Origin of the sequence: Candidatus Avelusimicrobium luingense (assembly GCF_902757105.1) — a bacterium.
Classification (GTDB): Bacteria; Elusimicrobiota; Elusimicrobia; order Elusimicrobiales; family Elusimicrobiaceae; genus Avelusimicrobium; species Avelusimicrobium luingense.
In genome coordinates this window covers 56,064-286,749 of the sequence record NZ_CACVTK010000001.1, presented here as the reverse complement: position 1 = coordinate 286,749, position 230,686 = coordinate 56,064, and the positions used below count along the sequence as shown (strand labels likewise).

The following is a 230,686-nucleotide window of genomic DNA, read 5'->3' as shown; positions in this document are numbered from 1 at the left end:
AAAGGCATCTTTTAAGGCAAGTTTGCGGATGTTCATCAGCCGGATAATCAGCATTTCGGCTACTACATAAAATATCCATAAAAACGCCGTATCTGACGCATACCACGCTAGCAATATCCACGATACTGCCATCGTTACTACATTGGCTACGGCTACACTCCACAAAATCGTAAAACTTTTTTGCGTGTACATCAAATACGCCGCCGCGGCGATGAGTTCTAACAGTAAAACTAAAAATAAAGAGAATAAGGCATCGGCTCTGGCCCAAGCGCCTAAATCGGGTGTAACATTGGAAGGTTCTACCGTCAGTTTATCTTTATCTACATATACGTTATAACGTGCGCGTAATTTGTGCGCGGCGGGGAAGATATTACTTTCCCGTTTTGTTCCGTCGGTAAATGCGATGACTAATTTTTGGAAATCACTATATTCGTACGCTACTGAAAAACAATTCCCTGCTTTGCAATATAATTTTTGCAAGCCATAATGTCCCAGCGGTTTGCTCTCTAAACATTGGTTATCCGTACATTGAATTTGTTCACTGAGTAACGGATCGATAAGTGGTTTATTTTGCGTATTGTAAATAAACGAAAATTCCATTTCCGGTTTGGGTGATACATCCGCCCAGGCGATTAACGGAAGAAACAGCAGAAGGGATAAAAATAATTTTTTCATTGTAAAGCGTCCTTTTTTTGTATTATAACATTATAAGAGAAAAGGGGGAAACAAAATGTTACTGACAAAAACTCAACTTGAAAAATATGCCCAAGTAATGATTTGGGCCTTAAAGACCGCGCGTCGCAACGGAAAATATAAACCTTACGACGTAGTTTTGCTCCGCACCGATATCGCCGCGATGCCGCTTGCCCAAGAAATTTATAACCAACTATTGGCGCAACGCCTGCAGCCGGTGTTGCGTTTTAATACGCCTGAAAATATGGCGAAAAATTTTTATATGACGGCTGATAAAAAACAACTGTCATTTATTGCTCCCGGTGAAAAAGAATTTCAAAGCGGTATTAACGGACTCATTTCATTGCGTGCACCGGAAGATTTGACGTATTTGAAACAAGTAGAACCTTCCCGCATTGCGCAAACAGCCGTAGCGCATAAACCCTTGCGCGAAATTTTAGACGTGCGCGAACAAAAGGGGCAATTTTCGTGGACGTTGTGCAATTACCCGACGGAAGAACTCGCCAAACGCGCCGGACTTTCCGCCAAAGAATATGCTAACCAAGTGGCGCGCGCGTGTTTCTTAAATGAAAAAGATCCGGTCAAAAAATGGGCGGAAGTAACGAAACAAATTACCGAAATCGGATTGTGGCTTTCGTCTCTTCCGATAGAAACACTGCACATTGAATCGGCCCACATGGACTTTGAAGTGTTAGTGGGCGAAAAACGTAAATTTATTGCCGGTGGCGGGTGCAACGTGCCGTCGTTTGAAATTTTCACCTCACCCGATTGGCGCGGTACAAAAGGTGTATATTTTGCCGATTTGTCGTCGTATCGCAGCGGTAATTACGTGAAAGGCGTACGGTTGGAATTTAAGAAAGGGCGCGTTATTAAAGCCGATGCCGAAAAAGGCGGCGACTTTGTGCGCAAGATGCTAGCCATGGACCGCGGCGCCAGCCAAATCGGCGAGTTTTCGCTTACTGATCGTCGTTTCTCTAAAATCACTAAATTTATGGCGGATATCTTGTACGATGAAAACTTCGGCGGGAAATACGGTAACTGCCACGTGGCCGTCGGCGCCAGTTACGCCGATACTTACACCGGGCCGCAAAGCGATATGACTAAAGAATTCAAAAAGAAACTCGGCTTTAACGATTCGTCATTACATTGGGATTTAATCAATACCGAAGACAAACGCGTTACCGCTAAACTCAAAAACGGTACCACGGTAACCGTGTACGAAAAAGGCGAGTTTAGTTATTGATAGTCATTTCGGATAAATAAAAATCCCCGCTCCAACGAGCGGGGATTTTTTCTTCAAACCAAATACTTAAATCTCTTTATGCAGAACTTTTAACGTGGCTTTTTCTTTAGCCACCGGCAAACACTCTTGCACGCGGTAGTGTTGATTGCGCGTTAATTGTTTCAAATCTTCAATATCTTTTTCAGAAAGGACTTCAGTGTCGTAGGTGGTGCGGAACTCATATTCAAGCCCGCTTTGGCGGATAAGTTCCATGGATTGCAAGATAATTTCCGGATTGGTCATGATACCGGTGATTTGGCTGTATTTTTCTAGCGGGGCTTTTAAGTCCATGGCGATATAATCAACCAGCCCGCCGTCAATTAACTGATGAATCATAGCCGGGCGCGAGCCGTTGGTATCTAACTTGATTTTATAGCCCAGTTTTTTAACTTCGGCCATAAACTCGGGCAAGTCGTCAAATAGGGTAGGTTCCCCGCCGGAAACAACAACGCCCTCCAAGGTTCCTTGGCGGCGTTGTAAAAAGGACATAATTTCTTCGTGGGGGACGGTTTCGGTAAATAAATGCGGATATACTAATTCCGGATTGTGGCAATAGCGGCAACGAAAATTACATCCTTGTGTAAATACTACTGCCGCCGGCCGGCCCGGAAAATCAATCAGCGTAAATTTGATAAGTCCGCCAAATTTCACCTTGCCGTGCCCCCTGAAAAAACTTATTTATCGCTGGCGCAATCGCAACCGCAAGAGCAGTTGCAGTTGTTGACGTTCATGTTTTTGCGCATACCGAATTCTTCTTTTTTACCTTTGTTCCAGTTTTGTACCGGGCGCAGGTAGCCTACTACGCGGGAGTACACTTCACATTTGGAACCGTGAACGTCGTTCATTTCTTTTTTAAGTTCGGAAATCTTGTTTTCTACTGCTTGTTTTTCTTGTGCGGTCATACTAATTCTCCTTATTGTATTTATCCGGTCTTGCCGGGTGAAACGGGCCCGTGATTACCCGTTTCATTATTATGTATTTTTAGAGTTGCGGGTGCAACTGCTTTTTTAGATTACAACTAACCCAAAAAAGGTATGTTATTTGCTGTAAAGTTGTTCTTCCAGCATTTTCACCTTACGGTCTAACTCCTGCATACGTTCGGCTTTACACTTGGGGCATTCAAAATGTTCGCCTTCAATGTAGCCGCACTTGGGGCAGACGCTAAACGTAGGTGTGATGGAGAAGTACGGCAACGTATATTTTTCACATACGGTGCGGATGAACTTCTTCATTGCTTCCAAATCTTTGATGCGCTCACCGGTAAAGATATGTTGTACCGTTCCGCCGGTGTATTTGGATTGGATGGTGCTTTGCAAGTCCAACATTTCAAATACGTCGTCGGTATAGTTAACCGGCAGTTGCGAAGAGTTGGTATAGAAAGGTTGGTGACCTTGTTTATACATTTCTTCGTTAGCGCAGATGATATCCGGGTAACGTTCCTTATCTAATTTAGCCAAGCGGTACGAAGTCCCTTCGGCCGGGGTGGCTTCCAGGTTGTAGTTGTTACCGGTTTCTTCTTGAAATTTAACTAATGTCTCACGCATAAACGTAAGCACTTTTTCGGCAAATTTGCGGCCTTTTTCCGAGCCGATATCTTCGCCGATTAAATTGAGGGATGCTTCGTTTAAGCCCACCAGACCGATCGTGGAGAAGTGGTTTTTCCAATACTCGTTAAAGCGTTGGCGTACCGAGCGCAAATAGAAACTCATATACGGATATAAGTTTCCGCGCGTGAAGCGTTCAATGACTTTGCGTTTGATTTCCAAACTCGTCTTGGCCACTTCCATGCGGTCTTTTAAGTTGGCAAAAAATTCTTCTTCGTTTTTGGATAAATATCCTAAGCGCGGTAAGTTAATAGTTACTACGCCGATAGAACCCGTTAACGGAGCCGAGCCGAAAAGTCCGCCGCCGCGTTTTCTCAATTCGCGGTTGTCAATGCGCAAACGGCAGCACATGGAACGTGCATCTTCGGGGTTCATATCCGAATTGATGAAGTTGGCGAAGTACGGGATACCGTATTTTGCAGTCATTTCCCACAGCGGAGAAAGTTTGGGGTTATCCCAATCAAAATCACGCGTAATATTATAAGTAGGAATCGGGAACGTGAACACGCGGCCTTTGGCATCGCCCGCGAGCATTACTTCGCAGAAGGCGCGGTTGAGCATGTCCATTTCGTTTTGGAATTCGCCGTAGGTTTTGTCTTGCAATTTTCCGCCGATGATAACCGGTTGGTCCTTATAATAAGAAGGAACGGTTAAATCTAACGTCAAGTTGGTAAACGGCGTTTGGAAACCGACGCGGGTCGGCACGTTGACGTTAAATAAAAATTCTTGAAGGGCTTGTTTTACTTCGTCATACGTAAGTTTATCGTAATAGATAAACGGAGCCAATAAGGTGTCAAAGTTGCTAAATGCTTGCGCACCGGCCGATTCACCTTGCAACGTGTAGAAGAAATTGACTACTTGGCCTAACGCAGTGCGTAAGTGTTTGGCGGGTTTGCTTTCGGCTTTTCCGACGACACCGGTAAAACCGCTTAACAATAAATCTTGCAAATCCCAACCGACGCAGTAAGCACCGAGAAGTCCCAAATCGTGCAAGTGGAAATCCCCTTCCGAGTGCATCCGTTTTACATTGGCCGGATAAATTTTATTTAACCAATATACTTTGCTGATTTCCGAAGAAATGTAGTTGTTTAAGCCTTGGAGCGAATAGCCCATGTTGCTGTTTTCGTTGACTTGCCAGTCAATTTGTTGCAAGTATTGGTCCACTAAATCTACGTTAAATTTGGACGAAATTTCACGCATGCGGGCGTGTTGGTCGCGGTACAAGATGTAAGCCTTGGCTGTTTTGTGGTGGTTAGAAGTAAGTAACACATCTTCAACGATATCTTGTACGTTTTCTACGTTGGGGATCTTATCCGAATAAAGTTGTTGGATAATGTTAATGACGCGAATCGTTAACTTTTTAGCAGTTTCTTCATCAAATTCGCCGGTTGCTTCTGCTGCTTTGGCGATAGCTTTTGTAATTTTGCGCGAATCAAAGGGCTGAACAGAACCGTCACGCTTGACGATTTGAGTAATAACTTCCGAGTTTTCCATAAATGTCTTCCTAGGTAAAAATGTCCGCGGATAAGTCGCGGCTCTTAAGATTTTGACAAAAACAAACAAAAAATGCAAATTACGACGATAGAATAATTTGTGACAACTGTATAAAAAAGTTATTTCCGTCGGGAAAAAATTATTTTTTATGTGCCAACTCTTTTTTTTGCTGTTTTTTGCTTATTAGTAATTATTACTAATAAAGAAATGTTTGTCAATATAATTTAGTATTTTAGCGAAAAAATAGGCAAAATAAGGGCTTGACGTTCCCAGCGCAAACTGATTAAATGTAAGAAACTTATTATATAAGGGGGAAAACTTATGGATTTATACCAAGGTTGTGTACTCGTGGCCGTAGTGGCTTTTGTGGTACTCGTCATTTTTGCGATTCGCACGCTGATTCAAATTTTACATACGGCACAAGCCGTAGAGTATTTGGCCATTTCCACGGCGGAAAAAGTGGATAAAACGCAAAGCACGTTTGTGCTTTTGGACAATGTGTCCTCGTTTTTAGATTCGGGAATATTTAAGGTTGCTAAAACGGGAATGGAGATATTTCGGCATTTCCACAAAGAGAAATAAATTACCTAATTATTCACTACTTGTAACAGAGCCCCCGGTTAATCCGGGGGGTTCTTTTTTTGTATTTCTTCGTCGGAAAAAGTTTTACTTGACATCGTTTTTTTTTTTGTTAAGATTTTGTTTGTCGGAATATTTTGACAAATAAGGAGCAAAAGTATGAAAAAACAAATGTCGGGCCGTTTAGGCGGTTTTACGTTAATAGAATTATTGGTAGTAGTTTTGATTATCGGTATTTTAGCGGCGGTGGCTTTACCACAATATCAAAAAGCGGTGGAAAAAGCGCGTATGACGGAAGCGGTTACTATGGTGCGGACGATTGCTAACGCCAATCAGGCTTTTTATATGGCCAACGGACGATATGCTACGCAAGATGAAATGGAATTATTGGATATAGAGGTGCCCGGCTCTCTTACTACGAGCTTGGGTGGCAAACGTATCCAAACGAAATATTTTATTTATTCGCCTTCAGGTGACGGAGGAGCACAACTGGCAGTTGCCCAACATGTCGCTCAAAATGGAAGTGGGGATGTGTATTATATTTTTGTGATGCCCAACTCCCCAAATCGCGTGGATTGCTCTGCCTATCCTAATGGAACGGCTACGGCTATCCAACGCAAATTGTGTCAGCAATTATCGGCTACGGGTTCGTTATAGGTTAATTCATCCACCAAGTAGCGGCGGTTAAATAAGTAGCAAAAGCAAGCCATAATCCATACGGTACAAGTAGCCAGGCGGCTACGCGGCTAATGGGCCACAAGGCGCGAAACAAAAAAACCAGCGCAATCAGCATGGCAACAATCAACACAAGGGCCCCCAACAAACTATGCGCGCCGAAAAACACCGGCGTCCAACACGCGTTTAAGGCCAGTTGCAACACAAACAGCATCATTGCCCGGCCGTGTAATTTTTCGCGAAATGTTAAAAACGCACTGATTCCCAACAGAATATATAATACACTCCACATAACGCCGAACACCGCTTCGGGCGGGGAGAACGTTGGGTGCATCAAAGAACGGTACCACGTCATATTGTTAAAGACATAGGATACTCCTACTATGCCGGGTAATTGGCAAATCGCTAACCAAACTACTAATTTAATCAAAGAAAGTATGTTCATAGGGGTATGGTAAATTTTTCACTAACTTTCGTAAAGGGGAAAAAAGTATTAGTTTCGGCCCGAAACGGTAAAAAAATGGTAAAATAATCATAAGTATTTTTTATAGATGTACTAAGGAAACCATATGGATACTAAACTAATTAGAGAAGTAACCGACTGGCTTAAAACTACCGATTTAGCCGAATTTTGTTATGAAAACAATGGCGATTCTATTGAAATTAAAACGCAAGAAGCATTACCCGAACCGGCGCAATTTGCTTGCTCGCTTAGCGCGGTAACGTCGCCGGCGGTTGGCATTTATCACGCCGCCGAAAAAGGCCAAAATCTTACACTTACCGAAGGCCAAATCATTGAGAAAGGTGCTCCGTTAGGTATTGTGGAAACTTTTTCTAAAAAACATAAAATCACGGCGCCCGTTACCGGTAAATTACGTGTAGTAGCCGCGCAGGAAGGCAATGTGGTAGAGTTTGGGTTGCCGCTATTTTTTATTGAGCCGCAGGAGAAATAAATGGCGAGCGATTTGAAAATTACTCCGTTTCAAAAAGTGCTTATCGCTAACCGCGGCGAGATTGCCCTTCGTATTATCCGCACCTTAAAAGAAATGAATATCCAATCGGTGGCTGTTTATTCACAAGCCGACCGCAATAGTTTGCATGTGCGTTTGGCCGACGAAGCCGTTTGCATTGGGGCCGCCCCGTCGTTGCAAAGTTACTTAAATATAGATGCTATTTTAACGGCCGCGAAACTTACCGGCGCCGATGCAATTCACCCGGGGTATGGGTTTTTATCGGAAAATGCCGAATTTGCCAACGCTGTTGCTGTTGCGGGGCTTACCTTTATCGGGCCGGATGCTACATCTATTGCCCACTTGGGCGAAAAAGCCACCGCGCGAGCCATGGCGGTAAAAGCCGGCGTGCCGGTAACACCCGGATCTGATGGCGTCGTCGGTAAAAATTACAAAGAAGTAGCGCGCAAAATCGGTTTTCCGCTGATGATTAAAGCCGCGCTCGGCGGCGGCGGAAAAGGTATGCGCGCGTGTTATAAAGAAGAAGATTTAGACCGTATGCTTAAAACCGCGCAGGCCGAAGCGCGTGCTAACTTTGGCGACGATCGGATGTATTTTGAAAAACTCGTTTTGAATCCGCGCCATATTGAAGTGCAAGTGGCTGCCGATAATTATGGAAACGTCGTTGCCTTTGCCGAACGTGATTGCAGTTTGCAACGCCGCCACCAAAAACTCGTGGAAGAATCGCCCTCACCGTTCGTAGATGAACAAACACGCGTGAGATTGCAAGAAGCCGCATGCAAACTCGTCAAAGCCGCCTCGTACCGCGGCGTGGGAACAGTGGAATTTTTAATGGCACCCACGAAAGAATTTTATTTTATGGAAGTTAATACGCGTTTGCAAGTGGAGCACCCGGTAACGGAAGAAGTATGTGGGCAAGACCTTGTCAAATTACAAATTCAACTGGCACAAGGTGAAAAGTTGCCGCTTACCCAAAAAGAAGCCAGCGTTATTAACTGCCACGCCATCGAACACCGCATTAATGCCGAAGACAGCGAACACAATTTCGCTCCTTGTCCCGGTACGATTAGCCAATGGACATTACCCGGCGGATTAGGCGTTCGTTTGGATAGCCACGTTTATACAGGCTACGCAATCCCGACGTATTACGACAGTTTGATTGCCAAACTGATTGTTACCGCGCCCGACCGCGCCCGCGCGTTAGCGCGCAGCCGCCGGTGTTTGAAAGAATTTACGGTTAGCGGTATAAAAACGACGATCCCCTTTCATCAGAAAATTTTAAATAACCCCGATTTTATTACCGGAAATACCGATACGGGATTTATTGAACGGATGCTTAAAGAAGATGAAAGCAAAAAGTAAAATTTTAGGGCCGCGTCAGTTAAAAACGTGGGTAGAAAATGCCCGTAAAAAAGGGCAAAAAATCGTTTTTACTAACGGTTGTTTTGATATTTTACATGCCGGACATGTCAGCGTATTAGAGTTTGCGCGCAGCAAAGGCGACGCGCTGATTGTGGGGCTTAACAGTGATGCATCCGTGCGCCGCTTGAAAGGCCCGACTCGTCCCGTCAATACGCAAAGTGACCGAGCCTTGGTGTTAGCCGCCTTGGAAAGCGTGAGTGCGGTATGTATTTTTGACGAAGATACGCCGTATAATTTAATTAAAAATGTCTGCCCGGACGTGCTCGTCAAGGGCGGAGATTACAAGCCGAGTGAAATTGTCGGCCGTGAATTTGCAAAAAAAGTAGTGCGTTTTGCCTTGTTAAAAGGACGTTCTACTACAAACATTATTAAAAAAGTAAGCAAGTAGCATAGTTTATGCGTTGTGAGAGGATAACCAGTATGGCTGATATTTTTGAGAAGTGCAGAAATTACAAAGACGCCAAAATTGCGATGCGTATGGGCATTTACGGCTATTTCCAACCGATTGAATCGGCCCAAGGACCGGAAGTAATTTTAGACGGCAAAACCTATATCATGGCAGGTTCTAACAACTATTTGGGTTTAGCCAATGACCCCGAGATGAAAAAAGCCGCTGTGGAAGCGGTGCAGAAATACGGTACCGGTGTGGCCGGATCTCGCTTACTCAACGGAAACACAAAACTCGCCGATAATTTAGAGAAAAAATTAGCCCAATTCAAACGCAAACAAGCCGGACTTTTATTCGCCACAGGTTATCAAATGAATTTAGGTGTCGTGTCGTGCTTAATGAAAAAAGGTGACTATGCTATTGTGGATAAATTAGACCATGCCAGCATTTTGGACGGTGTTAAAATGTCCGAAGGCGAAATGGTTCGCTTTAAGCACAACGATATGGCCGATTTGGAACGTGTGTTGGCTAAAATCCCCGCCGATGCCGGAAAACTGATTATTATAGATGGCGTGTTTAGTATGGAAGGGGATATTTGCCCGCTACCCGATATTGTTAAAATCGGTAAAAAATACGGTGCGCGTATTATGGTAGATGACGCGCATGCTACGGGTATTATCGGTAAAACGGGGCGCGGTACGTGCGAGTATTTCGGTTTGGAAAACGGTGAAGTAGATTTAATCGTCGGTACCTGCTCTAAAACGTTTGCTACGGTCGGCGGATTTGTGGTGGGCGATGAAGATGTTATCCACTATATGCGTCACAACGCACGCAGTCAGATTTTCTCGGCTTCTATGCCGCCGTCTTGTATTGCTTCTATTACAAAAGCGTTGGAACTGATTGAAAACGATACGTCACGGCGCGATAATCTGTTCCGTTTGACGGCGAAACTCAAAAAAGGCCTGGAAGATTTGGGCTACGATTTGGGCACCAGCACTACGCCGATTTTGCCCGTCCACGTCGGTAGTAATGAAAACTGCTTTAAGATGTGGCGTGCGTTGCATGAACTGGGCATTTTCGCTAACCCGGTCATTAGTCCCGCGGTGCCGCCCGGACACGCACTGATGCGTTTGACCTTGATGGCGACACATACGGATGAACATGTCCAAAAAATCGTGGACGCTTTTGCACAAGCGGGCCGCGCGATTGGTATTATTAAATAATATAGATTGTCAAAACCCCGCCTTGTGCGGGGTTTTTCTTTACGAAAATTATGCAGATTAAAGAAATTTCTTCCCCGGCAGAATTAAACGCCTTTATTGAGTTCCCCTTTACCTTATATAAAGATAATCCGTATTGGGTGGGGGAATTAAAAGCCGATACCCGGCATTTATTGGATGAAAAAAACCCATTTTGGGCGTCTGCTTCGCGCGCGCTTTTTATGGCGTATGAGGGGGAAAAACCCGTCGGGCGCATTATGGCGCTTGTCAATCGTGCGCACAACGAATATCATAAAGAAAATATCGGATTCTTCGGATTTTTTGACTCAATTAACGATGAGAAAGTTTCTTCTGCTTTATTTCAAGCCGCACAAGGTTGGCTCAAAAAACAAGGCGTAGAAAAAATGCGCGGCCCGGCTAATCCGTCCAGCAATCACGTCTACGGACTGCTCGTAGATAGTTTTGACAGTATGCCCGCCATTATGATGCCGTACAATTTTGCCTATTACGCGGGTTTAATAGAAAAGGCCGGTTTAACAAAAGTAAAAGATTTGTTGGCGTTTTACCGCACCAAAGACGATGTCTTTTCCGAGCGGTTTTTGAAAGTGTGTGCCCGGTGTGAACGCGCCAAAGGCATTACGCTGCGCCGTTTGAATTTGAAAAACATTGACGAAGAAGCCGAAATCATCCGCAAGATTTACAATGCCGCATGGGCCGAAAATTGGGGATTTGTGCCGTTAACCAAACAAGGGATGGCCGATATCGTCAAAGAATTAAAACCCATTATCCGCATAGAAGGCACTTGCGTTATTGAAGAAAACGGTGTTCCGGCCGGCTTTTATATTTGTATTCCCAATATGAATCACGTGCTTAAAATTTTGCGCGGAAGTTTGAAAAATCCGTGGCGCGTGTTAAAAGCCTTGTGGGCGTGGAAACATATTAAGGATGCGCGGCTGATTATGCTGGGTGTGATGCCGGAATTTAGAAAACGCGGTCTTGATTTAATTTTAATTAAGCATATCGTTACCCACGGGGTAGCCGTATGGAACGCGGCCGAACTTTCGTGGGTGTTAGAAGATAACGCCGGGATGATTCGCGGCATAGAAGAATGCGGTTGCCACCTGTATAAACGCTACCGTGTGTATCAAAAAGACTTATAAGTCATACTTCTTACAATAAAAACCCCCGGCTTGCGGCCGGGGGTTTTTTAAAGTGAATTTGAATTAACTTATTTGGCTAATTCTTTCCACGCTTTTTGTTCGTCTTTGAACGCTTGTTTAGCATCTTTGGCGGTTTGTTTGACTTCCGCTTTTTTGGCTTTTACATCGGCTTTAGCGTTTTTGACGTTGTTTTTTACTTCGGCCTTTTTGGCTTTAGCGTCGGCTTTGGCTTGTTCGGCTTGAGCCTTAGCGGCTGCTTTTTGTGCTTTGGCTTGGGCTTTGGCTTGTTCTTTTTGGGCTTTAGCTTCAGCCTTGGCTTGTTCGGCTTTGGCTTTAGCATCGGCCTTGGCTTGTTTGGCTTGGGCTTTAGCGTCGGCTTTGGCTTGTTCGGCTTGGGCTTTTCTGGCCGCGGCTTGTTGTTTGGCCTCTTCTTTGCGGGCTTGAGCGTTGGCTTTTAATTCTTCTTTTTTAGCCTTGGCTTGGGCTTTAACGTCTTCTACCGCAGAATTGTTTTGAGCGGCTTGTTGTTGGGCTTTAACGGCTTTTACTTTTTTGGCTGCGGCCGCTTTTTGTGCTTGAACATTTTTGCGCAAGTTGCTAATTTTAGACAACGTGCAGTTGTTTACACAGGTAACGTCCATCGAGGCGCATCCGCAATCATCGGCATACGCGGCAACAGCGGCTAAACCACATACCGCAAATAAAGCAATAATTTTTTTCATGCTGATTTTTCTCCTTTGTAATTTGCAATAGATTTTTTCTACCTTTTTATTGTACTAAATTTATGTGTTTTTCTGCGTTATTTCCGTCAATTTAGTAAAATATATCTATGGAAACTGTAGTTGCACAAACCCCATTGTGGGTAAATATATTGTTAGGAATTATCGTCATAAATTTGCTCGTTTGGCCGCTTACGTCAAGATGGGTAGAAAGCCACTTGGAAATTTTTTTACTTAGCGTAGGGGCAACGGCCGTTACCGTCAGTGGGGGGTGGAGTGTTGATTTTCTCTACGAAACCTTAAAATATCCGGTCAATGTAGCCTTTATTGTATTAGTTGTCAGTGTGATTTTTAATAATTACTCACGCTATATTTTTCGCGTATTATTTACCTTTTTTAAGGCCTTGGAGCCGCGCTATAGTTTTGCATTACTGATTTTTGTGTTGGGTTTGTCGTCGTCTTTAGTAAGCGTGACGGTGTCGGCGCTCGTGTTGGCCGAAGTGTTAAAAGTGGTTAATTTGGAGCACCGCCAAACGGTTTTTATTACGGTTTTTGCCTGCTATGCCATTGGGTTAGGCGCCGTACTCACCCCACTGGCCGAACCGATGGGCCTTGTGATGAAACAGGCGCTTTCCGAACCACCTTATAATGCCGATTTCTTTTTTGCCTTACGCCATTTTGCCGGTTGGATATTACCCGGGGTGGCCGTATTGGCGATAGCCGCCGGATATACTGCGCGTCATGCCGGCACGGGGTTGCAAATGTATATCCGGGAAGATAAAGAAACATACAGTTCCGTTTTACGTCGTACTTGGCATATTTATATGTTCGTGGCGGCGTTGCATTTAATTAGCACGGGCTTGCGGCCGCTGGCCCAAAGTACGATAGCCCATCTCGGCGGGAAAATACTGTTTTTTGCCAATGCGGTGTCGGTTATCATTGATAACGCTACGCTTGCCGCAATTGAAATTGTGCCTACCATTTCCCCGACCGATTTAACGTATATGGTTATCGGATTGGCGGCCTTTGGCAGTATGCTCGTGCAGGGTAATTTGCCCAACATTGTAGCGGCTGAAAAACTGGGTATCAAAAGCCGTGAATGGGCGCGTGTAGCCGTACCGACCGGATTACTGCTTATGGGGGGCTATTTTATTGCCCTGTGTATTTTGCTATAATAAGAAAAGACGGTTTTTCCGTCTTAATGAACTAACGATTTGTTTTTGTAGTAAACTTCTATAGGAGAACTTATGTCAGATAGATTCGCACCCGCGGCGCAAATCTTAAAAGAAAATAATTACGATAGCGCCAAGTTAATTCCCATCTTGCAAAAAGTGCAAGATGCCTACCACTTCCTTCCGGAAGATATCATGCGTTATATTGCTAACGAACTCAAAATTTCGCCCGCTAAAGTATTTGGCGTGGCGACGTTTTTTGCCCATTTCGCTATTACCCCCAAAGGCAAACACATTATCCGCGTTTGCAACGGGACGGCTTGCCACGTAAAAGGTTCGGCCGGCATTATTGACGCTGTCAAAAAGAAACTTAAACTTAAAGACGGACAAGAAACGACCGAAGATTTACTTTTTACATTGGAATGCGTTTCCTGTTTAGGGGCGTGCGGGTTGGCCCCGGTAATGGTGGTGGACGAAGTTGTCCACGGTCAAGTGACTCCGGCCAAAGCCGAAGAACTCATTGACGAAGTCCTCAAAGCGGAGGCCAAATAAGTATGGCAACGAAAGATATTGAAAAAATCGCAAAAGATTTTAATGATGCCTATAAAAATATTAAAAACCGTATCGTCATTTGCGGCGGTACCGGTTGTATTGCCGGCGGTTCGCTGGATGTATATAAGGCGTTCCAAACGGAAATGGAAAAACGCGGTATCGCGTGCAGTGTAGAAGTTTCCAAAGGTTGCCGTGAAAACTATTTAAGTTTAAGCGGTTGCCGCGGTTTCTGTGCACAAGGGCCGCTCGTGAGCGTGGGCGATATTTTCTACACCAAAGTAAAAGCAGCCGACGTTCCGGAAATTATTGAAAAAACCTTGCTCAAAGGCGAAGTCATTGACCGCTTGTTATATCACAATCCGGCCAATAACCAAAAGTCCAAAACCGTAGCCGAAATTCCGTTTTATGCTAAACAACAACGCATTTTGCTCGCCGATTGCGGACGCATCAACCCCGAAGATATCAATGAATATATCGCTCACGGCGGTTATGCTCAAGCCAAACGCGTCTATTTGGAAATGACCCCCGAACAAGTCTGCCAAGAAATGATTAAATCGGGTCTTCGCGGACGCGGCGGCGGTGGTTTCCCTACCGGTAAAAAATGGGAATTTGCCCGCATTGAACCGGAAGGCAAAAAATACGTTATCTGCAACGCTGACGAAGGGGACCCGGGTGCCTTTATGGACCGCTCCGTTATGGAAGGTAACCCCAACGCCGTTTTGGAAGGTATGATGATTGCCGCGCGCGCTATCGGGGCGGATGAAGGATACATCTATGTTCGTATGGAATATCCGCTCGCCATTAAACGGGTGCGCAAAGCCATTGAAGAAGCCGAAGCATTGGGTATTTTAGGTGAAAACATCTTCGGTTCCGGCAAGAATTTCAAAATTAACGTCATGGAAGGCGCGGGAGCGTTTGTCTGTGGGGAAGAAACCGCTTTAATCGCTTCTGTAGAAGGGAAACGCGGTATGCCTAAAGTTAAACCGCCGTTCCCGGCCCACAGTGGTCTTTTCGGTAAACCCACCGTTATTAACAACGTAGAAACGTTGGCTACCGTAGCCAAAGTGTTTGAAATGGGTGCCGAAAAATTTGCCAAGATCGGTACGCCGACCAGCCCGGGTACCAAAACGTTTGCTGTAACGGGACACATCGCCAATACGGGGCTCGTGGAAGTGCCTATGGGTACGACCTTGCGCCAAGTAATTAACGACGTGGCCGGCGGTACGACCAACAGCGACGGTACCGTCAATCCCGAAGCATTCAAAGCCGCCCAAATCGGCGGTCCTTCTGGCGGATGCTTGACCAAAGAACATTATGATGTACCGCTTGATTTTGATTCGTTAAAATCAGCCGGTGCGATGATCGGTTCGGGCGGACTCGTGGTTATGAACGAAAAAACCTGTATGGTCAACGTGGCCCGCTTCTTCTTGGAATTTACCAAACGCGAATCGTGCGGAAAATGCGTGCCTTGCCGCGAAGGAACCGACCAAATGTTATCCTTACTTACCGACATTTGCGAAGGCCGCGGTACGATGAAAACCTTGGAAACGTTGGAAGATTTAGCCAAAGCCGTACAAAAATCTTCGCTGTGCGCTTTAGGTAAAACGGCCCCCAACCCGGTGCTCTCTACCTTGAAATACTTTAAGGATGAATATCTCGCCCACGTGGTAGAAAAACGCTGCCCCGCCGGCGTATGTAAAGCGCTTGCCAAGTACGAAATTGACCCCGCCAAATGTAAAGGTTGCGGCATGTGCAAACGCGCCTGCCCGGTACAAGCCATTTCCGGGGCAGTAGGCAAACCGCATGTGGTTGATCCGAAAAAATGTATCAAATGCGGTAGTTGCAAATCTACATGTAAATTCGGCGCAGTAAAAATCGGCGCGTAAGGAATTAAATTATGGAAAAAGAAAACTTTGTTACTATTGAAGGAAAAAATGTAGCCATTGAAGGCGAACGGAATTTATTGGAACTAATCCGCAAAGCGGGTTTCAATATTACCACGTTCTGCTATCAGCCGGAATTGGAAATTTACGGTGCATGCCGCTTGTGCTTGGTAGAAGTAGAAGGTATGGGCGTTGTGGCCTCGTGTTGTGTAGCACCGCGTGCGGGGATGAAAGTACACATCAATACCGATGAAATCCGCCGCTTGCGCCGCATCAACTTGGAACTCTTATTGGCGTCCGGTAATCACAACTGCACGCTCTGCTCCAAATCGGGCCGCTGCAAACTCCAAAGTTTAGCCCAAGAAATGGGTATTACGGAAATCCGCTTCAAAGCCAAACAAAAAGAAACGGTGCGTGATACTTCCTCTGCTGCCTTGGTACGCGATAACAGCAAATGTATTTTGTGCGGTAACTGCGTACGCATCTGCAACGAAGTACAAGGTATCGGTGCCATTGATTTTGCGTTCCGCGGATACCGTGCTAAAATTACCCCTGCTTTTGATAAAGGCATGGGTGAAAGCCACGAATGTGTGTCCTGCGGTCAATGTGCGCGCGTTTGCCCGGTAGGTGCTTTAACGCCGAACAACAGCGAAATTGAACAAGTATTTAAAGAAATCAATAACCCGGCTAAAAAAGTAGCCGTACACATCGCTCCTGCGGTGCGTGTAGGTTTGGGCGAAATTTTCGGCTTGCCGCAAGGCAAAAGCATTGACGGAAAAATCGCCGCGGCTTTACGCTTGTTAGGGTTTGATTACGTGTACGATACGGCCTTCGCCGCTGACTTAACAATCGTGGAAGAAGCCACCGAATTTTTACATCGTTTCACCGAAGGTAAAAATATGCCGCAACTTACCAGTTGCTGCCCGGCGTGGGTAAATTATGTAGAAAAATTTACGCCGGAATTTATCCCCAATCTTTCTACGGCCCGCTCGCCGATGCAGATGATGGGCCCGGTTATCAAAGCCGATTTCGTGGAAAAAGGCGGCAAACGCGAAGATCTCGTGGTCGTAGCGATTATGCCGTGCTCGGCCAAAAAAGGCGAAGTCAAACGCGAAGAATTCTATGTCAACGGCAACCCGGATACGGACCATGTGGTCACGACCGTCGGTTTGGCGCGCATGATTAAAGAAGCCGGCATTGATTTTGCGAACCTCCAAGACGAAGAATTTGATCATCCGTTCGGTACCAAAACCGGTGCGGGTGTTATCTTTGGTGCGTCGGGTGGTGTTATGGAAGCGGCCTTACGCTTTGCCGCGGCCGAACTTGACCCCAAAGGCGCTGGCAAATTAGATTTAAGTGTCTTGCGTGCTAACAGCACTGTCAAAGAAGCCGAACTCACCATCGCGGGCAAAACGGTGCGCGTGGCGGTAGTAAGCGGACTCAAAAACGCGCGCAAACTCTTGGACGACATTAAAGCCGGAAAGAATAAATACGACTTTATTGAAGTCATGTCTTGCCAAGGCGGTTGTGTGGCAGGTGCCGGACAACCCCAATTTGAAGGTTGGCAAGCCCGCAAGAACCGCGCGGCCGGATTGTATGAAGACGATGCAAAGATGGCGTATAAGTCCCAAGATAACAAAGATGTGATGGCGTTGTATGGCACCATCTTTGATAAAATCGGCGGACATAAAGCGCATGAACTGTTGCATACGCACTACTTTGACCGCAAAGACCGCACCGGCCAAAAGAAATAAGAATAACGACGGGTGTTAAGTTTAGTATAACAAAACGTCCGTAAAAGTGTTCACTTTTACGGACGTTTGCTATGTTCCGGTCAACTTGTATATTTTACACGATTAGGGCAAACGATAGGAGCGTCCCCATTGGCTTTCATCAGACAAGGTTCCTTTCATAATTTGTGTGCAATAGGCTCCGGGTGTTAATGAAGAATCAAAAGTTTTGGTGGAGGCCGTTTTCCGTTCAAAACAACCGGGGACGGAACCGCCCACATGCCCGTCAGGCCCGCGTATCCCGATTTGGAAACCGGCACCTTGATATTTGCCTTGCAAACGTGTCATAAACAGGACCGTCCAACCGGAAGAACTGGAATCTTCAATTTCTAAGGCCCATTCCCCGTTTGATTTGGTATCTTGCGAGCCGCCGATAACGCGTGTGCCCGCGGGCCATGGGATATCTAACGACAATTCGTCAAACGACCTAAATTCCGTTCCGTTCGCCATAAAATACGCTTCGGCTGCTTGCGAAACCGATTTAAGAAGGGTTAATGCTTGAGCCGCGCGTGATTTTTCCACCGCTTTTTGGTATTGCGGCAAGGCCACGGCGGCTAAAATACCAATGATTAAAACGACTACTAATAATTCTATTAACGTAAATGCTTTTGTATTTGCCATATTTTTGCTCCTTGTTATTTGTTCTGATACTCTATTATCGTTTTTTTTTTTGACTTGTCAAGGGTGGGCTTTTCGGCCCGACGATGTTGGAGTATATTTTACTATATTAAAATAAGTCGTTGTTTAGCATTATTTATCTTGTGCATGAGAAAAGAGTTTGTTATCATATACAATATGAAAAAAATAATTGTTAGAGTTATATTCGTAATTGGCTTATTGGTAGCAGCCAATAGCCAAAGTGCGGCGGTGTCTTCTTTCGTGGCGGTGCCGCAAGAAGATAAGCAAGCCGTTAAAGCGTATTTGTTTTTATCGGACGGATGTCCGTGGTGCCGCAAATTAAAGCAAGAAGGTTTCTCCGCCAAATTTAGCAAGAAATATGCGGGACAAGTGGTATTAGAAGAATATGAAGTGCACACGCCGCAAGGCCGCCAGCAATTTGCCCGCATGCGCAAAAAACATAATTTGGACGGCGGTGTTCCGGTGCTTATCGTGGGGGAACAGGTTTTTGTGGGATACTCGGAAAATTTACTTTCGCGTGCCGGGAAAGCCTTGCAAAAAGAACGCCAAAAAGCGCCTGCTGTTAAAAAAGTTTCCAAGAAAAAAGAACAAGAATTACCGTCGGTGGTTGGTATTATTGTAATGGATGATTTGAAAGGAATTGCGCCCGCTAAAGACATTGAACAAATGAAACAGTATTTAGAAAAAGTGCAAGATGAAAACGGCGAAACATTGGCCTCCGTAAACAGTATCTTTAGTGCGAAAGTGGGAAATCAAGCCATGGCTATTATCAATACAAATGAGCAGAAATTAAAAGATATTGCGGCTAAAAGCCCTACGTATGAAGATTTTGTTACATCGGCTAAAGATATCATGCTCAAACAACAAACCCAATTAAACGCGTTAATGAGTAAAAACGCCAAAGCCGTGCGCTAACGGTTAGGAATATATAAAAATCTTCCCTGTTTATTCAAACGGGGAAGATTTTTTTGTTTATATAAGAGAATTTATTATTTCCCGGTTACACGTTCCCATGCGGCTAAAAAGTCGGGGGGGACGGGGGCTTCAAATTTTAATTTTTTCCCCGTTAGCGGATGGGTAAATTCAATGCGCCGGGCATGGAGCATGAGCCGATCTGCCGTGGCCCCTTCGTACAGCCAATCGCCCAGCACCGGGTAACCCAGCCAATTTAAGTGTACACGCAACTGGTTGGTGCGGCCGGTACGCGGATACAGTTCAATATAGGTAAAACCGTTTTTGCGCTCTAATACTTTGTAATCGGTTACGGCTTCGCGCCCTACGTCGGATGCTTTAATTTTTCCGCCGGCTACGCGCCCTATCGGCACATCAATCGTGCCTTCATCGTCTGGCACGGTTCCACACGCAATCGCGTGATATGTCTTGTGTACGTCGCGCGCGGCAAACTGTGCAATCATTTCCGCTTGAAATTCTTGCGTTTTGGCTACAATCATCACACCGCTTGTTTCGCGGTCTAACCGGTGGACAAGTCCGGCGCGCGGCATGTTGGTATCAAACCCTTTGGGGGGATTGGCCAAAATAACAGATACCAGCGTTTCTTCCGACGAGAAAACCGTTTCGGGGTGTTCTTCCCAAATGGGGCTTTGCGGGTGGACCAGCATGCCTGCGGGCTTTATCAACGCAAAGAAATCTTTTCCGTCATGAATAATTAAATCTTTTAGTTTGGTTTGGCTGTGTGCATCCGGTAATTCAATCGTTACTGTTTCACCTGCTGTGAGCGGCCAGGACGGTTTTACTTGTTTACCGTTGACGGTAACGTGCCCGTCTTTGATTAACTTTTGCACGAGCGAGCGCGACAAATTTTCCAACTCGTCCGCCACAAATACGTCCAAGCGTTTAGAATATCCGTCGAAAATAATCGTTTTTTTATCAGCCATGAGATTGTCCTTTTTTAGTAATACGCCACCAAATTACGCCGGCACTTAACGCAAGTAACAAGGTAATAATCTGCGCCGGGGAAAGCCCGAATAAATACGCTCCGCGAAAATCTCCGCGGAAAAATTCTAATGCAAAACGTAACGTACCGTAACAAAAAATATACGCTAAAAGTACGGTGCCGTTTTTATGCGGGTGGTTGTAAAGTTTATGCAGAATAAAGAAAATCAGCAAATTGCCGACGGCTTCGTAAAGTTGTACGGGGTGTACGGGTACACCGAGTAAATCGGGCGCAACCATAGCGTGCGGATCGGTGAATGTAACTCCCCAAGGCATAGTGGTAGGTTTGCCGTGGCAACAGCCCGCTAAGAAACAGCCCACGCGCCCGAATGCATGTCCGAGCGGTAAGGCGGTAATAATAAAATCGGATGTAGCAAGTAACGGTAATTTTTTCTTTTTCATGTAAGTAATTACCGCGGCTACCGCTACGATAAGTCCACCGTAAAACACAAACCCATACCGAAAATTTTGCACGAAATACGAGATTTTTTCCCAAGTGCTTCCGTTTAACTGCGGCCACGTCAACGCAATAAATAATAATTTTGCCCCGACGAGTGCCCCCATAAATAAAATAAAAATTAAATTCCAAAAAGTATCTTTGTCCAAATTTTTAGGCAGCCGCCGTACCAGATAATACGACGCTATCCCATAGCCTAGCGCAGTCATCACGCCGTAACTGGCAAGTTCAAACGAACCGATGGTAAGTAGTGTGGGATGCATTAAATTTCTCCACCGCGAAGGGCATTTCGCATAAACGGATTATTCACGCGTTCGTAGCCAATAGTAGAACTGCATTTCCCGCCGTAACTGTGGCCGGCAAAAATTTGGGTATCTTCCGGCAAGCGGGATAGTTCTACCAAACTTTGGCGCATGGCGCGCGGATCGGACGTAGGTAAATCGGTTCGTCCGCACGCCCCGGGGAAAAGCGTATCGCCCGTAAAAAGAGCGTTACCGATTTGGATACATACACTCCCTGCGGTATGCCCGGGAGTGGGGGTAATTTTTATATCAAACGGGCCGATTTTGAACTGTTGTGCGCCCGAATAAGTATGTAAAAATTGGGGATCTATGCCGGCTAACGAAATATCTTTTTCTTCTAAATATCCTTTCAGGCCGGTTTGTTGTAAGAGTTGTTGGGCAAATTTAACGTGGTCAAAATGTCCGTGCGTGAAAAGTACGCCGCGCAAAGTTAAATTTTTTTGCGTGAGTGTATGCGAAATAAAATTCATATCCCACGCCGGATCAATTAACAGCGCGTCATTTTTTTCGCTGATTAAATACGTACAGTTGGCCATCGGGCCGAGTTCTAATACATCAATTTGCATATTATTTCGTAGAAAACCGGAATTCCACTTCCCCCGGTTTGGCCAGTCCGTATTCGGTACGGGCAATTTTTTCTATAAGTGCCGGATCTTGTGCTTCTAATAAGGCCCGGGTTTTTAACAGTTGTTCGTACTCTGCATCTAACTGCGCACTTTGATGCGTCAATTTTTGCATTTCGGCTTTGTTATGTATTAAATTGCGTACGGTATTTCCTAACCAAAGCACGACAATAAGAATCAGCCCCGCCAAGACAAGTAGCGGCTTTTTGTGGGCTTGTATTTTTTCTAACCATGTTTGCATAATTTAGTGAAAAATCATCTCCTTTGCGTAAATGGCTTTTGGGCCGAGTTCCTGTTCGATTTGTAATAATCGGTTATATTTGGCGGTACGTTCGGCACGAGCGGGCGCGCCGGTTTTGATAGCCCCTGCATTGGTAGCCACGGCTAAATCGGCGATAAAGGTGTCTTCCGTTTCTCCCGAGCGGTGCGATACAATGCACGCATAACCGTTTTGTTTGGCCAGTTGCATAACGTCTATCGTTTCCGATACCGTGCCGATTTGGTTTAACTTAATCAAAATCGCATTGGCGGCTTTATGCTCAATGCCCCGTTGCAAGCGTTTATAGTTGGTAACAAATAAATCATCGCCTACTAATTTAACCCGGTCGCCCAGTTGAGCCGTAAGCATTTGCCAGTTGGAGAAATCATCTTCCTGCAGCGGATCTTCTAAGGATAAAAGCGGATAATTAGCACACCAGTTTTGATAGATAGTACTTAATTTGTCGGCGGATAAATCTTGCCCTTCAAAATGATATTTTCCGTCATGAAAAAACTCGCTGGCGGCCGCATCTAATGCCAGCGCCATGTGGGGGTGGCCGGCTTTTTGGGCGGCTTGTAAGATAGTTTTTAGTACATCTTCGTGTTTCGCAATTTTCGGGGCGAAGCCGCCTTCATCGCCAACGGCGATTACTTGCCCTTGTTCTTTTAATAACGCGCGCAACGTGTGATATGTTTCAACGGCACTTTGTAACGCGTGTGAAAAAGTATCTGCAAAATTGGGCAAAATCATAAACTCTTGCACATCTAACCCCGAGTCGGCATGTTTGCCGCCGTTAATAATATTAAGCATGGGAACGGGCAAGAGATAATCGGTTTGCGTAAGGTTGTATGCTTGGCGTAAGTATTGATAGAGTGGCAGGCGGGCATGAGCGGCTCCGGCGCGAAGTAGGGCCATCGATACGGCAAGTGTTGCGTTTGCTCCTAAACGCGACTTGTTTTCGGTGCCGTCTAATTCGCCTATTTTTTTATCTAATGCGCGAATATCAAGCGCGTTTTCTCCGGTTAATGCAGTAGCCATTTGACCGACGTTTTCTACGGCTTTTAATACGCCTTTCCCACCGTAACGTATGCCACCGTCACGTAGTTCAACGGCTTCGTGCGAGCCGGTAGATGCCCCGCTGGGAACGGCAGAACAACCGCGTGCGCCGCTGTCTAACACAACTTCGGCGGCAATCGTCGGATATCCTCGCGAATCTAAAATTTCGCGTGCTGCGATTTTTGCAATGCGAACCATACAACCCCCTCGGCCGCATTAGGCGGCCTTATAGCATACTGTCTATAATTTTTTTACCTTCTTTAATTAACGCCGCGGGGGTTTTTTCATCTTGGGCTTCGGCATACATACGAATCAGCCGTTCGGTGCCGGAAGGACGAATCGCCAACCAACTACCGCCTTTTAAGAGGAACTTAAACCCATCGGTGTTATCAATACGCCACACAGAGGTTTTGTTGATAGATAACGGCGGACGGATATCCAACCGTTCCATAATGCGGTTAATTTCCGTTTCCGTTTTGGGGATACTTACTTTTTGATCAAAAAGTTGTTTATACTTTTTGTAAAAATCTTTGCGCAGTTGTTTGAGCGTTTTGCCTTCGGTAGCAAGCATATCTACTACAAGCAGGCAGGCCAAAAGGCCGTCTTTGTCCGGAATGTGATTGGCAATAGCCAGTCCGCCCGATTCTTCCATACCCATAATATATTGGCCGGAAGTCATCAGTTCGGTAATATACTTAAAACCGACGGGGGTTTCACGAAGCATCAGCCCGCTTACTTTGGCGACTTGGTCAATAAGATTAGAAGTAATAACGCTTCTGCATACGCGGCCTTTTTGTTTTTTGTTGCGTACCAAATGGTCTAAAAGCATGGGGGCAATTTCGTTAGGAGAAACCCATTCACCGTCGGAATCAATCACGCCGAATTTGTCGCAATCCGAGTTGCAAGCAATCCCCAAATGCATTTTTTTACGTACTACCAAATGGGTGAGTTCTTGCAAACTGACCGGCCCGGCGTTAGGGGTAACTCCGCCGAAAAGTGCATCATCGTTTTCGTGGATTCCTTCTACCGTTACTCCGTATTTTTCTAAAAAGGGACGGAAATAATGTATGGCAGAACCGAATAACGGATCTACCGCAATTTTGAGTTTGGCTTTTTTGAGCGCACGCACATTGATAAGTTTTTCCAAATGCGCCAGATAGTTTTTGCGTAAATCTTTCGTTACGACTACGGCTGCATTAAGTACGCCAAATTCGATGGAAGATGCTTTCAAAATTTGAGCATTGGGGGCCGGAATATTCTTTTCAATATCAGCGGTAATTTCGTTGTTGGCAATACCGCCGTAATACGAAATCCATTTAAGTCCGTTGATATAATAAGGAGATTCGCTCCCGGTAATTACAATGGCACCTACCGCACATTGGCTCCGTACAGCCCATTCGGCTACCGGAGTAGGTAACGGTTCTTCAGCCATGTGTACCGTAATACCGTTCTGCACGAGTGCATTGGCGGCTACATAGGCCAGTTGCTTGGATAAAAACCGGGTATCATACCCGACAAATACAAGCGGATTTTTGAATTTTTTGCCTTGCTCTTTGCAAAAATTCTGGTAACCTGTTCCTTTGAAACCATAAAAAGGATGTTCCAAAACGTGTTCGGAAATTCCGTACGCTAGACGTTGCACCGCTTGGGCGGTAAGTCCGCCCGCGGTTGTGGCCCGAAAGCCGGCTGTGCTAAATTTGATGTCTTCCATAGTGCAGACATTATAGCAAAAATAAGTGGAAAATTACTAAATAACCTACATTATGGCATGCGGAAAAAGTCCCAAGATGAACCGGTAGGAATAAAAGTTCCCTTCATGATCTTTCGGCAATAGTCGCCTCTGGTTTTGGCAAAGGGGGTTGCGGCATCTGTGGCGTTTTTTATTTCAACACATAACAGTTCATCGGCTGAATATTGGGTATGCTCCGGTTTGCTATTTATTACAAAGGCGGCTCCGGTGTAAGGCCCGGAAATACGAGTGACGATAATGGTATCGCCTCCATGACGCATTTGTATAGACCAATCATTATTGGATTTGCCTTGCTTGGCCCAACCTAAATTTAAGCCGTTTCTCGTTCCTGTCCATGGAATGTCTACTGCGAGTTCGTCAAATGTAGAAGGCCATTCTCCATTGGCCAATTTATAAGCATTGGCCGCATCATAAACGGTTTTTAATATAGTAAGGGCTTGCGTTGCACGGCTTTTTTCTACCGCTTTATTGTATTGCGGTAAGGCCACGGCGGCTAAAATACCGATAATCAAAACAACTACTAATAATTCTATTAGCGTAAATGCGTGTTGGTTTTGCATAAAAGATTCTCCTTTTGTTTTTTTGTCCAATACTTTATTATCATTTTTTTTTTTGATTTGTCAAGAATAATTTAGTAACTTGTCCAAATTATGAGGTTGTTTAATGTATGAAAAAGGGGAAAACAAGATAAAAATTATACCCATATATGGTAAAATAAAACTATGAATTTTGAACGTGTTAAACAATATATTAAAGACGCCGGCCTTCCTAACTTCCGTATCGCGCAAGTGCAAGAGGCTGTTTTTAAGCGTGGTATTTCGTCGTGGAATGAAGCGTCTAACTTGCCGGCCGAATTGCGTGCTAAACTGGCCCAAGAACAACCGATTTTATCATTTAAGGTCAGTAAAATAGTTGTTTCCCGGCAAGACCGTACGGCCAAAGCCTTGCTTACGCTTAACGACGGACTTCAAATTGAAACGGTTTTATTAAAGCCGCAAGACACGTGGAGCGTGTGCGTATCGAGTCAAGTAGGATGTGCGCTGCATTGTTCTTTTTGCAGTACCGGTAAAATGGGTTTCAAGCGCGATTTGACCGAAGAAGAAATTACCGATCAGGTGTTGATGTGGTATCAGTATATTCACAAAGAAAAACTGGGAGAGCGCATTTCCAGTGTGGTATTTATGGGAATGGGCGAGCCGCTATTAAATTATCTGAATGTTGTCAAAGCGGCACACGATTTGTCTAACCCCGATTACTTAAATATCGGGGCACGCCATATTTCTATTTCTACGTCGGGTATTGCGGATAAATTGCATAAATTGGCGCTTGATTTGCCGCAAGCCAATTTGGCGGTTTCCTTGCACAATGCGGACAATGCCGAGCGCAGTAAACTCATGCCCGTTAATCGCAAATACGATTTGGATGACTTAAAAAAAGCCTTAGAAGAATATATCGCTATGACGGGCCGTCAAGTATTTTTGGAATATTCGGTATTAGAAAATATCAACAGCCGCCCGGAACATATCCGTAAATTAGCCGATTGGATATATTCCATTAAGGACAATTACTTATTGCACGTCAATTTGATTGCGTGTAATTTGGGCCGTGGCGAAAAAACCGACGAGCGCGTAGTTAAAAATTTTGCCGCCGGGTTAAAGGCTATGGGTATTGGTGTTACTATCCGTAAAAGTATGGGTAACGATATTTTAGCCGCTTGCGGGCAATTAGCCGCCCAGCACCGATAAGGAGAAAATATGAAACACATCAAGTTTTTACTGATTGCCGCTGTATTTTTAACCGGTTGTGCCGCTTTGCAACAGACCAATATGGATTGGATCCCGATAGGGCCGGAATTCCCGCCGACCAAAGCGAAAGATATTGAGATTGTAGAAGGGCGAGATGATGTGAAACGCCCGTACGGTAACTTGGGATTACTTCGTATTAAAAATTTACAGCCTAACCGCGAATCATTGTTAATGGCTATTGAAAAAGGGAAAAAATTTGCTGCATCTAAAGGCGCGGATGCTATCCAAATCGGTCAATATAACAGTGCCGCAGAAGGTGTCACCGAGCCGCAAGTCACGTTGTTTATCTATGCTATTAAATACGTAGATAATCTAACCGAAGCCGATCAAAAGGCCATTGAAGACTTTAAGGTCTTGGGGGCAATCCAATGAACGTACTAATTGCTAAAAACACCGCCGAATGTGCGAAATGGAAAGATACCGCCGTCGTTATTGACGTGCTACGCAGTGCAACTACCGTGTGTGCCTTGTTGGTTAAAAACAGTTCCCGTACGGTAGTGGTATGCCCGGATGAGCAAAATGCCCAAACCGTTATTGGAAAACAAAAAGGATTTGTCGTATTGTCAGAGAATGCTCTTTCGTTAAAACATGAAGATGATTCCCCTTATATCGCCAGCCGTTTGGCTGACAGCACTCCGGTTTGTTTAGTATCTAATGATGCCGGGCTTGCTTTGCAATACTTACGTAATGCCTCCACGGTTCTTTTGGGAGGATTTTGTAACTTCCGTGCGGTGGTGCAAGCGGCCTTAGCGCCAAAGAAAGATATTCTGCTTGTTCCCGCGGCGATTTTTCAGGGCAAACAAGATGAAGAAGATTTTTTATTTGCCCAAGCCTTTAAGGAATTTGTTGAACATATTAGCACCCCGGAAAAATTTTTGGAAGAATTTAATACCACCGTGCGCTTTGTGGAATTTCGCCGCAATGGTTCTCCTACGGCATTGCAAGATTTAGAAATAGCATTGACTTTAGATAATTTTTCTCTAGCGCCGCGTGCCGTTTGTTCGGCAGAAGGCCATTGGGCGGTTTGTTTTCCGTATGGTGCCCAGCCTAATCCGGCTTGGGCCTCGTTGCCGGACTTGGAAAGCACCGTTACAGAAGTCCCGCAGTTTACTACTATGCTCAAAATGGACTTGCGGCCTATGGTAGATAAAACTTTGTTGGCTACCCATTTGTTGGATGAACAATTCCCTCAACAAAAGAAGGGGGAAAAATCACCGAAAACCAATACGCAAGGGCCTTCTGCTACCCAATTGCGTAATGTTTCTATCTTAGGGGAAGAAAAAACTCCTACACAAGAAAAACCGCAAGAACCCAAGAAAGGGTTAAAAGGCTTTTTCTCTAATTTGGTCAATTCCGGTAAAACAGACACACCGGCCGAAACATCTTCAACGCCTGAGCCGATGTCATTATCAAAACCGACGACAGAGCCGGAGCAATTATCTGCAAAAGATGCTCCGAAGCGAGAAGAAACTCCGGAAGAAATTGCCGCCGAAAACGCTAAAACGCATATTGACCTTTCTGACGGAAAAACGGTGTGGAATATCAGTAAACCGCGCCCGGGTATGTTTACGCAAGTACCGGAAGACGAAACCATGCACGTTAAATGGGAACAAATTTCACATGAAGATATCCCGCAAGATGCCCCCATTACCCAAGCCCCTAACCCGAACCGCCCGCAAGAGCGTGTGTTAGAGTTGAGTGTTTTTGAACATGGGGATACTAAATTGCCGCTTAGAAAGACGCAACCGCATCTTAAGCCCCAGCCGCAAGAAAATCAAACGACAGAGCCGGTGGCGCAAGAGCCGCAACCCGTTCAACAAAAATCGCATGCGGAAACGCTGCCGCAAACGTCTGAACCGGTTGTCCGAAAAACGGCACAACCGCATGTATCGCCTGCCGCTTCCGTTAAACAAACTAAACACAAAAAAGCGATTGTGTTATTTTCGGGCGGATTAGATTCCACCACGTGCTTATATTGGGCGCGTTCGCAAGGCTATGAATGCGAAGCGTTGACGGTTTCCTATGGACAACGCCACCGCCGCGAAATCGCTTTTGCGCAAGCCATTACGCGCCATTTGGGTATTAAACATCATTTGATTGATTTAAAATTGCCTTGGCTCGCTACCAGTTCGTTGGTAGATAAAGAACAACCCTTGCCGGACAACGCCGTAGAGCAAATTTCCCATTCCGGGGTGCCTTCTACGTATGTGCCGGGGCGCAACTTGATGTTTTTAGCCATTGCCGGCTCGCTATTAGATGCTATCGGTGCGGATGCAATTATCGCCGGGCCCAATGCCGTAGATTTTTCGGGCTACCCCGATTGCACCCCGGGCTTTTTTAAGGCCGCCGGCGAAGCCTTAAACCGCGGTACTACCCGCGGTGTGCGCGAAGGAATTGAGGTACTCGCCCCGCTGATGGACATGAACAAAGCTGATATTGTCCGCTTGGCGGTGAAGTTGAAAGTACCGCTTAAATATACGTGGAGTTGTTACGCCGGTGGCGATAAACCCTGCGGCAAGTGTGATTCGTGCAAATTGCGCGCCAAGGGGTTCAAAGAAGCGGGTTACAAAGATCCTGCGTTATAAATGATTGTAGTTTTTGCAAAAAATACCCCGGCTGAAAACCGGGGTGTTTTTTTATTAAATTAAGCGTTATTTAATTAAATAAGTTAGAGGCTTCTAACGCATTTAATGCTTTAGTAATATTGTTGACAATGGCTATCCAACGGCTTTGCCCGTCCGATGTAACTGCTCCGTAAATGGCCGCGATGTTGATGTTTTGTTTTGTCAGTACGGAACTGATATCCAAAATAAGGCCCGGGCGGTCTTTCGTTTCAATGCAGATGGCTTCCGTCTTGACGCTGGTAAATCCGGCACGTGTTAAAATATGGCTGATTTCTTGGTCGTGGGTAATGGCCAGGCGGAACGTGGCGGCGTCATAATGTACCCCTTGAGACAGGGCGATAATATTGACTTTTTCGCGCATCAAAATTTCGGCTACGTTTTTAAGCGTACCCGGCTCGTTAACTAAAAACACACTATACTGTTTTACAACGCTTAGCGGCATAAAAACCTCATGTATCTTTTAAGTTTCAAATTATTTTACCGTCAGTAGAAATCCGCAATACTTCTGCCGATTTCAGTTTATCTTCCAAATCTAACATGGCTTTACAATCGTCTTCGTTATACATTAGCACTTTTTGGAGCAGTTCGTCATTACCTGTTTTAAGCCAATTGGTAAAATAGACCATACTATCCATAGCCCCACAATCGTCTTGCCGCCAGTTAAACCCGAACGCGGGCGCGGCGGCTTTGAGTGAAAAACTCGGCGCGGGTAAATAAAATGCTTTGCTGACGGCCACTTTCAAATCATAACAAATCCCGCACAGGGCATTTAAGTGGGCCGCGCTTGACGGATTGGCGGCGGCTAATTTTTTCATCTTTTTAACTTCATATTCCGTCCAATGATAAAGGGCCGTATGGGCGAAATCTTTTACATAATTATAAAACTGTTCAAAAATCTGTAATTCTTCTTGCGGTGTTTTGGCTACAAAACTGACGTATTTATTTTCTTCTTTATCCCAAATGCCGATTAAATACACAAACGATACATTATCTTTAGTAAACGTTTCCGTGGCTTCAAAATCAAAATACAAATTATATTTTTTTTCAGGCGGGGGAAAGTGTCCTGCTTCACGCAATACCGGTTTATTATGTAAGTATGCTTGTGCGTTGTAAAAAGAATTGGTGGCGTGCGGTTCTTCTAAAATTCCTTGCAGTTTGGCAAGTCCCGCATGGGCGACATCGTCGGTATTAAACATACCGTTGATTTTTAGACATTGACGCATTTCGGTATTAAGACCGGGTAACATCAGCAAATCTTTGCTTTGCGCAACAATTTTATTTGCATACACGCGCCACGGCGCGCTGGCGGCTTTGGGCGGTTTGTGCGCTTCGGGTTTGGCTTTGCCGTCGCGTATGGTTTGCCAAAATGTCAGTTCGCGCTCTAAGCGTTCGCGGTGTTTCTCGTAGGGAACTTCTATAAAATGTCCTTTTAAATGTACACGCGTATGAACAGGGGTAACTTGTTGAATTTGCCCCAAAATGCGATTTAATAAACAGACTTGTAAAGCATAATGTTCTTTTAAGTCATGAGCGCGTTTGAACTGATAAATTTCGTAATAAAACGGACCGAAACGGCCGGATAAATCGGTTTTTTTGACGAGTAAATTTACATTGCCGTACACCGACTCCGGTAAATTCCATAAGGCGGCGTTGGCGATGGCATCTTTGCCGGCAGCCATAGCGGTTAATGTGTTTTTGAAACGGTCGGTTTCCGTTTCGCCCGATATAAAAACAACCGTAGGAAATTCTTGTTTGATCCATTCATCGCGGCTGCGGCGGTCGGTACGGACTTTGAGTGTTTCGTAGCGGTTAAATTCGGCAACGGCTTCTTCTTGCGGGGCGTGAAAGGAACACCAAATACTGAAAGGATCTTCTAACAGCGAGAACATCCGCGAAGCATTAAAATCGGACTTGCCGGGCTCTCGCCCGCCGGAAAATTCTGCCAATAGTTGTTGCAAATCGGTGTCGGTCATTTATATGTATTTTATCTTTTTTCTGCACGGAAAGAAAAGATTTTTTGGTGTCATGAAAATTTTATATCATAATAGCATCTTATTTAAGGAGAAAATAATGAAAAAACTATTCGTGATGATTTTACTGGTTGCTTTGGGCGTAGCGTGTTCATCGGATAATGCACCGCAAACACAGTCCTCGGAACAAGGGGTAACGGCTTATGTGCAAGCGGCGGCCGTCAAAGAAGACCAAGAGGATTTTCAAGGGGCGATAGCCGACTATACCAAAGCCCTTGAGTTATGTCATGCTTCGGACGTTTCCATGCGAAGTTTTATTTATAACAAGCGCGGGTGGTGTAAAAATTTTCTGAAAGATTTCAAAGGGGCTGTGAAAGACCATGCCCGGGCCGTTGAAATTGATCCGAATAATGACGATGCTTACTTTGGTTTGGCCTCGGTAAGCATGAAAGAGAAAAAATATAAAGAAGCAATAGCGTATCTTACCAATGCTATTGATAAAGCCCCGTCAACGAGCCAGTATTATTTTTTCAGAGGTTTTTCCAACAGTAAATTGCAAAATTACCAAAATGCCGTTGCCGATTATACGAAATCGCTTGAGTTGACGCAGCGAGATGGTAATAAAATTCAAGGGTATCAACTTCGTGCCGAAGCCAAACGGGCATTAGGGGACGAAAAAGGGGCACTGGCCGATGAACGCAAAGCCCAACAGTTATCTGCCCGTTAAATGATATAATTAAATATATGGCTATTTTACGCATTACAAAATATGGCGAGCCGGTATTGCGCCAAAAGTTAAAACCCGTTAATTATGACGAAATTGCTCCGCAACTTCCGCAACTCTTAAAAGACATGGAAGAAACGTGTCTTTCCGTGCGCGGTGTTGGGTTGGCTGCCAACCAAATTGGGTTGCCGCTACGTTTGGCCGTGATTTTATTACCCGGCGAAAAAGAAGATGACCCGCCGACAAGATATGTAATCATTAACCCGCAAATTATTTCCAAACGCGGTGAAAAAATAGAAGAAGAAGGTTGCCTTTCTTTGCCCGGTTTGTGGGCCGATGTGCCGCGTGCTACCGACGTTACCGTTACGTATTTGGACGAAAACGGACAAGAACACACCAAACGTGCGCGCGGGTTGCTCGCCAAAGCGTTTCAGCACGAAGTCGATCATTTAGACGGTAAATTATTTATTGATTTAATAGATCCGAAAAATAAACCCGAAGTAAAAAAAATTATCAAAAAACTACGGAATCAATGGGATTGATAACGGGAGAACAATTTCAATGAATAGGTTGTTTCAATGGACCGTTAATACTCCGCACAGTTGGTGGGTGTATATATTGTTGATGGGGGGTATATTTGTTGCCTTTCAGTTGATTTTTATGGTGCTGGGCATTTTAATTTGTTCTTCCGGATTGATTCCCATGGAAAAATCCGGTGGCGGAATTCCGAATGAGTTTGGTTTGTGGGCGTTTTTCATTCCTACGGTAAGTGCGTTGGCAGTATCATTACTTGTTAACGGTTTTATTGCTTGGAAAGCCCATGCATGGATTCCGTTCGGAGTTGTCTGTGGAATCTTATTGGGCCCTGTTATCATTGGATGGGTTATAAACTTATTTAACTAATATGAAAATCTGTGTGATGAAATTCGGCGGCAATACGCTGGCCAATAAACAAAAATTACTTTTAGCGGCTGACTTAATCAAAAGCCGTTATGATGACGGTTTTATTCCGGTGGTAGTTGCATCTGCCAACGGTAATTTGACGGATGTGCTCTTGGATCATGCTTACAGTATTGCCCGGGAACCCGATAAACGCGAATTGGATATGCTTATTACCACCGGCGAGCGCGTCAGCGTGGCACTTTTATCCATTGCGTTGCGGGCCAAAGGCGTGCCGTCGGTATCGTTGACCGGGTCCCAAATCGGGCTGATTACAACATCTTCGCATACGGGCGCCGATATTTTAACACTCAAAGGCGACCGCTTGGTGCATGAAATTAACGAAGGGCACGTGCCGATAGTGGCGGGTTTTCAGGGAATTGGCGAGAATAAAGAAATCACCACCTTAAAACGCGGCGGATCGGATGTGTCGGCGGTGTTTTTGGCGGCACAATTGGGCGCCAATCACGTGGAAATGATTAAAGATGTGGACGGTGTTTATTCGGCTGATCCCAACAAAAACCAACAAGCCCAAAAATACGAAGTATTAGATTTTGACGAAATGTATAAACTGGCTCTTAACGGGGCTAGTGTACTCCATCCGGATGCGGTACGCCTTGCCAAAGAAAAAGGGGTAGAAATCCGCATTGTATATTATCAAACGGGTAAAACGGGGACGGTAATTAAATAATGTACTTGAAATGGAATCTGACGGGCTTTATTGCCTTTGTCATTTTAGGAAGTATTGTGTATGCTTTCGGCCCGGGGTTTGGGTCTTTAGTGCGGACGTTGATTTCCTGCGCTCTTTATGCTTTTGTGTTTTTTGCGTGCTTTGTAGTTGTTCGGCGCAGATAACTTAAAATATGGTATGATTAAACTATGTTAGATACAACACTTATTTTACAGATTTGCGGATTTGTTGTTTGTTTCATCTTATTATTTGTCTTTACAGCCAAATACCGCGCTACGATAGCGCACGAAACGGAATTTGAACCGGCCGTGGAAGAATTAACGGTGGCGGCTTCCAGCCAGCCTTCTTATAAACCGCGCTCGGCGGTGTTAAATTCGTTACAAGGGACGGCTTCATTGGAAGTGGCCGATTTGAAAGAAAAAATCAAATCGCTCCAATATCAATTGGAAGAAATGAAAGTCGGTCACGAGAAAAATAACGCCGAACTTGCCAAACAACTTGCCCGGTTGGAAACGCGTGTGAGCACGTTTGAACAAGAGTTTATGACCAAATTGCAACCGACGTTGTTGGGGTTAATTAAAGATTTGGAAAATATGAAAGTAGCCGAAGAAAAAGGAAAATAAATTCGGCTTGAACGTTTTGAAAATGGGCGACTCTTATTTGAGCCGCCCATTGTTTTATAATGTGCCGTTAGTATCTGCTTGGGCACGTCTTTTCATGCGTGCGGGTTGCTATAAAGTGTATATGCGGCACGAACCGCCGTAACACGCTGCCGACGGGTTGTATAACTGGCCGAAAGCGGCACAGACTCGGTCAAAGCGTGATTTGGCTTGCGTTGTAAGAGCATAACAAACTCTACGTCCGGCGGCAGAGTCAGATATATTGGAATGATAAATAATATATCCGTTTTTAAGGGTGGTATCATTCAAACACGTAATTGCCGCCGCGTCAACATAACAATACCCCCATGGGAAAGTGGCAGTGCCTCCGCTGACAGATGTGGCCGGTACGTCCACGTCCAACACGTCAAATCGGGTAGGATATGCCCCGTTGGCTAAATAATATACTTCGGCGGCTTGGGATAGCGTGGTTGTAATGCCCATTAAATTACTGAAACGGCTTTTGTCCACTGCCTTTTGATATTGCGGCAAGGCCACACTGGCTAAAATACCGATAATCAGTATGACAACTAATAATTCAATTAGCGTAAATGCATGGTTGTTTTTCATAAAATTTCTCCTTTCGTTTTTTACTGCTACAACTATTATCGTTTTTTTTTTTGATTTGTCAAGTCCTATTTTTCAAGTCTGTTAAAATTACAAGTTTTTTTTGATATGCCAAATGCCCGTTTCTTATTGGAAACGGGTGCTTTTTACCGACGGAAATAAAAGGCGGCCTTGACATCGTTTTTTTTTTGCTAGATTTTATAAAATAAAACAAGGAAATAAAAAAGGAGCAAGAGAATGAAAAACAACATATCGGGCCGTTTCGGTGGATTTACATTGATAGAATTATTGGTGGTAGTTTTAATTATCGGTATATTAGCAGCGGTGGCCTTGCCAAAATATCAATTAGCGGTGGATAAGGCGCGTTACTCGGCTTTAATGCCGATTACCAAAGCAATCGCCGATGCGCAAGTGCGTGCTAATTTGGCGGGAAATACGGAACAGGCTTTTGATATATTAGATGTGGAATTACCCGCCGGTTGTACGGGACATAATCAGGCGCTTTCCTGTAATGGGGCCCAATGGGGATGTGCTTTACATTCTACAGTATCTTATCCGCGCTGTTCCGATTACCGAATCAATGCAACATATTATTATTTAATTCAAGCAAGCGGAACAACCCGTATTTGTTACGCCCATACTACTGATACAAGTGACAGGGCTAACCGTTTGTGCCAGGCCATGACCGGTAAAAAGACTCCCTTTGTCACGGAGCCCATAACTACTTTTAAGGAAACCAGATCTATGAACGGTTACCGTTTTGATTAAATGCAAAATTGATTATTATTTTAAAATCAGCATGCTCCGCAATTTTGCGGGGCATTTTGCTTTTAATCATAAATTTCAAAAATTTTACTGTTTTTTTGCTGCTTTACGAGTGAAAATTAACAAAAATTAAGTTTTTTTCCGCAAAATTCTTTTTCAAAAGCATTAAAAACCTAATAAGACAAATTAGGTTTTGTCAAGTCCTAACCTGAAAAAATGTGGTAAAAATTGTTTTGTCCTTGCTAAATTTAATAAAATATATCTAACTGGAATTTTGAGAAACAGGGAGAAAAAATGACAAATAAAAACCTTGAACCGATTGCCATTATTGGTATTGGCGCCGTAATGCCGGAGGCACTTAACAAAGATGAGTTTTGGAATAATATTCAAACCGGGAAATATTGTATTACCGAAATTCCCGCGTCCTATTGGGATTGGCGGCTCTATTACAGTCCCGATCACAAAGCCGAAGACAAACTCTATTCCAAAATCGGTGGCTTTATCCCTGCTTCCTTCAAATTTAATCCCTTAAAATACCGCATTCCGCCGCAAATTGCCAAACAAATGGACACCGTCCAACATTTGGCTATTGAAACCGCTAACATGGCCTTGGAAGATGCGGGATATACCCAAAAAGAATTTGACCGCAACCGTACCGCTGTGATTATCGGTAACTCTATGGGCGGTATGAAAAATGACCGTTCCAACTTGCGCTTAAACCGCCCGGTCTATTATGAAATTTTGAAAAATACGCCCACCTACCGCGCTTTGCCGCCGGAAACCGGAAAGAAATTATTAGATGAAATGGAAGATGGCGTTCATGCTAATTTTATGCCGGTAACCGAAGACTCTATGCCCGGCGAACTCGCTAACGTCATTGCGGGGCGCGTGGCTAACGTGTTTGATTTACACGGCACCAACTTTACGGTAGATGCCGCGTGCGCTACTTCTTTAGCGGCGGTAGATCAGGCCGTTAACGGGCTGCGTATGGGCAATTTTGATATGGCCCTTGTCGGTGGGGTAGATCAAATGATGGCTCCGGCGTCCTATATCAAATTTTGTAAAATCGGGGCGCTGTCCGAAAACGGTTCTTGCCCGTTTGATGCCAAGGCCGACGGATTTGTGATGGCCGAAGGCGCGGGTATGGTCATCTTGAAACGCTTGTCCGACGCTGTTAAAGACGGCGACCGCGTATATGCGGTGATCCGCGCCGTAGGGGCTTCTTCCGACGGTAAAGGCAAAGGCATTACCGCGCCTAACCCCAAAGGGCAAAAAATTGCCGTAGAAAAAACTTTTGAACAATTAGATTACACCCCCGGTGATGTGGGTTTATTAGAAGCCCATGGTACCAGCACGCGCGTAGGCGACGCGGTAGAACTTACCGCGCTTAACGAACTGTTTGCGCCGTATGCTAAACCGGGCACGATTGGTCTGGGCAGTGTAAAAAGCCAAATCGGTCACGCCAAAGCGGCGGCCGGTATTGCGTCTTTAATTAAAACCGCACTCGCCTTACACCACAAAGTATTGCCGCCGTCTGTCAATTTTGTAACCCCCAATCCGGCGGTAGATTGGGCCACCAGTCCGTTCCGCGTTATTACGCAAGCACAAGCATGGCCGGATGGAAAAATCCGCCGCGCTAACGTATCCGCCTTTGGTTTTGGCGGCACGAACTTCCACGTAGCCTTGGAAGAAATGAACGATAATTTACTTCATAAAGAACCGGTCGCTGTTCAAGCGGCGGTAACCCCCAAACAGGAGTCTGTAAAAATGAATAATTCGTATATCTTGCATGTCCCCGGAGAAAAAATCCAAAGTGATGTACTTACTTTTTCCGCACCGACAAAACAAGAATTATTTAGCGTTTTAGACCGCGCCTTGTTGGCGGTCCAAAGCGATCCGACGTATTTACCCAGCATTTCCTACAAAAATCATATCGCCAAACCCCAAAAATTTGCGGTAACGATTAACGTAGAAAACCCGGATAAACTCAAAGAAAAAATTGAATTTTTTAAGAAAACCGCTTCTTCGCAAGATGTGTGGACGCAAGAATCCTTATACTTGCGCATGAAAGGTATTTATCCGTTTACTCCGACGGAAATTAAACCCAAAGTCTGCTTTATGTTCCCCGGACAGGGCTCGCAATATGTGGACATGATGAAAGATTTGGCGTCTAAATACAAAATTGTCCAAGATACCTTTGATGAAGCCGACAAACTTTTAACCGAAATCATTGGGCAAACCTTGACCGAAACTTTGTGGAGCAAACCCGGTGAAACGAAAGAACAAATTGCCGAGCGCGAAGCCGCTATCAAACGGACCGAAATGACGCAACCGGCTGTGCTTACGGCCGACATCGCTATGATGCGCTTGCTTTCTTCGTTTGGTATCCGCCCCGATGTAGTCATGGGGCACAGTTTAGGCGAATATGCCGCCGCAATTGCCGCGGGAATTTTTGATTTTGAAAACGGCTTAAAGGCTGTTTGCACACGCGGAAAAGTGATGAGCGAAATTCGCGTAGAAGATAACGGCAAAATGGCTTCTATCGCCGCTCCTGTGGAACGGGTAGAGCCGGAACTTTCGCGCGTAAGCGGATATGTGGCAGTAGCCAACAAAAACTGCCCGACGCAAACGGTAATTGCCGGTGCATCTAAATCTATTGATGACGCCATTAAGATGTTTACCGATATGGGTATCCAAGCTGTGCAAATTCCTGTTTCGCACGCGTTCCACTCGGATATTATTAAACCGGCTATGCCGCAATATCGCGCCTTCTTAAACACGCTGAAATTTAACTCGCCCAAAATGCCGATTACCACGAACGTAACGGCTGAGTTCTACCCCAGCGATCCCGAAAAAATCAAAGATTTAATGGTCACGCAAATTTCGCACTCGGTGGAGTGGATTAAACAACTTAAAACCACTTACGATTCCGGCGTACGTTTATTTGTGGAATGTGGCCCCAAACGGGTGCTTTCCGCACTTGCTTCCAATACGCTGGCGGATAAAAAAGATATTAAAGTGCTCGCTTCCAACCATCCCAAAAAAGGCGGTATTGTGGAATTTAATGACTTGTTTGCCAACTTGATTTCTTCCGGTATCCACATCGATTGGACGGGAACCGATATCTTTGGGCAAAACACCACCTACAATCCGGCGTTTGTCGGTTGGGTGACCGGCAATGCTACACCGGTAGAAAAGAGTTTAGGGGAAATGCCCGTTTCCTTTGCCGTAACGCCTGCTAAACCGGCTGCAGAAATTCCGGCCGAAAAACCGCAAGCAGCCCATACAAATGATCGTGCCGATTTACACAAATCGGTTGTTATCAGCGGTATTGCCGCAGGCGGCCCCGGCAGTTGGGATAAGATTTTCCGCGAAGGTATTTTGGATGAAATTTTATCCGGTCGCAATATGATTGAGCCCGTTTCGTCCGAGACGCAACAAAAACAAATTGATAAACATGTAGAATTTGTCATCAAATCGCCGGACGGAAATCACCGCATTGAACGCCTTACTTCCGCTTCTCAAGCCATTAAATTATCGGCCAAAGGCGGAGCGTTTGATTTGGAAAAAGAATTTGGTTTGCCCGCTAAATGGGTACGCTCTATGGACCGCAGTTTCCAACTTGCTATTGCGGCGGGAATGTTAGCCTTAAAAGACGCCGGCATTCCGTTAGTTTTATATTATAAACCTACTTCTACGGGCGGTTATTTACCGGATCGCTGGGGCTTACCGGCGGATATGATTGATGAAACCGGTGTTATCTTTACCTCGGCTTTCCCGGTAGCCAACAGCATGATGGGGGACTTAACTAAACGCGTTACCGGACTCCTTAATAATAAGACGGCTAAAGAAGTTCGCGCATTCTGTGACAAATTTATCTCCCAAATTGCCGACCCGGCTCTAAAAGCGGAAATTGAAGAATGGTATCAAACCACTTTTAAGGATAAAGAAATTGAACCGCAAGCGTTCACCTCTGAATTTATCTTAAAGACCATTATTATTGCCCATTGTCACTTCTGTCAATGGATTCGTGCCCGCGGCCCGGCGACGGCCATGAGCGCGGCGTGCGCTTCTACCGCACAAGCCGTATCCGTGGCGCAAGATTGGATTAGACTGGGCCGTTGTAAACGTGTCATTGTCATTAGCGCAGATGATATCACGAACGACAATGTGTCCGAATGGATTTTAACCGCGTTCTTGGCTTCCGGTGCCGCCACGACCGAAGGTGACGTGACAAAAGCGGCCTTGCCGTTTGATCGCCGCCGCAACGGTATGATTGTCGGCATGGGGGCTGTTTCTTTGGTGGTAGAAGAAGAAAGCGAAGTTATCAAACGCGGTATGAAACCGTTAGCCAAATTACTCGCTACCGAAATTGCCAACAGCGGTTTCCATGTAACGCGTATTGATGTCAATCACGTGGCTAAAGTGATGAACCGTTTAGTGGCGACTGCGGAAAAAGAATATAACTTAAACCGCGCCGATATTGCTAAACAACTCGTTTTCATTTCGCACGAAACTTATACGCCCGCACGCGGTGGTTCCGCCAGTGCCGAAGCATATGCCTTGAAATCTACATTTGGCGAAAACGTCAGCAAAGTGATCGTCAGCAATACAAAAGGTTTTACCGGTCACTCTATGGGTGCCGGACTTGAAGATGTTATTGCCGTGCGTTGCTTAAGTACCGGACTTGTTCCGCCGATTGCCAACTTTAAAGAAGCCGATCCGGAACTCACCGGTATTACCTTAAGTAAAGGCGGTCATTACGATTTTAAATATGCGCTTCGTTTAGCGGCAGGTTTTGGCTCGCAATTAGGTATGACTTTGTTAGAAAAAGCATGGCAAGAAGGCGAGCCGCGCATTTGCGATGAGGCCAAACATGCTGCTTGGCTCAAACAAATTTCAGGTCAAGAAAGCCCGGTGTTAGAAGTGGTGCAAAACACCTTGCGCGTCAAAGACAATTACCGCCATGGCGTAAAACCGTCCTTAGTAATGGAAGGTTCGCAAGCCTTTGTGGATAAAGTTAACACAGTTCACACCGCGCCTGTAACTCCCGCGCAAGTAGCCCCGGTGACTCCGGTACAAACTCCGGTCACTGCGACGCCTGTTACTGCGGCGGTAACGCCTGTGGTTGCTCCCGCGCCCGTTGCGCCGAAATCATTAGATGAAGCGACCGTTACCAAAGAAGTGGTTAATATGGTAGCGGAAAAGACAGGCTATCCGGAAGACATGTTAGACCTTGATTTGGATATGGAAGCCGACTTAGGTATTGATACGGTTAAACAAGCCGAATTGTTTGCCGCAATGCGCGAACACTACGGCATGACGGCTACGCAAGAAGGTATCCAACTCAAAGATTATCCGACGATTAGACACTGTATTAAATATGTAATTGCCAATGCGGGTACTCCGCAAGCAACGGCAACTGCGCCTGTTTCCGCTCCGGTACAAACCGCAGTAGAAACGCCGGTGCAGGCGGCCCCTGTCACGCCGACTCCCGCTCCGTCTGCAACACCTGTTTCCGTTCCTAAAGTATTAGATGAAGCCACGGTCACTAAAGAAGTGGTTAATATGGTAGCGGAAAAGACGGGCTATCCGGAAGATATGTTAGACCTTGATTTGGATATGGAAGCCGACTTGGGTATTGATACGGTTAAACAAGCCGAATTGTTTGCCGCGATGCGCGAACACTACGGCATGACGGCTACGCAAGAAGGTATCCAACTCAAAGATTACCCGACGATTAGACACTGTATTAAATATGTAATTGCCAATGCGGGTACTCCGCAAGCGGCGGCAACTGCGCCTGTAACTCCCGCGCAAGTAACCCCGGTGATTCCGGTACAAACTCCGGTGACTCCGGTCGTAACGCCGGCAACTACATCCGCGCCCGTTGCGCCGAAATCCTTAGATGAAGCGACCGTTACCAAAGAAGTGGTTAATATGGTAGCGGAAAAGACAGGATATCCGGAAGATATGTTAGACCTTGATTTGGATATGGAAGCCGACTTGGGTATTGATACGGTTAAACAAGCCGAATTGTTTGCCGCAATGCGCGAATATTACGGTATTGTTGCGCAAGACGGTATCCAACTCAAAGATTATCCGACCATTAGACATTGTATCCAATTCGTATTAACGCATGCGATGGGGGCTGCCTCTTCCGCGCAATCTGCCCCGACCGTTTCTACTTCTGTAACACTTACACCTGTGGTAACTCCGGTTGCGGAACAACCTGTTCAAACTCCGGTTGAAACCGTCGCTGAAACACCCGTGCAAGCAACGCCCGCTCCGGTGCAAGTAGCCCCGGCTGTTTCTCCGTTAGCGGTTGCTCCGGTTGCTACCTCGGCGTTAGATGAAAATACGGTTACCAAAGAAATCGTCCAAATGGTAGCGGAAAAGACGGGCTATCCGGAAGATATGTTAGATCTTGATTTGGATATGGAGGCCGACTTGGGTATTGATACCGTTAAACAAGCCGAATTGTTTGCCGCGATGCGCGAGCATTACGGTATTGTTGCGCAAGAAGGTATCCAACTCAAAGATTACCCGACGATTAGACACTGTATCAATTTTGCCTTGTCGCATACCGCTGCCGCGCCTACGGCACAAACGGCTGCGCCTGTCGAGCAAGCGCAAACCCCGGTTGAAACTCCGGCTACTCCGGTAGTTACCCCGGTACAAACGGCAACGGTAGAGCCGACTCCCGTGACACAAACCCCTGTTTCGCAAGGATCGGCGCTCCCGGAAATTCATGTGGAAAAAGTGGAAGAAGCCGTTCCGTCTGCCGGAGAAATCGGTAAACCGACGGAAGAAATGTTGACCACTAATCCCACCGCTCCGGTGCAAGTACGCGAATCATTAGCCGAACGGCCCGAGCGCGAAGGATACGCCGGAGAACACTGCCACGAAAAGAAACTGCGTCATGTAACGGTAGTGGCTCCTGCGCCTTTGTCCGTGCGTGAAAACCGCCGGTTGTCCAAAGACCGCACGGTTCTTATCTTTGCCGATAATGCCCAACTTATTAAAGCATATCAGGAAGAATGTAAAGAACTCGGTGTGAAATATCATATTTTCACTACTCTTAAAACGCGCAGCAAAAATACGACTATTGTAAATTGGGAATCGTATGAAGAAACAGAAGCCGCACTCAAAGAGTACGCACAGGAAGATCCCAACGTGCAAGGTATTGTGTATTTGCTCGGCGCGAACGTCAAAAAGTTTGACAAAAAAGTCAGCCCGCATAACGAATTAACTAAATACGTAATGCCGCTGTTTATTGCCTTGCGTGTGTTTGAAAAAGGACTCGCCAACCGCACGGATGCCGATACATTCTTTGCCGTAAATACCAAGATTGACGGTACGTTCGGTTACACGACCAAAGATGAGTTTAACCCCATTACGGGTGCCTTGTGTGGCGGCACAACCTGTTTCCGCCGCGACGTGTACGAACACACCGGAGCGATTGCTAAATTGTTAGACTTTGAACCGACTGTCACCCCCGATGAAATGGCTCAAAAAACCATGGATGAAGTCTTGCATGGCGATATGCGCCTGATGATCGGTACGCGCGGTGGCGAACGGACGACGATTTTATCCGTTCCTGTTCGTTTGGACAGAAGTGTCAAACGGTGTGATTTAACCGGAAAAACGATTATATTTACCGGTTCGGGCCGCGGTATCGGAGCAATGCTGGCTCAAAAAATCGCTGCCCAATATCACAGCAAAATTATCGTATTAGATATTATTGAACTGCAAGAAAAAACACCGTTATGGGCCAAAATGAACGAAGCCGAACTGGCGATGCTCAAAAAGCAGTTATGGGAAGAAATGAAAGCCGATACCACTAAGCGTGCTACCCCGGTGATGTTAGAACGGGCGTTTGGGCGCGTGAAAGATTCGGTGACTCTCTATAACAACTTGCAAAAACTGCGCGATTTGGGCGCGGAAGTGGAGTATTACCATTGTGACGTAACCAACAGTTCCATGGTCAAAGAAGTCTGCACGAAAATCAAAGCCAAAAACAGCCGTGTGGACGGACTTATCCACTTTGCGGGGTTGGAACGCTCTAAACTTATTTACGATAAAGATCCGGCGGAATATTACCGTATCTTTGACGTAAAAGCCACCAGTTTTGCTCTGTTCCTTGCTAATAATATCGTGCGTGACGGTGGGTTCTTCGCATTTGCCTCATCTATTGCGGGTAAATACGGTAACCTCGGTCAAAGCGATTATGCAAGTGCCAACGACTATTTAGCCAAATCAGCCTTCTCGCTGACCAACCAAGGCTACCGCGCCATTGCGATTGCCATGAGCGCTTACAAAAATGTCGGTATGGGGGTGCGCGCCGGTGTAGAACAATTCTTACGCGCTAACGGCGTGGACTTTGTGGACCCCGAAGACGGTATGCAGATTTTCTTAGACGAAATCGTTTATGGAACGGTACCGGAAATCGTACTGACGGGCGCTCTCGGTAACTTGGATTGGGACCACCAACTCCGTACGGAAATGGATGAAATCGTGCCGTCCGGTGCCGGCAACACGCTTGCGCCTACGCCGACGACTTCCACTCCGTCCGCAACTACTCCGGTCAACAATACGCCGGCCCCGTCGGTGGCTCCTACCGCGTCTGCTAAACCCGATGTTTCCAAAGCCACACATTTTTTGGGAACGGTAACTGCGGTCACTCCGGGGGCGGAAATCCATACGGAAAAGGAATTTAATTTAGAGTCCGACCCGTATTTAGCCGACCACGCTATTGAAGGCACCCCTTATGTGCCAGGTGTCATGGGCATTGAAACCTTTGTCCAAACCGCTACGGCATTAACGGGCCATGTCCCGCACGGGTTGAAAGACGTCCATTTCTACTTGCCTATTAAACTCTTGCGCCGTCGCCCACAAGCGGTGCGCGTCATTGGTAAAGTGCAAGGGGCAGACGTAAATATGGAAATTGAGTCTGACTTTATCAATAGCAAAGGAATTAAAATGGGTAACACCCGCCGCCATTTTACAGCCCATACGTTAGCAAACTTTGTTTCTACGTGGGATAATGTAAAAGCCGCCGCGTTGGCGAACATACACGATCCAGTCAGTGTAAGTAAAGAAGAAATCTATAAAAAGTATTTCCATGGGCCGTCGTTTCAAGTGTTGGGCGGTATATTGCGGGTAGATACAACGGGTTCTTTGGCGTTGTATAATACCACACCGCGCCCCCAATGGCTTGACGGGCCGCGCACGCTACTGGCTAACCCAATGTTGATTGAAGCCGCGTTCCAATGCTGTGGTTTCCAAGATATGACGGTAGAAAACAAAATGACGCTTCCCGATGCAATTGATGAAGTGGCTATTTTGAAAAATGAACTTCCGCCTGCGCAGTTGTATTTGTATGGCGTCAGCCGCGGTTATACGGCAGACGGCAAAACATCCCACGATGCGTACGTCTTTGACGAAAAAGGCGACGTGTGGGTGGAAATCCACGGGTACAAGGCTATCGGCCAGTAAACATGGCGTACCAATTAGAAGTAGTTGATTTAACACACCTGCCCCCGGCAGACGCTATATTAAGCCCGCAAGAGCAAACGTATTTTGAAACGTTACGTTTCCCCAAGCGGCGTAGCGAATGGCTCGGGGGCCGGTTTGCGTTAAAACAACTGGTGTCGCGTGCGTTAGATAAGGCCGATTTGCATACCATAGAAGTATTACCGCAAGAGAGCGGCAAACCTACTTTAACAGTGGGGGAAAAAACGGTTTCTTTGGCATATAGCATTACGCACAGTAACGGATTTGCGGTGGCGGCTGTCAGCGCGGATGAAAAACTGATCGGTATTGATTTGGAAAAAATAGAACACCGTATTGCCGCATGGGCGACCGATTTTTTCCATCCGGACGAACTGACCGAAAATAGCGACGAATTTTTAACTGCGTTATGGACACAAAAAGAAGCCCTTGTTAAATTACTGGGCACCGGGCTTTCTTTGCGTAGTAACGAAGTGTGTATGGTCGCCGGAAAGCCGCGCTTTGCGGGGCGTGCGTTGGAAATTTATAAATCTCTCGGCGAGCCGGAAATTACCGTTAAAACCGATAAATGGCCTACCGGGTTTATGTTTTCCGTGGCGGTGGGAAAATAGACGGTTTGTTGATGTTTTTTAGTATTATATTTTTATAGAGGTAAATATATGAAACAAATATCAAGCCGTTTAGGCGGATTTACACTCATTGAACTTTTAGTGGTAGTTTTAATTATCGGCATTTTGGCGGCGGTGGCATTTCCACAGTATCAAAAAGCCATAGAAAAATCTCATTTGGTGCAAGCCGTTACCATGGTCAGATCCATCGTTCAGGCCGAAGAAGTTTATCATTTGGCCAACGGACAATATACCGGCCAGGTAGATGAGTTAGATCTGTCCGTCCCTTCCAATCCGGATTTTGCCGTAGCCATTCATAGTACTAATACTTCTGTCATGCATATTCAGGCAGAACGACGCAAACTCGGAAATTCCGGACGTTGGTACATTATTTATTATATGGCACGCGGAACATATGATTGTGTGGCTGCGGCGAGCGATACCAAAGCCAATGACTTTTGCAAAACCGTAGGCATCGACAAGGTCACTTGTCCGGAAAGCGGTTATAACTGCTACGCCTTGCGCTAATCAGATCAGAACTTATACCAGTATTGCCCGGTTTGGCTTTGCCGGGGAGCGTTATTGCTGGCGTGTTTGCACAGCGTGATACCTAATTCGCTGTTTTGGGGAGTAAAGCAAAGTCTGGCTCCGGCATGTGCATGGGCGTTATCAAAAGAAAAAGTCAAATACAGATGTTTGGAAGCCGCCGCCCCGTCATAGGCTAAACGTGTGTCCCAGGCCGATACCGATTCCCAATTTGATCCTTCTATATATGAATTTAAATTCAAGCCCCATCCGGCGGCATTTGTAATGGTTGTATTATTTACAGTTCCTTCCAAATCAATATCCAGTTCTGACCAATTGGCTGTATATTGTCCGTTGGCCATATAGTATCTTTCTTCGGCTTGTTTTACTGCGTTAGCCAGCGTGACTAGTTGCGTCATCCGTGCTTTGGCTACCGCCACCTTATATTGCGGCAAGGCTACACTGGCCAAAATGCCGATAATTAAAACGACTACTAATAACTCAATAAGCGTAAAGGCTTGGTTATTCATAAAATGCTCCTTACTGTTTTTACTATTATATCAATATTCTTATTTATCCGGATAAAATAGAAAGCGTTTTTGGTTGTATTCCCTTTTTATTTAGTAAAATATAAATATAGTAACGGAGGGAATATGATAGAACTTTTTGAAGACCCGCGGCTAGATAAACCGTCTAATGATCCGGCTCCGGAAAGCCTTATAAAATTCAGACAAATTTCCCAAGATGCGCTTAAAGGCGCGGGCGAAGCACGCATCAAAGCCCAAAAAGATAAGGGCAAAATGACCGCGCGCGAACGTATTTCTTATCTATTAGATAAAGACAGTTTTTTTGAAATTCAAAGTTTGTTAGAAACTTCTTGTACCGACTTTGGTGTTAAAGATAAACACATCAAAGGGGATGGCGTCGTCACCGGGTTTGGTCGTATTAACGGGCGCGAAGTGGCTTTGTTCGCGCAAGATTTTACGCAACTGGGCGGCTCACTCGGTTTAGCACACGCGCGCAAAATTGCCGATATTATGGACAAAGCCATTGAAGCCAAAATCCCGATAATCGGACTTTTTGACTCCGGCGGTGCGCGTATCCAAGAAGGGGTGGACAGCCTTAACGGATTCGGCGAAATCTTTTATCGCAACGTAAAAGCGTCTGGTGTGATTCCGCAGATTTCTGTAATTTTAGGGCCTTGTGCGGGTGGCGCGGCTTATTCGCCGGCGCTTACCGACTTTATCTTTATGGTGGACGGTATCAGCCATATGTTTATTACCGGGCCCAGTGCCGTCAAAGCCGCTACCGGTGAAGAAGTAGATTTTGATTCTTTAGGCGGCAGCAAACCGCATAGCGAAAAAAGCGGGGTGTGCCAATTTGTCGCCAAATCAGAACAAGATTGTTTCCGCCAAGTGCGCGAACTTTTATCGTTCTTACCGCAAAACTGCGAAGAAAGTTCGCCGTTGCAAACTACCAGCGATGTCACCGACCGCAGTGTGCCGGTGTTAGAGCGGATTTGCGAAATGGACCCGAAAAAAGCATTTCGTATCCACCACGTTATTTGGCGCTTGGCTGACGATTTCGGCTTCTTTGAAATTCACCAAAATTTCGCTAAAAACATTGTAACGGGTTTTATTCGGTTGGCGGGCCACGTCGTCGGTGTGGTGGCTAACAACCCGGCGCATTTGGGCGGCGCGTTAGATTGCGACGCCAGCGATAAAGCGGCTCGCTTTATCCGGTTCTTAAATGCATTTAATATCCCGCTTTTGACGTTAGTGGATACAGGGGGATATTTGCCCGGTGTCGCCCAAGAACATGGGGGAATTATCCGCCATGGTGCAAAACTTTTGTATGCCTATTCCGAAGCCACTATCCCGAAAATTACGCTCGTGTTGCGTAAAGCCTACGGCGGTGCGTATATTGCGATGGGTTCTAAAATCTTAAAAGGCGATTTTAACTTCGCTTTCCCGAGTGCCGAAATTGCCGTGATGGGGCCGCGCGGCGCGGTGGAAATTTTATATTCCCGCGCTCTCAAAGCGGAAAAAGACCCCGCCAAACAAGAAGAACTCAAAATCAAAATGACGCAGGAATATTCGGACAAGTTCGCCTCGCCTTACCAAGCGGCGACGAACGGTTCTATTGACGAAATTATTGAGCCGGCCGAGGCGCGCAGTAAAATTATCCGCGCGTTTGCGGTCTTGCGTACGAAACGCGATCCGAAAAATCATCCCAAACGTGGGAATATCCCGTTGTAACATCCGGCGGGTTTAACTTGCAAATATAGGGGCGCCACTTAATAAGCCGGCGCCCTTTTTTTGTCCTTTGTGCTTTGTGGGTGTTTAAGGTAAGGTGGCACAGCGGAAAAAATTTGATATGATATGAATATGGAACAAGCAGATTCTTTAGACAGTGCCAACGAATATTTTAAGCAACTTGGTAAAATTACCCGCGAAATTGACCGCGCGGAAACTTCTCGCCTTTGGACGTTAGCCAAAAAAGGCGATAGCGCCGCCAAACAACAAATTTTGGAAAGTAATTTACGGCTCGTCGTGCCGACCGCCAAACGCTTTTTGCGTCCGGGCATGGAGTTAATGGATTTAATTGAAGAAGGAAACTTAGGGTTGTTGCAAGCGATAGAAAAATTTGATCCGTCTAAAGGATACCGTTTTTCCACCTATGCCGTGTATTGGATAGAACAATATATCCGCAAATATATTGAAGAACAGTCGGGTTCTATTAAAATTCCGTCACATGCGTGGGGAAATTTGAAAAGGTGGTTCCGCGCGTGGAATGAATTAAAAGAAGCCAACGGACGGGATCCGTCCTTGCAAGAAATGGCGAAAGAATTAGATTTATCCGCCCGGCAAGTCAAATCTATCATGGATACGTTGCAGGCGGCCAAAGGGATTGATTCTTTGGCAACCGTAGTGTATGAAGAAGATGAAATGACGCTGGAAGACGTGCTTAGTGACGACGGCAAGGGCAACCCGCATGATGTGTTTGTTAAACAGGAAGATCATAACCGTATTAAAAAAAGTATGGCGGACTTAAATGACCGCGACCGCCAAATTATCATTATGCGTTATGGGCTTGATGATAACGAACCAAAGACATTAGGCGAAGTGGCAGACGTGCTTGGATTATCGCGTGAGCGTGTGCGCCAAATTGAAGAGCGTGCCGTCGGTATTTTACGCCGCGAAGCGATAAAGGCCGGTATTTTAGAAGTTTCAACGTCGGACTTTCGCACCCGTAAACTTCATGCGGCTATGAAACCTCATATCAAAACAAATATCTTAGGTGAAGAACGCCCGCAAGGGGCTCTGGCCAAATTGCTAAAGAAAGCCAAAACGACGATGGCCAAAAAAACAAAATCTGCTTCCAAAAAGACTTCTAAAAAGGTTGTTAAAAAAGTAAAGCCGAATAAAAAAACTGCCAAAAAGGCAGTAAAAAAAGTGGCTAAAAAAGCAACCCGCAAGCCAACTAAAAAAGTGGTTAAAAAAACCGCTCGTAAAACGGGACGTCGCCGTACTTCTAACAAATAATTTCACGCCCCCGTAGCTCAATTGGATAGAGCGATTCCGTCCTAAGGAAGAGGTTGCGAGTTCAACTCCCGCCGGGGGTAAAAATAAAAAGCCCGCCTAGGCGGGTTTTTATTTTTTGTCCCGGAGCACACCAACTGCTTGGTGTGTGTCGGGAGTTGAAAGGCGCAGCGATGTTTTTGTTTGAGCGTGCGGTAGCCGCGAAAGGCAAAAACCGCGAGCCCGGCCTGCAGGCATTTTGTGTTAGCAAAATGACCGGAAGGCAACCTCCGCCGGGGGTATTTCTGCGGTTTGTCGCTTCTGGCATTAGGGCATTTTATAGATTCGGGATGTGTTAGTTTGTACCAAGGTTGCCCCAAATAATTTTTTGCAATATCCCCCGGCCGGCCCATTGTAGGCAATGGTTTCGCCAGAGAGAACTTCTCCACAAAAAATGTCATTTTCCGTTCGCTCGTTTGCTATACTTGTAGCATTTAATGCAAGAGACAGGTAAAATCCTGCACCGGCATACCGTCCTTTTAAGCGGCCCACAAAAAGTTGAGTTTCTGTGTTTGATTGATAAATTTGTACGGACCACTCGCCATTGGAGCGGGTGTCTGTTATCCAATTCGTAAACCATTTTTCATTTCCCGTCCATGGAATTTCTATGTCTAGTTCAGAAAAAGAGGTGGCATAATGTCCGTTACTTAAAAAATAAACTGTTTGCGCTTGTGCCAATGATTTGAGTAGTGTAAGCGCTTGTGTCGCCCTACTTTTTTCAACAGCCTTTTGATATTGTGGCAAGGCGACACTGGCCAAAATACCGATAATTAAAACAACTACTAATAATTCAATGAGTGTAAAGGCTTTCCGATTCATAAAAATTCTCCTTGTTGCTTTTACTATTATGTAAATATTATTATTTTTTTTTTTTGATTTGTCAAGAAGGGCTTTTTAGTTTGGCAAATTGATAAGGCTTTCGAGTCCTAGTCGAAGGCCACGCAGGTGCTGCTTACGGACTCGGCCACAAGTCACCTTACTGACGTGCGGCGCTCGCGGCCCCGCCTCGCCATACTCGCCTTGTGCTTACGCACAAACTCGTATAAGGCTCCGGCTTTCGAGTCCTAACGCAACACCAAGCAGTTGGTGTTGCTGTCCGAGACCATAAAAAAAGAAACCCCTTGCGGAGTTTCTTTTTTTATGGTTTCCGGACTAGGACTCGAACCTAGAATGACTGGACCAAAACCAGTAGTGATACCATTTCACCATCCGGAAGTAAATCTTCCTTACCTATTTATTATACATCAATTTAGCGTGTCGTGTAAAGAAATTTTACTTGCCCGACGTGTAAAACGGGGTGCAAAATACCGTGCGCCCGTAGGCACAGACTTCACGCGACAGTTGTTGCGCTTCGTCTTCCGTCTCCGTTAACGCAAAAACCGTAGAGCCGGAACCGGACATTAGTACCGCTTTTGCTCCCGCCGAGCGTAAATCGTTTAGGGCTTGTTTTACCGGGGCAGAAATGGATGATACGCCACTTTCTAACCGGTTAAACAAAAGCGGTGTCCAGGCGTCCAATTTATTTCCTTCTTTAATACACGAAAGCAATTGCTCCAAGCGGGTGGTGTTCGCTTGAATTTCTGTCGGATTGGGTAACTGAAAATTACCAAATACCATTTTAGTGGAAATAAAAGCGTTGGGATAAATCAGCACGAGCCACGGCAATTGGCCGTTAAATGAAATGGGGGTTAATTTTTCGCCAATGCCTTCACCCAGCAAAAATGTATCATCATACATAAATAACGGCACATCGGCACCCAATTGGGTGGCTAACGGTAATAATTCGGAAATATCTTTGTGAAAAATATCGCAAAGCACGCGCAACGTATTCGCCGCATCCGAGGAACCGCCCCCCAGGCCGGCTCCGGTCGGTACGCGCTTTTGGAGTTTAAAATTTAACCGGGCGGTTAAACCGAAATGTTCTAAAAAACCGCGTGCGGCCCGACATACTAAATTTGTTTCATCGGCACGTAAACGTTTACCTACCGGCCCTGCAAGTGTAAGTGAAATTTCTGTTTTGTCAGCCGGTTGAACCGCAACGGTTAATGTATCGCCCAATTTGATTTTGGCAAACAAAGTGGCCAATTCGTGATATCCGTTAGGCCGTTTACCGGTAACTTCTAAAAATAAATTAACCTTGGCGGGACAAAAGCGGGTATATATCATTTTTTCCTCGATTCATCCGTAGCATAGGCCAAAGCGCCCCAATGATATTCATCGTGGCTGATGAGATTTCCTTCTTCATCATACAAGTTGCGTTTGCCTTCTAATAAGCCATCACTATAAAATTCTTCTAATTCCAATTTTCCGTCGGGGAAGAATTTTTTGCGTTCACCGTCTAACCGTCCGTTGGTATAATTTTCATAAAACCATACTTCACCGTTTTGGAAAAAGCATTGTCGTTGACCGTCCAGTTTTCCGTCTAAATAATTTTCCACATACCACAAGGCTCCGTCGGGAAAGAAAAGTTCCCGTTTTCCATGGCGGCGCCCTTCGGTATAATTTTCTTCACTTTTTTTGCGCCCGCTCGGATAATAAGTAATACGCGGGCCGTTTAATTGCCCGTCGGAATAACTTTCCAAACAACGCAAAGTGCCGTCTTGCTGGGTCAACGTGCGTTCCCCATGCAATCGGGAGTTGCGATACGTACATTTGGCGGTTAACTGTTCTTTGTTGGTTTGTGTAATATAGGTGGCTTCACCTTGCAATAAACCGTCAATAAAGTGTTCGCGGGAGAGTTCTTGTCCGTTATCAGTGTAATGGATCAATTCGCCATTTAATTTATTGTTCTTATAATGCGCCAAGGTAATAATTTGGTCTTTTTCGTTAAATTCTTTTACTTCGCCGTCGGGAATATTGCCCAATAATTCCAACGATGCCCCGTTTGAAGAAACCGTTTCTTCGGCTACTTCTTTCCCGTTACAATAAAACGAGTGCGTGCCTTTAGAAGTTTTCAGGGTTGTCCCTTCGTGGCGCGGGGCGGCTCCAATGGGGGCAACAGGGGTGGCCTTTTCGTGAATTTGTTGCAAAATGCCTTTGGTATATTCTTCACTGAAAGATACCGAGCCGTCTGTTAGGTTGATGACTTGTAACTTTCCATCCAATTTGCCGTTGCGGAAATGTTTTACTGTGGCCGACGAAACCGTAAATTCGTACACTTCTCCGTCGGGCAATGTACCGGTTGTGTTGACGATATTTTGTTCGCGGTCTATAAATTCTTTAGCCACCACGGTGGCGCGGTAATACGTACGATCAGTCGGTGAAGCAATACAAATAAGTTTCTTTTTTTGCGTAGTAGGCATAAATTCTCCCTTGGTTAAAATTGTAGCACATTTGAACGCTATACAAATAATACTTGACAATTCCCTATTCACTTGATAGCCTTTATGTATATAAGCAACTAGCCTAAAATGGGGGAAATATGAGTGAAGTAATTATCAATGACAGCAATTTTGAAGAAGAAGTTCTTAAAGCACAAGGTCCGGTTATGGTGGATTTTTGGGCTACTTGGTGCGGCCCTTGCCGCATGCTAGCCCCGGTAGTGGAAGAATTAGCCGGTGAATATGCGGGAAAAGTTAAAGTATGCAAATTGGATACCGACCAAGGTCCGGAAACAAGCGCCAAATACCGCATTTCTTCCGTTCCGACGATTTTGTTTTTCAAGAATGGGGAAGTAGTGGCTCAAGCCGTTGGTTTGCAATCTAAATCTGCCTTGCAAGAAAAATTAGATGCTTTATTATAGGAGATCACCTTATGAAAAAAATATTGGGAATTGTAATAGGGATACTGATTGTTACGGCAGGTTTCCTATGGGTTAACGCACAGATTACTGGAGGAGTATGTGATGACAAAGGAAACTGTTCTCTTCCATCAAAACGTAATAATCCTTTTTCGAATTTCGGCAAGAAACAAGAACCAGAAAATATACCGGAACTGGAATTCCCAAAATTTACTCATAGTATGTATGAAGAAGATGTGAAAAACGGAAAGAAGAAAATTTACATCATTGCCTTTGTGAAAAACGATAAGAGTTGCGAACACTGTAAAGCTGCCAAGGGTGAGGGGGAACTGTTGGATCAATTAACCCAATATTACAAAAATGATTCGTTGGTTGGGGTATATGTTGCCTATTACAAGGATACTCCCATGACAAACGGGAGATATGTGTATAGCGAATATGCTAGAAAACATCCGGAATCATGTGTGGCCGGCGGGGATGCTCCCGTTTTTGCTTGGTTAACAGCCAATGGTAACAAACAAGTGACACAATTTAGCGAAATCGCCTGCGGATACGACCGAACAAAAGTTGCCCAGTCCATGGCGGATGTTATAGAAGTAATTGAAGCCGTTAAAAAGGCTGCATTTCCGTCAGGTAATTCCAATAACACACGCGCCATACGCTAATCTTCTTTAAGCACCTCGGTTTTGTGCCGGGGTGCTTTCTTTTTCATTCAATTTTATGACCGAATTTTCACCCCAATTTTTTTTGATAGATGCCCATAATTTTCTGCACCGCAATTATCATGCGTTGCCGAAATTGACGACTTCGTCGGGCCAAGAAGTGGGGGCATTGTATGGTTTTGTGCGGTGGTTGCTTAAAATGCTCAAAGAACATCACCCGGCGTATGTGGCGGTCTGTTTTGATTCGCCCGGCGGGTGTGCGCGGCGAAAAGCCTTGTTGCCATCCTATAAAGGCACGCGCAAAAAGCCGGATGATGCGCTTATTAGTCAGTTAAATATCGCGCGTGATTTAGTGTCGCGGTTGGGGCTGGCCGTAGTAGCCAAACCCGGCATTGAAGCCGACGATTTGATGGCTTTTTTGGCGCGCGAAGCCGCCAAGCAACAAGTTCCCAGCGTATTGGCTACCACCGATAAAGACGTCTACCAATTTTTAAACGATTATATTCACATTTGGCCCGCGGGCGGCAAGGACGGCTTTAAGGGACCGGAAGCCGCTAAAGAAAAATTCGGCGTAGAGGTAAATTTTCTGCCGGATTATTTTGCTATTGTGGGCGATGCGGCAGATAATATCCCCGGGGTGCATGGCGTAGGGCCGAAAAGTGCCGTGGAACTTATAGAGAAATTCGGACATTTGGCCGATATTTTGCGCGCCGCCCATAACGATAACCCCGATATCAAGCCCGCGTTAGCCAAAAAATTACTGGCCGGCGAAGGCGAAGCATTACTTTCCAAGCAACTCGTTGTATTTGATTCTAATTTAGATATGCCCTTTTCGTTGGAAGATTACCGCGTGCATATGCCCCAACGGCAAGTATTAGACGATTTATTTGCACAGTACGAGTTCAAAAATTTGTGGGAGTATTTAGATGTGCCTCCTGCTGTTTCGCCCGTTAAAATGCCGGATGGACCGGAACAACAACTTACGTTGTCGCAAGCGTTGGAAAAAGCCACCGCGTTGCCACGGGTGTTTTTACATGCGCAAGAAGAACTCGTTTTGCTCGGCTTATCGGCGCATGAATTTTCTTTGACGCCTATGGCTCAAGTGCAACCGTGGGAATTGGATGCGCTCAAAAAATTGGTCCAAAATGATGCGGTGGAAAAATCGGGGTATGATTTGAAATTGACCTTGCGTGAATTAGATATCAATGCACAGGGGCAAAAGTTGAATTGTTTTGACAGCCGTTTGGCCCGTTATTTATTAAATCCGTCGGGCGATTTGAGTTTTTCGGGGGCTTGCGCGGAGTATTTTTCCGCTCAATTACAGGAAGAAAACCCGCAAGAACTTTTACGCGCGTATAACCGCTATGGGTTTGCCTTACAAGAGATTTTGACGCAAAAACTTAAAGAAAGCGCCCAATACGATTTGTTCCGAAATTTAGAATTGCCGCTGATGTCGGTATTATCGGCTATGGAATACAACGGGCTACGTGTTGACCCGGGTTTTTTGGAAAGTTTCCAAGTGGTTTTGGAAAAAGAAATTGCCCAACTGCAACAGTCTATTGATACCCGTGCGGGATATGCTGTCAATGTCAATTCCCCAAAACAACTCGGCATTTTGTTATTTGAGCAGATGAAAATTCCACCTGTGAAACGTACGAAAACAGGTTATTCTACGGATGAAGAAGTATTGGCCCAACTGGCGCCCAGTTATCCGATTGCCCAAGAAATTTTGGACTACCGCGCCGATGCAAAACTGAAATCTACCTATGTGGATAATCTCTTGCTGTTAGCCGATGAAGAACATAAAGTTCACTCGTATTTGGATCAAACCGGTACGGTAACGGGGCGGTTATCCAGTTCCAGCCCGAACTTGCAGAATATTCCGGTTCGTACGGAAAAAGGCCGCTATTTACGCAAAGCCTTTTGTGCTGCTCCCGGTAATGTGATGCTCAGCGTGGACTATTCGCAAATTGATTTACGCGTACTGGCGCACGAAAGCCAAGACCCCGTCTTGGTGCAGGCATTTTTAGACGGGGGGGACATCCACACGCAAACAGCCGCCCAAGTTTTTGGAGTCATGCCGCTAATGGTAACGGACGAAATGCGCTCTAGTGCAAAGGCCATCAATTTTGGTATCATTTATGGGCAGGGTCCCATGGGGCTTTCCCAAGCGTTAGGCATTTCTTTACGGGAAGCCAAAGAATACATAGATAATTATTTTAAGAACTTCCGGGTAGTGCGTGAGTGGATTGATGACAATATCGCCAAAGCGCGCCAAAACGGATATGTAAAAACTATGTTGGGACATATCCGGTATCTGCCGGAGTTTAATATGGGTATCGGTTCCATGGCATCGTTTGCCCAACGTGCCGCTATTAACACAATTGTACAAGGCGGTTCGGCTGACATTATTAAGAAAGCCATGTTAGATGTGTTTGATGCTTACCGTAATTCGGCCGTAAAAATGACGATGCAAGTGCACGACGAATTGTTATTTGAAGTCCCCGCGGACACGCTTATGCAAACCGCCGGACATATTAAACAGTTGATGCAAAATACCGTTAAGTTGCGCGTTCCGCTGTTAGCGGCCGCCAAGGCGGGTGCCAACTGGTACGAGATGAAAAAAATTCCCTTATGAAAAAACGGCTTGTTGGGCTAACCGGCAGTATGGCCAGTGGCAAAAGTACGGCTTTGCACTGTTTGGCCTCTTGCGGGGCTTATACATTAAGTGCCGATGAATTGGTGCGTGAATTGTATAAGACCGCTCCGGTACGGTGCCGGTTGGAAAAATGGTTTGCTACCACCGATACGGAAAAGATTGCCCGGGAAGTGTTTTCTTCACCTAAAAAGCGCAAACAGTTAGAAGATTTTTTACATCCGCTTGTATGGCAGTTGGCGCAAAAAAAATTAACCGCCGCGCCTGTTTCGTGGGCCGTATTTGAAATACCGCTCTTATTTGAAGCCAAATGGGATGAGCGGGTAGATGTAACCGTTTTAATAACGGCCAGTGCCAAAACTATTACTTCGCGGTTAAAAGCGCGGGGAATTTCATTGCAACAATATCGGGAACGCCGTCAAACGCAACTAAGCGAAGCGGAAAAAATCAGCCGTGCCGATATGGTGGTGTATAACGATGGCACAAAAACCGATTTGGAAATAAAAATGAAACGCTTGTATCAGGCGCTATCAACTTTGTACGCATAAATTAAGGAGTTACTATGGAAGAAACAACCGCTCCGGCCAAGGCCGAGCAAGCCACTAAAGAAGTCAAACCGCAACCGACGGCCAAAGCCGAACGTTCCGGTCGGTCTCAAACGGATAAACGCTCGTATGGGCGATCCAATAATATGACGCGGCAAAACCCGCCCCGCCAACCTAACGGCGCTAAACCGATGGACGCGCGCGAACTTAATAAATTAAGCGTGCCGGAACTGACGAAATTAGCCGTTAATTATAACATTGAAGATATTTCGGGCCTACGCAAACAAGAGTTAATTGGGCGTATTGTGGCTGTTCAAGCCAAACAAAACGGCTCGGTATATGGCGGGGGCGTATTGGAAATCTTACCCGATGGGTTCGGTTTCTTGCGCTCGGAAGAAAATAACTATTTAGCCGGCGGCGAAGATATTTATGTGTCACCTTCGCAAATTAAACGCTTTGGCCTACGCAAAGGGGACGCTATTGAAGGCCTTATCCGTCCGCCCAAAGATAATGAACGGTATTTCGCTATGCTCCAAGTGCAAAAGGTGAACGGAGTAGAATCGGATAAAATCTACAACCGTCCGTTATTTGAAAACTTAACGCCGCTGCACCCCAACGAACGCTTTACGTTGGAATTAGATAAAAACTCCTTGACCCAACGGGTGATTGATATTGTGGCCCCTATCGGCAAAGGTCAACGTGCGTTGATTGTGGCTCCGCCCAAAAGCGGTAAGACGATGATTTTACAAGCGATTGCCCACTCCATTGCGGAGAATTATAAAGATGCTGTTTTAATGGTGCTGTTGATTGACGAACGCCCCGAAGAAGTAACCGACATGAGCCGCAGTGTTAAAGGTGAAGTAGTGGCCTCCACCTTTGATGAGCCGGCCGATCGTCACGTTCAAGTGGCTGAAATGGTGATTGAACGGGCCAAACGTTTAGCCGAACAAGGTAAAGATGTGGTTATTTTGCTGGACTCTTTAACCCGTTTGGCACGTGCGTACAATACGGTTGCTCCGTCGTCCGGACGTGTGCTAACCGGTGGGTTGGAAGCCACTTCTCTGCAAAAGCCCAAACGCTTCTTGGGCGCGGCACGCAACATTGAAGAAGGCGGCTCGCTGACCATTATCGCTACGGCCATGATTGAAACGGGTAGCCGTATGGACGAAGTGATTTTTGAAGAATTTAAGGGAACAGGCAACAGCGAACTTTGTTTGGAACGCAAACTTTCCGAACGTCGCATTTTCCCGGCGGTAGATATTAACCGCAGTTCCACCCGTAAGGAAAACTTGCTCTTAAGCGAGGACGAACTTAATAAAGTGTGGATTATGCGTAAAGTGCTCGCCCCGCTCGGCCCGGTGGACGCAATGACGATGTTGTTAGATAAATTATCATCCACCAAGTCCAATAAGGACTTCTTCAAACAAATGGAATTAGGTACGTTCTGATAAACGGCCTGGATATGTTAAAAAGCCGCCCTGTTTTTGACGGGGCGGTTTTTAAGTGAGAAATAAGAAAAAAACTTTCTTTTTATTTTCCGTTACAATTTGCTATAATAATCAAGAAGCCTTTTTAGGCTGAACCATTTTTTAGAGGAAAAATATATGAAAGAAAAAATTCATCCGACGTACGACTTCGTAGAAGCCGTGTGCGCGTGCGGGAATAAATTTATGACCCGTTCCACCGCCAAAACCTTAAAATTGGACATTTGCTCCGCTTGCCACCCGTTCTTTACCGGCAAACAAAAATTGTTGGATACGGAAGGTATGGTAGATAAATTTAACAAACGCTATGCTAAAACCGAAGGTAAAACTTTGGTACGCAAGCCGAAAACGGAAGTAAAAGCCAAAGCCAAATTGGCTCGCAAACCGGTAGCCGCTGTTAAGAAAGCAGCCGCTAAAAAACCGGCTAAAAAAGCCGCGGCCAAAAAAGAAACCAAGGCTGAAGCAGCCAAATAGCGTTTCCGATTCAAAAGAGCAGACACTTTCGGTGTCTGCTCTTTTTTCTATGTAACACATTGGGGTCAATATGGATACATCAAAATACGTAGCAGAATTTAAGGAACTGGAAAGTGCTCTTTCCAGCGGCAATTTATCGGCGGCTGATTTGGCGGCCAAAGCCAAACGTCACGCTTTTCTCAAACCGATTATTGAAAAAGAACAAGAAATCACCGCAATCGAAAAATCTATCGCTGATGACCGCGCCATGATTGAAGCGGGGGAAGATAAAGAACTTGTTAAAATGGCGGCGGAAGAATTGGCCGAATTAGAAGAAAAATTGCCCGCTTTACAAAAAGAACTGCGTATTTTAGTGATTCCGCCCGATCCCAATGATTCCAAAAATATTTATTTGGAAATTCGTCCCGGAGCCGGGGGGGAAGAATCTGCCTTGTTTGCGGCTGAACTGTTGCGTGTGTACCAACACTTTGCCCAAACCAAAGGCTGGGGAACGGAAATTTTAGAATATACCCCTACCGGACTTAAAGGGTGTAAATACGTCAGTATGTTTATCAAAGGAGACGGGGCATACTCGTGGCTGCGTATGGAAGCGGGTACCCACCGCGTGCAACGTGTGCCGGATACGGAAACGTCCGGTCGCGTTCATACGTCCACCGTGACGGTAGCCATCATGCCGGAAGCCGAAGAAATTGATATTGAAATCCGCCCCGAAGATTTGGAAATGGAAACGTGCCGCTCCGGCGGTGCTGGCGGGCAAAACGTCAATAAAGTGGAAACCGCTGTCCGTATTTTGCACAAACCGACCGGTATTGTCGTTTCCTGCCGTGAAGAACGCCACCAAGGCGCTAACCGCGAAAAAGCGATGGCCATGCTTCGCGCGAAACTCTATCAAATAGAAGAAGAAAAGCGCAACAAAGAAATTTATGACGAGCGCAAAAGCCAAGTAGGAACGGGCGACCGCTCGGAAAAAATCCGCACGTACAACTTCCCGCAAAGCCGCGTAACCGATCACCGCACCGATATTTCCTATCATAACATTATGGAAATTATGGCGGGAAACATTGAGCCGATATTAGACGATTTGCGCGCGTGGCGTGTGGAACAAAAACTCAAAAACTTGCAAATCTGATGACCGTATCCGAATTAGTAACAAAAGCCGCTTTGCGTTTAACTGCGTCCGGCTCCGACGAGCCGCAACCTAACGCCGAGTGGCTTTTGGCCTGTATTTTGGGCGTTACGCGCACGTGGCTTTTGGCCCATCCCGATTATACCCCCACGGAAAAAGAACTCGCCTTGTACGAAAAGTATATCTCCCGCAAAGCAAACGGCGAGCCGTTATCGCACATTGTAGGCTACCAACCGTTTGACGGACTTGATATTATCGTTACGCCCGACGTGTTAACCCCGCGTCCGGAAACGGAAGAACTGGTGGAACTTGTCAGCAAGTTATACGACAAAAAGCAACCACTTACGTTTTTGGATATGTGCACAGGTAGCGGGTGTATTGCGTGTGCATTGGCCAAACGTTTTCCGCGCGCACAAGTGTTAGCCGTAGATATCAGCGAAAAAGCACTCGCGGTAGCCGCGCAAAATGTCAAAAAATTCCGCCTTAATGAACAAGTGCACTTGTTACAGAGTGATTTATGGGAAAGCGTAACAGGAACGTTTGATTTAATTATTTCCAACCCGCCGTATATTCCGTCGCAAATTGTAGATACACTCACGCAAGAAGTACTAAAAGAGCCACGCCTAGCGTTAGACGGCGGACAGGACGGACTTGATATCGTGCGTCCGCTTTGCTCGGTAGCGGCCGATTATTTGAACCCCGGCGGGTGGCTTGCTTTGGAACTTTGTAAAGGTCAGGCCGAAGCAGTGGCGCGGGGACTAAACGAAATTGGTTGGCAGACGGACGTCAAAAAAGATATAGTGGGGATAGCGCGTTTTGTACTGGCGCAGAAAATTTAGATTTTTTTAAGGAGTTTTTATGGACAGGTTTTTAATTAAAGGCGGAAAAAAATTACAAGGTACCGTACACATCAGCGGCAGTAAAAATGCGGCCCTTCCTATTTTGGTAGCCACGTTGCTTACCGACGAAAAATGTGTTTTACACCGCGTGCCGAATTTGCGTGATGTGCGCACGACACTTAAAATTTTGCAGTATTTAGGCAAACAAGTAACGTATCAAAATAACGTCGTTACGGTGGAAGCGAATGGCCAACTTAAAAATGATTTGCCGTATGAACTTGTCAAACAAATGCGCGCGAGTTTTTGGGTAGCCGGGCCGCTTTTAGCGCGTTTCAAACAGGCGGATATTCCGCTGCCGGGCGGGTGTGCTATCGGTGTGCGCCCGGTAGATATCCACTTAAAAGGATTTGAAAAGTTAGGCGCACAGTGTGAAGTAAAAGCCGGAAACGTACTTATTCATGCCGACAAACTTTCACCTGCTAAAATTGTACTCCGGTTTCCCAGTGTGGGCGCCACGCAAAATTTGCTCATGTGTGCGTGTTTAATTGGCGGCGAAACGATTTTGGAAAATGTAGCCAAAGAGCCGGAAATTGATGATGTTATCGCTTTCTTAAATAAAATGGGCGCGGATATCCATACCGACGATAAAGGCCGCCTGATTATTCGCGGTGTGAAAGCCTTGCACGGAGCCGAACATACCGTAGTGGCGGACCGTATTGAAACGGGCTCGTATGCGCTAGCGGCCGCCGCCACCCGTGGGGATGTAACCGTGGCCGGTTGTGTGCCGGAACATAACGCAATTTTATGGGAAGATTTGCAAGAAGCCGGTTTTTCATTAGACATCGGTACCGATTTTGTGCACGTACACGCTTACGACGGAGAAATTAAACCGTTAGGTGTCCGCACGGCGCCGTATCCCGGTTTCGCTACCGATTTGCAAGCCCCTTGGATGACGCTGATGACCTTGTGCAACGGAACAGCGGAAGTAGATGAATCCGTTTTTGAAAACCGTTTTATGCACGCGCCGGAACTTGTGCGTATGGGGGCGCGCATTTCTACCGAAAAAAGTGTTGCGCGTATTACGGGCGTGGAAAAGTTATCGGCCGCCCATGTGCAATCGTCTGATTTGCGCGGCGGGTTTGCCCTCGTGATGGCCGGGTTGTGTGCCGATGGAGAAACGGAAGTGGAACGCGTGTATCACATTGATCGCGGCTATGAAAAATTGGAAGAAAAACTTACCGCGCTCGGGGCGACTATCCGCCGCTATAACCCCGATAAAGATGAATTTTAACGATTGGTTTTCCGCTTTGCAAACCCGCACCGCGTCACATAGCGGAGCGGGTTTGGCGGCTTTTAAGGAACTGCTTGCGCGTCTAAAAAATCCGCAACAAAATTACAAAATTATCCACGTGGCCGGCACAAACGGCAAAGGAACGGTGTGCATGCTGCTTGCGCACACGCTTACCGGCGCGGGGGAAAAAACCGGACTATTTATTTCGCCGCATTTGACTAGTCCGACGGAGCGTTTGCAAATTGACAGTATTGAAATTGCACCGAAAGATTTTATAAATGCAGTGGAAAAAGTGCTTGTTTGCGAACAAGAGCCGCTTAATTTGTTTGAGATTTTGACGGCGGCTGCTTTTGTTTATTTTGCCGAACAAAAGGTTACGTATGTTGTGTTGGAAACAGGCCTTGGCGGTCGTAAAGATCCGACGAATAGTTGCTTGCCTGTTTTGTCTATTATTACTTCCGTTGGGTTAGACCATACACAAATTTTAGGCGACACACTTTCGAAAATTGCCGCCGAAAAAGCGGGTATTATTAAACCCGGTGTACCCGTTTTGTGCGGAGATTTATCGTCTGGTGTTAAGCGCGTAGTAGAAGAAATTGCGCGCGAAAGAAAGGCACCGCTAGAAATACTGCATGCGGAAAATTCACTTGGAAATGCCCAAGCGCAAAACAGAGAGTTAGCGTGCCGCGCGGCAAAATTTTTGAAAGTTCCGGATGAAGTAATCGCGCACGCCGTTGAAACGGTTAAAGTGCCGGGACGGTTTGAGATTTTTTCTTGCGGCAAAAAAACAATCATTTTAGACGGTGCGCACAACCCACAGGCAATAGAAAATTTACTCGCATTTTGGCAAACAACGCCGTTTGCCCAAAAGCACGCAACGGTGCTTTGCGCGTTTATGCAAGATAAAGATTATCCAAAGATGCTCTCTATGCTTTCGGCCTGTTTTAAGACGGGGACAGTAACCGCGGTATCTTCGCCTCGGGCGGCGGGGAAAAATCTTATCACCCCTTTATTACCGCCCGGTTGGCAATTTATCCCTGATATTTCCGCCGCTTTTATCCGTGCACAAGCCGAAGTGGTGCTGGTAACGGGTTCTTTTTATCTCGCGGGCGAAATCAGAAAACGAATTATCAATAATACGTTGTGTCAAAATTCCGTTAGAAATTCCGTCTTAAAAAAACATTGACAGCAGCCTGCCTATTGTGGTTTAATAAACTATATACGCGCATACGCGTGCATACGGGAGCATTATGGCAACAGAGAACAATTCGTCCAACGGACAAGGCGATATCGCCCAATTTTTAGAGAAGTTTCAAGACCCCAACTTAAATACATTTAATTTCACGCCTACTGCCGCGCGAGAGGACGTTGCGTCCGAAGACGTATCTAACCAGTACGCGCATAGTTTTGAGAAATTAGAACAAAAAGTACAAGAGTTGGAAGAAAAATTTGACGTTTCCGAACGGCAAAACGAAAAGATCATGGCTGAACTGGCCCATACGCGCGAACATTTGGAACGTCAAAAAGACCGCGATGCTTTCATCCAACATCTTTCCTTCTCTATTGCTAATTTACGTGCCAGTGTAGAAAATCTATCCCGTGCCCAACAGGAACGTCCGTTCTCGTGGCGCGAGCCCGATGTGCAACGCAGTTTTGATACGGTGTCCCGTCCGGTCAATCATGCTCCTATTTATCAATACGAGCCGGATGCTTACCGTGAAGTGCAAGAACGTCGCCGACAGGAAGAACAAGCCGAAAAAGAACGTATTATTTCCAGTTTGCACCAAAAGGCTTCCCAATTAAAAGCCGTCAATAGCGCGCTTGATCGCGAAATCAAAAAAGTGCAACAGGAAAAAATGGAAGCCCTTAAAAAATCGGCCGAGCAAGCCAAAGAAATTTTATCCTTGCGTGACCAGTTGAATAAGGCCGAAGAAAAATTCAAATCGTTTGATTTTGAAGGACGTATTGTTTCTATCCGTCAGGAATATGAGCAACGTGTAAACAGTTTGGAAACACAACTTAAAGAAATTTCCGATACTTGTATGAAACAAGTAGAGGAAATTGAGACGTTGCGCACCGAAAATATCAAACTGCACGAAGCCGCTGCGGAAAAAGAACAACTGCTTATTCAATTAGAAGAAAAAGAAAAAGAATTGCAATCGTTACGTGAAGAAATAGCCTCTTTGCAAGAGAACAGTTCGTTACAAAGCCAAAACCAACAGGCTATTTATGCAGAAACGGTCCGCTCGTTGGAAACCCAACGCGATGAACTCACCGTCCAACTGCAAGCCACGCAAAACGAATTGGATGCGGTACGCAGTGAAAAAGACCAATTGGAACAAAACTTCAAAGCCTTGGTGGAAAAAATCAACGGTAATGATGCTGTCATTGAACAGTTGAAACAAAAGATTGAAGTGCTTGGTACGCAAAATGAGCAACTGGCACAACAAAATACACAACTTAATGATAAGCAAACCCAACTGTTTGAGAAAAACGAACAACTGGCTTTCCAAAATACTCAATTGACGGAAAAACAAGCGCAATTGTTCGCCCAAAATGAACAACTGGCGCAACAAAGTTCTCAATTGACGAAAAAACAAGCCGAATTGTTTGAGAAGAACGAACAACTTGCTTTCCAAAATACACAACTGACGCAAAAACAAGCGTTGCTGTTTGAGCAAAACGAACAATTGGCGCGCCAAAATGACGATCTCACACATCGGCAAGAAAAATTATTTGAGAAAAATGAACAACTTTCCCAACAAAACCGCCAACTGTCCACCCGTCAAGCCCAATTGGAACAACAATTGTTAGACGCGCATCAGACGCCCTCGGTTATTCCGGTAGTCATGCCTGTTAAACAAGCGCAAAATACGCAAGCGTCCAATGTGCAACCGGAAAAACCGGTAGCGAAACCGGCCCCGGCAGCGCCTCAAAATACATCTGCTAAATCGGTTCCTCCCGCTCCGTCTGCTCAAATACCTACTGTAAAAGAGCATGAAGAAAGCCCTATGGAAATTACCCAGACGGCTACCCCTAAAGTGCAAACTTCGGCTGACTTGCCCGAAATTAAAGTAGCAGATCCTGTTCAAACGGATCCGGATTTGTCGGAAGGGGAAGACTTTTTAGAGAAAACCGATAATTTTATCGGGCGTATCAAATGGTCTATTTTCAACGAGGATCGCTAATATGGCACCTTTACAAGTAGCTGTTTTATACGGCGGAAAATCTACCGAACACGAAGTTTCCATTCATAGTGCGCAAACTGTTTGCCGGGTACTTGCCGAAAAACCGCAGGCATATACTGTCTATCCTATTTTTATTGATAAACAGGGCTTTTGGTTTTTGCAAAAAGCCTGTGGCCCGCACCAAGCGAGCGATAAACCTATCACGCCCGTTATTGCACAGGCGGCTAATTTGCTGGCGTTTGACGGTTCGTGGAAAACCAAAATAGATGTGTTTTTTCCGGTGGTTCACGGTACTAATTGCGAGGACGGCACCTTGCAAGGATTTTTGGAAACGTTGGACGTTCCCTATGTGGGATGTGGGGTGCTTCCTTCGGCAATCGGCATGGATAAAGTGGTTACGAAACTGTTGGCCCAATGCGCCGGAGTGCCCGTTTTGCCGTTTTTCCCCATACATAAAAATATACCTTACAACACCTATTTTTTGAAAACATGGGTGGAAAAACAAGGCTTGCCGGTATTTGTTAAACCGGTGCGGCTTGGCTCGTCGGTGGGGGTGCGTAAAGTAAAAACGTTGGATGAATTAAAACCCGCCATAGATTTTGCCTTGTCGTTTGACACGGATGTCATGGTAGAAAAAGGCGTTGACCATGCGCGTGAAATTTTCTGTGCGCTTTACGGACAAGGGGAAAATGTTAAATCTTCTGCTTGCGGTGAGTTGCGTATGCTAGCCGGAGAATTTTTTGATTACAACGCCAAATATCTGGTAGAAGGCGGATGTGAGACGAAAGTACCGGCGGATATTCCTGCCGATATTGCCTCTAAAATGCGGGCCGATAGTGTGGCTGTATTTCACGCATTAAACGGAAGCGGCCTTGCCCGGGTTGATTTTTTGATGGATAAAAACGGAGCGTATTATTTTTCCGAAATCAATACAATCCCCGGTATGAGCGAAACGAGTTTATATCCGCAATTGTTTGAAGCGTGCGGTGAAAAATACCCGCAAATTTTAGATGGACTTATTGAGCAAGCGCAAGAAATTTATAAATGCAAAAAAACCTTATCGTTAAACCGTTAATATGTTAAAACTATTGCAGCGTTTTTGGGACTTGAACATTTGGGTAAAAATAGTATTTTTCTTTTGCCTGATTGGGTTATTGTCTAACACGATACTGGTGTGGCGGGATATTTCGCACAGTGGTATATTGTTGCGGTTGCATGTTGGATTTTTGGTGTTATATGCGGGACAAGTGGCTTTTATCTTGCTAGGTGAACGGCAAGTGTGGGCCTTGGCGGTGTTGCAAGGTGTGATGGCTTTGCTTACCAATGCTGATTTTACGTTATTCCCACTCGTGCGTTTTTTGGGAAATGTAGTTTATTCTTTATGGCCGGACCCGTCTTTGCAATTTTTGAAAGTTTATCAGTATGTTTCTATATCGCTGGCCTTTACGTTACAAATGTTCAGTGCGTTTATTTTGTTTAGTTTGCTTCCGCGCACGTCTAAACCAAAACCTGTATCTGATTCAACAGCCAATTAGACTTATATAAAAAACTCTCCGCGCGAGAGTTTTTTTATGTTATTCTTATGCGTTTATTTTGCTAAATATTGGCGGATAACTTCTTCTTTGAAAGATAAGAACGTGCCGTTTGTAATGGCTTCTCGGGCGCGTTCCATTAAGCGGATTAAAAAGCGGATATTGTGGATACTCATTAAGCGGTGGCTGGTGAGTTCTGCCGAGCGGTACAAATGGCACAAATACGCGCGTGAGAAACGGCGGCAAGTGTAACAATCGCACTGCGGGTCCAGCGGAATTTCTTGCGTGCGGTACTCGGCATTTTTGATGTTCACACGTCCGGTGCTGGTCATGGCCATTCCGTTGCGCCCTACGCGTGTGGGCCATACGCAATCAAACATGTCCACACCGCGTTCAATGGCGTTTAGCATTTCTACGGGAGTACCAAGCCCCATAAAATAGCGCGGTTTTTGCTCGGGCAGATTTTCGGTAACGGCTAAAACAGAGTCATTCATTTGGTCTAATGTTTCACCCAACGAAAGCCCGCCTAAACAATAGCCGTGCGTCGGAAGGGAGGCCATGTGCAGGGCTGCTTCTTTGCGTAAATCGGGAAAGATAGAGCCTTGAATAATGCCGAATAATAATGAATTCCCGACGGAAAAAGAACCGTCTGTTTGCTGGGAAATTTGCTGTTCGGCAACGGTTTTAGCGTAGGCTTTGGCGGCACGTTCGGCCCAACGTTTGGTGATATTTAACGCTTCGCGCGCATCGTGCTTGGACGGATCTTTGGCGTGGATACATACATCTAACATCGTCCAAATATCCGAACCGATTTCGCTTTCAAATTGAATCACATTTTCCGGCGTAAAAAGATGTTTGCTTCCGTCGTGGTGAGATTGAAAAGTAACGCCTTCTTCGTTAATTTTACGGAATTTGGAAAGACTATACACCTGGAACCCGCCCGAATCGGTCAGTATGCTGCCGCCCCAATGCATAAACTTATGGATACCGCCCATCGTTTGTAAAATTTTTGTCGTCGGGCGCAAATATAAGTGATAGGTATTAGAAAGCAAACATTCGGCTCCGGCGTTTTCCAAATCTTCGTCGGTAAGCGCTTTGACGCACGCTTGTGTGGCTACCGGCATAAATACAGGCGTATGAACGGCGCCATGCCGGGTATAAAGGATGCCGGTACGGGCTTTGCAAGACGAATCTTTGGCGAGAATTTTGAAAGGCGAAACCATAACATCATTTTATCATTTTTGATAGTGGTCTGTTGATGGGCCTCTTTGTCCATTATAAAACCCCCGCTTGATAAACGGGGGTTTAGGAAAACTAATTTTTATTTAATCACTTCTTTAACAATCTTATACGCGGCCGGTTTTTTAGCACCGATTTTGACGGCCGTTTTGAACAGGGCTACGCCCGCCTCTAAACGCTTTTTGTCAGACGCGTAAATAGTGGCAATCACGTCGCCTTTTTTGACGGGCTCTCCACCTTTTTTATTTAGCCAAATACCCGCGCCGTAATCAATGGCGTCTTCCATGGTGTTGCGGCCGGCTCCCAAAAGTACAGCCGCGCAACCGGCGGTTTTGGCATCAATATGTTCCACGTAACCGTTTTTGTCGGCTTTGAGTTCGTAGTTGAGTTTAGCATCTTTGAAATAAACGGCGGGTTTATCCACCACGGCCGGATTACCGCCTTGCCACTTAATCATTTCGCGCAGTTTGGCGGCGGCTTGGCCGTTGGCAATTTTTTCTTCTACTAATTTACGTGCTTTTTTAGCGTCTTTTTGTGCGCCGCTGATAAGCAACATTTGGGTGGCTTCTTCTACTAATAATGCGTAGAAGTCGGGCGCGAGATTTTTATTACCTTTCAAAATTTCAATGGTTTGGCGCATTTCGCTCGCGTTACCGATAGCGTGGCCCAACGGTTGGTCCATATAAGTAATCAGGGCGCGGCATTTAATACCCAAGAGTTTGGCGGTTGTAACAAGCGCACGGGCCAGTTTGCGGCTATCTTCCAGTTTTTGCATAAACGCACCGGAACCGTATTTGACGTCCATTAAAAGGCTATCCACGCCTTCGGCATATTTTTTAGACAAAATACTTGCCACAATCAGCGGGCGGCTTTCTACCGAGCCGGAAGCATCGCGCAAGGAATATAATTTCCGGTCGGCGGGGGCCAGATCGCTTGTTTGCCCAAACATACATACATTGAGTTTTTGAATTTGCTTGTAAATATCTTTCACAGGGACACGCACATTAAAATTTTTCATAGATTCTAATTTGTCTAATGTGCCGCCGGTATGACCGAGCCCGCGGCCGGACATCATCGGCACGGCCGCTCCCGCGCAGGCTACGAGCGGGGCCAGTGCGAGCGAAATTCCGTCGCCCACGCCGCCGGTGGAGTGTTTATCTACTTTGGGAAGTTTGGTGATTTTTTTGAAATCTAATCGTCCGCCGGAGTGCGCCATGGCTTTAGTGAACATAGCGGTTTCTTTATCGGATAATGGGTTCAAAAAGCAGGCCATTAAAAAAGATGAGAGTTGATAATCCGGCACGGTTGCTTTAGCCGCCCCTTGCGCTACAAAATTAAATTCTTCTTGCGTAAGCGGTTTGTTACTGCGTTTTTTAATAATAATATCAATCATGCGCATAATTTTTAATCTCCTTATTGATACGACTTGAAAACATTAGCATACCATTTTGGGTATAAAAAGAGAAGTCTCTTTTACGGCTATAAAAATAAAAAACTCCGGCGGTGAAACCGGAGTTTATAATAAAACTGTTTTTAATTAACAGCAGTTGTATTTTTGATGCGGCGCAAACTGCTCTTGTTTTGTTGCATGAGTTGTTTGATGGCCTTGTCTTGTTCGGCCAAAATTTGTGTTTGACGCGCTACATAAGCCTTATAATTTAAGGCAGCGGCCGCTTCTTTTTTAAGTTTACGTTCGGTGTCTAAAGTAATATAGAATGCCGAATTTTTTACTTCTTCACCGAAGGTAGATTGTAAATCTTTTAAGATGGCTTGATTGTTTTCTTGCACGTGTCCCAAGGCGCTGGTCATGCGCACCCGTTCTGCATAAGGGGCTTTGCCCGGCAAGATATCTTCTTCCGTTGTGACGTCTAATACTTGAACTTGTGGCGTTTTAGATGCATTTTGAGTGGTCACATTCCCATGGGTGTTCACCGTGGATATATTGCCCGTCATATGATTGGTTTTGTCGGACATGACGTGTTGCGGGCGTACCGAAGCCGATTGAACTACTGAAAGCGGCATGTTTTTTTGTAACATGGCCGGGTTTTTAGCGGAGGCTTTCATCATGACATCAAAAAGTTGATTGCCCCAAAAAACTTTGATTTTTTCGTCCTGTTCTTTAGATGTACAACCAGCCAAAACTAAGCCGGTGCATAATATAAAAAGATAAGTTTTTTTCATACATTCCCTCGTATAAGCAATATAACAAATTTACGGTAATCCATACAACTGTTTTGTATGTTGCGTAGTTAGTTCGGCTAATTTTTCCAACGGTACATCCAAGTAATCGGCTACGTATTGTGCAATTAAAGGGATATTGGACGGATCGTTTCTGGTGCCGCGTTTGCCTTGGGGGGACAAGTACGGACAATCGGTTTCTAAAATAATTTTATCGGCCCCGGCCTTTTTGACGGCTTCGCGGATATACTCATTTTTTTTGTAGGTAAAACAACCGTTAATACCGAGCAAAAATCCGTAATCCAGTGCCTTTTTGGCTTCTTCGTAGCGTGCACAAAAACAATGCAGCACGCCGGGATAAATGGTTTGACAATTACCGGCCCAATGGTGTTTTAGTGCGGTAAATGTATCGTCGTACGCGCTGTAATCTTCGCCTGCGCGCCGCACATGCAGTACGAGCGGTTTTCGGGTGTGGTTGGCTAGGTCTATCATTTGTAAAAAAGTGCGGTGTTGGATATCTTTGTTTGCTTTATCCAAACACGTATAATCTAGCCCCGTTTCACCTACCGCAAGCGCGCGTTTATCTTGTAAAAGTGCGGAAAGTCGGGCTTCTTCTTGAGCGTTATATTTCGGCGCATATTCCGGATGAACGCCTAGCACCGCGCCAATAAAACCGGGATATTTAGCAGATAAGTCTAACGTTTCTTGCCACTCGTCGGTAGAACAACCGATTTCAATGCTGGCGCACAAGCCGGCCTGCGGTAAGCACGTAGTAATTAACTCGTCGCGGTCAGCGTTAAAGGCGGGATCGTTTAAGTGGGCATGAGAATCAATAAATTGCATATATATATTTTACATTATTTATTATTTTACCGTCGGCATAAACAGAAACTTGACATTGTTTTTTTTGTTAAAATATATTAAAGGATGTTGAATATCAAATAAGGAGAACTTTGATGAAAAATGACCAAGCATTTACGCTTATAGAATTATTGGTAGTGGTTTTGATTATCGGAATTTTAGCGGCGGTGGCGCTCCCGCAATATAATTTAGCCGTTGCCAAAGCACGTGTAAATCGGATGTTACCTGTAATAAAAAGCATTGAAAACGCACAAGAAGTATTTAGATTGGCAAACGGAGATTACACTACAGATTTCAGTTTGTTGGCCGTTGAAACTCCGCTTACCGTCAATGATTTTTCGTGCTACGCGAGTGGTGGACTTGGTAATAATTCGTTTGCCTGTTATTCAAGTAAGTACGCTATAACTTTAGAAAAGTATTATGGCGGTGAGATGTATTGTTGGCCGGGAACTTCCGCCATGTCAGAAAAACTATGCAAGTATTTGTGTCAAACGAACACATTTGGAAGTCCTCATAGAAATTGTGCGGTACGCTTTTAACGTTTCTTTTTAATTTGTTGTTCGCGGGCGGCTTTTAGTTTTTCTAAAAACGCCGCTTTCAAATTGATTTGACTGGCTAACGGAGCCGTTTTTAAGTGGCATATTCCAATGGCTACCGCATCAGCCGTATCGTCGGGCGATGGGGCTTTATCCAAGTTCAGCGTGAGTTGTACCATGCGCTGGACTTGTTTTTTATCGGCGGTGCCCGTACCGCAAATCATCATTTTAACGCGGCGGGGGGGATAAAACGTAATTTCTTTGCCCGCTTGTTCGCACGCCAAAATAATTACACCGCGCGTCATAACGGTATTTGCCATGGTGGTGGCGCGCTTTAAGAAAAAGTTTTGTTCCATGGCTACTTGGTCGGGGGCGTAGGTCTTTAAAATTTGCTGAAGTTGGCGAAAGATATAATCCAGCCGTTTAGGTAATTCCTGTCCGGCGTCGGTATGAATTAAACCGCACGCACGCAAAGAAAGAACGGAACGGGCGTTTCGTGTTACAATCGCCCATCCCGTTCTGTCTAAACCGGGGTCAATCCCTAATACGGTAACGGTTTTATCCGCGCCGTTAGGCATTGAGTTTTGCCGCGACGGCTTCGTCAATGTTGGAGTTGTCATAGACGTTCTTTGTATCGTCGTGATCATCTAACGCTTCCAACATTTTCATCAGCGTTTCGGCGGTATGTTCGTCCGTAATGCTGACGTCGGTATCCGGCAACATGGTCAAATCGGCCGATTCGGGGGTAATGCCTTTGGCTTCAATGGCTTTTTTGACGGCTTCCAATTCGTTCATATCCGGGTTGGTAATTACTTCATACACATCACCGGAAGTACGCACGTCTTCCGCGCCGGCTTCCAAGGCCAAGTTCATTAAATCGTCTTCGGAAATATCTTCTTTCTTTACCACGATCATGCCTTTGCTTTTAAACATGTACGACACACAACCCGCCGTGCCGATAGAGCCGCCGTGGCTGGTGAAAATTTTGCGGATTTCCGCGAACGTGCGGTTTTTGTTATCCGTGGTGCATTCTACGATAATCGCCACCGAACCCGGGCCGTATCCTTCGTACGTGATTTCTTCGTACGATACACCGGGCAGTTGGCCCGTACCTTTCATGATAGCGCGTTTAACGTTATCGGACGGCATGTTAGCGGCGCGTGCATCATCTACGGCTTTGCGCAAGCGCGGGTTTTGGTCGGGGTTGCCGCCGCTCATTTTAGCGGCGATCGTGATTTCCCGTAAAATTTTTGTAAATACTTTGCCTTTTTTGGCGTCTACGAGGGCCTTTTTGTGTTTAATACCGGCCCAGTGTGAATGTCCACCCATGGGTTTACTCCTTACTGCATAAGATACTTTATTGTAGCAAATTTTAGTTGATGCGAATAGCCTAACGTAAAAATTTTTTGGCCTGTTTGATAAAAAACTTGACATTGTTTTTTTTTTTGTTAAATTATCGCTGTGGATTATGTTAAACACAAGGAGCCTTTTTATGACACATAAAATATCCGGTCGTTTAGGCGGTTTTACGCTGATAGAATTATTGGTGGTGGTTTTAATTATCGGCATTTTGGCGTCGGTAGCACTTCCACAATATAAACAAGCCGTTAATAAAGCCAAAATGACGCAGGCTATGGCCGTATTGGAATCCATGGGAAAAGCGGAAGAAGCCTATTACTTGGCTAACGGTGAATATACGACGGATATGGATGCGTTAGACATGGGGGTTGGCGCGAGCGTTTTCAGCCCCAATTGGACGGCTATTATATTGGACACCAACGGAACGGCTCCCCATTTAGAAACAAGAGCGAAATTTCTGCCCAATTACGTGTATTTGATTTATCAACTTAATAAAGGGAAAATGTATTGTTCGTTAACGGGAACGGCTAAAACCCAACAGGTTTGTAAAAAGATGTATGGGGATACGGAAGTAATGGTGGATCCGAGCAACTCCAGTTATGATATGTATTTAATTTCCCGGTAGAAAGTGTTATTTTGTTCAATACCGCTTATCGCCTATTTCGGTGATAAGCGGTATAATTTGCTACAATACCTATAATGCCCCGTTAGTTCAACTGGATAGAGCGTTGGTCTTCGGAACCAAAGATACGAGTTCGAATCTTGTACGGGGCGTTTTTTTCGGCCTAAAATATTGTTATCCAATGAGTGTTCCCCGATAGGATAACCTTTTTGCAAAGCCAAGGCGAAATCGGCTACAATATAAGTATAAGACGTGAAATTTCAAAATCTAATATAAAATAAGGGCTTGCGTTTGGTAGAAAAGCACCTTGTTTGGGATATAATATACCTATGAAATCTATTAAAAACGAAGCGGCGGTATGCTGCCCGAACGGTTGTGAAGAATTTGATGTGGAATATTGGTCGCTCATCAGCGCAGACCAAGACCCCGATTTGAAAAATGCGGCGTTGGGAGGCGAATTAAATTTAGTCCAATGCCCGGCCTGCGGCGCTTTTTTCCACCACGACGGAGACCTTATTTATTTTGATGCTCCGGCCGAACTGCTTGTTTTTATCTTTTCCGAAAAAAACCGTTCTCAAGAAAAAGAACTTCGTGCTCGTATGCAACATGATTACGAGATTATCCGCCAAACGTTAGCAAAACAATTTCACATTGATTATCCCCCGGTGTGCGTGTTTGGGTTGGATGCACTCAAGCACTTGTTGGAACAAGAAGAAAAAAACTCATTTGAGTCGGAAGCGGTGGCGGCTTCGGCTGCGGCTGCCGGGTTTAATGTGGCGCGCTTAAAACCGTCTTACGCCCGGGAACATCATTTCCCGTATTATGTGCCGGCTCCGTCCTCCGGTCAAACCGCCAACGATTATGCCGTGGCGGCCAGTAAAGTGCTTAAGAGCGGCTTGAAAAGTTCCCTGTTACTCCACTTCAAAGACCGAATGAGTCAGGAGGGGGCAACCATACCTTTATTGTTATGATGATACCGGAAAAATATAGAGAACCTTTATATAAAGTCGGTGCCTATGCCGGCAAGTTGGGCTTAAAAGCCTGGGTTGTGGGCGGGGCCGTACGTGATTTTTACTTAAAACGTGATACGCAAGATATTGATTTGGCCTTTAGCGGTAATCAAGAATCCGTGGCCGGATTTTGTATCAAACAATGGGGGGGAAATAAACATAAATTTTCGCGGTTTTTTACGTACCGCGTAGATTTGGATAGCGGCGTTAAGTTGGATATGGTGCGTACCCGCAAAGAAACCTATCCCTACCCGGGTTCCTTGCCGCAAGTGGAGCCCAGCCCTTATATTAAAGACGATTTATTCCGTCGTGATTTTACCACAAACGCTTGGTGTTTTTCTATCCTTCCGAATACGTTTGGGCAATTGTATGATCCGTTTGGTGCCAAAAAAGATATTGAGCGCGGCCTCGTGCGTATTTTGCACGAAAAAAGTTTTTTAGATGATCCTACCCGTTTATATCGGGCGGTACGTTTTGCCGGACGTTTCGGGTGGAAACTGGCTCCCAAAACCGAGCGGTTGTTGCGTGAGGCCGTCAAGGGGGAATATCCGCTTTTGGTATCTCGCGATCGGTTTAGCCATGAGTTTTTGAAAATTTTAGAAGAACCGCGCGTAAAAGATATTTTTCAACTGATGGACAAATACGATTTGCTTAAATTTGCCTGGCCCGGTATCACGTGGAGCCCGGCTTTGTTGCGTACGGATTCTGTGGTGGAACGTTTGGGTATTTTGGCGTGCCAATTGCAAGATAGCGGCGAAGAATTTATCCGCAGTTTACGTGTGCCGGCGGATTTTACCCATGAAATTTTAGGCGCTTGGAAAGTAAATCAGGAAAAACAAAGTCCGCTCGGGCCGCTTTCTCTGACTAAAAAGAGAATTTTACAAGCCGTATCCACCCACCTGCCTCCGGAGGCTTTAGAGCCTTGCGTGCTGACGGGCCGGGAACTGAAAGATATTGGACTGGCCGGCCGGCATATTTCTTCTGCTTTGACGCGTGTGCGTCAAGCCCAATGGGAAGGGCGCGTTAAAAACAAGTCGGATGCATTGAAATTAGTTAAAAAATGAATATGAAAAACCTCTTTTAAAAAAGGGGTTTTTTGAAATGTGATTTTTTGGTAATATAATAATATATTTCAAAAGAATGTGTTTGATGTAAGGACTAAAAATGAAATCAAACAAAACGGGTTTCACGCTGATTGAATTATTAGTGGTGGTGCTTATTATCGGTATTTTGGCCGCGCTTGCCATGCCGCAATATATGAAAGCGGTAGAACGCGCTCGTATGACAGAAGCCGTTATGTTGTTAGATGCTATTGCGAAAGCCCAACAACGCAATTGGATGGGAAACAATAAGTTTACAACGAATTTTGCCACGTTAGATGTGGCCCCCCAAGGAGCGACCGGGGCGACTTATTATACCCAAGGAGATCCAGTTACCGGCGTCAATAGTAATGGTTTTGCCGTCACCATTTACGATGGAGAGCCGGATGAGGGATATGCGGAAGCCATCCGTTATAATTACAATAAAGAAATGACATATAATTATACGCTCGTACGGTTTTATTTAAGCGAATATGTGACTTGTGAAAGTCCGGAACCAAACGGCCAAAGTTTGTGTGCCGATTTTTGCGGGATTGAAAATCCGGTTTCTGCATGCTGTTCAGACGGCACAGAATCGGCCTGTTATGAAGACGGGGAAGAATAAGAGATGGGCCTTTGTATCGTTTTTGGCGGGAGCAACAAAAGTTGCTCCTGTTTTTTTATGGTTTTTTAAGAAAAACGATATAGTCTTTTTATATTAAAAAATTCTTCCGGTGTATAGTGCATAATCGCGTATAAAATAGTAAAATATATACTGTATGGAATTTATACTTTTTATACCAGTTTTGTTTTTTTCTATTATTGTACACGAAGTTGCCCATGGCTATGTGGCTTATTCTCTTGGGGATGATACGGCCTATCTTTCCGGGCGCTTAACCTTTAATCCGCTGGCTCATATTGATAAATACGGTACTATTCTCGTGCCGCTATTTTGTTATTTTACCGGATTGCCGCTATTCGGTTGGGCTAAACCCGTTCCGGTAAATGTCTTGCGTTTGCCATCTCCGCGCCGTGATATGGGTAAAGTAGCCATAGCTGGCCCGGCCGTCAATTTAGTATTGGCCGTAGTGTTTGCTATGGTGTTAAAAATTGTATTGCTTGCACAAGGATCCCTTTCTGCTTCAACGGTAAAAAATGCTTTTTCTTTGTTACAATACGGTATTTTAATTAACGTGATGTTGGCTGTGTTTAACTTAATGCCTATTACCCCGCTTGACGGCGGCCGCATTGTAACGGCGTTGCTCCCCGTTAAAGCGGCTATTGCCTACGATAATTTTTTCAGCCGTTTTGGTATGTGGCTGGTGCTTATACTTATTTTGACGGGAGCGGTAAAATATTTAATTTGGCCGCCTGCCGCGTTTGTATTAAATGTTATTCTTCGCATTATAAATTTTTAAGAGGGTTGTTATGACAGATAAAAAAATCGTACTTTCCGGAATGCGCCCGACGGGCAAATTGCATTTAGGCAATTTCCACGGGGCACTTAAGAACTGGGTATCTTTGCAAAATAATTACAACTGCTTTTTCTTTGTGGCCGATTTGCACTCGCTGACGACGGCTTACCAACAAACGGAAAATTTAGCCGCTAACTCGCACGATATGCTTATCGATTGGCTTACCGCCGGACTTGATCCCCAAAAATGCACCATTTTTATCCAGTCGGACGTGCCGGAAGTCAGCGAATTAAATACGTTACTTGGTATGATTACCCCGTTAGGATGGCTGCTTAGAAACCCGACGTACAAAGAACAATTACAAGAACTTTTTAAGCAAAAATATGCCGGACAATTAGACGAAAAATCCTTAGGTGAAAAACTCGCTTCTATTGCGGGAGACGAAGAAATTTCCTGCTTTGGATTTTTAGGGTATCCGGTGCTCATGGCGACGGATATTCTTATTCAACAAGCGTCGTTTGTCCCGGTAGGAAAAGACCAAACCGCTCATTTGGAAATTGCCCGCGATTTGATGCGCCGTTTTGAACAAATTTACGGCCAACAGGTTTTTACCGAACCGAAACCCCTATACACCGCGGTAGCACGTGTGCCGGGTATCGACGGACGCAAGATGTCTAAATCGTATAACAATGCTATTTCGTTAGGGGAAGATTTGGATAGTGTGCGTAAAAAAGTGATGACCATGTTCACGGACCCGAATAAGAAAAAAGCCACCGATCCGGCTAACCCCGAAGGGTGCGTGGTGTATGCATTCCATAAAATTTATAATCCCCAAGCCGCCAAACGCTGCGAAGAATGTAAGGCCGGAGCCTTGGGGTGTGTGGCATGTAAAAAAGAATTGTTTGCACTTATGGAGCCGGAGTTGACGTCGTTTGCGGCGCGACGTAAAGAAATTGAAAACGATAGCGCGCAACTTACGCAAATTGTTAAAGCGGGCAAAGAACGCGCCCGTGCCAATGCAGCGGATACGTTGAGTAAAGTAAAAAAAGTAATGCGGATAACAAAATGATAAACGCGCCGGAAGCAATTAATGTACACATTAACGTCTTTGAAGGTCCGATGGACCTGCTCTTGCATCTTATCAAAAAAGACAATTTAGACGTATGTGATATTACAATTGCCGAAATTACGAAACAGTATTTAGATTACTTAAACGTAATGAAGGAACTGAATTTGGAAGTGGCGGGCGATTTTTTAGTCATGGCCAGTACGCTGATGCAAATTAAGGCCAAAACATTATTGCCCAGCCAAGCCCCGACGTCGGAAAACGAAGGGCCCGATCCGGCTAAAGAGTTAATTGCTAAACTGGTAGAATATCAAAAATACAAAGAAGCAAGTGTGTACTTAAACCAAAAGTTGGAAGAAAATAAAGATAAATTTTATCGCACCGCGCCTATTTTTGATAACGGCGAAAAAGTAATTAACGTACAGATGTTTGATTTACTGGCCGCCGTCAAACGGGCTTTTGACCGCTTGGAAGAACGTAAGCGGATTGAGATGTTAAAAATTGAGGAGTTCCCCATCGAAGTCAAAATGCAAAAAGTGGTGGATATGCTCGCGCATCGCAAGTGGGTATTGTTGGATGAAATTTTTGTGGGCGAAACGAAAAAGCGCGGTATTATTACGTGTTTTATGGCGCTGTTGGAGTTAATTAAGATTAAAAAATTACTCGCCCGGCAAGATGAAAAAGAGGGGCAAATTCGTATTTACTTGAACCCCGAAAACGAAGATAAAGATTTTCAAACCTTAATGCATGGAGAGGCAACTGCCTAACGTGAGAGTATGAGTCAAGAAGAAAATAATTCCCCAATGGAAACCGTCCCATCGCAAGAACCTGCACAGGAATCTGTGCAAGAACCTATGGCGGAACTGGTACAAACCGACGATTTGAAAAAAATCATAGAAACCCTTTTGTTTATTACTGACCGCCCGGTTAAACCGAGCCGGTTGGCCGATGTCATTGATAATACAAATGCTAAACAAGTGCGCGAAATTATTACCGCGTTGCAAGACGAATATACCAAGCAAGGCCGTGCGGTGCAAATTGTGGAAATCGGCGGTGGTTTCCAAATGGCTACCAAACCCGAATATGGTCGTTGGGTGCGTAAGTTGTATAACGAGAAAATGACAACTAAACTCTCTAACGCCGCTTTGGAAACACTGGCGATTATCGCCTATAAACAGCCCATCACCCGTGCCGAAATGGAAGCCATTCGCGGCGTAGATGTCGCCGGGCCGCTTGAACGTTTGTTGGAACGCTCGCTCGTGCGGGTGGTAGGAAAAAAGGATACCATCGGGCGCCCTATGGTGTATGGAACGACTGACGAATTTTTGCGTATGTTTGGCTTAAATAAATTGTCCGAACTGCCTGATTTGCAAGTATTTGCCGCAAAGAATTTACATGAAAAGCAAGAAGATTTGCCGTTTGGCGAGCCGTTGCCACCGTTGGGCGAACCGGCGATTATCCCGTTGGAAGAATTAGATCCCGAGGAACGTTTGCAAGCGTTAGGTACACAAGTGGATCCGTTCTTCAAACGCAACAGTTACAATCGCGGTGATTTTTTTGCAGACAATTTAACGCAACAACCGGGTGATTTGCCCGAATCGGACGAATCCGCTGTGTTGCCTACAGAGCCCGCCGCAGAAGTCCCCGCGGCGGACAAACCCACCCCGGTAACCGGGGAAGAAAACCCTGAGGAGAAGAAATAAGATGAATATTGTAATAGCCGCCAGTGAAGCGTTCCCGTTTTGTAAAACGGGCGGACTTGCCGACGTTGTCGGTGCATTATGCCAACAATTTGCCTCGCGCAAAGGTAATAAAGTCCTTTTATTTTTACCGCACTACCGCAATATTGTGCGCGTATCGTCTCTTAAAGTCGTTCCCGGGGTGTATTTAATTCCCATAGGTGATAAAATTGAACAAGTATCGCTTTCGTACATCAACTGGGGCAACGTGCTCGTATTTTTTGTGGGCAATCGTAAATATTTTGACCGCCCCGAACTGTATCGTACGCCTACCGGGGAATATCCGGATAATGACGAGCGGTTTATTTTGTTTAGCCGTGCTGTGTTGGAAGGTTGTAAATTTATCGGTTTCCGGCCCGATTTAATTCATTGCCACGATTGGCAAACCGGTTTAATTCCCGCCTACTTAAAAACCGTCTATAAGTTAGATGCGTTCTACACGCGCACACGCAGTTTGCTGACGATTCATAATATTGCTTATCAAGGGCATTATTCCTATGCCTCTTTCCGCAAAGCGGGTTTCCATCCGGTAGATTATACGCCGGAAAAATTTGAATATTATGGCGGTATGAGTTTTTTAAAGAGCGGTATTGTTTTTGCAGATAATATCAATACCGTCAGCCCCAACTATGCACTTGAAGTCCAACAAGATAACTCCATGGGCTTTGGCTTAGAAGGATTGCTACGTAGCCGCAGCGATCGTTTCTGCGGTATTGTCAACGGTATTGATACCGAAATATGGGATCCGGAGTTAGACCCGGTGTTGCCTATCGGATATGACGCTGCTGAAGTGGAGCAAGGGAAGGCAGCCGCCAAACAGGCTTTGCGCCAGCAATGTAAATTAGCCGATGAACCGGGTAAGCCGCTTATCGGTATTGTTTCGCGGTTAGATTACCAAAAAGGGCTTGATTTAGTGGCGAATTTAGTAGAAAAATATAGCAATCGTGCGCAATTTGTCATTTTAGGCACCGGCGATCCGATGTTGGCAAAAGCCTTTCAAAGTTTGGCGCGTACGCACGCCGGACAAGTCAGTTTCTATGGTGCCTTAAATGAAGAATTGGCTCACCGTATTTACGCGGGAGCGGATATATTTTTGATGCCTTCTCGCTTTGAGCCGTGCGGTTTATCGCAGTTAATTGCAATGAAATACGGTACGGTACCGGTGGTTTCTCATGTGGGCGGACTGGTAGATACGGTGCGTGGCTATAACGGGCGGAATGAAGATACGGCTACCGGATTTTTTATTCATCCGTTTACCGAAAAAGGACTGGCCCAAACCTTGGATAATGTCTTGAAGATTTTTGCGGATAAAAAAGTCTGGTTGCATTTGGTGCGTAATGCCATGCGGCAAGATTTATCGTGGGACAAATCGGCACGCGCCTATTTGGAATTGTACCGCAAAACTTTAGCATAACGTAACGGGAGAAAGTATGGCACGCGATTTATTTGAGGATAATCAGCCTAAAACTGCTCCGGCGGAAAAATCAAAATTACGTTTGCACCGGCGCTTATTTTTATTAGTATTTGCCGTTGCCTTATTGTGGCAAACGTTGCTGATGGTGCAAACCCGTTTGGAACAGTATTATAGCGATATGAACCGTGCTTTCAAAGTTATTTTGACGGTAGATATGCCGGCAGATAATGCTACTTTGGCCCAAATGGGAGAGACGCTTAACCAAAAGGCAGATATTGCCTCTGTTAAATTGTTCTCCTCGCAAGATGCACTTAAAGTCGTCCAGCAACAAAACCCGCAACTGGCCCAATCGTTATTGTTAATGGGCCGTAATAAAATGCCGGCTTATTTTGAACTGCGGTTGGTGCCGACGGCCGTGCGTAATGTGGAACCGTTGATTGCCAATCTGACGGCGGAGTATAAGGGATTGACGGCCCACTATAATAATGAGCATGCCCAGTTGTTATTTACGACGGGGCTTTGCCTTAAATTATTGCGCTTATCCATGGGGCTGACGTTATTAGTATTTTTAGTATTTATGTTCTTTGTAGAGGCATATCCCAGCAAACAAACCCGCACGCATTTTATGGGGGGGATGATTTCGGGGATATTAGCCGCTTTGATAGCCTGGGGATGTTTTATACTGCTTATTTATCCCACCGGATTTTTGAATGATTCGTTGTGGACGCTTACTACGCCGGCACAACAAATTTTGTTGACGGTGTTTTGTGCAATTTTTGGATGGACGTTATCTAAATGGCAAAAATTTTAATCGTACTGTTCGCGTTAGTGATGAGCGGCTCGTCTGTTTATGCAGATGAGGCCGCCGACCATAAACGCGAAATAGAACGTATTAAAAAAGAAACCGCGCAAAAGGAAAACGAACTCAAAAAATACCGCGAACAGGAACAACGCATTTCCAAAGAAATGACCGCGTTGGAAAACCAAAAAGTTCGTACGCAACAACTTAAAAATAAAGTAGAGTCGGATATTTCCGCGTTGGAGCAAAATTTACTTTCCGTAGAAGATAAACGGGCCGCTTTAGAGCGTAGTATCCCGTTGTGGGAAGGCGTATTTTCCGGAGAGTTGGAAAATTATTATTTTACGCCGGATTGTTCGTTTTGTCCCGGCGGATACAGTTTAGAGCAAGATATTTTTTTAGACCGTATGCTGACGCACAAGGCCGCTTTTACAGTTACGTTGGAGCACGCCAAACAAGAGGCTAAAGCACGTATCCATACGTTTGAAGAACGCAACAAAAAATTATTGGCGCAAAGTTCACGTATTGAAGAAGAACGGCAAGTTATTTCCAAATCGTTTAATAAGAAAAAACAAGATTTGGACAGTACCAAACGCAAAGTTGCTGCGGTGCGTAAAGAGATTAACGAACTCAATAAATCGGCAGCCGCCTTAAATGATTTGCTTGCTTCGTTTGAGAAAAAACGTAAAGCCGCCGCCAAAAAGAATAATACGTCGTCGGCTAAACAAAATAACACCGGGCCGCAAATTAGCGTGCCTGTGCACAGTTTGCCTTGGCCGGTGAAGGGCCAAGTCATTAGTAAGTTCGGTAAAGAATATCGGGCCGATCTTAATACATGGATTTTCCGCGATGGTATTAAAATCGCCGCCCGTTCCGGTGAGCCGGTGCGTGCGGTAGCGGCCGGAAGTGTTATTTATGCAGGCCCCTTTAGATCGTATGGAAATGTAGTGATTTTAGACCACACCAAAGGATTTTTCACCATTTATGGTTTCCTGCGGGAAATTCAAGTGGCGGTAGGTGATAAATTAGGTGTGCAAGGTGTAATCGGTACGGCCGGGCGGGATACGCAATCCTCCTCCGGCACGGGCCAAAGTGCTGTGTATTTTGAAATTCGCCAAGGTACAGCGGCGGTAGATCCGCAACGTTGGCTACAGGAGTAAAATTATGAAGGATAAAAAATTAAATCGTTATGCTATTTTAGCCGCATCTGTATTTTTTATAGGAACCTTATTCCCCTATGCCTATGGGACAGCGGAGCGCAGTTTGCAAAAATTCCGTATGCTGGTGGATGTGATTGAATTTGTCAAAGAGAATTATGTGGAAAAAACCGATACCGATAAACTCATTACCGGGGCGATTCGCGGCGTAGTGGGGGAATTAGATGATTTCTCCCAGTATTTAGATCCGAAAGATTATAAAAATCTTAAAAACGATACACGTGGTGAATTTGGCGGAATTGGAGCGCGTTTGCAGAAAAAAGACGATTTTGTTACGATCGTCACGCCTGTGCCGGGAACTCCGGCTTACCGCGCTAACATCATGCCCGGTGATCGTGTTTTGTTTGTAGATGATAAAGATATTTCTAACATGACACTGGATGATGCCGTAGAACTTATGCGCGGACCGTTGGGCAGTAAAGTCAAATTGACAATTAGCCGTAAAGATGAAAAAACAGGCGGATATAAGGTAATTGATTTTAAGTTGAAACGCGAACGAATTATTCCGGAAGTGGTGTATTTCCGTATGTTACCGCAAAAAGTAGGTTACTTATATATGGTAGATTTTTCGGGACATAGTTTGGAAGAAGTCAAAAAAGCGTTAACCGCCTTGCAAAAACAAGGGATGACTTCCCTGATTTTAGATTTACGCTTTAACCCCGGAGGGCTTCTTTCCGGCGCCGTTGATATTTCCAAACTCTTTTTGGCCACTGATAAAATGATTGTTTACACGCAAGGGCGCAAAAAAGAATATTACCAGGAATTTAAAACTTCGTCTGATGGTGAATATATAAATATTCCCATGGCGGTCTTGGTCAACCAAGGATCGGCCAGTGCCAGTGAAATTGTGTCCGGCGCCTTGCAAGACCATGAGCGTGCCTTTGTGGTGGGACAACGCACTTTCGGTAAGGCTAGCGTACAACAAGTAATGCCGCTTCCCGGTGGGGCTGGGCTACGCTTGACGATTGCCCGGTATTATACACCGCTTGGTCGGCTGATCCAACGCGACTACCGCGATAAAGAAAAATCGGAGGAAGGCGGCATTTTCCCGGATGTGGAAGTGATTGTTAAAGCCGATGACGAAATTAAAGTTTTTGATCCTTATCGGGAAGTTGTCTATACTCCCGGGCAAAAAGACCCGGTTTTGGAATTTAAGGCAAAAGACCCGGTATTAGACAAAGCCGTGGCTATTTTGACGGGGAAAGAAAAATTAGAAGAGGCTAAGGCTAAAACCCAAGAAGAAGTAGCCAAGCGCAAGGCGGAAAAAGCCAAAAAATCGGGTAAAGATACCGATACTAAATCTGATAAGACCGATAAATAACTATGAAAAAAGAGTTGGCTATTTTAGGGATTGAATCTACGTGTGATGAGACTTCCGCCGCGCTGCTTATAGGCGGGCGGGAACTTGTCAGTAACGTGATTTACTCTCAAATAGAAGAACATAAAAAATACCATGGCGTTGTGCCGGAACTGGCCAGCCGCGCCCATGCCGCCAAGATTGCTACGGTTATTAACGAGGCTCTTGGCAACCACCCGTTAGATTATGTGGCGTTTGCCAGCGGCCCCGGGTTGCCCGGCGGGCTGATGGTGGGACGTGTGGCGGCACAAACGTTGGCTGAATTTAAGCAAGTGCCGCTTATCGGTGTGAACCATTTGGAAGGCCATTTGTTTGCGTGTGATTTTGAAGGAACTACCGCTCAAGAACGGTTACAATTTCCGCTCATTGCGTTAGTTGTTTCCGGTGGGCATACCGAATTGTGGTATGTAAAAGGCTATGGTAATTATAAGGTATTGGGTCGCACACGTGATGATGCGGCGGGCGAAGCCTTTGATAAAGTCGCCAAATTATTAGGGCTTGCGTATCCCGGTGGGCCGCAAGTATCTAAACAAGCCCTGTCCGGGCGGCGCGATGCCATTGCGTTTCCGCGCCCATTATTACCCGGTACTTGGGAATTTTCCTTTAGTGGTTTGAAAACGGCCGTCAGTTATTACTTGCGCGATCACCAAACTCCTAATATTCCCGATGTATGCGCCAGTTTTGAACAAGCCGTTGTAGATACACTGGTTACAAAAACCTTGTTAGCGGTTACGAAATATAAGGTAAAATCTATTGCAGTAGGCGGGGGGGTGGCTGCCAATACGCTCTTGCGTGAAACCATGCAAGCGCGCGCCGGAGCCAAAGGGATAAACGTACGGTTTGTAGAGCGTAAGTTATCCTCAGACAATGCCGCGATGATTGCATTAGCCGCGTATAAAAAGATACAATACGCTCAAGCGAGTGGAAAACCGCTTAAGGACAATATTAACATTGATCCAAACATGAAAGTTCGTAGTTGGGGGAAGTAAGGAGTACAGTATGTTGTTATGGGTAATGCCTGATTCGGGCGCGAGAACGATGGAAGATTATGCGACGTTGGTTTCTTTATTTAAGAAAGAGAACCCATCGGTTGATGTGACCGTTCGTGTATTTACGCGCAACGTTTTATGGCGGCGTGTATTTACGCTCAAAGATCCTTCCCATGAAGAAAAACCCGATTTGATACAAATTCCCCATTATTGGACAGCCTTGTTATTACGTGCGGGGGTTATGGAAAATCTCTCGCAGTTAGACCCGGGATTGTCGCTGACCGATTGTTTATTACCGCTTAAAGAAAATTGTTATCAACCCGGTACGAAAGATATTTATTCGTATCCGTGGTGGTTTGATTTAAGTGCTCTTCACTACCGCGCGGACCATTTGAAATTGGTTTCCGCCCATCCGGAAGAAGACTTAAAAACATGGAGCGGTTTATTATCTATTTGTGCCGCCTTACGTGAAACTTTCGGCGATGTGCCCGGTTATTATCCTATGCAAAATAGCGATTGGCGCGGTTCGCTTTCTATGCGTAGTGCTTTGCCTTGTGTGTGGAGCCGGGGCCTCAACTTTTTTACCGAAGATTATGCGGCTACGCTGGTGGGTTCCAAAGAATTTAAGGATGCCCTGCGCGATTATATTACGCTAGCATTAAAAGAGTATATGCCCATTCTGCGCGAGCGCGGCTCGTTAGGGACGATTGTTTCCGGCAAAGCCAGTATGATGATTTCACGCAAACAAGGTATCGGTTCGTTTAGTGCGCGCCGCGGCGTGCGGGTGCAGACGCTTCCTGTTCCGGCGGCGGGGGAGAAAACGGCCTCGTATTTATCGGGGATGAACTGGTTTATCAGTACGTTCTCCCAACATAAAAAAGATTCCCTTAAATTTATTAAATTCTGCGCGCGGCCCGATATCCAACTGCGCTACGCTAAAATGATTGAAGTTTTCCCGGCGTTTGAAGAAGCGTTTGAGCCGTTAATTTCTTCCACACCCCGGTTGCAGATTTACAAAGAAATTTTACCTACCGCTCACATTTTACCCAATATGGTCATTATGGGAACGGTAATGGAAATTCTCAAACGGGTGCTTGCCATGTGCGCCACGCAAATTGTGGAAAACCGTTTTACGCCGGCCTTGTTAGACCGTGAGTTAGATTTAACCGCTAAAGAAATAGAATTTCTGCTTTCCATTTATAAGGGGTAAGGTATGTTTGATAAGAAATCATATACACTTTATAAATTTCATAAAGAGTTAAACCAATCGTTCCAAGACAAACGCGAACTGTTGGAATGTGCCTTGCCTGCCTTGCGTGATTTATTCAAATTAGACCGGGTGTATTTTTTTGATTGGCAACAGGAACGGGCCATTTTATCACTTAAGATGATGTGCAAAAAAGAGTACTGCATGGATATGCAGGAAGATATTTCCGTAGCCAACGAGCCTTCCTTTTTACGTCAGTTGTTACAAGAAGGGGTAGCGGAAACGACGGATTTAAGTTACCCGGCCTTGTATGTGCTCATCCGGTGGTTACGCCCGACGATGGAATTAAAATCGGGCGAAGTCCGCTCTATTATGCGCGAAAAAGTAGGGGTGCTTCGTTTAGAGCGCTTCCGCAAAAAACGCGTTTTCACATCGCAAGAAATTGATTTAATTAAAGATTTGGGGCAAGAGATTTCCCATAATTTACATAATACCGAAATTGACCAAGCCAAAAACCAACGTCTTAATATCTCTACGGCACTCAATGATTTGTCCACCATTTTTGCTTCGTCATTACGCTTAAACGACGGTTTGGAACTTATTTTGAAAGGGGTACAACGCTATTTCCATTTTGACCGAGTACACTTATATTTGACCAATTCCGAAGGTTCGCGTATTAAATCGGTACTTGGGGTAGATATTTCGGGCAATGTTACGCATGAATCGGGCGATAGTTTGCGCGACGAAGAAAAACAAATTTTAAAAGAAGTATTTGATTCGCCCGCCACGTACCGCGCGATACGCAGTGTTATTTATCTGCCGCTTAAAGTGCAGCGTACAAAAGTGGGTTTCTTGACGTTTGATAATATTTTATCCCGTCGGAAAATAGGATATTTGGACTTTATTTCTTTACAACAGTTTGCTACGCAACTGGCGTTAACTATTGATAATGCCCGTCTGTTTGAGCGCGTGCAGGAACTTTCCAATTATGATGAACTGACTAAACTGCCGGTACGCCGTTATTTTAACGAAAAATTTGCCGAAGAAATTTACCGGGCCAAACGGTTTGGGTTGTCGCTCTCGCTGATTATCATGGATATTGACTGGTTCAAACAAATTAACGATAAACACGGGCACCAAATCGGCGACTGGGCATTAAAAGCGGTCAGTAAAATTATTCGCTCATCTTTACGGCAGACGGATGTGCCTTGCCGTTTCGGTGGGGACGAAATGATCATTATGCTCCCGCGTACCAATAGTGAAGAAGCCAAAGTAATCGCTCGCCGTTTGCAATCGCGCATTTGCGATATTACCTTGCCGGACCGGGATGCTATTGAACCGGAACATTTAAGTATCAGCCAAGGGATATCTTCTTATCCGTCCGATGCTACCACCACGCAAGATTTGTTGGAAAAGGCCGACCAAGCGTTGTACGTGGTTAAGCAACACGGGCGGGGCAGTTTTGCGGTGTACCGCGAAGTTGCCGACCAAGTGCAACAAAACGAACCTACCGACGAAAAAACCGATAAATAAGAAGATCTGTTTATAAGAAAAAATCTCACTCTCTTGGGTGAGATTTTTTTAATTATATATATATATATTTCGGTTATATGGTTTTCGCTTTTCTTTTTTTCGTCAAATTTTCCGTCAAAAAAAACTTGACAAGCCTTTCAAAAGTTGTAAAAATGTAATAGTACTATGTCGGCGTGTTTTTGAGAAATCTAAACGCGCCGCCTTGCGCGTACTATTATTTTTACGTCGCAAACGCTGTGATAAAATTTGAAAAAGGATACCCAATTAAAAGGGAAATATACACATGAAAAATAACAGAAATTTAATTCGTATTATCGTCGGCAAAGCGGCCTTGTTGGCGGCCTTGCTGTTTGTTTTGGTGGCGGCGGAAATACCGTCGTTTGCCCAATCGGCCGAAGTCCGTTACGCCGGTGTGTTCTACCAAAATAATCCGGGTAGCGAAAAGGCCATGTATTGCGATTATACTACCGGTAGCACGGGTACGCGCAATGCGGGTTCGGAAACGAATGAAGATTTGCTGACGCGTTTAAGTTACAGTCAGACTCTTAACGTTTATCACGATGGAACCGCCCACTATATTACGACAACTGAAAATCTAGCGACAAGATGGTTTTGTGGCGTAGATTGGGTGGCAAATCATAGTTACAGCGTAGGTAATTGTTTTAGACGTGGTCCGGTGGGAAATTACACGTATTACACGGTAGTAAAAGCCGGAACAAGCGGCAGTACATGGGCCCCGACGATGACAAGTGAAACAGTCGTTACTTCTGTAGCGGAATCGGTTAATGACGGTGAGTTGACTCTTTCAAAAGTCTCGTGTAGTACGACTATTTCCGCGGCACCGCGTACATCGGGTGGCGCCTATCGATCGGACACATATTACTATCTTGAATTTGACAACACTGTTTACACCACGCAAAAAAAATATTGCTTTAAGGTGAACTCGTTTGGGCCCAATGCGTACACGATATCGGTTGCGGACGGAAGTGTGTCTAACCGTAGTTTTATTTTTGAACCGCAACCTGCCAGTGCGTCGCATGGGAATGACCCGTGGGTCAGTTCCGCGTTGATTGAGTACGACCAACCCTTCCCGACGTCGGAAACGCCCGGAACAAATGAGTATCCGAACCATTGTTTGGCGCTTTGTATGAATGTGTATTGCAACAATAAACCGATTGGCGGCAGTACCTATTCTATTGCGTTCCCGTTACAGAATATTAAATTTGACGTTGTAAAATATTACAACAATAAAAATGTGGAAAATCCCGAAGAAACCCCGGCCATTCGCACCATTGACTTATACCCGAACCAAGAATCGGCCAAGTGCGGTTCATATAAATGCCCGGGCGGTGTGGAAAGCGGTAACACTTGCGGCGGAGCATTGTATTATGTAGAGACGGATGGTATGGGTACTTGCTCTGAGAGTAGCGGAGTATACACTTGTACTCGTTCAGATTGTAAAAGTTTTGCAGATAATTCTGCCCACTCTTGTACCTGTACAGGGGGAACTAAACCTGCAGGGGCGACTACTTCGGGTGGGTACAGTTGTGACTATGCTGTTTGGAACAACGACGGTACGTCGTCCAACGGTAATGCCGCCATTCCGTTCTGCGCCGCATGGGACGGCTCGTACGAAATCAACGGGGAATTCGGTAAAACCAATGGTAATTTTGCTTTCCGTGCGACCGTCAAAACGGACGTGCCCGGCGATAACGTTATCGTAGATAAAATTACTTTTGACTCCACGATTGCTTACCCCGGTATGAACCAAATACCGATACAGGTAGATGTAACCAATTTACATACCGTACGCAGCACGCCCAGCGTAGTAGGTAACATTACTAAGGTAGATGCACAACCTTATACATATGCATACCGCTTAAGTAAAGATGCGGATGTGCGCATTGCTATTTTTGATGCATCCAACGGGGATGATATCGCCTACACGGACGGTACCAATACGGCTATTGGTAGTTCTACGACGACGGCATCCGGTTTAATCGTTCGCAATTTAGTAGATTGGCAACCGCGGTTAGGCGAAGGAATGAAAGGCGTAGAAAAAGACGTCAACATCCAAGCGTTTGACTCGTGGGACGGCCGCAACGACCAGGGGTTATTCCTCCCCGCGGGCAACTATATTGTTGCGTTGCAAGCCAAATCGGCCGATGAGTGGAGCGGCGTAGATTTCTCCCGCGCGGTAACGCGTCAATTATCGTTAGATCCGTTGAAATTAACGGATATTGTATCGTCGGGCTTGACCAAAAAGTCCACGGCGTATGCGTCTATTGCCTACACGCCGACGGAATCTTCTAAAGTCTATTGGTACATTTACACGCCCGGCACGACGTTTGACGGCAGTGGCTCTACCGCCGGTGTGTTGACCAACTCGGCCACCCCGGTCGGAACGGCTCCGAAAGTAACCATGGATGGTGGCACGCCTTCCAAACCTACCGGATATTTAGTCAATATATTAGAAGAAGACCGCGTGGGCCGCATGAACTTTAACAGCCGTTGGGACGGTACGTGCGGTATTAACAGCCTGATAGAACGTCACGTGGCGCATAACCAAATTTTCCCGCCCGGAGCCAATTCAAACAGCACTTTTACGGGCACAGATTTAAGCGGACAAGTTTGTACGACCGCCGGCGGTTGCTCGTATTACTTACGTTGTCAACGCCGCTATGCACAAGGTGAAAAATTATCCACCGGTGCGGTTTGTACCGATGCGGCAGGATGTGAAGAAACCTTCGCTTACGGTGCCCCGATGAACGACGGTAACTACGTCTATGCATTATGGGCGGAAATCCCGTACAACGGTAAATACGTCAATGCGGTAGGCGGCAACGGAACGCCCGCTTTCACCGCCGGAGCAGAGTGCGCCAACCCGACCAATGTCACGGGTACCGCCAACGATGCCGAAATCAACCGTCAGTGCTTTACGGGTGTAAAGACGTTAAAATATAACACGGGAGAAATAGCCATAGAACGCGGGGTGGTAGATGTAACGATACAACCGGTCAGTTACGCAACGGTTGGCTCCAGCCCGACGGCGTATGGATTAGATCCGTTCATTTTCAAATATTCTATTGCGCGTGATGCTACGGCAATCGCCAAAGTAACCAACACGGCCGGCGTAGATGTGAAATACTTAACGCCCGAAGAAGGCGTAACGCAAGTAGCGCAACAAATGAACACGCTGTCTTGGGACGGACGTGATGATGCGGGCCGCATGGTAACGCCCGGCACCTATATGTTTGTTGTGGAAACGAAAGACGCTATGTTCCCGGCGGTAACCAACCGTGCGAGTGCGGTGTTCCCGGTGGACATGTACCGCGTAGTAGATTTGTCAACCACGGATGTGTACGGCGATAGCGAAGCAAGAGCCACGTTATCGTACTCATTGTCCAAAGCGATGAGCGTACAACTCAATATATATAATAAGGATGTCGTCATCCCGGATTACACGAGTGGCGCGGGCGAATATACCAACGTAACCGGTACGGCTACGGGGGTAACGTATGCGGCCAACACGGGTGTAGCGGTAACGGCTACGTTAAGTGACGCTTCCACCTTTAACGGAACGGCAACAGCCGATGTGGTATTGGATACAGCGAACCCGCCGACTTACCGCGATACGATTACGGTCAGTCCGAACCCGTTATATGACGGTACGTCTACGGTCTGCACGGTAACCAACCCGTCGAGTTGTGCGTATCGTGTCAACATTTTACGCGAATATATTACAGTGCCGACGACAACCGCCGTGTGGCCGCCGCGAATCTGCGACCAAAACACAGATGGTGGGGCCAATACGGTATTTTATGTAGCAACGGATCCGGAAGTAACAGCGGGTACGGCGACAGTAGGTGCTGTGGCGCCGCGCAAACAACCGAAATGTATCTATGTAAAAGATGCCTTCTTCACGAACTACCCGGCCAATGCTAACATAGCGGCCTCTGGGGTAGTAGATGTGCGCTTACAACCGATCAAAACGTTTGAACGCAGTTCGTTAAAACCTGGCGACGGTTTGCAAATCACGGAAGAATGGGATGCGTTATATTTCCGCAACCCGGTCAGTGCGGCTTGTGCGGGTGCTACCGACTTGCGCCAATGCTCGTATGAGATGGTGCCGGACGGACAATATCCGTTCTTCGTGTCGGCTCGCTCCAACGAACCGTTTGACAGATATTATTCCGATGGTACAGAACCCATCCCGGGTACGACCCCGGTGCAGAAATATTTACCGGGCGCTCCGTTTAAGAACAGTTCTGAAACGATCACCCAATCGTATCTGTATGCCACCGATAAGAATGTGGGCAAAGTGAACGTAACGCGCGGAGCGGTGTACTTCTTGGACGGCTCAACGGTAGTATATCCGAATGCGCCGCAACTCTTTAACGTATCGTCCGGCCCGGTGTTTGTACCGCCGTACGAAATCAACTTCTCGGTCAGCCGTGCGGCGACGGTAGAAATTGCTATCGTGGCCTTACAGGCGGGTGTCTGTAACCCGGACCCGGCTATCCATCAGGACTTGAAGAACAACGCGCCGGGAGATGTCTGTAAGTTCTTGTCCACGATGACCATTGCCAATACGGGACACTTTGACCCGAACATTGTGCGCAAAGCGTATTGGGACGGTACCGATAATAACGGTTTCTATGTCAAACCGGGTATTTATGAAGTACGTTTAACCGCGCGCAACTATCCGAATCCGGATTTGTATGAACCGACAGTCAAACAAATCACGCTCAATGCGGACTTGTTAAAAGTGTTTGACTTGTTAGAGGCAGATGGTTATTCCATTTCGCAACGCGGTACTACCATGCGCATAGGATATCAGATATCCGTGCCGATGAAAGTGGCGTTGCAAATCTTCAAACCGGGAACGACCATTTACGATTATGAAAAGGGTACCTTACGTAACCCGACCACGGGGACGGAAGTAAAAGATATCCGCGAAGTATTAGTTAAATCGATCGTGGGTATCCGCCCGGCAACGACCTTGATAGAAGAAATCTGGGATGGTACAGACTACGCCGGTCAAGAAGTACCCGACGGGACCTATCCGTTCCGCTTCGTAACGGCCTTGAACTCGGCCGATATAGATTCTGTAACGGGCGAGATGTTAGCTGGAGACGATTCCAGCGCAACCCCGACGGATTGGAAGATTCAACGCGTAGCCGATACGTATGAGTATCAAAACTTACACAAAGCCACCATTGCTATCGGTGACGGACGGTTCGTTTGCGCGGATTGGGAGAAAACAGTGTTCTTCTATCCGAACCCGTTAACCGATGCCAGCAAAGGTACGCTTGAAATTACCAAGATGCCGGTGCCCGGAGAAGTATCTATCAAGTTCTTCAACTTGGCAGGCGATTTGGTGCGCGAAGGGAACTACGAGTGTGTGGACGCGAACAATTATATGGTAACGATGGGCAATAGTTTAGCGTTCAACCCGGATAACACGCCGGAAGGATCCAGTGTGATGACTCCGCAACAGTTGGACGATTATCCCAACGTACGCAACGCCGCATTACGTTGCCGCTGGGACAGAACGAACCAACACGGAAAGAAAGTGGCACGCGGAGTGTACTTCGGGCTGGTAGATTTCAAGGCCCGCATGGGACGCGAACACTGCCAAAAGGTAGTGAAAGTATTAATCCCGTAAGGAGAATAGATTTTCATTTAACAAAAGGAAAAAACATTTATGAATATCAAAACTAAAGTTTTAACCGTATGTTTAGCCGTTGGCTTGTGTGGAGTAAATGCATTTGCCAGTATTAACGAAAAAGCCGGTACAAGTGCGGCCTCGTTCTTGAAAATCGGCGCTGGGGCTCCTGCCGCTACGGCATTAGGTAATGCCTATGTGTCCATCGCAGACGGCCCGCAAGCCTTGTATTGGAACCCCGCCGGGGCGGCCAGTGCCACCACGCGCGAAATCGGTTTTACTTACATGGACTATTTGCAAGGATATAAAGCACGTACGCTTTCTTACTTGCAACCTATCGGTAGAACTATTATCGGCGTATCCTTGAATTATATGGATATGGATAATTTCGATTTCCGCGATAAATGGGGGCAACAACTCCCGGAGGTCGGCGTGCCGGTGCAAAACTTTGTGGGGGGTATTTCTATCGCCCGCGGGTTTATTAACCAAAAACTTCAAATCGGCGGTACGGCTAAGTATATTACGGAACGTTTGTATAACGGTTCGGGCCATAACCATTATGATAATATCGGGTTTGATGTGGGCGCTAAACTCCGCTTAGTCAATTGGCTCGGCTTGGGTGGTGCATTAGTCAACATCGGCGATAAAGACGAAATGCCTAACGGTCTTCGTTTAGGGGCTGATTTAGATACCCGCTATTTCACCATTTCCGGTGAATATATGAAATACAAAGACGACAATGCCCGCTATGGTGTAGGGTTAGCCGTCCATATTCCGGAAGATTTATTGCAAGTAGCACGGTTTGATTTGCGCGTCGGATATTATACGCGTGAAAATACAGGTATCAATACGGAAGATTCTTGGGTGAAAGATGTAGGTTTGCAAGAAACATCCCGTGTATCGTTCGGTTTTGGCATTTACAGTTCCGAACTGTTTGGTTACGGTGCGTCTATTGACTACGCAGTAACTCCGTTTGGGGCATTAGGTACGTCGCAACAGATTGCCGTGTCTGTGCAATTTTAGGTATGTTTAACGTAAGAGGGTTAAGAAAGAATAAAAAAGGACAAACCGCCATTGAATATATTATCGTAGCGGGTGGACTTTTTACCGCGTTTCTTTCCTTTTACGTGTTATACTCTAATTTAGTGCCTAAACAATTTGAACAAGGGGCACAATTGATTTTGAAGGAATATAAAACGGAAGATTAGTTTTATAAAATATTAGGAGGATGAACTATGAAGTTTATCGTCGCGTTGCAAAACAAAATGAACAGCATTCAAGCCAAAGCGTTGGAATGCGTAAAAAGAAAAGAAGGGCAAAACACGATTGAATACGTGCTGATGCTCGTAGTCGTCGTCGGCGTAGCTGGCTTGGCCGGTGCGGCTATTAAAAAATTCTTCCCGCAATTATGGGAGCAAGTCCAAGCCAAGATTTTCGGTGGTTTGGGCGCCGGGATGGATTAAGGTCGTTTTATGTTCAAATTCGGTAAGAAGCGTGGGGGACAGGTTACTGCGGAACTCATGCTGATTATGCCGGTGTTCGTACTAATGATTTTCTTTGTACTGGAATACGGCAATTTGGCTTACCATACGGTAATTGTCAATCACGCTTCTTACGAATTTGCACGTATCGGCGCGCTGGTGGCAGTAAAGAAACCTAGCGGACGGTCGGACAGAACGATTATTACACAAAAGATTGAACGAGCCAAACAATCTGTGTTTGGTAGTAAGGCGGGGAGTATAAGTGTCAATGTAAAGGTGGAAAATACCGGTGTTGACCCGATGTACCCCAAACATCGCCACGAAGATGTAGTTGTTACGGTTACTTACCCGGTGCATTTGTTATTTCCGGGGACAAGTTTTGTACTTGCCGATGAACCGCGCAAGAAAGGTATCCGTAAAATAAAAGTAGTTACCCGCATGCCGGTAGAAAAGGCATATTTGAGTGCGGATAAAAAATAGATTTGAAAAATTAGTAAAGTTGTTTTTAAGGAGATCAAATGAAAAAAGGAGTTTTTTTGCCGTTGATGGTGGCCATTTTTGCGGCTATTATCTATGCAATGATTGTAAATAGCGCCGAAAAGAAATTAAATGCGGCTAAAAATATCAAGCAGGTCTTGGTGCCTATACGTGATATTAAAGAGCGCGAAGTAATTAAGCGTGATATTATCCGTCCTGTACCGGTGCCGGCAGCCTACTTGCAGAAAGACGCATTTGTTTATTCCACAGATTCAGATCTAAAAGCTATTGAAAATGCTGTGGCGCGTATTCAAATTCCTAAAGGCAACCAGATTTCTAAATATGCGGTGACGTCGCTTTCACCGGAGGCTGGTCTTTCCAGTAAAATTCCGGTGCAGATGCGCGGATATATTATTTCCGTCCCGGTAGCGACAGCCAGTATGATTAAGCCGGATGATAACGTGGACGTGCTTCTCACGTTTGAAGCCACTATGAAAACCGGTACCCGCCAAACCGTAGCCGTTACGCTTTTGCAGAACGTAAAGGTGTTGGGTGTCGGTGCTGACTTAGGGCAAGGCTTGGATGCTCGTACGGCAAATGCTATGAAGAACAAAGACGAAGAAGCCGCCGCTTATTCGGATAACTCCACGCTCTCGCTCGCGTTATCTCCGCGCGATGCGCAGTACTTGGCGTTAGCCCAAAAAGAAGGCGAAGTTTCCGTCATCTTACGTTCTCATGGTGATGTGAACAATTACTTAATGGAAATTGCCACCTTTGAAAAATTATTTAACTAAACAGGATAATTTATGAACATAAAATTCAGTGCAAAAATATCTTTGGCAGTTTTACTCGCAGCAGTGCTTGGCGTGGTGCCGGCACATGCTAAAAAGACGCGGCTCGTGGCCGTTAGTGCTGATGTTGTGGAAATCAGCGGTACGATGCAAAGCGTTAAAGGTTTTGCGTGGAACCAATTGTTCGACTTTGAAGAAGCGGAAATCCCCGGCATTTTATCGTTAGGGGAATTCCAACGCAAAACGGCAGTTACTACGCGCCTTCGCTTAATGGAAACGGAAGGACGCGCACAAGTACTTTCTAACCCGAAGATTGTAACCGCTTCCGGCAATCCGGCTAAAATTTCCGTCGGCGGTAAAGTGCCGATACCGGTGGTCAATAACCAAGGGGTAGGTTCGCAGATGGAAGATTACGGTATTTTACTGAACGTACTTCCTACGATTATCCCCGAACGCAATGATATTATTGACTTGCAAGTTCAATTAGCCGTTTCTACGGTGGACTATTCCCGTACCGTAGTAATTGGTACTGCCACGGCGCCGTCTTTTACCAACCGTGATGTGGAAACCCATGTGGAACTTAACAGCGGTGAAACGTTAGTGATCGGTGGTTTAAAAAGCAGTGCCCGCAACGTGTCTGAAGACCGCGTACCGTTCTTAGGCCGCTTGCCGCTTATTGGTTTATTATTCAAGAGCAAAGACGTAACCGAAGAACAACGTTCGCTCTTCTTATTCATTACGGTAGAAATCGTAGAGTAATTTATGGCAGAACAGGACTCCCAAAAAACGGATGCAAAAATAATTGCTTTCGCCGGGCCTAAAGAAGGCGCGGGGAAAACCACGCTCGTGCTGAATTTGGCGCTGGGCTGGGCGGGCATACAGAAACGTCCGGTACTTATTGTGCCGCTTGATCCGTTGGCGCGGCAAGAACACAGTTTCTATTTAGATATTGAAAAACCCGTTAGCGTATCCGATTTGCTTAAAGTATTAGGCAATACCTCTATTGCGGTAGTGGGGGGGCTGTTACGCGGTAAAATTTCTATGTCCCAATGGGGCGTAGGCTTATTACCGTTGGGTAATACGCGCGCACAAGTAGCGGCGATTAGCCCGAAGATTTTAATTCCGATTTTATCTCGTTTGTCACAAACGTTTGATATCTTTTTGGATGTAGATTCCAGTTTCCCGATGCAAGCGTTTGCCTTTGATATTGCCGACAAAGTATTTTGGGTATCTAATGCTACCCGTACACATATCAATTCTACGGTACAACTTTTCAACGATTATAAAGAACAACATTATCCGTTGGACCGCGTAAGCGTGATTTGTAACGGATATGATATGCCCGGTTCTATTCCTTACGAAGAAATGGAACGGTTCTATTCCCAACTTGGGCGCGAAGTGGATGTGTTTTTACCGTGGGATGCCGATGTAATGGCCACCTCCAACCGTCGCGAAGTGGAAATTATTACCAATCCGCAATCGGAATGGGTAAAAGGGCTGCGTTTGGTGCTTGCCAAAATTCGTGATTTACAACCGGCCCCCAAAGATTGGGTGGCGTCGGTTAGCGACGAAGAATTTGCCCAAGCGTCTAAAGAAATTTGGTCGCCGGTGTTGTTTAATGATGGCAAAGATACTGTTTCCGTCAGCCATATTGCCGATGATGACCCCGGGGCTAAGACTCAACTGTCATTTTGGGACGATTTGAAACAGAAAATTCACAAAGACGTGGTGCGCACCTTGGAAATTGAACATATCGCTATTAGCGACGAAAGTGCCGCCAGCGCGCAAACCCGTAAACGGGTGGCCGCCATTGTGGATGATATCTTGCAAAAACAACCTAACTTACAGTTTTCGCGCGAACAGCGGGAACGTTTTTCTTCGGAATTGCTAGATGAAATTTTAGGGTTAGGGCCGCTGGAAGTCTTAATGCGCGACCCGGCTGTTACCGAAATCATGGTCAACGCCTTTGATAAGATTTTTATCGAACAAAAAGGTAAGTTGACCTTAACCAAATACAAATTTAGAAATAACGAACAGGTGGTACAGGTTATTAAACGTATCGTGGCTCCTTTAGGTCGCCGTATTGACGAATCTGTGCCGCTCGTGGACGCCCGTTTGAAAGACGGCTCCCGTGTTAACGCCATTATTGCGCCGCTCGCTGTTTCCGGCCCGACGCTTACTATTCGTCGTTTCTCCACTAAACCGTTCGGCCCGGAAGATTACTACCGTTTCGGTACGATTAGTCCGGAATGTATGGAATTTATTAAGAAATGCGTTAAAATCCGCAAAAACATTATTGTTTGCGGTGGTACCGGTACCGGTAAAACCACTTTCTTAAATGCTATTTCCGGTTATATTGCCGATGATGAACGTATCATTACGGTAGAAGATACCGCGGAACTTCGGTTGCAACAACCGCACTGGGTATCGCTGGAAAGCCGTCCGCCAAACGTAGAAGGAAAAGGGGCGGTAACGATTCAAGATTTAGTTAAAAACTGTTTGCGTATGCGTCCTGACCGTATTGTAGTCGGGGAGTGCCGCGGTGGCGAAGCGTTAGACATGTTACAAGCCATGAACACCGGTCACGAAGGGTCACTTACGACTATTCACGCCAACACGCCGCGCGACGGATTATCCCGTTTGGAAGCGATGTGCATGCAGACAGGGGCCGATTTGCCGATTTTTGCTATCCGCGAAATGATTTCATCGGCGGTCAATATGATCGTTCAATTGTCGCGTTTCTCGGATGGTTCGCGTAAAGTCACCTACATTACCGAGATGCATGGACAAAAAGACGGACAAATCCAATCTACCGATTTGTTCCGCTATGTGCAGACCGGGGTAGATGAAAACGGGAAAGTACAAGGGGTATTTGCCCCGACGGGTAACCTCCCGACTTTCTATGAAGAATTTGCAGCCAAAGGACAACCGATAGACGAAGCCGTATTTAAGCATGGCGCCGTTCCGTTAGATGAAAACGGCGAGCCTGATTTACATGCGGTGCAACAATTACAACAGGCAAAAGCAAGTAAGGAGACTGCTCCTGAACCGCCCGCCGTGCCGCCTGCTCCGCCGGCTGCTCCACAGGCTTAATGATTATGATAAAGAAATTTCACTTTTTTATCTTATGTGTACTCGTGGCAGTTACTCTTGTAGGAACTGCCGGACAGGGGTATGGTAAAGCCTTGTCTACTAAAGATCGCGATCGCATTCAATGCGCTCGGGAAAAAATGAGTATTTTGGCTGAAATTTTTGATGTGCATTTGGCCAATGATAAAAAAGTATATCCCATGCCGCCCATTGCAAAATGCGGGCCGTTGCCTGCCGGTTGCAGAAACGGACAATGCAAAATTCCCAAATGGTTTGAAGAAGAATTAACTCGTATGGATTCCAACAAAGTAGTCTATACACCCGGGGAAGGAACGTCTAGTGAAGTGGATTTGTGGCGGCAAGCATTTTCTAACGTCTATTTATTTTTAGACCGGGCCGATAAATCATTAGATCCCAGCCAACCGGTCGTGTTAGATCAACTTTCCCGCGGGTATGTGGGGAACCGCCTGAATTTAGTGCGTGCATTAGACTTTTTAAATAAAGATTTACTGCGCGGTACGCAACTGCTTGTTATGAAAGACAGCATGGACGGACGGGCTCGTTCCATGTTAGCCACTTTTGAGTTAATCAATAGCGAATTTTTCAGTACAATTGAATCGTTTTCCAGCCCGATTTCGCAACGTGAAGACAAATATCGTAAATCGGTCATGGCCGTAGTCACATTAGCCAACCATTTATTTAGTCAATTCTTTAATACGGCTATTCCTACCTATCCGCCGGATCCTAAAATTTACAACTCTAATGCCAGGGAACGTTCGGCCAGACTCTTGATGACATTGTTTGGGGCGGTGTTAGCCGGGTTTGCGGTATTTTTATTACTGGAAAATAAACGCGATAACATTTTAGCCGTTTGGGCAGAATATAAGCAGAAAAGTACGGTCTGGGCCGAAGATTTTAACCGCCAATTTGTAACTATTGATATTAAATATATTGTTTTTGGTACGATTGCCTTATTTGCTATCGGTGGGTTGTTTATGGGCTTAATCGTGGGCGGATTTTTGGGTGTATTTGTCTTTTTACTCGTGGTATTTATGGGTGGGGTTGTCAGTATCCGTATGCCGATGGCAGTATTGGACGCTTTGAAAAAGAGCCGCGGGCGCAAAATCAATGCCCAACTGATGGATTCTTTAATTTTGCTGTCTAACTCGCTTCGTTCGGGTATGGATATTGTGCAAGGGTTTGAACTGGTCAGCCGCGATATGCAACCGCCGATTGCCGACGAATTCGGATTAGTAGTTAAAAACTACCAATTAGGTACTCCTTTTGAAAAAGCATTAGACGGATTAACTGAACGGGTAGAAAGCCGTATGCTTTCTTATATTGTTAAAGCCATTATTATTCAACGGCAAGTGGGGGGAAACTTAACCGTTATTTTCTCTCGCTTGGTTGAAAATATTCGCGAAGAAAGTAAATTGGAAGAAAAATTACAGGCCATGACGGCCCAACAGAAAATCCAATCTATTGTGGTCAGTGTAATGCCGTTTGTGATGATGCTGGTAATGTTCATTTTCAACCCGACACAGATGATTTCATTCTATGCAAGTCCGGTTGGAATTTTCGTATTTTTATTCTGTATCATCTGGATTGGCATTGGTATGCAAGTGCTTAAGAAAATGGGCGAGGTACGGGTGTAATTATGAATACATTTCTTTTTACAGTAGGGCTAAAACTGCTTTTAGCAATCGGTATATTCGCCACCTTTATGACGGTTTTTGGCTTGCTGGCGCCTCGTGAGAAAAAAGACGAAGTGGTGGATATTGCGGTCAAACGCTTTAAGTCCACATCCAGTTTTGCCCGCTTACAGCCGGAAGATAAATTCTGGGATAGAATCGCCGTATTTTGCTTGCGCAATTTCAACATAGAAGACAGCTTGGAAGAAATGCACATGCAATTAGGCGGCCCGGATAAACCGCAACCGGTAGATATTTTGTATAGTAAAATTTTGTATGCGTTACTGGTGCCGGCGGCATTGATGTTATTATTTCAAGCCTTTTGGCCGGTTATTTTAGTACCGCTTTGTTTCTATTTGCCGGACGTATTTATTAAAAGTAAAATTGAGAAACGCCAAGCCGAAATTTTAGGCAACTTCTCTACGACGGTAGATTTGGCAGCACTTATTATTGAATCCGGTTTGGATTATTTGACTGCTTTTGAGCGTATTATCAAAGTAGCCAAAGAAAAAACGATTTTGGAAGAAGAATTGGAAAAAACCATCAACGAAATTAAACTCGGTTATTCCCGCCGTGAAGCGTTGGAACACTTTGCTGCGCGTACCGGGGTGCAGGAAGTACGTTCCTTGGTGGGGTTAATTATCCAATCGGACGAGTTGGGTACAAGTTTAGTAGATTTATTGCGTAACTTCTCTACCGACTTACGCGCACGCCGCTTAAGCCGGGCGGAAAAGTTAGCCGCGCAAGCATCTACCAAGATGTTGTTCCCGCTGTTCTTTTTTATCTTCCCGACGATTTTTATTTTAATTTTAGCGCCGATGATTATGGGCCTTGTCAGCGGCGGATTAGGATTTTAGAGGTTACTTATGAAAAAATATATACTTTTTACAGTTGCTTTTACCTGCGCCGCCACCGCGTTGTGGGCGGCCAATACGTTTAACCGGGAAGTCCCGGTGCGCCAACATGGTAAAGAAGCGGGTATGCTTTTAGATTTAGGCAAAATTTCCATGGGAACGCTCAATGACGTAGAAGAACGCAAACAGTATTTATCTACGGTACAGTTGGAAAAACAACGTATCCAAAATTATACGCTCCGTATGGTATATGATAATGCCTATCAACTGTACAAACAGGGCGACTATCAACGCGCCCAAGAGATGGCACAAACCATTTTAAGTATTGACCCCAATTTCACGCAAGCACAAACGTTGGCCCGTCAAGCCCAAAATATGGGGACTTACGGTACGACTTCCGAAGCGCAAGTGATTGAAGCCAAATTTCAAGAAGCATCCCGCTTGTATGATAGCGGCAGATTGGTAGAAGCCAACGATAAATTAAACGAAATTTTAACGATTCAACCCGGTAATGCCAAAGCGCAATCGTGGAAACGTAAAATTGATTACGATATTGCCAAAGAATATTCCCGCCGTGGGGAAGTAGCGGAAAAAAGCGGGGACTATCAAAAAGCATTAGATTCGTGGTATAACGCTTTATTGATGCGCAAAAATGATCCGCAATTAGTGGCTAAAATTGCCGATGCCGAAAACAAATTACGTAAACAACAAGTAGAAGAATCTATGAAACAAGCGTTAGATTTCTACAACAAGGGGCAATACGTAGAATCGTATGCCGTATTTGAACGCATTACCAAAATTCAACCCGGTGACCCGCGCGTACAAAAATATATGTCTCAACTTAAAAATGAAATTGCTGCCGGGTATTATACAGCGGGGAACCGTTCGTATAATTCGGGAAAATTTGACCAAGCCGTTTCTTATTGGACGAATGCCAAAAAGTGGGGGGCAGATACCGCCACAATGGACAATTTGATTAAGCAAGCACGTAATGCCAAAGAAGAAGGTATCCGTTATGTGCAACAACAACGTCTTATTCAAGCGCAACGCGCTGCGCAAGCCGCTGAGCAAGCAGCCGAAGTAGCCGAACAACAAGCTGCCCAAGAAGAGAAACCCGAAGAAATCGAAACGGTGACCATTGATAGTCCGGTGCCTGGGGCTCAAACGATTATTCCGGGTGCCACCGGTTTGACGCCGATTAGCAGCACATCCACGACGACGACTACTACCACTACAACGACGACGACATCTTCTTCGTCTAGCAGTAGCGGAATCAATGAAACCTTACCGACGATGGGCGGAACGGTGGCGCGTGTATCGGCGGAAGCCAGTGCTGCTTCCCGTGCTAAATATATTGAAGGGCTGGATGCCTTCAACCAAGACGATTACGAACGTGCCCGCCAAGCATGGATTGTGGCTAAACAGTTGGATCCGGGCAATAGCGATGCTGATTTGGGACTTCGTAAAGTAGAAGAATTACTTAAATAAAAACTATGAAAGCGATTATTCTGACTGGGACATTTGTTGCATTTATTATAATTTATTCGTGGGTATTAGTTTTTTCGGTAGTACATCATACCCAAAATCGGATAGATCGGGCCGTGGCGGAGGAAAGAGCAAGTTGTGATGCGCGTATTGCTGCGGTAAAAGCCCAATTGTCTCCTGCGGTAATTGTAGAACAAACGGAAACCGTAGAGGAACAACGTGTAAATGACTCTGTTCCGGCGCAAGAAGGGATGCCTAATACGGTTGCCGAAAATCAAACGCAAGTCCAACCGACAGAACCGTTGGGACAAGAAAAAACACAGGTTCCTTTTGAGGCGCAAGCGGCCGCTCGTGCCAAATATGTAGAAGGGCTTAACTATTTTAATCAAGATGATTATGTTACCGCCCGTCAACTATGGCTTGTTGCGGTGCGATTGGATCCTAACAATGTGGAAGCCCAAATGGGTTTAACTAAAGTGGAAGAACTTTTGAAAGAATAGGAGTGTTGTATGAAATTAACTTCAAAATGGCTTTTATGGTTTGTGTTAGTTGCCGTTTATGCATCAGTAATCGGCGGATTATTTTATTATAATTTGTTCAAATTTGTATTTGATAAAAAATTACAAAATGAAATGGTAGAAATGGTGCGTTATCGTGCCCCTGCTTTGGTACAAATGTTATCGGCTCGCCCGAAAGAAGCGACGTTCCGCGAAGCCGAAATGATGAAAGGGTTGGCGCGTAACGACGACCGTATCAAAAGTTTAATTTACTTGAACTATGATGCTTCGATCCGTTGGCATGAAAACACGAAGTTTTTAGGTATGTCTTATTCTGATTATAACACGTCTGTCGGGTTTGAAACCAATGCGGTCGTGCAAGCCATACGGGACCGTTTGCCTCGGGCATTGCTGGCAGGTAAAGGGGATTATTATGATATGGCTATTCCGTTACTTGCCAAAGATAATGTGGTAGCGGGCGTAGTCAACGTAACCGTTTCGCGTGAAAATGCGAAAAAACTAATCGGGGCCTCTATGGTGCGTTATACGGTAGGCGCATTTATTATGATGCTGCTGATTGGATTTGTACTTTATTTGTTCTTACTCTTAAAAATTATTCGTCCTTTAGGTACGTTGAAAGATAATGTAGATGCGGTATCTATGAATAATTTAGTGCTAGAGCCGTCGCAACGTCGTGATGAAATCGGCGATTTGGGTCGTTCCATATCGGTCATGTTAGATAAGATCCGCGCCGAAATAAAAGGCCTTGAGGATGGGGAAATTATGTCCCTGGAAAAAGAACAACGCTGGTGGAAAACAATTTTGGCAGTTACCGTGCCGAAAGGTTCCCGTGCGATGGTTGTGGATGAGAATAATAACATCCTTTATTCTAACTTTGAACTTAATATTCCGGGGAAACAACGGGTACACTTATTAGATTTGTTTGATAGCCGCCAACAGGAAATTATCCAAGTGGTGGGGGAAGCCATGGAAAACCCGACGAAAGTTTTGCGTGGCTCTGTGGTCAATAAAGATGTACAATGTGTAGTGAAAGCGGTTCAGTTGCCTGATGATGCGGGTAAAAACCGTATTGTAATAGTTTTAGAGCCGGAAAAATAAATTTTAGGAGAAGATTATGAAAGTAGAAATTAAAAAAATTCCTGTCTTGCCGGTGTTGTTTTCGGTATTTCCGTTGGCCGTTTTTGTGGTCATGCTCATTAGCGCGCTGTTGGAAATATTCAATCCCGATGTCGTGTTTAATACGGCGTATGTGATTAGCCTTATTTTGCGTGCGATACAAGGTACGATTTTGTTCTTGGTTTCCGCGGTATTTTTCTTACTTACTTATAATGCGCTTTGTACGCTTGGTATCCGTGGTGTCCAAGTGGAATTGGAAGATAAATAAATTAGGAGTGTTTAGACTGTATGAAAAAAATATATGTTTTACTAGCCGCATTAGTAATTGCGGGCGTAGCTGTTGCGGCTACCGCTCAAAAAAATACTCCTGCTAAAACGCAGGCTAAACCGAAAGCGGAAATGATCGTTGTAGAATCTGACGATTATGCTGCCGGGAAAGAAGACGAATTGCTTACGCAAGGGTTAGGGCAATTCTTAGAAGCAGAACCGGAAGTCAAGCGTATTTCCGTTTCTCAAGTGACAAACGACCCGAAACTTAAGGGATTAGATTATAGTTTCTTACCGCTTTATTTAATTAAAAAAACGAAAGCCATTCGTGCCAAAATGGAGCAACCGCTTCAATATGGTGCGGCTCAAGAAACAGATGATTTTATTGTTTTAGCCCATCAAACCCGTCAAGGGGTATATAATAATAAACCGGCCAAACCGGGCGTTATGGAATTGTTTGTAATGTCCCAATGCCCTTATGGTGTGCGTGCTGAAGATTTTATTATCCAAGCCAAAAAGAACGGGACGTTCCCCAAAGACAAAACTGTCCGTGTGCGCTATATTGTAAACTATACCGCTGACCGCGGATTTGACAGTTTGCATGGTTCGGGTGAATGGGAAGAAAACGTTCGCCAATTGTTAATTGCCAAATACTATCCGGAACAATTCTGGAAATATTTGGAAATCCGTAATAAAGATTACCGCTCCAGCCGTTGGGACAAAGCCATGGAAGAAGCGGGTATCAATGTCAAAAAAATCATGAAAAAGTTTGACAGCGAAGGCTTGGAACTTCTTAAAGAAGAAGCCAAATATGCTAAAGAATTTGGCGTCAGTGCGTCTCCGACGTTGCTTTGGGAAGGTAAAGTTCAAGTAGGATTAGATACGGCTTCGCAAATCCCGGGTTTTGAATTTTTCAACCCGAATGCAGCCTCCGGTGTACCGGCCGCTCCGTCCGGCAGTTGCTAACCGGTAGTTTTAATAAGTAAATGGCGGGGGCTGGGATTTTTGTCCGGCCCCCGTTTTCCCCAAAATACTATATGCGTAAAAAACGGTTTCGCGGTTTATTTTTTAATGCGGTGTTGGCACTAAGTCTGATTTCGTTGGTGCCGTTCGTTTTTGTGGGCATTCACCTGACTCGGGTGAATAGCCGTCTTTTACAGCATGAAATTTTCCAAAAACAACAAACGGTGGCCCGCCGTTTGGTATCTGTCGTGCAATCTTATATTTCTCATACGTCGGAATTTTTTACCGTTTTTATTGATTTGCATACTGACTTTGGCGGGCATGCTTTTTTAAATGAACAAGATTTAGATTATTTACGCCAAAAAGAACCGACGGTATCTTCCCTTAGTTTATTAAATGTTCAAGGGCAGGAAGTCTTATCTTCCGGGGAATCCGATGATGTTTTCTCGTATAACAGTTTATGGCCGCAGATTGTGCAAACTTGTATCGTGCAGCGGGTTAATTATATTGGGCCGGTTGCGTTTTCGCCTACACGCGGTTGGTTGGTATTTATGGCTTTCCCGGTATATGAAAATTTAGATGAAAAAAGAGTTTCGGGGGTGTTATCTGTTCAACTGCAGTTAGAGAGTTTGGGCCAGTTACTGATGCAATCGTTTCCGTTAGAAATGGAAGCGTTTGTAGTGAACGCCCAACAAGGTGTGATTGCTTATAATGGGGTATCTTCCGGGTTAATGGCGAAGCCGAATCCGCAATTACAAAACGAAATGCGTGAAATCCATGAGCAACTGGCCGGAGAAAATACAGGAGAAATCCATTTGAGTAATGGCCGTCATTGGTTGGTGGCTTCTGCCGATATCAATATGTTGTCTTGGCAAGTGTATGTCGCTCAACCGGCTAATACGGCTTCTAAACTGATTTTTGAAAGCACCATTCATTCGTTAGGTGGGGTGTTGCGGTTATTACTCATCATGGTGCTATTTATTTTAGGAGTCAGTTATTGGGTGATTATTCCGATTACCCGTCCGTTAGAGCGTTTACGTAAAGCCGCTTTACGTTTGCGGGAAGGAGATGATGTTATTCACCGTCAAGATGTGGATATTCCGCACAATGAAATCGGTGATTTGGCGGAAGTATTTTTGGAAATGTCCGAAGTTTTACATGCGCGTCGGGCCGAGTTATTGGCGGCACAAAATGAGTTGGCAGCCTCCAACCAAGAGTTAGAAGAACGTGTGGAAGAACGTACCCGCGAATTGCAAGCCGCTACCTCCCAATTAGTTCGTAACGAACGATTGGCTACTATGGGGCAAATGGCTTCTATTATCAGCCACGAAATTCGCAATCCGCTGGCCGTAATCAGTAATGCTACACGGTTAATTAAAATGTTAGTTAAAAATCCGGATATTAAGATCTCTCGCCAAATCGGTATTATTGAAGCGGAAATTAAACAGGCCAATGGTATTATCAGCGAAGTGTTGGGCTATGTCCGTTCCCGTGAACCGATTTTGAATAAAGTAGATGTAAACCGGTATATACATGATATTCTTATTTCTTATCCGATTCCACCTAACATTACGTTGGTGGAAAAGTTGGAAGCCCAAGGAATCGCCGTTAAAATTGATATGGAAGAAATGAAACAAGCCGTTTGTAACTTGTTCTCTAACGCGGTGGAAGCCATGCAAAACGGCGGGACGCTTACCGTCGGCACGAAAGCCGGGCGAAATGTCGTATGTATTTATGTGGCGGATACAGGCAGCGGCGTACCGGAAAAAATACGGGAGCAAATTTTTGCCCCATTCTTTACCACCAAAGCGCGCGGAACCGGACTCGGTTTAGCCGTAGTCGGCAAAGCCGTCGGCCGCCACGAAGGGAAAATATTTATTTCCAGCCAAGAAGGGGTTGGCTCTTGCTTTCAAATTTATCTTAAAATTTATCGTAATATAGGAGATACTCGTTATGGAAAAACCCGTTAAAATTCTTGTTGTAGATGATGATAATAACCTGCGCGAAACGCTGGTTGATTTGCTGGAGATGGACGGCTATAAAGTGTATCAGGCGGCTACGGCGGCGGAATGTTTGGACCTGTGCGCGAGCGAATTTTTTAACATTATTTTGATGGATTATAACTTGCCTGATGAAAATGGCATGGAACTAATCCGTAAGATTCGTGCGTTTAACAAAGAATCGCAAATTATTATGATTACGGCGTATGCATCGCTTAATGCTATTATGGAAGCCATGCAAGAGTCTGTATATGATTTCTTGATTAAACCCGTTGATTTTGACTACTTAAAACGTACTATTAACCGTGCGTTGGATAAGTATTTCTTGGAAGAAAGCAACCGGGAATTACTTTCCCAATTAAAAACCCGCAACGAAGATTTGGACCGGTTAAACAATATGAAATCAAAATTTTTCTCTATTGTGTCACACGACTTGTCCAATTCGCTTATGACACTGAAGATGAGTTTTGATATGTTGCGTAAAAAAATGACGCCCGATGAAGATCAGCGCAAAAAAATGATGTTTATGGAAGAATCTATCAGTCAAATTGAGCATCTGATTAAAGATTTGGTAGATTGGGCGGCTATTGAAAAAGGGAAACTGCGTATTGAAAAAACCCGTTTTGAACTGACGGAAAGTCTTAAGAAAACAGCGGAAATTTTTAAGGCCAAAGCCGCTAAACGCGGTATTAGCGTTACGTTTGAAAGTTGTGGTTTATTGCCCGTAATTGCCGACGAAAAACGTATCCGCCAAGTTATTTCCAATTTGTTGGAAAACGCCGTACGGCACACCCCGGATGGTGGTACTATTGAAATTGTAGTTAGCAAAATAGATGAAAAAAATGCTAAAGTGTCGGTAACGGACTCCGGGGATGGTATTGAACCGGAACAGGCTCCTCATTTGTTTACCAGTTTTATTCAAGTAGGGGCCAAAGACCGCGTCGGCCGGTTGGGGCTTGGCTTGTCTATCGCCAAGGATATTATTACCAACCATGGCGGTCGTATTTGGGCACATAGTGAAGGACTTGGCAAAGGCGCTTCGTTTAATTTTACGTTGCCGATTGCCAATAGTTGATTTTGAAAAATAAGGGAGTTTAATCATGGCGAAGAAAAAAATAACCGTACTTATTGCAGATGACCAAACACTGTTCCGCGAAGGCATTAAAGATGTCTTGTCGGGAGAAAGATGGATGGAAGTAGTCGGCGAAGCGGCTGACGGCATTGAAGCCGTAGCCAAGGCAAAAAAATTAAAACCCGACGTGGTACTTATGGATATCCGTTTGCCGAAGTTGGACGGCATTAACGCCACGCGTCAAATTCGGGAAAGTTGCCCGCAAGTCAATGTGCTCATGCTTTCCAGTTTCGAAGATGAAGCCCATGTATTAGATGCTATCCAAGCTGGGGCAAATGGTTATTTGTCTAAAATGTTACCGGCGGCGGAACTCGTTAATTCTATTAAAACATTTACAAGCGAAGGATTGATGATTCCCCAACAACTGATGGGTAAACTGTTGCATGGTATCCGCAAGATGGGCGATAGCAGCCTTCCCACTCAGGCCACCTTAACTAAAACGGAAATCAAAGTATTAGATTATTTGGGTAAAGGGTTAAGCAATAAAGAACTTGCCAAAGAATTAGATTGCAGTGTTAAAACGATTAAAAATCATTTGAACAGTGCTTTCCACAAATTGGGAGTTAGCAGCCGTACGGAAGCGGTGGTTAAGGCCATTGAAAAAGGATTGATTTCTTCGGAAGGAACGATCGTACCCGAAGAAGACGGAGAATAACTTGTTTCGTATCTTACAACGTGAAAAGGGCTCGGCCGCTAAAAAAGGGCAAGCCACGATAGAGTACGTGTTGATGCTGGCCAGTATTGTAGTGGTCATCTCGGCGTTCTTTACGGCTTTTCATACCGATGTGGTACGGTGGTTATTTATTTTTGTGGGCAAATTGCTGACATCATAAAAACTATGAATATATACTATCTGAATCGGAAATGGCGGGAGCGTAAGGCACAGGTATTGTTACCTGCAGTGCTTTTGGCCCCTATTTTTGCTTTAGTAGTATATTTATTGTTTGAAACGGCAAAAGTGTCCATGGCCAAAATACGTAACCAGTTTGCGTTGGATAATGCGGCGTATTCGCAGGTATCTTCCGTCAGCACTTACTTAAATTCCGTGGCTATGGTCAACGGGCCGTTACCTTACCGTGTTATGCAATATATGGCAGATGATGCCCATAAAATTAGGCCGAAAGATTCCAAAAGAAGTGTTTTGCCCGATATTACGGTATTTGATTTGTTTTATAAAGGTGGGGGGGTGCCTGCTATCGGCCCTAATTATGATGACAAGGCCGGGACCAACAAGCCACCGGCAGCCGAATCTACAAACTGGGGATTAAAGTATTTTGAAAAAGTAGGGGAGCACACCGACCCTAAATTTTCCCGTGCGGCGTGGGAAAAGGAAAATCCAAAACCTTTGGACGAACCGCTGCCGCTGATTAGCAAAAAATTAGCAGAAGATTATCTCTTTTATGCTGATGAAAACGATATGGATAACTCTCCTGCTTTGCCAGCCATGTCCTTTTATTTGGAGACGTATGTGCGTGTAGGTTCTATTTATAAATCACAAGATTATGCTTATAAAGAACTGAGTAAGAATGAAGTTACATTTCGGGAAGGATATTCTTTTAATGTGTCCTCTTGTAAGCCTAGTGAATGTGGGCGGCAGAGTGCTGCGCAACTTCGCAAGTATTTAGGTATTCAAACAAAACCCATGACTATAAAAGATGTAATGTTTTATATTTCCCAATATAGTGTCAAGTACGGATGGCATAACGGTGCGCAGGGTATTGTTTTCCATGCAGAGGCGGATTTGAAAGAACCCTTGTTTCAATTTGCTTATTTAGACCAAGCAAGCCGTAGTAAACTTAAAACGTTGGGACGGGGTGTTTTACTTAAACAATCATTTAGTTTGCCGCGTAATATTTTTAATATCAATTTAGAACAAAAATATAAGCCGTTTGTTAGAAATCGGGTTAAATTAACTTGTCCGCGCGGGAATAATAACTGCGTGTGGCCTAATCCGTTACCCAAATATAATGTGCGGTTGGAGCCGTAACTATGAGGTTAATATCTTCATTACGTTCACGTAAAGGGCAAGCCACGACGGAAGTGGTGTTGCTGTTTCCGTTTTTTATTATATTTATTTTATTTATTATCAAAATTTTCGGTCTTTTAGTTTTGAGTCAAAAAATGGAAGTAGCGGGTTTTTATGCGGCGCGTCGTTTTCAACTGCAATCCCATGAAACCGATTATTACCAACGTACGTGGGATAAACGGTTTTTAGAAAAAGATATCCAAAAAAAGATAGAAAATTATTTAGGGTTTGATAATCCGGGTATGCGTAAATTTTTAAGTTTAAATAAACTTAAGATGGAGATCATACGTACCGGTACATGGACACAAATTACGCTTACGGCTAATACGAAACCGCCACATGTTCGTTTTCTGTGCAATTATAATAAAGATCGCGTATGTGAAACAGACAATATGTGTTTGAAAGGATATGCTTTCTTGTGTGAAACAGGTGGGCAGATTGAAGTGAAAAAATATGTCGGGCATAATGAACGGCCTGCCCCGTATATGCGTCCGGAAGGAAAATAAAACGTTTGGGCCTCTTTTCCAAGTGTTTCTGCGTTGTTGTTATTCTTCTCAATATGCTCTGTAAAGGGTCTTGACAAAACCCTATTATCTCTTTATACTTTAGATAAGAAGTATTGTGTTTAACTCTGTGCGTGAGTGCCTTGTGAAAGGCGGGTCAGCAAGAGTAATTTTTATTATTGTGTAATGGGATAAATTATGTTTAAGTTAAAACCGGGCAATGTATTTCAAAAAGCCAATTCTATGAGCCATAAGCAAGCCTATACGTGGGGCGCCGTAGCCGTCGTATTGATTGTGGCTTTTTTTACGTTGTCTTCGCTGATGGGTGATGCGCAAGACCAATCTTTTAGCGGGTTAGAATCTCGTGGATACGATTTGGCCCAAATGCCCTTTGTGAACGACGAAGCCGAACAATATTTACTGGCCTCTAAATATCCCGATATGCAAGGAAACAATTCTACTTTATTATATTCTTCCCAACAAAAAGAAGAACGCCAAGCCCAAGATGCCGAGGAAGAAATTGAACAGGAAGAAACGGCCCAATCATTTCGGGAAAGTTCGTCTCCTGCTCCTACTTCGCATAGTTATCGTCCCCGCAGTTACGGCAAATCTTCCCCGGCCACTCCCACTCAAGTAAATAAATTGAGTTCAAGCAGTGTTGGACGGGCCAGTGGCGGTGGAATAAATGGTTCTTGGGGTTCCCCTCGTGGGGATTTTTCGCCGTATAGAAGCCAAGATAAAGGCTCGGAACGCCCCGTTCAATTTAAGAACCAAGATGCACGCAAAGCGTTATACCAGTTCGCGCGCGGAAGTCAGGCCGCTGCCGGGCTGAAAGACGGTAAAGGTGGAAATACCAAACGGGCACTGATGGGGGGCGATATCGCAGGCAGTGAAGCCTTTGAAGATGGGGCAATTGATTTAAGTAAAGCCCAAGGCCTTGCTATTGATACCGAAGCCCCTGTTACTCCTGATTTGAGTAATTTAGAACAAGATTTAAAAGATGCCACTCAAAAAGCCCAAAAAGAAAAAGAGGAAGAGGATAAACGCAATGAAAAAACATGGCCGGAAAAAATGAGAGAAGAATTATTGTTAGCGGCGATTGATGTCGGTAAGACCATCTTAACCAATACGGCTAACAGAGCCATAGATAAGGCTTTCGGTGTCACGCCCAGTAGTTCCGGCGCCAGTGATAAGTCAAGTAGTGGCGGTGATAAATCAAGCGGCGGTGGTAATAAGTCATCCACCCCAACGACTACTCCGTCCACTACTCCGAGTCATACCACGCCTCCTTCTGATCCCGTCCCGGATGATCCAACCCCTCCTGGCGGAGATAGTAGAGATGATGATACGATCCCCGATGATTTGCATGGAGATGACATGAATAATTTGGCTTAATGAAAAGAATCGAAAAGAAGTGCCAGCGTTTTTAATAAGTAAGTAGTAACAAGCAGCAAGGAGGACTTTATGAATATCTTAAAAAAATTAGCAAGCCGTAGCGGTAAAATAGCCCTGTCTGCCTTACAGGCAGTAGGGTTAACGGCCGTTGTCGGTGCGGGAGCAGTAGCCGCCTATCAGTTTTTAGGCTCTTCTTCCGATGATAATACGGCGTTTAACCCGGCGGGACAATATAACCCGGGGGAAGTCGTCTATGTGTCCGGTGCAAATACCGGTAGTTATGCCGGAAATGCATATCGGGGAAAATTGGATCGCTCTACGGGTGAACCGGGTTCTTCTATGCGCGTCTCTGCTAAAACGCTTAAATTGTTAGAAAATCAAGAATTAGCCGAACGTGCCGCTCAAGAAATGGCCGAAAATGAAGCCGAAATGGCTATGGCTGCGCCTATTGATGGCTCGGCTTACCAATTAGGCCAAACCGAAGGATTAGGTATGGGGGCTAATGCGGTTGACCAACAACTTTTGACAGGCGGTTCTATGGGTGCCATGACGTCACAGATGGCCAATATTAAAGGTGCAATCGCCAATGCCCAACAACAAGCCCAAGCACAAGCCAAAGATAAAGAAGGCAAAGGCGCAACCAAAAAAGAGGCGCCTACATTAGCCAGTGCTACCCCCGGTTGGCGGTCGGGTAGTAGTTCCGGCGGCGGTTCCGGTGGTGGCGGTTCCTCTTTCGTCTTGCAAAATAGCGGTAAAAATGGCCAAGCAAATATGAATGCTTCTGACGTGCAAGGCATATTATCCCACGCTCAAAATATGATGAATGGGGCGATGGAAGGCACCCAAATCAAAGCCAAGGCCTCTTTTGGTAAAAATGAAGGATTAGGTAAAAGCAGAGATGCTACTGTTATGCGTGGCCGTAATGCTCAAAAAGGTAAAGATGATTTGGAATTTTTTACCAAGCGTTCTATTGACGTGGCCGCAAATAAAAACCGTCACAATACGGAAGGGAACGTCTTTTTGGCCAGCACGCAAATTTCGGGCGGTTTAATGATTGGGGCCGAACATATTAATACAAGCGAAGGGAAAGGATCTAAAGATTTCTCCTCAAGCACCAACGCTCAAATACAAGCGGCTCGGGACTTCGTCGCCGATCCGACGATCATAGATCCGTTAGATGAATTAAATACTGATATGAATAATTTAATTCTGTTATGGCTTGGTACCGTGGCGGGTGTGTATGCTTTATGTAAAGTTATTTTCTGGTTGTCCAATGCTGCCAAAGCGGCTCCGTACCCGTGGAATATTGTGCTTTGGGTAGCGGTAGGAATCGCCGTGGCGGCCGGTTTAGCGTTGTGTGCTAAACTGATTTATGAGTCTGCGCAATATGCCAACAATCATGGCGGCGGTTGGTTAAGTACGCTGGCCGGGTTAACAGGTTGTATCGGTGGAGCGGCCTTGATACTCTCCTTACTGTATAACGTAAGTGAGGGTGTACAAAAAGCCATTGATGCGCTGACTAAAATTTTCGCTGGGGTTGAAAACGGTGCCCAAACGGCCGGACTTGCTGAAGCGGCAGGGACGGAAGGTGCTGCCGGTGGAAGTTCCAGCGGTATGTTTGATATCTTTATGCAAAAGTTTTTCCCGTAGAGGTAAGATATGCGTATTGGAAAATGGAATATTTTACCTTGGAATAAATACAATGTTATCCCGCGTATAATAATTATTATACTGGTGTTGGGATGGTTCTTCGGTAGTATTTTTGCAATATATAACGAATATCGTATCTTGCGGGAATTAAGGCAAGAGCGAGAGCAGCAGATTTATTTGCAACAAGAACGTATCCGTCGTCAAGCCGCTTATGAACGGCAGATATTGGAAGAACAATCGGCGCGGGAAGGCGTCCAAAATGCAGTGGACAGTTTTAGAAGACAAGGAGAGTAACTATGAATTGGTTTAATCTGCTTAAAAACAAGGCCGGAAAATTGGCCATGAGTACGCAAAAAGCGCTCTTGATATCTGCCGGTGTGGGTATTATCGGGGCAACCGTAATGCAAAACTTGGTAGAGCCCGGTGATTCCCAAAACATGGCGGTACGGTCTTTATCATCTGTTTCCAATAATTTTGATTACGGAAGTATGCACTATACGGACAACGGTACAGGGCTTACTTCTATCAATGTGTCCGATGAGACAGGCACCATACAAACCTCGCAAAGAAATTCATCCGAAGTGGGTGATTTCGGTTTGTCGGCGGCGGATAATATGGATGCTAAGGTCGCTTCTTCTTTTGTGGGAAGAGGGTCCTCTTTGGGTGAAACAGAAGGGTTAGGTAAAAGCCCTGATGTGGATTTGTCCGGATATTCGTCAGGAAATTCAACAGAAGGTGGACAAAACAGTGTCAGCAGCCATTCATATTCTCCGCGTGCAAACGGATCGGGTGATGCAAATTATTCTACGTCAAGAGGAAGTGGAAGCCATTCTTCCGAGCCAACTCAAATTGCCTCGTTAGGAACAGCCTCTATGACGCGTGCCTCCGGTAGTGGTATTAATGCATCTTACGGCAATTTTTCCGGTAGTTCGTCCGGCGGTTCCCGTAACGGATCTTCGCGCTCGTCCGGCGGAAAATCAAGTGGTTCTTCTTATAATTTCTCCGGGGCTATGCCCAGCGGTACCAATCCTGTTTCATTAAGCGGTGCAGACGGACGCAGTTCGTCACACTTTATGGCGGGGACTACACGCGCAACCGTAGCGAAGGGCAGCCAGTCCGGTGCCGTCAAAGGCGAATTAGCCGATATCTCCAAGCGTTCTGCGGATGCCGCCCGTTTGGCCGGACAAGGCAATGCCTCTAATACCGAAGCCGGGCGCGCCTTTTTAGCCTCGGCACAAAATTCGGGTGGAATCAGCATGGATAGCGGAATGGCTGATGCCGAAAGAGTCGGTTCTGCTGATTTCAAATCTACAGAAGCACCCCAACTTAGAGGTCTAAAGAGAGGACTTTCGGATATTAATAATTCCTTAAAGACACGGAATGATGCCATGTCTGAAGTTATCAAATGGATGCTCCTGACCTTAGGAGTGGCAATTGCGGGTGTGATAGCCATTGCTTATTTACAAAAAATACCGAACCCGTATGTTAAATGGATTGGTTCCGGGCTTGTGGCCGGTGTAATGGTATGGTTTGCAAGTGCTATGATGACAAAAGCCGTGAGATTCCATAATAACTTTCCGGACGATTCATCTTGGTCTGTATGGGTGGGTTCTATCCTGAGCGGACTTACCGCTGCCGGCATTGCATTTGCCATGTTAAAACCGGAAAGCATCCAAGCCTTTATTAAAGAAAATATCGGTGGCGCGCTTAAAACGGTGGCAGGAAAAGGAATTGATATGGGCGCCAATGCTCTTAAGATGGTTGTTAAATCCAATTCCTCTACAACCGATACAAGCAATCAGAATAATTCTAATAATAACGGAAAATAATAATGAGTATTTGGGAAGTGCGCCTAAAGGCGCATTTCCCTGTCTTTTTAATTTATGAATACATCCTCTCCAACTCCAACATCTTCGCAAACGCAAGAAACGCGTGCGTGGTTGCGCTCCAAAAAATTATGGAGCGTGTTGGTTGTTTTGTTACTTTTATTGGGGGTGGGGGGACTTGTCCCGGTAGGAAAAATTCCCTTGTTGCGTGATTTAGTGTACGCTATGGGATACAGCCCGGATGAAGCCCATCGGATTTCTTTTCTAAAAGCCTTATTCTCTTGGAATGAACACAGCAAAATGATGCGCGGAGAAATACCGGATCCCGATGAGGTGAATGTGTTTGGTTCTCTCGGGGGGGCTTTTAATTCTACGCAAGATCTCGCAAAGAATAAATTGATAGATATTCGTGCCGTTAATGCTGCCCTTGCCAAACGTGGACAAAAAGGGGATCATTTAGTAGGTGTGTATGAAGATTTAGCGGCCGAAATAGACGGACGTCGTAATAGTTCCGGTCAGAATAAAACTGTCGTTCGTTTGACAAAAGATAATCCTACCGCACAAACTCAAGCCAACGAGGCGGCCATGCATGGTGATGTGTTCTTCGGAGAAGATGCATCCGGTATCAGACGGGATAAAAATGATGCGTTTAATTCTGTCAATACGTTAAAAAAAGCCACGAAATTACCGATTGCCGGGGTATCTAAAGGAACCGATTGGTTTGATCGGGAGGTGGATCGGGCTATTCGTAGTGACGTGGATTTATCGGAATTTATTAAAAAAGATGACCGCACTAGTACGGCACTAGCCCAAATTGGAGCAATAAACCGCGTAGGCGATTCGCGTGCCCAACGTGATATGTATTGGGCATGGATGATGGGGCGTGCGGCCCGGCGCACTCCGCAATTATTACTTAAAAAAACTTTAGCATCTGCCAGTTTTGACGGGGCGGAATTGCCTCGTACGGTATTTACCGCTTCGGGCTTTGGCGGGGTAGCAATTAAAGCAGACGAAATGAATGCCGATATATCCGGTGTACAAGATTATTTAGACCAAGATAAAAATTGCCAACAAGCACTGACACATGCCGGACAGCAAATGAATACGAGTGCATTAGCCGATAGAATTAATCATTTGGCAGAAAAATTTCCGCAAACCTGCGGTGCCCGTCCCGGCGAATATATGAGCCAATTGCAAAGTATTATAAACGGTTGCCAACAAATGAAAAGTGCCTATGAATCAGCCCAACGGGTATGCGGTACGCTTTCGCTGGTGTTGGACAACGGACAATGTCGTTTTGAGCAATTAGCGGCTTATTATACGGTATTTGATGCCTATTGTCAGGCCAAATTAGCCGAGTGTGATGGATTGGAAGGAGATGAGGCCCAGGCCTGTATTAATGCGGTAAACGGGTTGTTTTCTACGGATGATTATTCGGAATGTGAAGAAGGTTGCCCTACCTACAATAGTAGCGAATTAGATGGGGATGACGGCCAAATCAAAGGACGGTTATATACCGAAACGGGTGGTTTGAATACCGAATATTTCCCCGGTGTAAATTGGGGACGCAGTATCCGTGTGAACAGAGGCGCCTTGTTGTGGTAACCTGCCACAAAATTACCCCTTGAAAAAATGAAAAATATTTGTATAATAAAAGTAAGAAGTATCAAAAGGGTAAGTTGTTACAGAGTGGGTAGCCATCTCTGAACAGCGAACTTTTTATTATGGTAGTGGACGTAAAAACAGGGAAGCGGATGAAGTTGAAAAAACCGTTTTCCACGGGGAGAAACCCCTAAACACGCAGTTTTTAATTTACTAGGAGGCACTTATGCCAGAGGAAAAAAAGAAGGAGAGTTTCACCTTTAGCGATAAGATTAAGCAGAGCAAACAAGCTGCTTCTAAATCTTTCGGTAATCGTATTACCTCCAAAATCGGTAGCGATGGCAAGCCCCACCAAACGCTCTTTGAGCGCACCAAACGTGATGCGCCGTTCTTTATTGCAGCGTTAGTGGCGTTGTTATTACTGCCGTTTTTGTATAAGTACAGCGGACAAGTGGAAGACGAACCGACTATGGTTACTCCGTCTTACGATGATGCCATCTTGAACCCCGATCGCTCCGGTTTTGATTTTACAGGAACGGATCCGGAAGGTCAAATTGCACAATTGTCCGGCCGCGATTCTATGGATTTAATCGTGGGGTTTGGTAAACGCCGCAGCAACGAAGAAGAAGGGACGGATTCGTTAGATGAAATTTATCGTAGCGGTCTGTCTGATTCGTCGGCTAATTCTTCATATGCCCGTAATGATATGGACGAAGAAACCAACATCAAGAACATTTACAAACTTCGTAAGAAAGCCCCAGCCGCTACGCGTGCTGCTTTTAAACGTGCGGCTACCAAAATCAATAAATTAGGTACAGCCGGTATGGCTCGTGGTAACGGGGGCAGACTGGGCGAAAGATACGGCGGCAATATGAAAAATGCGGCGAATAAAGTTCGCAATGCCGGCCCGCAAAACAGCCCTAAACCGGTATCTTTACAACCGTTGCAAGCGGCGGGGAAACCGTCGCGCTCATACTTTGGTGGTACTCAATGGGCCAAAGAAGCGCAACGCTCCAAAGATGCCATGTCTAAAGGTAATGCCATGCAAGCCCTTATGGACGCTCAAATGAGACAACCCGAACCCGGTCAAATCGGTGGTATTATGGGTGGCGATTTCGGCGGCCCGGGCGGCGGCAACGGTAACTTACATCGTGAGTTCAACTACAGCGGTGAAAAACCGTGGTGGTGGGACTTGATGAAAACCCGTTCCCAAATGCAATGGGAAAGACATTTCAACCGTATGTGGAAGTATATTGACACGTTAGATGAAATCTTGCTGACGGTTGGTAAAGGTCTTGCTTTCTGTCTGTTGACCGGTGATTCCGGTGGAGATGTTGATGCCTTCTTAGGAAGTGGTGCCGGGGCAACAATTAAGGAAGCTACTTGCTGCGGACAAAAAGAAGCGAGATGGGCTGGTTTTATCGGTTCCGATTCTATTCCTTTCTCAGAAGATGCTTGTAAAGGATTTGCTGCTAGCCACCCGGAGGTATGTGCCGGAGGTTGGCAAGGACCAAAAGGCAATGCCAGTGATGTCCGTCTTGGATTCTTTGGTCAACGTTTCTCTTGTTTAGGTGGAAACGGTGCGTGGTTGTCGCAAAAATTACGCAATATGTTTACTGCGGAAAAAGGCGATTTGGATGCGGCTACTTCTTGTGAATCGTTCAAGATGGATGGCTTGTATCGCCCGCAATTGACAAGTACCGAAGGTAAAGAAGATAAATGGACGACGTGGGTATATGTGGTCGGTATTCCGCATAATAAAGTAGATAAGTATTACGGCACAACCGAACCTACAGAACAGGCTGCCTTGTGGACGATTCTGTATTTGCGTGAAACGCCGCTTTATAACGCGAAAGCCAGTGATGTAAATATCAAAGGCATTCCGTTGTTTATTGAAAGCGCGGCGATTTATCAAAGCAAAATCAAAGACGCCTCTGCGCCATCTAAAAAATCTTCTGGCGATAGTAGTGCTACGCAAGAGGAAAAACAATTACGTAGTGATTTGAGCATGTGGGAAAATAAATTGATACATGCTACTACGGAAACAGAACGACAACAATGTCGTCAAATGATTACTAATATTCAAACCCGTTTAGCGCAAATTAGTAGAGATCAACATCAACAAAAAGGGACTTCCGGCCAGGGTGATGACGATGCACCGCAACTCAATCCTGCCACAGATGAAGGAATGCTCTATGTTGATTTTATGGAAAAATTGCGTAACGGCGGAATTGTCGTGTCGCGTGATGCTGCCGCGAATACGCCGGAGAGAGCTCGTGAATTATCCGGTGGCAAAGCGGGTAAACATTGGGTAACCGGAGGTCGCTGTCCTTATCCGTTAGCGCGTATTAGTTGTGACTTAGTAGGAAAGACGGATGAAGGTTCCCAAGACGGGCTGGGTCGTCCTCTCGCTTACTTAAAGTCATATGGCGATATGACGGACCAACATGCCTATGACCAAATGAAAGATCGTTTCGTGGTATCTTATACTATTCAAGGGCAAAACAATGCCCCCGGCAATGAGACAGAGTCTACCATCACGAGCGAAAAGACACAATGGTACCCGTTAGGTACCCAAGAGTTCTCTAAAGATAATCCGGCAACTGTGGCGGCTAGACATACCGTTGAAAAGTTGCACGCGCAAGGATACGATCGGGTCATCGTTTCTTGGCAAGTACGCCAATGCGGTGATTTGCTCTTTAGTGGTAACGGCGTAAGCAAAGGCGGTTGTAACGTCGGCAAACTTGTTAAAACGGATAAAGATGGTAATTTTGTAGGATATTCCGGTCAAAGTTTACCCGGTAACGTGGTCAGTGAAGCCACTTGTTACTATGGCGATGCCGAAGTTGTTACGAAAAACCCCGGTACAAACGATTGCACGGACGGGGATATCGTAAAATTGCCAAAACAAGGTGACCAGGTCTGTGAATGGGCCAAAAAATGCGAAAGAGGCAAGTGGTCTGCACCCTATAAGGTGGATCCGAATTGTCAGGAACCGAATCCGGACGATGATTCGAATCCGGACGATAATCCGAATCCGAAGGGCAACCCACCGGTAACGAAATCGGCCTACTTTATTAACTCGTTTAAGGCGTTGTCGAATCGTCCGTTGGATCCCAATGAGCGTCCCGACACCGAAGACCCGAATCGTGTGGCGTCTAACAAAAAGTGGGATAATTGCAAAATTACCGACGGTACGCCTTTGTTGAAATTAGATAGTGAAACAATAGCGTATTTTAAAGCAGCCAAGGAAAAGTTTGATAGAGAAAACAGACCGAATGGAATTGCTTTATCCTATAATGACGTCGGTTTGACTGTACCTAACTTGGTAGATGCTATCTTGATGGATCCTAATAACGGTACAGTACCGAAAAATACGGTCTGCTTATTAGGTAAAACCATTGGTGGTTACGCTAAGGCTCCGGCTAATGGAGAGAAAGGGTTTGATAACTTGTTCGGTGCGTTTATGGCATTCATTACGTATGATGCTGCGTCGCGCCCGACCCAAAAAACCTATGACAAGAGCGGAACTCGTATTTGGGATCTGCGTTTCAGTATTAGAACACCGTATTGGTGGGGCGGTTATACGGAAGTAGGAAATCGTTCTTACTATGTGCAGCAAATTGACGATCCTTCTAGTCCGTGGCACGGTTTGCCGCTTAATGAGTTGGAGCGTGAAAAATTGTTAGCAACCAGTAAAACTCAATTGACAGAAAGCGACAACAAAAACCGTCTGGAATTCCAGCGTATTTATGACGACTTAACAAATTACGAGCCGTGTAAGTATGCAGTCGGAGAAACGGTGACGCATGCCAAGGTGTTGGAATATATTACCCGCTTGTGCGATCACGGTGATAATGTGATGCCTAAAGCCGATCCGAGACTTATAAGTAAATACAAAGGTAATCCGGCTGCGGATCAAGCGGTAGCCACTACTGGTAATGTCACCCCGAACATTGCTCCAAACGGGCCAGGTTCGGCAAGTTCCAGTAGACATTAGAAAATAAGTTGTAATTTATTATCCACCCCCGGGTTAAACCCGGGGGTGGTTGTTTATAAATAATAAGTTTTGTATTTGCTCACTTTCGCGCTTTTTTCTATCATATATCTATGACGGTCAGACAAATTTTTCATATCACTTTTGTTGCGGTGTGCTTTTGCACGCTCTCGTTACCGGGGTGGGCGCGGTTTCCGTTTTCCTTTAGCAAACCCACCATTAAAACCGATTATTCCCAAACCGTGTGGGATAAAATCATGCACGACCAAGCCATCGGCGATATCCGCCGCGGTATGGGCGAAATGAGCCAAGCCCGCTATCAAGAGGCGTCAAACAGTTTTGCTAAAGCCGTCATCAAAAATGCCAAAGATCCTATGGGCTATTTGTTATTGGGGGCGTCTTTATACTGGGCCGGGAAAGTGGACGATGCTATTAGCGAATATAATGAGGCGTTGCGCCTAGACCCTAACAATGCGATGGCTTACCAACTTTTGGGAATTGCCGCCGGGTGGAAAGGGGATATTTCTACCGCCCAAGAGCACTTCTTAACCGCGAATAAATTAGACCCTAACAAAGCCGATACGAATATGAATTTAGGCTCTACCTATGCGGTGCAAAACAAGTTGGAAAAAGCATTGGAACACTTCCGCCGCGCCAGTGAACTCGCCCCGCGCGAGCCGTTGTATCATTACCAGTTAGGCACCTTGTATGAAGCACTCGGGCGCGACACGCAAGCCGAAGCATCATTCAAGCAAGCCCTTCACTATTTTTCCGCCTACGAAGATGCTCAACTTAGTTTAGCCGCGTTGTATGAAAATATGGGTAGATACCAAGACGCTCTCAAGTTTTACAAAAAAGCCGTCAAAACAAAACCGGGCGATTACGTCGCACGATTACGTTATGCGCTACTTTTGGTGCGGCAAAATAACGAAAAAGCCGCGCGCGACGTGTTAGACGAAGCCTTTTCTATTGCTAAATTTAATCAAGAGGGGCTGGCCTTAAACGTGGCCTACCGCGCAAGCGGCTCGTCGGCTCAAGCGTTTGAAAAACAAATTGAACAATTTACACAAAGTTTATCTAAAGTATCTGCGTCAAAGCCGGTGCAAATTGAGGTGGGCTTGGAATATGAGCCACCGCAAGAAAATACGTTACCTAAAGGCCATGCCTCTACTAGTTTTGAGCGTGAATATCAAAAAATGCGTATGTCGTCGGGAAATACGCTCAAAGAAGATGCTCCGGCCGCGCGTGCGTTTAAGCGCACGTTTACGTTGCCCGCCGTTTCGGCGGATGTGCGCGCTAAACAAGTAGAAAATTTCGCGGCGGCTGTGCGCCAAGTAGTTAGCGAAGCCCCACAAGGTTATCAAGTGAATTTATCTTTGCAAGGCCGCACAGCCGATTATGCCGCTCCGAATGCCCTTACACAAAACCGTCCTACCGCGCCCAAGGCCGTTTATGATCCGCGTATCGTCGGCAACGATATGGGGTTATGGGTGATGGGTCGTACGTGGCTTAAATTTGTAAGTGAGGCCGAAGAAGAATTGCAGGAAATGACGTGCGGGGGAAATATGTGTTCGCTTCTTACCGGGTTAGCCGCACTTGCCAAAGGAAATGCAGAGGCGGCGCGGAAATCGTTTGAACAAGCCGCTACACAAGCCCCGACGGATGCTCTGGCACAATTAGGGTTAGGCACGGCTGCCGTTATTGCCGATGACGACGAATCTGCCAAAAATTATTACCACCGCGCACTGGAGATCGCCCCGAATAATAAAACGGCTAAACGCAATTTGAAAATTTTAACGGATAACTAGACATGCAAAAATACGGGCAACATTTTTTAATAGATAAAAACGTAATCACACAAATCGTGGATGCGGCTTTTTTGTTGCGCGCACAAAATATCGTGGAAATCGGCCCCGGCAAAGGGGCGCTGACTCGTGCGCTTATCGCGCGCAGTATGAAAGATTTTACCGTCGTGGAAATTGACCCGGAAATGGTGGCGTATTTGCAGGCTAATTTACCCGGCGAAGCAGGCGTGCAAATCGTACAAGAAAATTTTTTGAAGTTTGATTTATCCCAACTGCCTCCTGTGCCGACCTCATTTATCAGTAATTTGCCCTATATTGATGCGGCGGAAATTTTAGATAAAGTGCTATCGTGGCCGCACTTTCAAACCGCTGTTTTTATGTTTCAAAAAGAACATACGCAAAAAATACGTGCTAAAGTAGGGGACGATTTTTACGGCCCGTTAAGTATTTTCAGCCAACTACGCGCGCGGATAAGCCTTATTTGCAAGGCCGGGCGCAGTTCATTTGCGCCGCCGCCCAAAGTGGAAAGCGCCGTTTTATCGTTTGAGAAAATTACACCGCCCAATATCTCGTGGGAAAAACTACACCGCGTGGTAGCGAATGCCTTTTTGCACCGCCGCAAAACGCTACTTAATGCGCTTATATTAGCGGGATATGAGAAGGAAAAAATTTCCGCCGCGTTAGACCAATTAGGTTTGCCCCCAACTATCCGCCCCGAGCAAATCTCGCCGGCCGGATATGTTCAAATCGGTTCATTGTTGTAGCCTTTGGGGCTTTATAAATTTTACTTGACACTGTTTTTTTTGTTAAATTTTAATAAAGAATATAATTTATAAAAGGAGTATTTCTATGAAGAAACAAGTATCGGGCCGTCTGAAAGGGTTTACGTTAATAGAATTATTGGTGGTTGTACTGATTATAGGGATATTGGCTTCTGTGGCGTTGCCGCAGTACAAATTGGCGGTAGCCAAAAGCAGGTTGGCCGCTGTCTTTCCGGCGTTATCGGCCCTTCAAAAAGCGGAAGAAGAATATTATTTGAAGGAAGGGTCTTATACATACGATATGGACGTGTTAACGATCAATATGGATACTTGTAAGCAAATCTATATAGATGTCGTTCAATGCGGTTCCTATTTTATGATAGACCCGCTTCACAATACCGACCCGACGTTGCGGGCATATTATTGCCCGGAAAAAATCAGAGCCAACGGAAATACGGTGGGCGGGAGTGCATGGGCTGCTTGCCGGGATAATTCGGATTTTATTTATACGGTTTGGTTGGAACATTCAGATACGCCTAATGAACGCACTTGTGTGGGAAACACATCTTTTGGTCAAAAAGTGTGTAAGACGTTAAATTTCTAACACTTGTTCCAGCACACGCTCTTGCGTGTTGAACGGGCGCAACTTGTTAAGAAGTAAATTTTCTACTGCCGCGTTTAACAGCGCGGCGGTATTTTTTTCGTTTGGGGCATAAAATTTTCCCGCCTGTAATAACGCATCTTGCGGTACAAGGCCGATCAGTTCTCCGGCGGTAATTTTTAGGCCGTGCGCGGCGGCTAATTTTTTACACGTTTCAAAAACTTCGGCTAGACCGGTTTGTGTAAAGTCTGTTAAGTTGCAGGATACTTGCGCACAACGATACGCGGGCATATCCCATCCGATTGCTTTGACGCATTTTAATCCGCCGTCTTTTTCACGTAGTTGCGCGGCCATTTTGCGCGCAGTTGCCACGTCTTGCGTGTTAAGTGACATATTAAACGCAATTAAAAATTTACGTGCCCCGATAACCGTTGCCCCGGTTTTGGCTATGCTTTCATTCCATGTTTGCGGGCCGTAGTCGGGGGAGAGTGTACGCAATTTTTCAGGCAAACTTTCATACTCGCCCCGACGAATAAATGCTAAATTTCGGCGTGTTTTTTCTCGTGCGTTTTCTTCATATAAATAAACGGGGATGTTTAATTTGTTCGCTACGCGCCGGGCCAGTTCGTCGGCCAATTTGGCGGTTTCTTGTATGGAAATATCCCGTACCGGCACGAGCGGGCATACGTCCGTCGCGCCCAAACGCGGGTGCACTCCTTTTTGTGTGCGCATATCAATCAGTTCCGCCGCTTTTTGTATCAGGGCAAATGCACTTTGTACTACCTTTTGCGGTTCGCCCGCTAACGTAATAACCGTGCGGTTGGCATCGGCGTTACTGTCTACGTTAAGCACACATGCGCCCGCTGTTTGTGCGGCGAAAACAATATGCGAAATAATATTTTGATCAGTCCCTTCGCTGATGTTGGGTACGGCTTCTATAAGTGGCATATTTCTATTATAACCTTTTTCTGTTTCAAAAAAGACTTGCATTATTTATAAGAATTTATAGTATAATAATAACAGGTACTTGAGTACCTAATTTCATTAAGTAAGGAAGTATTAGTAATGCCTAAAGGAAAAGTGAAGTGGTTTAACGATCAAAAAGGTTACGGTTTCGTAACCCCCGAAGATGGTTCTAAAGATCTCTTTGTACACTATCAAGAAATTCAGGGCGACGGTTTCAAAACCTTGGCCGAAGGTCAAGAAGTGGAATTTGAAGTCGTAGAATCTGAAAAAGGCCCGAAAGCCGTAAAAGTTGTAAAACTATAAGGCTGACAGACTTTTGAAAGGGCCCCGCAAGGGGCTCTTTTTTTGTGAGCGAAATGAATAAGAAACAAACTGCCAAACACGCTTCATTAAAAGAATTATGGGGTTTATCTTACCCGTTAATTGTGCTGATGGGCGCGCAAATGGTGATGCAATTTGTAGACCGTATGTTTTTGGCGTGGCACTCGCCGGAAGCATTGTCGGCGTGTGTTCCGGCGGGCCTGCTTGCGTTTACGTTTGCCAGTTTGTTTATGGGACTGGCCGGCTATACCAGTGTGTTTATTTCCCAATTTCATGCAAAGAAAAAAAATGCCTCGGTAACGATTTCTTTGTGGCAGGGTGTTTTATTGTCGCTTCTGTCTGCGGCCTTACTAGCCTTGTTAACACCGTTGGGGAGATGGTTGATTACGTCTTTCGGGCATGAACTTGCCGTGCAGAAATTGGAACTTGCTTATTTTACTATCTTAAATATCTTTGGCGGGTTTGCGGTAACTAACAACGCACTAGGAAGTTTCTTCAGCGGGCGCGGAAATACTAAAATTCCGATGTATATTTCTTTGGCGGGAATTTGCCTTAATATGGTGTTGGACTATATTTTTATCTTTGGTAAATTAGGCCTGCCCCGCATGGGAATTCAGGGGGCGGCGTGGGCTACGGTTATTAGTTGTGCGTGTTCTACGTTGCTTTTTTGTGCACTTATAAACACACGGCAAAACCGTTATACGTTCAAAATATCGCGGTTAGCCGGGTTTTATAAACCGATTTTTATGCAGATGGTACGCTTCGGTGTGCCCAACGGTTTCGGGTTCTTGATGGATGTGCTTTCGTTTACATTATTTACTTTTATGATTGGAAATATAGATACCCTTTCCTTGCAAGCAAGTAATATTGTGATGTCCATGCAACCGGTCGTGTTTATGGTCATTGTGGGGCTGGGCGGCGGTATCCAAATTTTAGTGAGTAAATACCAAGGGCTCAAACGGCCCGATTTGAGTATGCAGGTGGTCAAAAGTGCGTGTAAGTTGGGGTATGGTTACGCAATAGCCATATCGGTTTTGTTCTTTTTTGGTGCCCCGTTATTTTTGCATTTGTTTATTCCGGCCGGAACGGCACACGCCGCGGAAGTAGTGGCGCTGACAAAGCCGCTTATCAAATTGGTAAGTTGTTTTGTGCTTATGGATGCGACGTATTTAATTTTCGGCGATGCTATCCGCGGGGCGGGGGATACTAAATTTTATATGTATGTTATGTTGTTTTGTGCGTGGGGGTTATTGATTCCCGGTACATGGCTGATTGTGTACAAGTGGCATTTGTCCGTTTTTTGGGTATGGAGTTGGCTAACCTTTTATGCGGGGCTGACGGCTCTTTTAATGCTGGGACGTTTTTTACAAGGCAAGTGGAAAACAATTGAAGTAACAAAATAGAAAACCCGGGTTGTTGCCCGGGTTTTATTTTTATAAAGTTCCGTTAGCATCCAGTTGTTCGCACAGTTGGCGCTGGATATCGGTGGCATCTCTATCGGAATAACAGGTACAACGGATCCGTCCCGGCTCGTTTTGCGGAACATAAATATAGTACACTCTGGCAAAGGGTTTATGATGCGCTAATGCCATCACTTCTACGCCATGTCCGCCGGAAGAATATATGAAGTCCTTTGTTTCAATACGTCCGGTATAAGTTGCGTGTGAAAAAGAAGTTCCCGGTATTTCAATATCTAATAGGCTTAACTCGGTCATGTCGGCATAGCGTCCGTTGGCCATATAAAATACTTGGTTGGCATTTGCAATGTTGCGTACAAGTGTAACGGCCTCTGCCATGCGGGATTTTTCCACTACTTTTTGATATTGCGGAAGTGCCACCGCCGCTAAAACCCCAATAATAAGTACAACGACTAATAATTCTATAAGAGTGAAAGCTTGTTGGTTTTTCATAAACTTATTCCTTTATATACATATTACATTTTTTTTTGATTCGTTGGGGGTGTTTTTATGCGCCGATTGCATTTTCCCTGATAACATGATGCGTAAAACGATATACGTTTACTTTTCCGAAAAAATTGCTACAATACTACTAATTTAGGGAAGGAGGTAGTTTATGGAAATTTTGCATCAGGCAGATATTGGTGTATTTGGCGGATCTGGTTTTTATAAATTTTTAAGTGACGTGGAAGAAGTTAAAATTTACACACCTTACGGCGAGACGAGTGACAGTTTGTTTGTGGGAACTATCGGTAAACACCGAGTAGCCTTTATGCCGCGCCACCGCCGCGACCACTCTATTCCGCCGCACCAAGTCAATTTCCGCGCCAACGTATGGGCCATGAAGCGCTTGGGCTGTACGCGCGTAATTTCTCCTTGCGCGGCGGGTAGTTTGCAAAAAAATATCAAGCCCGGTGATTTTGTCATTTGCGACCAATTTGTGGATTGGACCGACGGCCGCAAAAGTACGTTTTTTGAAAATGTTTCCGTGTTTGAAGGAAAATCTGTTCAGCATCCGTCTCCGGCGGAAACATACTGCCCGCAACTACGTGCCTTGACGATAGAAACGGCTAAAGAACTGAAAATTCCGGTACACGATAAAGGAACGGTAGTAGTCATTAACGGGCCGCGGTTTTCCACGAAGGCGGAATCGGCCTTTTTTACTAGTCAAGGTTGGCATGTAATTAACATGACGGCATTCCCTGAAGCGTATTTGGTCAAAGAGTTAAATATGTGCCCCTTGAACATTTCGCTCATTACCGACTATGATGCCGGCCTCGTTGGCGATGTTCCGCCCGTATCGCACGAAGAAGTATTAAAGGTATTTAACAGTAATATTGAAAACTTGAAGGCATTACTGTTCGCGGTGATTGAAAAAATACCGGTTGATACGCGGACGTGCCAGTGCGAAAAATCAACGCAGTTAAATTTTTAATCGTGTTTGAAGGTAAAAAAAGGCGCTCGCTACGAGCGCCTTTTTTGTAACACAACAACAGATTTATTGTAATAATTCTTTCAAAATATCTTCGTGGATGCGGAAAAGGGCTTCATCTGTTTTGGCTAAATTGTTGGCCATAAACACAAACGAGATGAGCCGTCCGTCTTTGTCTTTTACATATCCGGCGGCGGCTTTTACGCTGTCAATCGTGCCGCCTTTTACACGAACATCTCCTGCGCGTTTTTGCCCTTTTAAGTACCGTCGCAAGACGAGTAAATCACCGCGGTCATCCGGCGTAGCGAGTGATTTATAATAATAGTCAAAGTGCGGGCTTTTCGTCATGTAATTAAGCGTGGCGGCAAGCACACGTGGGGTAACTAAATTATCGCGCGCCAATCCGCTTCCGTCGTACAAAACGATATCGTTGCGCCCGGCTAAATGTTTTTGCGTCAAAAACTTTTTCAGTTGTATTAGTCCGTTTTCTATACTGCCTTTTTGCCCGGCGTGAACAGCCAATGCCCGCAAAAGCATATCGGCATACAAGTTGAAACTGCGTTTATTGATAATTAACACAATATCTTTTAACTCGGGCGATAGATATTTATCTACCCGTTGCATGGTGGTATAATCGGGTGCTTGTGTTGTGCTTTTTAACTCGCCCGTCACCGTAATTCCTTGTTCTTCTAACGCGTGGCGAAATGCTTGCAACGCAAATAAGGCCGGATCGGGCAACGCGGCTTTTATTGTAAAACCTTTTGAATTGGTAGGAATCGTGCCGAAAATTTTTAATTCATATTGTCCGGGGGCGCCATACACATACGCATTATCTTTTTTTGATTTTCCGTCGGTAGTAACAAACGATTGTAATTTTACTTCGGGTAATTGCGGAACGATATATTCTACCGAAACGGGGGCATTGGCGCGGGGTTGGGCGGCAAAATGAATTTCAAATAAATTATCGTTAAAACTGAGCGGACTGGCCGGCGCGGCAAAATAATTTCCCATATTTTCCCAATTAACTTTGGGGGCTATGGTAGGGCCTTCAAATAAGGAAACGTCGGCAATGAGATCTCCGTCAATTCGGGTAATGCCCGCTTGTTTGATTTTACCGGCCCAACGGTTTGCTACCGTTTGCCAGGTTTCACCGCCTACCACGCGGGTAGAGCCTAAGGTCATATCGCCGCCGCCTTGCACATATATATGGCCGTTTAACGTGCCGTTCTCATTGGGAGTGCCTTGTTGGTAGACATTTGTTTCAAAGCGGTAATGTGGCCCTAACGTTTCTAATGCGGCGGCAGTTGTGAGCAATTTTAAGGTGCTGGCTGGCGTTAAGCGGGTGTTTTCGTGTACGGCAAAAAGGAGCGGGTTATCATTGCCGTTATAAATGGCCATACCACCCCATAAGCCCCCCTGAAAAACAGAATGTTGAAGTTTTCCTTCCACATAATTTTGCAGCGGTTGGGCAGACAATACAGACGGCCAAAAAAGTAAGTACAAAGCCAGTAGTCGCTTCATATTAGTTAAACCAAGGGTACCATTTATCGCGGTCGCGAATATTGATTAGTAACGATAAAACGAGTAAATCACGTGCATTGATGGCTTGCGGTTTATCCAAGCGGCAGATAAATCGGTTAAATGCCGTATGTGCATTGGAAATAGTTCCGGTGCTGTCCATTTGTCCGGCAATATCGTAGTCGGCACGTAAAAAACCCCACCAATGTCCGCAAATTTTGCGTAGCACCGCACGCCATGTGCTATGCTCGGTAATTTGGGCCAATATGTTCCCGTCTTGCCCTACTAATTGCCAATTACGCCGCAAGGAAAAACGCTTGCGTACGGCAACGCGTACTTCTTTGGAACGGGCAAAATAGATTTCATATTTTTCTGTGGTAAGGCCAAATCCTTTTTGGAGTACGATAGCGGCTTTTTTTCCGGTGCGGTCAAATAAACCGATTTCGCGCAGTACCAGTTGCGACCACACCAGCCCACAGAAAAATATAATTGCGCCTAACGGAATCAGTAACGAACAGATAGAATAAATGGAATCATAGGCAAAAGCAGATAACGGTAATAGTTGCCCGCGTTCGCAAATGCCTGTGGTGGCTAATACTAAACAGGTAAAGACAATAAGCAAAATTCCGCCAAGCAAGAATAAACTGTCCCACCGCCCGGAAAGTGATAATAAAGTATTGCCTTGATTGTCTTTGGCGCGGAAAATGAGAGACGGCGTGCCATATAACCGTTCAAATCGGATCGGATAAAGCGAATTGGGGTTGGCGGCTTCTGTCGGCAGTTGGGTGCGTTTGCATAGCCGGATAATTAACCCGACAGCAAGCAACAGAAGATAGCACGTGCCTAATATCATCAGCGCATCAAACCCGCGTCCCAGTTGACGTACATAAGGTGGCATGCGTTGCGAAATTAAAGTGTTGATATGATGGTTGGCCAGTTTCTCTTTGAAGGCTTGCCAACGGTTGTTTTTTGTTTTTTTGACAGCAGGAGTGCTCGGCGCGGGAGCGGTCGTTTCGGTCGGAGCGGAAACGGTTTCTTCGACTACTTCGGGTACGGCGGCAATATCATAGGCCCGCGGATCTTTAACGTCCATTTCTAAGGCTTGCGGTTCTTCTGCGGGCGTTGGCGTGCGGGGGGAAATAAAAGAAAAAATCAAATCGGTTTCTGCGTACGTTAGATTTTTGGCTAAAATAGAATAGGCTTGATTGCTGATTAAAAAATATCCGGCGCCAAAATCATTTTTCGGCGTATAAAAACTGATGTAAAAGAAAGGTTCTCCGGTAGAAAATTCAATGCGTTTGATATCTTCCCCTGTGTAAGAATTGCCGACAACTTGCATTTTTTTGCGTTTGATTTCGGCTAAATCGTTATTGATGCGGGTTTCTATACACGTTTCGGTAGGGCAATCAATTGTTTTGATTTCCAGCGAAGATACCCCTTTTTCTACGGCAAGGACACTTGTTTTATCGGTTTTGGCGGTGGCTTTCCAGCCCGACGGTAAATCTAGCGTAAATGCCCCATCTTTGGACGTAAACGAAGCCGCCCGTCCCCAAGAAGTAGCCGTTACCAGCGCTGCCAAAAATACGAGTAAAAATAAAAATTTACGCGCCATATTTTATTATTATAGTAAATTCTAACCCGGTTGGAACGCTTTGTTTTTAGATGAAAAAATGGAAGGAAATTGTATTGTCGCAAGAGGGGAAAAAGTGTTATGATATATAAAGAGTGTTTTTTACTGATAGCAGGAATAAGACAATGACATTAGAACAAACCCGCAAATATCGCTTAAAAGCCGTATGCAATTTACTTCGTAAGTATCATGTTAATGCCATGGTATTAACTCATAATATAGACCAGTTTTATATCTCGGGATTCTTTTTTTATCCGGAAGAAGCCGTTTTTGTATTGTCGCCGAAAGGGATAGCCTGTTTTACCCGTCAATTATATATGGGGCCGTTTGGAAAATTTGCGCCGGATATCAAAACTTTCGGGCACGATACGGACCAACTGGATGCCGCCTTGGCCTATGTGAAAGAAAAGAAACTCGGCCCGGCCGGGTTTGATGCCGCCAAAGAAATGTATGAAGCCGGTAAAAAAATGCGTGCGGCGGGACTTGTGGAACTGCCCAGTTTAATTTCAAAACTTCGCGAAATCAAAGACGATGATGAATTGAAAAAAATTCGTGTGGCTTGCCGTATAGCGTACGAAGCCTACGAGTATATTCGCCCGCGCGTTAAAACCGGAATGATGGAGTGCGAAGTGGCTGCCATGTTGGAAAGTTTTATGCGCTTAAAAGGGGCCACGGGAACTCCTTTCCAAACGATTGTGGCTTTCGGCGAAGGGGCATCTAACCCGCACTATAAAACCGGAACACGTAAGTTACAAAAAGAAGATGCTATTTTGTTAGATTACGGATGTATTTATAAAGGATATACGTCGGATATCTCCCGTTGTTGGTGGCATGGCAAAAATGAACCTGCCGAATATACTAAAATTTGGAACATTGTGAATAAAGCCCGTCAAACCGGTATCAAAGCGGCACAAGTTAAAACGCCGACTAAACAAGTGGACGCCGCGGCGCGCGGTGTTATTGAAAAAGCCGGATACGGTGTTTATTTTACGCACCGCACCGGACACGGTATCGGCATTGAAAATCACGAAGAACCTTGCAATAGCCAAACGTCCACGGCCGTCCTTACGGCTGGGAATGTATTTTCGGTAGAGCCGGGAATTTATTTACCGGGAAAATTTGGGGTACGGTTGGAAGACACCGTCGTGGCTACCGTCAAAGGGCCGAAAATTTATACAAGGAAATAATATGACGTTACAAAATTTACCTGCTAAACGTATGCAATTATTGCGCCGCACCTTAAAAGACGCGCATTTGGATGGTTATTTAACTGTTTCTACGGTAGAACAACGGTATTTGTCGGGCATTGATTTGTCTGACGGAGAAGCCGTGTTTTTAATTACGCCCGCTAAAGCCTATTGCGTAACAAAAAAATTGATTGTCAGCAAAATGACTCCGGCGCGTGCCTTTTTGAAAACGGAAGATGCTCCGTTTGGCACCATGTTAGCCGGAGCGTTGGAAAAAATTAAAAAATTAGGATTAAAACGCGTTGCTTTTGACCCGAATTTAGTTGATTTTATGACGGGCGAAACGCTCACTAAAGCCGGGCTTGTACGTGCCGACGGTTTAGTAAACGAAATGCGTAAAGCCAAATATCCCGACGAAATTGCCCGCCTTCGTAAAGCATGCAAAATTGCGTGGGAATCATTTGCCGAAGTGCAGCCCAAAATCAAAACAGGTATGACGGAAGAAGACGTGCGCGTTTTGATGGCGGTAGCCATGCATAAACGCGGGGCGGACAGTATCCCGTTTAACATTGTGTGCTTTGGCGAAAATACGGCGGATGCACACCATACCCCTTCCAAAACACGCAAACTCAAAAAAGGCGAAGCGGTGCTGATGGATTTTGGTTGTTTTTATGAAGGTTACACGTCGGACATGACGCGCAGTTGGTGGCATGGTACGCCTGCTCCGGCTGAATATACACAGATTTGGAACATAGTAGATAAAGCCCGCCGCGCCGGCGTAAAAGCATTGCGCCCGGGTGTTACTGCAGGAGCCATAGATAAAGCCGCCCGTGATGTGATTGAAGCGGCCGGATATGGTAAGGAATTTATCCACACGACCGGACACGGTATCGGGCTTATTGTGCACGATGCTCCGATTTTACGCTCCGGTTCGGCGGCAGAAATTCCAGAAAATGCCGTTGTAACGGTAGAGCCGGGTATCTACTTTGCCGGTAAATGGGGAATCCGTTTGGAAGACAGTTTCCTTGTTACTAAAACCGGCGCCAAAAAATTGACACAAAAATAAATAAGGAGTTAGTTTATGTTAAGTACGACCGAATTTAGAGAAGGACTCATCTTTGAAGATGAAAACGGCCAATTGGTGGAAATTATTGAATTCCAACACCACCGCAAAAGCCAAGCCCGCGCGGTAGTGCGTGTAAAATTACGCAACATCAATACGGGTTCTGTCATTGAAACGGCTTACCGCCCCGAAGACAAATTCAAAGAAGTGGAAGTGGAAAAACGTCCGTTCACTTATTTGTATATGTCCGGCGATATGGCTACATTTATGAATGCCGAAACGTATGATCAAATTGAAGTACCGGTTTCCAAACTGGGCGATTTGACCAAATACTTAAAAGATAATATGGACGCTACCGGTATCTATATTAACGATAAACTTTTCAATGTGGAATTGCCGATTAAAGTACCGCTTAAAATCGCGTCCACCGTTCCCGGTGTCAAAGGCGATACGGTAGCCAATACGACTAAAGAAGCCACGCTTGAGACAGGAGCCGTTATTAAAGTACCGCTCTTTATCAACGAAGGCGATACGGTACTCGTAGATACCCGTACGGGCAACTATGTGGAACGTGTAGCCGCCTAAGGTTTTAGATGAAACGCGTAGCCATTTTGGCGTTGTTGCTTTTGAGTGCCGTTTGGCTACGCGCATTTGATTTGCAATATGGGGAGTTGTTTTGCGTTACGAATTTAACGCAAAAGAAAGGAAAAGTAATACTTCCCGTTACGCGCGGAAAATATACCAATGTGCGCGTAGTAGATAAAGCCACTTACCGCTTATTAAAAACGTGTGGTAACTTGTGCAAACAAGAAAGTCTGGGTGGGGAAATTTCCGTTACACAGATGCGCCATGCCCAAACGCGGGATAATATGTGGATAGCGGATGTAACGGTTGATAGTAGATGGTTGTTAACGTTTTTAGTATTTCGTAACAAAGACGGGTTTGATTTTATTGTTCCGCAAAATATGCGCGTAATTGATAAAAACTGGCTTCAACAAATTAAGCAATCTATTCAAACACGTATTATGCAGGATGAATTAAAATGATGAAATGCATGCACCGCCCCGGCGGAGAAATTTTAGCCAAAGAAGTAGAAACTGCCGATACATTTTTTACACGGTTGTGGGGGCTGATGATGCGTCCGTCTTTGGCAGAGGAATGTGGGTTATTATTGTCGCCCTGCCCGCAAATTCACACGTGTTTTATGCGCTTTTCCATTGATGCGGTGTTTTGCGATAGAACAGGGCGTGTGTTGTATGTAAAAGAAAATATGAAACCGTGGCGTTTTGGAAAATATGTGCGCGGCGGATATTATACGTTAGAATTGCCCGGCGGCAGTCTAAAAGGGCGCGTGCGCCCGGGAGATGAATTGGTCTTTGCCGATCATTTCAATATACAGGGAGAAAAGAAATGAATATCAAACAGATTTTAGGTGTTTTAGTATGCAGTATGCTGGCTGTTCCGGCTATGGCGCATGGACATTGGGACGATTTCGGTACCTATGTTACCGCTAATAATGTGCGTTCGTTTACGCAAGATTTAGGCGGGTTGATTGGTTCCGGTACCTACACCACGGGACGTATTTTAGGTTGGGGGGGCTTTCAAATCGGGCCGCGTGCCGGTATGTTATTTAAGATGAGTAAAGGTAACGGCTCAACGGAAGCCGAGCGTAATCAAATCGCTTTGGGCGATCGCGATGAAGTGGGCGGTATGTTTAGCCCATGGATACAGGCTGATATCGGTATGCCGTTTCGCATTGACGGATTTATCCGCGCGAGCAGTTATCAAGGGTTAACGGTGGCCGGCGGCGGACTGCGCTGGGGTATTACCCGCCCGAGTGAAGTGTTGGGCGCATTTCAACCGATGATTGTACTTTCCGCTCACAGCGCAACTGCACAAGATTTTGCGGCAACGCATTATAACGCCAGTTTGGTGCTTTCCATGAAATTTAAGTATTTTGTGCCGTACGTAGGCGGTGGGGTAGATTATACCACGTTGACTGTCGGAAACGGAGTAGGCGCGCAAGCCGCCGATATTCGCGGCGGGCATGAATATGCCGCCACCGCACGCGCTACGGCCGGGTTTAACTTCAAATTGCCGTCGTATTTAGATTTGAGTTTAGCCGCCAACTACGCCCATTATGGACTGGGCGCGGAAGCATCCTTGTCCTTGCGGTTTTAATAAATTAAAGAAATAAAAGGAGATCATGCATGAAATATAATGTGTCCGGTAAAGTAGGTTTTACACTTATTGAGTTATTAGTTGTTGTCCTTATTATTGGTATATTGGCCAGCGTGGCGTTGCCGCAATATCAAAAAGCAGTACTTAAAAGTCATTTGGCCACTCTTAAACCGATGGTCAAAGCATTGGCAGAAGCCGAAGAGCGATATTATTTAGCCACAAATTCTTATACAGCGGATATAGACGATTTGGATCTTGATTGGTCGGAAACACCTTCACGCATTGTAAGCACAGGCAACGGACACAGTAAAGGGTATTATTTCAGTTGGGGTTATGTTCAACTTATAGATCATTTGGCGGATAGTAATGAGCCGCGGATGTTTGGTTCTTTTCGGGGAACTAATGGACAAGATGGAGATATCTTGTATGGATATCACATGTTACATTCTTCAAAGACACAGGCTGGCAAATACGTTTGTGCTGCGGGCAATAATTTAGCGCACAAAATTTGTCAGCAAGAAACAAATACTTCTACTCCTGTTGCGGGAAGCACCAGAGAATATGTTTATTAGGGGATAAGAAATACTTTTTCTTACTTATAATAAATGCTTTGTTTGACTTGCTCGGCTTTTTCTTGGCCGAGCAATTTTTCAATAATGGCCAGTCCAAAATCTACGGTAGCAGCCGCACTTTGCCCGGTAATGATATTGCCGTCCACGGTTACATAGTCACCGGTGAACGTGCCGCCAAAATCTTCATTCATGGATGTAAAACAAGTATATTTCTTTCCTTTCAAATAGCCTTGGCGGCCTAAAATAGTGGGGCTGGCGCATATGGCCGCTACTACTTTATTTCCGTCTAAAAATTGTTTAATCAATTGTTGGACACGAGTATTGTTTTCCAGTTTTTCATAGCCCGGCCCGCCCGGCAATACCAGTGCATCATAATACGACGCATTAAGCATAGAAAATGCATGCAATTTGGTGCATGTTAAACCAAACCGCCCGGTAGTGTCTTTGTCGGACAATGCGTAAATATCTACGTCTAGTCCGCCGCGGCTGAGCATGGCATACGAGCCTACCGCTTCTAATTCTTCAAAACCGTCTGCTAAAATCAAACATACTTTTTTCATGTTTTCTCCCAGTAAAAAGCCCCGCAGTTAGCGGGGCATGAAACTATTTTACCAATGCTTTTAATGCGCTTACTTTATCGGTTTTTTCCCAAGGAAGTTCTTTCTTTCCAAAGTGTCCAAAGGCCGCCGTTTGGCGGTAAATGGGGTTACGCAATTTGAAATGCTCAATAATACCGCGCGGCGTCATGGGGAACACTTTGCGTGCAATTTGGGCTAGTTTTTCGTCGGGTAAAATACCTGTTCCGTCCGTATCTACATAGAAACCGACGGGTTCTTCGCGTCCGATAGCATACGCAATTTGTACGGTACATTCATTAGCGAGTTTGGCTGCTACGATATTTTTGGCAATATAGCGTGCCATATATGCTGCCGAGCGATCCACTTTTGTCGGATCTTTGCCCGAGAACGCACCTCCGCCGTGCGGACAGCGTCCGCCGTAGGTATCTACAATAATTTTCCGTCCGGTAAGTCCGGTGTCAGATTGCGGCCCGCCGATAACAAATTTTCCCGTCGGGTTGATGTAAATTTTCGTATTTTTATCGGCCCATTTTTTTACTACCGGCCAAATGGCGGCGTCGGCAATTTCTTTTTTAGATTTCTCGGTAATTTGATTGCCCGATTTATCCAAAATCTTTTCGGTATGTTGCGTGGATACGACGATTGTATCAATACGCACCGGTTTGCCGTCCTTATATTCCACCGTTACTTGGCTTTTGGCATCGGGGCCTAAATAATCTAATTTTTTACTTTTGCGTACGCTTTCTAATTTCTTCAAAATTTCGTGTGAAAGTACGAGAGAAAGCGGCATATATTCCGGCGTTTCGTTCACCGCATATCCTACCATAAGTCCTTGGTCGCCGGCACCGCCTACATCCACGCCTTGGCTGATATCCGGCGATTGTTTGCCGATGACGTTGACAACCGCACACGTATTTCCGTTAAACCCGTAGATGGCGTTGTCGTAACCGATGTCTTTAATTACGTCACGGGCAATTTGTTCTACGTCCACCCAGGTGCGTGTGGTGATTTCTCCGCCGACGATAACTAATCCGCGTGTGATATATGTTTCACACGCTACGCGGGCGGTTTTGTCTTTGCGTAAAATCTCGTCCAAAATAGCATCTGAGATTTGGTCGCATACTTTGTCCGGATGTCCTTTAGATACAGATTCCGAAGTGAAAAAACAAGTACCTTGTTTAATCATATTGTTACTCCTAAGTTAAATTTGAGGGGAAATTGTTTTCTATATTATATCATTTTGCCGCATTGTCTTTAGGCGTGTCGATATCGAGCGGCAACAAATCTTGTTCGTAAGCAAAATCAAAGACTACACCGGCAACAAAACGCAGTTGGTGGGCCAAATCGGTGATGCTGATAAACTCATCTGCTTCGTGGGCGCGATTTTCTGTGTCGGGGGACATTTCCGGTCCCAACCCGTATGTAATGACACCTAATTTGCGTAAAAATTCATTATCGCCCGATGCCGGACTTAACCCCGGAACAGTTACTGCACCGGGCAATAATTTATTTGCCGTTTTGGCAATAGAAGCAAACAGAAGGTCTGTGCCGTCCATCATCGGGGGGAAAGGTAATTGGGGGCGTTCCACAATTTCCAATGAAATATTGTCTTGCTCGGTAAAAAGTGCTTGCAATTGGGCGAGTAATTCATCGGGATCCGAGCCGGGGAGTAAGCGTACGTTAATAATAGCAGAGGCCTCATCGCTGGTGGCACTGGTATCTTGACTGGCGGATAAAACCGTTGGATTAAGGGTATCTTGCAGTTGAGTGCGGAAGAAGGGATCTGTTGCTAAAATTTGTGCGGCCGATTGTTGGTTTTGCGGCGAGCCGTCTAATAATAATTGGATGGTGGTTTTACCGTCTTCGTCTTGTAAGGGTAAAATCGATTTGAAGAAAGTACGTGCAGGCGGCGTTAGTTTGGCCTTGGGGTGATATTCGGAAATTTTAGCCAGTGCTTGTGAGAGCGTAAAAACGGCATTATCATTTAGCGGCATAGAAGAATGAATCCCTGTACCGTGCGCGGTAATTTTAATATCCATATACATTTTGGTAGCGGCTTCGGCAAAAACGAGGGGGAAATCGTCCGTATAAATAATGCCGCCGCCTTCGTTTAAAGCATAGCCGGCATCAATTTTATCCCAATAGGTGTCTTTAAGCCATTGTAAGCCGGTGGCGCTTCCTACTTCTTCGCCGGATGTGGCGAGAAAAATAATGTCGCGTTTAGGGGTGATATTTTGTTCTTTAAGCCAAATTAACAAGGCTACATAAACAGCAGTGTAATTTTTGGCATCCGTTGCGCCCAGCCCATAGATGTTGCCGTCTTTTTCGGTAGCGCGGAAGGGGGGAAATGTCCACCCTTCGGTGGCAGGGGCCGTGTCCAAGTGTGAAATCAGCAATAGCGGTTTTAAGGAGGAATCACTCCCCTTTATGCGGGCCAGTAAATTGGCATGGCGTTTGTCCGGGCGGAAAATATCCCAATCAATGTGATGTTTATTTAACTCTTTATAAATATAACGTGCGGCCTTTAATTCTTGCGGGTCGGGTTGGGAAGTATCAATATTGATAAGGTTAATTAAATGGCGCTTAGTCTCTTGTTCAAGCACGGCCCAACCGGACGCATCTTGTGCGACGGCTGTTCCTGCTAATAAACAACAGGTTAAAAATAACGCGAATTTCTTTTTCATTTGTTAGTTGGCAATGTAAATTCAAGTACACTTCCGCGCGTTACCTGATGCTTTGTAGCCGTTTTAGCGGCCAGTTCCAATACGTATTTCCCATACCCCAAAGCACGCGCTACATCTTGTTCGGGTGTGTATGTATAAGAGTGCGGAACTTCCTCGGCTACGGAAGTAACTTGTTTATTCGCTCCGATAAATACCATGTCTAGATCAATGAGTGTATTTTTCATCCAAAACAGCAAATCGTCTTCTTTATCAAATACAAATAACATACCTTCGTTTTCGGGTAACTCGGTAACAAACATCAGGCCTTTTTCGCGGGTTTGCGGGGTGTCGGCCAATTTGGCAGATACGACAAATCCATCGGGTAAAGTTATTTTTACGGTAGATGGGGATGTGCAGGCTGCCAACCCCAAAACGGCACATAACATAAATATCTTTTTCATATATATTAGTGTAGCAAATTCCCACGCGGTTGTACGAACGCGCGTTTGGCAGCGAAAACAAAGTATAATATAAGTATGGCCCAAACGCCCGTTTTACAAGTGAAAGACTTACACGTTGATTTTACCGCAGATAAAAAAGTTTATCCTGTGTTGCGTGGTTTGTCCTATTCGTTAGAACCCGGGCGGGTGTTGGCGGTGGTGGGCGAGTCCGGTAGCGGAAAAACCGTACACGCCTTGTCTATCCTTAATCTATTGCCGCCGGCGGCCAAAGTCAGCAGCGGCGAAATTCTATATAACGGACAAAATCTGTTGACGCTTTCGCCGCGTCAACTCCAAACGGTACGCGGACAGAAAATCGCTATGATTTTTCAAGATCCGTCGGCCAGTTTGAATCCGGTTTTGACTATCGGAGAACAACTTACCGAAACACTGATTGCACATAAAAGAATGACTAAAGTGCAGGCTTGCGGTGAGGCGGCTGCCCTTCTCACGCGTGTAGGAATTAGTGACGCACAAAAGCGTTTAAACGAATATCCCTTTCAATTTTCCGGCGGAATGTGCCAACGTGTCATGATTGCTATGGCATTGGCTCTTTCTCCCGATATTTTAATTGCAGACGAACCTACTACCGCTTTAGATGTTACGATTCAGGCACAAATTATCCGGTTGATTAAACAACTTCAACAGCAGACACATATGGCAGTTATTTTTATCACGCATAATTTGGCTTTGGCCAGTCAAGTCGCCGATGAAGTGCTTGTGCTATACGGTGGGCTTTGCATGGAACATGCCCCGGCGGCCGAATTGTTTGCACATGCCCAACACCCCTATACACAAGGATTATTGGCGTCGTTAGCGTCTTTGCACGAGCGGCCCGAACATCTGCCGGCGATTGCCGGCCAACCGCCTGCCGCGGGGGAAGATTTTACCGGGTGTCCGTTTGCGCCGCGTTGCGTGCATGCAACGGAAAAATGCCGTCAAACCTTGCCGCCGCTCACGCAAACCGGTGAACACCGCGTGCGTTGTTTTTGGGAGAGTGCCAAATGAGTGCGCGTGTAGAACTTCAGCATATTTATAAAACGTATTTTCGCCATAAGTGGTTACTGGGAAAAGGCGAGCGTGTGCCTGTCTTAAAAGATGTGTCGCTTATTATCCCGCAGGACCGTGTCGTAGGATTGGTGGGGGAATCCGGTTGCGGCAAGAGTACGTTGTGTAAAGTATTACTTGGTATAGAAAAACCTACGGCGGGAACAGTTCTTGTTAACGGACAAGATGTCAGCCGTTTGAATAGTGTCGGACGAAAAAATTTGTGCCGTCAAATGCAAGTAGTGTATCAAGATCCTTATTCCAGTTTAGATCCGCGCATGACGGTGCGGCAGATTTTAGCCGAACCGTTAGATATTCACCGGTTACATACGGATCCAAAAAAACGTGAACAATTTTTGAAAGAATTACTAACATCGGTGGGGTTGGCTGCATCGTATTTAGACCGTTACCCGCATGAATTTTCCGGCGGGCAACGCCAACGTATTTGTATCGCGCGCGCCTTGGCATTAGACCCGCAAATTTTAGTAGCCGATGAGCCTGTTTCGGCATTAGATGTTTCCGTACAAGCGCAGATTTTGAATTTGCTCAGTGATATTAAACGTACACGCCAATTATCTGTTTTGTTTGTTACGCATGATCTGGCCGTAGCGCGTTTTTTGTGTGATGATATCGCGGTCATGTATCAAGGGCGTATTGTAGAGCAAGCCCCCGCACAAGAATTACTGGATCGTCCGCTTCATCCTTATACAAAACTCTTGCTTGCCGCTGTTCCGCAAGTGGGAAAGCCGGTGGCAGAAGCGGTTATGGCCGGAAAACAAAATAATAACGTAACGGGGTGCCCTTTTGCGCCGCGTTGCCCGCAAGCATCTGATGCTTGCCGTCAAGATGTACCCGATTTACAAGAACAAACGTCCGCTCATTATGTGGCGTGCGTACAATTAAGTAAGGAGAAATAACCATGACTGTAAACCAAAAACGTGCCGTAGATACCTTTTTACAACTTGTCCGTATTGATAGTGAATCGGGCAACGAAAAAAAGATGCAAGAATATGTAGCCGCAGAACTTAAAAAACTCGGTTGTCGCGTAGTAGTAGATAATGCCGGTAAAAAATTTAATACAAATGCCACAGGGAACGTCATGGGCTTTTTCCCCGGCACCGTAAAAAGCGCACCGTTTTTGTTGGTGGCGCATTTGGATACCGTAAAACCCGGTAACGGTATTAAACCGATTGTGAAAAAAGATTGTATTGTTTCCGACGGAAAAACAATTTTAGGCGCCGATGATAAAGCCGGAGTGGCTATCATTTTTGAAATTTTACGCGCGCTTAAAGAAACGAAAGTCCCGCATCCGCCGGTAGAAATATTGTTTACATTATGCGAAGAACGCGGAATGTACGGTTCTAAAAATTTAGATTACAAGCAACTTAAAGCCCGCGAAGGAATGATTTTAGATAACGAAGGCGGCGACGAACTATTGATTCAAGGTCCGGCGGTTAATGATGTGTTGGTGGATGTTACCGGAATTGCCGCGCACGCCGGGGCTTGCCCGGAAAAAGGTATTTCAGCCTTGGAAGTGGCCTCGTATGCTATTGCACACATGAAATTGGGCCGCATTGACAAAGAAACCGTCGCGAACTTCGGCGCGGTAAAAGGGGGCGAAGTGCCTAATGTCGTGATGGAAAAACTTTCACTTATCGGCGAAGCGCGCAGTTTGAAAATGGAAAAACTCGCCAAGCAAACCGCGCATATGAAAAAAGCCTTTGACGAAGCAGTGAAACACTATACCAAGAAAATTGACGGACGTGTATGCAAACCGGTCGTTGATTTTAAGGCATCTTTACGTTATCCGTCGGTACAAATTTCCAAATCACACCCGGTAGTTAAATCGTTATTGGCTGCCGCTAAACGCTTAAAATTTCCGCTTTATGCGCGTTCGTCCGGCGGAGGATGTGATGCCAATATCTTGTCGGGTAAAGGGTTTACCGTACCGAATTTGAGTGTGGGTGTATATGGCTGCCATACAGTACATGAAAAACTCGTACTCAAAGAGTTTTACGGCTTGTTAGAACTCACTTGGGTTGCCGTAACATCTTATAGAAAATAAGGAAGTTTATGTTTCGTTATATTGTCCGCAGACTGATACTGTTGCCGCTTGTGGTGTTGGGAGTAACTTTTCTGTTATTCTTTTTAACCCAACGGTTAAGCCCCGAAATGCGCGCGTCTTTATATGTTAAAGACCCGCGGCAAATGGGTGCGCTTGAAGAAGTAATTCGGCAGTATGGTCTGCGTGACAATGTATTTAAGCAGTACGGGCGGTGGCTCGGGCAAGTAATCAAAGGTGATTTGGGATATAGCCCCAGCGCCAATATGCCGGTGTCCAGAGCCCTTAAAGAATATCTGCCGGCGACGGTACAACTTGCCTTTGTAACCATGATATTGGTGGTGTTTTTCGGGGTATGGTTTGGGGTATTTTCTGCCGTGCATAAGGATAAGTGGCAAGACAGTTTGGCCCGCGTGATTAGCGTGGGCGGGTTTTCGTTGCCGATTTTCGTATTAGGCTTACTGCTACTAATGATTTTTTACGGCAAACTCGGTTGGTTTGCGCCGGGAGGCTATTCCTTCCAAACGGATATGATTATCCACGGCCCGAATTTTCATACTTATACAGGATTTTTGTTGATAGACGCTATACTTAACGGTAATTGGCGCGTGTTTGGCGATGTATTATCCCATTTGGTATTACCGGCGGTCACTTTATGTATCGGTTCGTTTGCGTTGATGGTACGTGTGATGCGATCGAGCATGTTAGAAGAATTAAATAAAGAATATGTTCGCACCGCACGGGCCAAAGGATTAAGCGAACGGCAAGTCGTGTATAAACACGCCGGAAAAAATGCCATTATTCCGGTGATTACGCTGGCCAGTATTCAGTTTATTCGTTTGCTGGGGGGGACCGTCATTGTGGAAACCATTTTTGATTATCCGGGTATCGGACGTTTTGGGGTACTTGCCGCGCAACAATTGGATATTGCCGGTATATTGGGATTTTCTTTAATGGTGGCGGTACTGTTTGTGTTGGGAAATTTATTATCAGACATTTTATATACGGCGGTGGATCCGCGTATCCGGTTAGATTAATTATGCTTAAAAACCGTATTTTCAAACGTATTTACACAACTAAAACTTCGCTCGCCGGGTTTTTGATCGTTGCATTTTTCTTGTTAATTGCTTTATTTGCGCCGGTGTTGGCTCCGGTGCATAATGCCAATAACCCTTACCAAATGCCGCAAAAGAGTTACCAAATTGCACCTCAACCGCCATCGGCGCAAAATTGGTTCGGTACTACCGAGCAACAATATGACTTATATTACGGGGTAATATGGGGAACGCGGCTGGCGTTTGGCATAGGTATTACGGTTACTTTTTTTGCATTTTTAATCGGACTATTGGTAGGGGCGGTGGCTGCCTATTTCGGTGGGAAAGTGGACGAAGTGCTCATGCGTCTTACCGATGTGGTGTTTGCGGTGCCGTCGCTCGTTTTGGCCATGGTCATTGCCGCCATGCTGGGCCCGGATATTAAAAATATGATGATTGCGTTAACGGCCGTAGCGTGGCCATCTTATGCGCGCCTTATTCGCGGTGATATTTTGTCGGTTAAGCGGCGCGACTATGTAACCGCTGCCCGCACTTTGGGCGCCGGCGGCCCGCGTATTTTACTACGGCACATTTTGCCTAATTCTATTTATCCGTCGGTCGTAGTGGCTAGTTTGGATATCGGATATATTGTGTTGACGGCAGCGTCATTATCCTTTTTAGGGTTAGGCGCGCAACCGGGAACAGCCGACTGGGGACAGTTGATTGCCATGGCCCGCAACTGGGTGCTTGGTACGGCGCAAAATCCGCTGGCGTATTGGTACACGGTGGCTGTGCCGGGGGCGGCTATTTTCCTGTTTGTGCTCGGGTGGAATTTGTTGGGGGATGCCTTTAGAGATATTTTAGACCCCAGACAGGTCTGATTTTTATACAATATAGTATAGTCCTAAAATAAGAGGTGCTTATGATTCGTCGCAAAGATTTATATACTTCACTCGCAGACAGTGCGTTCCGTTTTCCGGATAGAATTGCCTTGGTGGAAGCCGGTAGCGGTAAAAAGGTTTCTTATCATGAACTCTTAATGAAAGTAGATCGCGCTGCCGATATGTTTTTTGAGCATGGTATCCGCAAAGGTGATCGCGTAGGTATTGTTCACCGCAATGCGATTGATACCGTCATCGCTAACTATGGGTTATATAAATTGGGCGCGGTCAGTATCCCGATAAACTTCATGGTTACTAAACAAGAAGAGATTCAATTTATTTTGAATAACGCCGGAGCCAAAGCGGTAGTTACTCAAGCCGAATTCTTGCGACATTATGTAAAGGCTGCACCGAGTACCCCTACGGTAAACTATATTTTTACGACGGACGAAGTACCTTCTTCCGCGGCCGGATGTGATAAAGTGCAACTCTTTTGGGAACAAATTGAAAAATCTACGTTCCACGATGAAACCTCTGCTCCACAAGCCGAATTGGACGATTTGGCCTTTATCTTATACACTTCCGGTACGACGGGGCTACCCAAAGGGGCGATGATTTCCCACGGGAATTTAGCTTCTAACGTTATTTCCTGTGCACAAATTTTTAAGATTAACGACAACGACGTTTTCTTGTGCTTGTTGCCTATGTTCCACTCTTTTGCGTGGACGACCTGTGTGGTTATCCCGCTTTATTTAGGGCTTAAAGTGGTGGTGGTAGCCAATGTAATGCCGGCCAGTAAATGGTTAGGGGCCATGGGCTCGGAAAACGTTACTTTGATGTTGGCTGTTCCGCAGATTTATGCGGTACTTTCTAAAGAAGCCAAAGGGCTCAAACAATTATACTTGCGTTTCTGGCCGTTCAAAAACATCCGTTTCTGTGTATCGGGTGCGGCACCGCTTACGCAAGAAATCAAAGACCGCTTTGAGCAAAAATTTAACGTACCGATATTGGAAGGATATGGCTTAACCGAAACGAGCCCGGTGGTCAGTGTGAACACCGAAGAACTGCAAAAAATCAAATCGGTCGGCCCGGCTATTCCGGCAGTCAGCACGATTGTAGTGGACGACAACGGAAATGAAGTGCCTCGCAATCACGAAGGCGAACTCTGCGTCAAGGGGCCCAATGTGTTCCGCGGATATTGGGGCAACGAAGCGGCTTCGCGCGATGCTTTTACCGAGGACGGTTGGTTCAAAACCGGGGATATCGTGGAAGTAGATGATGACGGATTTATCTTCATCAAAGACCGCAAGAAAGACATGATTATTATTAAAGGGCTTAAAGTATTCTCCGCCCAAGTGGAAGCCATTATTTGCGAACACCCGGCTATTGAAGAATGTGCTATTATTGGCGTGCCGGACGGTCGCGGCGGTGAATTTATTAAATTATATGCCGTTAAAAAAGAAGGCGTGGAACTGAACGAAAAAGAATTTCGTATGTTCCTAAAAACCCACTTGGACAATTATAAACGTCCGCGTGATTTTGAATTTTTAGAAGAACTGCCCAAAAATGCTCTTCGCAAAGTGCTAAAACGCGAACTTCGCAAAGACGCCGTCGCCAAATTGGCGGCGCGTACAGCCGCTGCTCCCGCGGCAGAGGAAAGCGTTGAGTAGTCCGTCCCGCGTTTCTACATTGGCGCGGGTGTTGGCTGACTGTGTCCCACAGGCTTATTATGTGGGGGGAATTGTACGCAGTAGCCTGCTCAAACGGCAATCTACCGATATTGATTTGACCTTACCGCCCGAAGATGTAAAACCGGCGGCTCTTGTTTTGGCTAAAAAATTAAAAGCCGCTGTGTTTGAAATGGACGCTGAGTACGGCGTGTGGCGGCTTGTTACCCATAAGGATAAAATTCAAATTGATTTAACCGCCTATCAGGGGAAAGACTTAAAGGCCGATCTGCTCCGGCGTGATTTTGCGTTTAATGCGCTTGCGTATCCTGTTACCGCGCTGCCGCAAATTGAAATTACTCCGCAAAAAAATGCGAATGCCAAAATTTTACTCAAACGCTTGCAACGAAAAAAAATAGTGGATTTTGCCGGTGGTCTTGACGACGTAAAACATAAAATTATTCGGCATACAAACCCTCGCGTGTTTGCAGAAGATCCTTTGCGTATGTTGCGGGCGTTTCGGTCGGCGGCGGAACTCAATTTTACCATTTGTCCGGCGACGCTTAAACTGATTAAAAAGCATGCAGCTCTGATTAACCAACCGGCAGGTGAGCGTATCCACGAAGAATTGACGCGGTTATTTAATACATCTAAAGCGTATGAAAATTTTGTTTTAATGGACCGGTGCGGGTTGCTTACGGCTTTGTTTCCCGAACTTATTCCGCAACGTTCATGTGCCGAAGTCTATTACGGAAAAGGCGGCGTATTAAAACATACGCTGTTGGTGCTTAAACGCATTGAATATCTGTTAGACCATTTAGATACGGCTTTCCCCAAATATGCACGCCGCTTGCAAGAAATGACGCACCAAAAACCGCTTTTTAAAATGACGGCACTATTACACGATATTGCCAAACCGGCTACGGCCCGGATGAAAGACGGACGGTTGCGGTTTTTTTATCACGAACAACGCGGGGCTAAAATGGCGCGAAGTGTGTTGGAGCGTTTGCATTATAGCCGGCCCGATATGCGTTTAATCGGGGCGATGATCGGCGAGCATTTGCGTCCGAGCAATTTGGCGAGTAACGATTTTATTACCGATAAAGGGGCGTATCATTTTTTCCGCGATTTGGGTGACGCTGCGGTGCCTATGTTGTTTTTGTGTTGGGCCGATTACACCAGTTATGTTACCGATGCGCAACTGCGTCGCATATTGCCTCATAGCGACGAGTCTTTAATGAGTTTGGCCCGCGCACAAAAAAAAGAGGCTGTCGGAAAAACACTTCGCCATTTACAAGTTCTTTCATTACTTTTTAGTAAATTTTTTGAGCATCCGCGTGTGGTGCGTCCGTCGCGTATTATTACCGGGCGTGATGTGATGGATGCGTTGAATATTCCGTCCAGCCCCAAAATCGGCGAGATTTTAGAAGCAGTTGCCGTAGCACAGGTGGAAGGGAAAGTGCAATCGAAAGAAGATGCACTTGCATTTATTCGCAACCTAGTTAATACGGAAAATAAATAGTTGTATGCAAGGGGATAACTTTGCTACAATAAAGAAGCATTAAGACGTTTACGTTCACGCGGGCGTGGTTCAATGGTAGAATGGAAGCTTCCCAAGCTTTAGACGAGGGTTCGATTCCCTTCGCCCGCTTTTTTTAATCAGGATAATTATGGAAAAAGAAGACCTTGATTTAGACGTAAAACCTGCCGGAAATAAAGACCTTTGGCTATTTTTAATTGTTATAGACATGGTGTTGTTATGCGTGTTTGGTTTTTTTGTGTATCAACGCTTGTCTAATAGTGTTTTTCACACTTCGGGTACGCAAGATGGCGTAGCCGTGGAAGAAGAAGTCGTCCAAGAAGTAGCGCCGGAAAGCGAAGTCATTTCCGTTGCTGCCGAGCCGGAAATTGTCACGCCGGTAGTCGTTCAAGAAGAAGCGGTGGTGGAAATAAAGCCTGCGCCGCAACCGGAAATTAAACCGGTAGAGACGATTGTACAAGAAGTTATTACAGAAGAAGCCCCCGCCGAGAAAAAAGTAAGTGTAACCGTAACGGCCAATGCCAAAAGCAAATACCGCCGCGTAACATTCAGATGGTTCGGCGAAGGTAAAAAAGTGCAGATTGTCAGCGGGTTCACGATGTCTAAACCGCAAGCGCTTACCAAAAAAGGCGACCATTGGGAAACAACGCTTTCTATCTTGCCCGGAACGTATAAGTTCTTATACATTATTGACGGTGTGAACCAGAAAGACCCGTACAGCCCGGAAAAAGACGGACGCTCCGTAGTGATAATCGATTAAGTATTTTTAGATTAAGATAAAATAACAGGCCCTAACGAACGTTAGGGCCTGTTGTTATGAAAAACTAATTCAACACATAAACATTGTTGTTAGCATTTCTCCCGACGAGTGTTCCAAATAATTTACAGGTTTTTTCACCCCGGGGATTGTGCGCGTAGCAGTATGTTTTTCCGGGCGTTAGAAATTCATCACTCGATATTGCGTTGTCATATACGAAGTAAATACGCGGCGCACCGTCCAGATAGTTCCATCGAGAATACATACATATATGTGTCACATAAGAGTCAATAGCGTATTCGCTGCGAAAGGAAGCCGGAATTTCTATATCTAAATCGTCCAAAGTTGTTGTATATTCGCCCGCTGCTAGATAGTATCTTTCTTCGGCATCTTTTACGGCACGGCCCATTTCTATTAACTCGGTGTATTTTGCTTTATCCACCGCGGCTTGATACTTCGGCAGAGCTACCGACGCCAAAATCCCGATAATTAACACAACTACTAATAACTCAATCAACGTAAATGCTTGATTATTTTTCATAAGGATATCCTCGTTTTTTTGGATTTCTATAAATAGTATTGTATCTTATTAAGGAAAATTTTTCAGCCCGACGATAAAAACTTGTACTAAATAATAACATTATGACGGAAAAATTAAAACCGGAGTCGCAAAAGCGGCCCCGGTTGAGGTTACAACTAACTGCATTAGGTGCGCTAATGCAATTTTTCAGGAAGATTTAACACGAGAAGTTACGCTTAATGATACTTCGCACAATCCCTTCCACGTGGAAAGAAGTTTTATCGGCCACAATGGGCGTATAATGCGGGTTTTCCGATTGCAAAATGACATTATCACCGTCTTTCGTGAACCGTTTTACAAGTACTTCGCCGTTATTGACACATACCACTACATCTTTGTTTTTCGGTTGGCGGCTTTGTTCTACAATCAGCCAATCTTTGGGGGAAATTAAATTTTCCATAGAATCACCCTTGGCTTCTACCATAAATCCTTTGCAGGCCGGAAAATAAATCATACTCGGGTCCACCGGCACAATACGTGTGGGTGTTCCGTCTAAAATCGTTCCTTCCGGGCCGCATTTGGCCATGCCGTACATTTTAAGATACACCACATTCTTTTCCGGATCTTTCAAAATCATATAGTCGCGCGGATTAGACGGGTTTCGTTTCAAAAAACCTTTCTTTTCCAATTGTTTAATGTGATGAAAAACTACACTTTTGGCGCTGACGTCCAACTGTTCGGCCAGTTCTTCCATCGTCAACGGATCGGCAATATGCGATTTCAAAATTTCCAATAATTTTTCTTGTTTGGGGTGCAGTGTTTTCATAACGCTCCTGTATAACTTTTGTTTTTGTTCTATAATCTGTTCTATAATTTTTTGCAACAAAAATCAAGCATATTTGGCAAAATGCCTAAAAAATAACTATTTTTCAACTTGCATGTTTTCAGTTTTTCTTGCTACAATTTAGAAAATTTAGGAGGTACTTATGAAAGTATTATTACTTAACGGTAGCCCGCATGCTTCAGGGAATACGGCACTTGCACTCGCCCAAATGGAAGATGTGTTTTTACAAGAAGGCGTAAAAAGTGAAGTTATCCACGTTGGTAATCAAGCCGTGCGCGGTTGCGTGGCGTGTTACAGATGCGCTAAAACAGGCAAATGCGTGTTTGATGATATCGTCAATAAAATCGCCCCTAAATTTCGTCGTGCAAACGGTTTGGTGGTAGCCAGCCCCGTTTATTATGCCTCGGCCAATTCTACGCTGATGGCGGTATTAGACCGTTTGTTTTTCAGTACGCGTTTTGATAAGTCTATGAAAGTCGGTGCGGCGCTAACGGTAGGACGGCGCGGTGGACTTTCTACGGCGTTTGATCAACTCAATAAATACTTTATGATTAGCGGTATGCCGATTGCCACCGGGCAATATTGGAACTGTGCTCACGGGCAAAAACCCGGCGAAATCTTGCAGGATGAAGAAGGTTTGCAAATTATGCGCACGTTAGCACGTAATATGGCGTTTTTGATGAAATCCGTGGCGCTTGGTAAAGAGGCGTACGGCGTGCCTGAACGCGAAGATTTTATCGCTACAAACTTTGTACGGTAAAAAGATAATTTGGATAAAAAAACTCCGGTACATTTATACATGCACCGGAGTTTTTATATGAAATTGAGTTAGTATTTTCGGTGTTGTTCCCAATTCCAGGCAGTTTGGATTATGCGGGTTAAATCATACTGCGGTTTCCCTTTCTCATCCACCACCTTGCTATCACCAAACCACTTCTTAAATTCAGGCGAGTTGGTATCTGCCTTACCGTTCTTGTCGTATTTGATATCTTGGAATAGAGTGTCAGATTGTTCGAAAGTATCAATAGTAGGTTTTATATAAAACTCTCCATCTGACTCCTTGACATTTCTCAACATTTCAGTTATGCTAATAATATCAGCGTTACCGCTTTCCGTGTCTGAAATTATGGCACTTGCGGTACGCTGATTCATTTCCAATATAACATCATACAAATCGCTAGACATATCAAAAGATTGTTTTTTACTATTGTGTAGGGCAGATATCCTAACTGTGTAGACATTCTCTCCTACACGTATAGGAACATAAAATCTAAACAACTTATCATAATCCTTTTTGACGGATTTGGTGGTTCACTTGGGGAACTATATATCTTAATTCCCGGTCTTGCAACATGGGTTGGTAGAAATTTTTTTCATAATTGCGTAATAAAACCAATTGCGTTTCCAAGGTCTTTTTTAAATACTGGAAAGTTGCATGATAAGAAGGAGTTAAACTGCACTGTTTATCCTGTATATTGTTTTCGCGGATTGCATACAGTCCATTGGGGGAAACCATGTAGGTATATAGGTTTGATCCCATAGTAATGCGTAATTCGTAATTTCCTTTTTTGAAGGTTTTATCCCACTCTATGGAGATGAGCCCATTTCTGCTATGTGTCCTATATGTGACGGACACTCTTTTTAGTTGGAAATCTTCAAAGTTTACCTGCGTGGTTTGTTGATCTTTGCTCATAGCAAATCCCCATGTTTTGGCATATGGAAGCGGAAAGTGATAAGTAGGAGTTTCCTGAGCAGTTCCTCGACGGTTGCAGAAAATTTGCAATTCCTGGGTAGTATAGTTAATAGAGAAATCTAAAGTGGCGCGACGTCTTTTGGGGGAACACAAGTTACCCCAACCTGTATCGGAATGGACTTGCATGAGCCAATTAGTGTATGGGTCGCGTTTCTGTTTATCATGAGCCCCGATCCGAAACAAAGGTAACAGATTATTGTCCAAGAATTGCATATCCGGCTCCGTAAGGACAACCGGTTGGGCATTTTGATAGCGCATGGAAGAACTCGCACATAAACTTTTCCAACCTCGTTGGGCCCGGGGAGAAAACTTGCCGTCCCGTTGATATAGGCGTAAATCTAAGAAATTGATAAAGCCATCCGCATCGTCGCAGGAGATGTGCCTCTCCTCCAGTGAATTCCCTATTAACAGATCCATGGCACTGCCTTTATGGGGTCCGGTAGAGTAGCCGGGTGCAGCATTGTCCGGCCCGTATTGGTCGGCCAGACCGAAGTAATGCCCGGCCTCGTGAAGCAAAGCGGTACCTAGATGTATTTTGTTCAATTGTCTATCGGCGGAACGTATGGATTCGTTGAAACAAATAGAGGATCGGTTTTTATGTCTGCGATCATGGGCCAGAAATCCTCCTGCCCCGTCTTCACTTGCTTTACAAACATACCAGTAATTATCAAAAGGGTCCTGTTCTACGAGTGTAAGATTTCGCTTTAGTAAAGGGATAATGTCTTTAAATTCTTGTGTCCGTTGATTTTGTTCAATGAGGTTTAACACTTCCAGTGGCCACTGACGTAACGATTGGGCAAATATCTTCTTTTCTTCCATGGAAATATCTTTTGAAACGGCATAACGGAGAGGCGTTCCGTTTAAAAGGAAATCCATAGCGTATGTATGGTCATGAACTGCATCTTGCAAAACTCCATACGGGTCCTCTGCATGAGCTTTTACGCTAAGCATACATAGCATGACAAAACAGCTGATAGCGCAACAAATCCGTTTCATAAGTTTCTCTCTCTTAATTGTAGTATGGGTAGGAAAGAGAGACCTTTCAAGGGCCTAAAGGCCCAAGATGTTTCTAGGTCCAAAAGCTGGAAGATATGATGGAACGGACAGCGAAAGCGGTGTTACAACAGGTAAATCAATATTTCCTATTCTTTTCCCAATTCCAGGCGGTTTGGATCATGCGGGTTAAATCATACTGCGGTTTCCACCCTAACAGTCGTTCGGCTTTGGACGAATCGGCCACCAATACGGCGGGATCTCCGGCGCGGCGGGGGGCGTTCTTTACCATAAAATCTACACCGGTAATCTTTTTTGCTTCGTGAATAATCTGCGCTACGCTATATCCGTTGCCGCTACCTAAATTAAACCGTTCGCTCACGTTATCTTTTTCCATTTTTTCAAGGGCCAAGATATGCGCGCGGGCCAAATCGTTCACGTGGACGTAATCGCGGATACAGGTGCCGTCGGGCGTGGGATAGTCGGTCCCGAAAATTCGGATATATTCGCGCTTGCCGGCGGCGGCTTGTAATACAAGCGGAATTAAATGCGTTTCGGGGGAGTGCGACTCGCCAATATCGCCGGAGTCGTCTGCCCCGCACGCATTAAAATAACGAAGCGCCGTAGATTTTAAACCGTAAGCCGTATCAAAATCTTCCAACATTTTTTCGGTCATCCATTTGCTTTTCCCGTAGGGGTTTATGGGATTTTTAGGGTGATTTTCGTCTATTTTTTCTTTGACCGGTTCACCGAAAATAGCGGCAGTGGATGAGAAAATAAAATAAGCGATTTTATTTTCCGCCATCGCCTCTAATAAATACCGCACATGAGTGGTATTGTTTTGAAAATACATTTCGGGTTTTTTAACGCTTTCGCCCACGTCAATAAAAGCGGCAAAGTGCATTACCGCATCAATATGATAACGGTTAAAAATTTTCGTCAGCAGAGGTTTATCTTGCAGATTTCCCTGTTCAAAAGGAACATGAGACACGGCTTCTCGGTGGCCTTTAGATAAATTATCTAATACAACGGGGGTATATCCTTGCGCGGACAATGCACGCACTACATGCGAACCGATATATCCCGCCCCACCAATGACCAATATGTTTTTTAGCATTTATTTTTCCGTGAATTTTTCAAAAGGAAAAGGCATCAGTTCTTTGAATTTTTTGCAATAACAAGTCCGTTTTTTACCGTCTAAAACGGCAATATATACGGGGGTATCGGGGGCTAAAAATTCACTCATCACTTGGCGGCATGCTCCGCAAGGTGAGTTGAATTTTAGACCCGCTATTTTTTGAGTAACCAGCGCCAAGGCCTTAAAACGGCGGTGCCCCGTACCGACGGCCGCAAAAAGAGCGTTGCGTTCTGCGCAGACAGTTAAGCCATAGGAAGAATTTTCTATATTCGTGCCGGAAAAAATTTTTCCGTCGTCTGTCAGCACGGCTGCCCCTACCTTAAAGTGTGAATAGGGCGAGTAAGAATTTTCCCGTGCCGCTTGGGCCGCATCTAATAAAGTAGTTGGTTGTGATTTGGTTATCGTCGTCATATTTCTATTTTATAATATAGTAAATAAAAGTCAAACTTGTTTTTTTTAGTATTTGCCAAGTGTGTTATAATAAAAAGTATGAAAAAGATAGTTTGGGGGATACTGATCATGGGCGTGTTGTGGTGGTTTTGGCCTACGCAAGCAACTGTAAAAAATGCGGGCAAACCTGTGCAAACGATTGTGGCTTTCGGCGATAGTTTAACGGCGGGTTACGGCGCGGGCGGCGTGCAAAATTCGTATCCGGCGGTATTGGAACGATTAAGCGGCAAGCGGGTGGTGAATTTAGGGTTAAACGGTGATACCGCCGATAATGCGCCGACAAGATTGCCGGATGTATTAGCCGAAAACCCCGATATGGTGCTGATTGAATTTGGTGCGAACGACCGTATCCGCGGTGGAAGTGTGGAACGCGCCGCGCAAGCCGTTGCGCAAATGGTGGACGAAGTACAAGCCGCCGGAGCAATTGCCGTGGTGGTAGATACGGGCGGCCCGCAGATGGGGGAATATACGCGTTTGTATAAAAAACTGGCCAAAGAAAAACAAGCGGTTTTTGTACCGGGGATCATACGGGGTATTTTTAATAAACGCAATTTGAAATCGGATATGATTCATCCCAATGCGGCGGGGTATCAAATTGTCGCCGAGCGCGTGTATAAGGAAATCAAACCGTATTTGTAAAATTTTAATAAGAGATCATAAAACGCACAAAACAAAAGTTTTGTGCGTTTTTATTTTAAGTGAACTAAATTTTTAATTATTTCACCGGCTCTACTTCGCGCTCATACCCTTGCGCGGCAACGACACGCGCTTTGAAAATACTACCCGCTTTGACCGGACGCGTAAATGTTACTTTCCCGTCAATATCCGGTGCGTCTTTGTAAGTGCGGCCGAAATCTTTTCCGTCGGCAATCGCTTCCAGTGTGGTACCGATTAAACGCTTGTTTATTCGGTCAATTACGCGGCTTTGTACTTCTTCTAATTCGCGGGAGCGTTCGTGTTTAACGGCGGCGGAAATTTGTTTCATCTCATACGCCGCAGTTCCTTTTTCGCGGAAATATTCAAATACGCCCATATTGTCAAATTCATATTCGGCTACAAACTTTTTAAGTTCGTTAAAATCTTTTTGTGTTTCGCCGGGGAAGCCGACAATAAAATTCGTGCGTAGCGAAATATCCGGCACTTCTTTTTTGAGCATATCAAGTGTGCGGCGGATTTGTGCCCCGTCACAATGGCGGTTCATCCGCTTTAATACCGGATCGGCGATGTGTTGCAAGGGGATATCTACATAATGGAAAATTTTATCCGTACTTGCCATCAGCCGCGCAATTTCGCGCGTCATACGGTGCGGATAGGCGTACATAATGCGTAAGCGTTTGAGTCCGCGGATTTTGAGCAGTTTTTCCAAGAGCGGCAAAAATTGTACTTTACCGTATAAGTCCATTCCGTACGACGTAGTATCTTGCGCAATAAGTGAAATTTCTTGTACGCCGTTTTGGCTCATTAGCCGCGCTTCCCGTACGATATCTTCCATAGGTTTAGAGCGGTACGGCCCGCGGATAAACGGAATCGTGCAGTAAGCACAGCGGTTATTGCACCCGTCGGCGATTTTTAAGTACGCCGTATGCGGGGCGGTTAAACTCATTTTATAATGAGGCAAATACAAAGACGACGGCAACGGCTCTAACAACGTCCCGCGCGTTTTAAGTGCCTTTTCAATTTGTTCTTGTGCGCCGATAGAAAATAACGTGTCAATTTCCGGAAATTCTTTGGCTACTTGCTCTTTGAAACGTTCCACCAAACATCCTGTGACCGCTACTTTTTTAACAAGGCCTTTTCGTTTGAGTTCCAGTGCGTGGCGTATTTCGTCTTTGGCTTCTTGGACGGCTGAGGCAATAAAGCCGCACGTGTTGATGATAATTTCGTCGGACTCATCCGGCGAGAAAACCATTTGGTGTCCGTTTGCAATTAACCGGGCGGAAAATTCTTCGCTATTGGTTAAATTTTTAGGACAGCCCAAACTAATCAAGTAAAATTTCATATTAAACCGCCAAATCTTCGGTAGGTTTTGCCGGGGCGGTTTCATCTTCATCTTCGTCGTGGCTTAATAAGGCTACGCCAAAGGTCAGCACACCGATACGTCCGATAATCATCGTGCCGATAATAATAAGTTTGCCCATGACAGATAATGCCGGCGTAATACCGGTAGAAAGACCGCTTGTGCTCAGCGCTGCCGCCGATTCAAACACTAAATTTAAAAAGGGTAAATCTTCCGTCCATGTCAGTAAGAATATACTGGTGAGTAAAAACATCGTATATAAAAGGAAAGTGGATGTGGCCGCATATAAACGCATGAGCGGCAAACGTCGGCCTAATACTTGGACGCGGTTACGCAGTTGTAAGCGTGTGTACATAATGGCTACCACGCTAAAAAAGGCCGTTAATTTCATACCGCCCGCCGTGCCGGACGGAGCCCCGCCGATACTCATTAGCATAATCATAGCCAGTAACGAGCACGATGACAAAAGCCCTACATTAACGGTATGGAACCCCGCTGTTGTTATAGTGGAAATGGACAGGAAACACGCTTCCCAAATCGTCAACCCCGGCGATGTAACAAATAAAATCATAGTGCCAAAGGCTACAAGTAAAAACGTGGCAATGACAATCATTTTAGTTGTCAGCGAAATAGATAACGTCTTGCGGCGGATAAAATTAAATACATCTGTAACGACGATAAACCCCATGGATCCCGCTAACGTCAAGCATGAAATAACTATATTGATAGTTTTACTGTCTACAAAGTTTTCCAGACCATTAGGCCACAAGGCGTATCCCGCCGTACAAAACGCCGAAATACTATGAAAAACGCTGTACCATAATGCATTTAGAACGGTATAATCATGATGCCGGAAATAATTGAATAAAAATACTGCGCCAATACTTTCGGCAATAATGGTAAATATAAATGCAGAGTGTAAAAAGGAAGTGAGTTCCAAGTTTTTGGGCAAGGAAATTTCTGCTGATAATTTTTCTTGTTGACGGTGGCGCAATTTGTGCCGTTGCGAAAAGGAAAGATACACAAATGATGAAAACGTCATGTAGCCGATTCCGCCGATTTGAATTAAAATTAATACGACGAGTTTCCCCAGAAAAGAAAATGAATCGGCAAAATTGACCGTTTGAAGTCCGGCGGTAGAAACGGCTGCGGCGGCTGTAAATAATTTATCTAATAGAGAGACTTTCGTGGTTGTCATAAAAGGTAAAGCCAACAGGATTGTCCCCAGTAATGTATAAGAAAGCACCGTCTGCGCGATATTTTGGTGCGGCGTCAGATGCAAAAGAAAAACAGAATATTTATGCAGGGTAAGTTTTATAAATTCCTGCGTTTTTGTCCAAAATTCTTTACGATTCATACTCTCTATATTATATAAAAATGTGTTTTATGTATATAGTGGAAAAAAATAGTGCAATAAACTTTTGGCGCGGTGGGTTTTAATAGCGTAGGGGAAAAAAATAGGAGGTACTTGTATGAAAAAAATACTGTTATTATTACCCGCCGGATTTTTGTTGGGCGGTTGTATGGCGACGGTTTCTCCCGCCGGAGAAGTGGAGACTGCCTATCTGGCACCGGCGGTGGAAGTCGTCCCGGCTGTTACAACGGTGGTAGATGTGACGCCGGTTTATACGGGAATTATTGTGCCGCGGCCGCCTCGTTATGCCCATGCTGTTCACCCGCGGTCTCATCATTTCCGTCCGGCTCCCGCGCCGCGTCCGTTAGTTAGACCTGTCCCGCCAGCCAGACCACACCATGCTACCGGTCATCAGGCGCGGCCGCTAGCCAAACCAAACGCTCCGGTTAAACCGAATATGGTGTCCGGGCAGCCGCAAATAGTCCGTCCGGCAAGACAGCAGCACGATAATCACGTGTCCCATAGTGATGGCCCGGGGCATAGACAAACAGTTAGCCCTGCTCGTGCCGCCAAATAATAATAAGTAAGCCTATTTCTGCCCTGTATTATGTGAAGTAACATAATACAGGGCAGATTTTATGAACGGTATTTGGGAAAAATTTTACTTGACATGGGTTTTTTGCTATATTTATTTATTGAAATGCGTTGACAAAAAAGGAGCAAAAATGAAAAAACAAATGTCAAATTGTTTGGGCGGATTTACACTGATTGAATTATTAGTGGTTGTTTTAATTATCGGCATTTTGGCTAGCGTGGCTTTACCGCAATATGAAAAGGCGGTTATGAAAAGCCGTTTCTCTACGCTGATGGCTACGACGGATGCTATTGCGGAAGCGGAAGAAGTCTATTATATGGCCAACGGAGAATATACCGAAGATTTTGAAGCCTTGCCGGTGGAACCGACGGGATGTACATTGTCGGCTGATAAAACAACCTGTACGTATCCATGGGGAAAGTGCACGTTAGATATAGACATAGACGGGTCGGCTGTTTGTGCTAACACGCAAACACTGAATAACGGATATGCGCGGTTTTTCCAACATAGCCATTATTCTTCTTTTGGTCCGCGGTCTTGTTATTCGTTTTCTTCGGATATGCAAAGTAAATATACCAAACTGTGCGCCCAAATGGGCGGCACGAAAGTGTCCGATTATTCGGGAACAAGTTGTTTGCCGTCTCACGGACATTGTCACGTCTATCGGTTGTAAGCGGTATAAAAATAGTAAAGATTTGAAAACAAAAAACCATCCGCAAAATGCGGATGGTTTTTTAATGGCTCCCCGAGTAGGACTCGAACCTACAACCTACCGGTTAACAGCCGGTCGCTCCACCATTGAGCTATCGGGGAATAAATTGTTTTTCTGACTACATAATTATTATAGTAAATCATTTTTGTTTTGTAAATCTCTTTTTTAATAATTTTTATTTTTTTAGATTAACAAATAAAATTATATAATGGTATCAGTTAAGGGGGGAAACTATATGGCAGCTTATAAAGATTACTACAAAATTTTAGGTGTTAATAAAAACGCTTCTGATGCCGAAATCAAAAAGGCATTTAAGTCTATGGCACGCAAATATCATCCGGATATGCACCCGGAAAACGAAAAAGCCACCTGGACGGAAAAATTCAAAGATCTCAACGAGGCCTATACTGTTTTGTCCGATAAACAAAAACGTACTATTTACGATCAAGTCGGCGAAGAAGGATACCAAAATTACGCTCGCGGGGGCGGCACGTCCCGTCCGCGCGGTGGGGCTAACCCGTATCAGAATTATCAACAATATACGTATAACGGCGGACAAGGGTTTGGCGGGTTTCAAAACGGATCGTCGCATTTTTCCGGTGGATTTTCCGGCGGAGATTTTAGTGATTTCTTTCAAAGTATTTTTGGTGGTATGGGCGGCTTTGGCGGGTTTGGAAATAATTTCGGACGCAGCACCGCTTCGGGCCAATCGGCCGGCGATGTAGAAGCCGAACTGGCGCTTAATTTGGAAGATGCTCACCGCGGCGGCAATATGCAGATGACACTTCCCAGCGGACGTACGGTTACCGTTAAGTTGCCTGCCGGAGTCAGCGAAGGGAAAAAAATTAAACTGAAAGGGATGGGCAATCCAACCCGAAACGGACAAGGCGATTTGTATTTAATTGTTAAAATTCGGCCGCATGCGATGTACCGTTTGGAAGGGGAAGATTTGTATATTCCCGTTACTGTTATGCCGTGGACGGCAGCACTGGGCGGCACCATTTTTGTACCGACGTTGGACGGCCCTATCAAAGTGAAAGTTCCGGCCGGAACGCATAGCGGTAAAAAACTGAAATTAAGCGGCAAAGGGTTAAGCGCAAAAGGCAGTTTGTATGTTACGCTGACGATAGATATTCCGCGCACTATGACGCGCGAGCAAAAAGATTTGTTTACACGGTTAGCGCAAACCGAATAGAAATATTCTACGGGATAGTATATTCTATTTCGTAGGAACCGTTTCGCCCGCGAAATTTAAAGATAACTATATCGTTGCTGTGAAATTCCGCACCTATAAAGGCACGCTCTGTTTCTTCATGCGAGAACCGATAGGGAAAATGATGCAAATCGCGTGTAAATAAGGCCTTGCCGTCCCGCATTAACGTCATGTCTTCCAAGCGAACCGTATAGGGAATTTGAGTAATGGTTTTTCCTAAAAAATTAACATTTCGTAACGTCGTATTATCATAGACAATAACCGGTAACACGTCATTTAGGTCAATGGCGTAACTGACCGGAAGTTGTTGGGCGGCGACAGGATCAACCAACCCGGCAAAAATACCTACGACGCCGATTTTCCCGTTTATTTCTTGTACTATGGGTGAGCCGCAATATCCGCTCAACCCTAACGGCTCGGTTGGGGATGCTCCGGGAAGCGCATGTGTCATGTGTAACGTAAGACCGTCTTTGGCAAGTAAATGCCGTTGTATAGGAATAAAATCGTCATGTTGACTTTCCGGTGCTACAAAGCCAAAGGAATATAACGGGGCGTTCGTATGCAATGGGATAACATCTAATGCAATTACTTGATCTTGCCATTGTTCCGGAATGCGAATCAGTGAAATATCGGCTTCGTGATAACCGGAATTGCCCGCTTTTTCTACCATTCCTACAAAACTTACTTCTGTATTATCTTTCAACCGCAATTTGACAATACGTTCATTTCCTTCTTTTCCGCCGACGTGAAAGGATAACGCCACCCAGTTGGTATCGGCGTAATGGAGAATGAATCCGTTGGCAAGAAGTTTCTGATGGTTTGGTAAATAAATTCGTGTCAAGGAGGGGGAAATTATGTGACTGATATTTCCGGGAACTTGTGTTAAACTGGCTAACTTAATTTGTTTGCTTAAGGGGATGCGCCATAAATCACTACTGTTCGGATTGGCGTTCTCCGGGTTAAAACGCAGTTGTATTTCCTGCGGTGTCGGAATAGATAACGAAACAGGAACGTACTCTATTCCTCCCGGTAGATTGTACCAATCTCCCAACAGATTTTTCTGAAGAAGGGGTAATTGATAAGAAGTAACTGCCTTATATATTTGTTCCCCGGCTTTTACGGTTTCAGAGGGAACCTGGGCGGCAACATGGAAAACCCCCAACAATAAGATAGTCGCAATCATGTAAATTCGTTTCATAATTATATTGTCTGATTTTTATAAGATATACCACAAGGGCCAAAAGGCCCATATAGGACTAGGACTTTAAACCCTGATGTGGTGATATCCCAAGCGCATTTCAAAAAAACAAATTCTATCGGGTTTTAGTATAATAACGTTATCAAAATCAAGAGTATATTCGCCTTAAGGAGAAAATAATGCGCAAATTATTATTTGCGGTAATCGCCGCGTGTGTAGGTTTAACCGGATGCGCTACGGCGCAAGCCCGCCAAGAAATGACGTTGCCGGGAGCCAACGGTAAATTGGCCGCTGTATTAGAAGCCCCCAACCATCAACAAAAAACATATCCGCTGGTCATTATTTTGCATGGTTTTAATGCTAGTAAAGAAATGTATTTACTGACTGAACTGGCCGAGCAACTTCGCGCGCGCGGTATCGGTACGCTTATGTTTGATTTTAACGGACATGGGAAAAGCGACGGCTCTTTTTTGGATATGACCGTTTTGAACGAATTGGAAGATGCACGCAAAGTGTATGCGTATGCGAGTGAATTGCCACAAGTGTCGTCTGTATCTATGGTGGGACACTCTATGGGTGGCGTGGTAACGAGTATGTTAGCCGCCGAACTTGGCGAACAGAAAATCAAAGCGATTGCGCTGATGGCTCCGGCGGGGGAATTGCCGGACGATACATCTAAAGGCGATTTGTTTGGGGTGAGGTACGACCCTAAAAATGTGCCGGAATATATTACATTAGGAAACGGCTTAAAAGTGGGGCGTTCCTTTTTGGAAACGACGCAAGATTTGCCGATTTACGAAACTGCCGCTCGCTATACAGGCCCGGTGCTTATCGTGCATAGTGAAGATGACCAATTAGTCCCTTATAAATACGGGGTACGTTTTTTGGATTTTTATAAAAATGCACAGTTGGAAACCTTACACGGTATAGACCACAACGCTACCAAGCACGAAGCCGAAGTAGATAAAATTGTGGCCGACTTTTTTGCCGAGCAATTAACCGCCACAAAGAACAAGTCATACAACTAATTATATGGGTTATTGTAACAGTTGGTGGAAAACACAAGCCGATGAAATTTACCACAATACCGAGTGGGGGCGTCCACTCCACGACGACAAAAAACAGTTTGAGTTTTTAATGCTGGAAGTAATGCAATGTGGATTGTCGTGGCAGTTAATGCTTAAAAAACGTGCCGTTTTCCACTGCTGTTTTGAGGGCTTTGATTTTAATAAAGTGGCTCAATATACTTCCAAAGATATCCGGCGTATTTTACGCGTGCCGGATATGATTAAATCCGAGCGGAAAATCAAAGCCGTTATCCAAAACGCCCGGGCCTTTTTGCAAGTGCGAAAAGAGTTTGGCTCGTTTAGCAAATTCCTTTGGAGTTATACGAACGGAAAAACGATTCTCTATACAGGCCACGCGCGTGGCAAAGTTCCCGCGGCAAACGGGTTATCCGCCCGTATCAGTACAGACTTAAAAAAACGCGGTTTTACGTTTTTGGGGCCGACGACAGTTTATTCCCACTTGCAAGCATGCGGTATCATTAACGACCACAGCCAAGATTGTCCGCTTTTTAAGCAAATCAATACGCGCTATCCTACCATTCAAAAACCGCGCGATCATGAAATGTTTTAGGATATTCTTCCCTTAAATTCAAAGCCTACCGCTTCTACGGCAGATTTAATTTCTTCGTCGGTTGGATTTCCGGTAACATGGGCCGTTTCACTGCTTAAATCTACTGTCACTTCTTGGACAGAGGCAAGATGTTGAATGGCTTTAGTAGCCGTGTTCTTGCAGTGATTGCATCTCATCCCGCCGATTTTAAAAGAACAAGTCTCTCCTTGCGGCGTATGAGAAATAGTTTCTTGCTCATGTTCATGATTATGTTTGTGAAACCAAGTAGCGTTCACAAAAAGAAGGAGCAATATACACGAACAAATCACCTTAAAATAATAGAAATGTCCGCTATGATGTGCCATGGTGTTAAAATTGGAAACATCAAACCAACTGGCCGGTAAAAAATTGTCAATAATTAACCCCGAGCCGATGGCACCGATAATAAGTGTAATTAAATATAATACAAATGTTTTTCTCCCTAATACTTTACCTATAACTAACATAGAAGCCATGTTGGCTGCCGGGCCGGCCATCAATAAAACAAGGGCGGTGCCCGGGCTCATTCCTTTCATCATTAACGCTATGGCTATGGGGATAGATCCTGTTGCGCAAACGTACATCGGAATTGCCACCAGCAAGACTAATAACATGGTAAGGAACGTATTATTCCCAAATATCATAAAAAAGTCATCGGGAACAAAATAAGTGATTAAACCTGCCATGATTAACCCGAATAAAAGCATTTTGCCAATATCTTCCATCATTTCAACAAACCCATACTGAAATACTTGTTTTAATTTCTGGGCAAAAGAAAGTTTGACTTCTTGGGAGATAGCGGAGTTTTTAGGTAAGGCGGGGGGAGTGTCCTTCGCGGTAAAAATGCTGGTTGTGAGCCCCGCAAATACAGCGGTAACCAGGGCTACTATCGGGCGAATAATAGCAAAGGGTAACCCTAGTAAAGAATAGGTGGCGATGATAGAATCTATGCCGGTTTGCGGCGTGGCTATTAAAAAAGATACGACGGCGCCTTTGGAAGCCCCTTCTCTGTATATTGCCATAGCGGTAGGAATGACTCCGCAAGAGCATAAAGGGAGCGGAATGCCAAATAAGGTAGCATATAAAACGGACAGCCAATTATTTTTAGACAGATATTTTGAAAATAAATGTTGCGGGACGAGTACGTGTAATATGCCGGCAAACAAAAAACCAAGTAACAGATAAACTGACATGGCATTGAAGATGGAAAAGATAACGTAGGCGATTTCTTTGATAAATTCCATAAGCACTATTTCTCTTATAACGATTAGTTAATATACGTTATAAAATAAAAACCACCTTGCGGTGGCTTTTATTTTATAAATGGTCGGGGCGACTGGATTTGAACCAGCGACCTCACGGTCCCGAACCGTGCGCGCTACCATCTGCGCTACGCCCCGTAAATATTCGCCGAAAACCGGCGCAAATCAATTAGTCAAATGGTCGGGAAGGCGGGAATCGAACCCGCGATCTCTCGCACCCCAAGCGAGCGCTCTACCTCTGAGCCACTCCCCGAAACGGGTAACCGTTTTCGCGGCTACCTATATATTGTATCATTCTTTAAGCAAATCTTCCAGCGTTTCTTTAATTTCCGTCAGAAGTTTGGTGTCTGTTCGGGGGCGTTTTGCGTCATTTGCGCCCGGTAAATGATAGTGGCTGAGTTGTTTTTTTGCGCCTTCCAACGTCAGTTTATGTTTATAAATTAAATCTTTGATTTTCAAAATCGTATAAACATCTTCTTTAGTATAACGCCGATGGCCGCTTTCCAGCCGGATGGGGCGGATGAGTCCAAATTCACTTTCCCAATAGCGCACAGAGTACTCCGGCACGCCGGTAATACGCTTAACGTCGCCGATAGAAAAATAATCTTGTTGTTCTAATTCTTCCAGTCCCATAATAGGTATTATAGTATTTTTGGGCAAAGTAGTACGCTTGTCTTTTGGAAGACCGTTGACATTATTTTTCTTTTTTTTGTTAAATTATTCAGTCGGGTGAAATTACACGCAGGAGTATTGTTATGCAAAAACAAGCATGGGACCGTTTGGGTGGCTTCACGTTAATTGAATTATTAGTGGTTGTGCTGATTATCGGCATTTTGGCGGCGGTGGCGTTGCCAAAGTATCAATTTACTGTAGATAAAGCACGTGCTATGACGCATTACCAAAATATACAGGATATTATTAAAACGGAACAAATATATAAGATGGCAAACGGTGATTATACCGGCGATTTCGAATTGTTAGATGTGGATTGGACAAAAACATGTACACTCGCCGGGGCGGTCCATAGTGAATTGGTAAATTGTGCCGGCGGATTTGGGTTTCAAATGGCAAACCCCGCTGCTGTACCAACAGAAATTTGGTTACGTTGGTGTAAGGAAGAGACCGCCGTATGCTCAAGCAGTTATACGAACTATCATCTTTTAGTCAAGTTCTCCATGACGGATGGTTCTGTTATTTCTTGTGCCAGTCAAACCCCGCGCGGACAAAAATTGTGTAATTATTTTACGCAACAATTGGGTAACACGGCTTCATAAAAACATAAAGCAAAACCCCCGTCATTTTTGACGGGGGTTTTTGTTTTGTCTTATTTCCCTTTTTTATGTTTAATTGGTTTTCCGTAATAGGCTTTTAAGAATAATTCTTTAATTTCACTTATCAGCGGATAACGCGGGTTCGCCCCGGTGCACTGGTCGTCAAACGCCATCTCGGACAGTTTATCTACATTAGCCAAGAAGTCTTTTTCCGAAATGCCATATTCTTTGAGCGAGCGTGGAATATCCAACTTATGTTTCAGGTCTTCCACCATATCAATTAACTTTTGAATTTTGGCATCCGTATTAGTACCGAGTTTATGTTCCGGCACTAAATAATCTATGATTTTGGCATAGCGTCCTTTTACAAACGGATAACGGTATTGCGGATAAAGACCTTGTTTGGTAGGTTTATCCGTGGCGTTAAATTCAATCACATACGATAACAGCATAGCATTAGCCAGCCCGTGCGGTACGTGATACATTGCCCCTAATTTGTGCGCCATGGAGTGACACAAACCTAAAAACGCATTAGCAAATGCCATGCCGGCTACGGTGCCCGCGTAGTGCATTTTTTCGCGTGCGTTAATGTCTTTGGCGCCTAAGTTGTAAGAACGTTCCAAATACTTAAACACAAGACGCATGGCTTCCAACGCTTGTCCTTCGGTAAAGTTGGTAGAGAAAATAGATGTGTACGCTTCAATGGCGTGGGTGAGCACATCTAATCCCGAATAAGCCGTCAAACTTTTGGGCATGCCCAGTACAAATTCCGGATCAATAATAGCCATATCGGGTGTTAAGGCATAATCGGTAATGGCATATTTGGTGCCTGATTTTTCGTCGGTAATCACGGTGAAAGGTGTTACTTCCGAGCCGGTGCCGGACGTGGTGGGAATAGCCACCATGACGGCTTTCTTGCCAAGCGGCGGAGCGGCGTAAATACGCTTTCTGATATCCATAAAGCGCATGGCGATATCTTCAAAACTTGTATCCGGGTTTTCGTACATCAGCCATACCATTTTGGCTTCGTCCATCGCCGAACCGCCGCCCAATGCAATAATCAAATCGGGCTGCCAACTTTTGGCAATTTCAAGTGCTTTGGTTACGTTGGAAATATCCGGGTCGGGTAATACATCGGAAAACACACGGAACTTAATATTTAAGTTTTCAAGTACATCCGCTACCGTTCGTACATGTCCCAGTTGCTCCATCGTTTTATCGGTGATGATATACGCACGTTTTTTGTCGTTCAGTTCGGCCAGCGCTTGAGATAACGCTCCGCGCTTAAAATAAATTTTAGACGGTACCTTATACCAGTACATGTTTTCGCGACGTTCGGCTACAGATTTGACGTTCATAAGATGTTTGACTCCAATGTTTTCACTGACGGAGTTGCCGCCCCACGAGCCGCAACCCAACGTCAAAGAAGGGGCGAGTTTGAAGTTATATACATCTCCAATCGCACCTTGGGAAGAAGGAATATTGATAAGCGTTCGGGCTGTGGGCATATCCGAAAATATTTCAATATGTTCTTCATTCGTTTCGGCGGTGTAAAGTACCGACGTGTGACCGGCGCCGCCGTATAAAATTAAATCACGTGCTAATTTTACCGCATGTGCAAAATCGTTGGCCCGATAAAATGCAAGCACCGGAGATAATTTTTCGCGCGCAAACACTTCTTTATCGTTCACTTCTTTTGTTTCGGCAATTAAAATTTTAGTGTGCGGCGGAACATTGATGCCTGCCATTTGTGCAATTTGCACGGCACTTTGACCGACAATAGCGGAGTTTAATTGATTATCTATCACAAGCGTGCGGGCCAATTTCTCCCGGTCTTTGCCCGTTACAAAGTGGCATCCGCGCAACGTAAATTCATTTTTCACTTGTTGATATACACTGCTTTCTACGACGACGGCTTGTTCGCTGGCGCAAATCATGCCGTTATCAAAGGTTTTACTCATGATAATTGAACTGACGGCCATTTTAATATCAGCCGTTGCGTCAATAACCGCCGGTGTGTTTCCCGCGCCTACACCGATAGCCGGCTTGCCTGACGAATAGGCCGCACGTACCATGCCCGGCCCGCCGGTAGCAAGAATTAAGTTAATGTCCGGATGGTGCATCAGGGCGTTGGAAAGCGTGGTGGAAGGTTTCTCTATCCAACCGATAATATCTTTCGGCGCCCCCGCTTCAACGGCGGCTTCCAATACTAGCCGCGCGGCTTCAATCGTACACTTGGCCGCCCGCGGATGGGGGGAGAATATAATACCGTTGCGCGTTTTTAAGGCAAGAAGACTTTTAAATACGGCGGTTGAAGTGGGGTTAGTCGTCGGAATAACCCCGGCAATCACGCCGATAGGTTCGGCTACTTGACGATATCCAAAAGCGTCATCATCTGACAAGATACCGCATGTTTTGGTGTCTTTATATTGGTTATAAATATACTCGGAAGCAAATTGATTTTTAATTACTTTATCTTCCATAACGCCCATGCCGGTTTCTTCTACGGCCAGTTTGGCCAGCGGAATGCGGTGTTGCGCGGCGGCGATGGCGGCGGCACGAAAAATTTTATCCACTTGCTCTTGTGTGAACGTAGCATATTTGCGTTGGGCTTTTTTCACTTTCTCAACAGTTTGATTAAGCGTAGTCAACGCTTCATCGGAAACGGCAGGTAAAATAGTTTTTTTCTTTTGCGCCATAATAAACTCCTGTATACGGACTATGTATCTATTTTAACTTTTGATTTTCCGTACTGTCAAAGCCCGGCGTACGCCCGGTGTCCAAAGGGCCTAGGCCTTTTAGACGATAAAATTTGGGTCTTTTGGCTCTTTTCTAATCTTATTTTTTACGATACAATAAAATAGATAAAAAGGGTGTAAATAGATCAAGTCATGAAGGAATAGAAAATATATGCGATTAAAATTTTTTATTTTATTAAGTTTTCTTTTCTTATTAGGTACATCTTTGCCGGGTATGGCACAAGGTGAGATAACCGTCGTAAAACAAGCCATACAGGTTCCTGAAAAAATCGGAAGTTCTGTGGAAAAAGTGGTTAATCAGGTGATTGCGCCGGGAACGCAACTGGAATTAGTTTTTCCGGAAGCGACTTCTCCTGTTCAACTACCGGAGCGTATTATCCCGTCGGTATCGGCTGATGCAATGCCCGTATCCGGTCAAACGGAATTGGAAAACCGCTTGCGGATTTTAGAGCAAACAGAGCGGTTTATTCCAAAATACCCGGGGGTGTTTCAGGCGCGTGATTTGTCTTCCAATGCCGGGGAATTCACTTTTTCGGGGACGGTTTTTCGCGATGGAGATGAAGTTTATGGGGTTATTGCCGCACATACATTGGGCGGGTTAGATCGTAATCCCGATCAGTTGGGGCGTGTGTTTATAGCGGATATTAGTTATAAAGGCGAATCTCGCTCTATCGTGGCGGAGGCGGTATTTATTTCTCCTGCTTTTGATTTGGCGTTAATTAAATTCAAACCGAAAGATACTGATTTGTTAGATGCTTTGGAATTGGATACACAATTGCCGCAAGAAGGGGAACATGTATCGTCGCAAGGGTTTATTCATGACAGAGAAAGTGTGGTATTAACTCGCAAAGTCATAGAAGTTTCGCCTTATTCCTTTCGCACGACTATGCCGTGGGAACGTGATTCCCGTAAGGGGTTGTGTGGAAGTCGGGTAACTAAACTGCGCGCGCAAAACGGTCGTGCCAAAGAGGTGATTGTTGGGGTACATGTGGGCAGTTCCCGCAAAGGGGATGACGAATCTGCCGATATCGGTTATGTGGCCCCTGCCTGGCAACTGAAACAAATGGTGGACGCTTACCGCAACGGGGAAGCACCGTTTGCAGTGACGAGTGACGGAACCTTTTTGTTTGAGATGCAAGTGGATGAATATATTCGTAAAATTGTGTTGTTTGATGAATATGGCCAAGAATTGGACGTGCTTAATCCGGCATTGGGGTTGCCTTCCCAACGGTTTTTCCGCAATTTATTACAAAGACCTTTGTTACATCATATTGAATTTATCTTGGGGCGTCAGTATTTTGCAGATCCACACTCGTCATTTATTGTGAACGCGCCTGCCGTGCGTAAAGTCTCTTATGAAATTCCGGAAAATTAATGTCCTGAAAAACAAATAAAAATTTATGAAATTAAGCCGTTGTTTTAACATAGTAGCAGGAGAAATAGGATTGCTCGTAATCGGAGCAACGGTTACTTTTGCGCAAAATCCCCTGGAAAAAGTGGGGGAGGGCGTCCTTCGCAGTGCACAAATAGGGGGGGAAGCCACCTTAAAAGCAGTTCAAAGTATGCAGCGCAATGTGGGGCCTGTAACTTCTGCTTTGACGGAGGGAAGTTCTGTGGTTGCTCCGGGAATCGTTCTTCCGGATGCAACAGCGGCTTTGCCTGCGTCATACCGTGTTGATTTGCAACGTTCTTTGATTCTGGCAGATAGAGAAGCGCGCTTGAATGCCGGAGAAGTGTTTCGCGGAAGAAAAGGGGTGATCTTGCATAGTACCTTTTTGGCTTTATCGGATGATTTATTTGGTTATTCGGGAACGGTATTTAAAACTACTTATCAAGGTAAAGAAGAAGTGTATGGGGTAATTGCCGCTCATGTGATTAACCGTAATAAATTAGAAATTCGTTTTGTGCATAAAACATTTAATGCTCGTGTATATGCCGAAGGAAAAATGATCACGATTCCGGCTGAAATTGTACAAGTCGGCGCTCCGGGAATGTTGGATGTAGCCCTTGTTAAATTCCGGGCGGAAGATGAAGATTTGTTTAAGCCGTTACCGCTAAGCATGCAAGAAGTTTCTGACGGAGATAAAGTCCGCCGACAAGGGTTTGTGCGCGGAAAAGTGGTTTATATGCCGGGGCGTCCGTTGTGTGAGAATAGTGAGATGATGTTTGCTTCTAAAGTAACGGGGAGCCAACATGGTCGCCCTGGGTTTTGCGGTGGGGCCGTGATCAATGAGCAAAACGAATTGGTGGGTATTCATGTGGGAAGTCAGGCCAGTTTTGTAACGGATGATATCGGTTTAGCCATACATGCTAAATTTTTACAGGTGTTAGTAGAGGCGTATCATAACGGCGGAGAGGCCTTTTATCCGTTTAAATTGGGCGGACAAACAATTTTGTCCATGCGTCCCGATGAATATATTTCGGATATAGTATTAAGAGATGCCGAAAAAAAGAGAATTACGACGTATCGTTCTGTTGATAAAACAACCTATCAAGACATAGAAAAAGAGTTAACAACTTCTTCGGTGCGTTATATTGAATTTACTGTGCGCCGGGTAAATTGGAAAGCAGTTCATCATGAAGAAATATTAGAAGATCATAAACATACACTAATTCATAAAAATTTAGTGACTTATGTGTATGACTTACAAGAACAAAAAATAATCAGCCAATCTAAATATACCAAAGTTAAAGAAGGTTTATTGAATTGGCTGCAATCTGCTAAATAATCAAAATAGTCCCATTTATTTCTGGGTTTTCTGGACCTTGGTATATAGGTCCTTTGGCCTTTGAAATTCCGTCGATTTTTATCTATACTTACGGTATGAGCACTTGGAAAAAAATAATCTTACTGATAGGTAGCGTATTTTGGACATGCGGCGTATTGTATGCCCAACTTCCTGCCGTCATTGAAACGGGAGTGAAAGAGGGGGCTCGCCTGGGAACGGAAATCGGCACAACCGGTTCCAAAATTGTTACCCAAGTAGAGCAAAGTGCTCGAAATATAGATAATGCGGCGAATACAGTATCGGCATTACAAACTTATCCATCTTCTTCTTCATTTAAAATTACGAAAAAACCTGATTTGTCCAAAGAGGAAATACAACAAATTCAGGATCAGATTTTTCAGGTAGTAGCACGGCAGAGTGTTGTGGAAAAATCTTATCCGCAGATAAACAAAATTTTTCAGATTTTAAGTCTGCATCCGGACCAATATTCCGGAGTGTTTTTTAAGGTGGACGGCAAAATATTCGGAGCAACGGCCGCGCATATTTTTAAGAATAAGCAGCAATCCTTAAACAAACCGCTTTTAATGTCTGTATATAACCAAGGGAAATGGCAGGCTATGGTAGGCGAGGTGGTAGCCATCAACCCTATGTTGGATCTTGCGCTTATCGGATTTGAATCGGAAACGGCTTCGTTAATAAAGGATGCTTTTGAGTTGGAAACTCATGTGCCGCGACTTGGGGATAAATTATCTTCTCACGGATTCCTTCCGATGAATAGACCGGTAGATGTGCCGGCCCGAACAGTGCTGGAACACACGCCTTTTTCATTTCGCACCTCATGGCCGTGGCCCCGGGTATATCGCCCCGGTTTATGCGGTAGCGGCGTAGTCAATGAAGAAAAGAAATTAGTGGGAATGCATATCGGATCAAACAGAGCCGAAGATGCTGATGATGACGTAGGATACGTAGTGCCTGCCTGGTATTTGCAGATGATGGCTCGTGCTTACCTAAACGGCGGGAACGAAACTTTTCCACTGATATGGAACGAAACGAAAATAGGCGATTTGCAAGCCAATGAATATGTATCTGCCATAACGTTGAAAGATGAAAACGGGAAAACGCTGTGGAAAACAGAACTTCAGCCCTATTTCCCTTATACGCAACTGCGCGAAAAAGTGAAAGAACTTTCGCCGAGTATGCTTGATTTTACGATTCAAAAAATGCAATTGTCTTCTTCCGTTCCCGTCGGGTGGTATGCCAGCCCGACGCGCAAAATACGTTATTCGTTTACGTGGAATTCGGTTGCCCAAATACCGCTCTCGGCTACCGGAAAAGAGTTTCACTTCTTGCCGCCGGTACCGCAACAAATTACACCGGAATTTTTAGCGACTTTCCAAGCCCGCCCGTCGGGAGATATCAAAAGTAATTTCGTATCAGGTACTATCTTTCAAACCCAATACAAAGGACAGACGGAAATCTTTGGCGTTGTTGCGGCTCATACGGTGGCCGCGAAAGAATCTTCCGAAATGATAGGCCGTCAGTTCTTGGCAGATGTATTTGATAGCGAAACCCACCAATTTGTAACCATTCCGGCTGAAATTATCCAGGTCAGTTCGGCCGATTTGTTAGACGGGGTACTGGTGCGGTTATATCCGGAAGGAAAAGTAAAATTACATCCGCTTGAATTAAACACCCAATTTCCGGCCTATGAAAGCACGCTTAAATCTCATGCATTTGCCCAAGGGGAAAATGTGGCCATGAATGACCGGTTGGCATTACAACATACCCCGTTTAGAATTTATACAACACTTTCTTCTCATCATCCGAATTTAATGGGGTCTTGCGGCGGCGTAGTGGTAGATGCGGATAACAAAATTATCGGTTTCCAAACGGGGGCAGATTCTTCGCCGTTTGGCCAATCGCATGATACCGGTTATGTCACCCCTGCCTGGGTTATGGATTTATTGGTTCGGGCTTATCACAACGAGGGACAGGCTAAATTTCCGCTCGCATTTGACGGACACACTTTGTTGGAACTTAATGTGGACGAGTATATTACGGATATTCGTTTCTTAAATAAATCTCAAAATGAAATCTTTGCACATAATTTTGCCAATAAATTTTCATACCGTAAAATGCAAGAATGGTTGGACATTTTTAATCCTCAATTGGTAGAGATTACGGTGCGGCGCGTTGAATTGGCCGGCCCCGACCATTCCTATCTATATTCCGAACGGGCAGATGTAGCCAATGGGCGTGTTTATCGTTATAATTTCACCACAAAACAAACGGAATTTATGGGCACGGAAGAAGATTTATTACAAGAACGAATTTTTAATCGATAATATTTTTTATGTTTCCGCCGATAAGAAGTTTTTCGGGGGCAAAATCTTTATTCAGCAGTAAAATATCTGCTTGAAACCCGCGGGCAATTTGTCCGCGGTTTTTTAGTTGCAAAAGTGCCGCCGGATTAGCCGTAGCGCACCGTACCGCTTGGCCCATGGAATATCCCCACGTTACTAAATTTTTAATTCCTTTCGGTAAAGTTAATGCTGAGCCGGTAATGACTTTATCGCTTTTCCGCCGCCATACGCCGCCTTCAAATACAACGCGGTCGCCGTTAGCGATAAACGGGCCGTTAGGTTGAGCCGTGGGCGTGAGTGCATCGGTAATCAAAACGAGTTTGTCTTCGCTTTTGACGCGACGTAAAAATGAAATAATTTGCGGGTGCACATGGACTCCGTCCCCAATAAATTCACAAGAAACATCCGTCCGCATGAGTACTCCGCCGGCGGCTCCCGGTTCGCGATGATTAAACGGACGCATGGCATTAAACGCATGGGTAACGTGCTTAATGCCCATATCTATTCCGCGGCAAAATTCATCATACGTTGCGTCGGTATGTCCGGCTTGGGGGATGATATGATGTTGCAAACAAAACTGTACGATAGGGGCTATGTTTTCCAGTTCGGGGGCCAGTGTAATGGCAGTAATGTGGCCTTGCGCTGCCTCGTACAACGCTTGCATAATTTGGACATCAGGGGTTACGATATCTTGCGGTTTCATGGCCCCGGGTTTGGCCGGAGAAATAAAAGGCCCTTCTAAATGAAAGCCTAAAATTCGGGCGCCTTTTTCTTGTCCGATAGCCGGAACTAACGTACGTAAAAGTTGGGTTAATTTCGTGGGGTGTGTAGCATATAGCGTCGGACAAAAGGCGCAAACTCCCTGTTTGGCTAATGCGAGTGACATATTAAGTAACGCCTCGGGCGTGCCTTGTTCCGGCCCGAATCCGCCAAAACCGTGGATATGCGTATCTATGAGCCCGGGAATGGCCCAAGCCCCGTGGGCATCCACTTGCGTGTCAGCCGTAACGGTAGCGGCTTGTTCGGCGGGAAAAATATCGGCAATCTTATTGCCGTCCACCAAAAGAGCCCCGTTTTCCAACACGCGGTCTAACATTACAATACGGGCATTTTTAATTAACAACCGGGTCATAAATTCTCCTTATAAGGCGATTTTCCACACGTCGGCTTGTGGGTAGCGGACGCGTTGTTGTTGTAATTGTTCTAAGGCGTGTCCGGTCAAACAAGAAGCGGCTTCTTCATCTACCAGCAGCGTGGCATTAGCATGCGTTTTAAGTGCGGTAATAGGCCATTGGGGGGTAATCTCTCCCAATGATAACCGTGCGACGGCTTGTGCTTTTTGTCGTCCGCTGGCCAAGAATAATAATTCGTTCGCGTCTAATACGGTCCCAATACCTACCGATAAGGCTTGTGTAGGAACGCGGCTTTCGTCATTACCGAAAAAACGGGAATTGGCGCGGCGGGTGCTGGGTTCTAATGTGACGGGGCGCGTACGGGAAGTAAAAGCCGAACCCGGTTCATTAAAGGCCAAATGGCCGTTCTGTCCGACTCCGCCTAAAAACAGCCGGATACCGCCCGCTTGTTTTATCGCGCGTTCATAGTTGTCGCACTCTTGAACCAAATCGGGTGCCATGCCGTCTAAAATATGCGTATTTTCCGGTTTGAGATTAACCCCATCAAATAAATTATGTTTCATGTAAAAATGATAACTTTGCGGATCGGTGGGGGGTAACCCTGCATATTCGTCCATATTAAACGTAATGACCGAGGAAAAATCTAATTCGCCTTTTTTACACATTTTGCACAAAAAAGCGTACATTTCCACGACGGTTCCACCGGTAGGAAGTCCTATTACAAACGGACGGTTTTCTGTCGGCGCAAAAGTGTTGATTTGCGTTTTGATATAATTAGCGGCCCAAAGTCCGATATTGTGTTGGCTAACGAATAATTGCATAGTTAGTTTAAATACGGTTTAATTTCATCTGCTACAAATTCTACGTCGGGCCCGATAATCACTTGCACTTGACCGCTTGCGGTCTTGAGCACGCCGCGTGCCCCTAAGGCTTTCAAGGCGGTTTCATCTACTTTTTGAACGTCGGCAATTTCAAGACGCAACCGCGTAGCACAGGCTCCGAGTGTTTTGATATTGTCTTTCCCGCCTAATGCTTGTACATATTTTTGACCGCGCGTAAGCGGTTGTTGGGGTTGCGAAGCGGCGGGGGTTTCTACCGGTTGCGGCGTAGAAGTCGTTGCGGCGGCCGGAATTTCCTCCCGACCGGGTGTTTGCAAATTCCATTTGATAATCGCTACGTAGAAAATTACATAGTAAATAAGTCCCCATACAATTCCGACGGGAATTAACCACAGCGGTTTGCTGCTTAAGCCGAAACTGAGTAAATAATCAAATAATCCCGCCGAAAACGTAAAGCCGAGTTTTACGCCCAATACGTTCATAACCACCATAGACACACCGGTAAGTACGGCGTGTAATAAATAGAGCGGGAAGGCTACAAACATAAACGCAAATTCTATCGGCTCCGTAATTCCGGTTAAAAAAGAGGTAAGTGCCATGGAAAGCAGCAAACCTGCGGTGGCTTTTTGACGCGTTGTGTTTGCCGTATGTAACATGGCCAAACAAGCGGCCGGTAATCCGAACATCATAACCGGGAAAAATCCGGTCATAAAGATACCGGCGGTCGGATCTTGGGCAAAGAAACGCGCTAAATCACCGTGAACGACAGTGTTAATACCGTTTTGGACCGTAGCAAAGTCGCCGAATTGAAACCAGACCAAATTGTTCAAAATATGGTGGAGTCCCAACGGAATAAGTAAACGGTTGGCTAGGCCGAAAAAGAACAGACCGATATTACCTGAACCGATCGTCCATTGTCCAAAGGCATTGATGGCATGTCCGATAGGAGGCCACACGAAGTAGGCGATGGCCGCAATTAACAAACAGGCGCCCCCGGTAATAATCGGTACAAAACGTCTTCCTCCAAAAAATGCCAAATACGGGGGGAGTTTAATGGTGTGAAAACGATTGTATAAAAGCCCGGCCGTAATACCGACGATAATACCACCCATTACGCCCATATCAATAGATTCATCCAACGTTTTTAAGGCTGCTGTTAAAATCATATAACCGATAAATGCGGCTAAGGCAGACGCCCCGTGACTTTCTTTAGCAAACCCGACGGCAACACCGATGGCAAAAATCAGCGGTAAATTGCTAAATACGGCATTGCCCGCCGCCGATACAAATGCGATATTAAGTAAGTCCGGTTGTCCTAAACGAAGCAGTAAGCCGGCAATCGGCAGTACCGCAATGGGTAACATAAGTGCGCGGCCCAATTGCACAAGGCCGGCCCCTAATTTTTTCATCAATGAATTGTTTGTGGTCATAATTCTCCTAAATTTACAATGTAAAATTCTTTTTGGCTAGTTCGCGCACGGCGGCGGAGTCTGCCAATTGCAAGGCTTCAAGTGCCATTTCCCGGCAACGGTGGAAGTTAGATTTGCGTATACGGGCTTTGGTATGGGCCACCATTCCCGAACTGACGGCTAAATGCGTAACGCCCAGTCCAATTAAAAATGTTATTGCATCGGGTTCGCTGGCTAATGCCCCACACACCGAAACCGGTTTTTTGCTTTCCAAGGCCCCTTCACAAGTTTGGGCAATCAATCGCAAAACTGCCGGATGAAGTGCATCGGCAAGCGGGCTTAACTCTTTGTGATTGCGGTCAATAGCAAGCGTATATTGGGTTAAATCGTTTGTACCGATAGAGAAAAAGTCAACGTACGGTGCAAATTGTTTGGCCTGCAAAGCGACTGCGGGCACTTCTACCATAATACCGAGTTGGGCCGTTTCTTTGAGTTTTAAGGCAGTGGCTTCTTGATTTAAAATTTGACGGAAATGTTTGATTTCGTCCACAAACGTAATCATGGGCAACATGATACGTACGCGGTTTTGCGGTTTCAAACGAAGTAATGCGCGCAGTTGGGTGCGGAAAAACCGTTCGTTATGTTTCAACGCCCGTACTCCGCGTATACCGACAATCGGGTTTTCTTCCGGGGCGATATTCACAAACGGCATGGGTTTGTCGCCGCCGGCATCTAACAAGCGGAACGTAACCGGATGAGCGGGTTGTGCATCTAATATAGCCTGATAAGTAGAGAGTTGCTCTTCTTCGCTAGGTGCAAAAGGACGGTCTTGAAATAAAAATTCCGTACGCACAAGGCCGATTCCTTCCGATCCGGCGGCATAGGCTGTAGCCGCTTCTTCCGGTCCGGCAGTATTTCCTTCTACATAAATGCGAAGGCCATCTTGTGTCGTAGCGGGTTCGTGTGCGCGAGCACTTTCTTGTTGATTAATTTCTTGGGTGAGACGTAAACGTTCTTCAAATTGTTGTTGCTGTTCGGGTGACGGATTTAATATCACGCGGCCCGTATCAGCATTTAACAAGATAGTAGTTTGCGGGGGAATAGATAAAATACTTTTTCCGGCACGTACGATGGACGGAATGTTGCGGTTTCTAAGTAAAATACCCGCATGGGCGGTAGGAGAACCGCTTGCAAGCAGTACACCGGCTGTTCCTTCCGGTAAGGCTGAAACGTCGGAAGGTAATAATTCTTCGGCAATAATGATGCTTCCTTTAGGAATAGAGAGAGAACGACGTTGCTGCCCGGTCAGTTGGCACAGTACTTCCCGCCGTAAATCTTTTAAGTCGGCAATGCGTTCCATTAAAAAACGGTTTTTGGTTTGTTTTAAAATATCCACGCTCCGGCGGATAGCACTGTTGAAGGCGAAAGCGGCTGTTTTGCCTTGTTCAATCATTTGCCGGGTAGTACTGGCCAGCAAAGGATCGTTGAGTAACAGTAAATGGGCATTCAAAATATCGCGCGCGACGGCATTTTTTTCTTCTTCCAGATGTTTTTTCATCTGCTCGCCCAGCGTTTGTAAGGCATGGTCTAATGCTTGACGTTCGGAAGCCGGATTGGTTGCATTTTCTTCAAAAGAGAAAGTGCTGTTTTTAAGTAAAAACGCTTTGCCGCATGCCATGCCGTTACAGGCACAAATGCCTTGCATGTTTTCGGTAATTTCTTCAATATTTGTATCGGACTCTGGGGCCGCATGGGGGTTGCCCAGAACAGATTGAAAGGCCTGCTCCAATTGGGTTATAAGAGGTTTAGCAATTTCCTTCGGGCCATACACGCGGAAAGTTACGGCGTCGTTGTTGCGTAAGCCTAAACCCATTAAACTGACAATACTTTTTACGTCGGCACATTGGTTGCCTTTGCACAATTCCACAAAATAAGGATGGTTGGCGGCTACGGCGGCTAAAATCGCGGCCGGGCGTGCATGTAAGCCGCTGGGATTTTGCAAAAGAAGCGGGGCAGATTCGGTTACTTCAGTAGAAGATAACGTTTCATTAGCCGAAGGTAACCCACGTACGCTAAAGAGCGGAAGTCCGGTTTTGATGTGTTCATCGGCTAAAGGGGTAATCGCAGCGTCCGCCGGGGATGTAATCACTAACATGACTAAGGTGCTGGCGGCTTTTTTGGTTAAAATATTCAAATCAAAAGTAAGGAGTTTTTGTCCGGCAGAAACAGTTTGGCCTTTTTGAACAAAAAGTTCAAACCCTGCCCCTTGCAAGGTTACACTTTCTAATCCGACGTGAATCAGCAGTTCTATATTATCATGTTTGATGACGAGAGCATGTTTGGCGGCATTGATATTGGTAATAACACCATTAAACGGGGCAAAAACAGTTTGGCTAGTGGGCAAAATAGCAAGGCCGTTGCCTAACATATGTTCACTAAATACCGGATCGGGTACTTTTTCCAAAGCGACAATGGTACCATCTAACGGGCTAATGAGCGTAGTGTCTGCAGACATAAATTCTCCTTGTGCGACATTCTTACTTCCATTATAGTATATCTGCGCCAAAATAGGGCCGTTGTTTTTAGATTAACAGGAAATAGTTTTTACGATGAAAACCGGACGCTTACCATATTTGTTTTTTTACTGCCCTGCCAGAAGATGGGCCGATTTACGAAACAATGACAACTTTACATTTTTTATGTTAAAATTTAACAGTTAAATTAGGTGTGTCAAAAGGAGTTTTTATGAAAAACCTGCCGGACCGTTTAAGCGGATTTACGCTTATTGAATTATTGGTCGTGGTACTTATTATCGGTATTTTGGCGGCGGTAGCGTTGCCGCAATATGAAAAAGCCGTACTAAGAAGTAGATATGCAAAACTCAAAGTAATGGCCCGGGCATTCGCCGATGCCGAAGAAGCATATTACATGGCGAACGGAACCTATACACAAGATGCGGATGAATTAAGCATTTCCTTTCATCAAAATCCTACCAGTATCACAGATGGAGAAATAAGAAAATATTTTTTCCCGGGCTTACAGTGTGACCTCAGTTCAGATTCGGAAATGTATGGGGCAAGAGTGGGTTGTCAAGATGAAAATTTAGCATTTATTATTCATTTCCAACACAATACGAAATCACATCCGGGTGAATTTAGATGTGCGGTTGTTAATGCAAAGGCCGAGAAAGTATGTCAGCAAGAGACCGGCGGTAAATCTGCCGACGGGAGATATTGGTATAAGAAGCAATAAGGCCTGGTTAGATTATGATAAAAACACCCCCACGATTGCCGTGGGGGTGTTTTTGTTTAGCCGATTATTTCTCTATCGTAAAAGACGAACTTGCGCTATGGGCTCCGTATTCGGGGGCGTACATAGATTGCGCTTGCGCGGGCAAGGCATGTAACTGCCCGGGCACACTCGGGCGCAAGGTATAATTTAACGTGACCGTTCCGCGTGGCAACCAGTTGATAAAGAAGTTAGTCGCGCTGTCTTTAATTTCACGGTAGAAACTGATGTTTTGATAGTCCCACCCGCTTGTGAGTGCGTCGCTTTCAAATCCGGCGGGTTTGGGATCTTGTAACAAGACATATTCAAACGCACTATCCGTAGTTAATGTCAGGCGGACTTCCAATTCTTCGCCCACGCGTACGCTGCTGACATCCGCCACCGGGCGGAGTTTGATTTTATCAGCCTCTTTAACGCGTACAAAATACTCACGTTTGACGTTGATCACTCCTTTGGCAGAGGCATTCACATCGTGCGCAAGGTACACCGCATTTAACGAAGCAAAATCCGTTTGCGGCCCTTTCTTGGTAATTTGTGCCCGATACGACGAAGGCGTAATTTGTTTCCCGGTGCGAACAAATTGTAAATCTTCCGTCCAATCTAACGGCTCAAACGATTTAACAATCGTTTCTCCGGCCCACGTTACTTGATACGAAGACGGCTTCGTAAGTGCCCCTTGTGCTTTCATTACATCTAACACGGTAAATACGGCTTGCGTGGCGGCTTTGGTATTTTGCCAACTGTTCACTTGTCGGTTGAATAATAACCACTCAAGCATAGGGGCAATTTTGTCCGAGCCCGGGCGCATTTCCAATAACGTGCGTAACGTAACCGTTTGGGTGGAAAGTGTGTCGTTGTACCAAATCCAACTTTGTGCTTCCGGTGCAAAATAGGCGCCCGTTAACGGGTCTTGTTTCATGCGCGCCAGGACAATATCCAAATAGTGATTGGCTTTCACGTCATCGCCGAGCCGGTGATAGACGGCAGCTGCGTAAATTTGCCCCAGCGGAGTCATGAATTTCTTTTGCGTGTCGGCGTAGTCAACCCAGCGTTTGATAGCGGCTTTGGCCTCGCTGACTTGCGGCCAATGCGCCGGAAACGCGGAAAGCGTATAAGCCGCGTACAGAGCAAACGATACGGAGACCACAGAACCTTCGCGGTCTTGTTTTAAGCGTTTTTCAATTTTAGGTACGATATACGAAAATGCTTTTTTGGCCGCGGCTTGCGGAATTTGCGCTTGATACGATAAGGCTTGTGCAAATGACGACAAGGCGTACAAGGTTAAATAATCATCATCCGGCCCGCCCGCAAACCAACTAAATGCACCGCTTGCGTTTTGCAATTTCGCAATATTTTTCTGCTCTTTGCTCAGTTGCGCAGATACGATATTGTCGTCAAACAAACTGATAATATCGGCAGAACGTTCCTTATATCCTTGCGCTTGGCGTAACCACGGAGTTTGTTCTAACAGTTGCAAACGTAACGGATCGTTTTCGTCCCAGGCGGGGGTAATACCGGTACGTTTCGGTAATTTTTTGACAGCCTCTTTGAGTTGCGGATACGTTGTATAAAATTGGTGGACAATCGCTAACGGTACATAGCGGTTTAAGGACGACACCAAATCTTTATACGGTGACGAAAGTAAATTGGGCATAGAATTAAGTACCGATAAGGCTAAACTGGGGTTTAGCGTTAAGGCGGCTAGTTCTATGTCTTGGGCGGGAACTTTAGCCAATTCGTCTAATGTTAAGGTGTTTGCTCCGTTTTTTAGCGCCGTGTGCGTGCTGGCAAGTAAGCGCATCTTGCCCGGTAAAACGGGGAGTGTTTTTTGTTCGCCGTCGCTTTCTTTCCCGTTTCTTACAACCGCCGTAATATCGTACAACGCCGGGACGTTGGGCGCGGTAGCATTCCACGTAACAAATTGTGTGCTGTTTGCCGGAACGGTAACGGTTTTAACCGGTTGCGAAATACCAAAATCGCTTAACGCTGTTTTGCCGTTTTTGGTAACAGAAAGTGTTACCTGTGTCGTAATTTTTTTGGCCGATTGGTTGGTAACTGCGGCTTGTAAAACGCCTTTATCCCCTTCGCGGTAGTAACGCGGCAATTGCACCCGAATCATTAAGTCTTTTTGCGATACGGTGCTTGCCGTAAAACTGCCGAAGTGGACATTGGGCGTTACGGCAAAACCCAATATGTTCCACGTTGTTAAACTTTGCGGCAACGTAAAACGCAATATGGCTTTCCCGCCGGTTAATGCTAATGCGGGATTAAAATAGGCCGTCTCCGAAAAATCAGTACGTACATTCGGTTGTTCGGGGGCTTGAATACCGGCCTCATTTTGTACTTCTTGGAGGCTTTGGTTGACCCCAAAAGTAGCCGTATCTTTCATAGCGGCCGATTCCACTATGGCTTCTTCGGCAAAATCGGCGGTGGCACTTCGTTTGGCATTCGCCATGAGCATCATGGGGGCCGCTGCGCCGCGTCCTAAACTTTTGGTGGCTCCGTAGGCGCGCCAGATCGGTTGCAAGTTTAGCGACGGTAATGGTAGTAAAGAAATTCTTTTCTCCGTCTCTTTTTGCGGATAATAATAGCCCGTAGTGGTGGGGGAAACACGGCTGGTCCTTATATCTGCCGTGCCCGTTTTTTGTGCATAGAGTTGCTGAAATTGCAACGGTAACGTATTAGGCGCATAATAATCTAACGATTTATCATATACCGTTACATTGACTAACCCGTTGACGGCAGAGGCCGTGGGGTCTTTAACCGTAATTTTCCAGTTGACTGTTTCGCCGGGTTTAACGGTGGCAGGGATATCGGGAGTGACTGTTAATTGTAAGTTATCAAACGGTACTTCCGCCGAAGTTTGTGCCCCGTGAAATACATAGTCGCTTGCTCCAAACCAACGCATCGCTACCCCGCCGCGGTGATCTTGCGTAAGGGGCATTTCAAAAATGCTTACACCGCCCGGCAAAACTTCACGGTGCGTTAAAAATTGATTATCTTGGTATACTTCTATGTGTTTTGTTCCACGTAAATTCCCTGCTCCTACAAGGACGCGTAACACTTCGCCCGGATAGTATGTCTTGTGTTGAACAAGTGCTACATCGGGCAAGTTTAATGCAGATTTTTTATCCGCCACTACAAAGACCATTTGTTGTTTGGCGGCTTTGTCTGCGGATAATTCAAGACGGTAAATTCCTTCGGGCAGTGCGGGCAGATCTACGGTTTGCGCGCCCGGTGTGCGGTAACTTAAGGTACGGGTAAGAACCGTTTTAACGGCGGATACGTCTTTGTACAGTGCGTCTAATGACAAATTAGATTCTTCACATCTGTAACAATATGTTTGCTCCATGGAAGGAGTTACTTGACGGTTCTCCAATTGTTCTATACGCAAGGTTAAATTGCCGGAAGTGGAATTTCCGTCGGCGTCCGTTAAGTCAATTTTGGCGAGCGAGGCAGGGGTTTGCGCATCATAGAACCCTTGCGTAAATTCCACGCGCACTAATTGCGGATGTGCGCTGATCTTATAGGTGCGGTTGGCTGAAATAGTGCGTCCGCTGTCGTCAAAAACATCGGCTTCTAAAATAAAATTCGCAAATTCTTCATCTTCTTCTAACCGGGTGGGAGTGAACGAAACCGTGAATGTACCGTTTTCATCGGTAGAAGTTTTCCCTTGGGCTATAATCTTTTCTTCACCGGAAATCGGGCGTATCCACCACCAGTAAAAAGGCGGGAAATATGGTCTGCGTTTTAACGTATAATTGACGGTAGCCTTTTCAAGAGGTGTCCCCATATAATAACGCGCTTTTCCGGTTAGGGTGGCTTTTTTACCATACTCTAACGGCTTTTGCGGTTGCTCTAAAGTAACTTCGTAATCGGGGCGTTTATATTCTTCTACCCGAAAAGAGTGATAGGTAGAATAGGTACGTTTGCTGGCCGTTACCGAAATAGAAACGGAGTAAATGCCGAGCAAGTCATTTTCCGGTAAAGACAGTTGTGTTTGAGCATTTCCTAAAGCGTTTAACGGTACATTGGCGGATAAAATCTTCTTACCGTTCGGGTCGGTCACTTGAAATTTAGCATCACTGCCGCTTAAGGTTTTGTAACCGCGGGGTAATCGTTCTAATGCTTGAACGGAAAGGTGCGCCTTTTGCCCGGGGCGGTAAATAGGACGGTCGGTTTGGGCAAATAATTGCACCGGGGGTTCATTATAAAAATTAAAATACAGGCGGTTAGCGGTAAAAGTAAGAGAATTGTTTTTGCTTGCTAACACGTCCAACGAATAATTTTGATTATTCACGCGCTCTTGCGGAGAAACTGTTACCGTGCGTGAGGTATCAAATAGACCTTCTTCGTTAGTTTGTGCATTGACGCGGGTACCGTTCCAATCGGTAATCAGTTGGAGTTTGGTGTTCGGTTCAATTTCACCCGTTTTCAAATTGATTGTATAGAGATGAAATACATTAGGATTTATTGTTTTAGGTGTTGCATTACGTACGGCTACAAAGTTAGTCGGATCGCCTTGGATGGCCGTAGAAGCAAACAAGGCCAAATCGGTTGCGTTGACCACCCAACCATATATGTTGGTTTTATCGGCGGTAAAATCTTTTTTATCTGCGAGTAATACCACATAAAACCCCGGTTCTAACGAAGGTAAAGAAAGGGTGGCGGTTTGTGCTTTGCCCACTTCTTCATACGGTACTTCTATGGAAGTTTGGTGTTGGGGCGTACGCTTTGCAAAAGTCAATACGTCTTTGGAATCTAAATGGGTAACGTCACCAAAAGAATTGACTGTTCTGCGGTTATAATGCGAGCGATAAAGGGTGGTCAGTTCGTCAAACGAAGTCGGATAAACGCGTGCATAGACGCGGGTTAAATTTTGCCCGGAAAATGTCAGTTGCGGTTGTTGACGGTTAAAAGGAGTATTACCGCTTTGAACATTCAATTCTACTTGCGTAATACGGTTTTTTAACTGTTCGCATTGTTCGGTATAATATGACGCCGGTAATTGGCTTAGGGCAAATTCACAGGTTTGCACGGCTTGCGGTTTTTGATTGTTTTGATATTGTAATTGTGCTAACTGCCACGCCGCATAACTGCGCCCGTATCCGGCAGAAGGAGCAGACGATAACGAATCTTTCAACCGTTGCCACCACGAGGTTTTGGGTGTCTCTTGCCCGGTTATCAGCCGTAAGTCGGCAATGGCGTCGGCAAGTGCTTTTTCTTTGTTTTCTATGACAAAAGAATTATTATTAAAAGGTTGCAAAATAGCATCGGTTTTCCAAAATAATTTAGCGTTTTGGCGGTTGGTGCCGTCTAAAGTAGAAGCGGTGTCTAAAATTTGTGAAATCAGTTTGGCGGTGGCTTGCGAAGTGCCTTCTTTAAGCCGTGCCGCACCGTCTAAATACGTAGGTGCGGTTGCGCTAATCGGCGCAACGGATAAGGTGGAATTGCGTTGTAAATAATTGATCCACTGCTGTACCGTAAAATCAAATAACGTAGGAATACGTTGCGTGTCGGTATTTTTTAGGTTAATGATGACGTTTTCTTGCTCTATCGGCATGACAGTCAATACTTCTTTTAATTCCCACAACCGGCGGAAATCTTGGTCAATTTGTTGCTGCCATTGTTCGCGTGTCCATTGTTCTTTGTCATTGGCTGCCGCAGCCGAATCGATCTGGGTTTTGTTTAAGATTGGGCGATAGGTATTAGCCACTTGGTTTGCCATTTGGATACGGTATAGCAAAAAGCGTGCTTGCCACAGTTCATCTTGCGGCAGCGAATAACCGTACATCATTTTTGCCGCATTTAAGAAAGCCCCGTTTTGATATTCACAAGCGGCTAAACGTAATTGTACAAGCCATTTATCTGAGCCGGAAATATTAGGCAACAATTTTTGATATTCGGCTTTAGCGGTAGCAAAATCGCTGTCTTGAAAGGCTTTTTCTGCCGAGTCTAAGGTTTGGGCGGATAACCCAAACGGTAACATGAATAATAAAAGTAAAGAAAGAATTTTTTTCATTGGTTTTTCTCCTTATTCAAATTGTAGCAAAAAAAATTATCCTTCCGAGTAAAGAAGGATAATTTTTTACTGAGCAAAATCAAATCAGTGTTTGTTTTCAAAGATTTTAAGTACAAGCGGATAAAGCGCCACAATATAGAAAATGATAATACTGTGCGCAACCAATAGTCCCCAATGCGGCCCCAACCACGCCACAAATGGCGGACGTAAGTGCATAATCATCAAACAAAGGGGCACAAAACCAATCAGAGCAAGCACGATACCTTTGCATGTAAATCCGGTAGCCTTGAAGTTAATCCACTGCTTTTCAATGTACCGGGCGGTGCAAAATGCAATCAAAGCGCCAATATCATGGAAGCCGTCATTCATCATACGGCTGGGATCTACAAGCAGTTTTCCATCTACATAATCCATGGGATAAGGCTTAAATGAGATGTAAAGTAAGGCCAGTACACATCCGATTACACCCCCGAGCAAAAATTTATTTTCCTGTTCCGGGTGATGTATTACCCAATTGGCTACGAATAAGGACAGTGCGGCGAGTAACAAGCCGACGGCTACATCTTGCGGCGTATGCACCCCTAAATAATTACGTGAAAAACCGGTGATTAAAATGGCAATTACACATAATACCGAAAGCCAACGCGTAATTTTCTTTTCCCAAAAGCCGACAGCCAGCCCCCCGTAAATCGGCGTTGCATAGGCAGTATGCCCACTGGGGAAAGAATATCCGGTGGCGGTCGTAATGGCGTTACCGGCCGGTATAATTCGCGGATCGCGTATCCAAGGCCGATAGGCACAAACCGTCAGTTTGAGTACCGCATTGATGGCTACACATACATAAGCCGCCCCTAATGTATATATCCCGTTGCGTTTGTTGATACACCAGTATATAAATACCGGTAGCAAAATAATATATGTAATAGCAAAGAGAGAAATACTTTCTAAAAACGGCGTCCACGCGTCGTGGATGCCGTTTCGAAAGTTTTGTAAGAATAATAAATAACTGATATCCATATTCGTTACATTTGTTCGGGTGCGCTTACGCCGATAAATTCCAGCCCCTTCTTAATACGTTCGGCTACCCGCTCGCAGATAAACAAGCGCGAGAGTGTTAGTTCCGGGTGGTCTCTGTCAATCACGCGGCAAGTATCATAGAAGGCGTGAAATAAGCCGGCCAATTCCACCAAATACGTGGTAAGATGATGGGGGCTTAAATCGGCAATACAGTTGCGTAAGACCTGTTTGAACCAAATCAGTTTTAAGAGTAAGGCGCGTTCTTGCGGAGCAAGTTTGGTAGTAATTCCGTCGTAACGCTTAAACCCGATTTCATTGGCTGCTTTGAACATGGAGTGAATGCGCGCATGCACATATTGCACATAGAAAACCGGGTTTTCATTGGTGCGTTTTTTGGCTAAGTCCATATCAAACATCATATGGGCATTCGGCGTGCGGCTGGCGAAGAAGAAACGGCAGGCATCGGTACCTACATCGTCCATGAGTTCGCGCAAGGTAATAAAATGGCCCGCACGTTTGGACATTTTAACTTGTTCGCCATGTTCGGTTAAATGAACCAATTGGTGAATAATCGGTACAAAAGTTTTTTCTTCATGGCCTAATGCCTTGACAGCGGCTTTCATGCGCGGCACATAGCCATGGTGGTCCGCCCCTAAAATATCAATCAGCGTAGTGTAACCGCGGTCATATTTGTTTTTATGGTAAGCAATATCTGCCATAAAATAGGTCGGGCGTCCGTCTTTGCGCACGAGTACGCGGTCTTTGTCGTCTTGGGCTTCATCGTCTTTGGTAGAACCAAACCATACCGCATTTTCTTTGGTATAAGTAAACCCTTTTTTAGTTAGATAATCTAATGTGGCTTTAGGAGCATTGGCTTTGTGCAAGTCGGACTCGCGAAACCAACGGGTAAAGTCCACGTGAAAATCTTTCATATCCTGTTGTTGGGTTTTGATAAGTTCTTCCATGGCCCAACGTCCGTATTGATCTTCGGGTAAATCAGCGGGGATGCGTTTAGCCAAATCTATTAAATACGAGCCGTGATAACCGTTCTCCGGCGGTTCTTTGCCTTCTTTACGGGCTTTTAAGGATACGGCTAAAAGTTCGGCCTGATTTCCGGCGTCATTAACGTAATACTCGCTGTCGCACGAATAGCCTAACGCGCGGTAAATTTTAACCAAACTATCGCCTAAACTGGCTCCGCGTCCGCTGGCTACGTGTAAAGGACCGGTAGGGTTAGCCGATACAAATTCAATCAAAATACTTTGACGGGAATTCTCATTATTGGGGTCTTTGATGCGGCGGTCGGAAGCAATTTTAATAATAAAAGAATCTTCTAACGTAACATTGATAAACCCCGGTTTTACGGTAACAGCCGATTTAACAGCCGTTAATTCGGCAATAATTTGGCTGGCTTCTTGGGCGATTTCCAACGGATTTTTGTGCATGATTTTAGCAGTGGCTAACGCCCACGTCAGCGATAAGTCAGCCCCGGTATGGGCAGGTGCAGCCGTAAAGTCTACTTCGGGTAAATTAAACCCTTTGAAATAGGCCGCACTGGAAAGTTTTAAGTGAATATCTTGTTTTAATTTTTCTAGCATTTTGTCTTATTTCTTCTTTGTAGTTTTCTTGGGAGATTGTTTCTTGGCCGCCGGTTTTTTTACAGTCGTTTTTTTAACGGCGGTTTTTTTAGTCGTTGCTTTTTTAACCGTTTTCTTGGCGGTAGTTTTTTTAGTGGCTTTTTTTGCTACTGTTTTTTTAGTCGTTGCTTTTTTAACAGGCTGGGTAAAGTCTATGGTTTTGCCAAACGTAAAAAGTTCGTCTAATCCATAAAATTCGCGGGCTTGGGCCACCATAATGTGGGCTAAAAAGCCGCCGTAGTCGCTTACGCGCCAAAAAGGGCTTTCCCGCCCGTCGCGGTTGAGTTTATAAACGCCTTTTTCTTTCAGTTTTTTGCTGATCTCTTCTTCCACAGCATCTAAATGCGGTTTGGACGTAGCCGTCACAATTAACACAAAATCACATAACGACGATTTGCCTTGCAAATCAATCACGCGGATATTTTCGGCTTTTTTTTCGTCAGCCAGCCGGGCGGCTAAACAAACCAGTTCTTTGGTGTTCATATTTATCCTCTTAATATACTCTTTTTAGTCTAGCATTTTTAGCGGGGTTTGTGCGGGCTAGAGCGGCATTTTGAAGTCTTTGCCCAAAATAATACGGGTGTCGCATAACACGTTGGGGGTTGTCCCGACGCGGATTTCGCCGGTAATACCAATTGTAGTTCCCAGTTGTTTAACTTGGATTTGGCGGCCGGAATAGTCTTCTATCCACGAGGTTGGTTGGATGGTAGGGTAATTGTCGTATTGCCACACATCTACGCGCAATAACCCTTTTTCATTTTGTTCACGCAGATATTGGGTGAGTTCCGAAGCAAGGCCCTTTTGGCCGGATGCATTTAGAATTTCCACAATAATAGGGCGGTCTTGTTGAACCGTATGTTCTACAGCCGGAGTGGCCGGAACAACTACCGGGGCCTGTTGTTTTTTCTTTCCCCGCATTTTGGGGGGGATATGCACGGTAAAATCGTTTTCTTCCAGTTGGGTCAGTTCCATGGCCAGCAGTGCAAATTCTGCCGCGGATAAATTGGTGCGCCGGTTGTGCCACGACGAAAGATAGGATCCCGCTACTTGTGCTGCCAACAACGGATTATAACGCCAACGTGATAAGATCTGCTTGAAATTTTTCCAAAAGATTTCGCGGTCGGTTTGTACGGGTTCAAAATACTTAATGGGGAATTGAGTGGTAATATGTTCGCTTTCCAATAATTTGCGGATACGTTCGTGCGGATCTTTGAAGTGTTTTTTTTCGGCAAGCACGCGTACTTGGGCTTTGTGGGTGGCCGGCGTGTAGGTAACGAACATGGCCGGATTGGTTAGCAAGGTAATTTCAAGAGGGGTATCTGCATGTCCGGCGAGTTGCCGCACTAAGGGCGACTGCCACTGTTGCCAAGCGGCTAATCCTAAAGCCCCCAGCAAAAATACAAGCAAACACTTCCCGATCATTTTTCTTGCTTTAGCAGATGATTCCATAAGTCAATTCCTAACGGACAGAGCCATTTTTGCGAATCAATCGTAAATAACAGTTTGCGGTTAGCGGCATAGCGTAAGGCTTTGTCTAAATCTTGCATGGCCAAATTGCGTATTAAAAACGCATCTTTGTATTTGCGGTCTTTGGACGAAATATCCGCTACAAATAAAATTTTAGATAAGGTGCTCATCTGCAAACTGCCCAGCGTATGTTCGGCAATTGCGTGAATAACGTCAGCATTTTTTACGCCAAATTCATGTTTGGCCAACCACGCCGAAACATAACTGTGCAATAAACTGGGTTCTTGCCGGCTGATGTCTTCAAAAAACGGTACTTTGATTTTATGCGTGCGGCAAAAATTGATAAGTTCACTGCCGCTAAATCCTTTGGCAGCGTCGTGTAAAATACCGGCGCGTACGGCGGTTTCTACATTAACGTCGTAAATATCACTTAATGCTGCGGCCATTTCGGCTACTTTACATGAGTGTAAATAGCGGTTGGGTTTCAGATGGGCTTTTAGCCATTCGTGAATATCCAATCCGTAAAGTTGGTGTTTGTAAATCGTTTGTGAAATTTGCGGCGGAACGGTGTCGGGAATATCTCCGCATGATAAAATATGTGCCCGTACGCGACTGGAGGATAATTTCGGAAAAAAGCCCGGTAGAAAAATATGCTTAAAATTAGCGGGGTTCTCGTTATAGCCTTTGCGCTTACCCGCTACAACGGTAGCGTTATCAAAAATCACTTGCGGGTTTTTCCAGTTGTGGACATCATTTAAGCAATCGGTTCCGACGAGTAAATAAAGTTCCGGGTTTTTATAACGTTTTTGTAAATAGTGAATCAGTTGGTAAGTATATGTTTTACCGCCTTGGCGCAGTTCGTAATCATCAAAAATTAAATTTTTGCTTAGTCCGGCAAAGGCCAATTTGACCATTTTCATACGCAACCAAAACGGCGTAGGTGATTTGGCTTTAAACGGCGAGTGATAGGCGGGAACCACATGGGTTACATCCGGCGATATTTGTTTGATTGCCCGCCGAAGTAATGCTACGTGACCTTTATGTACCGGATCAAAACTTCCCCCAAAAACAAGCACTTTCATATCTTTTATCCTAAAATTTTATTTGCCATTTCTTGCCCTTGCAAGAGCGCACTTTCCATAAACGAATATTCCCAGCGCCCGTACCGGCCGCCGCAAAAACAATGCTGTTTGGCTAATGCTTGCGTTACGCGGCGGACAACCGGAGTGCGGTGTTTGTCATAAACGACATATGCCTGTGGCAAGGTTTGCCAACACGAACTGATTTTTTCGTCGCTATCAGATATTATACCTTTTTGTAATAGCGCGCGGCAGATAGCCCGTTCGCGCGCCAACGAAGGACGTACTTTCCCCGGTAGTTCTACATAAAGCGAATAGGTGTTTTGGGGTGCATTGGCGGTGGAAAAACCGCTTTGAAGTCCCACCCGGTAAAACGGATCTTGTTTGTCCGGAAAATATATCCAACTAAACGGCTTGATCTTTCCGGTAAAAGCGACCTGATAAACAGTAACGGGTTGTACGGTTAGTTTTTCGGCTTGTGCGCGTAACGCGGGGGCATTTTTTAAGAGCCGCAAAAAAACGGATAACGGTAACGTATTAACCAGGGTGTCATACGAATAAATTTTTCCGCCGGCACGAACGGTTTTTGTTTTCAAATCAATTTGCGTGACGGGGGTATTTAATTGTAAGTTTTGCACGCGGGCCGCTAACGCATATGCCAAAGCCCCGCACCCGCCTTGTTTGGGATAATAAAAAGAAGCATTATAACCAAAAATTTCTTTTGGTTTTTTAACGGCGCTTTGCTTAATTTGCGCCGCGGACGGTAAGGGAACAAACGGCCCACACCACTCGCAGGTCAATTGGCGTGGCGCACGTCCCCACAGTTTCGTATTATACGGACGCATAAACGCTTGATATATTCCCTTTCCGAAAGATTGCAAACAAAAATCTTCAAAGTTTTTCGGAGCAGTTTTGGCATGCTTTTTGGCCGCTAACAAACCATCCACGCACGCGCGGCGCCAATCAGCCGGCAACGCATATAAGTTTGCTTGAAACGGAAACGGAACACGTACATCGTGCGTATATATCCAGGCGCGACGGATTAACTTATGCAAATTTTTTCCTAACAATTTTTGCACGAGCCTTTTACCTTGCTCGGTGTGTAAATGAAGTAAATGCCCGCTGTAATCAAAGGTAAAACCTTTTTTGTAAATACTGCGGCAAAGCCCGCCGGGTTCGTTCTCTTTTTCCAAAATGAGATAATTGTTATCTCCGGCTTGTTCCAAATGATAGGCGGTGCTTAACCCGGTAAGTCCGCCACCCAAGATAAGCGTTTTAACGTGCATGGGGGGCCTCCAACTTAAATAAGCCGTAGAAAATGGTTGCCGTTGCAATGACACTTAAAACGGAAATAATTGCTACAATCGGCGGGGGGCATACCGTAATGGCAAAGGCGGCTATGTTACTGATAATGCCCGCAACCGCAAATATGCAAACGGTGCGTTTATCCGTCCAGCCGTGCGCGCGTAAGCGTAAGGCGGCGTGATCGGGGCTGCCTTTGAGCGGATTTTTGCCTTGTTTGATACGGGCCAAAGTCACAAACGAAATATCGATTATCGGTACGGCGGCAATCCATAAAGGAGCCAAAAAACCCCAATTGGATATACCGCTATACCCTGTGCCCAAACAAAGTGCGGCAATCAAAAAGCCGAGTAAATTAGCCCCGCTGTCACCTAAAAATAATTTGTATTTAGTGGATAAGTTAAAGGGTAAAAATGCCAAACACGCCCCAAGTAAAGATAGCGCGGCGAAATTTACATAGATCCATTCGGACGGTAAGGTAATAACCGCCAACCCCAACGTACAGACCATGGCTTGTGTGGTACAAAGTCCGTCCATAATATCTAATAAATTAAAAGCATTTGTCAGCCCTACTACCCACAAAAAGGTAAGCAGATAAGCAATCAACGGTGACGAGAATACCCGTATCACAATGCCATAGCGAATCAGGCACGCGGTAGCGAGGGCTTGCAAAAGCAGTTTGGCCCAAATAGGTAGCCCGGCGGGTTTGTGCAAATCGTCGGCTAAACCCATTAAAAAAATAATGGCACCGCCTAAAATAACACCGCGTAAACTGTGCAAGGTGCCCGACGGAAAATCGGTAACTAATCGGATAAAAATAAGCACGGCCGCTAATCCAAAAAACAAACCACATCCGCCGACAACAGGTACTACGCGGCTATGGGTTTTTAAGCCGCCGGGTTTGTCCGGCAAGTACGGGCCGAGTCCGCGCGCGAGCAGGGGTAAAACGGCTAATGTACACCCGAAAGCGGCAGTTAAAGTAAAGAGATAAAGGACAAAATTTTCCATAATATCTATAATATCATAATAAGGGAGAGTATATGCTTAAACAAATTTTAACATTTTCATTAGCCGTATTTTTGTGCGCTTGCGCGGGGGGGCAATTACGTCAAATTCCGCCGCAAGTACGCGCGGGGCATAAAGTTGATTTCTTTGCCGGCGGGCACACACAAGCCGCTTTTAAGGTGGACGGACGTATGGACGGAAGTGGTTTGGAAGGGGTGCTAATCGTAAAAAAAATCGGTGATGAAGATTTTGAAGTTTCGGTAATGACGTCCGGTGCGTACCGCGTTTTGCAAGCCACGGTCACCCCAACGGGAATTGCATACCGCCATTTGTTTGCCGATGCAGATACCGCTATTATCCGCGGACGTATTAACCAATTTTTGAGTTTGCTTTTGTTACCACCGGGAGATTATCAACGGTATCGTGTTTCTTCCGGCGTGCAGACGGTAACGTATAAAAATGATATAGCCAAAGTACAACTGATGTATCATACCAACGAAACGTATCCGTATGCAGCCAAAACCATTACGCTGCTTAATACGGCAGACTTATTCTATAACGAATATACGCCGGCTGATGAGAACGGTCTTATCCACGTTCCTCATGAACTGGTATATCAAGACGGAAATATAGAGATTACTCTTACGCTAATCAGTTTGAAGTAGGAAGGGGTGTTTTCCGTCTTAAAATTATAGCCATAAAGACGGGATATAAAGATAGTAAAATTACTTTGACAAGTAACCCGCCGCCAAACACTTTGCACAATACCACCGTCACCGCGCCGAGTACAAAAAGCGCGGCGAGTTTTTTATACTCGTAAGGAATCGGATAGACGCGGCGTGTAAAACAAAATAATGCCACCGCCATCGCGGCGTAACTTAACGCTACGGCCCAGCCGGCGCCTAAAATGCCTATATGCGGCACAAGCGTTAAATTGGTAGTGATGCTGACTGCTGCGCCCAGTAAGGTTATCCATAATAATACGCGTGTTTTTTTCGTCAGTACTGGGCCAATCATAAAGTTAATATATAACCCGTAGCAGAAATAGCCGGTCAGCACGAGCGGAATCACAGATAAACCACTCCAATACGCAGGAGCAATCAAGTGGAAAGAACCAAATAAATGGCTTTGGATAATGTCAGGCATTAAGAATGCGAGGCCGAGTAACACCCAGCCCGCAAGTGCTACGAAAAATGAAAAAACCCGTGCAAAAGTATCTTTGGCATCACTATCTTTGGCGTGTGCAAGAAAAAACGGTCGCCACGCTTGGTCAAACATAGACACAATGAGCATCATAAATACGCCGATTTTGAAGTTCGCTTGATAGATACCCACTTGTGCCGGACCTGCTAAATGTACCAAAATCGGTTTGTCTATTACACTTACTAATAAACTGGCTAACCCCGACGGAACAAACGGCCAAGCAAAGGCCAATAATTCACGTTCCAGTTTGCCGTCAAAACGAAGCGAAAAGTTTTGTTTTAATTCACTCCACACAACAGGGGAAAGCAGTAAGAGTGAAGCCAAAGAGCCGAAAATATTGGCCCATAAAATAGAGGCTATCCCTTTGTGCGCTATGGCGATAAAATAAATGTTTCCTAATACGTTGACGACGATAGATACCGTTCGTACACCCGCGAAATACCACGCCCTACGTTCCAAACGCAGTTTGGTAAATGGGATCATATTAAGTACATCTAACAGTAAAATGACTGCCGCCAGTTGTAATAAATAACCTGTTTGTTCCGGTATGCCGATCAGATGTGCGACGGATCCACTAAATAGCCACAATAAACCACCTAATATAAGTCCGTTTAACAGTACGCCGTAGAAACATTGGCGAAACACTTTGTTTTTGTCGGCGGCGTCGCTTGCAAAGCGCAAGTAACTTTGGTCCATACCGAATAAAAACACAACGTTAAATAATGCTATGGCCGCAAATACCGTAGCAATTACACCGTATTCGCCCGGAACTAAATAGTAGGTATAAAACGGCACCAGACAAAAATTAAGTAGCCGTGCCAGCACCGTGGAAGTGCCGTACACAAGTGTTTCTTTGCCGAGCCGTTTGATATCTTTTGCCATAAAAAGACCCGCGCAGTTAGTTTACCGCGCGGGGTATTATTTTCCTTATAATTTGACGAACAAAATTTCCATCAGTTTTTTGAAGTTGATTTCCGCTTTTTTACTTTCGCGAATAGTTTGTTCGTGTGACAGCGGTTTCTTTTCAATGCCGCAACCCATGTTGGTTACAACGGCCAACCCCAATACTTTCATACCGCATTGGCGCGCCACTAATACTTCCGGTACGACGGACATCCCGACTACGCTTGCACCCCATTTTTTGAACATTTTAATTTCGCTGGGGGTTTCAAAGTTCGGGCCGGTGACGGAAATATAAACGCCTTCTTTGGCTTTTAGACCGATTTTTTTGCATGCGGCGAGTGTAATTTTACGCATGGTTTTATCATATGCTTCGGACATATCAAAAAACATCGGGCCAAATTCCGGCTCGCGGCTGTTGCCGATGAGCGGGTTGTTACACATAAAATTGATATGGTCTTTGAGTACACATAACGAACCGGGGGGGAGTTGTTTGTCCATAGAACCTACCGCTCCGGAAACGAGTAATTTTTCTACGCCCAACATTTTAAGGGTACGTACGGAAATAGCGAATTCTTTCATTTGGTAGCCTTCGTAAAAGTGAAAGCGCCCTTGCATGACAACAATTCTTGTTCCTTTATATTCGCCGAAAATTAAATTGCCCGCATGTCCCGGAACGGTGCTTTGTAAAAAACCGGGAATAGAGGCATAAGGTACAATTACTTTTTTATCTAACGGCGGAATGGCCCATCCTAACCCCGATCCGGCAATCAAGCCGATTTGCGGCTTAAAGTTTTTAGTTTTCTTATTGATAAACGAAACGGCTTTTTTAATTTGTGCTAGTTGCGGCATATTGTTCCCTCCGGTCTAAAAAGTCGTTCTGGGCGGAATGAAGGCATTTGGAATATGCTCTATCTTTTCCGGCAGAACACATACTACATCAAATCTTATACTATCAAATTTTGGGGCTTTTACCTTAATATATTGTAAGGCAGCATGAACAATGCGGCGTTGTTTGGCCGGGGTGACGGCTAGTATCGGGCCGCCAAAGGCCATGGAGGCACGGGCTTTAACTTCTACAAATACGAGCATTTTTTTGTACTTGGCTACAATATCTAATTCGCCACCGCAGGCTGAAAAATTACGATCTAAAATGGTATATCCGTTTTGGGTAAGAAAAAGAGCGGCTTGTTCTTCGCCTGCCTGTCCGGCCGTGCGTGTAAAACTCATAAGGGCAGTTGGGGAGCAATTAAATTTCGTACCGGGGCAAATGTCAAGCGGTGTTCTTTGCAAGGGCCGAGTTCTTCTAATGCCTGTAAATGTTTGGGGGTGCCGTATCCTTTGTGTCCGGCAAAATTATAACCGGGATAGATTTTATCTAATTCTTCCATATACCGGTCGCGCGTTACTTTGGCAATAATGCTGGCAGCCGCAATGACGAGCGATTTGGCGTCGCCGTCCACTACCGGGTATTGTTCCATTTCCAACCCGGCTGCGCGGTGCGGCCCGTCAATAAGAGCAACGGCCTGCGGAATGCGCACAAATTTTTGTGCGGCGCGGCGCATAGCCAAGAAAGTGGCTTGTAAAATGTTGAGTTGATCTATTTCGGCAGCCGTAGCAAAGCCGATACCGTACAGAACTTCCGAGTGAGTAAGTTTTTCAAAAAGTTCGTTGCGTTTGGCGGCGGTCAGTTTTTTACTGTCATTGACATCCTCAAAAGAAGGAGCAATTTCATCGGGGATGAAACAGGCACACGCTACTACCGGCCCGGCTAAAGGTCCTCGCCCTGCTTCGTCTATGCCGATAAGCGAACCACAGGCTAGTTTGAGGGTTTGATCACGGTCAAAGGCAAATAATGCAGAAGTTTTCATAATTTTATTATAGCAATAAATTTTTTAATATAACCGTTAGAAAATGGGACGTTTTTCTATGGTTACATTATCATCACCCTTAAAGAATTTAATTGGGTTGACAATAAGTTGCTGGTATAAAAAATCTTGTACGTTATGATTGGGCAAATTTTTCGGTACGGCTAACGGAATAGACAAATTGAAATTTACCCGTTCTGTTTTTTCTACACCATAACAGTTGGTAAAAGTAACGGTGCGCAATTCGTTGAGATGAATATGCAAGCGTTCGGGAAATGAATATTCATGCGATGAAATCCGCAACCATACCGAACGGTCATGATTATAAATAGCCATAGATTTGCTGTTTTCATCAAATACTACCGTAAGGGGTTGTTTCTTTTTGCCGTTGAGTAAGAACCGGTAGAGCATGGTAATATTTTCTAACGGCCCGTTAAATTGATAGATAGGATACACTTGCTGCCCGATAGTGATCATCGCATGCCCGCTAACATGGCGCAGCGGAAAATCTTTTTGCGGATCGGGAGACATTTTCCGTTCAATAGAAAGTACCAATTGGCTTTCCTGAAAATTAGTTTCATTTAGGGCCCCAATATCTGAGAGATAGCGTAACCGAAATGCTTTAGACGATAACGTAGTCGTTGTTTGCGGTAATGCGGCCAAACTAAGCAAATCTCTATTTTGGGCTAAATAAAAGATACGTTTGCTTACCCGGCGTTCTAATTCCCGATTATTTAAAGATGCTATTTTATTAAATAGTTTTTGCAAATGTTGGGAAACGATACCAAAATGTTGAGAATAGTATTTTTGAATAAATAACGCCGATAAATTATGATTGCCATGACGGTCTTGCAGTGCCCAAAGTTTATCCAACGATTGTAACATGTCTTGAGCTTGGGTAGAAGATCTATCCGGCAAAATATCTGTTATCAATTGTTCGGGCGGGCGTGGCAGGTGCTTCTTGGCACGGCGTTCTTCCCGAGCAAGTTCATTAGATATTTTGGTGGCTATTTCATTAGTAGCGGCGTTTTCTATTCCATATTGATACCGCATCGTCAGTTCAGCCATTTGTTGGGCTGTACGGTAGGCTTCGCTAATTCCTTTTTCTCCCGCTTTTATGATCCCGCCAGGCCCTTTTTGGGCAAAACCGGTAACCGGGCAAATAAATGCCAAGAACAAAATCACATACAATCGGGAAGAAATATGTTTCATACTTATAGCATAGGAAAAGCCGCGCTGTATGAAAAGGGTCAAAAGACCTAGAGAACCATAGGACTTTTAGACTAAATGTATTTAGTAAGGGTATTGTACGGTTATGCTTCCAGAGCGGATATCCAAAATGGGATAATTTTTGTAAAGCCATGGGGCCGGCCTTAACAGGCGGCGCGTCCGGTACGCGCTACCGAATCAATTAACCGTTTATGAAAACGCCCCGAAGAAAAATCTTCGGGGCGTTTTTCTGGAAACAAACTGATTATTTCTTTTCTTCTTTCGCTTTCAAACTGGCTTTGATAAGTCCGTCAAAAAGCGGGTGCGGACGCATCGGGCGCGAACCGAATTCCGGGTGGAATTGTACCGCTATAAAATACGGATGGTCGGTGCGTTCCACAATTTCGGGCAATACTTCTTCGTGCCAACCCGATACTACAAGTCCCACATCTTGTAATTGTTTAACGTATTTGGGATTGAGTTCGTAGCGGTGGCGGTGGCGCTCTTCAATGCGGTCTTTTCCGTATAACCGGTGGGCAAGAGAGCCGGGTTTTAAGTCGGCTGTGTAATTGCCCAAGCGCATCGTTCCGCCTTTATACACCACATTTTTTTGTTGCGGGGTTAAATCTACCACGGGATCTTTGGTGGTCGGATCAAATTCCGTAGAATTAGCGTCATGTAAGCCGCACAAATTACGGGCGGCTTCCAAAACCGTACACTGCATGCCTAAACAAATGCCTAAAAACGGGACTTTGTTTTCGCGTGCAAAACGAACGGTATTGATTTTACCTTCCACCCCGCGGTTTCCAAAGCCGCCGGGAATTAAAATACCGTCCGCCCCTTTTAAGGCTTGGTTAACATCATCTTTTTCGGTGTTGATATAAACAACTTCCACTTTGGCGTCGTTATTCATACCCGCATGGCGTAAGGCTTCGTGGATAGATTTATACGCTTCTTGGAATTCGGCATATTTTCCGGCTACGGCAATTTTAACTGTTTTGGACGGATTCATCGCCTTATCAAAAAATTCAAATTGTTTCGGATCCACTTCTTGGGTGGGTTTTAAGCCCAACAGCGAAATAATTTGTTTGTCCACGTCTTGTTTGTAAAACATTTCCGGAACGTGATAAATAGATTTGGCGTCCATACATTCAATAACTGCTTTGGCGGGCACGCTGCAGAAAAGCGAAATCTTTTCTTTGACGTGATCGTTCAGCGGTTTTTCGGTGCGGCAGATAAGCATGCTGGGCTCAATGCCTAATTCGCGTAATTTATTGACGGAGTGTTGCGTCGGTTTGGTTTTAAGTTCTTGTGCTACTGCGATATACGGAATGAGCGTAACGTGTATGCAAATTACATTTTGCGGGCCTTTTTCCAGACGTAATTGGCGGGCCGCTTCTAAAAAGGGGAGAGACTCAATATCCCCTACTGTTCCGCCGATTTCAATAATGGAAACGTCGGTTTCGTGTTCAAAAGCGGTAAAACGTTTTTTGATTTCGTTTGTGATGTGGGGAATTACTTGTACGGTAGCGCCTAAATATTCGCCACGGCGTTCTTTGTCAATTACTGTTTGATAAATGCTGCCGGCAGTGTTGGTGTTGGCACGACGCATGTTGACGTCTAAAAAGCGTTCGTAGTGGCCTAAATCAAGGTCGGCTTCGGCACCGTCTACCGTTACGAATACTTCGCCATGTTGGTAAGGTGACATGGTGCCCGGGTCCACGTTGATGTACGGGTCGCATTTAATCATATTGACTTTAAGGCCGTTAAGTTGCAATAACTTGCCGATACTGGCCCCGGAAATTCCTTTGCCCAGCGAACTGACTACACCGCCGGTAATGATAATGAATTTAGACATATTATTTTCTCCTGTTTTACTGAAAAAACGCCCGGCAGTTAATGCTGGGCGTGATGTTTTTTAAAATATTCCTCGGCGGCAGCAAGATCTTCTGCGGTATCTATGGCCGGGCCGGAGGGGGAAATCTCGGCGCATTTAATGGTCATGCCGTCTTCTAAGGCGCGCAGTTGCTCTAATCGTTCCAATTTTTCAAGCGGACTTTCGGGCAAATTTACAAAGCGTTCCAACGCGGCACGCCGATACCCATAAATGCCACAATGATGCCAATACGGGGCACGTAAATTTTCTGGAGTTTTTTCCCGTTTGTATGGCACGCGTGAGCGCGAGAAATACAACGCGCGCGAATCTTTTGCCAACACCGCTTTGACGATATTGGGGTTATCTACTTCGTCGGTATCCGGCATGGCAAACGCCGCCGTGGAAATATCACATTTGGGGTCGTTTTTAAGCAAATTGGCTACGGCCAGCACCGTTTCTGTTTGGATAAACGGTTCATCGCCCTGTACGTTAATAATCAGTTGTTCGGGGCGGTTTTGGGCCGCTTCAAATACGCGGTCGGTTCCGCTTTGGCACGTCTCGCTGGTGAGTACGGCGTTCGCCCCAAATTGGGCGGCTGCCGCGACCACTAAGGGAGATTCAGTGGCGATAATTACTTCTCCAAGCCCGGTGTTTTTGCACGCTTCGTACACATGCTGAATGACGGGTTTGCCGCATAGCGGTTTTAAGATTTTGCCCGGCAAACGTGAAGAACCATAGCGGGCAGGAATAGCAATTAAAATATCACTCATGGTAAAACTCCTTCAATTTCTTGGCGCGACGTGGTGGCCGTACCCGATTTTTCTACTACAATTCCGGCGGCATAATTAGCCAGTACCGCCGCTTCTTTCAAATTAGCCCCGGCGGCAAGCGCCAGCGTCAAAACGGAAATGACCGTATCTCCCGCGCCGGTTACATCATATACTTCGCGGGCCGTAGCACGGACGGTGTAGGGTTTTTTTGCACCCTTTTCAAATAAACTCATGCCTTCTGCACTGCGGGTAATTAAAATAGAGTCGGCTTCCAACATTTTTAATATTTTTTGGCCTAATTTTTCAATAGCTTCTTCTCCGGATTTGGGGGCGGCTCCTACGCCTTCCCAGGCTTCTTTGGTGTTGGGAGTCATGCATGTAATGTGTTTGTATTTTTTGAAGTTGTCAATTTTCGGATCCACGCACACCGGGATATGTTTTTTACGGCATAGCGAAATGATTTTTTGGATATTTTGGTCGCTAAGCATACCCTTGCCGTAGTCAGACAAAATGACCCCTTTAGCGGTTTGAACGGCGTTTTCAAAATTTTTCATGCACGCGCGGGCAATGGCCGGAGATATTACTTTTTTACTTTCGCGGTCAAAACGGACGACTTGTTGTTGGTCGGCCATGACACGGATTTTTTGAGTGGTGGGACGATCGGAATCTTCGCAGATGCCGCTGATATTTACACCGCGCTTACGCAAAAAATCTTTCAGCATTTCGCCGCCTACATCCGGCCCGACTACGGAGATCATAACGGGTTTTGCATCTAACGCGGCTAAATTGACGGCTACGTTTCCAGCGCCGCCCGCGACGAAAAATTCCTTTTTTACATCAACTACCGGCACCGGGGCTTCCGGTGAAATGCGGCTGACCGAACCTTTAATAAAATGGTCTAACATAATATCGCCTACGACGATAATTTCCTGCCCTTTACAGGCTTTCAAAATGGTTTTTAATCGGGATTTGTTGGGTTGCATAATATTCTCCTGGATTTTTCTATTATATATTTAATTGGTCTTATACTCCAGTAGTTCTGCACTGACGCTACCGATAAATACTTCCGTTTTCATTTTGACGGGCATTTTTCGTTCGTCGTCAGTTAGCCACACTTGCAAACTTTTTCCTTTGCTTACAAAAATTCCTTCGCCGCGAAATTGCGGTTCTACCACAATACATTTGAATTTGCCTGCCGGCGTTTTGACGGTTTCGCGTTTAACTACTTTGACGACAAGCGGGTATTGCTCTTCGCGGTTGATGATATCAAATACGACGGGTTGGCCTTTGGTAAGAACTTGCCCGCGTACGAAATATAACGCAGTCAGCATGTCTAATACCGGCATTTCTAACGGGCCGGAAATCGGGCGTGAACCTGATTTTTTATGCACTTCGCCGCGATATGTTTTGGCCGGATAATCAAACAATACCCATTCGTCACGGCGGTAATTCCCTTCACGCAAACTTTGGCTGTATCCTAACGAAGAGAAATTTTGTGCATCTAACCACGATAAATTGATATCACGTACTTTAAAAACAGAATCAATGACCGGAGCAGAAAATGCGGTGGTTTGAATAACGTAGGCTTGTTTTCCGTCAGCCTCTATAATACCGCGGTTTTTAATATAGGCGGTACCTACTTTAACAAATGAATAATATAACCCGAATTTTAATTGTTCCCCTTTCCAGGGCGCATTTAATTCACTATCGGATTGGGGGATTTTGGCCGCAAGTGGGTTTAAGTTGCGAGATGACAAATCTAACAGTGGCTCATTTTTGAAAACGGCCGTATCGGGAGCGGGAGTAAATGTAGGCGCCGTAACGGTCTCGGTATCGTCTGCCAGGGTGTTATCTTCCGGCGTTAAAACGGTTTCATCTTCTAAAATTTTCGGATCTATGGGCTTTTCTTGTTTTTTGGGGGTTTCCTTTTTGGCAGTGTCGGCCTTTTTTTCAACTGTAAGAGGCGTCGCTGTTGATTCCGTGGTTTCTTGCGTGACCACGGCGGGTGTCGGTTGTTCTTCTTTGGGGGTGCGATGCCAAAAACATCCACCAAGTAAGGCTAATGTAAGTAATAATACTGTTGGTTTGTTCATAATTTTCCCTCGCGTAAAATGAATTGAGCCGCTCGGTATAAATTGGCGGCTATGTAATCGGGTTTTAAATCGGGATATTTTTTTAAGTGTTTGGGGCCATTAGCCGTTTTGACTAAAATAGATTTGCAGCCGATGGCGTGTCCAAAGTCAATATCCGATTTCTTATCGCCTATCATAAAGGAATATTTCGTATCAATATGGTATTTTGTAATCAGTTGTTGACCCAGTTTGGGCAAAGGTTTGCGGCACGCACATTTTTCTTCGGGAGCGTGCGGACAAAAAACGATATCATCAAAACGGATAGGGGATAGTAATTTGCACAAACGACCATTGACCGCGTGGGCTTGTTCTTCCTTAAAATAACCCCGGCCAATGCCCGATTGGTTAGAGACAATAAAAAAATGATATCCGGCTTTTTGTAATAACTTTAAGGCAAGTTTAGTGCATTTATACGGGCGGACTTTAGCCGGGTCGGACAAGTACCCATAGTCGTAAATAAGAGTTCCGTCCCTATCAAAGAAAACGGCTTTTATCATAGTCGTTCCTCCGGGTGAGCGGCTAAATAACGGTTGCCTTCTTCTTCGCGTTTCCAACGGTTATGTGCCCACAACCACGACGACGGATTTTCCCGCATCCACATTTCGTAATAACCGATAAGTTGTTTAGTAAATTTACGGACATTCTCTAATGAATAGTCGGTGGGGGGAGTAACCGGGTCATATACACGGCAACGCAAAAATCCATTTTTTTCACGTGTTACATTGACGGGAAAAACGGGAATTTGCATTTTGATAGCCAGTAGTGCTGTAATCGGTGCAAAGGCGGCGGTACGTCCTAAAAATGAAAACCACATTTCGCCCGAAACTGTATTTTGGTCAAATAAAATACCGAGCATTTTTTTCTTTTTTAACCACCGCATACACGCAAAAAAAGGCTTATCCTCGTGGTTGCTATATAAGGTGCGACCGGAAAATACATTACGCAAGCGGTTGATTTCTTTATCAACGTATGGGTTATCTACGCGTTGGGCCAAAACGGCTTTGTCAAACCCATAAGCCGAGGCGGCTAATCCAAATGCTTCCCAGTTGGTAAAGTGCCCGATGTGAATAATTCCGCCGGTAGTGCCTTCGGCTTGGCGTAATTTTTCTTCGCCTTCAATACAACAATGCTTTTTAAATTCGGAGATACTTAACGAAGATAATTGGATAAATTCGGCAAAGATGACACCCATATTTCGCCATGATTCTACGGCAATTTGGTGCACTTGGGCGGGTGTTTTGTCGGGGAAGGCGCGGGCGATATCGTGTTTAACCCGGGCAAAGCGTTTGCCCATTACAAAACGAGTGGCTCCCACCAAATGTTTGCCTAACCAAACGGCCGTTTGATAGGGCAACAGACGCACCGGGAAACATACGATTTTGAGTCCCACATATTGTAAATAGTGCGGCAGATTTTTTTCAAAACGGTCATTGGCCATATTTTTCATTATAGCAATTTTCGGCGGCTCAACCGTCTGTTTTGTTTAAGGCCGGGAAATGGTAAAATATAAAAGCATTTTTAATTAAGGAATTGACTATGGATTTAGTAAAAATCAAAGATACATTAGCCAAAAATGTCGTCGGACGCGGAGCATTGTGGACGGCATCTAAATTATATGAAGCGGGTGTAAAATTTAATCACAGTTGTTACAAAAACGGCTGGAAACCTGTAAAAAGCGTGAACTCGCGGGTGGTGTGCATCGGTAATATTACAGCCGGCGGCACCGGTAAAACAACAGCGGTTTTATTGGCGGCTACTACCCTGGCTAAAGCCGGGGTGCGCGTAGCGATTGTATCGCGCGGATATAAGCGCCGGCAAAAAACGAATGAACCGGTCATTTTGTTTGATAACCCCGATACAGATTGGCGGGCCGCAGGAGATGAACCTTTTATGATGAGCCGCGTGCTCAGTAAATATAAGGTGCCCATTGTTATTTCGCCTAACCGCGCCGAAGCCGCTACCGAAGCGTTACGCCGTTTCAAAAGTCAAATCATTTTGTTAGATGACGGTTTCCAACATCATCGGTTAAACCGCGATGCTAATATCGTATTGGTGGATGCCCAAAATCCGTTTGGCAATAAACAATTACTCCCTTACGGCATTCTGCGTGAACCGCTTACGGCGCTTTCCCGGGCGAATTTGATAGTGTTAACCCATTGTGATCAAGCCACCGAACGAGATTTAGAAAATATCAAAGATCAAATTCGCGAATATAACGATGAGGTGCCTATTCTGGAAAGTATCCACGCGCCGGAATATTATGTGAATTTGTGTACGGCTACACAAGTTCCGCTTGACGGTGTGACAGGACCAGTGGCCTGTTTCTGTGCGCTGGGCAATCCCGAAACATTTGAAAATACACTCGCCGGGCTTGGTTTAGAATTACGCCAAAAATGGCGTTTTCCCGATCATCAGTATTATACACGGGAACATTTGCAGTCGTTTGAAGATATGCGTGGCGAATTGCCGCTCATTACCACTTTCAAAGATTTTGTCAAATTCCCAGATAATTGGCGCGATATCTTGAAAAAAGATGTTTACGTGTTATCGGTTAATTTGCAAATTCGCGGCGGCGAAAGTGAAATGGATAAATTTATGGATGTGCTTTATCCGAACTTTGCCAAAATCAAGTAGTATTTGTTGTCATAATAATAAAGAATTAAAAGGAGAAAAATGATGAAAAACATAGCAACAATTTTAACGGGGCTGATGTGCTTGGGAGCGTGTATGACGCTGCCAACTTCCGCCGAATATGCTGCACGCGCAGATGGATATGTTAAAGACGGTAAATTAGAAAAAGCCATCACCGCTTATAATAAAGCCTTGACGATAAATCCGGATAATTTAGAAGTATATGCTTCGCGCGGGGCGGCTCATTATTTCATGGGACACTTTGATTTAGCACAACAAGATTTTGAACGTGCCTTAAAAGCCAACCCCTATCACGCCGATACATATACGGCATATGGTAGTGTGTTAGCGGCTCGCGGAGATTATAAAAGTGCACTTACTATTTTGAATATGGCTATTGACTTAAATCCGAGAAAACCGGAAAATTATTTTTCTCGCGCCGGTGTATATTTTATGTTGCAAGATTATTCCAAAGCCATAGCCGATTATAATACGGTGTTGCAAATGGCACCGGCCCGCGATGTAATCAATGCGCGTGGGGCTACTTACTTGCGCATGGGAAATAAAGAATTAGCCGAGCAAGATTTTAAGGCGGCTAAAGAAGGCGATTTCCCGGATACGCTTAGTGTGTATTCACAAATTAAATAGGAGTTTCCCGTCGGAAGGAAAAAAGGAATTTGCGTCCGACGGGGTTGTTTTGGTATAATAAATATATCCAATTTACGTCACCGTAGCTCAGCTGGTTAGAGCGAGCGTTTCATAAGCGCTAGGTCGGTGGTTCGATCCCACCCGGTGACATGTTTTCAAAACCCTCTTGAAATAAGAGGGTTTTTTGTGCAAAAGATGTGAAAATGTGTTATGCTTTTAATATACGGAGAATTTATGAAAAAAATAGGAATTACATTTAGTTTGTTTGCCGCTGCTGTAACGTTGCAAGCCGCATCTACGTGTGAAACGCGTGTGGATAGCCACCCCAAAGCCACAACGTTGGAACGGGTAGATTATTGTTTAACCCCGGAAAAAGAAGGGCCCAAAGCGGCCGGCCCGGAAGTGATATATACCGGTATAACGGATAAAACTCCCGAGAAAACTCGAGCGGAAAAAAATACACCGCTGAAACAAAAATATTATGATGAAGAAAGTGTGGAAATTTCCCATGGCTATGTGGGGACGTCCCGTTTCCCGGTCTTAAGAAACGATATCCTTAGTGAGCGCGAATTGCAAGAAAAGCAAGCGCAAGAGGCTTTGCAAGATAAACCGGCCGAAAAACCGACGCGCAAAATGAAAACTAAAAAGACTAAAACGCAAACACAAGTAACAAAAACGCAAACCACTACGGTAACCGCCAATGCAAAAAAACCGGCCCGTACGATGACTTCGGTGCAAGAAACGGTAGTGGAAACGACTACTACACAAGAGCCCGCCGCCCCGACAGATATTCCTGAAACGGTAGTGACAACGGAAACAAATACGCTCGTACAAGAGAGCACCCCTGTCGCCCCGATTGATACAGAGGATCCTTTTTCTTTAGAATAAAGTAAGACGGCGCTTGACAAGTTGGTATAGAGAGATTAAAATAAGAATATGCAGAGCATTTTAACTTTTATTAAAAAACCATATGAACAAAAAGGTGTTGTTTTGGGAACGTGTGATTTGATTCTTAAAGCCATCGTTTTGTGTGTATGGGTATATTTGACCGTATTATTAGCCCGATTATTTATCGGTTCATTACTAAGTGATTACAACCCGCTTAACAAAATGTGGTGGTTTTCGTATTGCTTTTTAATGTTTTTCGGCATGACGTGGTTATCGTATATCGTATTTTTTGTGCGCGACTATAACGATAACTTTTAATCAATGCAAAATTTAGATTAGCCCGGGTTTAGCCCGGGCTTTTTTTGGGCATAACAAACCCCGGACAGGGTATCCGGGGTTAAAGATTATTTGTTTGATTTCTTTTTGGGCGAAGTTTTTACTTTTTTATTAGTAAGCAGATTTTCTAATTCCGCTTCGGCTTGGTTGAGAATTTTCTCATATGCCAGTAGTTGGGCGGTATCATCTAAAGTTGTATCTTTCCATACGTTATAAATTTCATATTGGACGCGTGTGTTTACTTTTTCTAAAAGTCGGCGCATTTGGGGGTCTCCTTTTATGGCAGGTTCGGCCAATTCATAAAATATATCCATCTGTTCCATGGCGTCTTCATAATGAGCCCGTCGTAATTGTTTGGGTGTAAGCGTGGGGGGATTATCAAAATCATCTTCGGACGATTTGGCAAGTTGAATGGCTTTTTCTAATTGACCCTGCTTTTGATAATTGCGAATCAGGCGCATATTGTTACGTAACATGGCGCGTTGTTCTACGGTAGAAGGCCCCATAAATAACAAGTCTAAATCTTCTAATTGATTGTCTATCCATTGCATTTGTACGGTTTTTAAGACATCTTTTACCGCAATTAAAACCGCCAAGCCTTCCTCGCATTTATCTTGTTGGCAAAGGCGTTTGGCTTCCTGAAGGGCATTGGTCAGTATACGCATTTGTTCATTGTTAGCCGCACTTTTTACATCTTCAAAAGATTGTTCCCATTGTGTTAAGGCCGTAGTACATTTGATTTGTTTTTTTAAGTTAGCGCTTGCTTTTGGGGTATGTGCCACAACCCACGTCGGTTTGGCTTGAACAGTGTAGGGTAGCAGTAAGGCGGTGATGGCAAAAACGGTAGCAAATCGTTTGTTCATAAAGGCTCCTTAAAAAGATATTCTACTTTCATTATTTGATTTTTTAAGCGGTATTGCAACCGATTTTTAGGCCTAGCAATCAGATAGGCCTTTTGGGTATGGCGTCCCTTTGGCAAATTAATCGCACCGTATACAGGTTATCAAGACTTGTTTATTATATGGTAGCGATTGATAAATATATTGCGTCAAGCGGACAATTAAAAAAGTAAAATATATATATGTTTAAGCGATTAAGTCTTTTAATGATAATAGGGCTCGTTGGATTTTCTGAGGTATTTGCCCAAAATAAAAATCCGGTTGCTTTTGTCAGGCAAACACAACAAGCAATAGAAACCGTACAAGAAACACAGCTGGGAATACGGTTTTTAATCACGGTTCCGCCCTATGTGGTCATAAACCCGGTAGTGGCAGAAGAAATTTTATTACAACATCCACCTAAATTGATTTCACCCGCCTTGCCGAAAGTACACGTATATCCTGCCTTAGAAAAAGCCATTTTTATGGCCAAGAATCGCGTGGACCGCACGAAATTTCCTGATAAAAACCGCATTGATGCGGTTATTTTTGATATGGACGGTACTTTATTAGATTCTTTACCGGCGTGGGATCATGCGGCAGCACGTTATCTAAAAACGCGTGGAATTGAATTGCCTGCTTCTGTTGAGGAACACATTAAACATCTTTCTCTGTTAGAAGGTGCGCGCTACATTGTAGCGCAGTTGAATTTGCCGGATCGTCCCGAGGATTTATTGGAACATACGCTTGCGGTTGTACGGCAACAATACTTAACAGAAATTTTACCAAAACCGGGTGCCGTTGAAATACTCAAAAAATTGCACGAGCAAGGTATTAAAATATGTGTAGCCACCGCTTCGGATGCCGCTTTAGCCCAAGCCGCTTTTGAACGGCTGGATTTAATGCAATATATTGATTTTATTATTGCGTGTGATGAAGTAGGAGAGGGGAAACATTCGCCTATTATTTATGAAGCCGCCTTATACCGATTAGGAACATCTAAAAAACGTACGTTGGTAGTAGAAGATGCCTTATATGCTGTCCAAACGGCTAAAAGAGCCGGATTTTTGACCGCGGGAGTATATGAACCTTTTCATCCGGCTGATTATGAGAATCGCGTAAAAAGTACGGCAGACTATTTTTTTGAATCATTAAATTAACCTATTCAATAAGGAGTATATGGCATGTCTGTGAAAACTTGTGTCATTTTGGTCTGTGTAGTGGGGGGGATCGGTTTTACATTTGATTATTTAGGGACAACGGGCGGTGTCTTTTCGGGAGGAATTGCCGGAGTTATGGGGCTAATTACTGCCTTGTGGTGTTCCTCTGAGAAGAAAACAAAACGGCTGGAAAAAACGTGGATTGCCGCCCAGGGGAAAGTAACTTCTTTCCGTACCGGCTTAGCCCCGGCCAACGCTCCACAAGAAGGATATACCGCCCAACGGCAATATGCCGCCGTCGTTACCGTACATACCGCGCAAGGCGATACGGAAATTATAGACCATAAATGGCAAAAAACGATTCCGCAAATCGGGGAATTACGGGAAGTGCGGCTTAATCCGGAAAATGTATTAGAAGGATTTGTTTATTATAACGAAAAATCACTCCTAACAATTCCACTGATGATAAGTCTGGGCGGTGTTCTCGGTTGGATATTGATACGATGCATACCGGATAATTTCTTTTCGTGTTTGTTCCCCGCGCCGGTATGGAAAAATCCGGGACTTCGCTTTCTATATTTGATAGGATGGGGATGGCTGGTATTGGGAATTCTCGCGCTACAAGATGCGTGGCGGTTTTTTCGTCGGGCATCGTTTGTAGAAGGTAAAGTAATTTCTTTCAAAACACGTGAAAATACCAACTCACGCAACGGCCGCATATATAAAGTGTATGCCGAAGTGATTTCTTTTCCCTATGAAAACGGAACGCGTGAGTGGTGTAGTAATGTATGGAAATATCACGAGCCGACAATCGGTGCGGTACGTAAAATAGGTATCCGGCGACCGGATATGAAAAACCTGTTGCAAACTTCTTCGCCGTCTTTATCAACGGATACTATGCAGCAAGGGAAGTCGTCGCAAGAAGAAGAAAATTTTCGCATATATTCACCGTTCCCTTATATTGTGGGAAGTATTTTGGTGCTGCTCGGCTTGATTGTATTAGTAGTGCTTTGGAATATAAAATAAATACTGAAACGGCGGGGCTTTTTTGAATCAACTAAATCTTAAATTTCTTCAGTATTTTTTTGGCTTCGCGACGGTCTTGTTTGAGTTGGGCGACTAACGCGGGCAGTGTGCCGAACTTTGTCTCGTCACGCAGTTTATCCGCAAACCAAATCGTAATTTTGCGTCCGTAAATATTAGCATCAAAATCAAAAATATTTACTTCTACAAGCGGCAAAATCCCGTCAATAGAGTTAACCGTCGGGCGAAAACCAATGTTACAGAACCCGTCGTACAAATTTTTACCCACGCGTACTTTGACGGCAAATACGCCAAGCGGTAAGATTTTATAAATACCGGTGTCTAAATTAGCGGTAGGAAAACCGAGCGTACGGCCTAATTGTTTGCCTTTAATTACTTTCCCCGTTACTTCGTATGGACGACCGAGTAATAAATTGGCTTGTTCAATATCGCCGGTAGCAAGCACCTTACGAATAAGCGATGACGAAATTTTTTGTGTCCCTGTTTTATAAAACCGCACAATTTCAAACGGCAGGTTTAATTTTTCACATTGGGCTTTGAGCCAATCGGCTCCGGCCTGACGGTTTTTCCCCAAGGCGAAATCTGCCCCGATTAAAAGTCCGCCCATATTGTATTGTTTAAGTAGTACATCCTTAAAAAATTTTTCTGCGCTCATGGTGCGACACGTGGTAAAATCTAACGCTTTGGCGCAAACTCCCAACTCGCGTAAATACCGTTTCTTTTCGTCGGGAAGTGTAAGTACAGTCATTTCCGGTTTAGTGCCCAGTAATGTTTTTGGGGGGAGCGGAAAATATAACACAAGCGGTTTTAGGCGTGCTTTGGCTGCTTGCATTTCCAATTGATTGAGTAGGAAACGATGCCCCGTATGTACGCCGTCAAATGTGCCGATAGTAATACAGTTTTTCGTCATAAGGAAATAATCCGTTTATAAAGTGTTTCTGCTTGCGTCTGTTTTAGTTGCGCGCCGTCAAATGCTTGGGCTACATGGTAGGGGCCGATTTGTAAGCGGCGCAGTTGGGTTAAGTGTCCAACGGTATCTAACTTTTGAGCGAGCAAATATCCTAAAGCACGCACATAAGTTCCGCATGAACAATGTACGGTAAATTCTACCGTTTTCGGGGATGTTAAGCAAATTTTTGTCCACGTTATATTGACACGGTTAAATTTACGTTCCATTTTTTCTCCGGCGCGGGCCAGCGAATACATCTTTTGTCCGTTGATTTTTTTGGCACTGAAAAACGGAATAGGTTGCTCAATATCGCCCGATAAAGTTTGGGCGGCTTTTTCTACGTCTGTTTGTGTGAGCGGGGGGACGTTTTTTTCGGCGGTAATTTCGCCGTAAGCATCCCACGAGTCCGTTTCTTGCCCCAGCGTAAGTGTGGCCGAATATACTTTAGATAATTTCAAAAATTCCGCTTGCCGCTTGGTGGCTTCCCGCCCAATCAGTAAAATCAGTAGCCCGGTAGCCATCGGGTCAAGCGTACCGCTGTGTCCGATTTTTTTAGTGCCTAATATGCGCCGGGAAATCGCAATAATATCGTGCGAAGAAAAATCGCAGGGTTTATCAATAAGTAGTAGCCCGGTGGGTGAAAGATTAGTGCAAGTTTTTAACGACATCTTGTACCACTTCGGCCAGTGCGTCGGTTACTTCGGCAAGCGTCTTGTCCGTTACCTTAAATCCCGCAGCACGGGCATGCCCGCCGCCACCGAAAATTTGGGCAATACGGCTGACATCGGCCGCTCCGCGCGAGCGTAAATTAACGGAAATTTTATCCGGTTCTTCTTTGATAAGGGCCGAAATTTCCACGCCGGGAATCATCGTCGGCTGGCTGACAATCCCTTGTGTTTGGGCGGGGGTTGCCCCGAAAGTTTCAAAATCGCGTTTGGTTAAAATAATTTGGCTGTATTTATTATCAAAACGCATTTCCATTTTTTCCAAAGCGCGGCCCAATAATTTAAGTTCAATATAAGATTTGGTAAAGTAAATGACTTGGTTGATTTGGCTGATATCGGCTCCCAAGGCAACAAGTGCCGACGCCACGCGTAAGGCTTCCGCGGTGGCATTAGAGTGGACGAAACGGCCGGTATCGGTAACAAGCCCGGTATATAAACAGGTGGCTTCATCGGGAGTGGGGAGTATATTTTCTTCTCCGGAGGCTTCATAAAGTTGGAAAATAATTTCCGCGGTAGAAGATGCCCCCGAATCAATATGATTTACATGACCGTAGGCGTCACTGACTAAATGGTGGTCTATATTGACCAGTGTTTTGGCGGGAATTAAAATATTTTCCAAGTCGCCGCCGCGTTGCCGGTCGGAACATTCCAATAGAATGACGGTATCAAAATCGACCTTGGCAGGAAGTTCCCCTACATGGACTTTTTGCAGTCCGGGTAAAAATTTCAAATCATTTCCGATAGCCGGCGCGGCATACGCATAAACAGTCTTGCCCAAGCGTTCTAACAGCGAGGTCATGGCTAGCGTGCACCCGAGAGAATCCCCGTCGGGGTTTAAGTGCCCGGCAATAAAAAACTTCTTACCGCTTTTAATGGCATGCCAGATACGGGCAAAACTTTCGTCTTTATTTTCCATTTTCGTGTTCCTTTTCAATAACTTGAAAAATGGCTTCTACGCGAGAGGCTTTTTCCGGTGTATCGTCGTACTCGAACGTAAAGGAAGGAATCCGTTTTAAGTGGAGCCGTCCACGTAATTGTGCGCCGATTTCTTTGCGAAGCAGACTTAAGGCTTCTTGCGTCTTTTTGCGGTCTTCGGGCGAGCCAAATACCGAGAAATATACCTTTGCCGATGATAAATCTTTCGTCAAATGTACCGCCGTAATGGTTACAAATCCGCCAAAATTACCTGTGGCGGCGGCTTTAGTAACGAGTGTGTTGATTTCTTCCAATAAAAGGGTTTCTAATCGCTTAATTCGGTCTATCATAATTCCATTATAGCATTTTGGGATAGCACAAAAAACACTTGCATTTTGTTGAAAAACATATTAAACTATGCTTAAGGTGCTGTAAAGCACTTTGGAATCTATGTGAAAAGGAGAACGATTATGAAACAAGGGTTTACCTTGATCGAGTTGTTAGTTGTGGTACTTATTATTGGTATTTTATCTTCCGTGGCGTTGCCGCAGTACACCAAAGCGGTGGAAAAAGCACGTGCGACGGAAGCGATTCAGTTGCTTGGTGATATGGCTACTGCCCAACAAATTTATCAAATGGGTATGGGCGTTTACACCAACGACTTGTCCATGTTAGACTTGCAGTTGCCCGGCTTGTGCGGCACTACTATGGCCTACACCAAAAACTTCAAAGTAGAAGTGTTAGCCAGTGGTACTACGTTCAAAGCGGCCGGTACTCGTATTACTTCTACCGGTGCTGTTAGCACGGAACCGCAATACGCCATCATCTTGAACATTGATGCGTCCGGTACCATCACCGAATGGTGTAGCTCTTCTAAAACGGGCACCCGTGGTTCCAACGTTAACAAATACTGCAAATCTATTGCCAACAACGCGTCTGGTACGATTAAATAAGTTGGATTTGCAACACAAACACTCCCTAGCAATAGGGAGTGTTTTTTTGTTCGCTTATTATATCCGGTGGCTTAATGGTTGTGCGGAATCTTATGTAGCAAAAAACTCCCCAAACGTTAGTTCGGGGAGTTTATATTCGGTAAGTTATCACTTACATCTTAATACGTCTGGTTACGTTTTCCTTCTTGATACATTCAATGATGTCGCCTTCGGCAACGCCTTTGAAACCTTCCACCAAGATACCGCACTCGTATCCTTTTTCCACTTCTTTGACGTCATCTTTGAAGCGTTTTAAGCCACCCACTTTACCGTGGCCGACTTCTTCGCCGTTTCGTTTGACGCGTACTTCATAGCCGCGGAAAATTGTTCCGCTGTCCACGAGTGAACCGGAAATGATACCGGAACTTAATTTAAGTACCTTTTTAATGGTGGCTGTGCCGACTATTGTTTCCACTACATCGGGTTCTAATAACCCTTCCATGGCGGCTTTGATATCTTCTAATAATTCAAAGATAATCGTATAGCGGCGGATTTCAATGCCTTCGCGTTCGGCTTCGGCTTGGGCTTTGTGTTCGGCATCTACGTGGAAACCGATGACAACAGCATTAGAGGCTTTGGCGAGCAAGATATCCGATTCGTTAATGTTTCCCGGCGCGGAAAGCACAATATCTACTTCCACTTCGTCGGAAGGGATACGCAATAACGCATCTTTAATGGCTTCAATGGAGCCTTGCACATCGGCTTTTAAGATTAAACTTAATTTTTTAACCGAGTTGGTGCCGTCTTCACTCTTAGCCAAGTTCATCAACGACGCTTGCTTGCGGTGTGCTTGCGAATCTTCTTTGAGCGCAAGTTTGCGTTTTTCGGCAGTATATCGGGCTTCTTTTTCGCTGGGCATAATATAAAGCGTATCGCCTACTTGCGGCGGTTCTCCGTTAATGCCCAAAATTTCAGCCGGAACACTCGGGCCGATTTTTTGATAACGTTGCGAATTTTCATCAATAAGCGCGCGGATACGTCCGTAGTTTGTGCCGACGATAAACGGATCGCCCACTTTCATCGTTCCTTTTTGTACAAGAACAGTAGCGACGACACCGCGTTTGTTATCGCGCTTACTTTCCAAAATGACGCCCACGCCGGGTCTATCCGGATTGGCTTTTAATTCCATCATTTCGGCTTGCAGGGAAATCATTTCCAACAACTTATCAATGTTGATATGTTTTTTAGCAGAGATTTCCACAAAAATCGTACTGCCTTGCCATTCTTCCGGCACAAGTCCGCGGGCGGCCAAATCTTGTTTAACACGATCGGGGTTAGCACCGGGCAAATCAATTTTATTGACTGCTACAATGATAGGTGCTTTAGCCGCTTTGGCGTGTTCCATGGCTTCAATCGTTTGAGGCATGATACCGTCGGTAGCGGACACTACCAGCACCACAATATCGGTGGCTTGCGCTCCGCGCGCACGCATGGCCGTAAAGGCTTCGTGCCCGGGGGTATCTAAAAAGGTTAACACCCCACGCGGGGTTTTAACACGATACGCACCGATGTGTTGGGTAATGGCTCCTGCTTCGGTAGCAATAACATTAGATTTGCGGATAGCGTCTAATAAACTTGTCTTACCGTGGTCCACGTGCCCCATAATGGTAATCACAGGACTGCGCGGTTTTAAGTCGGCAGGGTCATCTTCTTTATCCATTGCAGCAACGGCTTCTTGGGTTAAATCTTCTTCGGCCAGTTCTGCTTTAAATCCGCACTCGTCCACGATTAACTCAATCATATCCTTTTCTAACCGTTGGTTAATAGTGGCGAAAATACCCATCATCATTAACTTTTTGATGAAGTCATTTGTTTTCAAATTCATCTTTTCGGCTAATTCTTTGACGGTGGGCTGCCCAACAATACGAATTGTTTTTTCATCTTTTTTCGGAGCGGCTTGTTCTGCCGGTTTGACATGACCATGGCGATCCGTTTCTACAAAATTCGGTTTAGGTTGTTGTTGAGATTGCTCTTGCGGTTGTTGCGGCCGTGGCGCAGCGGTAACCGGGGGGACTGCTTTTGGCTCTGCCGGTTTTTGCGGGGCAGGTTGCGCAACTTGCGGCTTTTGCAACGGGACTTGCGGTTTAGGCAAGGGCGGTTGCACGGCAACGACGGGCTTTTGCTCCGGCTTTTTGGGAGCAGCCGTTACGTTGAGCGATTGCTCGGTTTGTTTGGCTACATGCGTTGGCGCATTTTCCGTATGTTTATGCGGTGTATGCGTTTGAGCATTTTTTTTGGACGAAGGAACGTCTCCCTTTTTTACTTGGGCCGACTCGTCTTTTTTATCAGCCGTTTTTTTGACTACTTTTTTAGCGGTTGTTTTTTTCGCCGCTTTTTTAGTGTCATCTTTTTCGGCTTTTGTTCCGGTTGCTTTTTTAGTCGTTGTTTTTTTCGCGACCGGTTTTTTGGTTGTTTTTTTCGCCGCCACTTTTTTCGTTGTAGCCGTTTTGGAAGATTTTTCCTCCTCGGTATTATTAGTTGTCTTTTTGTTCATGTTGCGGCTCCTGCTCTTGCCCTTTGGCGGAGACTTTCTTCGTTCCTTTTTCGCTTTCAAGCGCTTGTTGTGTCACCGTAGCATTGGCTTGATTTTCTAAATCTACTAAATATTTTTTTGCGCCGGTGATAATGTTTTCCGCCGTTTTTTCACCGATACCTTGTACGGTGGCTAAGTGTTCCGGGGTGGCCTGAGCCAATTGTTCTACCGTCGTAAAACCGGCTTTTTGTAATACTTCAGCCATTTTTTCACCGATACCTTCCACTTGGGCAAATAACCGTTGGATATTTTCTACCGTTACTTGTTCGGATTGGGCTTTTTGGGTTTCGCTCTTAACCGTTAAGTCCCACCCGGTTAAGCGGCTGGCCAGTTTAATGTTTTGCCAATCTTTACCAATCGCAATAGCCAATTGATCGTCGGGGACGATGATAAGTGCTTTCTTTTCGGTTGCGTTGATAATTTTAATCAAGTTGGCTTTAGCCGGTGCAATGGAGTTCATTAACACCGTGGAGATATCGTTGGAATGGTTGATTAAATCAATGCGTTCGCCGGATAATTCGTTCATAACCGCGCGGATGCGGATGCCCCGCATGCCGACGCAGGTGCCGATCGGATCAATCTTGCTGTCAATGCTGGACACAATCACTTTAGCGCGGAAACCCGGATCGCGTTCAATCTTTTTAATTTCTACGATTCCTTCTTCAATTTCCGGTACTTCTACTTTGAATAATTCTTCTAAAAAGCGGTTGTTGGCGCGCGATAAAATTACGTACGGCCCGCGTTGACCTTTGTCTAAGCGAAACGCGGCCGATTTATAGCGGCCTAATACCGGATCGTCGCCGATGTTGGCAAGATCGTTAGCGCTAAGTACTTTAGCGATAACGGCTTTAATGCGAGATCCGATAGCATAGCGTTCTTTGTGAATTTGTTCGCAGTAGGGGAGTAAGGCTTCCACTTTCCCTAAATCTACAATGATATCTCTGTCGGAAAAACGACGTACCGAGCCGGTAATTACTTCGCCTTCGCGCGGTTTATATTCGTTGTAAAAATTGTCCCGTTCAATGCTGCGTACTTTTTGAATAAGAACTTGTTTGGCAATTTGCGCCGCAATGCGGGAGAAGTCTTTTACTTCCAGCGTAATCGTAACGGTATCGCCAACTTTCGGATTTTTCAAATATTGTTTGGCGTTTTCTACGCTGATTTCCGTTTCGGCATTAGTTACAATTTCGGTAACATTTAATAATTGATAGGCTTTGATAGAGCCGGTTTCTACGTCTATTTTAGCGCTGATTTGGGCCGTTTTGCCTAAATTTTTGCGTAACGCAGACACTAACGCATCTTCAATGGTTTTTAAAATGTCTTCGCGTTTAATATTTTTTTCCCGTTCAAGTCCTTCTAAAGCGAGAATTAAGTCTTTGGCTGTTCCTTCCATGGTGTGTTTCTCCTTGTGATTAAAATTCCAATACAGGGTCTAAGTTGGCTTTTTTGATATTGTCGTAGGCAAAGCGGTACTGATTTGTTCCGTCGTCTAAAACAAATGCGTTGTCATCGGCTTGGGCGATAACTCCGGTAAAAAATCCGCGGCCTTCCAACGGTACTTTGAGTACCACTTTCACACGCTGCGAAATAAATTGTTTGAAATGTGCGGGCTTTTTAAGCACGCGGTTTACGCCGGGAGAAGATACTTCTAAAATATAAGCCCCGTCTATCAAATTTTCCATTTCTAAAATGGCGTCTATTTTGTCGGTTAAAACGCCGCAATCATCTAGCGTAACGCCACCGATTTTATCTACAAAGAATTGGAGTAGTTTTTTCTTGCCTTGGTTTTGGATGACTAAATCAACCAATTCCACTTGTTCATTTTCCAATGCTTTGGCAACAGTTTGTTCAATCGTTTTTGGGTCTCTCATAAATTACTCCTTTGAGCCGTATTAACGAAAGAGCGACTTGCTGTCAAGTCGCTCTTACTATATACATTATAGTATTTGGGGAAAAACCTGTCAATCAATCTAATTAGTTTTTTGCCTTGCCGGGGGGAAAGCCCTTCGCTACAATAGAAAAGCCGTAAATCTTTTAAGGAGGAAAGCACATGAAGAAAATACATATTACAGCACTGGCCATCGTGTTCTTATTGATGGTAAGTTTGGTTTTTGCCCAATCAGGGGAAAAAACCTATGTCAGCGGCGATATTTCTGCTATGGATGTTCCCGGCGGAGTTATCGTTCAAGGCGAACAAGTAGCCGTAACGGTACCTATGCAAGGTGCGTCTGCCCGGTCTGCCAAAAAACCGGCAGCACATCGTGTACAAGTTAACCAACAAGCGGCGGGGGCTAAAGCCACGCACGTCCAAAATGCGGCCTCGCTTAAAAAAGGGGAACCGAAACTGACGGTACAAACAGGCTCCACCGAAACAGATGTTTATGATGTGCGTGTGAAAAATAAACGTGGTACTACCAATTACGGAGTAGTGGAACAAACGGTTACTAATCCGAAAGGGAAACAACAAACCGAAGGGATTGTTTATGAATCTTATTCACCCAGCAAATCCGCTCGGACGAATGATAAAAAAATGGAAGTATCATTAGCGGCGGGACAAGTTGTTTCTTATAATAAGGATACCTTTTCGGATCGTTATAGTTCTAACGGTTTAGCCGCTTCGGTAAGTATGCTTTACCATATGAATAATTATTTAGCCGTTGGGTTAGATTATATGATGTTCCATCCGGCTGAAAAATCACATAATACCGGCATAGATGAACGGCATTACCACGCGATGTATGCACATGATATTTCTCTTGCCGGGAAATTAACTTTTAATCCATGGAGTAACTTTCGCATTTATTCGCCTATGGGGGTAGGTATGATGAATGCGCGTATGAAAAGCACCGTTTTTGGGGTGGATGAAAGTAACGATAAATGGGGGGCGGCATTTTACATCGGCGCCGGTATGCAATATGACGTAACCGATTGGATGTTTGCCGGATTGGAATATCGTTATGCTTATGGGTTTATCAGTGATAAAAACCTGACTTCCACCCATAAAGACCGCGATTTGCAATTCCATACGTTGATGTTGCGTTTGGGAATGCGGTTTTAGGTATTTTGTCATAAAGATAAATAAAAATAAGGGAACGAAAAAATCGTTCCCTCTTTTTTGTCGGTTGTAAGGGGATAAGTTGCGTTCTATGGCTTTTTTTTGCTACATTTTTTAATGTAAGATAAAATTTATCTCTTACAAATAAAATGATTTTTCTTTGGACAACAAAGAATTTTTATAAAAGGAGAAATTATGAAGAAAGTAGTTGTACTTCTTTTATTAGCGTGCGTCTGCTTGCCGCTGTCTGCCGCAAGTTATCGCCGTTCGCAAGATAATAGCCCCAAAAAACATAATTTGGAAATTGCGTATGAAATTTCCGATTATGGCTATCGCGAACCCCACATGGAATATCCTATTCACATCACTGCCAAAAAGCAGGGGATCAGTTTGGTTTACACCCGTGTCAGTGTTAGTTCGGAAGAAGTAACAGAGGAAGATCCGTCCTTTGCCACGTTAGAATTGCGTTATATGGACGGTAAAGCCGATTACGACGGGTATTTTGTAGATGGTTATGGGAATGGTACACCAGCTCAGTTGTATGATGAAAAAGATTATTACATGGAAGCGGCCCTTAAAATCGGTCGGTATTATACATTATCCGATGCTATGAAATTATGGCCTTATTTAGGTATCGGTTGGCGCTCGTTACGTAACGGCGAAGACGGATGTGTCGATTTGGGAGGAGGCGTTTGTGGGGAAACTTATCAACGTACTTCTACTTATATTTATGTGCCTATCGGTTTGAAATGGGAAACGAACTTCGGCAGCGCTGTCAAATTGTCGCTTAACGGGCAGTTCGACTGGTTGTTGCGCGGAAACCAAAGCAGCCATACCACGATGTTGGTGAATTCAACTAACTTTTCTAACAAACAAGATAAAGGATACGGCGTACGTGCCAGTGCCAAATTAGAAACGAATTTCGGCAAAATGGGCGTATTTGTGGAACCGTTCTGGCGGTATTGGAAAATCCAAAACTCTGCCGAAGAATGGATCTATAATATGTCAGACCCTACGGAGCCGGTTGAATACGTAATCGAACCGTTTAACATTACGCGTGAATACGGTATCCGCGCGGGTATTACGTTCTAATCTATTTTTCTTGGTGCAAAAAAGTAACCCCTTCGCTACAATAAAGCGAAGGGGGATTTTTTATGCAACAAGTACCGTTTAATTTTAATGCAAGTAAAAATTTGGAAATTTTATCAAAAACCGCTTTTTTAACAACGCACCGCGCCGGAAAAACGAATATTATGGTAACGGCCTGGGGGGCCATAGGTGTTATGTGGAAATTGCCCGTTTTTGTAGCCATGGTGCGAAAAAGCCGGTACAGTTATAAACTTATTGAAAAAACACGTGAATTTACCGTTACCTTTCCATATACTGATTTATCTAAAGTAGCCAGCGTTTGCGGGCAATCGTCGGGGCGAGATGTGGATAAACTGGCGCTTACGGGGTTATCTACGCGTCCGGCGCATCAAATCACGACGCCTGTTTTAGACGTGCCGGGCATGCATTTGGAATGTAGTGTAATTTATGCACGGCTGATGAGTGCGGAAAAATTAAACTCCGCCATACAAGAATTGTGGTACGATAGACAAAGTAATGATTATCATGCGTTTTTTGTATCGCAAATTTTAGATAGTTATATTACCCCGTAATTTGCGTGTAGCGCGGCCCGCTTAAAATAAGTACAATAAACGTATGGACAATACCAATTTCAAAAGCGGATTTGCCGTTTTGTGCGGACTTCCCAATGCGGGAAAATCTACCTTGCTTAACCGGTTTGCGGGCGGGTTACTTTCGGCCGTTACCTACAAACCGCAAACAACACGCCAAAATATTTTGGCGATTTGTGAAGGGGAGAATTACCAAATTGTTTTTGTGGATACTCCCGGTTTTCTCAAACCCGAATATAAGTTACAACAAACCATGGTGTCATGCGTAGATCGTGCCGTAAGCGAAGAAGCCGATGTGGTACTTTTTTTGGTGGATGCTACGGTTGATTATGCCTTGAACGCACCGTTGGTAGAAAAATTAAAACAAGTAAATTGTCCTATTTTTCTCGTCTTAAATAAAATTGATATTGTCAAAGATCCTTCTCGATTAGATGCGCTTGAAAAACAAATTACAAGCGAGTTGAAAATTGTTAAAAAATTCCGTATCAGCGCGCAACAAGGCGTTAATGTGGGCAAATTGCAAATGGCGGTTGTGTCTGTCTTGCCGACGAGCCCGGCCTATTTCCCGCCCGGTCAATGGACGGACCGTTGGGAACGGTTTTACGCGGCTGAATTTATCCGCGAACAAATTTTCCTACTCTATCAAAAAGAAATCCCGTATAGTACCTACGTGGAAGTGGAAAAATTTACCGAAAATTTAGGTGACAAAAATTTTATCCGTGCGCGTATCCACGTAGAACGTGAAAGCCAAAAACCCATTGTGATCGGCAAGGGGGGAAAGATGATTGCTCAATTACGTCAACGTGCGCAAAAACGGGTGGAAGAATTTTTAGGCCGACCTTGCCGGGTAGAGTTACAAGTTGTGGTGTCGCCGGGATGGCGAAACAACAGCGAACTTTTAGAGAAATTCGGCTACATTGTGCGTGACGACGAAACCATGCAATAATAATTTGTGGAAGCGCTAATGTAACTGCCGCACGATTTCATCCAGTGCGGCAGTTAGTTTTTTATATTGACTAACACCATCGGTATCTACAAACGGAAAGCAGGAAACTCGCAGTGAATTTTTCGGCGCGTACGGGTGGCGCTTAAGACCGTCTTTTAAGTTTTCAAGCCCTGTGTTTATAAGGGCGCGGTTAATGTCGTCGGCGTTGATTTTGTCATCCGTAATTTGCAAAGTAAGCGTGGTGTAAGAACGGTATTTTTCGTCTGAAACGAGCGGCGTGCAAAAATCAGTAGTGGCGGCCCAATCGGTTATCCATTTGGCGTGTGCGCGACATAACGCATCCATTGCCGCGAGCCCACCGTTTTGGTTCATCCACGCGGCGGCTTGTCCGGCGCACCAAATAGCGGTAGTGTTTGGCGTATTGACTGTTTGAAAATTTTTGGCTTGTTCTACGGCGCGTGTTAAATCTAAAAAGTACGGTACAACGCGCGGTAATTTTTGCAGACGTGCTTGGGCGGCGGGACTTAAAATCAGTACGCTTGTTCCACCCATTGTTCCAAAGCATTTTTGCAAGGAAAATAATAAAATATCAAATTCATTTTTCGGCAGTAACCGTCCGCCCGCACACGAAGTGGCATCCCACGCTACGAGCGTATTTTTGCCGCGTTTTTGCCACACGCGTGATAAATATTCGTTGGGTAATTGCACCCCGGTGGACGTTTCGTTGGGGGTTAAAACGATTAAACCGGCGTTATAATCAGGTTCTTCTGTTGGAATCAACTCACCGGGTTTTGTAAAACGCACGGTGTTTTTTACGTTGGGCAAACGTTCGGCCATTGTGCCGGCCCACCGACGGGAAAATTCCCCAAACGCCAGTCCGCTTAATGTGTCCGTAGTCAAATTCCACAGCACCGCATCCATAGCCGCATTGCCGCCACCCGGGAAAAAACAAAGCGAATAATCGGGGGGGATTTTCAGCAAGCGACGCAGTTCCCGGTCGGCATATTCATAAATATCGCGCACAACGTCCGGCGCGCGGTGGTTGCGTTCAAAGTGAGTGGCGCACAGCGGTGTTTGGCGTAACGTATGAAGTGCTTGCCCCGGGCCGCACGCAAAGGTGCTGGTGGGTAATGCTTTTTTTTCTAACATAATAGTATTGTATAAAACAATGTGCTTTTTTGTTTGTTTCGTTGGCAAAAATAAATATCTTGACATTGTTTTTTTTTTGTTAAACTTTGTAAAGAAGAAAAAAAATTAGAAAAGGAGTATTTCTATGAAAAAACAAATATTCGGTTTACGCGGTTTTACGCTGATTGAATTACTAGTAGTGGTTTTGATTATCGGTATTTTAGCCGCGGTAGCGTTACCACAATATCAAAAAGCGGTTCTTAAAGCGCGTTATACGCAACTGATGGCGTTTGGAAACGCGATTGAAAAAGCCGCTATTGCCTACCATATGGCAAACGGTAAATATCCGGCCCGGTTTGATGAGTTGGATATTGATTTGCCTTTAACGGGAACGGAAGGAACAATGGAAAATGGTAAAGGTTCGCATAAAACATATAAAGAGTTTACCTGTGAAATTTCTTCCGGTATGTCGGATAGAACAGATGCAATGCATTGTTATTTGATAACTTCCGGTCAACTGCTATCCTATTACTCCAATTATAGATCTGCCCCGCAATGTATGGCTACTCGTACTTGGAGTGTCGGCAATCAAATTTGTCAAAACATGACGCATAGTTCAACCCCTGTCGGTCAATACGGAGATGGAAATTCGGGCAACTATTTTCAAAACCGCTATCAATTTCAATAGTTGTATTTTTTCGCACTCGCTAATTTGCTAAAATATAGTGACGGATTTATTTTCAATTAGGAGAAATTCATGAGCTGCGAAAAATGTACCACAGAAGTACAGAATATGTGCTGCGTTTGCAAAGGCGCTAAGCACGATCCGGCCCCGATTCCCGAAGAAGGAAAATGGGTCAAATCTAAACAAATTTCCGACGTGAGCGGTTTTACCCACGGTATCGGTTGGTGCGCCCCGCAACAAGGTGCGTGCAAACTTTCGTTAAACGTCAAAAATGGTGTGATTAAAGAAGCCTTGGTAGAAACGTTAGGCTGCTCGGGTATGACGCACTCTGCTGCTATGGCGGCGGAAATCTTGCCCGGTAAAACGATTTTGGAAGCATTAAACTCCGACCTCGTTTGTGACGCTATCAACACCGCTATGCGCGAACTTTTCTTACAAATCGTTTATGGCCGCACCCAAAGTGCTTTTTCCGACGACGGACTTGCTATCGGGGCGGGCTTGGAAGATTTAGGTAAAGGCCACCGCAGCCAAATCGGCACCATGTACGGCACCGAAGCCAAAGGGCCGCGTTACTTGGAAATGGCCGAAGGTTATGTACTTAAAATCGGTTTAGATAAAAACGATGAAATCATTGGTTACCAATTTGTCAACTTGGGCAAAATGATGGACGCGATTAAAAAAGGCGAAGACCCCAAAACGGCGTATGAGAAAAACATCAGCAAGTACGGCCGCTTTGATGAAGCCGTCAAAGTTATTGACCCCCGCAAAGAGTAAGCCCGAGGAGAAAACACTATGATTACGTTTGAAGGATACGAAAGAAGAATTGATAAAATCAATGCCGTACTCAAAGAAAACGGCATTAAATCGTTAGAAGAAGCCAAAGAAATCTGCACCAAAAAAGGCGTAGATGTAGAAGCCATTGTAAAAGGCATTCAACCGATCGCTTTTGAAAACGCCGTGTGGGCGTACACCGTCGGTGCGGCGATTGCTTTTAAGAAAGGCGTAAAAACGGCCGCCGAAGCCGCCGAACAAATCGGTGTAGGACTTCAAAGTTTCTGCATCCCCGGTTCTGTGGCCGATCAACGTGCCGTAGGTTTGGGACATGGTAATTTGGGTGCGATGTTGCTTCGCGAAGAAACCAAATGCTTCTGCTTTTTAGCCGGACACGAAAGTTTCGCCGCGGCGGAAGGGGCTATCGGTATTGCCCGCACCGCTAACAAAGTTCGCAAAGAACCCTTGCGCGTTATCTTAAACGGTTTGGGTAAAGATGCGGCGTATATTATTTCCCGCATTAACGGTTTTACTTCCGTGGAAACCGAATATAACTATAAAACCGGCGAACTCAAAATCGTCAGCGAAAAAGCGTTTTCCGACGGCGACCGCGCCAAAGTAAAATGCTACGGGGCCGATGATGTCAACGAAGGCGTAGCCATTATGCGTCATGAAGGTGTGGACGTATCCATTACCGGAAACTCCACCAACCCGACCCGCTTTCAACACCCCGTTGCCGGTACCTACAAAAAATGGGCGACCGAAAACGGTAAAAAATATTTCTCCGTGGCGTCCGGCGGCGGTACAGGCCGCACTTTACACCCGGATAATATGGCCGCCGGCCCTGCCTCTTACGGTATGACCGACACCATGGGCCGCATGCATAGCGACGCGCAATTTGCGGGTTCGTCTTCTGTGCCGGCTCACGTGGAAATGATGGGCTTAATCGGTATGGGTAACAACCCGATGGTAGGTGCGACGGTGGCGCTTGCCGTAGCCATTGCCCAAGCCAAATAAATCAAAATATAATTGTTAACTTGCGTTAACGAACACAACCCAAAACCAATCGTTTTGGGTTGTGTTGCTTTTCTGCGATACAATTTTTCCACATTTGGGCAAATTTGCGGTCTCGCGGCCTTGACGTGGCTGGGTTGGCTTTCCCTACACAAAAAACACCCCGCCATTTCGGCGGGGTGTTAGTAGGTAATCTAATCAATCAGTTAAATAACATTTTTATAAGGGCCACTATCCCTGTCGCACACGCTCCGCACAATAATGCCGCGATAATTTCCACCGTTCGCGGAAACGCGGGAATTTGTTCGTGTGAAAGCGTATTGATGCGGCGTTGAAATACCGCTGGTGCGGCGCACCATAAGGCATATCCGGTTAATCGCCAGGATACTTCTACCGGGCAGAACGTCAGTGCAAGCCCGCCTAACCACAACAAGCCCCATAAACCGGCGGGCCATGAGGTCGGTTTGTGCATATATTCACAGGTGCGGTTGATAAGTCCGGCTAGTGCAAAAAAACTCCACACGCCGCCTAATGTGCGCGTAAATGCGCTGCCTTTTAACGGGGTGTTGTCCAAACGTTTGAAACCGCGTAACACTTGTTGCCATTGTTTGAATAACCAATAAAATGTGAATAAGCCGCCGCTGATAAACGTGAGTATAAATTGGGTGCGCGGGTGCATAAAATAAAACCGGGTAGAAAGCCCTGCCGTTTTAAGTTTGTTTTTGCGTTCGTCGCGTTTTTGGGGGGAAGAATAATCCCATTTCCCTATGGTTAGTTTATAGCCTATGTATAACGCGGCCAATATGCCTACTATTTCCAGTAAACGTTCCATAGAGTTATTATAAAAAATTTCGTTAGAAAACAAAATACAAAAATCTTGAGCATAATATCTTCAAAAATACTAAAATATAAATAATCACAATACTTGCAAGCCTAGTTGGCTTTTTGCAAACCCGCAATTGCGGGGTTTTTTGTGGAAATTTAGTAAGGAAAATATACATTATTTATGACGAACACCCGCCAAGACGTACGCAACGTAGCCATTATCGCTCACGTTGACCACGGTAAGACTACCGTAGTAGATTCTCTACTCAAATTTGCCGGAGAATTTAAAGTAAAAGAAGACGAAGCACAAGATACCGTTTTAGACTCTAACCCGTTAGAGCGCGAACGCGGTATTACAATTTTAGCCAAATGTACG

At 45.1% G+C, this 230,686-nt stretch carries 212 protein-coding genes and 7 tRNA genes (2 of these 219 only partly in view); 136 read left to right on the top strand and 83 right to left on the bottom strand.

Annotation, left to right across the window (positions count from 1 at the left end):
- Positions 1 to 675: the 5' portion of a hypothetical protein gene (locus tag ACQY3H_RS01380; protein ID WP_428074090.1), read on the bottom strand. Its footprint begins 81 nt before the window's first position; only the first 675 of its 756 coding nucleotides appear in the window; the start codon lies at positions 673 to 675; its stop codon lies beyond the left edge, outside the window.
- A gap of 55 nt (positions 676 to 730) precedes the next feature.
- Here ACQY3H_RS01380 and ACQY3H_RS01375 point away from each other — a divergent pair, with 55 nt between their 5' ends.
- Entirely contained in the window at positions 731 to 1,936 is a 1,206-nt protein-coding gene (locus tag ACQY3H_RS01375) for an aminopeptidase (RefSeq protein ID WP_428074088.1), read from the top strand.
- A gap of 66 nt (positions 1,937 to 2,002) precedes the next feature.
- Here the strand turns inward: ACQY3H_RS01375 and ACQY3H_RS01370 are convergent, their stop codons facing one another.
- The 3 genes from ACQY3H_RS01370 to ACQY3H_RS01360 all read right to left on the bottom strand — a co-directional run bounded on the left by ACQY3H_RS01370 (position 2,003) and on the right by ACQY3H_RS01360 (position 5,073).
- A complete protein-coding gene (locus ACQY3H_RS01370) occupies positions 2,003 to 2,626 on the bottom strand; it encodes an anaerobic ribonucleoside-triphosphate reductase activating protein (protein ID WP_428074086.1) in 624 nt (207 codons plus the stop codon).
- Between the two features lie 23 nt (positions 2,627 to 2,649).
- On the bottom strand, positions 2,650 to 2,877 hold the full coding sequence (gene nrdD / locus ACQY3H_RS01365) for an anaerobic ribonucleoside-triphosphate reductase (protein ID WP_428074084.1): 228 nt from the start codon (positions 2,875 to 2,877) through the stop codon (positions 2,650 to 2,652).
- Positions 2,878 to 3,012: 135 nt separating this feature from the next.
- Complete coding sequence (locus tag ACQY3H_RS01360; protein ID WP_428074082.1) at positions 3,013 to 5,073, bottom strand: ribonucleoside triphosphate reductase; 2,061 nt, start codon at positions 5,071 to 5,073, stop codon at positions 3,013 to 3,015.
- A 321-nt stretch (positions 5,074 to 5,394) separates the two neighbouring features.
- Between ACQY3H_RS01360 and ACQY3H_RS01355 the strand changes: the two genes are divergently transcribed.
- Both ACQY3H_RS01355 and ACQY3H_RS01350 read left to right on the top strand, forming a co-directional pair.
- Positions 5,395 to 5,655 (top strand): hypothetical protein, encoded by a 261-nt coding sequence (locus ACQY3H_RS01355; protein ID WP_428074080.1) that lies wholly within the window; start codon positions 5,395 to 5,397, stop codon positions 5,653 to 5,655.
- Positions 5,656 to 5,811: 156 nt separating this feature from the next.
- Positions 5,812 to 6,309: a type IV pilin protein gene (locus tag ACQY3H_RS01350; protein WP_428074078.1), complete on the top strand. Its 498-nt coding sequence runs from the start codon at positions 5,812 to 5,814 to the stop codon at positions 6,307 to 6,309.
- A 1-nt stretch (position 6,310) separates the two neighbouring features.
- Here ACQY3H_RS01350 and ACQY3H_RS01345 read toward each other — a convergent pair whose 3' ends face one another.
- Positions 6,311 to 6,772, bottom strand: coding sequence for a TspO/MBR family protein (locus ACQY3H_RS01345; protein ID WP_428074076.1), 462 nt, complete (start codon positions 6,770 to 6,772; stop codon positions 6,311 to 6,313).
- Positions 6,773 to 6,896: 124 nt separating this feature from the next.
- On the opposite strand from ACQY3H_RS01345, the gene ACQY3H_RS01340 reads away from it, so the two are divergent.
- From ACQY3H_RS01340 to ACQY3H_RS01320, 5 genes are read left to right on the top strand one after another with little or no spacing between them, the layout of a single operon-like run.
- Positions 6,897 to 7,280 (top strand): acetyl-CoA carboxylase biotin carboxyl carrier protein, encoded by a 384-nt coding sequence (locus tag ACQY3H_RS01340; protein ID WP_428074073.1) that lies wholly within the window; start codon positions 6,897 to 6,899, stop codon positions 7,278 to 7,280.
- Positions 7,281 to 8,660 (top strand): acetyl-CoA carboxylase biotin carboxylase subunit, encoded by a 1,380-nt coding sequence (gene accC / locus ACQY3H_RS01335; protein ID WP_428074071.1) that lies wholly within the window; start codon positions 7,281 to 7,283, stop codon positions 8,658 to 8,660.
- Entirely contained in the window at positions 8,644 to 9,108 is a 465-nt protein-coding gene (rfaE2, locus tag ACQY3H_RS01330; RefSeq protein WP_428074069.1) for a D-glycero-beta-D-manno-heptose 1-phosphate adenylyltransferase, read from the top strand. The genes accC and rfaE2 overlap by 17 nt, the downstream gene beginning before the upstream one ends.
- A gap of 32 nt (positions 9,109 to 9,140) precedes the next feature.
- On the top strand, positions 9,141 to 10,331 hold the full coding sequence (locus ACQY3H_RS01325) for an aminotransferase class I/II-fold pyridoxal phosphate-dependent enzyme (protein WP_428074067.1): 1,191 nt from the start codon (positions 9,141 to 9,143) through the stop codon (positions 10,329 to 10,331).
- Between the two features lie 50 nt (positions 10,332 to 10,381).
- Positions 10,382 to 11,488 carry an N-acetyltransferase gene (locus ACQY3H_RS01320; protein ID WP_428074065.1) on the top strand — a complete coding sequence of 369 codons (1,107 nt, stop codon included), beginning with the start codon at positions 10,382 to 10,384 and terminating at the stop codon, positions 11,486 to 11,488.
- Between the two features lie 68 nt (positions 11,489 to 11,556).
- Here ACQY3H_RS01320 and ACQY3H_RS01315 read toward each other — a convergent pair whose 3' ends face one another.
- Positions 11,557 to 12,210, bottom strand: coding sequence for a hypothetical protein (locus ACQY3H_RS01315; RefSeq protein WP_428074063.1), 654 nt, complete (start codon positions 12,208 to 12,210; stop codon positions 11,557 to 11,559).
- A 107-nt stretch (positions 12,211 to 12,317) separates the two neighbouring features.
- On the opposite strand from ACQY3H_RS01315, the gene ACQY3H_RS01310 reads away from it, so the two are divergent.
- The 4 genes from ACQY3H_RS01310 to ACQY3H_RS01295 all read left to right on the top strand — a co-directional run bounded on the left by ACQY3H_RS01310 (position 12,318) and on the right by ACQY3H_RS01295 (position 17,568).
- Complete coding sequence (locus tag ACQY3H_RS01310) at positions 12,318 to 13,382, top strand: DUF1646 family protein (protein ID WP_428074061.1); 1,065 nt, start codon at positions 12,318 to 12,320, stop codon at positions 13,380 to 13,382.
- A 72-nt stretch (positions 13,383 to 13,454) separates the two neighbouring features.
- Positions 13,455 to 13,931 (top strand): NADH-quinone oxidoreductase subunit NuoE, encoded by a 477-nt coding sequence (gene nuoE, locus ACQY3H_RS01305; RefSeq protein ID WP_428074059.1) that lies wholly within the window; start codon positions 13,455 to 13,457, stop codon positions 13,929 to 13,931.
- 2 nt (positions 13,932 to 13,933) lie between these two features.
- Entirely contained in the window at positions 13,934 to 15,817 is a 1,884-nt protein-coding gene (locus tag ACQY3H_RS01300) for an NADH-ubiquinone oxidoreductase-F iron-sulfur binding region domain-containing protein (protein WP_428074057.1), read from the top strand.
- Between the two features lie 11 nt (positions 15,818 to 15,828).
- On the top strand, positions 15,829 to 17,568 hold the full coding sequence (locus tag ACQY3H_RS01295; protein WP_428074055.1) for a [FeFe] hydrogenase, group A: 1,740 nt from the start codon (positions 15,829 to 15,831) through the stop codon (positions 17,566 to 17,568).
- A gap of 102 nt (positions 17,569 to 17,670) precedes the next feature.
- Here the strand turns inward: ACQY3H_RS01295 and ACQY3H_RS01290 are convergent, their stop codons facing one another.
- Positions 17,671 to 18,225, bottom strand: a complete 555-nt coding sequence (locus ACQY3H_RS01290) for a type IV pilin protein (RefSeq protein WP_428074053.1) — start codon at positions 18,223 to 18,225, stop codon at positions 17,671 to 17,673.
- A gap of 174 nt (positions 18,226 to 18,399) precedes the next feature.
- Here ACQY3H_RS01290 and ACQY3H_RS01285 point away from each other — a divergent pair, with 174 nt between their 5' ends.
- Complete coding sequence (locus tag ACQY3H_RS01285; protein WP_428074051.1) at positions 18,400 to 19,158, top strand: hypothetical protein; 759 nt, start codon at positions 18,400 to 18,402, stop codon at positions 19,156 to 19,158.
- Positions 19,159 to 19,232: 74 nt separating this feature from the next.
- Here the strand turns inward: ACQY3H_RS01285 and ACQY3H_RS01280 are convergent, their stop codons facing one another.
- From ACQY3H_RS01280 to ACQY3H_RS01250, 7 genes are read right to left on the bottom strand one after another with little or no spacing between them, the layout of a single operon-like run.
- Positions 19,233 to 20,138 carry an RluA family pseudouridine synthase gene (locus tag ACQY3H_RS01280; protein ID WP_428074049.1) on the bottom strand — a complete coding sequence of 302 codons (906 nt, stop codon included), beginning with the start codon at positions 20,136 to 20,138 and terminating at the stop codon, positions 19,233 to 19,235.
- Entirely contained in the window at positions 20,131 to 20,916 is a 786-nt protein-coding gene (lgt, locus tag ACQY3H_RS01275; protein ID WP_428074047.1) for a prolipoprotein diacylglyceryl transferase, read from the bottom strand. Before lgt ends, ACQY3H_RS01280 begins: the two co-directional genes overlap by 8 nt.
- The gene (locus ACQY3H_RS01270) at positions 20,916 to 21,521 is read right to left on the bottom strand and encodes an MBL fold metallo-hydrolase (protein WP_428074045.1); all 606 of its coding nucleotides are present in this window, start codon (positions 21,519 to 21,521) and stop codon (positions 20,916 to 20,918) included. The genes lgt and ACQY3H_RS01270 overlap by 1 nt, the downstream gene beginning before the upstream one ends.
- Position 21,522: 1 nt before the next feature.
- On the bottom strand, positions 21,523 to 21,819 hold the full coding sequence (locus ACQY3H_RS01265; protein ID WP_428074043.1) for an FtsB family cell division protein: 297 nt from the start codon (positions 21,817 to 21,819) through the stop codon (positions 21,523 to 21,525).
- Between the two features lie 3 nt (positions 21,820 to 21,822).
- Entirely contained in the window at positions 21,823 to 23,091 is a 1,269-nt protein-coding gene (gene eno / locus ACQY3H_RS01260) for a phosphopyruvate hydratase (RefSeq protein WP_428074041.1), read from the bottom strand.
- Positions 23,092 to 23,119: 28 nt separating this feature from the next.
- On the bottom strand, positions 23,120 to 24,604 hold the full coding sequence (locus ACQY3H_RS01255) for a hypothetical protein (RefSeq protein ID WP_428074039.1): 1,485 nt from the start codon (positions 24,602 to 24,604) through the stop codon (positions 23,120 to 23,122).
- 50 nt (positions 24,605 to 24,654) lie between these two features.
- On the bottom strand, positions 24,655 to 25,203 hold the full coding sequence (locus tag ACQY3H_RS01250; protein WP_428074037.1) for a type IV pilin protein: 549 nt from the start codon (positions 25,201 to 25,203) through the stop codon (positions 24,655 to 24,657).
- Positions 25,204 to 25,365: 162 nt separating this feature from the next.
- On the opposite strand from ACQY3H_RS01250, the gene rlmN reads away from it, so the two are divergent.
- The 3 genes from rlmN to queC are packed head-to-tail and all read left to right on the top strand — an operon-like array spanning position 25,366 to position 29,033.
- Positions 25,366 to 26,388 carry a 23S rRNA (adenine(2503)-C(2))-methyltransferase RlmN gene (gene rlmN, locus ACQY3H_RS01245; RefSeq protein WP_428074035.1) on the top strand — a complete coding sequence of 341 codons (1,023 nt, stop codon included), beginning with the start codon at positions 25,366 to 25,368 and terminating at the stop codon, positions 26,386 to 26,388.
- A gap of 9 nt (positions 26,389 to 26,397) precedes the next feature.
- Positions 26,398 to 26,820, top strand: a complete 423-nt coding sequence (locus tag ACQY3H_RS01240) for a hypothetical protein (protein WP_428074032.1) — start codon at positions 26,398 to 26,400, stop codon at positions 26,818 to 26,820.
- Positions 26,817 to 29,033 (top strand): 7-cyano-7-deazaguanine synthase QueC, encoded by a 2,217-nt coding sequence (gene queC / locus ACQY3H_RS01235; protein ID WP_428074030.1) that lies wholly within the window; start codon positions 26,817 to 26,819, stop codon positions 29,031 to 29,033. The genes ACQY3H_RS01240 and queC overlap by 4 nt, the downstream gene beginning before the upstream one ends.
- Before the next feature lie 70 nt (positions 29,034 to 29,103).
- On the opposite strand, the gene ACQY3H_RS01230 is transcribed toward queC, so the two are convergent.
- On the bottom strand, positions 29,104 to 29,514 hold the full coding sequence (locus ACQY3H_RS01230) for an ACT domain-containing protein (RefSeq protein ID WP_428074028.1): 411 nt from the start codon (positions 29,512 to 29,514) through the stop codon (positions 29,104 to 29,106).
- Between the two features lie 25 nt (positions 29,515 to 29,539).
- Positions 29,540 to 31,045, bottom strand: a complete 1,506-nt coding sequence (locus tag ACQY3H_RS01225; protein WP_428074026.1) for a TM0106 family RecB-like putative nuclease — start codon at positions 31,043 to 31,045, stop codon at positions 29,540 to 29,542.
- A gap of 97 nt (positions 31,046 to 31,142) precedes the next feature.
- Here ACQY3H_RS01225 and ACQY3H_RS01220 point away from each other — a divergent pair, with 97 nt between their 5' ends.
- From ACQY3H_RS01220 to ACQY3H_RS01200, 5 genes are all read left to right on the top strand, one after another.
- Complete coding sequence (locus ACQY3H_RS01220) at positions 31,143 to 31,769, top strand: tetratricopeptide repeat protein (RefSeq protein WP_428074024.1); 627 nt, start codon at positions 31,143 to 31,145, stop codon at positions 31,767 to 31,769.
- A gap of 17 nt (positions 31,770 to 31,786) precedes the next feature.
- Complete coding sequence (def, locus tag ACQY3H_RS01215; protein ID WP_428074022.1) at positions 31,787 to 32,308, top strand: peptide deformylase; 522 nt, start codon at positions 31,787 to 31,789, stop codon at positions 32,306 to 32,308.
- 19 nt (positions 32,309 to 32,327) lie between these two features.
- The gene (locus ACQY3H_RS01210) at positions 32,328 to 32,669 is read left to right on the top strand and encodes a hypothetical protein (RefSeq protein WP_428074020.1); all 342 of its coding nucleotides are present in this window, start codon (positions 32,328 to 32,330) and stop codon (positions 32,667 to 32,669) included.
- Position 32,670: 1 nt separating this feature from the next.
- Positions 32,671 to 33,396: a hypothetical protein gene (locus ACQY3H_RS01205; protein WP_428074018.1), complete on the top strand. Its 726-nt coding sequence runs from the start codon at positions 32,671 to 32,673 to the stop codon at positions 33,394 to 33,396.
- A gap of 188 nt (positions 33,397 to 33,584) precedes the next feature.
- Positions 33,585 to 34,019 carry a hypothetical protein gene (locus tag ACQY3H_RS01200; protein ID WP_428074016.1) on the top strand — a complete coding sequence of 145 codons (435 nt, stop codon included), beginning with the start codon at positions 33,585 to 33,587 and terminating at the stop codon, positions 34,017 to 34,019.
- Positions 34,020 to 34,127: 108 nt separating this feature from the next.
- On the opposite strand, the gene ACQY3H_RS01195 is transcribed toward ACQY3H_RS01200, so the two are convergent.
- Positions 34,128 to 34,625, bottom strand: a complete 498-nt coding sequence (locus ACQY3H_RS01195; protein WP_428074013.1) for a type IV pilin protein — start codon at positions 34,623 to 34,625, stop codon at positions 34,128 to 34,130.
- 234 nt (positions 34,626 to 34,859) lie between these two features.
- On the opposite strand from ACQY3H_RS01195, the gene ACQY3H_RS01190 reads away from it, so the two are divergent.
- From ACQY3H_RS01190 to ACQY3H_RS01175, 4 genes are all read left to right on the top strand, one after another.
- Positions 34,860 to 35,390, top strand: a complete 531-nt coding sequence (locus ACQY3H_RS01190) for a type IV pilin protein (protein ID WP_428074011.1) — start codon at positions 34,860 to 34,862, stop codon at positions 35,388 to 35,390.
- Positions 35,391 to 35,681: 291 nt separating this feature from the next.
- A complete protein-coding gene (locus ACQY3H_RS01185) occupies positions 35,682 to 44,885 on the top strand; it encodes an SDR family NAD(P)-dependent oxidoreductase (protein ID WP_428074009.1) in 9,204 nt (3,067 codons plus the stop codon).
- A 2-nt stretch (positions 44,886 to 44,887) separates the two neighbouring features.
- A complete protein-coding gene (locus tag ACQY3H_RS01180) occupies positions 44,888 to 45,511 on the top strand; it encodes a 4'-phosphopantetheinyl transferase family protein (RefSeq protein ID WP_428074007.1) in 624 nt (207 codons plus the stop codon).
- 48 nt (positions 45,512 to 45,559) lie between these two features.
- Positions 45,560 to 46,036, top strand: coding sequence for a type IV pilin protein (locus ACQY3H_RS01175; RefSeq protein ID WP_428074005.1), 477 nt, complete (start codon positions 45,560 to 45,562; stop codon positions 46,034 to 46,036).
- 5 nt (positions 46,037 to 46,041) lie between these two features.
- Here the strand turns inward: ACQY3H_RS01175 and ACQY3H_RS01170 are convergent, their stop codons facing one another.
- Positions 46,042 to 46,563, bottom strand: a complete 522-nt coding sequence (locus ACQY3H_RS01170; RefSeq protein WP_428074003.1) for a type IV pilin protein — start codon at positions 46,561 to 46,563, stop codon at positions 46,042 to 46,044.
- Positions 46,564 to 46,686: 123 nt separating this feature from the next.
- Between ACQY3H_RS01170 and ACQY3H_RS01165 the strand changes: the two genes are divergently transcribed.
- The 3 genes from ACQY3H_RS01165 to ACQY3H_RS01155 all read left to right on the top strand — a co-directional run bounded on the left by ACQY3H_RS01165 (position 46,687) and on the right by ACQY3H_RS01155 (position 49,658).
- A complete protein-coding gene (locus tag ACQY3H_RS01165; protein ID WP_428074001.1) occupies positions 46,687 to 48,291 on the top strand; it encodes an acyl-CoA carboxylase subunit beta in 1,605 nt (534 codons plus the stop codon).
- A 129-nt stretch (positions 48,292 to 48,420) separates the two neighbouring features.
- A complete protein-coding gene (locus ACQY3H_RS01160) occupies positions 48,421 to 49,578 on the top strand; it encodes a sigma-70 family RNA polymerase sigma factor (RefSeq protein WP_428073999.1) in 1,158 nt (385 codons plus the stop codon).
- Positions 49,579 to 49,584: 6 nt separating this feature from the next.
- Positions 49,585 to 49,658 (top strand) — tRNA-Arg (locus ACQY3H_RS01155).
- A gap of 223 nt (positions 49,659 to 49,881) precedes the next feature.
- Here the strand turns inward: ACQY3H_RS01155 and ACQY3H_RS01150 are convergent.
- The 3 genes from ACQY3H_RS01150 to ACQY3H_RS01140 form a co-directional block, all read right to left on the bottom strand.
- Positions 49,882 to 50,433, bottom strand: a complete 552-nt coding sequence (locus ACQY3H_RS01150) for a type IV pilin protein (RefSeq protein WP_428073997.1) — start codon at positions 50,431 to 50,433, stop codon at positions 49,882 to 49,884.
- A gap of 453 nt (positions 50,434 to 50,886) precedes the next feature.
- On the bottom strand, positions 50,887 to 51,780 hold the full coding sequence (gene ispE / locus ACQY3H_RS01145) for a 4-(cytidine 5'-diphospho)-2-C-methyl-D-erythritol kinase (protein ID WP_428073995.1): 894 nt from the start codon (positions 51,778 to 51,780) through the stop codon (positions 50,887 to 50,889).
- Positions 51,777 to 52,916 carry a toxin-antitoxin system YwqK family antitoxin gene (locus ACQY3H_RS01140; protein ID WP_428073993.1) on the bottom strand — a complete coding sequence of 380 codons (1,140 nt, stop codon included), beginning with the start codon at positions 52,914 to 52,916 and terminating at the stop codon, positions 51,777 to 51,779. The genes ispE and ACQY3H_RS01140 overlap by 4 nt, the downstream gene beginning before the upstream one ends.
- Before the next feature lie 119 nt (positions 52,917 to 53,035).
- On the opposite strand from ACQY3H_RS01140, the gene trxA reads away from it, so the two are divergent.
- The 13 genes from trxA to ACQY3H_RS01075 all read left to right on the top strand — a co-directional run bounded on the left by trxA (position 53,036) and on the right by ACQY3H_RS01075 (position 67,153).
- Positions 53,036 to 53,356, top strand: coding sequence for a thioredoxin (gene trxA, locus ACQY3H_RS01135; RefSeq protein WP_428073991.1), 321 nt, complete (start codon positions 53,036 to 53,038; stop codon positions 53,354 to 53,356).
- A gap of 11 nt (positions 53,357 to 53,367) precedes the next feature.
- Positions 53,368 to 54,018, top strand: coding sequence for a hypothetical protein (locus ACQY3H_RS01130; protein WP_428073989.1), 651 nt, complete (start codon positions 53,368 to 53,370; stop codon positions 54,016 to 54,018).
- Positions 54,019 to 54,073: 55 nt separating this feature from the next.
- On the top strand, positions 54,074 to 56,653 hold the full coding sequence (gene polA / locus ACQY3H_RS01125) for a DNA polymerase I (RefSeq protein WP_428073987.1): 2,580 nt from the start codon (positions 54,074 to 54,076) through the stop codon (positions 56,651 to 56,653).
- On the top strand, positions 56,650 to 57,219 hold the full coding sequence (gene coaE / locus ACQY3H_RS01120) for a dephospho-CoA kinase (protein ID WP_428073985.1): 570 nt from the start codon (positions 56,650 to 56,652) through the stop codon (positions 57,217 to 57,219). Before polA ends, coaE begins: the two co-directional genes overlap by 4 nt.
- Before the next feature lie 143 nt (positions 57,220 to 57,362).
- Positions 57,363 to 58,664 carry a transcription termination factor Rho gene (gene rho, locus ACQY3H_RS01115; RefSeq protein ID WP_428074106.1) on the top strand — a complete coding sequence of 434 codons (1,302 nt, stop codon included), beginning with the start codon at positions 57,363 to 57,365 and terminating at the stop codon, positions 58,662 to 58,664.
- A 156-nt stretch (positions 58,665 to 58,820) separates the two neighbouring features.
- Positions 58,821 to 59,174 carry a 50S ribosomal protein L31 gene (gene rpmE, locus ACQY3H_RS01110; protein ID WP_428073983.1) on the top strand — a complete coding sequence of 118 codons (354 nt, stop codon included), beginning with the start codon at positions 58,821 to 58,823 and terminating at the stop codon, positions 59,172 to 59,174.
- Positions 59,175 to 59,244: 70 nt separating this feature from the next.
- On the top strand, positions 59,245 to 60,303 hold the full coding sequence (gene prfA / locus ACQY3H_RS01105) for a peptide chain release factor 1 (RefSeq protein ID WP_428073981.1): 1,059 nt from the start codon (positions 59,245 to 59,247) through the stop codon (positions 60,301 to 60,303).
- Positions 60,303 to 61,139, top strand: coding sequence for a peptide chain release factor N(5)-glutamine methyltransferase (gene prmC / locus ACQY3H_RS01100; protein ID WP_428073979.1), 837 nt, complete (start codon positions 60,303 to 60,305; stop codon positions 61,137 to 61,139). Before prfA ends, prmC begins: the two co-directional genes overlap by 1 nt.
- A gap of 19 nt (positions 61,140 to 61,158) precedes the next feature.
- Positions 61,159 to 62,430, top strand: a complete 1,272-nt coding sequence (gene murA / locus ACQY3H_RS01095) for a UDP-N-acetylglucosamine 1-carboxyvinyltransferase (RefSeq protein WP_428073977.1) — start codon at positions 61,159 to 61,161, stop codon at positions 62,428 to 62,430.
- Complete coding sequence (locus tag ACQY3H_RS01090; RefSeq protein ID WP_428073974.1) at positions 62,354 to 63,616, top strand: bifunctional folylpolyglutamate synthase/dihydrofolate synthase; 1,263 nt, start codon at positions 62,354 to 62,356, stop codon at positions 63,614 to 63,616. The genes murA and ACQY3H_RS01090 overlap by 77 nt, the downstream gene beginning before the upstream one ends.
- A gap of 64 nt (positions 63,617 to 63,680) precedes the next feature.
- A complete protein-coding gene (locus ACQY3H_RS01085) occupies positions 63,681 to 65,618 on the top strand; it encodes a hypothetical protein (protein WP_428073972.1) in 1,938 nt (645 codons plus the stop codon).
- 1 nt (position 65,619) lies between these two features.
- Complete coding sequence (locus ACQY3H_RS01080; RefSeq protein WP_428073970.1) at positions 65,620 to 66,693, top strand: D-alanine--D-alanine ligase family protein; 1,074 nt, start codon at positions 65,620 to 65,622, stop codon at positions 66,691 to 66,693.
- Position 66,694: 1 nt separating this feature from the next.
- Entirely contained in the window at positions 66,695 to 67,153 is a 459-nt protein-coding gene (locus ACQY3H_RS01075; protein WP_428073968.1) for a hypothetical protein, read from the top strand.
- A gap of 53 nt (positions 67,154 to 67,206) precedes the next feature.
- On the opposite strand, the gene tgt is transcribed toward ACQY3H_RS01075, so the two are convergent.
- The 4 genes from tgt to ACQY3H_RS01055 form a co-directional block, all read right to left on the bottom strand.
- Positions 67,207 to 68,373 (bottom strand): tRNA guanosine(34) transglycosylase Tgt, encoded by a 1,167-nt coding sequence (gene tgt, locus ACQY3H_RS01070; protein WP_428073966.1) that lies wholly within the window; start codon positions 68,371 to 68,373, stop codon positions 67,207 to 67,209.
- A 98-nt stretch (positions 68,374 to 68,471) separates the two neighbouring features.
- Positions 68,472 to 69,788 (bottom strand): thymidine phosphorylase, encoded by a 1,317-nt coding sequence (locus ACQY3H_RS01065; RefSeq protein WP_428073964.1) that lies wholly within the window; start codon positions 69,786 to 69,788, stop codon positions 68,472 to 68,474.
- A 134-nt stretch (positions 69,789 to 69,922) separates the two neighbouring features.
- Positions 69,923 to 70,570 (bottom strand): hypothetical protein, encoded by a 648-nt coding sequence (locus tag ACQY3H_RS01060; protein WP_428073962.1) that lies wholly within the window; start codon positions 70,568 to 70,570, stop codon positions 69,923 to 69,925.
- A gap of 30 nt (positions 70,571 to 70,600) precedes the next feature.
- Positions 70,601 to 71,410, bottom strand: coding sequence for a TatD family hydrolase (locus tag ACQY3H_RS01055; RefSeq protein WP_428073960.1), 810 nt, complete (start codon positions 71,408 to 71,410; stop codon positions 70,601 to 70,603).
- A 113-nt stretch (positions 71,411 to 71,523) separates the two neighbouring features.
- Here ACQY3H_RS01055 and ACQY3H_RS01050 point away from each other — a divergent pair, with 113 nt between their 5' ends.
- Entirely contained in the window at positions 71,524 to 71,967 is a 444-nt protein-coding gene (locus ACQY3H_RS01050; RefSeq protein WP_428073958.1) for a type IV pilin protein, read from the top strand.
- On the opposite strand, the gene ruvC is transcribed toward ACQY3H_RS01050, so the two are convergent.
- Complete coding sequence (gene ruvC, locus ACQY3H_RS01045; RefSeq protein WP_428073956.1) at positions 71,964 to 72,584, bottom strand: crossover junction endodeoxyribonuclease RuvC; 621 nt, start codon at positions 72,582 to 72,584, stop codon at positions 71,964 to 71,966. The genes ACQY3H_RS01050 and ruvC overlap by 4 nt on opposite strands.
- Positions 72,535 to 73,293, bottom strand: a complete 759-nt coding sequence (locus ACQY3H_RS01040; RefSeq protein WP_428073954.1) for a YebC/PmpR family DNA-binding transcriptional regulator — start codon at positions 73,291 to 73,293, stop codon at positions 72,535 to 72,537. The genes ruvC and ACQY3H_RS01040 overlap by 50 nt, the downstream gene beginning before the upstream one ends.
- Before the next feature lie 163 nt (positions 73,294 to 73,456).
- Between ACQY3H_RS01040 and ACQY3H_RS01035 the strand changes: the two genes are divergently transcribed.
- From ACQY3H_RS01035 to ACQY3H_RS00810, 46 genes are all read left to right on the top strand, one after another.
- Positions 73,457 to 73,948, top strand: coding sequence for a type IV pilin protein (locus ACQY3H_RS01035; protein WP_428073952.1), 492 nt, complete (start codon positions 73,457 to 73,459; stop codon positions 73,946 to 73,948).
- 76 nt (positions 73,949 to 74,024) lie between these two features.
- A tRNA-Arg gene (locus tag ACQY3H_RS01030) sits at positions 74,025 to 74,097 on the top strand.
- A 177-nt stretch (positions 74,098 to 74,274) separates the two neighbouring features.
- Positions 74,275 to 74,916, top strand: a complete 642-nt coding sequence (locus ACQY3H_RS01025; protein WP_428073950.1) for a CpXC domain-containing protein — start codon at positions 74,275 to 74,277, stop codon at positions 74,914 to 74,916.
- Positions 74,913 to 76,019, top strand: coding sequence for a hypothetical protein (locus tag ACQY3H_RS01020; protein ID WP_428073948.1), 1,107 nt, complete (start codon positions 74,913 to 74,915; stop codon positions 76,017 to 76,019). The genes ACQY3H_RS01025 and ACQY3H_RS01020 overlap by 4 nt, the downstream gene beginning before the upstream one ends.
- 100 nt (positions 76,020 to 76,119) lie before the next feature.
- Positions 76,120 to 76,659 carry a type IV pilin protein gene (locus ACQY3H_RS01015; RefSeq protein WP_428073946.1) on the top strand — a complete coding sequence of 180 codons (540 nt, stop codon included), beginning with the start codon at positions 76,120 to 76,122 and terminating at the stop codon, positions 76,657 to 76,659.
- Between the two features lie 154 nt (positions 76,660 to 76,813).
- Positions 76,814 to 77,452, top strand: coding sequence for a site-2 protease family protein (locus tag ACQY3H_RS01010; RefSeq protein ID WP_428073944.1), 639 nt, complete (start codon positions 76,814 to 76,816; stop codon positions 77,450 to 77,452).
- 10 nt (positions 77,453 to 77,462) lie between these two features.
- On the top strand, positions 77,463 to 78,518 hold the full coding sequence (trpS, locus tag ACQY3H_RS01005) for a tryptophan--tRNA ligase (protein ID WP_428073942.1): 1,056 nt from the start codon (positions 77,463 to 77,465) through the stop codon (positions 78,516 to 78,518).
- Positions 78,515 to 79,282: a segregation and condensation protein A gene (locus ACQY3H_RS01000; protein WP_428073940.1), complete on the top strand. Its 768-nt coding sequence runs from the start codon at positions 78,515 to 78,517 to the stop codon at positions 79,280 to 79,282. Before trpS ends, ACQY3H_RS01000 begins: the two co-directional genes overlap by 4 nt.
- A 9-nt stretch (positions 79,283 to 79,291) precedes the next feature.
- The gene (gene scpB / locus ACQY3H_RS00995; protein ID WP_428073938.1) at positions 79,292 to 80,218 is read left to right on the top strand and encodes an SMC-Scp complex subunit ScpB; all 927 of its coding nucleotides are present in this window, start codon (positions 79,292 to 79,294) and stop codon (positions 80,216 to 80,218) included.
- A 1-nt stretch (position 80,219) separates the two neighbouring features.
- Entirely contained in the window at positions 80,220 to 81,668 is a 1,449-nt protein-coding gene (locus ACQY3H_RS00990; RefSeq protein ID WP_428073936.1) for a glycogen synthase, read from the top strand.
- Positions 81,669 to 81,684: 16 nt separating this feature from the next.
- Positions 81,685 to 82,479, top strand: a complete 795-nt coding sequence (locus ACQY3H_RS00985) for a hypothetical protein (RefSeq protein ID WP_428073934.1) — start codon at positions 81,685 to 81,687, stop codon at positions 82,477 to 82,479.
- A complete protein-coding gene (locus ACQY3H_RS00980; protein ID WP_428073932.1) occupies positions 82,464 to 83,627 on the top strand; it encodes a murein hydrolase activator EnvC family protein in 1,164 nt (387 codons plus the stop codon). Before ACQY3H_RS00985 ends, ACQY3H_RS00980 begins: the two co-directional genes overlap by 16 nt.
- Before the next feature lie 4 nt (positions 83,628 to 83,631).
- Positions 83,632 to 85,005, top strand: a complete 1,374-nt coding sequence (locus ACQY3H_RS00975) for a S41 family peptidase (protein ID WP_428073930.1) — start codon at positions 83,632 to 83,634, stop codon at positions 85,003 to 85,005.
- A 2-nt stretch (positions 85,006 to 85,007) separates the two neighbouring features.
- On the top strand, positions 85,008 to 86,030 hold the full coding sequence (gene tsaD, locus ACQY3H_RS00970; RefSeq protein WP_428073928.1) for a tRNA (adenosine(37)-N6)-threonylcarbamoyltransferase complex transferase subunit TsaD: 1,023 nt from the start codon (positions 85,008 to 85,010) through the stop codon (positions 86,028 to 86,030).
- A 10-nt stretch (positions 86,031 to 86,040) separates the two neighbouring features.
- Entirely contained in the window at positions 86,041 to 87,240 is a 1,200-nt protein-coding gene (locus tag ACQY3H_RS00965; RefSeq protein ID WP_428073926.1) for an extracellular solute-binding protein, read from the top strand.
- A 3-nt stretch (positions 87,241 to 87,243) separates the two neighbouring features.
- Positions 87,244 to 88,770 (top strand): GGDEF domain-containing protein, encoded by a 1,527-nt coding sequence (locus ACQY3H_RS00960; protein ID WP_428073924.1) that lies wholly within the window; start codon positions 87,244 to 87,246, stop codon positions 88,768 to 88,770.
- Between the two features lie 283 nt (positions 88,771 to 89,053).
- Positions 89,054 to 94,438: a hypothetical protein gene (locus ACQY3H_RS00955; protein ID WP_428073922.1), complete on the top strand. Its 5,385-nt coding sequence runs from the start codon at positions 89,054 to 89,056 to the stop codon at positions 94,436 to 94,438.
- Positions 94,439 to 94,477: 39 nt separating this feature from the next.
- Positions 94,478 to 95,461 (top strand): hypothetical protein, encoded by a 984-nt coding sequence (locus tag ACQY3H_RS00950; RefSeq protein ID WP_428073920.1) that lies wholly within the window; start codon positions 94,478 to 94,480, stop codon positions 95,459 to 95,461.
- Positions 95,462 to 95,463: 2 nt separating this feature from the next.
- Positions 95,464 to 95,646, top strand: a complete 183-nt coding sequence (locus tag ACQY3H_RS00945; RefSeq protein ID WP_428073918.1) for a hypothetical protein — start codon at positions 95,464 to 95,466, stop codon at positions 95,644 to 95,646.
- Between the two features lie 27 nt (positions 95,647 to 95,673).
- Entirely contained in the window at positions 95,674 to 95,901 is a 228-nt protein-coding gene (locus ACQY3H_RS00940; protein ID WP_428073916.1) for a hypothetical protein, read from the top strand.
- 9 nt (positions 95,902 to 95,910) lie between these two features.
- Entirely contained in the window at positions 95,911 to 96,399 is a 489-nt protein-coding gene (locus ACQY3H_RS00935; protein ID WP_428073914.1) for a TadE/TadG family type IV pilus assembly protein, read from the top strand.
- Between the two features lie 38 nt (positions 96,400 to 96,437).
- Entirely contained in the window at positions 96,438 to 97,190 is a 753-nt protein-coding gene (cpaB, locus tag ACQY3H_RS00930; protein WP_428073912.1) for a Flp pilus assembly protein CpaB, read from the top strand.
- 12 nt (positions 97,191 to 97,202) lie between these two features.
- The gene (locus ACQY3H_RS00925; RefSeq protein ID WP_428073910.1) at positions 97,203 to 97,946 is read left to right on the top strand and encodes a type II and III secretion system protein; all 744 of its coding nucleotides are present in this window, start codon (positions 97,203 to 97,205) and stop codon (positions 97,944 to 97,946) included.
- A gap of 3 nt (positions 97,947 to 97,949) precedes the next feature.
- On the top strand, positions 97,950 to 100,280 hold the full coding sequence (locus ACQY3H_RS00920) for an ATPase, T2SS/T4P/T4SS family (RefSeq protein ID WP_428073908.1): 2,331 nt from the start codon (positions 97,950 to 97,952) through the stop codon (positions 100,278 to 100,280).
- Between the two features lie 5 nt (positions 100,281 to 100,285).
- Positions 100,286 to 101,932 (top strand): type II secretion system F family protein, encoded by a 1,647-nt coding sequence (locus tag ACQY3H_RS00915; RefSeq protein ID WP_428073906.1) that lies wholly within the window; start codon positions 100,286 to 100,288, stop codon positions 101,930 to 101,932.
- Between the two features lie 2 nt (positions 101,933 to 101,934).
- On the top strand, positions 101,935 to 102,825 hold the full coding sequence (locus ACQY3H_RS00910) for a type II secretion system F family protein (protein WP_428073904.1): 891 nt from the start codon (positions 101,935 to 101,937) through the stop codon (positions 102,823 to 102,825).
- Between the two features lie 9 nt (positions 102,826 to 102,834).
- Positions 102,835 to 104,310 (top strand): hypothetical protein, encoded by a 1,476-nt coding sequence (locus ACQY3H_RS00905; RefSeq protein WP_428073902.1) that lies wholly within the window; start codon positions 102,835 to 102,837, stop codon positions 104,308 to 104,310.
- Positions 104,311 to 104,315: 5 nt separating this feature from the next.
- A complete protein-coding gene (locus ACQY3H_RS00900; RefSeq protein ID WP_428073900.1) occupies positions 104,316 to 104,807 on the top strand; it encodes a hypothetical protein in 492 nt (163 codons plus the stop codon).
- Between the two features lie 9 nt (positions 104,808 to 104,816).
- A complete protein-coding gene (locus tag ACQY3H_RS00895; RefSeq protein WP_428073898.1) occupies positions 104,817 to 105,923 on the top strand; it encodes a HAMP domain-containing protein in 1,107 nt (368 codons plus the stop codon).
- A gap of 16 nt (positions 105,924 to 105,939) precedes the next feature.
- Positions 105,940 to 106,209, top strand: coding sequence for a hypothetical protein (locus ACQY3H_RS00890; protein ID WP_428073896.1), 270 nt, complete (start codon positions 105,940 to 105,942; stop codon positions 106,207 to 106,209).
- A 20-nt stretch (positions 106,210 to 106,229) separates the two neighbouring features.
- Positions 106,230 to 107,174, top strand: coding sequence for a DsbA family protein (locus ACQY3H_RS00885; protein ID WP_428073894.1), 945 nt, complete (start codon positions 106,230 to 106,232; stop codon positions 107,172 to 107,174).
- Between the two features lie 71 nt (positions 107,175 to 107,245).
- The gene (locus ACQY3H_RS00880; protein ID WP_428073892.1) at positions 107,246 to 109,141 is read left to right on the top strand and encodes a sensor histidine kinase; all 1,896 of its coding nucleotides are present in this window, start codon (positions 107,246 to 107,248) and stop codon (positions 109,139 to 109,141) included.
- The gene (locus ACQY3H_RS00875; RefSeq protein WP_428073890.1) at positions 109,125 to 110,246 is read left to right on the top strand and encodes an ATP-binding protein; all 1,122 of its coding nucleotides are present in this window, start codon (positions 109,125 to 109,127) and stop codon (positions 110,244 to 110,246) included. Before ACQY3H_RS00880 ends, ACQY3H_RS00875 begins: the two co-directional genes overlap by 17 nt.
- A 25-nt stretch (positions 110,247 to 110,271) precedes the next feature.
- Positions 110,272 to 110,958 carry a response regulator transcription factor gene (locus ACQY3H_RS00870; protein ID WP_428073887.1) on the top strand — a complete coding sequence of 229 codons (687 nt, stop codon included), beginning with the start codon at positions 110,272 to 110,274 and terminating at the stop codon, positions 110,956 to 110,958.
- A gap of 1 nt (position 110,959) precedes the next feature.
- Positions 110,960 to 111,136: a class III signal peptide-containing protein gene (locus tag ACQY3H_RS00865; RefSeq protein WP_428073885.1), complete on the top strand. Its 177-nt coding sequence runs from the start codon at positions 110,960 to 110,962 to the stop codon at positions 111,134 to 111,136.
- 74 nt (positions 111,137 to 111,210) lie between these two features.
- Positions 111,211 to 112,290 carry a hypothetical protein gene (locus ACQY3H_RS00860; protein WP_428073883.1) on the top strand — a complete coding sequence of 360 codons (1,080 nt, stop codon included), beginning with the start codon at positions 111,211 to 111,213 and terminating at the stop codon, positions 112,288 to 112,290.
- A 2-nt stretch (positions 112,291 to 112,292) separates the two neighbouring features.
- Entirely contained in the window at positions 112,293 to 112,835 is a 543-nt protein-coding gene (locus tag ACQY3H_RS00855; protein ID WP_428073882.1) for a hypothetical protein, read from the top strand.
- A 195-nt stretch (positions 112,836 to 113,030) separates the two neighbouring features.
- Positions 113,031 to 114,227: a hypothetical protein gene (locus tag ACQY3H_RS00850; protein ID WP_428073880.1), complete on the top strand. Its 1,197-nt coding sequence runs from the start codon at positions 113,031 to 113,033 to the stop codon at positions 114,225 to 114,227.
- A 69-nt stretch (positions 114,228 to 114,296) separates the two neighbouring features.
- On the top strand, positions 114,297 to 115,877 hold the full coding sequence (locus tag ACQY3H_RS00845; protein WP_428073878.1) for a hypothetical protein: 1,581 nt from the start codon (positions 114,297 to 114,299) through the stop codon (positions 115,875 to 115,877).
- A gap of 9 nt (positions 115,878 to 115,886) precedes the next feature.
- On the top strand, positions 115,887 to 116,171 hold the full coding sequence (locus ACQY3H_RS00840; RefSeq protein WP_428073876.1) for a hypothetical protein: 285 nt from the start codon (positions 115,887 to 115,889) through the stop codon (positions 116,169 to 116,171).
- A gap of 2 nt (positions 116,172 to 116,173) precedes the next feature.
- Positions 116,174 to 117,706 (top strand): hypothetical protein, encoded by a 1,533-nt coding sequence (locus tag ACQY3H_RS00835; RefSeq protein WP_428073874.1) that lies wholly within the window; start codon positions 116,174 to 116,176, stop codon positions 117,704 to 117,706.
- Positions 117,707 to 117,760: 54 nt separating this feature from the next.
- Complete coding sequence (locus ACQY3H_RS00830; protein WP_428073872.1) at positions 117,761 to 119,308, top strand: hypothetical protein; 1,548 nt, start codon at positions 117,761 to 117,763, stop codon at positions 119,306 to 119,308.
- Positions 119,309 to 119,531: 223 nt separating this feature from the next.
- A complete protein-coding gene (locus ACQY3H_RS00825; RefSeq protein WP_428073870.1) occupies positions 119,532 to 123,305 on the top strand; it encodes a hypothetical protein in 3,774 nt (1,257 codons plus the stop codon).
- A gap of 110 nt (positions 123,306 to 123,415) precedes the next feature.
- Positions 123,416 to 125,110 (top strand): tetratricopeptide repeat protein, encoded by a 1,695-nt coding sequence (locus ACQY3H_RS00820; protein ID WP_428073868.1) that lies wholly within the window; start codon positions 123,416 to 123,418, stop codon positions 125,108 to 125,110.
- Positions 125,111 to 125,112: 2 nt separating this feature from the next.
- Positions 125,113 to 125,871 carry a 16S rRNA (adenine(1518)-N(6)/adenine(1519)-N(6))-dimethyltransferase RsmA gene (gene rsmA, locus ACQY3H_RS00815; protein ID WP_428073866.1) on the top strand — a complete coding sequence of 253 codons (759 nt, stop codon included), beginning with the start codon at positions 125,113 to 125,115 and terminating at the stop codon, positions 125,869 to 125,871.
- 85 nt (positions 125,872 to 125,956) lie between these two features.
- A complete protein-coding gene (locus tag ACQY3H_RS00810; RefSeq protein WP_428073864.1) occupies positions 125,957 to 126,472 on the top strand; it encodes a type IV pilin protein in 516 nt (171 codons plus the stop codon).
- Here ACQY3H_RS00810 and ftcD read toward each other — a convergent pair.
- Positions 126,461 to 127,417 (bottom strand): glutamate formimidoyltransferase, encoded by a 957-nt coding sequence (gene ftcD / locus ACQY3H_RS00805; RefSeq protein ID WP_428073862.1) that lies wholly within the window; start codon positions 127,415 to 127,417, stop codon positions 126,461 to 126,463. The genes ACQY3H_RS00810 and ftcD overlap by 12 nt on opposite strands.
- 117 nt (positions 127,418 to 127,534) lie before the next feature.
- On the opposite strand from ftcD, the gene ACQY3H_RS00800 reads away from it, so the two are divergent.
- On the top strand, positions 127,535 to 127,738 hold the full coding sequence (locus ACQY3H_RS00800) for a cold shock domain-containing protein (RefSeq protein ID WP_087288232.1): 204 nt from the start codon (positions 127,535 to 127,537) through the stop codon (positions 127,736 to 127,738).
- A gap of 53 nt (positions 127,739 to 127,791) precedes the next feature.
- A complete protein-coding gene (locus ACQY3H_RS00795; protein WP_428073860.1) occupies positions 127,792 to 129,159 on the top strand; it encodes an MATE family efflux transporter in 1,368 nt (455 codons plus the stop codon).
- Between the two features lie 30 nt (positions 129,160 to 129,189).
- On the opposite strand, the gene ACQY3H_RS00790 is transcribed toward ACQY3H_RS00795, so the two are convergent.
- Positions 129,190 to 129,666, bottom strand: a complete 477-nt coding sequence (locus ACQY3H_RS00790) for a type IV pilin protein (RefSeq protein WP_428073858.1) — start codon at positions 129,664 to 129,666, stop codon at positions 129,190 to 129,192.
- Between the two features lie 169 nt (positions 129,667 to 129,835).
- On the opposite strand from ACQY3H_RS00790, the gene ACQY3H_RS00785 reads away from it, so the two are divergent.
- The gene (locus ACQY3H_RS00785; protein WP_428074104.1) at positions 129,836 to 130,648 is read left to right on the top strand and encodes an S-methyl-5'-thioadenosine phosphorylase; all 813 of its coding nucleotides are present in this window, start codon (positions 129,836 to 129,838) and stop codon (positions 130,646 to 130,648) included.
- A gap of 63 nt (positions 130,649 to 130,711) precedes the next feature.
- On the opposite strand, the gene dacB is transcribed toward ACQY3H_RS00785, so the two are convergent.
- Both dacB and ACQY3H_RS00775 read right to left on the bottom strand, forming a co-directional pair.
- Positions 130,712 to 132,166 carry a D-alanyl-D-alanine carboxypeptidase/D-alanyl-D-alanine endopeptidase gene (gene dacB, locus ACQY3H_RS00780; RefSeq protein ID WP_428073856.1) on the bottom strand — a complete coding sequence of 485 codons (1,455 nt, stop codon included), beginning with the start codon at positions 132,164 to 132,166 and terminating at the stop codon, positions 130,712 to 130,714.
- 1 nt (position 132,167) lies between these two features.
- The gene (locus ACQY3H_RS00775; protein WP_428073854.1) at positions 132,168 to 133,775 is read right to left on the bottom strand and encodes a hypothetical protein; all 1,608 of its coding nucleotides are present in this window, start codon (positions 133,773 to 133,775) and stop codon (positions 132,168 to 132,170) included.
- A 143-nt stretch (positions 133,776 to 133,918) separates the two neighbouring features.
- Between ACQY3H_RS00775 and ACQY3H_RS00770 the strand changes: the two genes are divergently transcribed.
- Genes ACQY3H_RS00770 through ACQY3H_RS00740 form a run of 7 tightly spaced genes read left to right on the top strand, consistent with a single transcriptional unit; the run spans position 133,919 to position 138,796 of the window.
- Positions 133,919 to 134,980: a M24 family metallopeptidase gene (locus ACQY3H_RS00770; protein ID WP_428073852.1), complete on the top strand. Its 1,062-nt coding sequence runs from the start codon at positions 133,919 to 133,921 to the stop codon at positions 134,978 to 134,980.
- Position 134,981: 1 nt separating this feature from the next.
- The gene (locus tag ACQY3H_RS00765) at positions 134,982 to 136,046 is read left to right on the top strand and encodes a M24 family metallopeptidase (protein WP_428073850.1); all 1,065 of its coding nucleotides are present in this window, start codon (positions 134,982 to 134,984) and stop codon (positions 136,044 to 136,046) included.
- A 15-nt stretch (positions 136,047 to 136,061) separates the two neighbouring features.
- Positions 136,062 to 136,628, top strand: a complete 567-nt coding sequence (gene efp, locus ACQY3H_RS00760; protein ID WP_428073848.1) for an elongation factor P — start codon at positions 136,062 to 136,064, stop codon at positions 136,626 to 136,628.
- Positions 136,629 to 136,636: 8 nt separating this feature from the next.
- Positions 136,637 to 137,089, top strand: a complete 453-nt coding sequence (locus ACQY3H_RS00755; RefSeq protein WP_428073846.1) for a hypothetical protein — start codon at positions 136,637 to 136,639, stop codon at positions 137,087 to 137,089.
- On the top strand, positions 137,086 to 137,457 hold the full coding sequence (locus tag ACQY3H_RS00750; protein WP_428073844.1) for a DUF192 domain-containing protein: 372 nt from the start codon (positions 137,086 to 137,088) through the stop codon (positions 137,455 to 137,457). Before ACQY3H_RS00755 ends, ACQY3H_RS00750 begins: the two co-directional genes overlap by 4 nt.
- Positions 137,454 to 138,224: a hypothetical protein gene (locus ACQY3H_RS00745; protein ID WP_428073842.1), complete on the top strand. Its 771-nt coding sequence runs from the start codon at positions 137,454 to 137,456 to the stop codon at positions 138,222 to 138,224. The genes ACQY3H_RS00750 and ACQY3H_RS00745 overlap by 4 nt, the downstream gene beginning before the upstream one ends.
- A 29-nt stretch (positions 138,225 to 138,253) precedes the next feature.
- Positions 138,254 to 138,796 (top strand): type IV pilin protein, encoded by a 543-nt coding sequence (locus tag ACQY3H_RS00740; RefSeq protein WP_428073840.1) that lies wholly within the window; start codon positions 138,254 to 138,256, stop codon positions 138,794 to 138,796.
- A gap of 20 nt (positions 138,797 to 138,816) precedes the next feature.
- Here the strand turns inward: ACQY3H_RS00740 and ACQY3H_RS00735 are convergent, their stop codons facing one another.
- Genes ACQY3H_RS00735 through ACQY3H_RS00720 form a run of 4 tightly spaced genes read right to left on the bottom strand, consistent with a single transcriptional unit; the run spans position 138,817 to position 142,498 of the window.
- Positions 138,817 to 139,356 (bottom strand): DJ-1 family glyoxalase III, encoded by a 540-nt coding sequence (locus ACQY3H_RS00735; RefSeq protein WP_428073837.1) that lies wholly within the window; start codon positions 139,354 to 139,356, stop codon positions 138,817 to 138,819.
- Between the two features lie 43 nt (positions 139,357 to 139,399).
- Positions 139,400 to 140,560 (bottom strand): methionine adenosyltransferase, encoded by a 1,161-nt coding sequence (gene metK / locus ACQY3H_RS00730; protein ID WP_428073835.1) that lies wholly within the window; start codon positions 140,558 to 140,560, stop codon positions 139,400 to 139,402.
- 49 nt (positions 140,561 to 140,609) lie between these two features.
- Positions 140,610 to 142,058, bottom strand: coding sequence for a M20/M25/M40 family metallo-hydrolase (locus ACQY3H_RS00725; protein WP_428073833.1), 1,449 nt, complete (start codon positions 142,056 to 142,058; stop codon positions 140,610 to 140,612).
- On the bottom strand, positions 142,055 to 142,498 hold the full coding sequence (locus ACQY3H_RS00720; protein ID WP_428073831.1) for a DUF192 domain-containing protein: 444 nt from the start codon (positions 142,496 to 142,498) through the stop codon (positions 142,055 to 142,057). The genes ACQY3H_RS00725 and ACQY3H_RS00720 overlap by 4 nt, the downstream gene beginning before the upstream one ends.
- Positions 142,499 to 142,573: 75 nt before the next feature.
- Between ACQY3H_RS00720 and ACQY3H_RS00715 the strand changes: the two genes are divergently transcribed.
- The 9 genes from ACQY3H_RS00715 to ACQY3H_RS00675 all read left to right on the top strand — a co-directional run bounded on the left by ACQY3H_RS00715 (position 142,574) and on the right by ACQY3H_RS00675 (position 151,528).
- Positions 142,574 to 143,545, top strand: coding sequence for an ABC transporter ATP-binding protein (locus ACQY3H_RS00715; protein WP_428073829.1), 972 nt, complete (start codon positions 142,574 to 142,576; stop codon positions 143,543 to 143,545).
- On the top strand, positions 143,542 to 144,501 hold the full coding sequence (locus ACQY3H_RS00710; protein ID WP_428073827.1) for an oligopeptide/dipeptide ABC transporter ATP-binding protein: 960 nt from the start codon (positions 143,542 to 143,544) through the stop codon (positions 144,499 to 144,501). The genes ACQY3H_RS00715 and ACQY3H_RS00710 overlap by 4 nt, the downstream gene beginning before the upstream one ends.
- A gap of 2 nt (positions 144,502 to 144,503) precedes the next feature.
- The gene (locus tag ACQY3H_RS00705) at positions 144,504 to 145,649 is read left to right on the top strand and encodes a M20/M25/M40 family metallo-hydrolase (RefSeq protein ID WP_428073825.1); all 1,146 of its coding nucleotides are present in this window, start codon (positions 144,504 to 144,506) and stop codon (positions 145,647 to 145,649) included.
- An 8-nt stretch (positions 145,650 to 145,657) separates the two neighbouring features.
- A complete protein-coding gene (locus tag ACQY3H_RS00700) occupies positions 145,658 to 146,683 on the top strand; it encodes an ABC transporter permease (RefSeq protein WP_428073823.1) in 1,026 nt (341 codons plus the stop codon).
- 2 nt (positions 146,684 to 146,685) lie between these two features.
- Positions 146,686 to 147,561: an ABC transporter permease gene (locus ACQY3H_RS00695; RefSeq protein ID WP_428073821.1), complete on the top strand. Its 876-nt coding sequence runs from the start codon at positions 146,686 to 146,688 to the stop codon at positions 147,559 to 147,561.
- 41 nt (positions 147,562 to 147,602) lie between these two features.
- Positions 147,603 to 149,231, top strand: coding sequence for a class I adenylate-forming enzyme family protein (locus ACQY3H_RS00690; RefSeq protein ID WP_428073819.1), 1,629 nt, complete (start codon positions 147,603 to 147,605; stop codon positions 149,229 to 149,231).
- Positions 149,224 to 150,750: a CCA tRNA nucleotidyltransferase gene (locus ACQY3H_RS00685; protein ID WP_428073817.1), complete on the top strand. Its 1,527-nt coding sequence runs from the start codon at positions 149,224 to 149,226 to the stop codon at positions 150,748 to 150,750. Before ACQY3H_RS00690 ends, ACQY3H_RS00685 begins: the two co-directional genes overlap by 8 nt.
- A 58-nt stretch (positions 150,751 to 150,808) precedes the next feature.
- Positions 150,809 to 150,879, top strand: a tRNA-Gly gene (locus ACQY3H_RS00680).
- 19 nt (positions 150,880 to 150,898) lie between these two features.
- A complete protein-coding gene (locus ACQY3H_RS00675) occupies positions 150,899 to 151,528 on the top strand; it encodes a hypothetical protein (protein ID WP_428073815.1) in 630 nt (209 codons plus the stop codon).
- A 64-nt stretch (positions 151,529 to 151,592) separates the two neighbouring features.
- Here the strand turns inward: ACQY3H_RS00675 and ACQY3H_RS00670 are convergent, their stop codons facing one another.
- Together ACQY3H_RS00670 and ACQY3H_RS00665 are read right to left on the bottom strand one after the other, a co-directional pair.
- Positions 151,593 to 152,066 (bottom strand): type IV pilin protein, encoded by a 474-nt coding sequence (locus tag ACQY3H_RS00670; protein ID WP_428073813.1) that lies wholly within the window; start codon positions 152,064 to 152,066, stop codon positions 151,593 to 151,595.
- A gap of 196 nt (positions 152,067 to 152,262) precedes the next feature.
- Positions 152,263 to 152,871, bottom strand: coding sequence for a LexA family protein (locus ACQY3H_RS00665; RefSeq protein ID WP_428073811.1), 609 nt, complete (start codon positions 152,869 to 152,871; stop codon positions 152,263 to 152,265).
- Positions 152,872 to 153,031: 160 nt separating this feature from the next.
- On the opposite strand from ACQY3H_RS00665, the gene ACQY3H_RS00660 reads away from it, so the two are divergent.
- A complete protein-coding gene (locus ACQY3H_RS00660; RefSeq protein ID WP_428073809.1) occupies positions 153,032 to 153,649 on the top strand; it encodes a flavodoxin family protein in 618 nt (205 codons plus the stop codon).
- Between the two features lie 68 nt (positions 153,650 to 153,717).
- Here ACQY3H_RS00660 and ACQY3H_RS00655 read toward each other — a convergent pair whose 3' ends face one another.
- From ACQY3H_RS00655 to cdd, 4 genes are all read right to left on the bottom strand, one after another.
- Positions 153,718 to 154,041: a hypothetical protein gene (locus tag ACQY3H_RS00655; protein WP_428073807.1), complete on the bottom strand. Its 324-nt coding sequence runs from the start codon at positions 154,039 to 154,041 to the stop codon at positions 153,718 to 153,720.
- 130 nt (positions 154,042 to 154,171) lie between these two features.
- Positions 154,172 to 155,638, bottom strand: a complete 1,467-nt coding sequence (locus ACQY3H_RS00650; RefSeq protein WP_428073805.1) for a hypothetical protein — start codon at positions 155,636 to 155,638, stop codon at positions 154,172 to 154,174.
- Between the two features lie 136 nt (positions 155,639 to 155,774).
- Positions 155,775 to 156,752, bottom strand: a complete 978-nt coding sequence (gene galE / locus ACQY3H_RS00645) for a UDP-glucose 4-epimerase GalE (protein WP_428073803.1) — start codon at positions 156,750 to 156,752, stop codon at positions 155,775 to 155,777.
- Complete coding sequence (gene cdd, locus ACQY3H_RS00640; RefSeq protein WP_428073801.1) at positions 156,753 to 157,184, bottom strand: cytidine deaminase; 432 nt, start codon at positions 157,182 to 157,184, stop codon at positions 156,753 to 156,755.
- A gap of 78 nt (positions 157,185 to 157,262) precedes the next feature.
- On the opposite strand from cdd, the gene ACQY3H_RS00635 reads away from it, so the two are divergent.
- Positions 157,263 to 157,862: a GDSL-type esterase/lipase family protein gene (locus ACQY3H_RS00635; protein WP_428073799.1), complete on the top strand. Its 600-nt coding sequence runs from the start codon at positions 157,263 to 157,265 to the stop codon at positions 157,860 to 157,862.
- 76 nt (positions 157,863 to 157,938) lie between these two features.
- Here ACQY3H_RS00635 and rimO read toward each other — a convergent pair whose 3' ends face one another.
- Positions 157,939 to 159,222, bottom strand: coding sequence for a 30S ribosomal protein S12 methylthiotransferase RimO (gene rimO / locus ACQY3H_RS00630; protein WP_428073797.1), 1,284 nt, complete (start codon positions 159,220 to 159,222; stop codon positions 157,939 to 157,941).
- Position 159,223: 1 nt separating this feature from the next.
- A complete protein-coding gene (locus ACQY3H_RS00625; protein ID WP_428073795.1) occupies positions 159,224 to 160,597 on the bottom strand; it encodes a TrkH family potassium uptake protein in 1,374 nt (457 codons plus the stop codon).
- Between the two features lie 115 nt (positions 160,598 to 160,712).
- Between ACQY3H_RS00625 and ACQY3H_RS00620 the strand changes: the two genes are divergently transcribed.
- Entirely contained in the window at positions 160,713 to 161,171 is a 459-nt protein-coding gene (locus ACQY3H_RS00620; RefSeq protein ID WP_428073793.1) for a hypothetical protein, read from the top strand.
- A gap of 148 nt (positions 161,172 to 161,319) precedes the next feature.
- Positions 161,320 to 161,862 carry a type IV pilin protein gene (locus ACQY3H_RS00615; RefSeq protein WP_428073791.1) on the top strand — a complete coding sequence of 181 codons (543 nt, stop codon included), beginning with the start codon at positions 161,320 to 161,322 and terminating at the stop codon, positions 161,860 to 161,862.
- Positions 161,863 to 161,927: 65 nt separating this feature from the next.
- Here ACQY3H_RS00615 and ACQY3H_RS00610 read toward each other — a convergent pair.
- Positions 161,928 to 162,002 (bottom strand) — tRNA-Asn (locus ACQY3H_RS00610).
- Between the two features lie 134 nt (positions 162,003 to 162,136).
- Between ACQY3H_RS00610 and ACQY3H_RS00605 the strand changes: the two genes are divergently transcribed.
- On the top strand, positions 162,137 to 163,096 hold the full coding sequence (locus ACQY3H_RS00605; RefSeq protein WP_428073787.1) for a DnaJ C-terminal domain-containing protein: 960 nt from the start codon (positions 162,137 to 162,139) through the stop codon (positions 163,094 to 163,096).
- 7 nt (positions 163,097 to 163,103) lie between these two features.
- On the opposite strand, the gene ACQY3H_RS00600 is transcribed toward ACQY3H_RS00605, so the two are convergent.
- Positions 163,104 to 164,312, bottom strand: a complete 1,209-nt coding sequence (locus ACQY3H_RS00600) for a hypothetical protein (protein ID WP_428073785.1) — start codon at positions 164,310 to 164,312, stop codon at positions 163,104 to 163,106.
- Positions 164,313 to 164,491: 179 nt separating this feature from the next.
- On the opposite strand from ACQY3H_RS00600, the gene ACQY3H_RS00595 reads away from it, so the two are divergent.
- Both ACQY3H_RS00595 and ACQY3H_RS00590 read left to right on the top strand, forming a co-directional pair.
- On the top strand, positions 164,492 to 165,340 hold the full coding sequence (locus ACQY3H_RS00595; protein WP_428073783.1) for an alpha/beta hydrolase: 849 nt from the start codon (positions 164,492 to 164,494) through the stop codon (positions 165,338 to 165,340).
- Between the two features lie 4 nt (positions 165,341 to 165,344).
- The gene (locus tag ACQY3H_RS00590; RefSeq protein ID WP_428073781.1) at positions 165,345 to 165,950 is read left to right on the top strand and encodes a DNA-3-methyladenine glycosylase I; all 606 of its coding nucleotides are present in this window, start codon (positions 165,345 to 165,347) and stop codon (positions 165,948 to 165,950) included.
- Here ACQY3H_RS00590 and ACQY3H_RS00585 read toward each other — a convergent pair.
- From ACQY3H_RS00585 to ACQY3H_RS00570, 4 genes are all read right to left on the bottom strand, one after another.
- Positions 165,947 to 167,212 (bottom strand): permease, encoded by a 1,266-nt coding sequence (locus tag ACQY3H_RS00585; protein ID WP_428073779.1) that lies wholly within the window; start codon positions 167,210 to 167,212, stop codon positions 165,947 to 165,949. The two genes, ACQY3H_RS00590 and ACQY3H_RS00585, sit on opposite strands and share 4 nt — an antisense overlap.
- Before the next feature lie 80 nt (positions 167,213 to 167,292).
- Positions 167,293 to 167,368 (bottom strand) — tRNA-Pro (locus ACQY3H_RS00580).
- A gap of 40 nt (positions 167,369 to 167,408) precedes the next feature.
- Positions 167,409 to 167,483: transfer RNA gene (locus ACQY3H_RS00575), tRNA-Pro, on the bottom strand.
- Between the two features lie 38 nt (positions 167,484 to 167,521).
- Positions 167,522 to 167,863, bottom strand: a complete 342-nt coding sequence (locus tag ACQY3H_RS00570) for a MerR family transcriptional regulator (protein WP_428073777.1) — start codon at positions 167,861 to 167,863, stop codon at positions 167,522 to 167,524.
- A gap of 122 nt (positions 167,864 to 167,985) precedes the next feature.
- On the opposite strand from ACQY3H_RS00570, the gene ACQY3H_RS00565 reads away from it, so the two are divergent.
- The gene (locus ACQY3H_RS00565; RefSeq protein WP_428073775.1) at positions 167,986 to 168,504 is read left to right on the top strand and encodes a type IV pilin protein; all 519 of its coding nucleotides are present in this window, start codon (positions 167,986 to 167,988) and stop codon (positions 168,502 to 168,504) included.
- A 50-nt stretch (positions 168,505 to 168,554) separates the two neighbouring features.
- On the opposite strand, the gene adhE is transcribed toward ACQY3H_RS00565, so the two are convergent.
- Complete coding sequence (gene adhE / locus ACQY3H_RS00560) at positions 168,555 to 171,200, bottom strand: bifunctional acetaldehyde-CoA/alcohol dehydrogenase (protein WP_428073773.1); 2,646 nt, start codon at positions 171,198 to 171,200, stop codon at positions 168,555 to 168,557.
- Between the two features lie 211 nt (positions 171,201 to 171,411).
- Here adhE and ACQY3H_RS00555 point away from each other — a divergent pair, with 211 nt between their 5' ends.
- The 3 genes from ACQY3H_RS00555 to ACQY3H_RS00545 all read left to right on the top strand — a co-directional run bounded on the left by ACQY3H_RS00555 (position 171,412) and on the right by ACQY3H_RS00545 (position 176,334).
- Positions 171,412 to 172,635 (top strand): hypothetical protein, encoded by a 1,224-nt coding sequence (locus ACQY3H_RS00555; RefSeq protein WP_428073771.1) that lies wholly within the window; start codon positions 171,412 to 171,414, stop codon positions 172,633 to 172,635.
- Between the two features lie 187 nt (positions 172,636 to 172,822).
- Positions 172,823 to 173,989, top strand: coding sequence for a S1 family peptidase (locus ACQY3H_RS00550; protein ID WP_428073769.1), 1,167 nt, complete (start codon positions 172,823 to 172,825; stop codon positions 173,987 to 173,989).
- Positions 173,990 to 174,084: 95 nt separating this feature from the next.
- Complete coding sequence (locus tag ACQY3H_RS00545) at positions 174,085 to 176,334, top strand: hypothetical protein (protein WP_428073767.1); 2,250 nt, start codon at positions 174,085 to 174,087, stop codon at positions 176,332 to 176,334.
- Here ACQY3H_RS00545 and nagA read toward each other — a convergent pair.
- From nagA to ptsP, 4 genes are read right to left on the bottom strand one after another with little or no spacing between them, the layout of a single operon-like run.
- On the bottom strand, positions 176,324 to 177,484 hold the full coding sequence (gene nagA / locus ACQY3H_RS00540) for an N-acetylglucosamine-6-phosphate deacetylase (protein WP_428073765.1): 1,161 nt from the start codon (positions 177,482 to 177,484) through the stop codon (positions 176,324 to 176,326). The two genes, ACQY3H_RS00545 and nagA, sit on opposite strands and share 11 nt — an antisense overlap.
- 9 nt (positions 177,485 to 177,493) lie before the next feature.
- The gene (nagB, locus tag ACQY3H_RS00535) at positions 177,494 to 178,306 is read right to left on the bottom strand and encodes a glucosamine-6-phosphate deaminase (RefSeq protein WP_428073763.1); all 813 of its coding nucleotides are present in this window, start codon (positions 178,304 to 178,306) and stop codon (positions 177,494 to 177,496) included.
- A gap of 2 nt (positions 178,307 to 178,308) precedes the next feature.
- A complete protein-coding gene (gene nagE, locus ACQY3H_RS00530) occupies positions 178,309 to 179,754 on the bottom strand; it encodes an N-acetylglucosamine-specific PTS transporter subunit IIBC (RefSeq protein WP_428073761.1) in 1,446 nt (481 codons plus the stop codon).
- Positions 179,755 to 179,767: 13 nt separating this feature from the next.
- Positions 179,768 to 182,248 carry a phosphoenolpyruvate--protein phosphotransferase gene (gene ptsP / locus ACQY3H_RS00525; RefSeq protein ID WP_428073759.1) on the bottom strand — a complete coding sequence of 827 codons (2,481 nt, stop codon included), beginning with the start codon at positions 182,246 to 182,248 and terminating at the stop codon, positions 179,768 to 179,770.
- Between the two features lie 230 nt (positions 182,249 to 182,478).
- On the opposite strand from ptsP, the gene ACQY3H_RS00520 reads away from it, so the two are divergent.
- Positions 182,479 to 182,985: a type IV pilin protein gene (locus ACQY3H_RS00520; RefSeq protein WP_428073757.1), complete on the top strand. Its 507-nt coding sequence runs from the start codon at positions 182,479 to 182,481 to the stop codon at positions 182,983 to 182,985.
- Between the two features lie 64 nt (positions 182,986 to 183,049).
- On the opposite strand, the gene ACQY3H_RS00515 is transcribed toward ACQY3H_RS00520, so the two are convergent.
- From ACQY3H_RS00515 to ACQY3H_RS00480, 8 genes are all read right to left on the bottom strand, one after another.
- On the bottom strand, positions 183,050 to 189,043 hold the full coding sequence (locus ACQY3H_RS00515; protein ID WP_428073755.1) for an alpha-2-macroglobulin family protein: 5,994 nt from the start codon (positions 189,041 to 189,043) through the stop codon (positions 183,050 to 183,052).
- Positions 189,044 to 189,127: 84 nt separating this feature from the next.
- Positions 189,128 to 190,060, bottom strand: a complete 933-nt coding sequence (locus tag ACQY3H_RS00510) for a phosphatase PAP2 family protein (RefSeq protein WP_428073753.1) — start codon at positions 190,058 to 190,060, stop codon at positions 189,128 to 189,130.
- Positions 190,061 to 190,065: 5 nt separating this feature from the next.
- Positions 190,066 to 191,658 (bottom strand): arginine--tRNA ligase, encoded by a 1,593-nt coding sequence (gene argS, locus ACQY3H_RS00505; RefSeq protein WP_428073751.1) that lies wholly within the window; start codon positions 191,656 to 191,658, stop codon positions 190,066 to 190,068.
- Between the two features lie 6 nt (positions 191,659 to 191,664).
- Positions 191,665 to 192,180, bottom strand: a complete 516-nt coding sequence (gene rsfS / locus ACQY3H_RS00500) for a ribosome silencing factor (RefSeq protein WP_428073749.1) — start codon at positions 192,178 to 192,180, stop codon at positions 191,665 to 191,667.
- 57 nt (positions 192,181 to 192,237) lie between these two features.
- Entirely contained in the window at positions 192,238 to 193,146 is a 909-nt protein-coding gene (locus ACQY3H_RS00495; RefSeq protein WP_428073747.1) for a LytR C-terminal domain-containing protein, read from the bottom strand.
- Complete coding sequence (locus ACQY3H_RS00490) at positions 193,116 to 194,246, bottom strand: nicotinate-nucleotide adenylyltransferase (protein WP_428073745.1); 1,131 nt, start codon at positions 194,244 to 194,246, stop codon at positions 193,116 to 193,118. Before ACQY3H_RS00490 ends, ACQY3H_RS00495 begins: the two co-directional genes overlap by 31 nt.
- A 5-nt stretch (positions 194,247 to 194,251) precedes the next feature.
- Positions 194,252 to 195,529 carry a protoporphyrinogen/coproporphyrinogen oxidase gene (locus ACQY3H_RS00485; RefSeq protein ID WP_428073743.1) on the bottom strand — a complete coding sequence of 426 codons (1,278 nt, stop codon included), beginning with the start codon at positions 195,527 to 195,529 and terminating at the stop codon, positions 194,252 to 194,254.
- Positions 195,519 to 196,553, bottom strand: a complete 1,035-nt coding sequence (locus tag ACQY3H_RS00480) for an MraY family glycosyltransferase (RefSeq protein ID WP_428073741.1) — start codon at positions 196,551 to 196,553, stop codon at positions 195,519 to 195,521. Before ACQY3H_RS00480 ends, ACQY3H_RS00485 begins: the two co-directional genes overlap by 11 nt.
- Positions 196,554 to 196,585: 32 nt before the next feature.
- On the opposite strand from ACQY3H_RS00480, the gene ACQY3H_RS00475 reads away from it, so the two are divergent.
- On the top strand, positions 196,586 to 197,215 hold the full coding sequence (locus ACQY3H_RS00475) for a hypothetical protein (protein ID WP_428073739.1): 630 nt from the start codon (positions 196,586 to 196,588) through the stop codon (positions 197,213 to 197,215).
- Here ACQY3H_RS00475 and ACQY3H_RS00470 read toward each other — a convergent pair.
- The 11 genes from ACQY3H_RS00470 to ACQY3H_RS00420 form a co-directional block, all read right to left on the bottom strand.
- Positions 197,202 to 198,635 carry a lipopolysaccharide biosynthesis protein gene (locus ACQY3H_RS00470; RefSeq protein WP_428073737.1) on the bottom strand — a complete coding sequence of 478 codons (1,434 nt, stop codon included), beginning with the start codon at positions 198,633 to 198,635 and terminating at the stop codon, positions 197,202 to 197,204. The two genes, ACQY3H_RS00475 and ACQY3H_RS00470, sit on opposite strands and share 14 nt — an antisense overlap.
- 45 nt (positions 198,636 to 198,680) lie before the next feature.
- Entirely contained in the window at positions 198,681 to 199,505 is an 825-nt protein-coding gene (locus ACQY3H_RS00465; protein WP_428073735.1) for a purine-nucleoside phosphorylase, read from the bottom strand.
- Between the two features lie 15 nt (positions 199,506 to 199,520).
- A complete protein-coding gene (locus ACQY3H_RS00460) occupies positions 199,521 to 199,883 on the bottom strand; it encodes a YraN family protein (RefSeq protein WP_428073733.1) in 363 nt (120 codons plus the stop codon).
- The gene (locus ACQY3H_RS00455; RefSeq protein ID WP_428073731.1) at positions 199,880 to 200,524 is read right to left on the bottom strand and encodes a ribonuclease HII; all 645 of its coding nucleotides are present in this window, start codon (positions 200,522 to 200,524) and stop codon (positions 199,880 to 199,882) included. Before ACQY3H_RS00455 ends, ACQY3H_RS00460 begins: the two co-directional genes overlap by 4 nt.
- Positions 200,525 to 200,560: 36 nt before the next feature.
- A complete protein-coding gene (locus ACQY3H_RS00450) occupies positions 200,561 to 201,733 on the bottom strand; it encodes a hypothetical protein (protein ID WP_428073729.1) in 1,173 nt (390 codons plus the stop codon).
- Between the two features lie 262 nt (positions 201,734 to 201,995).
- The gene (locus ACQY3H_RS00445) at positions 201,996 to 203,588 is read right to left on the bottom strand and encodes a CTP synthase (RefSeq protein ID WP_428073727.1); all 1,593 of its coding nucleotides are present in this window, start codon (positions 203,586 to 203,588) and stop codon (positions 201,996 to 201,998) included.
- Positions 203,589 to 203,626: 38 nt separating this feature from the next.
- The gene (kdsB, locus tag ACQY3H_RS00440) at positions 203,627 to 204,376 is read right to left on the bottom strand and encodes a 3-deoxy-manno-octulosonate cytidylyltransferase (RefSeq protein ID WP_428073725.1); all 750 of its coding nucleotides are present in this window, start codon (positions 204,374 to 204,376) and stop codon (positions 203,627 to 203,629) included.
- Positions 204,373 to 205,359, bottom strand: coding sequence for a D-glycero-beta-D-manno-heptose-7-phosphate kinase (rfaE1, locus tag ACQY3H_RS00435; protein ID WP_428073723.1), 987 nt, complete (start codon positions 205,357 to 205,359; stop codon positions 204,373 to 204,375). The genes kdsB and rfaE1 overlap by 4 nt, the downstream gene beginning before the upstream one ends.
- 30 nt (positions 205,360 to 205,389) lie before the next feature.
- On the bottom strand, positions 205,390 to 206,469 hold the full coding sequence (locus ACQY3H_RS00430) for a DUF3108 domain-containing protein (protein WP_428073721.1): 1,080 nt from the start codon (positions 206,467 to 206,469) through the stop codon (positions 205,390 to 205,392).
- Complete coding sequence (locus ACQY3H_RS00425) at positions 206,466 to 207,005, bottom strand: D-glycero-alpha-D-manno-heptose-1,7-bisphosphate 7-phosphatase (protein ID WP_428073719.1); 540 nt, start codon at positions 207,003 to 207,005, stop codon at positions 206,466 to 206,468. The genes ACQY3H_RS00430 and ACQY3H_RS00425 overlap by 4 nt, the downstream gene beginning before the upstream one ends.
- Entirely contained in the window at positions 207,002 to 207,955 is a 954-nt protein-coding gene (locus ACQY3H_RS00420) for a lysophospholipid acyltransferase family protein (RefSeq protein ID WP_428073717.1), read from the bottom strand. Before ACQY3H_RS00420 ends, ACQY3H_RS00425 begins: the two co-directional genes overlap by 4 nt.
- A gap of 89 nt (positions 207,956 to 208,044) precedes the next feature.
- Here ACQY3H_RS00420 and lpxK point away from each other — a divergent pair, with 89 nt between their 5' ends.
- The 5 genes from lpxK to ACQY3H_RS00395 all read left to right on the top strand — a co-directional run bounded on the left by lpxK (position 208,045) and on the right by ACQY3H_RS00395 (position 210,993).
- Positions 208,045 to 209,142 (top strand): tetraacyldisaccharide 4'-kinase, encoded by a 1,098-nt coding sequence (gene lpxK, locus ACQY3H_RS00415; protein ID WP_428073715.1) that lies wholly within the window; start codon positions 208,045 to 208,047, stop codon positions 209,140 to 209,142.
- A gap of 42 nt (positions 209,143 to 209,184) precedes the next feature.
- Positions 209,185 to 209,787 carry a tetratricopeptide repeat protein gene (locus tag ACQY3H_RS00410; protein WP_428073713.1) on the top strand — a complete coding sequence of 201 codons (603 nt, stop codon included), beginning with the start codon at positions 209,185 to 209,187 and terminating at the stop codon, positions 209,785 to 209,787.
- Between the two features lie 76 nt (positions 209,788 to 209,863).
- A tRNA-Met gene (locus tag ACQY3H_RS00405) sits at positions 209,864 to 209,937 on the top strand.
- Between the two features lie 84 nt (positions 209,938 to 210,021).
- Positions 210,022 to 210,675, top strand: coding sequence for a hypothetical protein (locus ACQY3H_RS00400; protein ID WP_428073711.1), 654 nt, complete (start codon positions 210,022 to 210,024; stop codon positions 210,673 to 210,675).
- 48 nt (positions 210,676 to 210,723) lie between these two features.
- On the top strand, positions 210,724 to 210,993 hold the full coding sequence (locus tag ACQY3H_RS00395; RefSeq protein ID WP_428073709.1) for a hypothetical protein: 270 nt from the start codon (positions 210,724 to 210,726) through the stop codon (positions 210,991 to 210,993).
- An 86-nt stretch (positions 210,994 to 211,079) separates the two neighbouring features.
- On the opposite strand, the gene ACQY3H_RS00390 is transcribed toward ACQY3H_RS00395, so the two are convergent.
- On the bottom strand, positions 211,080 to 211,874 hold the full coding sequence (locus tag ACQY3H_RS00390; protein ID WP_428073707.1) for a hypothetical protein: 795 nt from the start codon (positions 211,872 to 211,874) through the stop codon (positions 211,080 to 211,082).
- Between the two features lie 218 nt (positions 211,875 to 212,092).
- Here ACQY3H_RS00390 and ACQY3H_RS00385 point away from each other — a divergent pair, with 218 nt between their 5' ends.
- Positions 212,093 to 213,049, top strand: a complete 957-nt coding sequence (locus tag ACQY3H_RS00385) for an HAD family hydrolase (RefSeq protein WP_428073705.1) — start codon at positions 212,093 to 212,095, stop codon at positions 213,047 to 213,049.
- 24 nt (positions 213,050 to 213,073) lie between these two features.
- Positions 213,074 to 214,075 carry a hypothetical protein gene (locus ACQY3H_RS00380; protein ID WP_428073703.1) on the top strand — a complete coding sequence of 334 codons (1,002 nt, stop codon included), beginning with the start codon at positions 213,074 to 213,076 and terminating at the stop codon, positions 214,073 to 214,075.
- Positions 214,076 to 214,106: 31 nt separating this feature from the next.
- Here ACQY3H_RS00380 and ribF read toward each other — a convergent pair whose 3' ends face one another.
- The 4 genes from ribF to rbfA are packed head-to-tail and all read right to left on the bottom strand — an operon-like array spanning position 214,107 to position 217,032.
- A complete protein-coding gene (gene ribF / locus ACQY3H_RS00375) occupies positions 214,107 to 215,003 on the bottom strand; it encodes a riboflavin biosynthesis protein RibF (protein WP_428073701.1) in 897 nt (298 codons plus the stop codon).
- Positions 215,000 to 215,710 carry a tRNA pseudouridine(55) synthase TruB gene (truB, locus tag ACQY3H_RS00370; RefSeq protein WP_428073699.1) on the bottom strand — a complete coding sequence of 237 codons (711 nt, stop codon included), beginning with the start codon at positions 215,708 to 215,710 and terminating at the stop codon, positions 215,000 to 215,002. Before truB ends, ribF begins: the two co-directional genes overlap by 4 nt.
- Positions 215,688 to 216,683 (bottom strand): DHH family phosphoesterase, encoded by a 996-nt coding sequence (locus tag ACQY3H_RS00365; protein ID WP_428073697.1) that lies wholly within the window; start codon positions 216,681 to 216,683, stop codon positions 215,688 to 215,690. The genes truB and ACQY3H_RS00365 overlap by 23 nt, the downstream gene beginning before the upstream one ends.
- Positions 216,673 to 217,032 carry a 30S ribosome-binding factor RbfA gene (gene rbfA, locus ACQY3H_RS00360; RefSeq protein WP_428073695.1) on the bottom strand — a complete coding sequence of 120 codons (360 nt, stop codon included), beginning with the start codon at positions 217,030 to 217,032 and terminating at the stop codon, positions 216,673 to 216,675. The genes ACQY3H_RS00365 and rbfA overlap by 11 nt, the downstream gene beginning before the upstream one ends.
- Before the next feature lie 120 nt (positions 217,033 to 217,152).
- Between rbfA and ACQY3H_RS00355 the strand changes: the two genes are divergently transcribed.
- A complete protein-coding gene (locus tag ACQY3H_RS00355; protein ID WP_428073693.1) occupies positions 217,153 to 217,635 on the top strand; it encodes a type IV pilin protein in 483 nt (160 codons plus the stop codon).
- 151 nt (positions 217,636 to 217,786) lie between these two features.
- On the opposite strand, the gene infB is transcribed toward ACQY3H_RS00355, so the two are convergent.
- Genes infB through rimP form a run of 3 tightly spaced genes read right to left on the bottom strand, consistent with a single transcriptional unit; the run spans position 217,787 to position 222,078 of the window.
- Positions 217,787 to 220,168 (bottom strand): translation initiation factor IF-2, encoded by a 2,382-nt coding sequence (gene infB, locus ACQY3H_RS00350; protein ID WP_428073691.1) that lies wholly within the window; start codon positions 220,166 to 220,168, stop codon positions 217,787 to 217,789.
- Complete coding sequence (gene nusA, locus ACQY3H_RS00345; protein ID WP_428073689.1) at positions 220,149 to 221,600, bottom strand: transcription termination/antitermination protein NusA; 1,452 nt, start codon at positions 221,598 to 221,600, stop codon at positions 220,149 to 220,151. The genes infB and nusA overlap by 20 nt, the downstream gene beginning before the upstream one ends.
- A 19-nt stretch (positions 221,601 to 221,619) precedes the next feature.
- Positions 221,620 to 222,078, bottom strand: a complete 459-nt coding sequence (gene rimP, locus ACQY3H_RS00340; protein ID WP_428073687.1) for a ribosome maturation factor RimP — start codon at positions 222,076 to 222,078, stop codon at positions 221,620 to 221,622.
- A gap of 179 nt (positions 222,079 to 222,257) precedes the next feature.
- Here rimP and ACQY3H_RS00335 point away from each other — a divergent pair, with 179 nt between their 5' ends.
- The 4 genes from ACQY3H_RS00335 to era all read left to right on the top strand — a co-directional run bounded on the left by ACQY3H_RS00335 (position 222,258) and on the right by era (position 225,887).
- Entirely contained in the window at positions 222,258 to 223,265 is a 1,008-nt protein-coding gene (locus ACQY3H_RS00335; RefSeq protein ID WP_428073685.1) for an outer membrane protein, read from the top strand.
- A gap of 192 nt (positions 223,266 to 223,457) precedes the next feature.
- Entirely contained in the window at positions 223,458 to 224,354 is an 897-nt protein-coding gene (locus tag ACQY3H_RS00330; protein WP_428073682.1) for a hypothetical protein, read from the top strand.
- A gap of 62 nt (positions 224,355 to 224,416) precedes the next feature.
- Entirely contained in the window at positions 224,417 to 224,923 is a 507-nt protein-coding gene (locus ACQY3H_RS00325) for a flavin reductase family protein (RefSeq protein ID WP_428073680.1), read from the top strand.
- 43 nt (positions 224,924 to 224,966) lie between these two features.
- Entirely contained in the window at positions 224,967 to 225,887 is a 921-nt protein-coding gene (era, locus tag ACQY3H_RS00320; RefSeq protein WP_428073678.1) for a GTPase Era, read from the top strand.
- A gap of 15 nt (positions 225,888 to 225,902) precedes the next feature.
- On the opposite strand, the gene ACQY3H_RS00315 is transcribed toward era, so the two are convergent.
- A complete protein-coding gene (locus ACQY3H_RS00315; RefSeq protein WP_428073676.1) occupies positions 225,903 to 227,036 on the bottom strand; it encodes an aminotransferase class V-fold PLP-dependent enzyme in 1,134 nt (377 codons plus the stop codon).
- Between the two features lie 124 nt (positions 227,037 to 227,160).
- On the opposite strand from ACQY3H_RS00315, the gene ACQY3H_RS00310 reads away from it, so the two are divergent.
- From ACQY3H_RS00310 to ACQY3H_RS00300, 3 genes are all read left to right on the top strand, one after another.
- On the top strand, positions 227,161 to 227,703 hold the full coding sequence (locus tag ACQY3H_RS00310) for a type IV pilin protein (RefSeq protein WP_428073674.1): 543 nt from the start codon (positions 227,161 to 227,163) through the stop codon (positions 227,701 to 227,703).
- Positions 227,704 to 227,772: 69 nt separating this feature from the next.
- A complete protein-coding gene (locus ACQY3H_RS00305) occupies positions 227,773 to 228,474 on the top strand; it encodes an iron-sulfur cluster assembly scaffold protein (RefSeq protein WP_428073672.1) in 702 nt (233 codons plus the stop codon).
- A gap of 18 nt (positions 228,475 to 228,492) precedes the next feature.
- Complete coding sequence (locus ACQY3H_RS00300) at positions 228,493 to 229,488, top strand: GGGtGRT protein (protein ID WP_428073670.1); 996 nt, start codon at positions 228,493 to 228,495, stop codon at positions 229,486 to 229,488.
- Between the two features lie 199 nt (positions 229,489 to 229,687).
- On the opposite strand, the gene ACQY3H_RS00295 is transcribed toward ACQY3H_RS00300, so the two are convergent.
- The gene (locus tag ACQY3H_RS00295) at positions 229,688 to 230,317 is read right to left on the bottom strand and encodes a hypothetical protein (RefSeq protein ID WP_428073668.1); all 630 of its coding nucleotides are present in this window, start codon (positions 230,315 to 230,317) and stop codon (positions 229,688 to 229,690) included.
- Positions 230,318 to 230,491: 174 nt separating this feature from the next.
- Between ACQY3H_RS00295 and typA the strand changes: the two genes are divergently transcribed.
- A protein-coding gene (typA, locus tag ACQY3H_RS00290) for a translational GTPase TypA (RefSeq protein ID WP_428073666.1) crosses the window boundary here: on the top strand, positions 230,492 to 230,686 show its start. 1,644 nt of this gene lie beyond the right edge of the window; the window shows 195 of its 1,839 coding nt (coding positions 1-195); its start codon is at positions 230,492 to 230,494; the stop codon falls past the right edge of the window.

Excerpts from the sequence above, each read along its gene's own strand:
- ACQY3H_RS01375 (WP_428074088.1), top strand. The coding sequence starts at position 731 with ATGTTACTGACAAAAACTCAACTTGAAAAATATGCCCAAGTAATGATT.
- nrdD (WP_428074084.1), bottom strand. The coding sequence starts at position 2,877 with ATGACCGCACAAGAAAAACAAGCAGTAGAAAACAAGATTTCCGAACTT.
- ACQY3H_RS01360 (WP_428074082.1), bottom strand. The coding sequence starts at position 5,073 with ATGGAAAACTCGGAAGTTATTACTCAAATCGTCAAGCGTGACGGTTCT.
- ACQY3H_RS01355 (WP_428074080.1), top strand. The coding sequence starts at position 5,395 with ATGGATTTATACCAAGGTTGTGTACTCGTGGCCGTAGTGGCTTTTGTG.
- ACQY3H_RS01350 (WP_428074078.1), top strand. The coding sequence starts at position 5,812 with ATGAAAAAACAAATGTCGGGCCGTTTAGGCGGTTTTACGTTAATAGAA.
- ACQY3H_RS01345 (WP_428074076.1), bottom strand. The coding sequence starts at position 6,772 with ATGAACATACTTTCTTTGATTAAATTAGTAGTTTGGTTAGCGATTTGC.
- ACQY3H_RS01340 (WP_428074073.1), top strand. The coding sequence starts at position 6,897 with ATGGATACTAAACTAATTAGAGAAGTAACCGACTGGCTTAAAACTACC.
- accC (WP_428074071.1), top strand. The coding sequence starts at position 7,281 with ATGGCGAGCGATTTGAAAATTACTCCGTTTCAAAAAGTGCTTATCGCT.
- rfaE2 (WP_428074069.1), top strand. The coding sequence starts at position 8,644 with ATGAAAGCAAAAAGTAAAATTTTAGGGCCGCGTCAGTTAAAAACGTGG.
- ACQY3H_RS01325 (WP_428074067.1), top strand. The coding sequence starts at position 9,141 with ATGGCTGATATTTTTGAGAAGTGCAGAAATTACAAAGACGCCAAAATT.
- ACQY3H_RS01320 (WP_428074065.1), top strand. The coding sequence starts at position 10,382 with ATGCAGATTAAAGAAATTTCTTCCCCGGCAGAATTAAACGCCTTTATT.
- ACQY3H_RS01315 (WP_428074063.1), bottom strand. The coding sequence starts at position 12,210 with ATGAAAAAAATTATTGCTTTATTTGCGGTATGTGGTTTAGCCGCTGTT.
- ACQY3H_RS01310 (WP_428074061.1), top strand. The coding sequence starts at position 12,318 with ATGGAAACTGTAGTTGCACAAACCCCATTGTGGGTAAATATATTGTTA.
- nuoE (WP_428074059.1), top strand. The coding sequence starts at position 13,455 with ATGTCAGATAGATTCGCACCCGCGGCGCAAATCTTAAAAGAAAATAAT.
- ACQY3H_RS01300 (WP_428074057.1), top strand. The coding sequence starts at position 13,934 with ATGGCAACGAAAGATATTGAAAAAATCGCAAAAGATTTTAATGATGCC.
- ACQY3H_RS01295 (WP_428074055.1), top strand. The coding sequence starts at position 15,829 with ATGGAAAAAGAAAACTTTGTTACTATTGAAGGAAAAAATGTAGCCATT.
- ACQY3H_RS01290 (WP_428074053.1), bottom strand. The coding sequence starts at position 18,225 with ATGGCAAATACAAAAGCATTTACGTTAATAGAATTATTAGTAGTCGTT.
- ACQY3H_RS01285 (WP_428074051.1), top strand. The coding sequence starts at position 18,400 with ATGAAAAAAATAATTGTTAGAGTTATATTCGTAATTGGCTTATTGGTA.
- ACQY3H_RS01280 (WP_428074049.1), bottom strand. The coding sequence starts at position 20,138 with ATGGCTGATAAAAAAACGATTATTTTCGACGGATATTCTAAACGCTTG.
- lgt (WP_428074047.1), bottom strand. The coding sequence starts at position 20,916 with ATGCATCCCACACTACTTACCATCGGTTCGTTTGAACTTGCCAGTTAC.
- ACQY3H_RS01270 (WP_428074045.1), bottom strand. The coding sequence starts at position 21,521 with ATGCAAATTGATGTATTAGAACTCGGCCCGATGGCCAACTGTACGTAT.
- ACQY3H_RS01265 (WP_428074043.1), bottom strand. The coding sequence starts at position 21,819 with ATGCAAACATGGTTAGAAAAAATACAAGCCCACAAAAAGCCGCTACTT.
- eno (WP_428074041.1), bottom strand. The coding sequence starts at position 23,091 with ATGGTTCGCATTGCAAAAATCGCAGCACGCGAAATTTTAGATTCGCGA.
- ACQY3H_RS01255 (WP_428074039.1), bottom strand. The coding sequence starts at position 24,604 with ATGGAAGACATCAAATTTAGCACAGCCGGCTTTCGGGCCACAACCGCG.
- ACQY3H_RS01250 (WP_428074037.1), bottom strand. The coding sequence starts at position 25,203 with ATGCAAAACCAACACGCATTTACGCTAATAGAATTATTAGTAGTTGTT.
- rlmN (WP_428074035.1), top strand. The coding sequence starts at position 25,366 with ATGAATTTTGAACGTGTTAAACAATATATTAAAGACGCCGGCCTTCCT.
- ACQY3H_RS01240 (WP_428074032.1), top strand. The coding sequence starts at position 26,398 with ATGAAACACATCAAGTTTTTACTGATTGCCGCTGTATTTTTAACCGGT.
- queC (WP_428074030.1), top strand. The coding sequence starts at position 26,817 with ATGAACGTACTAATTGCTAAAAACACCGCCGAATGTGCGAAATGGAAA.
- ACQY3H_RS01230 (WP_428074028.1), bottom strand. The coding sequence starts at position 29,514 with ATGCCGCTAAGCGTTGTAAAACAGTATAGTGTGTTTTTAGTTAACGAG.
- ACQY3H_RS01225 (WP_428074026.1), bottom strand. The coding sequence starts at position 31,045 with ATGACCGACACCGATTTGCAACAACTATTGGCAGAATTTTCCGGCGGG.
- ACQY3H_RS01220 (WP_428074024.1), top strand. The coding sequence starts at position 31,143 with ATGAAAAAACTATTCGTGATGATTTTACTGGTTGCTTTGGGCGTAGCG.
- def (WP_428074022.1), top strand. The coding sequence starts at position 31,787 with ATGGCTATTTTACGCATTACAAAATATGGCGAGCCGGTATTGCGCCAA.
- ACQY3H_RS01210 (WP_428074020.1), top strand. The coding sequence starts at position 32,328 with ATGAATAGGTTGTTTCAATGGACCGTTAATACTCCGCACAGTTGGTGG.
- ACQY3H_RS01205 (WP_428074018.1), top strand. The coding sequence starts at position 32,671 with ATGAAAATCTGTGTGATGAAATTCGGCGGCAATACGCTGGCCAATAAA.
- ACQY3H_RS01200 (WP_428074016.1), top strand. The coding sequence starts at position 33,585 with ATGTTAGATACAACACTTATTTTACAGATTTGCGGATTTGTTGTTTGT.
- ACQY3H_RS01195 (WP_428074013.1), bottom strand. The coding sequence starts at position 34,625 with ATGAAAAACAACCATGCATTTACGCTAATTGAATTATTAGTTGTCATA.
- ACQY3H_RS01190 (WP_428074011.1), top strand. The coding sequence starts at position 34,860 with ATGAAAAACAACATATCGGGCCGTTTCGGTGGATTTACATTGATAGAA.
- ACQY3H_RS01185 (WP_428074009.1), top strand. The coding sequence starts at position 35,682 with ATGACAAATAAAAACCTTGAACCGATTGCCATTATTGGTATTGGCGCC.
- ACQY3H_RS01180 (WP_428074007.1), top strand. The coding sequence starts at position 44,888 with ATGGCGTACCAATTAGAAGTAGTTGATTTAACACACCTGCCCCCGGCA.
- ACQY3H_RS01175 (WP_428074005.1), top strand. The coding sequence starts at position 45,560 with ATGAAACAAATATCAAGCCGTTTAGGCGGATTTACACTCATTGAACTT.
- ACQY3H_RS01170 (WP_428074003.1), bottom strand. The coding sequence starts at position 46,563 with ATGAATAACCAAGCCTTTACGCTTATTGAGTTATTAGTAGTCGTTTTA.
- ACQY3H_RS01165 (WP_428074001.1), top strand. The coding sequence starts at position 46,687 with ATGATAGAACTTTTTGAAGACCCGCGGCTAGATAAACCGTCTAATGAT.
- ACQY3H_RS01160 (WP_428073999.1), top strand. The coding sequence starts at position 48,421 with ATGGAACAAGCAGATTCTTTAGACAGTGCCAACGAATATTTTAAGCAA.
- ACQY3H_RS01150 (WP_428073997.1), bottom strand. The coding sequence starts at position 50,433 with ATGAATCGGAAAGCCTTTACACTCATTGAATTATTAGTAGTTGTTTTA.
- ispE (WP_428073995.1), bottom strand. The coding sequence starts at position 51,780 with ATGATATATACCCGCTTTTGTCCCGCCAAGGTTAATTTATTTTTAGAA.
- ACQY3H_RS01140 (WP_428073993.1), bottom strand. The coding sequence starts at position 52,916 with ATGCCTACTACGCAAAAAAAGAAACTTATTTGTATTGCTTCACCGACT.
- trxA (WP_428073991.1), top strand. The coding sequence starts at position 53,036 with ATGAGTGAAGTAATTATCAATGACAGCAATTTTGAAGAAGAAGTTCTT.
- ACQY3H_RS01130 (WP_428073989.1), top strand. The coding sequence starts at position 53,368 with ATGAAAAAAATATTGGGAATTGTAATAGGGATACTGATTGTTACGGCA.
- polA (WP_428073987.1), top strand. The coding sequence starts at position 54,074 with ATGACCGAATTTTCACCCCAATTTTTTTTGATAGATGCCCATAATTTT.
- coaE (WP_428073985.1), top strand. The coding sequence starts at position 56,650 with ATGAAAAAACGGCTTGTTGGGCTAACCGGCAGTATGGCCAGTGGCAAA.
- rho (WP_428074106.1), top strand. The coding sequence starts at position 57,363 with ATGACGCGGCAAAACCCGCCCCGCCAACCTAACGGCGCTAAACCGATG.
- rpmE (WP_428073983.1), top strand. The coding sequence starts at position 58,821 with ATGAAAGAAAAAATTCATCCGACGTACGACTTCGTAGAAGCCGTGTGC.
- prfA (WP_428073981.1), top strand. The coding sequence starts at position 59,245 with ATGGATACATCAAAATACGTAGCAGAATTTAAGGAACTGGAAAGTGCT.
- prmC (WP_428073979.1), top strand. The coding sequence starts at position 60,303 with ATGACCGTATCCGAATTAGTAACAAAAGCCGCTTTGCGTTTAACTGCG.
- murA (WP_428073977.1), top strand. The coding sequence starts at position 61,159 with ATGGACAGGTTTTTAATTAAAGGCGGAAAAAAATTACAAGGTACCGTA.
- ACQY3H_RS01090 (WP_428073974.1), top strand. The coding sequence starts at position 62,354 with ATGAAAAATTGGAAGAAAAACTTACCGCGCTCGGGGCGACTATCCGCC.
- ACQY3H_RS01085 (WP_428073972.1), top strand. The coding sequence starts at position 63,681 with ATGGCAACAGAGAACAATTCGTCCAACGGACAAGGCGATATCGCCCAA.
- ACQY3H_RS01080 (WP_428073970.1), top strand. The coding sequence starts at position 65,620 with ATGGCACCTTTACAAGTAGCTGTTTTATACGGCGGAAAATCTACCGAA.
- ACQY3H_RS01075 (WP_428073968.1), top strand. The coding sequence starts at position 66,695 with ATGTTAAAACTATTGCAGCGTTTTTGGGACTTGAACATTTGGGTAAAA.
- tgt (WP_428073966.1), bottom strand. The coding sequence starts at position 68,373 with ATGGTTTCGCCTTTCAAAATTCTCGCCAAAGATTCGTCTTGCAAAGCC.
- ACQY3H_RS01065 (WP_428073964.1), bottom strand. The coding sequence starts at position 69,788 with ATGCGCATGATTGATATTATTATTAAAAAACGCAGTAACAAACCGCTT.
- ACQY3H_RS01060 (WP_428073962.1), bottom strand. The coding sequence starts at position 70,570 with ATGAAAAAAACTTATCTTTTTATATTATGCACCGGCTTAGTTTTGGCT.
- ACQY3H_RS01055 (WP_428073960.1), bottom strand. The coding sequence starts at position 71,410 with ATGCAATTTATTGATTCTCATGCCCACTTAAACGATCCCGCCTTTAAC.
- ACQY3H_RS01050 (WP_428073958.1), top strand. The coding sequence starts at position 71,524 with ATGAAAAATGACCAAGCATTTACGCTTATAGAATTATTGGTAGTGGTT.
- ruvC (WP_428073956.1), bottom strand. The coding sequence starts at position 72,584 with ATGACAACTCCAACATTGACGAAGCCGTCGCGGCAAAACTCAATGCCT.
- ACQY3H_RS01040 (WP_428073954.1), bottom strand. The coding sequence starts at position 73,293 with ATGGGTGGACATTCACACTGGGCCGGTATTAAACACAAAAAGGCCCTC.
- ACQY3H_RS01035 (WP_428073952.1), top strand. The coding sequence starts at position 73,457 with ATGACACATAAAATATCCGGTCGTTTAGGCGGTTTTACGCTGATAGAA.
- ACQY3H_RS01025 (WP_428073950.1), top strand. The coding sequence starts at position 74,275 with ATGAAATCTATTAAAAACGAAGCGGCGGTATGCTGCCCGAACGGTTGT.
- ACQY3H_RS01020 (WP_428073948.1), top strand. The coding sequence starts at position 74,913 with ATGATGATACCGGAAAAATATAGAGAACCTTTATATAAAGTCGGTGCC.
- ACQY3H_RS01015 (WP_428073946.1), top strand. The coding sequence starts at position 76,120 with ATGAAATCAAACAAAACGGGTTTCACGCTGATTGAATTATTAGTGGTG.
- ACQY3H_RS01010 (WP_428073944.1), top strand. The coding sequence starts at position 76,814 with ATGGAATTTATACTTTTTATACCAGTTTTGTTTTTTTCTATTATTGTA.
- trpS (WP_428073942.1), top strand. The coding sequence starts at position 77,463 with ATGACAGATAAAAAAATCGTACTTTCCGGAATGCGCCCGACGGGCAAA.
- ACQY3H_RS01000 (WP_428073940.1), top strand. The coding sequence starts at position 78,515 with ATGATAAACGCGCCGGAAGCAATTAATGTACACATTAACGTCTTTGAA.
- scpB (WP_428073938.1), top strand. The coding sequence starts at position 79,292 with ATGAGTCAAGAAGAAAATAATTCCCCAATGGAAACCGTCCCATCGCAA.
- ACQY3H_RS00990 (WP_428073936.1), top strand. The coding sequence starts at position 80,220 with ATGAATATTGTAATAGCCGCCAGTGAAGCGTTCCCGTTTTGTAAAACG.
- ACQY3H_RS00985 (WP_428073934.1), top strand. The coding sequence starts at position 81,685 with ATGGCACGCGATTTATTTGAGGATAATCAGCCTAAAACTGCTCCGGCG.
- ACQY3H_RS00980 (WP_428073932.1), top strand. The coding sequence starts at position 82,464 with ATGGCAAAAATTTTAATCGTACTGTTCGCGTTAGTGATGAGCGGCTCG.
- ACQY3H_RS00975 (WP_428073930.1), top strand. The coding sequence starts at position 83,632 with ATGAAGGATAAAAAATTAAATCGTTATGCTATTTTAGCCGCATCTGTA.
- tsaD (WP_428073928.1), top strand. The coding sequence starts at position 85,008 with ATGAAAAAAGAGTTGGCTATTTTAGGGATTGAATCTACGTGTGATGAG.
- ACQY3H_RS00965 (WP_428073926.1), top strand. The coding sequence starts at position 86,041 with ATGTTGTTATGGGTAATGCCTGATTCGGGCGCGAGAACGATGGAAGAT.
- ACQY3H_RS00960 (WP_428073924.1), top strand. The coding sequence starts at position 87,244 with ATGTTTGATAAGAAATCATATACACTTTATAAATTTCATAAAGAGTTA.
- ACQY3H_RS00955 (WP_428073922.1), top strand. The coding sequence starts at position 89,054 with ATGAAAAATAACAGAAATTTAATTCGTATTATCGTCGGCAAAGCGGCC.
- ACQY3H_RS00950 (WP_428073920.1), top strand. The coding sequence starts at position 94,478 with ATGAATATCAAAACTAAAGTTTTAACCGTATGTTTAGCCGTTGGCTTG.
- ACQY3H_RS00945 (WP_428073918.1), top strand. The coding sequence starts at position 95,464 with ATGTTTAACGTAAGAGGGTTAAGAAAGAATAAAAAAGGACAAACCGCC.
- ACQY3H_RS00940 (WP_428073916.1), top strand. The coding sequence starts at position 95,674 with ATGAAGTTTATCGTCGCGTTGCAAAACAAAATGAACAGCATTCAAGCC.
- ACQY3H_RS00935 (WP_428073914.1), top strand. The coding sequence starts at position 95,911 with ATGTTCAAATTCGGTAAGAAGCGTGGGGGACAGGTTACTGCGGAACTC.
- cpaB (WP_428073912.1), top strand. The coding sequence starts at position 96,438 with ATGAAAAAAGGAGTTTTTTTGCCGTTGATGGTGGCCATTTTTGCGGCT.
- ACQY3H_RS00925 (WP_428073910.1), top strand. The coding sequence starts at position 97,203 with ATGAACATAAAATTCAGTGCAAAAATATCTTTGGCAGTTTTACTCGCA.
- ACQY3H_RS00920 (WP_428073908.1), top strand. The coding sequence starts at position 97,950 with ATGGCAGAACAGGACTCCCAAAAAACGGATGCAAAAATAATTGCTTTC.
- ACQY3H_RS00915 (WP_428073906.1), top strand. The coding sequence starts at position 100,286 with ATGATAAAGAAATTTCACTTTTTTATCTTATGTGTACTCGTGGCAGTT.
- ACQY3H_RS00910 (WP_428073904.1), top strand. The coding sequence starts at position 101,935 with ATGAATACATTTCTTTTTACAGTAGGGCTAAAACTGCTTTTAGCAATC.
- ACQY3H_RS00905 (WP_428073902.1), top strand. The coding sequence starts at position 102,835 with ATGAAAAAATATATACTTTTTACAGTTGCTTTTACCTGCGCCGCCACC.
- ACQY3H_RS00900 (WP_428073900.1), top strand. The coding sequence starts at position 104,316 with ATGAAAGCGATTATTCTGACTGGGACATTTGTTGCATTTATTATAATT.
- ACQY3H_RS00895 (WP_428073898.1), top strand. The coding sequence starts at position 104,817 with ATGAAATTAACTTCAAAATGGCTTTTATGGTTTGTGTTAGTTGCCGTT.
- ACQY3H_RS00890 (WP_428073896.1), top strand. The coding sequence starts at position 105,940 with ATGAAAGTAGAAATTAAAAAAATTCCTGTCTTGCCGGTGTTGTTTTCG.
- ACQY3H_RS00885 (WP_428073894.1), top strand. The coding sequence starts at position 106,230 with ATGAAAAAAATATATGTTTTACTAGCCGCATTAGTAATTGCGGGCGTA.
- ACQY3H_RS00880 (WP_428073892.1), top strand. The coding sequence starts at position 107,246 with ATGCGTAAAAAACGGTTTCGCGGTTTATTTTTTAATGCGGTGTTGGCA.
- ACQY3H_RS00875 (WP_428073890.1), top strand. The coding sequence starts at position 109,125 with ATGGAAAAACCCGTTAAAATTCTTGTTGTAGATGATGATAATAACCTG.
- ACQY3H_RS00870 (WP_428073887.1), top strand. The coding sequence starts at position 110,272 with ATGGCGAAGAAAAAAATAACCGTACTTATTGCAGATGACCAAACACTG.
- ACQY3H_RS00855 (WP_428073882.1), top strand. The coding sequence starts at position 112,293 with ATGAGGTTAATATCTTCATTACGTTCACGTAAAGGGCAAGCCACGACG.
- ACQY3H_RS00850 (WP_428073880.1), top strand. The coding sequence starts at position 113,031 with ATGTTTAAGTTAAAACCGGGCAATGTATTTCAAAAAGCCAATTCTATG.
- ACQY3H_RS00845 (WP_428073878.1), top strand. The coding sequence starts at position 114,297 with ATGAATATCTTAAAAAAATTAGCAAGCCGTAGCGGTAAAATAGCCCTG.
- ACQY3H_RS00840 (WP_428073876.1), top strand. The coding sequence starts at position 115,887 with ATGCGTATTGGAAAATGGAATATTTTACCTTGGAATAAATACAATGTT.
- ACQY3H_RS00835 (WP_428073874.1), top strand. The coding sequence starts at position 116,174 with ATGAATTGGTTTAATCTGCTTAAAAACAAGGCCGGAAAATTGGCCATG.
- ACQY3H_RS00830 (WP_428073872.1), top strand. The coding sequence starts at position 117,761 with ATGAATACATCCTCTCCAACTCCAACATCTTCGCAAACGCAAGAAACG.
- ACQY3H_RS00825 (WP_428073870.1), top strand. The coding sequence starts at position 119,532 with ATGCCAGAGGAAAAAAAGAAGGAGAGTTTCACCTTTAGCGATAAGATT.
- ACQY3H_RS00820 (WP_428073868.1), top strand. The coding sequence starts at position 123,416 with ATGACGGTCAGACAAATTTTTCATATCACTTTTGTTGCGGTGTGCTTT.
- rsmA (WP_428073866.1), top strand. The coding sequence starts at position 125,113 with ATGCAAAAATACGGGCAACATTTTTTAATAGATAAAAACGTAATCACA.
- ACQY3H_RS00810 (WP_428073864.1), top strand. The coding sequence starts at position 125,957 with ATGAAGAAACAAGTATCGGGCCGTCTGAAAGGGTTTACGTTAATAGAA.
- ftcD (WP_428073862.1), bottom strand. The coding sequence starts at position 127,417 with ATGCCACTTATAGAAGCCGTACCCAACATCAGCGAAGGGACTGATCAA.
- ACQY3H_RS00800 (WP_087288232.1), top strand. The coding sequence starts at position 127,535 with ATGCCTAAAGGAAAAGTGAAGTGGTTTAACGATCAAAAAGGTTACGGT.
- ACQY3H_RS00795 (WP_428073860.1), top strand. The coding sequence starts at position 127,792 with ATGAATAAGAAACAAACTGCCAAACACGCTTCATTAAAAGAATTATGG.
- ACQY3H_RS00790 (WP_428073858.1), bottom strand. The coding sequence starts at position 129,666 with ATGAAAAACCAACAAGCTTTCACTCTTATAGAATTATTAGTCGTTGTA.
- dacB (WP_428073856.1), bottom strand. The coding sequence starts at position 132,166 with ATGAAGCGACTACTGGCTTTGTACTTACTTTTTTGGCCGTCTGTATTG.
- ACQY3H_RS00775 (WP_428073854.1), bottom strand. The coding sequence starts at position 133,775 with ATGGCGCGTAAATTTTTATTTTTACTCGTATTTTTGGCAGCGCTGGTA.
- ACQY3H_RS00770 (WP_428073852.1), top strand. The coding sequence starts at position 133,919 with ATGACATTAGAACAAACCCGCAAATATCGCTTAAAAGCCGTATGCAAT.
- ACQY3H_RS00765 (WP_428073850.1), top strand. The coding sequence starts at position 134,982 with ATGACGTTACAAAATTTACCTGCTAAACGTATGCAATTATTGCGCCGC.
- efp (WP_428073848.1), top strand. The coding sequence starts at position 136,062 with ATGTTAAGTACGACCGAATTTAGAGAAGGACTCATCTTTGAAGATGAA.
- ACQY3H_RS00755 (WP_428073846.1), top strand. The coding sequence starts at position 136,637 with ATGAAACGCGTAGCCATTTTGGCGTTGTTGCTTTTGAGTGCCGTTTGG.
- ACQY3H_RS00750 (WP_428073844.1), top strand. The coding sequence starts at position 137,086 with ATGATGAAATGCATGCACCGCCCCGGCGGAGAAATTTTAGCCAAAGAA.
- ACQY3H_RS00745 (WP_428073842.1), top strand. The coding sequence starts at position 137,454 with ATGAATATCAAACAGATTTTAGGTGTTTTAGTATGCAGTATGCTGGCT.
- ACQY3H_RS00740 (WP_428073840.1), top strand. The coding sequence starts at position 138,254 with ATGAAATATAATGTGTCCGGTAAAGTAGGTTTTACACTTATTGAGTTA.
- ACQY3H_RS00735 (WP_428073837.1), bottom strand. The coding sequence starts at position 139,356 with ATGAAAAAAGTATGTTTGATTTTAGCAGACGGTTTTGAAGAATTAGAA.
- metK (WP_428073835.1), bottom strand. The coding sequence starts at position 140,560 with ATGATTAAACAAGGTACTTGTTTTTTCACTTCGGAATCTGTATCTAAA.
- ACQY3H_RS00725 (WP_428073833.1), bottom strand. The coding sequence starts at position 142,058 with ATGAAAAAGAAATTCGCGTTATTTTTAACCTGTTGTTTATTAGCAGGA.
- ACQY3H_RS00720 (WP_428073831.1), bottom strand. The coding sequence starts at position 142,498 with ATGAAAAAGATATTTATGTTATGTGCCGTTTTGGGGTTGGCAGCCTGC.
- ACQY3H_RS00715 (WP_428073829.1), top strand. The coding sequence starts at position 142,574 with ATGGCCCAAACGCCCGTTTTACAAGTGAAAGACTTACACGTTGATTTT.
- ACQY3H_RS00710 (WP_428073827.1), top strand. The coding sequence starts at position 143,542 with ATGAGTGCGCGTGTAGAACTTCAGCATATTTATAAAACGTATTTTCGC.
- ACQY3H_RS00705 (WP_428073825.1), top strand. The coding sequence starts at position 144,504 with ATGACTGTAAACCAAAAACGTGCCGTAGATACCTTTTTACAACTTGTC.
- ACQY3H_RS00700 (WP_428073823.1), top strand. The coding sequence starts at position 145,658 with ATGTTTCGTTATATTGTCCGCAGACTGATACTGTTGCCGCTTGTGGTG.
- ACQY3H_RS00695 (WP_428073821.1), top strand. The coding sequence starts at position 146,686 with ATGCTTAAAAACCGTATTTTCAAACGTATTTACACAACTAAAACTTCG.
- ACQY3H_RS00690 (WP_428073819.1), top strand. The coding sequence starts at position 147,603 with ATGATTCGTCGCAAAGATTTATATACTTCACTCGCAGACAGTGCGTTC.
- ACQY3H_RS00675 (WP_428073815.1), top strand. The coding sequence starts at position 150,899 with ATGGAAAAAGAAGACCTTGATTTAGACGTAAAACCTGCCGGAAATAAA.
- ACQY3H_RS00670 (WP_428073813.1), bottom strand. The coding sequence starts at position 152,066 with ATGAAAAATAATCAAGCATTTACGTTGATTGAGTTATTAGTAGTTGTG.
- ACQY3H_RS00665 (WP_428073811.1), bottom strand. The coding sequence starts at position 152,871 with ATGAAAACACTGCACCCCAAACAAGAAAAATTATTGGAAATTTTGAAA.
- ACQY3H_RS00660 (WP_428073809.1), top strand. The coding sequence starts at position 153,032 with ATGAAAGTATTATTACTTAACGGTAGCCCGCATGCTTCAGGGAATACG.
- ACQY3H_RS00655 (WP_428073807.1), bottom strand. The coding sequence starts at position 154,041 with ATGAATCAGCGTACCGCAAGTGCCATAATTTCAGACACGGAAAGCGGT.
- ACQY3H_RS00650 (WP_428073805.1), bottom strand. The coding sequence starts at position 155,638 with ATGAAACGGATTTGTTGCGCTATCAGCTGTTTTGTCATGCTATGTATG.
- galE (WP_428073803.1), bottom strand. The coding sequence starts at position 156,752 with ATGCTAAAAAACATATTGGTCATTGGTGGGGCGGGATATATCGGTTCG.
- cdd (WP_428073801.1), bottom strand. The coding sequence starts at position 157,184 with ATGACGACGATAACCAAATCACAACCAACTACTTTATTAGATGCGGCC.
- ACQY3H_RS00635 (WP_428073799.1), top strand. The coding sequence starts at position 157,263 with ATGAAAAAGATAGTTTGGGGGATACTGATCATGGGCGTGTTGTGGTGG.
- rimO (WP_428073797.1), bottom strand. The coding sequence starts at position 159,222 with ATGAAATTTTACTTGATTAGTTTGGGCTGTCCTAAAAATTTAACCAAT.
- ACQY3H_RS00625 (WP_428073795.1), bottom strand. The coding sequence starts at position 160,597 with ATGAATCGTAAAGAATTTTGGACAAAAACGCAGGAATTTATAAAACTT.
- ACQY3H_RS00620 (WP_428073793.1), top strand. The coding sequence starts at position 160,713 with ATGAAAAAAATACTGTTATTATTACCCGCCGGATTTTTGTTGGGCGGT.
- ACQY3H_RS00615 (WP_428073791.1), top strand. The coding sequence starts at position 161,320 with ATGAAAAAACAAATGTCAAATTGTTTGGGCGGATTTACACTGATTGAA.
- ACQY3H_RS00605 (WP_428073787.1), top strand. The coding sequence starts at position 162,137 with ATGGCAGCTTATAAAGATTACTACAAAATTTTAGGTGTTAATAAAAAC.
- ACQY3H_RS00600 (WP_428073785.1), bottom strand. The coding sequence starts at position 164,312 with ATGAAACGAATTTACATGATTGCGACTATCTTATTGTTGGGGGTTTTC.
- ACQY3H_RS00595 (WP_428073783.1), top strand. The coding sequence starts at position 164,492 with ATGCGCAAATTATTATTTGCGGTAATCGCCGCGTGTGTAGGTTTAACC.
- ACQY3H_RS00590 (WP_428073781.1), top strand. The coding sequence starts at position 165,345 with ATGGGTTATTGTAACAGTTGGTGGAAAACACAAGCCGATGAAATTTAC.
- ACQY3H_RS00585 (WP_428073779.1), bottom strand. The coding sequence starts at position 167,212 with ATGGAATTTATCAAAGAAATCGCCTACGTTATCTTTTCCATCTTCAAT.
- ACQY3H_RS00570 (WP_428073777.1), bottom strand. The coding sequence starts at position 167,863 with ATGGGACTGGAAGAATTAGAACAACAAGATTATTTTTCTATCGGCGAC.
- ACQY3H_RS00565 (WP_428073775.1), top strand. The coding sequence starts at position 167,986 with ATGCAAAAACAAGCATGGGACCGTTTGGGTGGCTTCACGTTAATTGAA.
- adhE (WP_428073773.1), bottom strand. The coding sequence starts at position 171,200 with ATGGCGCAAAAGAAAAAAACTATTTTACCTGCCGTTTCCGATGAAGCG.
- ACQY3H_RS00555 (WP_428073771.1), top strand. The coding sequence starts at position 171,412 with ATGCGATTAAAATTTTTTATTTTATTAAGTTTTCTTTTCTTATTAGGT.
- ACQY3H_RS00550 (WP_428073769.1), top strand. The coding sequence starts at position 172,823 with ATGCAGCGCAATGTGGGGCCTGTAACTTCTGCTTTGACGGAGGGAAGT.
- ACQY3H_RS00545 (WP_428073767.1), top strand. The coding sequence starts at position 174,085 with ATGAGCACTTGGAAAAAAATAATCTTACTGATAGGTAGCGTATTTTGG.
- nagA (WP_428073765.1), bottom strand. The coding sequence starts at position 177,484 with ATGACCCGGTTGTTAATTAAAAATGCCCGTATTGTAATGTTAGACCGC.
- nagB (WP_428073763.1), bottom strand. The coding sequence starts at position 178,306 with ATGCAATTATTCGTTAGCCAACACAATATCGGACTTTGGGCCGCTAAT.
- nagE (WP_428073761.1), bottom strand. The coding sequence starts at position 179,754 with ATGACCACAAACAATTCATTGATGAAAAAATTAGGGGCCGGCCTTGTG.
- ptsP (WP_428073759.1), bottom strand. The coding sequence starts at position 182,248 with ATGTCTGCAGACACTACGCTCATTAGCCCGTTAGATGGTACCATTGTC.
- ACQY3H_RS00520 (WP_428073757.1), top strand. The coding sequence starts at position 182,479 with ATGAAAAACCTGCCGGACCGTTTAAGCGGATTTACGCTTATTGAATTA.
- ACQY3H_RS00515 (WP_428073755.1), bottom strand. The coding sequence starts at position 189,043 with ATGAAAAAAATTCTTTCTTTACTTTTATTATTCATGTTACCGTTTGGG.
- ACQY3H_RS00510 (WP_428073753.1), bottom strand. The coding sequence starts at position 190,060 with ATGGATATCAGTTATTTATTATTCTTACAAAACTTTCGAAACGGCATC.
- argS (WP_428073751.1), bottom strand. The coding sequence starts at position 191,658 with ATGCTAGAAAAATTAAAACAAGATATTCACTTAAAACTTTCCAGTGCG.
- rsfS (WP_428073749.1), bottom strand. The coding sequence starts at position 192,180 with ATGAACACCAAAGAACTGGTTTGTTTAGCCGCCCGGCTGGCTGACGAA.
- ACQY3H_RS00495 (WP_428073747.1), bottom strand. The coding sequence starts at position 193,146 with ATGGAATCATCTGCTAAAGCAAGAAAAATGATCGGGAAGTGTTTGCTT.
- ACQY3H_RS00490 (WP_428073745.1), bottom strand. The coding sequence starts at position 194,246 with ATGAAAGTGCTTGTTTTTGGGGGAAGTTTTGATCCGGTACATAAAGGT.
- ACQY3H_RS00485 (WP_428073743.1), bottom strand. The coding sequence starts at position 195,529 with ATGCACGTTAAAACGCTTATCTTGGGTGGCGGACTTACCGGGTTAAGC.
- ACQY3H_RS00480 (WP_428073741.1), bottom strand. The coding sequence starts at position 196,553 with ATGGAAAATTTTGTCCTTTATCTCTTTACTTTAACTGCCGCTTTCGGG.
- ACQY3H_RS00475 (WP_428073739.1), top strand. The coding sequence starts at position 196,586 with ATGCTTAAACAAATTTTAACATTTTCATTAGCCGTATTTTTGTGCGCT.
- ACQY3H_RS00470 (WP_428073737.1), bottom strand. The coding sequence starts at position 198,635 with ATGGCAAAAGATATCAAACGGCTCGGCAAAGAAACACTTGTGTACGGC.
- ACQY3H_RS00465 (WP_428073735.1), bottom strand. The coding sequence starts at position 199,505 with ATGCCGCAACTAGCACAAATTAAAAAAGCCGTTTCGTTTATCAATAAG.
- ACQY3H_RS00460 (WP_428073733.1), bottom strand. The coding sequence starts at position 199,883 with ATGAGTTTTACACGCACGGCCGGACAGGCAGGCGAAGAACAAGCCGCT.
- ACQY3H_RS00455 (WP_428073731.1), bottom strand. The coding sequence starts at position 200,524 with ATGAAAACTTCTGCATTATTTGCCTTTGACCGTGATCAAACCCTCAAA.
- ACQY3H_RS00450 (WP_428073729.1), bottom strand. The coding sequence starts at position 201,733 with ATGAAACATATTTCTTCCCGATTGTATGTGATTTTGTTCTTGGCATTT.
- ACQY3H_RS00445 (WP_428073727.1), bottom strand. The coding sequence starts at position 203,588 with ATGTCTAAATTCATTATCATTACCGGCGGTGTAGTCAGTTCGCTGGGC.
- kdsB (WP_428073725.1), bottom strand. The coding sequence starts at position 204,376 with ATGAGTGATATTTTAATTGCTATTCCTGCCCGCTATGGTTCTTCACGT.
- rfaE1 (WP_428073723.1), bottom strand. The coding sequence starts at position 205,359 with ATGCAACCCAACAAATCCCGATTAAAAACCATTTTGAAAGCCTGTAAA.
- ACQY3H_RS00430 (WP_428073721.1), bottom strand. The coding sequence starts at position 206,469 with ATGAACAAACCAACAGTATTATTACTTACATTAGCCTTACTTGGTGGA.
- ACQY3H_RS00425 (WP_428073719.1), bottom strand. The coding sequence starts at position 207,005 with ATGATAAAAGCCGTTTTCTTTGATAGGGACGGAACTCTTATTTACGAC.
- ACQY3H_RS00420 (WP_428073717.1), bottom strand. The coding sequence starts at position 207,955 with ATGAAAAATATGGCCAATGACCGTTTTGAAAAAAATCTGCCGCACTAT.
- lpxK (WP_428073715.1), top strand. The coding sequence starts at position 208,045 with ATGGATTTAGTAAAAATCAAAGATACATTAGCCAAAAATGTCGTCGGA.
- ACQY3H_RS00410 (WP_428073713.1), top strand. The coding sequence starts at position 209,185 with ATGAAAAACATAGCAACAATTTTAACGGGGCTGATGTGCTTGGGAGCG.
- ACQY3H_RS00400 (WP_428073711.1), top strand. The coding sequence starts at position 210,022 with ATGAAAAAAATAGGAATTACATTTAGTTTGTTTGCCGCTGCTGTAACG.
- ACQY3H_RS00395 (WP_428073709.1), top strand. The coding sequence starts at position 210,724 with ATGCAGAGCATTTTAACTTTTATTAAAAAACCATATGAACAAAAAGGT.
- ACQY3H_RS00390 (WP_428073707.1), bottom strand. The coding sequence starts at position 211,874 with ATGAACAAACGATTTGCTACCGTTTTTGCCATCACCGCCTTACTGCTA.
- ACQY3H_RS00385 (WP_428073705.1), top strand. The coding sequence starts at position 212,093 with ATGTTTAAGCGATTAAGTCTTTTAATGATAATAGGGCTCGTTGGATTT.
- ACQY3H_RS00380 (WP_428073703.1), top strand. The coding sequence starts at position 213,074 with ATGTCTGTGAAAACTTGTGTCATTTTGGTCTGTGTAGTGGGGGGGATC.
- ribF (WP_428073701.1), bottom strand. The coding sequence starts at position 215,003 with ATGACGAAAAACTGTATTACTATCGGCACATTTGACGGCGTACATACG.
- truB (WP_428073699.1), bottom strand. The coding sequence starts at position 215,710 with ATGTCGTTAAAAACTTGCACTAATCTTTCACCCACCGGGCTACTACTT.
- ACQY3H_RS00365 (WP_428073697.1), bottom strand. The coding sequence starts at position 216,683 with ATGGAAAATAAAGACGAAAGTTTTGCCCGTATCTGGCATGCCATTAAA.
- rbfA (WP_428073695.1), bottom strand. The coding sequence starts at position 217,032 with ATGATAGACCGAATTAAGCGATTAGAAACCCTTTTATTGGAAGAAATC.
- ACQY3H_RS00355 (WP_428073693.1), top strand. The coding sequence starts at position 217,153 with ATGAAACAAGGGTTTACCTTGATCGAGTTGTTAGTTGTGGTACTTATT.
- infB (WP_428073691.1), bottom strand. The coding sequence starts at position 220,168 with ATGAACAAAAAGACAACTAATAATACCGAGGAGGAAAAATCTTCCAAA.
- nusA (WP_428073689.1), bottom strand. The coding sequence starts at position 221,600 with ATGGAAGGAACAGCCAAAGACTTAATTCTCGCTTTAGAAGGACTTGAA.
- rimP (WP_428073687.1), bottom strand. The coding sequence starts at position 222,078 with ATGAGAGACCCAAAAACGATTGAACAAACTGTTGCCAAAGCATTGGAA.
- ACQY3H_RS00335 (WP_428073685.1), top strand. The coding sequence starts at position 222,258 with ATGAAGAAAATACATATTACAGCACTGGCCATCGTGTTCTTATTGATG.
- ACQY3H_RS00330 (WP_428073682.1), top strand. The coding sequence starts at position 223,458 with ATGAAGAAAGTAGTTGTACTTCTTTTATTAGCGTGCGTCTGCTTGCCG.
- ACQY3H_RS00325 (WP_428073680.1), top strand. The coding sequence starts at position 224,417 with ATGCAACAAGTACCGTTTAATTTTAATGCAAGTAAAAATTTGGAAATT.
- era (WP_428073678.1), top strand. The coding sequence starts at position 224,967 with ATGGACAATACCAATTTCAAAAGCGGATTTGCCGTTTTGTGCGGACTT.
- ACQY3H_RS00315 (WP_428073676.1), bottom strand. The coding sequence starts at position 227,036 with ATGTTAGAAAAAAAAGCATTACCCACCAGCACCTTTGCGTGCGGCCCG.
- ACQY3H_RS00310 (WP_428073674.1), top strand. The coding sequence starts at position 227,161 with ATGAAAAAACAAATATTCGGTTTACGCGGTTTTACGCTGATTGAATTA.
- ACQY3H_RS00305 (WP_428073672.1), top strand. The coding sequence starts at position 227,773 with ATGAGCTGCGAAAAATGTACCACAGAAGTACAGAATATGTGCTGCGTT.
- ACQY3H_RS00300 (WP_428073670.1), top strand. The coding sequence starts at position 228,493 with ATGATTACGTTTGAAGGATACGAAAGAAGAATTGATAAAATCAATGCC.
- ACQY3H_RS00295 (WP_428073668.1), bottom strand. The coding sequence starts at position 230,317 with ATGGAACGTTTACTGGAAATAGTAGGCATATTGGCCGCGTTATACATA.